195 protein-coding genes and 4 tRNA genes are annotated in these 208,942 nt (G+C 37.1%); 63 read left to right on the top strand and 136 right to left on the bottom strand.

Features of this window, described 5'->3' with window-relative positions; genetic code table 11:
• Window positions 1–4: 4 nt before the first annotated feature.
• Both ACTJIV_RS06965 and ACTJIV_RS06960 read right to left on the bottom strand, forming a co-directional pair.
• Window positions 5–77 (bottom strand) — tRNA-Met (locus tag ACTJIV_RS06965).
• Window positions 78–116: 39 nt separating this feature from the next.
• A tRNA-Met gene (locus ACTJIV_RS06960) sits at window positions 117–189 on the bottom strand.
• 102 nt (window positions 190–291) lie between these two features.
• Here ACTJIV_RS06960 and ACTJIV_RS06955 point away from each other — a divergent pair.
• Genes ACTJIV_RS06955 through ACTJIV_RS06935 form a run of 5 tightly spaced genes read left to right on the top strand, consistent with a single transcriptional unit; the run spans window position 292 to window position 3,620 of the window.
• Window positions 292–903 (top strand): L-threonylcarbamoyladenylate synthase, encoded by a 612-nt coding sequence (locus tag ACTJIV_RS06955; protein ID WP_111958294.1) that lies wholly within the window; start codon window positions 292–294, stop codon window positions 901–903.
• Window positions 904–932: 29 nt separating this feature from the next.
• Window positions 933–1,634 (top strand): lysostaphin resistance A-like protein, encoded by a 702-nt coding sequence (locus ACTJIV_RS06950; protein WP_440626502.1) that lies wholly within the window; start codon window positions 933–935, stop codon window positions 1,632–1,634.
• A 5-nt stretch (window positions 1,635–1,639) separates the two neighbouring features.
• Window positions 1,640–2,398: a peroxide stress protein YaaA gene (gene yaaA / locus ACTJIV_RS06945; protein WP_440626501.1), complete on the top strand. Its 759-nt coding sequence runs from the start codon at window positions 1,640–1,642 to the stop codon at window positions 2,396–2,398.
• Window positions 2,399–3,250, top strand: coding sequence for a peptide chain release factor N(5)-glutamine methyltransferase (gene prmC / locus ACTJIV_RS06940; protein WP_440626500.1), 852 nt, complete (start codon window positions 2,399–2,401; stop codon window positions 3,248–3,250). It abuts the gene before it with no gap.
• A 10-nt stretch (window positions 3,251–3,260) separates the two neighbouring features.
• Entirely contained in the window at window positions 3,261–3,620 is a 360-nt protein-coding gene (locus ACTJIV_RS06935; protein ID WP_440626498.1) for a DUF4180 domain-containing protein, read from the top strand.
• Window positions 3,621–3,807: 187 nt separating this feature from the next.
• On the opposite strand, the gene ACTJIV_RS06930 is transcribed toward ACTJIV_RS06935, so the two are convergent.
• From ACTJIV_RS06930 to ACTJIV_RS06900, 7 genes are all read right to left on the bottom strand, one after another.
• Entirely contained in the window at window positions 3,808–4,800 is a 993-nt protein-coding gene (locus ACTJIV_RS06930; protein WP_440626497.1) for an NAD-dependent epimerase/dehydratase family protein, read from the bottom strand.
• Entirely contained in the window at window positions 4,797–5,582 is a 786-nt protein-coding gene (locus ACTJIV_RS06925; protein ID WP_111958306.1) for an SDR family NAD(P)-dependent oxidoreductase, read from the bottom strand. The genes ACTJIV_RS06930 and ACTJIV_RS06925 overlap by 4 nt, the downstream gene beginning before the upstream one ends.
• A gap of 142 nt (window positions 5,583–5,724) precedes the next feature.
• Entirely contained in the window at window positions 5,725–6,834 is a 1,110-nt protein-coding gene (locus tag ACTJIV_RS06920) for a helix-turn-helix domain-containing protein (RefSeq protein ID WP_440626496.1), read from the bottom strand.
• Window positions 6,835–6,867: 33 nt separating this feature from the next.
• Window positions 6,868–7,521 carry a rhomboid family intramembrane serine protease gene (locus ACTJIV_RS06915; RefSeq protein ID WP_111958310.1) on the bottom strand — a complete coding sequence of 218 codons (654 nt, stop codon included), beginning with the start codon at window positions 7,519–7,521 and terminating at the stop codon, window positions 6,868–6,870.
• An 11-nt stretch (window positions 7,522–7,532) separates the two neighbouring features.
• On the bottom strand, window positions 7,533–10,121 hold the full coding sequence (locus tag ACTJIV_RS06910) for a DNA gyrase/topoisomerase IV subunit A (protein ID WP_440626495.1): 2,589 nt from the start codon (window positions 10,119–10,121) through the stop codon (window positions 7,533–7,535).
• Between the two features lie 6 nt (window positions 10,122–10,127).
• Complete coding sequence (locus tag ACTJIV_RS06905) at window positions 10,128–10,544, bottom strand: hypothetical protein (RefSeq protein WP_223559282.1); 417 nt, start codon at window positions 10,542–10,544, stop codon at window positions 10,128–10,130.
• Between the two features lie 90 nt (window positions 10,545–10,634).
• Entirely contained in the window at window positions 10,635–12,518 is a 1,884-nt protein-coding gene (locus ACTJIV_RS06900) for a DNA topoisomerase IV subunit B (RefSeq protein ID WP_111958316.1), read from the bottom strand.
• Between the two features lie 141 nt (window positions 12,519–12,659).
• On the opposite strand from ACTJIV_RS06900, the gene ACTJIV_RS06895 reads away from it, so the two are divergent.
• Both ACTJIV_RS06895 and ACTJIV_RS06890 read left to right on the top strand, forming a co-directional pair.
• Window positions 12,660–15,596 (top strand): histidine kinase, encoded by a 2,937-nt coding sequence (locus ACTJIV_RS06895; RefSeq protein ID WP_440626494.1) that lies wholly within the window; start codon window positions 12,660–12,662, stop codon window positions 15,594–15,596.
• Complete coding sequence (locus ACTJIV_RS06890) at window positions 15,565–16,296, top strand: LytR/AlgR family response regulator transcription factor (RefSeq protein ID WP_440626492.1); 732 nt, start codon at window positions 15,565–15,567, stop codon at window positions 16,294–16,296. The genes ACTJIV_RS06895 and ACTJIV_RS06890 overlap by 32 nt, the downstream gene beginning before the upstream one ends.
• Before the next feature lie 30 nt (window positions 16,297–16,326).
• On the opposite strand, the gene ACTJIV_RS06885 is transcribed toward ACTJIV_RS06890, so the two are convergent.
• On the bottom strand, window positions 16,327–16,860 hold the full coding sequence (locus ACTJIV_RS06885) for a DUF2867 domain-containing protein (RefSeq protein ID WP_440626490.1): 534 nt from the start codon (window positions 16,858–16,860) through the stop codon (window positions 16,327–16,329).
• A gap of 264 nt (window positions 16,861–17,124) precedes the next feature.
• On the opposite strand from ACTJIV_RS06885, the gene ACTJIV_RS06880 reads away from it, so the two are divergent.
• Both ACTJIV_RS06880 and ACTJIV_RS06875 read left to right on the top strand, forming a co-directional pair.
• Window positions 17,125–18,357, top strand: coding sequence for a T9SS type A sorting domain-containing protein (locus ACTJIV_RS06880; protein ID WP_223559278.1), 1,233 nt, complete (start codon window positions 17,125–17,127; stop codon window positions 18,355–18,357).
• A gap of 119 nt (window positions 18,358–18,476) precedes the next feature.
• Window positions 18,477–19,625, top strand: a complete 1,149-nt coding sequence (locus tag ACTJIV_RS06875) for a methionine aminotransferase (RefSeq protein WP_440626488.1) — start codon at window positions 18,477–18,479, stop codon at window positions 19,623–19,625.
• Between the two features lie 4 nt (window positions 19,626–19,629).
• Here ACTJIV_RS06875 and cls read toward each other — a convergent pair whose 3' ends face one another.
• From cls to ACTJIV_RS06860, 3 genes are all read right to left on the bottom strand, one after another.
• Entirely contained in the window at window positions 19,630–21,096 is a 1,467-nt protein-coding gene (gene cls / locus ACTJIV_RS06870) for a cardiolipin synthase (protein ID WP_440626486.1), read from the bottom strand.
• Between the two features lie 162 nt (window positions 21,097–21,258).
• Window positions 21,259–22,023: an SDR family NAD(P)-dependent oxidoreductase gene (locus ACTJIV_RS06865; protein ID WP_440626484.1), complete on the bottom strand. Its 765-nt coding sequence runs from the start codon at window positions 22,021–22,023 to the stop codon at window positions 21,259–21,261.
• Between the two features lie 87 nt (window positions 22,024–22,110).
• Complete coding sequence (locus ACTJIV_RS06860) at window positions 22,111–23,049, bottom strand: helix-turn-helix domain-containing protein (RefSeq protein WP_223559274.1); 939 nt, start codon at window positions 23,047–23,049, stop codon at window positions 22,111–22,113.
• 147 nt (window positions 23,050–23,196) lie between these two features.
• Between ACTJIV_RS06860 and ACTJIV_RS06855 the strand changes: the two genes are divergently transcribed.
• Window positions 23,197–23,358, top strand: coding sequence for a hypothetical protein (locus tag ACTJIV_RS06855; RefSeq protein ID WP_167409432.1), 162 nt, complete (start codon window positions 23,197–23,199; stop codon window positions 23,356–23,358).
• 120 nt (window positions 23,359–23,478) lie between these two features.
• Here the strand turns inward: ACTJIV_RS06855 and ychF are convergent, their stop codons facing one another.
• The 4 genes from ychF to typA form a co-directional block, all read right to left on the bottom strand.
• The gene (gene ychF, locus ACTJIV_RS06850) at window positions 23,479–24,570 is read right to left on the bottom strand and encodes a redox-regulated ATPase YchF (RefSeq protein WP_111958334.1); all 1,092 of its coding nucleotides are present in this window, start codon (window positions 24,568–24,570) and stop codon (window positions 23,479–23,481) included.
• 180 nt (window positions 24,571–24,750) lie between these two features.
• On the bottom strand, window positions 24,751–25,302 hold the full coding sequence (locus tag ACTJIV_RS06845) for a ferritin (RefSeq protein ID WP_111958336.1): 552 nt from the start codon (window positions 25,300–25,302) through the stop codon (window positions 24,751–24,753).
• Window positions 25,303–25,586: 284 nt separating this feature from the next.
• The gene (locus tag ACTJIV_RS06840) at window positions 25,587–27,191 is read right to left on the bottom strand and encodes a glycoside hydrolase family 10 protein (protein WP_440626481.1); all 1,605 of its coding nucleotides are present in this window, start codon (window positions 27,189–27,191) and stop codon (window positions 25,587–25,589) included.
• A gap of 132 nt (window positions 27,192–27,323) precedes the next feature.
• Window positions 27,324–29,129 carry a translational GTPase TypA gene (gene typA / locus ACTJIV_RS06835; RefSeq protein WP_111958340.1) on the bottom strand — a complete coding sequence of 602 codons (1,806 nt, stop codon included), beginning with the start codon at window positions 29,127–29,129 and terminating at the stop codon, window positions 27,324–27,326.
• A gap of 215 nt (window positions 29,130–29,344) precedes the next feature.
• On the opposite strand from typA, the gene ACTJIV_RS06830 reads away from it, so the two are divergent.
• Window positions 29,345–31,015 (top strand): glycosyl hydrolase family 28-related protein, encoded by a 1,671-nt coding sequence (locus tag ACTJIV_RS06830; RefSeq protein ID WP_440626478.1) that lies wholly within the window; start codon window positions 29,345–29,347, stop codon window positions 31,013–31,015.
• A 66-nt stretch (window positions 31,016–31,081) separates the two neighbouring features.
• Here ACTJIV_RS06830 and ACTJIV_RS06825 read toward each other — a convergent pair whose 3' ends face one another.
• The gene (locus ACTJIV_RS06825) at window positions 31,082–31,363 is read right to left on the bottom strand and encodes a DUF1294 domain-containing protein (RefSeq protein WP_223559270.1); all 282 of its coding nucleotides are present in this window, start codon (window positions 31,361–31,363) and stop codon (window positions 31,082–31,084) included.
• A gap of 103 nt (window positions 31,364–31,466) precedes the next feature.
• A complete protein-coding gene (locus tag ACTJIV_RS06820) occupies window positions 31,467–32,144 on the bottom strand; it encodes a YceI family protein (protein WP_440626476.1) in 678 nt (225 codons plus the stop codon).
• Window positions 32,145–32,448: 304 nt separating this feature from the next.
• Here ACTJIV_RS06820 and ACTJIV_RS06815 point away from each other — a divergent pair, with 304 nt between their 5' ends.
• From ACTJIV_RS06815 to ACTJIV_RS06800, 4 genes are all read left to right on the top strand, one after another.
• Window positions 32,449–33,114: an O-methyltransferase gene (locus tag ACTJIV_RS06815; protein WP_111958346.1), complete on the top strand. Its 666-nt coding sequence runs from the start codon at window positions 32,449–32,451 to the stop codon at window positions 33,112–33,114.
• 105 nt (window positions 33,115–33,219) lie between these two features.
• On the top strand, window positions 33,220–35,343 hold the full coding sequence (locus tag ACTJIV_RS06810; RefSeq protein ID WP_111958348.1) for a Tex family protein: 2,124 nt from the start codon (window positions 33,220–33,222) through the stop codon (window positions 35,341–35,343).
• A 50-nt stretch (window positions 35,344–35,393) separates the two neighbouring features.
• Window positions 35,394–36,032, top strand: coding sequence for an HAD family hydrolase (locus ACTJIV_RS06805; protein ID WP_440626474.1), 639 nt, complete (start codon window positions 35,394–35,396; stop codon window positions 36,030–36,032).
• Window positions 36,033–36,146: 114 nt separating this feature from the next.
• Window positions 36,147–36,650: an RDD family protein gene (locus ACTJIV_RS06800; protein WP_336378566.1), complete on the top strand. Its 504-nt coding sequence runs from the start codon at window positions 36,147–36,149 to the stop codon at window positions 36,648–36,650.
• A 71-nt stretch (window positions 36,651–36,721) separates the two neighbouring features.
• Here the strand turns inward: ACTJIV_RS06800 and ACTJIV_RS06795 are convergent, their stop codons facing one another.
• Together ACTJIV_RS06795 and ACTJIV_RS06790 are read right to left on the bottom strand one after the other, a co-directional pair.
• A complete protein-coding gene (locus tag ACTJIV_RS06795) occupies window positions 36,722–38,293 on the bottom strand; it encodes a M28 family peptidase (protein ID WP_440626472.1) in 1,572 nt (523 codons plus the stop codon).
• Between the two features lie 173 nt (window positions 38,294–38,466).
• On the bottom strand, window positions 38,467–38,643 hold the full coding sequence (locus tag ACTJIV_RS06790; RefSeq protein ID WP_040994607.1) for a histone H1: 177 nt from the start codon (window positions 38,641–38,643) through the stop codon (window positions 38,467–38,469).
• Window positions 38,644–39,022: 379 nt separating this feature from the next.
• Here ACTJIV_RS06790 and ACTJIV_RS06785 point away from each other — a divergent pair, with 379 nt between their 5' ends.
• The 3 genes from ACTJIV_RS06785 to ACTJIV_RS06775 all read left to right on the top strand — a co-directional run bounded on the left by ACTJIV_RS06785 (window position 39,023) and on the right by ACTJIV_RS06775 (window position 41,855).
• Window positions 39,023–39,532 carry a hypothetical protein gene (locus ACTJIV_RS06785; protein WP_111958356.1) on the top strand — a complete coding sequence of 170 codons (510 nt, stop codon included), beginning with the start codon at window positions 39,023–39,025 and terminating at the stop codon, window positions 39,530–39,532.
• Between the two features lie 109 nt (window positions 39,533–39,641).
• Window positions 39,642–40,556, top strand: a complete 915-nt coding sequence (locus ACTJIV_RS06780) for a helix-turn-helix domain-containing protein (protein WP_440626469.1) — start codon at window positions 39,642–39,644, stop codon at window positions 40,554–40,556.
• 93 nt (window positions 40,557–40,649) lie between these two features.
• Window positions 40,650–41,855, top strand: a complete 1,206-nt coding sequence (locus ACTJIV_RS06775) for a Bcr/CflA family efflux MFS transporter (RefSeq protein WP_440626689.1) — start codon at window positions 40,650–40,652, stop codon at window positions 41,853–41,855.
• Window positions 41,856–41,922: 67 nt separating this feature from the next.
• On the opposite strand, the gene ACTJIV_RS06770 is transcribed toward ACTJIV_RS06775, so the two are convergent.
• Together ACTJIV_RS06770 and ACTJIV_RS06765 are read right to left on the bottom strand one after the other, a co-directional pair.
• Window positions 41,923–42,429 carry a RidA family protein gene (locus ACTJIV_RS06770; RefSeq protein WP_111958360.1) on the bottom strand — a complete coding sequence of 169 codons (507 nt, stop codon included), beginning with the start codon at window positions 42,427–42,429 and terminating at the stop codon, window positions 41,923–41,925.
• A 231-nt stretch (window positions 42,430–42,660) separates the two neighbouring features.
• Entirely contained in the window at window positions 42,661–43,290 is a 630-nt protein-coding gene (locus ACTJIV_RS06765) for a TetR/AcrR family transcriptional regulator (protein WP_111958362.1), read from the bottom strand.
• Window positions 43,291–43,796: 506 nt separating this feature from the next.
• Here ACTJIV_RS06765 and ACTJIV_RS06760 point away from each other — a divergent pair.
• Window positions 43,797–44,207, top strand: coding sequence for a VOC family protein (locus tag ACTJIV_RS06760; protein WP_111958364.1), 411 nt, complete (start codon window positions 43,797–43,799; stop codon window positions 44,205–44,207).
• A 141-nt stretch (window positions 44,208–44,348) separates the two neighbouring features.
• Here the strand turns inward: ACTJIV_RS06760 and ACTJIV_RS06755 are convergent, their stop codons facing one another.
• The 17 genes from ACTJIV_RS06755 to ACTJIV_RS06675 all read right to left on the bottom strand — a co-directional run bounded on the left by ACTJIV_RS06755 (window position 44,349) and on the right by ACTJIV_RS06675 (window position 65,554).
• Complete coding sequence (locus ACTJIV_RS06755) at window positions 44,349–45,515, bottom strand: DegT/DnrJ/EryC1/StrS family aminotransferase (protein WP_111958366.1); 1,167 nt, start codon at window positions 45,513–45,515, stop codon at window positions 44,349–44,351.
• 21 nt (window positions 45,516–45,536) lie between these two features.
• On the bottom strand, window positions 45,537–46,139 hold the full coding sequence (locus ACTJIV_RS06750) for an acetyltransferase (RefSeq protein ID WP_223559256.1): 603 nt from the start codon (window positions 46,137–46,139) through the stop codon (window positions 45,537–45,539).
• A gap of 23 nt (window positions 46,140–46,162) precedes the next feature.
• Window positions 46,163–46,768 (bottom strand): sugar transferase, encoded by a 606-nt coding sequence (locus tag ACTJIV_RS06745; RefSeq protein WP_440626465.1) that lies wholly within the window; start codon window positions 46,766–46,768, stop codon window positions 46,163–46,165.
• The gene (locus tag ACTJIV_RS06740; protein ID WP_440626463.1) at window positions 46,761–47,930 is read right to left on the bottom strand and encodes a glycosyltransferase family 4 protein; all 1,170 of its coding nucleotides are present in this window, start codon (window positions 47,928–47,930) and stop codon (window positions 46,761–46,763) included. The genes ACTJIV_RS06745 and ACTJIV_RS06740 overlap by 8 nt, the downstream gene beginning before the upstream one ends.
• A 1-nt stretch (window position 47,931) precedes the next feature.
• Window positions 47,932–49,257: a polysaccharide pyruvyl transferase family protein gene (locus tag ACTJIV_RS06735; protein ID WP_440626461.1), complete on the bottom strand. Its 1,326-nt coding sequence runs from the start codon at window positions 49,255–49,257 to the stop codon at window positions 47,932–47,934.
• A 1-nt stretch (window position 49,258) separates the two neighbouring features.
• Window positions 49,259–50,170 carry a glycosyltransferase family 2 protein gene (locus tag ACTJIV_RS06730; protein ID WP_111958376.1) on the bottom strand — a complete coding sequence of 304 codons (912 nt, stop codon included), beginning with the start codon at window positions 50,168–50,170 and terminating at the stop codon, window positions 49,259–49,261.
• Window positions 50,167–51,333 carry a glycosyltransferase gene (locus ACTJIV_RS06725; RefSeq protein ID WP_440626459.1) on the bottom strand — a complete coding sequence of 389 codons (1,167 nt, stop codon included), beginning with the start codon at window positions 51,331–51,333 and terminating at the stop codon, window positions 50,167–50,169. Before ACTJIV_RS06725 ends, ACTJIV_RS06730 begins: the two co-directional genes overlap by 4 nt.
• Before the next feature lie 369 nt (window positions 51,334–51,702).
• The gene (locus tag ACTJIV_RS06720) at window positions 51,703–52,728 is read right to left on the bottom strand and encodes an ATP-grasp domain-containing protein (RefSeq protein WP_440626457.1); all 1,026 of its coding nucleotides are present in this window, start codon (window positions 52,726–52,728) and stop codon (window positions 51,703–51,705) included.
• A complete protein-coding gene (locus ACTJIV_RS06715) occupies window positions 52,725–53,963 on the bottom strand; it encodes an oligosaccharide flippase family protein (protein WP_440626455.1) in 1,239 nt (412 codons plus the stop codon). The genes ACTJIV_RS06720 and ACTJIV_RS06715 overlap by 4 nt, the downstream gene beginning before the upstream one ends.
• Window positions 53,963–55,063 (bottom strand): right-handed parallel beta-helix repeat-containing protein, encoded by a 1,101-nt coding sequence (locus tag ACTJIV_RS06710; RefSeq protein ID WP_111958384.1) that lies wholly within the window; start codon window positions 55,061–55,063, stop codon window positions 53,963–53,965. The genes ACTJIV_RS06715 and ACTJIV_RS06710 overlap by 1 nt, the downstream gene beginning before the upstream one ends.
• Window positions 55,060–56,433, bottom strand: coding sequence for an O-antigen polymerase (locus ACTJIV_RS06705; RefSeq protein ID WP_440626453.1), 1,374 nt, complete (start codon window positions 56,431–56,433; stop codon window positions 55,060–55,062). Before ACTJIV_RS06705 ends, ACTJIV_RS06710 begins: the two co-directional genes overlap by 4 nt.
• A gap of 130 nt (window positions 56,434–56,563) precedes the next feature.
• Window positions 56,564–57,856 carry a nucleotide sugar dehydrogenase gene (locus ACTJIV_RS06700; RefSeq protein ID WP_440626451.1) on the bottom strand — a complete coding sequence of 431 codons (1,293 nt, stop codon included), beginning with the start codon at window positions 57,854–57,856 and terminating at the stop codon, window positions 56,564–56,566.
• Window positions 57,857–57,877: 21 nt separating this feature from the next.
• Entirely contained in the window at window positions 57,878–58,846 is a 969-nt protein-coding gene (locus ACTJIV_RS06695) for an SDR family oxidoreductase (protein WP_440626449.1), read from the bottom strand.
• 2 nt (window positions 58,847–58,848) lie between these two features.
• Window positions 58,849–61,185, bottom strand: a complete 2,337-nt coding sequence (locus tag ACTJIV_RS06690; protein WP_440626447.1) for a GumC family protein — start codon at window positions 61,183–61,185, stop codon at window positions 58,849–58,851.
• Between the two features lie 7 nt (window positions 61,186–61,192).
• On the bottom strand, window positions 61,193–61,900 hold the full coding sequence (locus ACTJIV_RS06685; protein ID WP_228452605.1) for a polysaccharide biosynthesis/export family protein: 708 nt from the start codon (window positions 61,898–61,900) through the stop codon (window positions 61,193–61,195).
• 320 nt (window positions 61,901–62,220) lie between these two features.
• Window positions 62,221–64,140 carry a polysaccharide biosynthesis protein gene (locus tag ACTJIV_RS06680; RefSeq protein ID WP_111958396.1) on the bottom strand — a complete coding sequence of 640 codons (1,920 nt, stop codon included), beginning with the start codon at window positions 64,138–64,140 and terminating at the stop codon, window positions 62,221–62,223.
• Window positions 64,141–64,510: 370 nt separating this feature from the next.
• Window positions 64,511–65,554 (bottom strand): alpha/beta hydrolase, encoded by a 1,044-nt coding sequence (locus ACTJIV_RS06675; RefSeq protein ID WP_440626444.1) that lies wholly within the window; start codon window positions 65,552–65,554, stop codon window positions 64,511–64,513.
• 167 nt (window positions 65,555–65,721) lie between these two features.
• Here ACTJIV_RS06675 and ACTJIV_RS06670 point away from each other — a divergent pair, with 167 nt between their 5' ends.
• Complete coding sequence (locus ACTJIV_RS06670; protein WP_228452601.1) at window positions 65,722–66,588, top strand: helix-turn-helix domain-containing protein; 867 nt, start codon at window positions 65,722–65,724, stop codon at window positions 66,586–66,588.
• 207 nt (window positions 66,589–66,795) lie between these two features.
• Here the strand turns inward: ACTJIV_RS06670 and ACTJIV_RS06665 are convergent, their stop codons facing one another.
• Window positions 66,796–67,245, bottom strand: coding sequence for an Hsp20/alpha crystallin family protein (locus ACTJIV_RS06665; protein ID WP_111955041.1), 450 nt, complete (start codon window positions 67,243–67,245; stop codon window positions 66,796–66,798).
• A 768-nt stretch (window positions 67,246–68,013) separates the two neighbouring features.
• Here ACTJIV_RS06665 and ACTJIV_RS06660 point away from each other — a divergent pair.
• Window positions 68,014–68,085: transfer RNA gene (locus ACTJIV_RS06660), tRNA-Arg, on the top strand.
• A gap of 173 nt (window positions 68,086–68,258) precedes the next feature.
• On the opposite strand, the gene ACTJIV_RS06655 is transcribed toward ACTJIV_RS06660, so the two are convergent.
• The gene (locus ACTJIV_RS06655; protein ID WP_440626441.1) at window positions 68,259–70,028 is read right to left on the bottom strand and encodes a TonB-dependent receptor; all 1,770 of its coding nucleotides are present in this window, start codon (window positions 70,026–70,028) and stop codon (window positions 68,259–68,261) included.
• 86 nt (window positions 70,029–70,114) lie between these two features.
• Window positions 70,115–73,078, bottom strand: coding sequence for a tetratricopeptide repeat protein (locus ACTJIV_RS06650; protein ID WP_440626439.1), 2,964 nt, complete (start codon window positions 73,076–73,078; stop codon window positions 70,115–70,117).
• Window positions 73,079–73,315: 237 nt separating this feature from the next.
• Between ACTJIV_RS06650 and ACTJIV_RS06645 the strand changes: the two genes are divergently transcribed.
• From ACTJIV_RS06645 to ACTJIV_RS06635, 3 genes are all read left to right on the top strand, one after another.
• A complete protein-coding gene (locus ACTJIV_RS06645; protein ID WP_440626437.1) occupies window positions 73,316–75,556 on the top strand; it encodes a CocE/NonD family hydrolase in 2,241 nt (746 codons plus the stop codon).
• Window positions 75,557–75,668: 112 nt separating this feature from the next.
• Window positions 75,669–77,345: an APC family permease gene (locus ACTJIV_RS06640; protein ID WP_440626435.1), complete on the top strand. Its 1,677-nt coding sequence runs from the start codon at window positions 75,669–75,671 to the stop codon at window positions 77,343–77,345.
• 125 nt (window positions 77,346–77,470) lie between these two features.
• Entirely contained in the window at window positions 77,471–77,824 is a 354-nt protein-coding gene (locus ACTJIV_RS06635; protein ID WP_111955027.1) for a DUF962 domain-containing protein, read from the top strand.
• A gap of 102 nt (window positions 77,825–77,926) precedes the next feature.
• On the opposite strand, the gene ACTJIV_RS06630 is transcribed toward ACTJIV_RS06635, so the two are convergent.
• Both ACTJIV_RS06630 and ACTJIV_RS06625 read right to left on the bottom strand, forming a co-directional pair.
• Window positions 77,927–78,382 carry a lipocalin family protein gene (locus ACTJIV_RS06630; protein WP_440626432.1) on the bottom strand — a complete coding sequence of 152 codons (456 nt, stop codon included), beginning with the start codon at window positions 78,380–78,382 and terminating at the stop codon, window positions 77,927–77,929.
• 143 nt (window positions 78,383–78,525) lie between these two features.
• On the bottom strand, window positions 78,526–80,547 hold the full coding sequence (locus ACTJIV_RS06625) for a hypothetical protein (RefSeq protein ID WP_440626430.1): 2,022 nt from the start codon (window positions 80,545–80,547) through the stop codon (window positions 78,526–78,528).
• A gap of 136 nt (window positions 80,548–80,683) precedes the next feature.
• On the opposite strand from ACTJIV_RS06625, the gene ACTJIV_RS06620 reads away from it, so the two are divergent.
• A complete protein-coding gene (locus tag ACTJIV_RS06620; protein ID WP_223559234.1) occupies window positions 80,684–81,031 on the top strand; it encodes a DUF4377 domain-containing protein in 348 nt (115 codons plus the stop codon).
• A gap of 60 nt (window positions 81,032–81,091) precedes the next feature.
• Here ACTJIV_RS06620 and ACTJIV_RS06615 read toward each other — a convergent pair whose 3' ends face one another.
• Window positions 81,092–82,447 carry a deoxyguanosinetriphosphate triphosphohydrolase gene (locus tag ACTJIV_RS06615; RefSeq protein ID WP_111955093.1) on the bottom strand — a complete coding sequence of 452 codons (1,356 nt, stop codon included), beginning with the start codon at window positions 82,445–82,447 and terminating at the stop codon, window positions 81,092–81,094.
• Window positions 82,448–82,517: 70 nt separating this feature from the next.
• On the opposite strand from ACTJIV_RS06615, the gene ACTJIV_RS06610 reads away from it, so the two are divergent.
• A complete protein-coding gene (locus ACTJIV_RS06610) occupies window positions 82,518–83,252 on the top strand; it encodes a DNA-formamidopyrimidine glycosylase family protein (RefSeq protein ID WP_440626428.1) in 735 nt (244 codons plus the stop codon).
• 175 nt (window positions 83,253–83,427) lie between these two features.
• Window positions 83,428–84,054 (top strand): class I SAM-dependent methyltransferase, encoded by a 627-nt coding sequence (locus tag ACTJIV_RS06605; RefSeq protein ID WP_440626426.1) that lies wholly within the window; start codon window positions 83,428–83,430, stop codon window positions 84,052–84,054.
• A gap of 1 nt (window position 84,055) precedes the next feature.
• Here ACTJIV_RS06605 and ACTJIV_RS06600 read toward each other — a convergent pair whose 3' ends face one another.
• Both ACTJIV_RS06600 and ACTJIV_RS06595 read right to left on the bottom strand, forming a co-directional pair.
• Window positions 84,056–84,781 (bottom strand): LytR/AlgR family response regulator transcription factor, encoded by a 726-nt coding sequence (locus ACTJIV_RS06600; protein ID WP_440626424.1) that lies wholly within the window; start codon window positions 84,779–84,781, stop codon window positions 84,056–84,058.
• Window positions 84,778–85,854: a sensor histidine kinase gene (locus ACTJIV_RS06595; RefSeq protein WP_223559230.1), complete on the bottom strand. Its 1,077-nt coding sequence runs from the start codon at window positions 85,852–85,854 to the stop codon at window positions 84,778–84,780. The genes ACTJIV_RS06600 and ACTJIV_RS06595 overlap by 4 nt, the downstream gene beginning before the upstream one ends.
• A 193-nt stretch (window positions 85,855–86,047) precedes the next feature.
• Between ACTJIV_RS06595 and ACTJIV_RS06590 the strand changes: the two genes are divergently transcribed.
• Window positions 86,048–86,476, top strand: a complete 429-nt coding sequence (locus ACTJIV_RS06590) for a hypothetical protein (RefSeq protein ID WP_223559229.1) — start codon at window positions 86,048–86,050, stop codon at window positions 86,474–86,476.
• Between the two features lie 3 nt (window positions 86,477–86,479).
• Window positions 86,480–87,451, top strand: a complete 972-nt coding sequence (locus tag ACTJIV_RS06585) for a DUF6268 family outer membrane beta-barrel protein (protein ID WP_440626421.1) — start codon at window positions 86,480–86,482, stop codon at window positions 87,449–87,451.
• A gap of 171 nt (window positions 87,452–87,622) precedes the next feature.
• On the opposite strand, the gene ACTJIV_RS06580 is transcribed toward ACTJIV_RS06585, so the two are convergent.
• Complete coding sequence (locus tag ACTJIV_RS06580; RefSeq protein WP_111955009.1) at window positions 87,623–87,958, bottom strand: DMT family transporter; 336 nt, start codon at window positions 87,956–87,958, stop codon at window positions 87,623–87,625.
• A 1,158-nt stretch (window positions 87,959–89,116) separates the two neighbouring features.
• Between ACTJIV_RS06580 and ACTJIV_RS06575 the strand changes: the two genes are divergently transcribed.
• Window positions 89,117–89,836 carry an AAA family ATPase gene (locus ACTJIV_RS06575; protein ID WP_440626418.1) on the top strand — a complete coding sequence of 240 codons (720 nt, stop codon included), beginning with the start codon at window positions 89,117–89,119 and terminating at the stop codon, window positions 89,834–89,836.
• Between the two features lie 148 nt (window positions 89,837–89,984).
• Here the strand turns inward: ACTJIV_RS06575 and ACTJIV_RS06570 are convergent, their stop codons facing one another.
• Window positions 89,985–90,335 carry a winged helix-turn-helix transcriptional regulator gene (locus ACTJIV_RS06570; protein ID WP_223559226.1) on the bottom strand — a complete coding sequence of 117 codons (351 nt, stop codon included), beginning with the start codon at window positions 90,333–90,335 and terminating at the stop codon, window positions 89,985–89,987.
• A gap of 84 nt (window positions 90,336–90,419) precedes the next feature.
• Between ACTJIV_RS06570 and ACTJIV_RS06565 the strand changes: the two genes are divergently transcribed.
• The 3 genes from ACTJIV_RS06565 (at window position 90,420) to ACTJIV_RS06555 (ending at window position 91,102) form a co-directional block, all read left to right on the top strand.
• Window positions 90,420–90,626 carry an SDR family oxidoreductase gene (locus tag ACTJIV_RS06565; RefSeq protein ID WP_440626416.1) on the top strand — a complete coding sequence of 69 codons (207 nt, stop codon included), beginning with the start codon at window positions 90,420–90,422 and terminating at the stop codon, window positions 90,624–90,626.
• Complete coding sequence (locus ACTJIV_RS06560) at window positions 90,623–90,778, top strand: SDR family oxidoreductase (protein WP_440626687.1); 156 nt, start codon at window positions 90,623–90,625, stop codon at window positions 90,776–90,778. Before ACTJIV_RS06565 ends, ACTJIV_RS06560 begins: the two co-directional genes overlap by 4 nt.
• A 174-nt stretch (window positions 90,779–90,952) precedes the next feature.
• On the top strand, window positions 90,953–91,102 hold the full coding sequence (locus tag ACTJIV_RS06555; RefSeq protein WP_223559225.1) for a hypothetical protein: 150 nt from the start codon (window positions 90,953–90,955) through the stop codon (window positions 91,100–91,102).
• 70 nt (window positions 91,103–91,172) lie between these two features.
• Here the strand turns inward: ACTJIV_RS06555 and gcvP are convergent, their stop codons facing one another.
• The 24 genes from gcvP to tpx (ACTJIV_RS06435) all read right to left on the bottom strand — a co-directional run bounded on the left by gcvP (window position 91,173) and on the right by tpx (ACTJIV_RS06435) (window position 110,893).
• Window positions 91,173–94,031, bottom strand: a complete 2,859-nt coding sequence (gene gcvP, locus ACTJIV_RS06550; RefSeq protein WP_223559224.1) for an aminomethyl-transferring glycine dehydrogenase — start codon at window positions 94,029–94,031, stop codon at window positions 91,173–91,175.
• A 583-nt stretch (window positions 94,032–94,614) separates the two neighbouring features.
• Window positions 94,615–95,262 (bottom strand): J domain-containing protein, encoded by a 648-nt coding sequence (locus ACTJIV_RS06545; RefSeq protein ID WP_111954999.1) that lies wholly within the window; start codon window positions 95,260–95,262, stop codon window positions 94,615–94,617.
• A gap of 377 nt (window positions 95,263–95,639) precedes the next feature.
• Complete coding sequence (locus tag ACTJIV_RS06540) at window positions 95,640–95,906, bottom strand: hypothetical protein (protein ID WP_440626413.1); 267 nt, start codon at window positions 95,904–95,906, stop codon at window positions 95,640–95,642.
• Between the two features lie 88 nt (window positions 95,907–95,994).
• Window positions 95,995–96,327, bottom strand: coding sequence for a hypothetical protein (locus tag ACTJIV_RS06535; protein WP_111954995.1), 333 nt, complete (start codon window positions 96,325–96,327; stop codon window positions 95,995–95,997).
• A gap of 14 nt (window positions 96,328–96,341) precedes the next feature.
• The gene (locus tag ACTJIV_RS06530) at window positions 96,342–96,920 is read right to left on the bottom strand and encodes an RNA polymerase sigma factor (protein WP_040994467.1); all 579 of its coding nucleotides are present in this window, start codon (window positions 96,918–96,920) and stop codon (window positions 96,342–96,344) included.
• 355 nt (window positions 96,921–97,275) lie between these two features.
• The gene (locus ACTJIV_RS06525) at window positions 97,276–99,282 is read right to left on the bottom strand and encodes a prolyl oligopeptidase family serine peptidase (RefSeq protein WP_440626411.1); all 2,007 of its coding nucleotides are present in this window, start codon (window positions 99,280–99,282) and stop codon (window positions 97,276–97,278) included.
• Window positions 99,283–99,426: 144 nt separating this feature from the next.
• Window positions 99,427–99,885: a DoxX family protein gene (locus ACTJIV_RS06520; RefSeq protein WP_223559222.1), complete on the bottom strand. Its 459-nt coding sequence runs from the start codon at window positions 99,883–99,885 to the stop codon at window positions 99,427–99,429.
• A 121-nt stretch (window positions 99,886–100,006) separates the two neighbouring features.
• Window positions 100,007–100,450 (bottom strand): SRPBCC family protein, encoded by a 444-nt coding sequence (locus ACTJIV_RS06515; protein WP_223559221.1) that lies wholly within the window; start codon window positions 100,448–100,450, stop codon window positions 100,007–100,009.
• 23 nt (window positions 100,451–100,473) lie between these two features.
• The gene (locus tag ACTJIV_RS06510; protein ID WP_440626408.1) at window positions 100,474–100,902 is read right to left on the bottom strand and encodes an SRPBCC domain-containing protein; all 429 of its coding nucleotides are present in this window, start codon (window positions 100,900–100,902) and stop codon (window positions 100,474–100,476) included.
• A 130-nt stretch (window positions 100,903–101,032) separates the two neighbouring features.
• Window positions 101,033–101,866, bottom strand: a complete 834-nt coding sequence (locus ACTJIV_RS06505) for an SDR family oxidoreductase (RefSeq protein ID WP_440626406.1) — start codon at window positions 101,864–101,866, stop codon at window positions 101,033–101,035.
• Window positions 101,867–101,951: 85 nt separating this feature from the next.
• On the bottom strand, window positions 101,952–102,818 hold the full coding sequence (locus ACTJIV_RS06500; RefSeq protein WP_440626404.1) for a VOC family protein: 867 nt from the start codon (window positions 102,816–102,818) through the stop codon (window positions 101,952–101,954).
• A gap of 84 nt (window positions 102,819–102,902) precedes the next feature.
• Entirely contained in the window at window positions 102,903–103,142 is a 240-nt protein-coding gene (locus ACTJIV_RS06495) for a hypothetical protein (protein WP_223559217.1), read from the bottom strand.
• 35 nt (window positions 103,143–103,177) lie between these two features.
• Window positions 103,178–103,591: an SRPBCC family protein gene (locus tag ACTJIV_RS06490; protein ID WP_111954981.1), complete on the bottom strand. Its 414-nt coding sequence runs from the start codon at window positions 103,589–103,591 to the stop codon at window positions 103,178–103,180.
• Between the two features lie 76 nt (window positions 103,592–103,667).
• On the bottom strand, window positions 103,668–104,099 hold the full coding sequence (locus tag ACTJIV_RS06485) for a VOC family protein (RefSeq protein ID WP_111954979.1): 432 nt from the start codon (window positions 104,097–104,099) through the stop codon (window positions 103,668–103,670).
• Window positions 104,100–104,203: 104 nt separating this feature from the next.
• Window positions 104,204–104,980, bottom strand: a complete 777-nt coding sequence (locus tag ACTJIV_RS06480) for an alpha/beta fold hydrolase (protein ID WP_440626401.1) — start codon at window positions 104,978–104,980, stop codon at window positions 104,204–104,206.
• 3 nt (window positions 104,981–104,983) lie between these two features.
• Complete coding sequence (locus ACTJIV_RS06475; protein ID WP_440626399.1) at window positions 104,984–105,508, bottom strand: DinB family protein; 525 nt, start codon at window positions 105,506–105,508, stop codon at window positions 104,984–104,986.
• A 78-nt stretch (window positions 105,509–105,586) separates the two neighbouring features.
• Complete coding sequence (locus ACTJIV_RS06470) at window positions 105,587–106,048, bottom strand: hypothetical protein (RefSeq protein WP_440626397.1); 462 nt, start codon at window positions 106,046–106,048, stop codon at window positions 105,587–105,589.
• A gap of 35 nt (window positions 106,049–106,083) precedes the next feature.
• Complete coding sequence (locus ACTJIV_RS06465) at window positions 106,084–106,494, bottom strand: VOC family protein (RefSeq protein ID WP_111954971.1); 411 nt, start codon at window positions 106,492–106,494, stop codon at window positions 106,084–106,086.
• 77 nt (window positions 106,495–106,571) lie between these two features.
• Window positions 106,572–107,162: a Crp/Fnr family transcriptional regulator gene (locus ACTJIV_RS06460; protein ID WP_111954969.1), complete on the bottom strand. Its 591-nt coding sequence runs from the start codon at window positions 107,160–107,162 to the stop codon at window positions 106,572–106,574.
• Window positions 107,163–107,342: 180 nt separating this feature from the next.
• Window positions 107,343–108,554: a DUF763 domain-containing protein gene (locus tag ACTJIV_RS06455; protein ID WP_440626395.1), complete on the bottom strand. Its 1,212-nt coding sequence runs from the start codon at window positions 108,552–108,554 to the stop codon at window positions 107,343–107,345.
• Between the two features lie 142 nt (window positions 108,555–108,696).
• Window positions 108,697–109,101: a glyoxalase superfamily protein gene (locus ACTJIV_RS06450; RefSeq protein WP_440626393.1), complete on the bottom strand. Its 405-nt coding sequence runs from the start codon at window positions 109,099–109,101 to the stop codon at window positions 108,697–108,699.
• Window positions 109,102–109,146: 45 nt separating this feature from the next.
• The gene (locus tag ACTJIV_RS06445) at window positions 109,147–109,494 is read right to left on the bottom strand and encodes a VOC family protein (RefSeq protein WP_440626391.1); all 348 of its coding nucleotides are present in this window, start codon (window positions 109,492–109,494) and stop codon (window positions 109,147–109,149) included.
• Window positions 109,495–109,530: 36 nt separating this feature from the next.
• Entirely contained in the window at window positions 109,531–110,238 is a 708-nt protein-coding gene (locus tag ACTJIV_RS06440; RefSeq protein ID WP_440626389.1) for a hypothetical protein, read from the bottom strand.
• Window positions 110,239–110,395: 157 nt separating this feature from the next.
• A complete protein-coding gene (gene tpx / locus ACTJIV_RS06435; protein WP_111954959.1) occupies window positions 110,396–110,893 on the bottom strand; it encodes a thiol peroxidase in 498 nt (165 codons plus the stop codon).
• A gap of 330 nt (window positions 110,894–111,223) precedes the next feature.
• Here tpx (ACTJIV_RS06435) and ACTJIV_RS06430 point away from each other — a divergent pair, with 330 nt between their 5' ends.
• Entirely contained in the window at window positions 111,224–113,443 is a 2,220-nt protein-coding gene (locus tag ACTJIV_RS06430) for an NADP-dependent isocitrate dehydrogenase (protein WP_111954957.1), read from the top strand.
• A gap of 108 nt (window positions 113,444–113,551) precedes the next feature.
• Here ACTJIV_RS06430 and ACTJIV_RS06425 read toward each other — a convergent pair whose 3' ends face one another.
• On the bottom strand, window positions 113,552–113,890 hold the full coding sequence (locus ACTJIV_RS06425) for a winged helix-turn-helix transcriptional regulator (RefSeq protein ID WP_040994435.1): 339 nt from the start codon (window positions 113,888–113,890) through the stop codon (window positions 113,552–113,554).
• Window positions 113,891–113,992: 102 nt separating this feature from the next.
• On the opposite strand from ACTJIV_RS06425, the gene ACTJIV_RS06420 reads away from it, so the two are divergent.
• The 7 genes from ACTJIV_RS06420 (at window position 113,993) to ACTJIV_RS06390 (ending at window position 119,655) form a co-directional block, all read left to right on the top strand.
• On the top strand, window positions 113,993–114,739 hold the full coding sequence (locus ACTJIV_RS06420) for an SDR family oxidoreductase (protein ID WP_440626386.1): 747 nt from the start codon (window positions 113,993–113,995) through the stop codon (window positions 114,737–114,739).
• 180 nt (window positions 114,740–114,919) lie between these two features.
• On the top strand, window positions 114,920–115,900 hold the full coding sequence (locus tag ACTJIV_RS06415; protein WP_440626384.1) for a heme-binding domain-containing protein: 981 nt from the start codon (window positions 114,920–114,922) through the stop codon (window positions 115,898–115,900).
• Window positions 115,900–116,334 carry a hypothetical protein gene (locus ACTJIV_RS06410; RefSeq protein WP_440626382.1) on the top strand — a complete coding sequence of 145 codons (435 nt, stop codon included), beginning with the start codon at window positions 115,900–115,902 and terminating at the stop codon, window positions 116,332–116,334. Before ACTJIV_RS06415 ends, ACTJIV_RS06410 begins: the two co-directional genes overlap by 1 nt.
• A 225-nt stretch (window positions 116,335–116,559) precedes the next feature.
• Window positions 116,560–117,576: a sensor histidine kinase gene (locus tag ACTJIV_RS06405; RefSeq protein WP_440626380.1), complete on the top strand. Its 1,017-nt coding sequence runs from the start codon at window positions 116,560–116,562 to the stop codon at window positions 117,574–117,576.
• Entirely contained in the window at window positions 117,557–118,318 is a 762-nt protein-coding gene (locus ACTJIV_RS06400) for a LytR/AlgR family response regulator transcription factor (protein WP_111954949.1), read from the top strand. The genes ACTJIV_RS06405 and ACTJIV_RS06400 overlap by 20 nt, the downstream gene beginning before the upstream one ends.
• A 116-nt stretch (window positions 118,319–118,434) precedes the next feature.
• The gene (locus tag ACTJIV_RS06395; RefSeq protein ID WP_440626378.1) at window positions 118,435–119,208 is read left to right on the top strand and encodes a DUF1223 domain-containing protein; all 774 of its coding nucleotides are present in this window, start codon (window positions 118,435–118,437) and stop codon (window positions 119,206–119,208) included.
• A 54-nt stretch (window positions 119,209–119,262) separates the two neighbouring features.
• Entirely contained in the window at window positions 119,263–119,655 is a 393-nt protein-coding gene (locus ACTJIV_RS06390) for a DoxX family protein (RefSeq protein WP_440626376.1), read from the top strand.
• A 303-nt stretch (window positions 119,656–119,958) separates the two neighbouring features.
• On the opposite strand, the gene ACTJIV_RS06385 is transcribed toward ACTJIV_RS06390, so the two are convergent.
• The 4 genes from ACTJIV_RS06385 to ACTJIV_RS06370 all read right to left on the bottom strand — a co-directional run bounded on the left by ACTJIV_RS06385 (window position 119,959) and on the right by ACTJIV_RS06370 (window position 123,551).
• Complete coding sequence (locus ACTJIV_RS06385; protein ID WP_440626374.1) at window positions 119,959–120,951, bottom strand: MBL fold metallo-hydrolase; 993 nt, start codon at window positions 120,949–120,951, stop codon at window positions 119,959–119,961.
• Between the two features lie 64 nt (window positions 120,952–121,015).
• Window positions 121,016–122,017 (bottom strand): aldo/keto reductase, encoded by a 1,002-nt coding sequence (locus ACTJIV_RS06380; protein ID WP_440626372.1) that lies wholly within the window; start codon window positions 122,015–122,017, stop codon window positions 121,016–121,018.
• Window positions 122,018–122,104: 87 nt separating this feature from the next.
• Window positions 122,105–123,010 (bottom strand): helix-turn-helix domain-containing protein, encoded by a 906-nt coding sequence (locus ACTJIV_RS06375; protein ID WP_223559197.1) that lies wholly within the window; start codon window positions 123,008–123,010, stop codon window positions 122,105–122,107.
• A 112-nt stretch (window positions 123,011–123,122) separates the two neighbouring features.
• Window positions 123,123–123,551, bottom strand: coding sequence for a hypothetical protein (locus tag ACTJIV_RS06370; protein ID WP_440626369.1), 429 nt, complete (start codon window positions 123,549–123,551; stop codon window positions 123,123–123,125).
• Between the two features lie 423 nt (window positions 123,552–123,974).
• Between ACTJIV_RS06370 and ACTJIV_RS06365 the strand changes: the two genes are divergently transcribed.
• On the top strand, window positions 123,975–124,262 hold the full coding sequence (locus ACTJIV_RS06365; protein ID WP_111955085.1) for a GNAT family N-acetyltransferase: 288 nt from the start codon (window positions 123,975–123,977) through the stop codon (window positions 124,260–124,262).
• Here the strand turns inward: ACTJIV_RS06365 and ACTJIV_RS06360 are convergent, their stop codons facing one another.
• On the bottom strand, window positions 124,263–125,357 hold the full coding sequence (locus ACTJIV_RS06360) for an MBL fold metallo-hydrolase (protein WP_440626367.1): 1,095 nt from the start codon (window positions 125,355–125,357) through the stop codon (window positions 124,263–124,265). It lies immediately after the preceding gene.
• Window positions 125,358–125,522: 165 nt separating this feature from the next.
• Between ACTJIV_RS06360 and ACTJIV_RS06355 the strand changes: the two genes are divergently transcribed.
• Complete coding sequence (locus ACTJIV_RS06355; protein WP_440626365.1) at window positions 125,523–127,055, top strand: S41 family peptidase; 1,533 nt, start codon at window positions 125,523–125,525, stop codon at window positions 127,053–127,055.
• Window positions 127,056–127,091: 36 nt separating this feature from the next.
• Here ACTJIV_RS06355 and ACTJIV_RS06350 read toward each other — a convergent pair whose 3' ends face one another.
• The 3 genes from ACTJIV_RS06350 to ACTJIV_RS06340 all read right to left on the bottom strand — a co-directional run bounded on the left by ACTJIV_RS06350 (window position 127,092) and on the right by ACTJIV_RS06340 (window position 130,009).
• Window positions 127,092–127,688 (bottom strand): hypothetical protein, encoded by a 597-nt coding sequence (locus ACTJIV_RS06350; RefSeq protein WP_440626363.1) that lies wholly within the window; start codon window positions 127,686–127,688, stop codon window positions 127,092–127,094.
• Between the two features lie 17 nt (window positions 127,689–127,705).
• Window positions 127,706–128,206, bottom strand: a complete 501-nt coding sequence (locus ACTJIV_RS06345; RefSeq protein WP_440626361.1) for an RNA polymerase sigma factor — start codon at window positions 128,204–128,206, stop codon at window positions 127,706–127,708.
• Between the two features lie 174 nt (window positions 128,207–128,380).
• On the bottom strand, window positions 128,381–130,009 hold the full coding sequence (locus ACTJIV_RS06340; protein ID WP_440626359.1) for an NADP-dependent glyceraldehyde-3-phosphate dehydrogenase: 1,629 nt from the start codon (window positions 130,007–130,009) through the stop codon (window positions 128,381–128,383).
• A 176-nt stretch (window positions 130,010–130,185) separates the two neighbouring features.
• On the opposite strand from ACTJIV_RS06340, the gene tpx (ACTJIV_RS06335) reads away from it, so the two are divergent.
• Complete coding sequence (tpx, locus tag ACTJIV_RS06335) at window positions 130,186–130,743, top strand: thiol peroxidase (RefSeq protein WP_440626357.1); 558 nt, start codon at window positions 130,186–130,188, stop codon at window positions 130,741–130,743.
• Between the two features lie 111 nt (window positions 130,744–130,854).
• On the opposite strand, the gene ACTJIV_RS06330 is transcribed toward tpx (ACTJIV_RS06335), so the two are convergent.
• Window positions 130,855–131,421, bottom strand: coding sequence for a hypothetical protein (locus ACTJIV_RS06330; RefSeq protein WP_440626355.1), 567 nt, complete (start codon window positions 131,419–131,421; stop codon window positions 130,855–130,857).
• A gap of 128 nt (window positions 131,422–131,549) precedes the next feature.
• On the opposite strand from ACTJIV_RS06330, the gene ACTJIV_RS06325 reads away from it, so the two are divergent.
• The 3 genes from ACTJIV_RS06325 (at window position 131,550) to ACTJIV_RS06315 (ending at window position 135,153) form a co-directional block, all read left to right on the top strand.
• Complete coding sequence (locus tag ACTJIV_RS06325; protein ID WP_111954923.1) at window positions 131,550–132,074, top strand: hypothetical protein; 525 nt, start codon at window positions 131,550–131,552, stop codon at window positions 132,072–132,074.
• A 670-nt stretch (window positions 132,075–132,744) separates the two neighbouring features.
• A complete protein-coding gene (locus tag ACTJIV_RS06320) occupies window positions 132,745–134,535 on the top strand; it encodes a hypothetical protein (protein WP_440626353.1) in 1,791 nt (596 codons plus the stop codon).
• A gap of 132 nt (window positions 134,536–134,667) precedes the next feature.
• Window positions 134,668–135,153 (top strand): hypothetical protein, encoded by a 486-nt coding sequence (locus tag ACTJIV_RS06315; RefSeq protein ID WP_440626351.1) that lies wholly within the window; start codon window positions 134,668–134,670, stop codon window positions 135,151–135,153.
• A 92-nt stretch (window positions 135,154–135,245) separates the two neighbouring features.
• On the opposite strand, the gene ACTJIV_RS06310 is transcribed toward ACTJIV_RS06315, so the two are convergent.
• The 6 genes from ACTJIV_RS06310 to ACTJIV_RS06285 all read right to left on the bottom strand — a co-directional run bounded on the left by ACTJIV_RS06310 (window position 135,246) and on the right by ACTJIV_RS06285 (window position 140,610).
• Window positions 135,246–135,695 carry a hypothetical protein gene (locus ACTJIV_RS06310; protein WP_440626349.1) on the bottom strand — a complete coding sequence of 150 codons (450 nt, stop codon included), beginning with the start codon at window positions 135,693–135,695 and terminating at the stop codon, window positions 135,246–135,248.
• 13 nt (window positions 135,696–135,708) lie between these two features.
• Window positions 135,709–137,694: a urocanate hydratase gene (locus ACTJIV_RS06305; protein WP_440626347.1), complete on the bottom strand. Its 1,986-nt coding sequence runs from the start codon at window positions 137,692–137,694 to the stop codon at window positions 135,709–135,711.
• A gap of 285 nt (window positions 137,695–137,979) precedes the next feature.
• The gene (locus tag ACTJIV_RS06300; RefSeq protein WP_111954827.1) at window positions 137,980–138,270 is read right to left on the bottom strand and encodes a hypothetical protein; all 291 of its coding nucleotides are present in this window, start codon (window positions 138,268–138,270) and stop codon (window positions 137,980–137,982) included.
• Window positions 138,271–138,322: 52 nt separating this feature from the next.
• Window positions 138,323–139,306, bottom strand: coding sequence for a 2-hydroxyacid dehydrogenase (locus ACTJIV_RS06295; protein ID WP_440626345.1), 984 nt, complete (start codon window positions 139,304–139,306; stop codon window positions 138,323–138,325).
• Window positions 139,307–139,397: 91 nt separating this feature from the next.
• Window positions 139,398–139,661 (bottom strand): prevent-host-death protein, encoded by a 264-nt coding sequence (locus ACTJIV_RS06290; RefSeq protein ID WP_111954823.1) that lies wholly within the window; start codon window positions 139,659–139,661, stop codon window positions 139,398–139,400.
• Window positions 139,662–139,959: 298 nt separating this feature from the next.
• Entirely contained in the window at window positions 139,960–140,610 is a 651-nt protein-coding gene (locus ACTJIV_RS06285; protein ID WP_111954821.1) for a protein-L-isoaspartate(D-aspartate) O-methyltransferase, read from the bottom strand.
• A 140-nt stretch (window positions 140,611–140,750) separates the two neighbouring features.
• Between ACTJIV_RS06285 and ACTJIV_RS06280 the strand changes: the two genes are divergently transcribed.
• From ACTJIV_RS06280 to ACTJIV_RS06250, 7 genes are all read left to right on the top strand, one after another.
• The gene (locus tag ACTJIV_RS06280) at window positions 140,751–141,716 is read left to right on the top strand and encodes a Gfo/Idh/MocA family protein (RefSeq protein WP_336378507.1); all 966 of its coding nucleotides are present in this window, start codon (window positions 140,751–140,753) and stop codon (window positions 141,714–141,716) included.
• A gap of 214 nt (window positions 141,717–141,930) precedes the next feature.
• Window positions 141,931–143,655 carry a cellulase family glycosylhydrolase gene (locus tag ACTJIV_RS06275; RefSeq protein WP_440626343.1) on the top strand — a complete coding sequence of 575 codons (1,725 nt, stop codon included), beginning with the start codon at window positions 141,931–141,933 and terminating at the stop codon, window positions 143,653–143,655.
• 65 nt (window positions 143,656–143,720) lie between these two features.
• Window positions 143,721–144,602 carry a CGA/CIA family class A beta-lactamase gene (gene bla-A / locus ACTJIV_RS06270; protein WP_111954815.1) on the top strand — a complete coding sequence of 294 codons (882 nt, stop codon included), beginning with the start codon at window positions 143,721–143,723 and terminating at the stop codon, window positions 144,600–144,602.
• Window positions 144,603–144,673: 71 nt separating this feature from the next.
• Entirely contained in the window at window positions 144,674–145,084 is a 411-nt protein-coding gene (locus tag ACTJIV_RS06265) for a hypothetical protein (protein ID WP_111955077.1), read from the top strand.
• 12 nt (window positions 145,085–145,096) lie between these two features.
• Window positions 145,097–145,987 carry a 3-hydroxybutyryl-CoA dehydrogenase gene (locus ACTJIV_RS06260; protein ID WP_174772308.1) on the top strand — a complete coding sequence of 297 codons (891 nt, stop codon included), beginning with the start codon at window positions 145,097–145,099 and terminating at the stop codon, window positions 145,985–145,987.
• Between the two features lie 4 nt (window positions 145,988–145,991).
• Complete coding sequence (locus ACTJIV_RS06255) at window positions 145,992–147,308, top strand: hypothetical protein (protein ID WP_440626340.1); 1,317 nt, start codon at window positions 145,992–145,994, stop codon at window positions 147,306–147,308.
• Between the two features lie 36 nt (window positions 147,309–147,344).
• Window positions 147,345–147,584 (top strand): hypothetical protein, encoded by a 240-nt coding sequence (locus tag ACTJIV_RS06250; protein WP_007845674.1) that lies wholly within the window; start codon window positions 147,345–147,347, stop codon window positions 147,582–147,584.
• 48 nt (window positions 147,585–147,632) lie between these two features.
• Here ACTJIV_RS06250 and ACTJIV_RS06245 read toward each other — a convergent pair whose 3' ends face one another.
• From ACTJIV_RS06245 to dnaN, 3 genes are all read right to left on the bottom strand, one after another.
• Window positions 147,633–148,043, bottom strand: coding sequence for an META domain-containing protein (locus ACTJIV_RS06245; RefSeq protein ID WP_073335269.1), 411 nt, complete (start codon window positions 148,041–148,043; stop codon window positions 147,633–147,635).
• Window positions 148,044–148,288: 245 nt separating this feature from the next.
• Window positions 148,289–150,691 (bottom strand): phenylalanine--tRNA ligase subunit beta, encoded by a 2,403-nt coding sequence (pheT, locus tag ACTJIV_RS06240; RefSeq protein ID WP_111954809.1) that lies wholly within the window; start codon window positions 150,689–150,691, stop codon window positions 148,289–148,291.
• Window positions 150,692–150,999: 308 nt separating this feature from the next.
• A complete protein-coding gene (gene dnaN, locus ACTJIV_RS06235; RefSeq protein WP_111954807.1) occupies window positions 151,000–152,130 on the bottom strand; it encodes a DNA polymerase III subunit beta in 1,131 nt (376 codons plus the stop codon).
• A 254-nt stretch (window positions 152,131–152,384) separates the two neighbouring features.
• Here dnaN and ACTJIV_RS06230 point away from each other — a divergent pair, with 254 nt between their 5' ends.
• Window positions 152,385–152,741, top strand: coding sequence for a diacylglycerol kinase family protein (locus tag ACTJIV_RS06230; RefSeq protein ID WP_440626336.1), 357 nt, complete (start codon window positions 152,385–152,387; stop codon window positions 152,739–152,741).
• Between the two features lie 33 nt (window positions 152,742–152,774).
• Here the strand turns inward: ACTJIV_RS06230 and ACTJIV_RS06225 are convergent, their stop codons facing one another.
• From ACTJIV_RS06225 to purB, 6 genes are all read right to left on the bottom strand, one after another.
• Window positions 152,775–152,957 (bottom strand): bacteriocin-like protein, encoded by a 183-nt coding sequence (locus ACTJIV_RS06225; RefSeq protein WP_111954803.1) that lies wholly within the window; start codon window positions 152,955–152,957, stop codon window positions 152,775–152,777.
• Window positions 152,958–153,025: 68 nt separating this feature from the next.
• Window positions 153,026–153,652, bottom strand: coding sequence for an SGNH/GDSL hydrolase family protein (locus ACTJIV_RS06220; RefSeq protein WP_336378501.1), 627 nt, complete (start codon window positions 153,650–153,652; stop codon window positions 153,026–153,028).
• A gap of 95 nt (window positions 153,653–153,747) precedes the next feature.
• A complete protein-coding gene (locus ACTJIV_RS06215; protein ID WP_440626334.1) occupies window positions 153,748–154,149 on the bottom strand; it encodes a ribonuclease inhibitor in 402 nt (133 codons plus the stop codon).
• 75 nt (window positions 154,150–154,224) lie between these two features.
• Window positions 154,225–157,920 (bottom strand): phosphoribosylformylglycinamidine synthase, encoded by a 3,696-nt coding sequence (locus ACTJIV_RS06210; RefSeq protein WP_440626332.1) that lies wholly within the window; start codon window positions 157,918–157,920, stop codon window positions 154,225–154,227.
• A gap of 312 nt (window positions 157,921–158,232) precedes the next feature.
• Window positions 158,233–159,186 (bottom strand): WG repeat-containing protein, encoded by a 954-nt coding sequence (locus tag ACTJIV_RS06205; RefSeq protein ID WP_440626330.1) that lies wholly within the window; start codon window positions 159,184–159,186, stop codon window positions 158,233–158,235.
• A 45-nt stretch (window positions 159,187–159,231) separates the two neighbouring features.
• Window positions 159,232–160,659 carry an adenylosuccinate lyase gene (purB, locus tag ACTJIV_RS06200; RefSeq protein WP_111954791.1) on the bottom strand — a complete coding sequence of 476 codons (1,428 nt, stop codon included), beginning with the start codon at window positions 160,657–160,659 and terminating at the stop codon, window positions 159,232–159,234.
• Between the two features lie 266 nt (window positions 160,660–160,925).
• Between purB and ACTJIV_RS06195 the strand changes: the two genes are divergently transcribed.
• Window positions 160,926–161,075: a bacteriocin-like protein gene (locus ACTJIV_RS06195; RefSeq protein ID WP_157963361.1), complete on the top strand. Its 150-nt coding sequence runs from the start codon at window positions 160,926–160,928 to the stop codon at window positions 161,073–161,075.
• Between the two features lie 114 nt (window positions 161,076–161,189).
• Here the strand turns inward: ACTJIV_RS06195 and ACTJIV_RS06190 are convergent, their stop codons facing one another.
• The 8 genes from ACTJIV_RS06190 to ACTJIV_RS06155 all read right to left on the bottom strand — a co-directional run bounded on the left by ACTJIV_RS06190 (window position 161,190) and on the right by ACTJIV_RS06155 (window position 171,793).
• Window positions 161,190–161,330, bottom strand: a complete 141-nt coding sequence (locus tag ACTJIV_RS06190) for a bacteriocin-like protein (RefSeq protein ID WP_146897008.1) — start codon at window positions 161,328–161,330, stop codon at window positions 161,190–161,192.
• 222 nt (window positions 161,331–161,552) lie between these two features.
• Window positions 161,553–161,966 carry a hypothetical protein gene (locus ACTJIV_RS06185; protein WP_223559173.1) on the bottom strand — a complete coding sequence of 138 codons (414 nt, stop codon included), beginning with the start codon at window positions 161,964–161,966 and terminating at the stop codon, window positions 161,553–161,555.
• A 281-nt stretch (window positions 161,967–162,247) separates the two neighbouring features.
• Window positions 162,248–162,634, bottom strand: coding sequence for a hypothetical protein (locus tag ACTJIV_RS06180; protein WP_223559172.1), 387 nt, complete (start codon window positions 162,632–162,634; stop codon window positions 162,248–162,250).
• 88 nt (window positions 162,635–162,722) lie between these two features.
• Window positions 162,723–165,050 (bottom strand): beta-glucosidase BglX, encoded by a 2,328-nt coding sequence (bglX, locus tag ACTJIV_RS06175; RefSeq protein ID WP_440626326.1) that lies wholly within the window; start codon window positions 165,048–165,050, stop codon window positions 162,723–162,725.
• 210 nt (window positions 165,051–165,260) lie between these two features.
• Complete coding sequence (locus tag ACTJIV_RS06170) at window positions 165,261–165,968, bottom strand: prolyl oligopeptidase family serine peptidase (protein WP_440626324.1); 708 nt, start codon at window positions 165,966–165,968, stop codon at window positions 165,261–165,263.
• A 107-nt stretch (window positions 165,969–166,075) separates the two neighbouring features.
• Window positions 166,076–167,467: a glucoamylase family protein gene (locus ACTJIV_RS06165; protein ID WP_440626322.1), complete on the bottom strand. Its 1,392-nt coding sequence runs from the start codon at window positions 167,465–167,467 to the stop codon at window positions 166,076–166,078.
• Window positions 167,468–167,540: 73 nt separating this feature from the next.
• Entirely contained in the window at window positions 167,541–168,959 is a 1,419-nt protein-coding gene (locus ACTJIV_RS06160) for a RagB/SusD family nutrient uptake outer membrane protein (RefSeq protein ID WP_111954779.1), read from the bottom strand.
• A gap of 11 nt (window positions 168,960–168,970) precedes the next feature.
• Window positions 168,971–171,793: a SusC/RagA family TonB-linked outer membrane protein gene (locus ACTJIV_RS06155; protein ID WP_440626320.1), complete on the bottom strand. Its 2,823-nt coding sequence runs from the start codon at window positions 171,791–171,793 to the stop codon at window positions 168,971–168,973.
• A 349-nt stretch (window positions 171,794–172,142) separates the two neighbouring features.
• On the opposite strand from ACTJIV_RS06155, the gene ACTJIV_RS06150 reads away from it, so the two are divergent.
• Window positions 172,143–172,814 (top strand): DUF4197 family protein, encoded by a 672-nt coding sequence (locus ACTJIV_RS06150; protein WP_223559166.1) that lies wholly within the window; start codon window positions 172,143–172,145, stop codon window positions 172,812–172,814.
• A 41-nt stretch (window positions 172,815–172,855) separates the two neighbouring features.
• On the top strand, window positions 172,856–173,161 hold the full coding sequence (locus tag ACTJIV_RS06145) for a DUF493 family protein (protein ID WP_111954775.1): 306 nt from the start codon (window positions 172,856–172,858) through the stop codon (window positions 173,159–173,161).
• A gap of 39 nt (window positions 173,162–173,200) precedes the next feature.
• Here ACTJIV_RS06145 and ACTJIV_RS06140 read toward each other — a convergent pair whose 3' ends face one another.
• The 23 genes from ACTJIV_RS06140 to ACTJIV_RS06030 form a co-directional block, all read right to left on the bottom strand.
• Window positions 173,201–173,551: an arsenate reductase family protein gene (locus ACTJIV_RS06140; protein ID WP_111954773.1), complete on the bottom strand. Its 351-nt coding sequence runs from the start codon at window positions 173,549–173,551 to the stop codon at window positions 173,201–173,203.
• Window positions 173,552–173,635: 84 nt separating this feature from the next.
• Window positions 173,636–174,250, bottom strand: a complete 615-nt coding sequence (locus ACTJIV_RS06135; RefSeq protein WP_034705905.1) for a deoxynucleoside kinase — start codon at window positions 174,248–174,250, stop codon at window positions 173,636–173,638.
• A 29-nt stretch (window positions 174,251–174,279) separates the two neighbouring features.
• Complete coding sequence (locus ACTJIV_RS06130; RefSeq protein WP_440626317.1) at window positions 174,280–175,245, bottom strand: hypothetical protein; 966 nt, start codon at window positions 175,243–175,245, stop codon at window positions 174,280–174,282.
• Between the two features lie 80 nt (window positions 175,246–175,325).
• Window positions 175,326–176,351 (bottom strand): glutaminyl-peptide cyclotransferase, encoded by a 1,026-nt coding sequence (locus ACTJIV_RS06125; protein ID WP_440626685.1) that lies wholly within the window; start codon window positions 176,349–176,351, stop codon window positions 175,326–175,328.
• A 100-nt stretch (window positions 176,352–176,451) separates the two neighbouring features.
• Entirely contained in the window at window positions 176,452–177,474 is a 1,023-nt protein-coding gene (locus ACTJIV_RS06120) for a glutaminyl-peptide cyclotransferase (RefSeq protein ID WP_223559165.1), read from the bottom strand.
• Between the two features lie 202 nt (window positions 177,475–177,676).
• Window positions 177,677–178,183 carry a GNAT family N-acetyltransferase gene (locus ACTJIV_RS06115; protein ID WP_223559164.1) on the bottom strand — a complete coding sequence of 169 codons (507 nt, stop codon included), beginning with the start codon at window positions 178,181–178,183 and terminating at the stop codon, window positions 177,677–177,679.
• A 4-nt stretch (window positions 178,184–178,187) separates the two neighbouring features.
• The gene (locus tag ACTJIV_RS06110) at window positions 178,188–178,613 is read right to left on the bottom strand and encodes an SRPBCC family protein (RefSeq protein WP_111954765.1); all 426 of its coding nucleotides are present in this window, start codon (window positions 178,611–178,613) and stop codon (window positions 178,188–178,190) included.
• Window positions 178,614–178,638: 25 nt separating this feature from the next.
• A complete protein-coding gene (locus tag ACTJIV_RS06105; protein ID WP_111954763.1) occupies window positions 178,639–179,244 on the bottom strand; it encodes a hypothetical protein in 606 nt (201 codons plus the stop codon).
• A 15-nt stretch (window positions 179,245–179,259) separates the two neighbouring features.
• A complete protein-coding gene (locus ACTJIV_RS06100) occupies window positions 179,260–180,873 on the bottom strand; it encodes a Na+/H+ antiporter (RefSeq protein WP_440626315.1) in 1,614 nt (537 codons plus the stop codon).
• Window positions 180,874–181,108: 235 nt separating this feature from the next.
• The gene (locus tag ACTJIV_RS06095; RefSeq protein ID WP_223559163.1) at window positions 181,109–182,113 is read right to left on the bottom strand and encodes a bestrophin family protein; all 1,005 of its coding nucleotides are present in this window, start codon (window positions 182,111–182,113) and stop codon (window positions 181,109–181,111) included.
• 87 nt (window positions 182,114–182,200) lie between these two features.
• Window positions 182,201–182,878 (bottom strand): DUF2490 domain-containing protein, encoded by a 678-nt coding sequence (locus ACTJIV_RS06090; protein ID WP_111954759.1) that lies wholly within the window; start codon window positions 182,876–182,878, stop codon window positions 182,201–182,203.
• A 130-nt stretch (window positions 182,879–183,008) separates the two neighbouring features.
• Complete coding sequence (locus tag ACTJIV_RS06085; protein ID WP_440626314.1) at window positions 183,009–183,221, bottom strand: hypothetical protein; 213 nt, start codon at window positions 183,219–183,221, stop codon at window positions 183,009–183,011.
• Between the two features lie 142 nt (window positions 183,222–183,363).
• On the bottom strand, window positions 183,364–183,813 hold the full coding sequence (locus tag ACTJIV_RS06080; RefSeq protein ID WP_111954755.1) for a VOC family protein: 450 nt from the start codon (window positions 183,811–183,813) through the stop codon (window positions 183,364–183,366).
• Window positions 183,814–183,852: 39 nt separating this feature from the next.
• Window positions 183,853–184,395 (bottom strand): SRPBCC family protein, encoded by a 543-nt coding sequence (locus tag ACTJIV_RS06075; RefSeq protein WP_440626312.1) that lies wholly within the window; start codon window positions 184,393–184,395, stop codon window positions 183,853–183,855.
• 10 nt (window positions 184,396–184,405) lie between these two features.
• Window positions 184,406–184,777, bottom strand: coding sequence for a VOC family protein (locus ACTJIV_RS06070; protein ID WP_440626311.1), 372 nt, complete (start codon window positions 184,775–184,777; stop codon window positions 184,406–184,408).
• 7 nt (window positions 184,778–184,784) lie between these two features.
• Window positions 184,785–185,180 (bottom strand): hypothetical protein, encoded by a 396-nt coding sequence (locus tag ACTJIV_RS06065; protein ID WP_440626309.1) that lies wholly within the window; start codon window positions 185,178–185,180, stop codon window positions 184,785–184,787.
• 2 nt (window positions 185,181–185,182) lie between these two features.
• On the bottom strand, window positions 185,183–185,653 hold the full coding sequence (locus ACTJIV_RS06060; RefSeq protein WP_440626308.1) for a hypothetical protein: 471 nt from the start codon (window positions 185,651–185,653) through the stop codon (window positions 185,183–185,185).
• Window positions 185,654–185,665: 12 nt separating this feature from the next.
• Window positions 185,666–186,121 carry a DUF1569 domain-containing protein gene (locus ACTJIV_RS06055; protein WP_111954747.1) on the bottom strand — a complete coding sequence of 152 codons (456 nt, stop codon included), beginning with the start codon at window positions 186,119–186,121 and terminating at the stop codon, window positions 185,666–185,668.
• A 223-nt stretch (window positions 186,122–186,344) separates the two neighbouring features.
• The gene (locus tag ACTJIV_RS06050; RefSeq protein WP_440626306.1) at window positions 186,345–187,529 is read right to left on the bottom strand and encodes an ABC transporter permease; all 1,185 of its coding nucleotides are present in this window, start codon (window positions 187,527–187,529) and stop codon (window positions 186,345–186,347) included.
• Window positions 187,530–187,531: 2 nt separating this feature from the next.
• Window positions 187,532–188,488, bottom strand: coding sequence for an HlyD family secretion protein (locus ACTJIV_RS06045; protein WP_111955071.1), 957 nt, complete (start codon window positions 188,486–188,488; stop codon window positions 187,532–187,534).
• A gap of 17 nt (window positions 188,489–188,505) precedes the next feature.
• Complete coding sequence (locus tag ACTJIV_RS06040; protein ID WP_336378481.1) at window positions 188,506–189,915, bottom strand: TolC family protein; 1,410 nt, start codon at window positions 189,913–189,915, stop codon at window positions 188,506–188,508.
• Window positions 189,916–190,283: 368 nt separating this feature from the next.
• Entirely contained in the window at window positions 190,284–190,772 is a 489-nt protein-coding gene (gene eco / locus ACTJIV_RS06035) for a serine protease inhibitor ecotin (RefSeq protein WP_111954741.1), read from the bottom strand.
• 45 nt (window positions 190,773–190,817) lie between these two features.
• Window positions 190,818–196,709: an alpha-2-macroglobulin family protein gene (locus tag ACTJIV_RS06030; protein ID WP_440626303.1), complete on the bottom strand. Its 5,892-nt coding sequence runs from the start codon at window positions 196,707–196,709 to the stop codon at window positions 190,818–190,820.
• A gap of 18 nt (window positions 196,710–196,727) precedes the next feature.
• Between ACTJIV_RS06030 and ACTJIV_RS06025 the strand changes: the two genes are divergently transcribed.
• From ACTJIV_RS06025 to ACTJIV_RS06015, 3 genes are all read left to right on the top strand, one after another.
• Window positions 196,728–197,483: a hypothetical protein gene (locus ACTJIV_RS06025; protein WP_440626301.1), complete on the top strand. Its 756-nt coding sequence runs from the start codon at window positions 196,728–196,730 to the stop codon at window positions 197,481–197,483.
• Between the two features lie 3 nt (window positions 197,484–197,486).
• A complete protein-coding gene (gene recF / locus ACTJIV_RS06020) occupies window positions 197,487–198,590 on the top strand; it encodes a DNA replication/repair protein RecF (protein WP_111954735.1) in 1,104 nt (367 codons plus the stop codon).
• Between the two features lie 62 nt (window positions 198,591–198,652).
• Window positions 198,653–198,949, top strand: coding sequence for a DciA family protein (locus ACTJIV_RS06015; protein WP_111954733.1), 297 nt, complete (start codon window positions 198,653–198,655; stop codon window positions 198,947–198,949).
• A 125-nt stretch (window positions 198,950–199,074) separates the two neighbouring features.
• Here ACTJIV_RS06015 and ACTJIV_RS06010 read toward each other — a convergent pair whose 3' ends face one another.
• Genes ACTJIV_RS06010 through ACTJIV_RS06000 form a run of 3 tightly spaced genes read right to left on the bottom strand, consistent with a single transcriptional unit; the run spans window position 199,075 to window position 202,854 of the window.
• Window positions 199,075–201,105, bottom strand: a complete 2,031-nt coding sequence (locus ACTJIV_RS06010; protein WP_111954731.1) for a recombinase — start codon at window positions 201,103–201,105, stop codon at window positions 199,075–199,077.
• 13 nt (window positions 201,106–201,118) lie between these two features.
• Window positions 201,119–201,763, bottom strand: a complete 645-nt coding sequence (gene mtgA, locus ACTJIV_RS06005; protein WP_111954729.1) for a monofunctional biosynthetic peptidoglycan transglycosylase — start codon at window positions 201,761–201,763, stop codon at window positions 201,119–201,121.
• A gap of 44 nt (window positions 201,764–201,807) precedes the next feature.
• Complete coding sequence (locus ACTJIV_RS06000) at window positions 201,808–202,854, bottom strand: ABC transporter substrate-binding protein (protein WP_440626297.1); 1,047 nt, start codon at window positions 202,852–202,854, stop codon at window positions 201,808–201,810.
• 59 nt (window positions 202,855–202,913) lie between these two features.
• Between ACTJIV_RS06000 and ACTJIV_RS05995 the strand changes: the two genes are divergently transcribed.
• Window positions 202,914–202,987, top strand: a tRNA-Arg gene (locus tag ACTJIV_RS05995).
• Between the two features lie 854 nt (window positions 202,988–203,841).
• Here ACTJIV_RS05995 and ACTJIV_RS05990 read toward each other — a convergent pair.
• Genes ACTJIV_RS05990 through ACTJIV_RS05980 form a run of 3 tightly spaced genes read right to left on the bottom strand, consistent with a single transcriptional unit; the run spans window position 203,842 to window position 207,011 of the window.
• Window positions 203,842–204,900 (bottom strand): hypothetical protein, encoded by a 1,059-nt coding sequence (locus tag ACTJIV_RS05990; RefSeq protein ID WP_440626295.1) that lies wholly within the window; start codon window positions 204,898–204,900, stop codon window positions 203,842–203,844.
• 10 nt (window positions 204,901–204,910) lie between these two features.
• Window positions 204,911–205,948: a hypothetical protein gene (locus tag ACTJIV_RS05985; RefSeq protein WP_440626293.1), complete on the bottom strand. Its 1,038-nt coding sequence runs from the start codon at window positions 205,946–205,948 to the stop codon at window positions 204,911–204,913.
• A gap of 10 nt (window positions 205,949–205,958) precedes the next feature.
• Window positions 205,959–207,011: a hypothetical protein gene (locus ACTJIV_RS05980; protein ID WP_440626291.1), complete on the bottom strand. Its 1,053-nt coding sequence runs from the start codon at window positions 207,009–207,011 to the stop codon at window positions 205,959–205,961.
• A gap of 733 nt (window positions 207,012–207,744) precedes the next feature.
• Between ACTJIV_RS05980 and ACTJIV_RS05975 the strand changes: the two genes are divergently transcribed.
• Complete coding sequence (locus ACTJIV_RS05975; protein WP_440626290.1) at window positions 207,745–208,560, top strand: hypothetical protein; 816 nt, start codon at window positions 207,745–207,747, stop codon at window positions 208,558–208,560.
• The last annotated feature ends 382 nt before the right edge of the window (window positions 208,561–208,942 follow it).

Here is a 208,942-nt window from a genome sequence, read left to right as displayed (position 1 = left end):
TTAGTAGCGGGAACCGGACTCGAACCGATGACCTTCGGGTTATGAGCCCGACGAGCTACCTACTGCTCCATCCCGCGGTGTATTTTTAGAGTGCTTACCGAAAGCACTTAACTTAGTAGCGGGAACCGGACTCGAACCGATGACCTTCGGGTTATGAGCCCGACGAGCTACCTACTGCTCCATCCCGCGATATTGTGAGTGCAAAGATACGGCTATTTTTTGAAAATCCTAATTTTTCTTTTAAATAAAGGACTTTTATGAAAACTATTTTATTATTTGTATCTTTGTTTTATGGCAAAAATACTGAAAATTTACCCTGATAACCCTCAGGAAAATCTTGTGAATGAGGTTATTAAAACCTTACAAAACGGCGGGCTTATTATCTATCCTTCTGACACGATCTATGCTTTGGGATGTAATATTTTTGATATAAAAGCCATGGAAAAGCTGGCCCAGCTTAAAAAAGTCAAACTGGAAAAGTCTCAGTTCTCAATTATATGTAATGACCTGAGCCACCTTTCAGATTTTACAAGACCTATTGATACTTCAGTCTTCAGATTTCTGAAAAGCCACCTTCCAGGACCATTTACCTTTATCTTAGATGCCAACAAGAGCCTTCCTTTGGCCTATAAAAATCATAAAACCATTGGTATCCGTGTTCCCGATCATCCGATTCCACAGCTTATTGTGGAAAAATTGGGCCATCCAATTGCTTCAACGTCTATAAAAGATGACGACGAGATTATTGAATATTCCACAGATCCTGAGCTAATTGCAGAAAAGTATGACCATCTGGTGGATATTGTAATCGATTCCGGATATGGTGATAATATAGCCTCTACCATTGTGGATCTTACTTCGGGAGAACCGGAAATCATCCGCCAGGGAAAAGGAATCATTTAATCAGAAGCAGTCAACCGATCATTTGGATTATGAGTTTGTATGGTAAATACGCACTGGGAATTCTTTTTACCTTTGTGCTTCTTGCTGCAGTAATGCTTTATGCATTGCCGCTTATTTACTTAATTACAGGTACAAAAGGAATTACATCCGTTAATTTTTTTTATACAAGGATTGTTCTTTGGATGGTTCTTTTTTTTGTTTTTCTTTATAATTTTTTTGTAGAAAAAAATGCTTTCCTGCTACAGAAAGAAAAGAAGTATACTGTATCATTCTATACAAAGTCAGTAATCCGTTTATATTTTACCTGTCTTATAGGAACTTCCGTTATTGGTATAATTATCCAGCTTTTGACTCAGGAAGGCATGAGCAGCAAAATGGTTCAGATCTCTTCTGCTTTTAAAAATAATTATCTGCTGATGATCTTTATATGCCTTACTGCCGGAGTGGTAGAAGAACTTCTTATGAGAGGATACATTCAGCCAAGAATTGAAAGAATATACAATAATCAATATTGTGGTATTTTCATTTCCGCCCTATTATTTGGAATTTTGCACAGCACTTATGGAACAATCGGACAGGTAGTCGTACCTTTCTTTATCGGAACCGTTTTTGCTATGTTTTATAAACAATATTCGAACATTAAAATTCTAATCATCTGTCATTTTATGTACGACTTTGTGTCTGTGATGATCATGAATTTAATTGATACTAAACATTTATCTGTACTCTAAACATTATGAAAATTATAACTTCTCCAGCGAAACTGATGAACGTTGAGAATTCAACTGACTTATTAAGATCAACCACTCCAAAATTCATCGAAGAAGCTGCATTCATCCAGTCTTATTTGAAGCACAAATCTCCGAAATATCTTTCGGAATTAATGGAAATATCACCTAAGCTGGCCGATGAGAACTGGGAAAGAAACCAGAAATGGAAGGCGAAGCCAACGGCAAAGGAATCTGCTCCTGCCCTATTTGCTTTTACAGGAGAGGTTTACAGAGGACTGGATGCAAAAACCCTGGACAAAAATGCTGTTGACTATTTACAGAAGAATTACAGGATGCTTTCCGGATTATATGGTCTGCTGAAGCCTTCCGATAAAGTAATGCTATACCGGCTGGAAATGGGACGTCATTTTGAATTCGATCAATACAAAAACCTATATGAATTCTGGAGAGAAAAGATCACGGAACAGCTGAACTCCGAGATGAAAAAGGGTGAAATTCTTCTTCATCTGGCCAGCAATGAGTACGGGAAAGTGATTGACAGGAAAAAATTAAATCATAAGGTCATCGATTTTGATTTCTATGAATTAAAAGACGGAAAACTGAAAACTATTGTTGTTTATACCAAGCATGCAAGAGGTCTTATGGTAAGGTTCTGTGCGGAAACTAACGCCAAAACCCTGGATGATGTAAAGGCATTCAACTATGGAGGCTATCTGATCGATGAGGAAAAATCTACGGACACTAAACTGGTTTTCACAAGATAAATGACAATATCAGCATTCAAAAAATATTTTAAAACTGAGCTTTCCGAACTTTATAACGATTCGGAAAGTGCTTTTTTATGCAGTGTTTTTATACAGAAAATTACAGGCTTTGACTCGTTTCAGCAAAGAAGACTTTCTCATCAAGAACTTCTTATTGATGATGAAAAAAAGCTTGTTCAGGTTATTTCTGATCTAAAAACCGGAAGACCCTATCAACAGATCCTTGGGGAAACAGAATTTTACGGAATGTTGTTTTTCGTGGATGAACATGTCCTTATTCCGCGTCCTGAAACGGAGGAGCTGCTTGAGATGGCAATTCATACCATTCAAAGTTCAGAATTAAATGTTCAGGGTTTAAAGATTCTGGATATCGGAACCGGAAGCGGTATAATTCCATTGGTTTTAAAAAAACATTTTCCCGGAGCGAAAATTACATCCATTGATTTATCGGAAAAAGCCTTGAAAACGGCTAAGCGAAATGCAGAACATCATCAGTTGGAAATCAACTTTATTCATGCAGATTATCTGAATTTTGAATTAACGGAAAGCTATGATATTATTATTTCCAATCCTCCTTATATAGGAATTGAAGAAGAAATTGAGATCGCTGATTCTGTCAAGGAATTTGAACCCAAAATGGCACTCTTCTCTCCTGTGAAGGATGCATTAATCTTCTACAGGAAAATCGCAGAAGATGCTCAACAATACCTGAAAGACAATGGTTTTTTATTTTTGGAAATCAATCAGAAACTTGGTCCTGAAACCCTTGAATTGTATACCGGATATTTTTCTGAAGCCCAACTGATCAAAGATTTATCTGGAAATGACCGCTTTATTGCTGGAAAAAAATAAAAATTGAATCATGGAAATTATCGCACACTCTGTCAATGAAATTAAAATAGCCGAAATTGTTTCCGCTGACATCATTATCCGGTCTGCTCAGGACGGATTGGATCTTCTTGGAAATATTTATTATCAGGGTTTCGATAAGCTGATTATCTATGAGAAGAATCTCACCCCTGAATTCTTCGATCTGAAAACAAAAATAGCAGGAGATATCCTGCAAAAATTCTCTAATTACCGCATGAGCCTTGCCATTGTAGGGGATTTTGAAAAGTATCAAAGCAAAAGCATCAGGGATTTCATTTTCGAAAGCAATAAAACAAAACATATTAATTTCACTGAAACACTTGAAAATGCTTTGGAAAGGCTGGGAAACTGACAATTATTAAAAAAAACATCCATCTGCTCTTTTATAAATCTAAAAACAACACGGATCTGTGGGAATATTTTAACGCAAAGGTTTACCATTGTTAGTGTTTATTAAAGAAAGCAAAGATGCAATCAACAAGTTGATCTGATGAAGCGGATGGATGAACAGGACTTATATATTCTAGTATTCTAGCTATTTATGTCTGTGTGCCAATCTTAGCTTCCTCGCTTTTCTTTTCAAAAAAGCAGATCGCATCTTCAATCGCCTTATCAACAGGTTGATACCGGATCCCCAATTCCTCTGAAGATTTCCGGTTGGAGTAATAATTATTAATTCTTAAAGCTTTCATATTAGGAGAACTCAGGCTGGTTTTTATTTTCAGTTTTCTCAGTATGTCTCCTATTATTCCGAGTATGGCAAGTCCTGAGTTTGGTATTGGGATCATAACGGGAGCCTGTCCTGTTATGGCATTTACTTTTCCAAAAAACTCTTTGTAAGTCAGGTTTTCATTGGCCAGCAGGTATTTTTCGCTATTTTTATCATTTTCAGTGGCTTTTATAATTCCTTCCGCCACGTCTTCGGCATGCACAAAGTTTTTTCCGCCTTTTGGATAGAAAACAAGCTTCTTTTTCCAGGCCCAAAAGATAATTTTCCCCGAACTCGGCTTACGGTCGTAGGCCCCGATCATAAAGGTAGGGTTTACAATAACTACGTTGGTTTCCTTTCTCTGCTGCAAAAGGTAATTCTCTGTTTCCAGTTTGCTTTTGGCATAATAGGAACGGGTAAAAGGATACAGCTGAGGAGCTTCTTCATTTCCCCAGCCAACAGAATTTCCATATCCTAATGTATTGGCCGTACTTACAAACAGGAATTTTTCTACTCCCACTGATACAGTTTGAGCAAACAGATTAACTACAGCATCATAATTCGTCTTTTTATAATCTTCATAACGCAACAGGTCCTGACTGGTTTCCGCCGCAATATGAATAACAGTACCCACATCCTGCAGATGCTCTGAAATATCCGAGAACAGGTCTCCTTCTATGAGCCTGAGATTTTCATTTTCTTCGCCCATCCAGCTGCTTTTCTTGCGCACCAGAGCAGTAACAGAATAATCATATTGTAATAATTTAATAATGGTATTAGTTCCCAGAAGCCCTGTGGCTCCGGTCACGAAAACTTTTTTCATGCTTCTATTTCTTTTTTAATGGCACTGGTCATCAGAGGCAGCTTAATCCATATAGGCAGGATCTTCATAATCAGCCAGCTTATGGGATTCACCATAATAACGGAATCTTTTTTGAAAAGTTGCCTGATGCAGTAAGCTGCCACTTTGTTTGGGTCCAGGAGGGTAAGCTTTCCTAAAACACCTTGCTTTTCAATTCTTTTGCAGACATCGATATTGGTTTTCATCGCTCCGGGATTCACAACGCTTACAAAGACATTAGTGTCCTTCAGCTCTTCATGAAGTCCTCTTGAAAATGAATGGATAAAGGTTTTGGAAGCCGGATATACCGTTTTGAAACCTATGGGTGAAAAAGCAGCCATACTTGATACATTCAGAATATAGGCTTTAGGCTGTCTTAACAGATTAGGTAACAACTGATGAGTGATCAGTGAGGTTGCTGTTACATTCACCTGTAAAATGGTATTGATATAAGACGGCGAAGCATCTACAAATTTCTTCGTGCCTCCAAGCCCCGCATTATTGATCAGGATATGAATTTCAAAAGACCGGTTCAGCCATTCTGTAAGCTTCATGACATTTTCATTCACCGAAAGGTCTACTTCATAATACTCTGCCCTGATCCGATAGGTTTCTTCAAGCCGTCGAGACAATTCTTTTAAATGTTGCCCCGGAAGGCTTACCAAAATGACATTGATATTCTTACTGGCTAGGTTTTCTGCAAATGCTTTTCCAAGTCCCTGGCTCGCTCCCGTTACTACAGCATATGATTCTTTGGTATCCATAAAACAATTTTATGATACAAAGCTATCCGGAAAAGTATCTTTGAATGTTCAGGGTTATCTGAGTGAACCTATTTTTAAATTAAAAATAAATCTATATAACATATTGAAAAACAATTAATTAATTAAAACAGAACGTTAAAACTTATAAACCTGAACCATTTTTATACTCGGAAGGAGTCTGATCTGTCAGTTTTTTAAAAGTGGTATTGAAAGAAGTTTTGGAATTGAATCCGGATTCGTAGGCGATCCCTAAAATTGACAGTTTGCTCTGAGGGTCTTTGAGAAGTTTTTTGGCATACTCAATTCTGTATTCATTCACGTACTGAAAAAAGTTCTTCTTAAATCCGGTATTAATCACATAAGACAGATGGTGTGTAGAAATAGACAACAGTTCGGAAAGCCTGATCAGGTTCAGCTCGCTGTCCAGATAGGGCTTTTGCTTATCCATGATTTCTTCCAGCTGACTTTTGATCTTCAGCAGTTCTTCATCGGGGAGCAGCTTTTTCTTTACTTCTTCTCTCTCGGGATCTTCATCAATAGAAATCAATTCATCACGCTGCTTTTCTTCCAGGGGATAAATTTCTTTCTGCTTTAAGGAATAATACCCTACAAAATAAATAACCAGCAGAAAAGCTCCGTTAATGAAAAAATTTAGGGCAGTAGAATCATAGGATAAATTATAAACTATGTAAGCAATATTAATAATGAAAATAATGACAGTAATATATTCGAGCCAGTTCAGGTTGATACCTTCTGTATTCGCAGAAAACTGCTGGATCCTTTTTTTGTGCTTCCGGATAGTGAAATATGAAAGACCGGTATAGAATAAGGCCTGTACAAGGATTAAGCCGATAAAAACAAAATTAAAAACAGTATGATCATCAAATCCACCAAAACGCTGTAACAGAATATTGATCCAAAAAACAACAGGCAGAATAAGGTATTTCAGGTCTGAAATTTTAAATTTAAATGCAGGATTGGTGTAAAATAACACACTGAAATAGAACATAATGGGCGTCAGAAACTGGATCATCTGAACGGAAATGATGGAATGTACCTCTACCGGAGCACTATTCACTAGGGTAAGAACCTCATCCAGCCAGAAACTTGACCATAAAAAAAGAAATATCCCAAACCAGAAGTTGGCCTTTCTGTTTACCCGCAACGGATTGGACAGTTTCAGTAAAGAAAGCAAGACCAATGAACCATAGATTAATACAACGATGAAACGGTTTAATTCTGATGTGTTCATTGGTCTTGATATTTTGCTTAAAGATAAATCTTTTTATCCTATTCTTTTCCTGACGAAAATTTCATAGCCCAGATAGATCAGCGGTAGTGACATGATTCCCAGATACAGAGCATTATGCATAGCAGCATCCGGAGCTACAGCCACTGCATAAACCAATCCGAAAAATGCGCCTCCAAGATGTGCCGCATGGCCGATATTATCATGCTGTCTAGGGTTCATCATCATATATACAGAATATCCGAAGTACAGCAGTCCGAAAATATAGCCTTTAACCGGAATCGGAATAAAGAAGATATAGATACCGATATCAGGCATCATAGCTATAGATGCAAATAATATCCCTGAAACACCTCCACTTGCACCTACCGCGGAATACCACGGCTGTTTTTGGTAAATATAAAGCGAGAGAAAATTTCCCAGCAATATAGACCCCAGATATACAATCGTGAAACCGAGATTTCCGAAAGTCTGAATGATAATCGGTCCAAAGAAATACAGCGTCATCATATTAAATACCAGGTGCATGATATCAGCATGCAGAAACCCAGATGAAAGCAGACGGATGTATTCTTTTCTGCCCAGAATAGCTCCTACACTGAATTTATATTTCTCAGTGATCCCCGGATTGTTGAAGGCAACAAAACTGATAATGGCCGTAATTATAATAAATAAGATGAGAATATTCATAATTTTAATTCTTAATTTTCTGGTTCACCGCCTTCAAACAGATCCCCGATGACAGTCCGGTCATCATCTACAATACCGTCTCCTGTTTCGGGTTCTTCATATACTTCCGGTTCTTCTTCTACAGGTTCAGGAATCGTGATATTGATTGATTTTACTTTAAATTTCGTGAACTGGTTTCCAATTGCCTTGATTCCTTTTACAGCAATGAACTCGTCAATAGGTATGGTTTCCGGGTCACGGTCTTTGCCTTTATCCTTAGCAAAAATGATTTCTGCTGAAGCACCGTCTGCTACAATTACGTTTTCAATGAATGATTTCGGGTGTTCAGAAGGCATAAAGGTCTGTATATTGGCTGTATTTTCCAGAAGGAATCTTTTGATAAAATACATTTCCTTTTCTCCGTCGTAGTAAATGCAGGTTACCGGCTGTTGCGGCTTCCATTTTTCCAGCACCAGATATTCATCATCGAAACGGTTTCCAAGGTCGAAAGACACCAGCTTCACCTCACCATTGGTATTGATTGTCAGAATTTTATCATCTCCTTTAAAACTACCTAAAAGAGTCCCTCTCGCATCGGCATTCAGTCTTCTTACCGTATCATCAAACCAGATTTTTCTGGGAGCCAGTGTAGAAACGCCTTCTTCCTTCAAATCCACCTTTTTCACAGAATATTTGGTCACCAGGTTTCCTTTAGAATCTCTTCCTTTGATAGCAAGTTCAGAGAAATCAATTTCCATTTTATTTTTCCTGATTCTTGGATTCGGTTTTAAAAGGACGGTTACTGTTTCCGCTTCCCCATTAGGATTAGCCGAGAAATACAGGGTTTCGGAACCTTTTTTATCAGAAGCCAGCGGATAATCTGTGTTTCTGGTCACCGCCGTTACAGAAAAACGTTTCATATAATAAGGTCCGTCTCTGCCTTCACGGTAGATCATATTATAGACTGTTCTTTTATCGTTCTTCTTCCATATGGCAACATGCAGGATATCTTTTCCGACGAATGTTTTGGCATCCACCTTTACAACCTTCATCGTTCCGTCTTTTCTGAATATGATGATATCGTCAATATCCGAGCAGTCAAACAGATACTGGTCTTTTTTCAGTGAGGTACCGATAAATCCTTCTTCAAAATTGGCATAGAACTTTTCATTGGCCACTGCTACTTTTGTGGCATCAATAGTATCAAAAATCCTAAGCTCTGTTTTTCTCTGCTTATCTTTTCCGTATTTTTTCTGAATATTTAAATAGTACTCAATGGCATAAGCAATCAGGTTGGCAAGGTGATGTTTTACCTGTTCTATTTTGCCCTCTAGAGCAGCTATATTTTCTTTAAATTTATCTAAATCGAATCTTGAAATTCTCTTAATTCTGATCTCCGTCAGTTTCAAAATATCCTCTTCTGTTACCGCTCTTAAAAGATGCTTTGTGTGAGGCTTTAATCCTTTATCAATGGTTGCAATAACATCCTCCCAGGTCTTTACCTCTTCAATATCATGATAAATCCTGTTTTCAATAAAGATTCTTTCCAGTGAAGAGAAATGCCAGCTTTCCTGAAGCTCGTGAAGTTCAATTTCAAGCTCTTTCTTAAGCAATGAAACTGTATGTTCCGTATTCATTTTCAGGATATCAGAAACATTCATGAACATCGGTTTATCTCCTACGATCACACACGCATTCGGAGAGATGGTTACCTGGCAGTCTGTAAATGCATAGAGTGCATCTATGGTTTTATCCGGTGACACATCATTGTGAAGATGAACAAGGATCTCTACCGTATCAGAGGTATTGTCTTCAATCTTTTTGATCTTGATCTTTCCTTTTTCATTGGCCTTCAGGATAGAGTCTATCAGGTCGCCTGTATTTTTTGAGAAAGGAAGTTCCGAAATTACCAGCGTATGCTTATCGGTTTGGGTAATTCTGGCTCTGGCTCTTACCTTACCACCCCTGTGTCCGTCATTATATTCGGAAACATCAAGATAACCGGCGGTCATAAAGTCAGGAAACAGTTCAAATTTCTTTCCTTTTAAATGAGCAACAGATGCATTGATAAGCTCGTTGAAATTATGGGGAAGAATTTTTGTAGAAAGTCCTACACCAATTCCTTCTACTCCTTGTGCAAGCAATAGGGGGAATTTTACGGGAAGATCAATAGGCTCATTATTTCTGCCGTCATAGGATTTTGCCCATTCTGTAGTCTTAGGGTTAAAGACCACTTCCAGTGCGAAAGGGGTCAGCCTGGCCTCAATATATCTTGCCGCTGCTGCTGAGTCTCCGGTATAGATATTCCCCCAGTTTCCCTGAGTATCTATCAGAAGTTCTTTCTGGCCAATCTGTACCATGGCATCCGTAATGGAAGCATCTCCGTGAGGATGGTATTTCATGGTATTTCCTACGATATTGGCTACTTTATTGTAACGGCCATCCTCCAGTTCCCGCATAGAGTGCATGATCCTTCTCTGAACAGGCTTAAGCCCATCATAAACGGAAGGAATCGCTCTATCCAGAATTACATAGGAAGCATAGTCCAGAAACCAGTCTTTATAAAGTCCTGAGACTTTTTTCAAGCTCTCACCTTCGTGCGAGTTTTCTTCTGTCGTCATCTGTTTTTAATCGTTTTTCTCTTTATTAATTTGTACTACTTTATTCAGAGAGAGTTTTAAATCATTTACTTCTTTTCTACTCAAATAAGATATTTCATATTTGAGGATGGTAGAGCCATTGTTCTTGCTTGAGATGGTCACGTATAGTCTTTTAATAAAAAAAATACTGACGATCTCATATGTTATCAATTTATATTTTGGAAATTCATCATGAAGAGGTCTGTCCAAAAAAGGAATGATATTTCTGTTCTTAAAATTCAGTGCTTCTCCATCACTGTCATATTCAAATATTTGTCTGCCGTTCAGGTGAAAAATCACCATTAGTATGACTGGAACAATAAGAAGAATATAACTTTCTTTTCCTACAGCATGAAACCTGTATTCATTTAACAAAAATGCTGCAATTCCAAATATGGCCATCATTATCAGTAATGTATGTACAAAATTGTAAACCGAAGCTTTGTTGCGGTTGCTGAGTCTCATTTGTAATATTTGTGTTTATTGGTTTAATTTTTAGTTTGCTACTTCATCCAAGGTTTCTTTTTTATCAATATCCGGGTCTTCCACTACAAGATTTTCAAGAATAAACACCTGCCTGTCCGGTGTATTTTTACCCATATAAAATTCAAGCAGCTGATCTATTGTCTGGTCTTTGCCTATTACTACAGGCTCCAGACGGATATCTTTTCCGATAAAATGTTTGAACTCATCGGGTGAAATCTCTCCAAGTCCTTTAAATCGGGTAATTTCAGGGTTTTTCCCAAGTTCGTTCAAAGCTTTTATTCTTTCCATTTCAGTGTAGCAGTATCTTGTCTCTTTTTTATTTCTCACCCTGAACAATGGGGTCTGAAGAATATAAAGATGTCCATTTTTAATCAGATCAGGGAAAAACTGAAGGAAAAATGTAATCATCAGAAGACGGATATGCATACCATCCACGTCGGCATCGGTAGATATAATTACCTGATTGTATCTCAGATCTTCGAGACTTTCTTCAATATTCAGAGCAGCCTGAAGAAGGTTAAACTCTTCATTCTCGTATACTACTTTTTTAGTCAGTCCGTAGCAGTTCAAAGGTTTTCCTTTCAGAGAGAATACGGCCTGGGTCTCAACGTCTCTTGATTTGGTGATAGATCCGGATGCGGAATCTCCCTCGGTAATGAAAATCTGGGTCTCTCCTTTTCTTTCATTCTTCTGGTCGTTATAATGCTGTCTGCAGTCACGGAGCTTCTTATTGTGAAGGGATACTTTTTTGGCTCTTTCTCTTGCCAGCTTCTGGATTCCTGAAAGTTCTTTTCTTTCTCTTTCGGAAATAAGAATCTTTCTTTGGATCGCTTCGGCAATTTCAGGGTTCTTATGAAGGAAATTATCGAGTTTGCTCTTCAGAAAATCAATGATAAAAGTCCTTACGGTAGGTCCGTTGGGTCCCATATCACTGGATCCCAGCTTTGTTTTCGTCTGGGATTCGAATACAGGTTCTTCTACGTTGATAGAAATGGCTGCAATGATAGATTTTCTGATATCTGAAGCATCAAAGTTTTTATTGAAAAATTCACGGATCGTCTTTACATACGCTTCACGGAAAGCATTAAGGTGCGTTCCTCCCTGCGTGGTATTCTGTCCGTTCACGAAAGAAAAATAGGTTTCTGTCTGTGATTTGTCAGAATGCGTAATAGCCAGTTCTATATCGGTATCTTTCAGGTGAATGATGGAATACAGAATTTCGTTTTCCATCTCTTCTTCCAAAAGATCTTTAAGTCCGTTTTCAGAATAATAGGTCTCGCCGTTGAAAATAATCTTCAAACCGGGGTTCAGGTACGCATAGTTGCGCAGCATTTTTTCTATATATTCTTTCCTGTATTTGAAATGAAGGAAGATCTCACCATCAGGAATAAAGGATATTTCAGTTCCGTTTCGGTCCGAAGTATCTTTTTCTTCATGGTTTTCAGTAATCAGTCCCCTGGAAAATTCCGCCATCTTCATTTTTCCTTCACGGAAAGACCTTACGCGGAAATACTCTGAAAGGGCATTAACAGCTTTGGTACCCACCCCGTTCAATCCTACAGATTTCTTGAAGGCTTTACTATCGTATTTTCCTCCTGTATTCATTTTGGAAACGGCATCTACGACCTTCCCCAGTGGGATTCCACGGCCAAAGTCACGGATGCTGACTTTACCGTCGTCCACTTTTATTTCAATTCTTTTCCCAGATTTCATTCTGAACTCATCAATAGAGTTGTCCAGAATTTCTTTGAGCAGAATGTAAATACCGTCGTCCGCAGAGGAGCCGTCTCCTAGCTTCCCGATGTACATTCCGGGGCGCAGACGGATGTGTTCCTGCCAGTCGAGGGTTCTGATATTATCTTCGGAGTAGATTGGATTTATTTCTTGTGACATATATGATTTCAGCAAACACACAAAAGTACGAAATTGTACAAAATTATACGAATTTTTCGATTCGTTTTTTTTCAGTATTTAACCTTAAATATTGTATTATTATTAATCAAATCATATATTTACCGTATTATTCAATATCTAGTGAAAAAAATTATACTTTTTCATCTATTCTCTTTTATATTATCATCATCATCATTATTATTTGCCCAGATTCCCGGAATGGTCAATTATAATGATGGGGATGGTCTGAACAATTCGTATACCTACTCACTCAGTCAGGATAAAAACGGATTTTTATGGATAGGAAGTGATAACGGGCTATTCCGGTTTGACGGAAAGGAATTTAAGCATTTCAACAATAAGCAGGGCTTAAAAAACATCGAAGCCCTGTCATGTATCCCTTTATCCAACGGGGAAATTTTTATTGCCCCTTTTCTGAATGATTTTGCTTATTTGAAAAACGGCAGAATTATCAACTCGGATTCTAACAGCGAATTACAAAAAATGCAGTTCACCGTTAATCCCGACTATTATGTTGATGGTGAGTCTCTTTACCTGTTTTCTACCTATAATCCTGACAATATCTACGTGTATGGGAATGAAAGAGTGAGCAGGATTCCTTTGGCAATCAAGAGCAGCCTGGCAGATCCTTATTATGCTTTCGGTCTGAATATCGCTGATCAAATGCTGTATCTGTTCAATCAGGAAAAAACGGAAAACATTCAGGCTTATAATATCATCACAAAAAAGAAAACAATCTGCAATATTTCTCTTAAGAAAAACACGGTCACATTAAGGAAGGGTGACATTTTTGTTTTCAGAAACAAAAGAACGGTAGAGGTTTACCAGCTTTACAACAAAATTTACTTCAAAAAACTTAAAAGCTATACCGCAAAGGAAAATATTCACCGGCTCGTCATAGATCGTAATTACCGGCTCTGGCTGTGTCCTGAAGAAGGCGGAGCTCTTTATTTCAAACAGCCTTTATTTGATAACAGCAAACTTTCCGATCCCGTCAGAATGATGGAAAACTACATCCTCAACGATATTTTAGTAGATAAAGACAACAATACCTGGTTTTCTACTCGGAATAATGGCATCTTTTTCATTGCTGACCAGTTTTTTAAAAATTATGTCCATTTTCCGATCAAAAATAATTCATCCAATATAAAGGCCATTGCCAAAAACAGCCATGGTATTTTCCTGGGCTATAACGAAGCTAAAAGTGGCATTTACCATAATGGGCATGTAACGGATCTTGTTTTTGAAAAAAACATTAAAATAGAGCATAAATCTATATTTTCTGAGGGAAACACAGTGATATTCGGGCTTACAAGAAGCCTGTTTCAGTATGATATCCTGACGAGGAAAAAAAAAATTTTAAAGGATTATCTTTTAAAAAATATTGTGCCCTATACACCAGGATCTATTATATTATGCACATCAGACGGACTTGTTGCCTATAATTATAAAACAGGCAGTTATACTGAAATACTCAGCAAAGAAAGAATGTATACCGCTCTTCCCTATGCCAGGGATAGCTTGTTTGCCGGGAACTTTAAGGATCTTTATAAAGTGAATACTATTTCTAAAAAGAAAAAACTATTTCTGCAAGGATATTACTTTACAGATCTTAAAAAGTTCGGTGACAATCTATATATCGGAGCTACCAACGTTAACGGGATCATTATTTTTGATCATTCTAAAGTCCTCAGAAAGATTACGGAAAAAATTGGATTGATTACAGGCCAGATCAAAAAAATTGAAGTAGAAAACAACCATGTATTTTGGGCAAGTACTAATTATGGACTCAGCAGGATTGAGCTTAAAGGAACTGATATCAGTATCAATAACTTCACACAGACAGACGGCCTGCCATCAAATTCAGTATCCGGATGTATTATTTCCGGTGATACCATCTATGTGGGAACTTCAAAAGGGCTGGGAATTCTTTCTGTTAAAAATCTAATGAGCCAGAAGAAATTTATCAACAAAAAAGTAATCATCAATTCAGTTATCATTGGCGGCAGGGAAATTTTTGATATCAGACAGCCGTTAACGGGCCAGACTCCTGACAATGACGTTACCTTCAATGTAAGTTTTCCGGATTTTATTTCCCAGGGAAAGATAAGTTACCGGTACAAAATCGAGGGACTCAGTAATGGCTGGCAAACGGGCACTTCCCAGAAGATCATTTTTTCTTCTCTTCCTCCGGGTAATTATACATTTAAGATCTTGGGGATCGGATACAATGGAAAACAGTCTTATGCCTCAACGAATCTGCAATTTGAGATTCTTCCGCAATTCTGGCAGACCTGGTGGTTCAAGCTGATGATCATCAGTCTGGGTGTTGCTGGCCTGTTTATCCTTATCACCTTTTATTTTCAGAAGAAAAGAAATAAAAAACTGGAAACGTTATACTATGAAAAAAAAATTGCTGAACTGGAACTGCAAGCGATAAAGGCTCAAATTAATCCTCATTTCATTTATAACTGCCTCAATTCTATCCAATATCTTCTGTATAAAGAAGATTATAAAGAAACAGAAAATTATCTTGAGATATTTGCTCAAATGATTCGAAAGACCCTGCATTATTCAGAAAAAACCTTCATGTCTATCAAAGATGAAGCAGATTATCTTTCATTATATCTGAATATGGAAAAACTCAGGTTAAAAGATCTGTTCGACTATAAAATTACTTTATCTGAAAACATCAACGAAAGCTGGGTGCTTCCTTCCTTGCTGATTCAGCCTTTTGTGGAAAACGCCATAAAACATGGAATTGCAGGTTTAAAGGACAGAAAAGGAAATATACGGGTGTCTTTTGAACATACCGGAACATCAATCTGTGTCACCATAGAAGATAACGGCACGGGCATTAACAGCAAAAGGAAAACCAGCCCTGATTCTTTCGGGGTAAGATTATCCCAAAAAAGGATTGAAACATTCAGACAACTTTTTGAGACTCATATTATACTGGAAATTTATGATCTCTCCGAAAAAGAGCAAAGACCGGGAACGCAGATTAAACTTTATATAAAACCTTATGAAAACCAAAATACAGGCATGCATCATTGATGATGAACAGGACGGAAGAGATTATATCGCTCTTCTACTGAAGAATGAATTTCTTGAGATCCAGACGGTATTTCAGGCATCAAGCGTAGAGGAAGCTTATATTTATCTTACTAAAAATTCCCCGGATATTCTTTTTCTGGATGTGCAGCTGAAAGACGGTACTGCTTTTGACCTGCTTTCAAAGTTCAGAGAAATAGACTCCCGGATCATTTTCATTACCGCATTTGAAAATTTTGCCATTCAGGCTATTAAAAACGGTGCGGCAGATTATTTACTTAAACCCATTAAAAAAATAGACTTTATCATTGCTGTCAATAAAGTGCTGGAAACCATTAAAAAAAGTAAAAGCCAGCCGGGTATTTCTTCCAGCGAGAACAAGATCAGTCTTCCTACCCTTCAGGGCTTCAAATTGACCAATATCAGCGATATTATCCGTTGTGAGGCAGATTCCAGCTATACCACCTTTTATCTTACGGATAAAACGAAGATCATTGTTTCCAAAACACTGCATGAATTTGAGGAACATCTTACAAAATATAATTTTTTCAGGATCCATCATAAACATCTGATTAATCTTTTTCACCTTAAAGAATATATTAAAGGGAAAGGCGGGCAGGTAGTGATGGCGGACCATTCTGTCCTGGATGTTTCTGTGCGTAAAAAGAATGATTTCTTAAACAAGATTGAGAATTTAGATTAAAAACTGCAGCCGGAATATATTTCCGTTTTGTTATCTGCCTTCCAGTTTTGCTATCATTTTTTTCAGCATTACCGGAACAATCAATTGGTGGAAAGGACGCACGGGAATGAAATACAGCATTCCCATCCGGTTGTGATATTTCACGGTAGTTGAAATTGTTAAAACACTATTTTCAGTGCTGTGTTGTACATTATCATAAAGAATTGAAACCCTGAAATCAAGGTGCTTATCATTCTCACCTATGATAATTTCGTGATCCGTCTTATCGAATATTTTGAAAATTCCTATCTGATCTCCCACTTCAAGTTTAAAATCATCAGGTGATAACGATTTACTCTTATCTGTTCCGGTTTTCAGTCCGAACATTTTAACGATGCTGTTTCTGAAAGCAAACATGTTCTTCCCCCACTGAGGTGTACTGGTGAAAAAAGCCCTGCCTATTTCGTTCGTACTGATATTTCGTTTAGTATTCAATTCTCCTTTAAAACTGTCTGCATAATCAAAAAAATTTTCTTCTTTGGATAAAACAGATCCTTCCGGTATTGCAGTTTTTATAATTTTCATGGTATTAGAGTGGTTTTGGGTTCTGTTCTAACAAATGTAACTGGCTTGCTGCAGAAAAGACCTGAGCAATCTCAGCTTTCCTTTTTTTAATTACAATTAATAGCAGCAAGGCTTCACTTATTAGAAAAATGTATTCACTTATTAATTCACATTAAAGAGATTTTAAAAACTATTCTAATTTTAACCTATATCCAAAATAACTATTAATCATTAAAGTTTTTGTTGGTTTTTGATGTATAAAATCAATATAATATTATGGTAAGAATGTATTTTTTAACTATTTATCTTCTTTTAGGATGCCTTATGGTGAATGCCCAGGCACCATGTTCAGATTTTAATGACCCCAATAACCCTCCCGGACTTTGGACTCCTGCTCCTTATCCCAACGGAAATGTAGGTGTTTCTGCCGGTACCCCGAATACGCTGGATGGTTCCCAGTATATTATTCTTGATGATAAATCAGGCGGATCATGGTATATCAACCCTTCCGATTTTAAAAATCTAGGGCAAAGATTTTTAGGCCAGTGTCTTTATTTTGATTTCTATCTTGAAAAAGATGGCGGCTATGGTGCTCCTATTCATCCTACCATCTACATCATGTCCGGCAATCAGTATATCACTTTTGTAGCCAATGTCACCGTAACTCCGGGAAGCGGATGGGTTCGTGTGCGTGCACCGATCGCTAATGGTACAGGAACTACCCTTCCAAGCAATTCGGATGGAACATGGACGCTGGGCTCAGCAGTAACGACTGCTGATTTTAATAACATTATGAACAATTCTACGGCTGTTATGATATCTCCGGATTATACCTCAAACCCAAGCGAAAGAGTATGGTACGATAATATCTGTGTGAAATCATGTGACGGATGTACTGCGGATTTTAAACTTGACACTTCATTCAGCACTGTAACCAATACGGCTACCGCTAACTTAACCCTTACGAATCCTGTTCTGGTTTCTACGCCTAACAATCCGGGAAGTACTTATACCGTGGCATGGGGTGACGGAACTTCTTCACCTTACATTATATCTACTCTAAGCCATACGTATACTACTCCCGGAACGTATACGATCTGCGTTACTGAAAAGAAAGATAAAATGATCATATGTACAAGATGTTTTACATTCTGCTACTCAAAAAGAGACACTGTACCAACAAAAGAAGGCGGAGCAATTGCATTGAAATCTCCACTTTCCGATCTTGAGAGCATTGCTAAAACAGAACTTCAGGCAGAGGAACAAAAAGGAATTATCATGGTTCCTAATCCCGCTAAAAGCCATGTGGACCTGCAGACCAACCTTCCTAAAAGAGAACTGGTATCGGTAAGACTGATGGATTTTTCAGGGAAAGTATTGCTTGAAAAATCTGAAATCCTCAACAGCGGTCCCCAGACCCTTACCCTGAATACGGAGAAGCTGGTACAGGGTGCTTACATCGTTGAAGTGAAATCTGAACATATCACAAGTTCACAGAAACTGCTGATTTCAAAATAAAGTCTTATAAAATAATATAACTTCAAAGACTGTCCCATGTAAGGACAGTCTTTTTTATGGAATTTCTGCTTCTGATTACAAAAAATGAATTAAATTCGAAGTAAGTAAAAAATCCTTTAATGATACAACTTCCATTATCCAAGCTTTCCAATGTAGGAACTACCATTTTCAGCCAAATGACACAGCTCGCAAACGAAAACGAGGCAATCAACCTTTCACAGGGGTTTCCGGATTTTATGCCGGATCCTGAGCTGCTGGATCATGTAGATTATTTCATTAAAAAAGGGTTTAACCAATATGCTCCAATGGGTGGAATGATTACTTTAAAGGAAGAAATTGCCAAGAAAATTGAAAACAGCCATCAGGCTATATACCATCCAGACTCAGAGATTACAGTAACTGCGGGGGGAACTCAGGCTATTTTCACTGCAGTAGCCACTTTTGTTAAAAAAGATGATGAAGTGATCATTTTTGAACCGGCCTACGATTGCTATGAACCTACTGTAGAACTGTTCGGCGGAGTTGTAAAACGATTTGAAATGAAAGCCCCGGATTATGCAATCGACTGGACAGCAGTACGAAACCTGGTCAGCGATAAAACCAAAATGATCATCCTGAACAATCCCAATAATCCGTCGGGGAAGATTTTAACAGCGCAGGATATTCAGGAACTGATTGCCATTGTAAAAGGAACTTCCATCCTTATTTTAAGTGATGAAGTCTATGAAAATATTGTTTTTGACGGAAAACAGCATCTGAGCCTCGCCAAATATCCGGAACTAAAGGAAAGAACTCTTCTGGTAGCTTCATTTGGAAAGCTGTTTCATGTTACGGGCTGGAAAATCGGTTATTGTGCTGCTCCAAAAGCGCTGACAGATGAATTCAGAAAAATCCACCAGTTCAATGTCTTCTCTGTTAACACTCCTATTCAGTTGGCGCTGGCAGCTTACATGAAAAATGAAGGTCATTACAATAATTTGGGGCAGTTCTTTCAGGAAAAAAGAGACTTTTTAAGAAAAGGACTGGCCGGAACTTCTTTTGAATTGCTGGATTGTGAAGGAACTTATTTCCAGGCATTGAAGTATGATAAAATATCGGATAAAAATGATTTTGATTTCGCGAGCGAGCTTACTATCACTCATAAAGTGGCAAGTGTTCCTTTTTCGTCATTCTATAAAAATAAAAGGAATGACCATGTGATCCGGTTATGTTTCGCAAAAAAGCAGGAAACATTAGAAAAAGCCATAGAAAATCTTTCCAGGCTTTAAATCTTTATATAAGCGGAGAAAGTAACCTAGCCAGATGTTCAAAGAATACTTTGGTTTTTGGTCTTTTCCTCCATGATTCGAGAGAAATTTCCTCACAGTCATTCATGTCTTCATGAAAGAGGTTCTGAAGCTTATCATTGATTTCTTCATTAAATACCAATGCATTGACCTCAAAATTCAGTTCCTGGCTTCTTACATCCATATTGGCTGTCCCCACGGAAGAAAAGTTATCATCAACGATCATTGTTTTAGCGTGGATAAAGCCTTTTTTGTAAAAGAAAATCCTCACATTATTTTCCAGAAGCTCTTCGTAATAAGAATATGCCGCAGCATTCACAACCATGGAATCCCCGGATTTAGGAACCATGAGCCTTACATCAACTCCGGAAAGAGCTGCCTGTTTGATGGCATTTAATACAGTTTCTACCGGAATAAAGTATGGAGTAACAATATATATTCTTTTTCTGGCAGAAAGTACCGCAGAAGCTGTACTGAGCATGATGGAAGGCTTGGTATCCGGACCGCTGGCCGCCGTCTGAATAAGCGAATTTCCTTCTTCTTTGTTCTTATAATCAAAATAAAGCTTAGAGATTTCAGGTATCTTTTCTGTTGCAAAGATCCAGTTGCTGAGGAATAAAAACTGAAAGTAGAAAGCAGCCTCTCCTTTTATATAAAGGTGAACATCTCTCCAGTATTGTATGGGATTAGGATTAATATATTTATCGGAAACATTGATTCCGCCTGTAAAGACTTCTGCGCCATCTACAATAATGATCTTTCTGTGGTCCCTGTAATTGACCCTGTTGGCCAGCAGCCTGAATGTAATTTTATTAACAGGAGATAGCTGAACGCCTCCTTCCTTTAGTCTTTTCAAAAGCTTACGCCCTATTTTCCCGCTCCCCATATCATCATAGAGGAAACGGACGATAACACCCTCTTCTGCCTTTTTGATCAGCAGATCAGCAAGCCTGTTCCCTATTCCGTCATTATCATAGATATAATATTCCAGATGAATATGATGGACCGCTTTTTCAATGACCTTAAAAACTTTTTCAAATTTACCTTCCCCATTAATCAGTATTTCCGCATGGTTTCCTGGTGAAAGCGGAGAATAGGAAGCATTATAAAGATAATTGACTGTTGTTAAAAACTGTCCTATTTCTTCGGTATGATTTTTTAATGTTTTATAATGTGTTTTCCGGATATAAGCACTTACACCCTGATAGATCTGTTCGTTCCGTGCTATTTTAAAACTATAGAACTTATTTTTCCGGTAGTTAACTCCAAATACAAAGTAGATAATAATTCCTATAACCGGAAGAAAGATGATCAGCATAAGATAAGCCAGGGTTTTGCCTGTATTCTTAGTATCCATAATAATTTTACCGGCCAGAAAAATAATCCCAACAAGATAAAGAACTTCAAGTCCTACAAGAATATATGGAAATTGATCAAAAAACTCTTTTATCATACCTTGAACTTTGCAGATACTAAAGGTAGGTAAAAAGGCAAATAGATAAAAGATAAAAGAACGGGATCGGTAATCTGTGTATCCTGTTTAAAAAAAAATAAACCAGCTCATTTTCAGATCTGGTTTTATTTTTAATTTTAAAGAATGCCTTGCAATGATATTTTATAAAAACATTCCGCCGGAAGCTTCTATTCTCTGTCCGTTGATCCAGCCCGCATCTTCGGTGCACAAGAATGCCACTACCCCTCCGATGTCATCCGGAAGTCCGGCTCTTCCCAATGCAGTACTATTAGAAATCATTGAATTTACCTGCTGATCGTCTCTTGTTCTTCCGCCTCCAAAATCTGTTTCAATAGCTCCCGGCGCTATAACGTTCGCTTTGATTTTACGGGATCCCAGTTCTTTTGCCATATATTTTGTCAGCATTTCTACACCAGCCTTCATAGAACCGTAAACAGAAGACCCCGGCAAAGCAAATCTTGCCAGTCCTGATGAAATATTAATAATTCCGCCCCCGTCATTAACAAAAGGAAGCATTTTCTGAGTCAGAAAGAAAACTCCTTTAAAATGAACATTTACGATGTCGTCAAGCTGTTCTTCCGTAGTTTCCGTGATGGGAGCGTATAAAGCTGTTCCCGCATTATTGATCAGAAAATCGATATTTGGGCTGCCTGTTTCAGTTTTCAGATGATCTGTAATGTTTTTCACAAATGCATCAAAGCTTTTTACATCTCTGGTATCCAGCTGATAAGCCACAGCATTTTGTCCCAATGCTTTTATTTCTTTAACCACAGCTTCAGCTTCCTCACTGCTATTTTTATAAGTAATAATAACATCTAAGCCTTTTTGGGCAATCTTAAGAGCGGCATTTTTTCCAAGGCCACGGCTTCCGCCCGTGATTAATGCGATTTCTGTTTTTGTATTCATTGTTTTATATTATTTAATGATACAAAGTTGGAAAATTCTGCGGAAGAAACGTTTGCCTGAATCAATCTGAAATTTGCAAAATTCAAATCATGTTCGAAACTGCATTGGGGTAAATGAAGTCTTTCTTTTGAAAAAGTTGGAAAAATGAGCTATTTCCTCAAAACCCAGCGCATAAGAAATCTCAGAAACATTCCATTTGGTTTGTCTTAAAAGAATTTTAGCTTCCTGAATCATACGGTCGGCAATAAATTCGGTAGTTGTTTTTCCAGTGCTTTCTTTTAATTTTTTATTTAAGTAATTCACATGAACCGCTAGTCTGTCAGCATAGTCTTTTGCTGTTTTTAGCTGTAATCTCTGGTCTGAAGATTCTATCGGGAACTGTCTTTCCAGAAGTTCTATAAATAACGAAACTACACGTAATGAGGCATCATTTGAGGCAGAAAGCTTTGCAGCGGGCTGCAGCTTTTGTCCGTAATGAATGAGCTCCAGTACATAATTCCTGATCAGGTCATATTTGAAAATATAATCGGAAACTATTTCCTGTTTTATTTTTGTGAACAGAGTTTCTATTTCGTCTGCCAGATCATCATCAATCTCGAACAACGGAATATTCCCCGGCTGAAAAATCGGCAGGTCTTCCAATGAAAACCGGGATTGCGCTTTGATGAAGAAATCTTCTGTAAATACGCAGAAGCTTCCCGACTGGTCGGGATCTTCCGGAATCCAGTGATACGGAACTTTAGGGGTGGCAAATAATAAAGCATTCTTTTTGATAGCTATGATTTTGTCTGCATATTCTGCCCTATTCTGTCCCCTGATCAGGCTTATTTTGTAATATTTTCTTCTGTTGTAAGGCATTTCCGAAGTAGTTCGCGCTCTTTCGATAGTCTGCCTGATATCGAATACATTGAAATGTCCTATATCTTTATGAAGTCCTTTCGGAAAAATACTTTCAAGATCTTTTCCCAGTTTGGCGGCCATTTCTTTATAGAAATCTTCAAGGGATGAATGAGTGATTTTTTCCATAACTGACTTTTTGTAAAATTCAAATATACAAAGTTAGCATGATTTGAAAAATGAAAAAAAAAATTCACTTTTTTCTTCATGAAGTGATATACATATACATATTTTTCTTACCTTAGTTTTCAAACTAACTCACTAAAAATCAAAACAATGAAAAATCAAGATTTACAGAAAGGAAAAAAACTGAACAAAAAGCATTTAAGAAGCATTACCGGCGGATTAATGGACTGCATTGATCCCATGACCGGAGCCTGCAGTAAAATATCAATAGGCTGTGCACAGCTGCAATGCAGACCCGGAATAGAGCCTTAGTAAGAATTAAAGCCGTTCAGTATTGAACGGCTTTTTTTAATCTTATTCAATTTATTAAGAAAAAACGCTTCAGAGATGATCCCCGAAGCGTTTTCTATTATAACTAACTTTAATATATTCTTATACGTTGAATCTAAAGTGCATGATGTCGCCATCCTGAACGATATATTCTTTACCTTCAACAGAAAGTTTTCCGGCTTCTTTAATTTTCACCTCTGAACCATAAGTGATATAATCATTATACTTGATTACTTCTGCACGGATGAAACCTTTTTCGAAGTCTGTGTGGATCACTCCGGCAGCCTGTGGAGCTGTCCATCCCTGTCCTATTGTCCATGCTCTTACTTCTTTTACACCCGCTGTAAAATAGGTCTGAAGTTTTAATAAATCGTAAGCTTTTCTGATCAGACGGTTTACTCCAGGCTCTTCAAGTCCTAATTCTTCAAGGAAGATCTCTCTTTCTTCAAATGTCTCCAGTTCATTGATATCTGCTTCAATCTGTGCTGCTAAAACAACGGTCTCTGCACCCTCGTTTTTAGCCATCGCATCAATCTTTTCTATCCATTCGTTACCGTTTTTGATAGAATTTTCGTCTACGTTGCACACATATAACACAGGCTTTTTAGTTAAAAGCTGGATATCGTCAATGATTGGTTGAGTCAAATCATTGACCGGAAACTCTCTTGCATTTTTCCCGTCCTCGATGAATTTTTCCAGGTTTTGAAGTGTTTCATAAACAAGGATATCATCTTTTTTTCCGGATTTGATAAACTTTTTAGCTTTTTCAACAGCTTTTCCAACTGTTTCAAGGTCTTTAAGCTGTAATTCGATGTCGATAATTTCTTTATCTCTCATTGGGTCTACAGAACCTTCAACGTGGATAATATTACCATTATCAAAGCATCTTAAAACATGGATAATGGCTTCACACTCGCGGATGTTGGCAAGAAACTGGTTTCCCAGCCCTTCTCCTTTGCTCGCTCCTTTTACAAGACCTGCAATGTCAACAATTTCAACTACAGCCGGCAATACTCTTTCTGGATTAACTATTTTTTCAAGTTCAAAAAGCCTCTGATCCGGTACAGATACCGTACCAAGGTTCGGTTCTATCGTACAGAAAGGATAGTTCGCAGATTGAGCTTTAGCGTTGCTTAAGCAGTTAAAGAGAGTTGATTTGCCTACATTCGGAAGGCCTACAATTCCACATTTCATATTGTAAAATTCAAAGTTTAATATTCAATAAGTTCAGGTTGGAAGTCTGATGTTTAAATTCATATTCCGACCACCCAACTTTCAGCCTGCAAAGATAGTGATTTTAAAGGGAGTTTCATAATAAAAAAATCTGCCAGAATTTAGGCAGATTTTTAATAATTTTTGTCAATTAATTGTTTTTTATGGATTGTTTCCCGTGGCTTCCTGAGCCAGAGGGACATCATTCGGTGTCTCCTGCAATGTTTTATCTAAAGTAAATAAAGACTCATCGGTAGCGCGGTCACCGCCTGCAATTTTCAATTTATCTATCAGGTTGGCGGCCAGTGTTTCTTCTTCTATCTGTTCCTGTACAAACCATTGCATAAAATTCCATGTAGCCCAGTCTTTTTCTTCCAATGCGAGATCTACAATTCTGTAAATTGCTGTAGTATTGTCTACTTCATGTTTAAAGACTCCGTCAAAACAGGCTGTTAAAGATTCCGGATCGGCAGGCGGAGCCGGAATAGCGTCTACTTTTGGTTTCCCGCCTCTGTTCAGCACATATTCCATAAACTTGATAGAATGATTTCTTTCTTCCTGCGCATGTCTGTAAAGGAAATTGGCAATTCCCTGATATCCTTTATCATCTGCCCAGATCCCGTAAGACAGAAAAACGTGTGATGCATGAATTTCTTTGTTCATCTGATCACTCAATGCCTTTTCAATGGTCGGGGAAAGTCTGTTGGTATTCATAATAATATATTTTTGGTAATTATTAGCTAATAATGCAAAAATGGTTCCGATAGAGTTCTATTTTATGACTATTAATTTAAATCCTGTTTACAATCAACTGAATAGCATTAATTTAAATAAATAATTTATAGTTATTCTAAAATAAAAAAAACCAGTCCTTTTTTTGAACTGGTTATTGTTTTGGTCAAAGTTAAGACACAACACTTTTATTTCTGTACTGCTGATTTTTTACAATTACAGCCCCATATTTTTTCATTCCTTCAAATTGCTGCTCTTCAAAGAAGTTATTTTATCTTTTTAGCCATATAATCACTTTCATTTCCAAGCCTGTCTACCGCTTTTATGGCCACTGCATTCAGCTTTCTGCCGCCTTTGGATTTTGGTATATCCCTCGAAAGAGTGTCCAATGTAAGGATTTCCGTTTCCCAGACTCCGTTGTATTGGGTGAAAAGAATCCATTGGAAAACGTTTCCGATATTTTTTGTACTCCAGCTGGCCTGTACAAAACTGCCGTTATCTGCTGTAAATAAAGTTGGGGTCTGTAATGGGACTGCTTTTATCCAAGGTGTTTTCGGAACTAAAGCTTTTTCGCTGTACGGTCCGTTTTTCAGAGTTGGCAACATGTTTACATTTCTCGTTAATCCTGCGATACTCCAATGAATTTCTCCGGCATCATTCTTTAAAACCTGTCTGGAAATTTCAATCTGATTTTTAATTTCTGTTGGTCGGTCGGATACTTTGATCTCAACAGTATTAAGACCCGGCCAAAGATGGCGGTTCATTGTATTCTCGGATTTCCACCAGTCTAATAATGCTTCAAAGCCCTGACCTTTAGCATCAATCGGCCAGTACAGCTGCGGAGAGAAATAATCTACCCAGCCCTTATTCAGCCATAATTTGGCATCAGCATATAGTTCATCATATTGAGAAGAACCAACAATTCCTGCAGGATATCCGGGTTTCCAGATTCCAAACGGACTGATCCCGAATCTTACATAATCTTTCTCTGCATGAATCTCTTTGTAAATTCTTTCTACAAATTTATTGACATTATCCCTTCTCCAATCTGCTCTGGATAAGGTTCCCCCGTTTCTCTGGTACTCATTCCACGATGCGTTATCTGGAAAGTCTGCTCCCCTGTTATAGGTGGCATAAGGATAGAAATAATCATCAAAATGGATGGCATCAATGTCATATCTTTTCACAATATCTTTTACAACATTGGAAACATGTCCCTGTGTTTTGGGATTGGCAGGATCGAACCAATACATTCCGTTCTTTAGTCTTACCACAATATCAGAAAGCTTATTCACCATAGAAAGGCTGTTTACAGCACCTCCGTTCGAATGGTGGGCACGGTAAGGATTTAACCAGACATGCAGTTCCAAGCCTCTTTTATGTGCCTCCTCAATCCAGAACTGAAGGGGATCATAATTGGGATAAGGAGCCACTCCTGTCTCTCCGGTCAGAAAGTATGACCATGGCTCTATACTACTTGTATACAACGCATCTGCAGAAGGTCTGATCTGGAAGATTGCTGCATTGAAATTGTTATCTTTCAGCATATCGAGCATGCTTATGGCTTCTGCTTTCTGCTGATCAACCGTTAAATTATTCCTTGAGGGCCAGTTGATATTGGCTACACTTGCGATCCAGGCTCCGCGGAATTCTCTTTTAACCTCCGGGAGAACGGTTCTGAAGTTCTCATCAGACGGAGGCACTGCTGTTACAGGTTTTACTACCGCAACCGGATTTTTAGGCTTTATGGTATTGTTGTTAGGCTTTGCTGTATTTTTTGTTGGTGCTTCTTTTATTGTATTGTTCTGGACGGAGCAACTGGTATATGACGCAAAAACTCCGGCTAAAACAGTAAGCTTTATGATATTCATTCTCATCGTTTGCAAACTACTTTAAATTTATTTCTTCTAAGAGATTATTATGCCAAAATAAACATTTTAAGACATAGTGTAATAAAAAAGCCCCGAAAAATTCGAGGCTTTTCTAGTTTATATAAGAATTTCTTATGCTTTCGCTGATCTGTCCATTCTTTTTCTTTCTTCTTCGGAAAGGATTTTCTTTCTCATTCTGATGAAGTTTGGAGTTACCTCAATCGCTTCATCACCCTGGATGTATTCCATACATTCTTCCAGTGAAAATAAGATTTTCGGTGCAACACCAGTATCTTTATCTTTTCCAGAAGCTCTCATATTGTTCAGCTGTTTTGCTTCTACAATGTTTACTACCAAATCTCCAGGCTTGTTTTGTTCACCGATGATCATACCTGCATAGATTTCCTCACCCGGATCCACGAAGAACTTACCTCTGTCCTGTAATTTAGCGATAGAATATTCTGTAGCAGGACCTTGGGTTTTGCTGATCAGTACTCCATTGTTTCTTCCAGGAATAGCACCTTTGAAAGGCTTATATTCTGTGAAACGGTGCGCCATAATAGCTTCACCAGCAGTAGCAGTCAACATCTGAGAACGCAATCCGATCAAACCTCTTGAAGGAATTTCGAATTCCATATGCTGCATTTCTCCTTTAGTTTCCATAATGTGAAGGTCACCTTTTCTCTGAGTAGCCAAGTCGATTACTCTTGAAGCAAATTCTTCCGGAACATCAACTACCAAAGATTCGTAAGGCTCACATTTTTCTCCATCGATTTCTCTAAGGATAACCTGTGGCTGACCAATCGTCATTTCGTAACCTTCTCTTCTCATTGTTTCAATTAAAACTGACAAGTGAAGAATACCTCTACCAAATACCAAGAAAGTGTTTGCATCATCAGTTTGTTCAACTCTTAATGCTAAGTTTTTCTCTAATTCTTTTGTTAATCTTTCTTTCAGGTGGTTAGAAGTTACATATTTACCATCTTTACCAAAGAAAGGTGAATTGTTGATAGAGAACGTCATGTTCAATGTAGGCTCATCAATTGCAGTTCTTGGCAATGGTTCCGGATTTTCAAGATCTACGAATGAATCACCGATCTGGAAAGCATCAAAACCTACAACAGCACAAATATCTCCTGCTTTTACTTCTGAAACTTTTTTCTTTCCTAATCCTTCAAAAACATAAAGTTCTTTTACTTTTCCTTTTAAAACTTTACCGTCTGCCTGAGCAAGTCCGATCCACTGAGATTCTTTGATCTCACCTCTGATCACTTTCCCGATTGCAATTCTTCCTAAGAAAGAAGAAAAGTCAAGAGAAACGATCTGCATCTGTAAGTTTCCTTCCTCTACTTTAGGTTCAGGAACATATTGCAGGATACCATCCAATAATGGGAAAATATCTTCTGTCTGCTCTAATGAAGTGTTGAACCAACCTTGCTTGGAAGAACCGTAGAATGTTGGGAAGTCAAGCTGCTCTTCAGTAGCCTCAAGGTTGAAGAATAAATCAAATACCTGGTCATGAACTTCTTCAGGACGACAGTTTGGCTTATCTACTTTATTGATAACAACTAATGGTCTAAGTCCTAATTCCAATGCTTTCTGAAGTACGAATCTTGTTTGAGGCATCGGCCCTTCAAAGGCATCCACCAACAAAATAACTCCATCCGCCATTTTTAAAACTCTCTCTACTTCCCCACCGAAATCGGCGTGACCGGGAGTATCGATTACGTTAATTTTAACGTCTTTATAAGTAACAGAAATATTTTTAGATAGAATGGTAATACCTCTTTCTCTTTCAAGGTCGTTATTATCCATTATTAATTCTCCACTTTCCTGATTTTCTCTGAAAATGTTTGTAGCATGAATAATCTTGTCAACCAAAGTCGTCTTCCCGTGGTCAACGTGTGCGATAATCGCAATATTTCTAATGTTTTGCATGAATGATTTTTACGGGTGCAAAAATAGTGTTTTTTAATGAATAATGAGCAAGAATATAGATTAATTAACAAATTCATAATGAGAAATCTATGCAAAATCTTTTAAAAAATCGGGTAAAATAATATACGTCAGGTTCTGTCGCAGGCTGCATTTATCTTTGCTTCAGTAGATTTCCTGCAGGAAACACAATTTATTAACATCAAAAAACAAAGCTTATGATTTTTACCAATGAATTTTTCTCATCTACCAGTACTATTGCTGATACAGCAAAAATAGAATTGGTTGATGAATTTACTTATGAAACCCATATCTATGAACAAATTGCTCCAGTTAGTAATCCAGATGGAATTGTACGCAGGAACAGAAACGGTGTATATTATTTAAATAAAACGGTTTCTGAAAGCAGCGAGCCTTTAGATGTAGGTATTTTTGGAGCCAAAGGTAACGGAAGTACAGATGACACTGAAAGTATCAATAAAGCAGTACTATATCTATCCAAAATTGGCAGAGGCTCACTAAAGTTTAGCAGCAATAAAAACTACTTGATAAACGGAACAATCTACATTACCTCTAATATCAATTTTTATTGTAATGGAGCTACTTTTGTAGGTAATTCAAACGGCAGCAATACAATTATTGAAACAGCATATCTCACAACAGAAAATAATGTTACGTTTTTAAAATCAAATCTTCTTGAAGATTATCAGTCACATGTTATAGTTTCATCTCAAATTAGAGATGCAAATTTTGTACGATGCGGAACGGGTATCCATTTTGTAAACTTCTGTACCGGATGTAGCTTAGAAAATATTACTTTCTCTGATTGTGTTTGCTCTATAAAATTTGACCATTGTTTTTATACTACTCTAAAAAATATTATTTCTACTCCTGTATTTAGAGAATCAACAACTCCCCATGAATACAGTTATCAATTTTTAGGACAGAATAATGCTCTACTCTTGGAACGTATGACAGCTACAAGAGAACTCGGTTTCTTATTTGAAGGAGGTACTACAGCAACAAGTATTATTTCATCTACTACAGAAGGAGGCCAAACCGGCTTTAAATTCAAAGATGAATGTCTTGGAGTAGTTATTAAAGGGCCATATGCTGAAGGAATATTTAACGCTATTGATCTATCAGAAGTACCCGTGGGTACATTTGAAATAACTGGAGGTTACTTTACATATGTAGACAAACCTTTAATCGGTCCAGGAAATCTGGCAGGGCCTAATGAGTCCGCAAATTATGGACAAGTTACTGGTGAATGGAATAATAACACTGTAATTCCTGACAGACAGTTACCTATTTACGATAATCATAATAATGTTATAGGGTATAACAATTATCGCGGACTAATGGATATTTCACAACCCAGAAACTATATTAATTACTCACTTCCTATAATAGAGGGAGATGGAAGTCTTCCTTCAAACTGGATAGTGGGAGATCACAATATCATATCTTCTTACGGACAGATTAAAGCTACTGATATCAAAGCTATTGGTAATGTAAAAAGACAGTTCGGAGTAATTCCGGTAACGAGGAGTGGTGATGTTGGTGACGGAAAAGCCGGTTTTATTCCCGACTGTACTCATGAGTTAATTGGAAGTAACCCTTCTGATTTCGGAATAAAAATCAAAACTAAAATTAAATTCCAGGAATATATGATGTTCGCCAAGTACAACATTTATGTGGCGACCTACTCTTTGGGAAGATGGTTTTATGGTGATATCTTTGGTAAAAACCTGTCAGCAAAAGACGTTGGGAATTCGCAGGTAACCTCTATTGAAAACGAAAATGGATTCCTAGTGATTAAAATAACAGGATTTAACGAACCCAATCTTAATTATATTATTCAGGGTAACGTACAACTTATTGTTTAATACAAAGCACCTCAATCGAGGTGTTTTGTAATTTATCACCTCAGGCTCTACTGTTCATATTTTACATCAGATAAGATTTTGGATCTGACCAGTATTCCAAAGCCAGTAAATAAGCCCGGCCTGAACCAAAACCACAAGTGCAAATTTCAATAAAAAAGACTTTTTCGAAATTTTATGTCTGAAAATAAGCATCCCTAAAACCGACCCTAAAGTTCCTCCTACAAAAGTCACTCCCAACAGGGTGCTCTCCGGAATTCTTCTTTTATGTTTTATTGAAAGCCTTTTGTCCCAGCCGAAAATAATGAAAGTAAAAAGATTTATTACCAACAGAATGTATATCATAATCATAGGGCAAAAGTAGTGAATTAAGCGGTGGCTTCCAGTAACATCATTCATCATAAAAAAAGCTGCCTTCCTAAGAAAGCAGCCCTGAGTATCTGTATCTAACAAATTATTTTTTAGCTTTTACATCAACAGCGATTTCGATGTCTTTGCTGATCATCCATTCTGCCGGATCTGCTTCTGAAGTACCGAATTTAATTCCCCAATCTGCTCTGTTTACTGTAAATTTAGCCTGAACAGAAGCTGAACCTTCAGCAACATCTACTTTAGCAGGGAAAGTTACGTTCATTGTTTTTCCAGATAAAGTAAGGTTTCCGCTTACTGTTTTGTTTGCTCCTGCAACAGCATCTTTAGGTGCTTCTTTCAGATCTGTAACACTTGTAATTTTGAAATCTGAAGTAGGATTCTTTGCTGTATCAAAGAAATCAGGGTTTTTCAAGTGAGCTTCAAGATCTCCCGGTTTTTTATCTTTTTCTGTTACTGAAGCAGGATCTACTTTAATAGAGTTCATATCGATCACGAAGTTTCCAGCAGTCAGTTGATCTCCTTCAACGCTTAAATCTCCTGATTTTACGTTAAGTGTTCCCCAACGAGGAGCCATACCTCCTTTGTGGAAAGCTTTCCAGTTTACCACAGAAGCAGCAACATCAACTGCTAAAACTTCACCTTTACTTTCTGCTACTTTCTGCTCTGTCGCAGTTGCTGCAGTATCTGCTGATTTTTCTTTTGTACACGATGCTGCAAGTAATCCTATTCCTACCAATGCAATTACACTAAGTTTTTTCATATTGTTTATTTGTTTAAAAATTTAATTAAATCTTAAATTTCAATTTTTCAAAAATAGAAAAACCATATCAATTATTATCTTAACATACATCAAGAAATTAAAAATTTCAGATTTTACTATTCACATCTAGCATATGAAGGTGAAACAACCGATTCAGGATTTTAATATTCATTAACTTTGTGCAGGTAAAACTCTCATGATAACTCACAAAGAGATTACAATTTTGAGCCGGCTCAGGTTTGTCAGTGAACTATATCGAAAGAGTTGATAGAGAAATTACTCATCATTAAATCAATCAAAAAATATGAATCAACAGTTATTTGAAAAAGTAGATCAGTACATCGGTAATTTGTTTGCTCCGGAAGACAGTGTTCTTCAGGAAACTATTCAGTCTTTGGATGATGCTTCTATCCCCCAAATCAGTGTGACGCCCACTCAGGGCAAGTTTTTGCAGTTGATGCTGCTTAGCTGTAAAGCCAAACGAGTTCTGGAATTGGGTACTTTAGGAGCCTACAGCACGATCTGGATGGCCAGGGCAATTCCTGCAGATGGTAAAATAATTACGGTAGAATTTGATCCTCATCATGCCCGTGTTGCCAGCCAGAATATTGCAAAAGCCGGGTATTCAGATAAAATAGATCTGCGAACCGGCAAAGCGATGGATATATTAAATGAACTTATTTCCAAAGGCGAAGAAGCTTTTGATTTTATTTTCATTGATGCTGACAAACCTCCCTATACCGAATATTTTGAATTAGCGTTGCAGCTTTCACATCCGGGAACGATTATTATTTGTGACAATGTCATCCGGGAAGGCAAAGTCCTGGATGAAAATACCACCGATGAAAAAGTGAAAGGAGTGCAGCGGCTTAATCAAATGCTGGCCAACAACCCAAAAGTTACCGCTACTATTATGCAAACCGTCGGTGCAAAAGAATATGACGGGATGGCAATCGCTATTGTCAATTAAATTTTGGCCAGTTCATTTTCTTTAACGAAGAATAAACATTTAAGGTGGGGCAACTCGCCTTTTTTTCATTCTAAAGCCTTATTTTAGCCTTCCGAAAACAAAATAATGACGACCGTAACATTTATACAGCAACAGCTTAATATATCCGAAAAAAGCATCAACAATACCCTACAATTACTGGCCGAAGACTGCACAATTCCATTCATTTCCCGCTACAGAAAGGATAAAACCGGAAACCTGGATGAAGTTCAGATCGAACAGATCTCAAAGATCAGCAAACAGTTTGAAGAAATTGTAAAGCGAAAAGAAAGCATTTTAAAATCAATTGAAGAGCAGAATGCCCTGACAGCAGAATTGAAACAGAGAATTGAGGAAAGCTTCGATATTCTGGAGCTGGAAGATTTGTATTTGCCCTTCAAAAAGCGCAGAAAAACAAAAGCAGATACTGCCAAGGAGAAAGGACTTGAGCCTTTAGCCAAAATTATTATGAGTCAGAAAAGCAATGACCTGCAGTTTCTTGCCTCTAAATACCTGAACACTGAGGTTCCATCGGAAGAAGAAGCGCTTCAGGGCGCAAGGGATATCATGGCGGAATGGATCAATGAAAATATGTATGTCCGTAAAAACCTTCGCCGCCTTTTCCAGCGCAAAGCAATGATTACTTCTAAAGTGGTGAAGGCTAAAAAAGATGAAGAGGATGCACAGAAATTCTCACAGTATTTTGAATGGGAAGAAAATCTTAACAGAACACCTTCTCACAGGCTTTTGGCAATGCTTAGAGCTGAAGCTGAAGGTTTTGTAAAACTTAATACAGGTATTGATAAAGAAGAGGCCATTGATTTTATCGAAAAAGCCATCATCAAATCCAATAATGAAAGTTCGGATCAGATTGCCCTGGCGATTAAAGACAGCTACAAAAGACTTTTAGAGCCTGCCATTTCTAACGAAGCTTTACAGGAGGCTAAAGAAAAGGCAGACAAAAAAGCGATTGAAATATTTTCTGAAAACCTGAGCCAGCTTCTTCTTGCCCCTCCTTTAGGCGAAAAAAGAATTTTAGCCATTGATCCGGGATACAAAAGCGGCTGTAAAGTAGTCTGCATTGATGAAAAAGGAGATCTTCTCCATAATGAAACCCTCTACCCTCACGCCCCACAGAATGAAAGCGGAATGGCCATGAAAAAGATCCGTTCTATGGTGAATGCCTACAATATTGAAGCAATCTCCATCGGAAACGGGACAGCAAGCCGTGAAACTGAGTTTTTCATTAAGAAAATTGCTTTTGATAAGCCCCTGCAGGTTTTTGTGGTTTCGGAAGCAGGAGCATCAGTATATTCTGCAAGTAAAATTGCAAGGGATGAATTTCCTTCTTATGATGTAACAGTGCGTGGAGCAGTTTCCATCGGGAGAAGGCTGGCCGACCCGCTCGCGGAACTGGTGAAAATTGATGCCAAATCCATCGGCGTGGGGCAATACCAGCATGATGTAGACCAGACTCAATTGAAAAACGAACTTGATCTGACAGTTATGAAGTGTGTAAACTCTGTGGGAATCAACCTGAATACTGCAAGCAAATCACTTTTAAGCTATGTTTCGGGGATCGGTGAGAAAATGGCGGAGAACATTGTTAATTACCGAACCGAGAACGGCGCTTTTGAGGACAGAAAACAGCTTAAAAAAGTTCCGAGGCTTGGAGAAAAAGCGTACCAGCAGGCTGCAGCTTTTGTAAGAATTGCCAATGCCAAAAATCCGCTCGACAATTCTGCCGTACATCCTGAAGCTTATGGAATTGTAGAAAAAATGGCTAAGGACCTTGGCATTAAAACCAACGAACTGATTGCCAGCAAAGAAAAAACAGCTTTGGTAAAGCCTGAAGATTATGTGACAGAAGAAATAGGAATCTTAGGGATCAAGGATATTTTGAAAGAGCTTGAAAAACCTGGTTTAGATCCCAGAAAAGCAGCTAAAGTATTTGAATTTGATCCTAATGTAAAAAGTATCCGGGATTTAAAGCCTGGTATGATTCTCCCCGGAATTGTCAATAATATTACAGCTTTCGGGTGTTTTGTAGATATGGGGATCAAGGAAAGCGGACTTGTCCATATTTCCCAGCTGAAAGACGGATTTGTTTCTGATGTAAATGAAGTGGTGAAACTTCACCAGCATGTACGCGTAAGAGTGACAGAAGTGGATGAAGCGAGAAAAAGAGTGCAGCTGAGCATGATTTTATAATGCACTTGAAAGACTGTTTAAAATATCAACCTAATAAACAACAAATACACTTGAACTATAAAAATTTAATTTTCGACCTGGACGGGACCCTTTGGGATTCCAGGGCCACAATTATCAAAATCTGGAATGAGGTATTAAATAAGCACCGGTTAATCAAAAAAGATTTAAAACCTGAAGATATGAATCAATATATGGGTTTGCTGGCCGATCATATTTTAAAAGATATGGTTCCCGGAATTTCCGATCAGCTGGTTCATGAGGTCCTTTCGGAAATCGTACAGGAAGAAAATAAGATTCTTCACCAATATGGAGGCATACTTTATGACGGTGTAGAAAAAACGTTGAAAAGCCTGACAAAGAACCACAGTCTTTTTATTGTCAGCAATTGCCAGGACGGATATATAGAATCGTTTTTAGCCTATAACAAATTCAGTGATCTGTTCGCTGACTTTGAATCTTATGGCCGTACAAAGAAGCCAAAAGCTGAAAACATTAAGTTGATTATGGAAAGAAATGATTTGAACCCTGAAAACACAATTTATATTGGTGATACGCAGACCGATTACAATTCTGCAAAAGCCAATGACCTACCTTTTATCTTTTGTGAATATGGGTTTGGAAAATTGAGTATAGCTGATTATAAGCCTTCGATTTCAAAATTCCCGGATATAGAACTTTATCTTAGTTAAAATATTCAATCCTAAGAATTATAAACTTTGGACAAGAAACAAATAAAAATCATTAAAATATCTGAGCTTAAGGATAAAAGAATTATTCGCAGGGCAACCCGTCAATTTGATCAAATGGGTTATAGAATTTACAAATCTTTTGAATATGATTTTCCTTACGACCCCACCTATAAAGGCAACGAAAGTGAAAGACTATTTGCAAAACTTATCGATATATTGCCATTCTTTCTTACTTTTCTGTTTTTGTTTAAGAAAACACCTGTGATCAGTTTCCTGTACTCAATTCCCTGTGTTATTATTTGGGGAGCTTTGTGTGAAGTATTTTGGGGAACTACCTTCGGTAAAAGCATATTTAAAATAAAGGTGCTTGATGATTTTGGAAATTATCCTGGTCTAATATTATCATTAAAAAGAAATTTTCTGTGTCTTACAAATCTTTGGCCGGTATTTACAGACTACATCCCTCCAACAACCCATACATGGGAAAAGGAAACTACTCTGATGAATTTCAGCATGCATATGAATAACACAATCTGTAAAACTTATATTGTTAAGAAAAGTAAAATTGAAGAAATAAAAAAATTACTTTATCAGGAAAAAACAAAGGCTGCACAATAATCTGTACAGCCTTTACTCTTTAAGCTTGAAGACACATATTAATGTAATCTGATATCTGATATCTGATATCTTTACTTAAAATCTTTAGAATTCCTTCTTGGCTCCTTTACTTCCGGCCATTTTACCGTTTCTCCTTTATCATCCTGAGGCAATACTCTTTTTTCCCTGCTCGTAAATTCAGGATCTTCCGATGCCATATAAGCCAATGCAGCCGTTAAAACCACATTATTTTTAACCTCATCAAAAACGATCTTGTCGTAGGTATCCTTCGTCGTGTGCCATGTGTAGCCGAAATATCCCCAGTTCAGAGAACTTAAAGAAAAGCCCGGTACACCCGCCGCTACAAATGATGCATGGTCAGAGCCGCCTCCACCAGGCATTCCAGGGAAATCGGTTTTAATATGATCTCTCACGGTTTTAGGAACTCCGGTTAACCATTTCCCGATATAGCTGTAAGAATCTACAAATCCCTGCCCGCTGATATTAATTACACGTCCGGTTCCGTTATCCTGATTGAATACTGCCTGTGTTCCCTTTATAATCTGCGGGTTGTCTGCTACAAAGCCTCTCGAACCGTTAAGTCCCTGCTCTTCACTTCCCCAAAGGCCAACAATAATAGTTCTTTTATTATTGGGGTAATATTTTTTTAGTATTCTCATGGTCTCAAGCATGGTAAGTGTACCCGTCCCATTATCAGTTGCTCCCTGAGCTCCGTCCCAGGAGTCCAGATGCGCAGAAAGGATCACATATTCCTCAGGTTTTTCTTTTCCTTTAATGATGCCGATCGTATTAAAGTTTTTCGCCTCAGGAAGAATCCTGGACTGGGCCTCTACCCTTATCTTAGGTTTCGCCCCTTTTTCTGCCATTCTGTAAAGCATTCCGTAATCTTCCACATCAATGTCTATCATTGGGATTTTTGACGTTTTCGCTCCGAAAATCCTGTTCGCTCCCATGATCCCTGTCCAGTTGGAAATAGCAATTCCTGCTGCCCCTGCTTTTTCCAGAGCTTCCGGAAGCGTATTATTGTCATAGCCAATGTTTTTCACATTATCACGGAAGTCTTTTCCGGCCTGTTCTTTTTCTGCTTTCAGTTTTTCATACAGTTCCGGCGTGGCAAATTCTTTGATCTGCTCATCTGAACGTCCGATCTTCTGATACTGCGCCATAAGCACTATTTTTCCCTTTGCAGAAGGAAGCCATGCATCGAATTCCGCTTTGGAGGAAACTTTTGGAAGCACCACCACCTCAGCTTCTACTGCTTTTTTGGTTGCAGGGCTCCACGCAAGCTGTGTTGCAGCCAATGATTTTACACGGGGGTATACCATATCTACGTGGGTAATACCACGCTGCCATCCTTTCCATGTTCCGAATTGCTGAAGGCTGGATTCTATTCCCCAGGAACGGAGTTTAGCCGCAGACCATTCATTGGCAGCCAGCATTTCAGGAGTTCCTACAAGACGCGGTCCTATACCGTCCAGAAGCTCATAAGCCATGTTTTCCAGCTGGGAATTATTATTGATTTCATCTACAAAGCTTTTCACAACAGGATCAAGCCTTTCTTTCGGATCTACTTTCACCTGAGCCCATGAGAACTGGGCGACCAGCATAACCGCTGGTACAGCAAAAAATTTATTTATCTTCATAACCTATATTGAATGCTTAAAGATAGCAGAATTTGCTTGAATACAGAAAAAAGTGCAGAAATAAAAGGATTAATTTACGAATTTTCCGGGCTGGCAGTTTTGATCAAAGCCTAAATTTGATTGGTTAAATTAAGGCAAAAAAAACCGGCTCAGTGAGCCGGCTTGGGAACGAATTATTTTTTAGCTTCTTCTACAGAAACTTTTCTGAATTCTTTGAACAGTTTGCTAAGTTCTAAAGCTGATTTACGAGCTCTTGTACCTGCAGCTTTGTTTCCTTTTTCTGCTTGTTGGTTAGCCTCAGTTGCGAACGCTTCGAATTCAGCGTTGATTTTTTCAATTAGTTCTTTCATTATTTTTAAAATTTAGGGTGCAAATATAGGTTTTATGGTAATTCCAGCCTAACTCAGGCAAAAAAAGTTTGGCTTAAAATGCATTTTTTTTCTGCTTTTCTTCTATCAATCTGATTTTCTTTGCATTTATAGTAAAAAATAACGGCTTTTATTAAGCGAATTAGGACTTCTAGACCATTATTCGAATATTTTTCTATCCTTTTATCTGGCCTATTTATTCTTATTCCAAAGTTTTAGGTGCTCTCGAATTCCGGAAAATAGATATTCGTTACGTTGCACTGCGAAAATATATTAACCGAAATAACTGTTCCTGATAAATTAACAGGAATTGTATCCCTTTTGAATGCAATAATCTTCTAATTTTGAATAAAAAAGATTCATGAATATAATTTCAAAATTTACAGTGGGTTCTGAAGAAGGAATTTCTGATCTTATAACCATTATCGATTCCTCGGTTTACACCTTGCATAAAGAACTTATTCCTGAAGAAGATATCAAAAAATACATCGCCGGCAATATTGATCCCAGAAAAATGATCAATGACCTGAATGACCTTTCCAACCAGCTTATTATAACGTATGCAGATGATCAGCCTGCCGGTTACAGCATTCTTAAAAGCGGTTCCGGCCATCCTGCCCTGCCGGAAGGGAAAAAGGCTACCGAGATCAGCTTTGTGATCCTTTCGGAATTTGATTCACCGGAAACCAGACAGTCACTCTGGAAAAAATGCAGGTCTGCAGCCAGTTTCACCGATATATTATGGCTCAATATGATGATTCATGACCCACTTTTAGAGTTTTTTAAAGAAGCAGGTTTCACCATTATTGCTGATGCTACAGCCGGGCCTTTTCAACTGCCGTCGCATCTATTAAAACTGGACATCAAATAATTTCCCAGACTTGTGCCATTTAAAAATAATCTTACTTGATCATACTCCTTTAAAATAATATTAAATTAATATTGCTTTTCGTATCTTTGATTTTTATAATTTCTATATTATGAGTGATCAGCTGGAAACTATTGAAGATTATTACAGACGCGTCCGAAAGAATCAGGTAAAAATGTTTGATTCTGATGATTTTGAAACAGGAAAGTCGCATTTCAATGTTTCTATGCGGAGGTATTGCAGCTTTAAAAGTCCGTATAACCGCCGTGATTATTATAAGATAAGCTTTATTCTGGGAAAAGGCACATTTCAATATGGATCTCATGAATTGTACATTGACCGACCTGCCCTCTTTTTTCCTTCGCCTAATATTCCGTATTCATGGGAATGCGACGGCGATCTTCAGGAAGGGTATTTTTGCCTGTTCAATCAGGAATTTTTCAGTGGAAATACTGAATTCAATCTGTTTAAGAAGACTTCTCTGTTTAAAGAATGGAGCAAGCCAATTGTTTTTTTAACGGATGAACAGACCCAGCTGGCTACCCTTTATTTTGAGCAGATGTATAAGCTGAATAATTCAGCATATCCTTTCCGGTGCAGCAGCATTAAAAGCCACCTTGCCTCTGTGATGCATCTCGCTTTGGAGAACCGTGTGGATGATATCAACCCCAGTGAACTTCCGGCTAATATCCGTTTATACCGCCTATTTGATGAGCTTCTTAATAAGCAGTTCCCATTGGATTCCCCGGCATATCCGCTGGCTCTGAAAACCGCTTCTGACTTTGCAGATCAGCTTAATGTACACGTTAATCATTTGAATTCATCGGTAAAATCTGTCACTCAGCTTACCACGACTCAAATTATTAAAGAAAGGGTATTTGAAGAGTCCAAAAACCTGTTAAAATATACCAACTGGGATATTGCTGAAATAGGATATACCCTGGGATTTGAACAACCTTCCCATTTCAATAATTTCTTTAAAAAACATGCAGAGGTTTCACCCTTAAAATTTAAAAATGCATTTTAAATCTTTGATTTTTGTAATTTTTACTTTGTCTTTTAAAATTGAATTTCTGTATTCCCGACTTATTTTTGCATAGTAAAATAACGAATGAATATGTTGTTGAAAGAAGCATCTGAAAAAAGAATCAGATTAATAACCATTATGGCTTTTGTGTCGATCCCGCTTTCCGGGTTTGTCACTGATATTTATTTACCATCATTCCCATCGATGGCAAAGGAGATGCAGGTCTCTGAAAAGGATATCCAGATCACTTTAACGTCTTACCTGCTGAGCTACGGGATTTCACAGCTTTTTGTAGGGGGAATCCTGGACAGTATCGGGCGCTATCGTCCAAAACTGATTGCATTATTTTTACTGATCATCAGCAGTATTCTGATTACAATGACCGACAGTATTCTGCTGATCTGTCTGCTCCGTATTTTGCAGGGGGCAGCCGTTTCCGTACTGGTTGTTGCTACCCGGGCTATTTTTGTGGATCTCTATGATTCTGAAAAAGTAAAGCATTATCTGAGCTATTTCACGATCGTCTGGTCGTGTGGGCCTATTCTGGCTCCTTTTCTGGGCGGTTATCTGGAAAAACTGTTTAACTGGCACGCCAATTTTCATTTCCTGGCTTTATATGCGGGAGTCCTGTTTTTATTTGAATGGTTTTTTAGTGGTGAAAGTTTACCGGAGAAAAAGAAACTTAATCTTTCCGAAAACATCAGCCTGTATAAAATGATGCTAAAAAACAGGATCTTTATGCTGGGAATTTTCATTTTAGGACTAAGCTATTCTATTGTAATGCTTTTCAATATTACGGGTCCTTTTATTATTGAAAATACCTTCCATTTTACTCCTGTAGTTATTGGGTACTGTACCCTGATTTTAGGATTTTCATGGATGATTGGCGGTTTTATAGGAAAACGGAGACTTAAACTTGATTTTAAGGAAAGGATTTTACAGCCTATCATTTTACAGCTGATTCTGATTACCGGACTAATTGCGACCAGCTTCTATGCGGAAAGCCTTTTCATTATGGTTCCTTTTGCATTTTTTATTCATATCTGTTCCGGGATTTTGTTTACGTCATTTTTTACAACCAGCATGCTTTATTTTCCTAAAAATGCGGGAACAGCAGGTGGACTGATGGGCGGACTAGTGTACGTGATTACTTCTATTACAAGTTTTATTATTTCGGTCAGTGGAACTGTCACAGAACAGGATGGTCTTGCCTGGCGTTATCTGGCGATTGCCATTATACTTTTGGGAATTATCCTGGTCATGCACCAAGCCGTTAAAAAAGAACAAGCAGAGAATTAATCTCTGCTTTTTTATTTTTTCAATGAAATATTATAAAAATGGCTTATTCCCAGATCTATATGCATTCTTACTTTTTAATGAAAGCAACGGCATCTACTTCTATCATCATATCATCCAGTGCCAGTCTGGGAACCGGAATTAAAGTACTTGCCGGGAACTTTTTATTTTTCCATATTTTCTGCATTTCCTCTGTCCATATTTTAAGTTTCTCCTGATCATGATCAACAATTAAAACCGTAATTTTAAGAACGTCATTAACTCCTAACTGATAATCGGCAAGTACGGTTTCCAAGTTTTTCAGAGAAAACTTGACCTGAGTCCTAAAATCTTTAGAAAGATGATGTTCCAAGCCTTCTCCTCCGCTTTGTCCGGATATAAATACATATTTCCCCTCAACTTCATTCGTTGTAGCATGAGAAAAAGCAAATGGCGCCGGATCAAAAAGACCTTTCGGATTTTTGTGGACGACAGCAGCCAAATTAGTTGCTTTTTTCGGTTTATGGTGATTTGTATTTTGTGAGAAAGCCAAAAATCCTACACAGAGAGTGGATAAATTCAATACTAAACTTTTCATGATATCTATTATTTGTTCTGAAATATTGAAGCAAATATAGATTTCAATATTTTCAGAAAAATAAACATATGTTGAAGTTTTTAGCTTTTATAGACGGTATATTTACCAGTTTTTTTTGGGAATAACGGCAATACATGATCTGGCATATATATTTGGTACACTTCATAAATAAGAAGAGCAGTTTAAAGTAAAAAGCACAAATGCAATTGATTTTCTTATCTTAACTAAATATTACAGATTCTCATAAGTCTGATCTATTAAAAAAGATACCGCTTTTTTGATTTTATCACGGCCGTCATCAGTATTAAGATCTATACCGCAAAACACACTGCCATTTACGGATGCATACATGTTCAGGTAATAAAGTCCTGAAACTAAAATGGCCGCTATTGCACGGAAATCCTGCGAGCGTTCTCCGAAATGAGGATCGATAACTAACTTAAAAAGAGTTTCCCCGTTTTCTTCCTGCATATTGGTCAGCTTTGTCAGGGATTTCCGGGATTCAGACAAGCGCCACAATAAAAGTTTCTGCAGCTCCTTGTTGCTGCGCACATAATCAAATTGCTGCAGTAACATTGCCTCAGTAAATGCTTTTCCTCCGTCTTTTGGATCGGGCATCATTGTATCGGTGGTTACATTACTCCAATAATCTTGAGACCGGATATATTCATCCATCAAACCATCCATACCGCCAAAATAGGTGTAGATCATTTTTTTATCTACTCCGGCTGTAATTGCGATATCATTTATCTTTAATGCCGCATATCCTTTCGTTTTCAATATCTTTCCAACGGCATCCAAAAATTTCTTTTTACTTCGTTCCTTGTTCCGGACACTGCCTGCTGCTGATTTTCTTTCCATAGCTAAACATTAGATTATACAAGTTTAAGAAAATTTTAATTATTTTAGACACTGAATAGTGTCTTGTTTTGTATATTTGCACAAACTAAACCATTCTATATATATTTAACACAATTTAGGTTGAAACAACTAAAAAAATTCATAGCGCACCATGGTATATTTTAAGGCAAAACAGCTTTCAGATGATCCTATCGCAAAATGAGTCAGTTTATTTCCTCAGTTTAGGAATGCATCAAAAACAATGAGGGTGAAATGATGAAGACCGTTACTGGGGCATTAAAAATTATGATTTCGAATCTAAACAACTAAGGTAAAAACACTAAATGTGGACAGCATCATTTAACTTCTAATGATGCTGTTTTTGATTTTAAAAAGTAGTCAACATTTAATCTGACAGTTACAATTAAACTGAATAAATTGAAAAATTGTAAACCAACAAAAACCTACTGACACCTACTTGTCACAGCTCCATTCTATTTTTGTAGCCTAATTAAAAATCTTCAATAATGAATTTAGTATCAATACGTATTATCACGGCTAATATTGAAAATTTAGTACCATTTTATGAACAAATAACAGGAATACAGGCCATACAGTATACTCCCGATTTTGCTGAACTGAAAACAGCAACAGCAACCATTGCTATCGGAAGCGTGCGAACACTGCAGTTTTTTGGTGGAGAAGGTTTGATACAAGCTGCTGAAAACCGTTCTGCAATCATAGAATTTTTAGTTGATGATGTAGAGAAAGAATTTGAACGCTTACAAAATTTTCTATCTTCTTCTATTATACAGGAACCAACCACGATGCCGTGGGGGAACAAATCATTATTGTTCAGAGATCCTGATGGCAATCTGGTTAATTTCTTTACCCCTTTAACAAAGGAGTCAATAAAAAAATTTACAGCTAAAGGATAAAAATAAAAAGTGATCATTTAAAAATGATCACTTTTTAATTATACTAGGCCTGCCGGAGGTGCCAACTTAATGGAAAGTATACTTTATATAAATAATTTGGTGTTAATTTTTATCTGTCAGCCTCCAAAACAAAGACCTGGATTACCGCATTACCGAATATTCTTTCTTATTTGAAAGCACATCCAGCATTACTTTTGCAATTCTGGCTCTTTCATCTTCCGAAAGATTAGATCCTGAAGGCAAGCATAAGCTATTTCCGAACAGATTCTCTGCAACTTTTCCTCCGTAATAGGGTGCATCTTTAAATATAGGCTGCAGATGCATCGGTTTCCAGATTGGACGGGACTCGATGTCATCCTTCAGAAATGCCAGTCGTAAATCTTCGTGGTTTTTTGATGTTTTTGTTTTTGCACCCTCAACTGTAATAACGGATAACCAGTGATTGCTGTAAAAATCTGAATCAGGTTCTGAAAATATTTTTACTCCTTCTATATTTTCACAGAGTTCTGAATAAAAGCTATGCATTCTTCTACGGCCTTCTACCCTCTCATCCAGCACTTCCATTTGTCCTCTTCCGATTCCCGCACTGATATTACTCATTCTATAATTATATCCAATTTGAGAATGCTGATAATGTGGGGCATTATCCCTTGCCTGTGTAGAAAGGAATACCGCTTTATCTTTGTCTTCCTGGGAATGGCATACCAATGCGCCTCCTCCGGAAGTCGTAATAATTTTGTTTCCGTTGAATGACAGGATACCGAAACGGCCAAAAGTTCCGCAGGCTTTTCCTTTATATCTGGAGCCTAATGATTCAGCGGCATCTTCAATTAAAGGAATGTCATACTCTGCAGCAATGGATAAAATTTCATCCATTTTTGCCGGCATTCCGTAAAGGTGAACGACAATAATTGCTTTGGGCTTTTTGCCTTTTGAAATTCTGTCTTCTATAGCTTCTTTTAAAGCGACCGGACACATATTCCAGGTATCTTTTTCGGAATCTATGAATACGGGAACAGCTCCCAGATAGACAATAGGATTAGCAGAGGCAGAAAATGTCATAGACTGACAGATAACCTCGTCTCCATGAGTGACATCACACTCAATTAATGCCAGGTGTAAAGCAGCAGTTCCTGCAGAAAGTGCAGCTACTTTTACATCTTCATTTAAGAATAACTCCAAATCTTGTTCAAAACCATCAACATTCGGCCCTAAGGGTGCTACCCAATTTGCGGCGAATGCTTCTTTAATGTATTTTAATTCGTTTCCACCCAAATGGGGAGAGGACAACCATACTTTTGATTTCATATTTTACTATTCTAAATTTTACTAAATATTTAAACTTCTACTTTTTATTACTTTACCCGGATTGCCTACTACTGTAGCGCCATCCGGTACATCGCTAATAATGACAGCTCCGGCACCAATAGTGCACCATTTGCCAATTTCTATTCCCTGTATCACGCTGGCTCCGATTCCAATATGGGTTCCTTCCCCTACATATACGTTTCCTGCCAGTGCGACATTTGGAGATATATGGACAAAATCTTCGATGACACAATCGTGATCAATAGAAGCATTGGTATTGATAATACAGTGTTTCCCTATCCTTACTGCTGCATTTATAGTCACACCAGGCATAACGATAGTTCCTTCTTCAATTTTCAATCTTTTGGATAGTATTGCTTTGGGATGAAGGAGGGTAACATAATTGAAATGCTCACCCCGATTAACTACTCTTTTCCGTAACCTGTTATTTCCTATAGAAATAAGCACTTCTATATCATAGGGCGGAGCTTCGTGAATAACAGTATAATTCAACACTCTCTCCTTCGACGGATTTTCGTCGATATAGGCTTCAATATTATAACCGCATTCTTCGGCGATTTCGGCCACTACTTTGCCATGACCACTTGCTCCGTATAAATACATATTCTGTCTACATTTAATTTAAATTAATTATTTCCTGTAAAAGCCTCTACCGTGGCCTGATCAGCCTGGTTTATGCCTTCCTTTTTTATTACTTTTTTTAAAGTAAGGAACATCACTTTGCAATCTGTTGCAAATGATACATTCTCTATGTACCAAATATCTAATTCAAATTTCATCGTCCAGGAAATGGCATTTCTCCCATTCACCTGCGCCCAGCCTGTAATGCCAGGGCGTATATTGTGTCTTCGTTTTTGAGATTCATTGTATAAAGAAAGGTAATGCGGCAACAGAGGTCTGGGACCTATAATCGCCATGTCTCCTTTCAATACATTAATTAATTGTGGAAGCTCATCCAGGGAAGTCTGACGTATAAAACTTCCAACCCTTGTTAAGCGTTCCGAATCGGGCAGGTAATTACCTTGTCCGTCTTTTTTATCATTCATTGTCTTAAACTTGATGATATTAAATATCTTCTCATTTAACCCAGGCCGTGCCTGCAAAAAGAATGGTTTGCCCTGATTTGCGAAATACAGCAAGACCGTAACAATAATGAAAACAGGTGACAACAAGATCAGCCCTATTAACGCAATCAGAAAATCTATAACCCGTTTAAAAAAAAACTTATACACGGTAATCTTTTTCTTTAATTAGTTTTTTGTATTCACTCAATAAAGCGTTCCAGATAACAGACTGCTCATAACGAGATTCGATCATCGACCGGGCATTCATTTTTAATTTCTGATAATAATCTGTGTCCAATTTCATTTTTCTCATTGCTTCACCAAGCTTTTCACTGTTTTTGACCGGAACTATTGCTCCATTTTGGTCTTCTATAATAATTTCGTTGCATCCGTTGATATCAGAAACAATGCTTGGTAATCCCATTGCTCCCGCCTGCATCACTACATTTGGAAACCCTTCCCGGTAGCTTGGAAAGGCCAATGCATCGGAAATAGCAAAATAAGGACGTACATCTTTCTGAAAACCTACCGATATGATATCCGGGTTATTTTCAATTTCTCTTAATGTATCCGGATGCAGAGGATCCAGCTCCTGTTCCAGTGGGCCAACCAGTAATAATTTGGACTGGCGCTGTGAATTTTCTTTCTTGTTTATGTGAGAAAAGGCTTTGACCAATTCGTTAATTCCTTTATCCCCTACCAAACGTCCTACAAAGACAAACACAAAATGTGCATCTTCTATATTCAATTCTTTTTTTAAAAGATCTTTCTGTGCTTCGGTAATCTGTCCGGGGGAAAAATGTTCCAGATCAATACCATTCACATTACCATTTCCTATAACTTTTAAAGACTTTGAAGTGATTTTGTAATCAATTAAATCTTTTCTCACTCCTTCCCCTTCAGGATAAATATGGGTGGCCGCTGAGCATAATAGCTTATCCATACTAATAAGGAGTTTCTGCACCATCCCTTTTCTCGTCGGGAAAATAAGCCCGGTAAAGGTGTGTATGCGGATCGGTACTCCTGCCATTTTCCCTGACAGCATAGTTAAAAGTCCTGCTTTAGGAGTTATGGAATGTACAATGACCGGTTTTTCTCTTTTTAAAATTTTATATAATTTATAGAGAGAGGTGAGGTCTTTTAAAGGACTGATTCCTCTTTCCATATTTACTTCAATCGTTTTTATACCTTCTCTCTGTTCTACTTCGTCAAGCAGCTGACCTTCGGAAGATACCCCCACAATATCATAAAACTCGCTCAAGAACTTCAATTGCCCTTTTAATAAAACATTCAAAGACAATGGTATTGTTGATGTCCGAATTATTTTCATATTAGTATAAGGATTGAATATCTTTTATTAATCTGTTCCTGCTGTCTGTCACCAGACTCATGGATTGTTCCAGCTGTGATTTTATATCATCATATTCTGAAATAGCTTTATCAAATTTGTTAATCAGCCAATCCGACTCTACATCCTGAATCTGAACCACATAATCATCCAAATTAAAATCTCCCATTATACCCAGAGCTTTGTTACCTCCATATCCGATAGCAATGGAAGGAACCAGAGATGTCAATGAAAATATGATGGAATGAAAACGCGTCCCTATGAAGAAATAAAAGTTGGAATAAACCGCTTTCAATATATCACATGATAAATTTTCGTTGATCCAGATGATATTAGGATCCTGAACTTTATTAAGCAGATCTTTTATGGCATTACGGTCGTCTTCGTGGGAATTAGGCCCTAATGACTGGTTACATAAAGCGACCTTATACCCTTTACTCAAAAGGTGCTTTATAAGGTCTGCAACTGAGTCGATGTATTTTTTGTACAGTTCTTCCGGGTTTGACAAGCCTGGAAAACGCCAGGGACGGATCGTAACTCCTACAATCTTATCCTCCGGTGTTAAATTATATTTCTGTAATATTTTCAGAGCTTCTTCCTGGCTTCCTTTTTCTAAGAAGAACCCAAGGTCCATTTCTACCGGAATATTTTTTTCCAATAACTGGCCCAGGCTTTTTGAAGAAACATTCTCACGGGCATACACCAAATCCAGCTGATTGAATACTGTACGTACCTGCTGCTTAACCGTTAATCCTATGAACGGACCATATGAATTGGGCAAAAAAACAACTTTTTTCCCTAGTGCCTTAGCCAATCTGACATAAAATAAGAAATACCACATTAAATATGGTGCGGTTTTTTCACCGTAAGCATGAATGAAACCTCCACCTTTCACAAAAATGGTTTTTGCCTCATGAAACTGCTTAACGGTTTGATAAGTTTTATGATCAAAGGATTTCTTTACTTTCTCAAGGTCATTACATATTTTAATTAAATGTCTTGTATTTTTAAAGTCCAACCCTGCATTTCTAATTTGCTTTAAAAGTTCAAATTTTGATTCTTTAATATGCTCTCCCGATTTATGCTGCCCTCTTCGGGGGTGTTTTAAAATATTATCTAATAATTTAAAGCCATGTTCTTCGGACTGTTTACACAACAATGCTCTTTCTTCGTCATTTTCACCGGCATCCAGTATATATACTTCGTCATACAGCCCGGTATCTTTGGCCAGCCTCCAGCTTTCCCAAACCAATGCCTGGTCTCCTTTATTTAAATCTGTTACTCCTGGTACTATTATAGCATTATTCATTCTAAATCAATTTTCCTTGTTTAATCCTGTGTGTGTTTTGCTTTACTTTATGGTTGATGTATACATTCAGTGCTATTCCAAAAGGAATTGCGATAAGGGTATATAGCTTATTGGGGGAACCTTTAAAAAAATTCCATTTTTTGGCAAAAAGACACGAAGATATATAGTGTACTGAGTTCTTTAGCACTATTTTTTTGTTTATCCCATACTTCATTTTCACTTTTCTGTATTCAATAAATGATTTGGGGCTTTCTTTATATCTTTTGTATAGTCCATTGGATAATCCGTCCTGCTGGTATTCTATAATACAGTAGATTTCATTTGAAAGAAGAAATTTATAATCCTGATCAATCAGTGTAAATATCCAGCTGACCTCATGGAAAATTTCATTTTCAAAATAAGGGTAAGGCAGATACTTTTTATAAATCTCAGTGTCAAAAATATATTTCTTGTCTCCTTTAATTTTATAATGATCTACTAATTCAGAATAAGTAGATTCTTTTCTATCCGGTAAATTTTCTCCTGCTACGGAACCGTCTTCATAGGCATCTAAACCAATAATTCCTGCAGAATTGCTTTTTTTATTGGCTTTCCAGAATTTCAATATTTTTTCAATACCGTCAGCAGGCAAGTAATCATCAGAATCTATACAGGTAAATAACTCAGTATCTATATAGTCAAGAGCTAATATCTGAGCTGCCAGCTTCCCTTTATTCTTTTGATAATAATACTGTATTTCGATCCTGTTTTCTTCTATCCATTTTTCAACCTGGCTGGAAGTATTGTCGCTGGAACCATCATCTACAATGATCCACTTGAAATCCGGGCTGCTTTGACTGCACAAAGAATCATAAAGCCTGATCAGCGTTTTCTCTCTATTAAATGTTGGCGTAAAAACAGTTATTGACTTCATGATTTACCCAATTTTTTAAAGATTTTATCAAACTCTTCTACCTGGTTTCTTTTACCATAGTTATGGATGATCAATGATTTTCCGTTGCCGGCAATAAACTTGTACAGCTCATTGTCGTTATAAAGTTTATAGATATACTCATAATAGTCATCTACACTATTATGAGTGGCAATATAACCAGTAAAATTGTGCAGGATATAATCTGTAACCCCTCCTACCGGATTGGCAATAACAGGTATTTCAAATGCCAAAGCTTCCATAATTACACGAGGTAACCCTTCTGTATCGGACGGATGTATTAAAATATCGCTGTTCTTGAAAACACTGTACGGATCTTTTTGATTGAGCAGAATCTCTACATAATCATCAAGCTTATATTGACTGATCTCATGGCGGATTTTATTTAAAAAATTCTCTGAAACAGGTGTGTCATATACGGCTCCCATTAAGATTATTTTAAAATTAATATCATTATCTTTTAATCTCCTTGCTAAAGAAATTGATAAATCCTGCCCTTTTGCCGGTAAAAAACCGCCACAATGCAAAATCACCATAGGGTCATTATCCTTCCGTTCTGTTCTTTCCTTTTTGTATTGCTCAACTTTTGTTAAATCAATAGCATTCGGCACTACAAAAATTTTTTCCAAGGGGGCCAAACCTCCTGTATAAATAGCCTGTCTTGTAGCCTGAGAAACTCCGATAAAATAATCGGAATTGTACTTAAACATCAGCTTTTTCAGGAAGCCTATAGAGTTGTAAGCAAACCAGCCCCGTGCAAAATAAGCGATCTTATAATTTCTTCCTTTCTTTAAGATCGAATTGGTCTTGATATTATTTACAATAACCACATCCGGCTTAAAGGTGTTCTGAAATTTTTTGAATTCTTTTTTCAGTCTGATCCAGTCTAATAAAAACAAAGTGATATTTATACCGACCTTAAAAGGATTTCTGGTACTGAAAATGGCTATAGGGCTATCGTTTTTCTTTAAAATCTTTATTGGGATTTTATTGGCTTTTACATCTTCAGTAAATTCATTGCAACTGCCCCAGAAATCTACGATAACCGAATTATGCCCCTCTTCATTTAGTCGTTTCGCCAATTCAATCGTGCTCTTACGGGCACCACCATGAATTTGAACGGCTTCAAGGAAAATTATGTTCATTTTTTATATCACTTTCACTATATGGTTAGATAAAATTCGGGTTATTAGTTTTTTAGCTGAGTTTTAACTTGAACAAAACAACTACAGTATTTTAAAAGCCATAAGCTCAAAATATTGTCATTATTCTCAATAATAAAAATGATTTTTTTTCAGATCTGTGTGTTCAGATAATAATAGTGTTGTAGTAAATTTATCTTTAAAATAATACATTTATGTGAATTATTTGTTACAATAATTACATTATTAATGAATTTTTCACTACATAAAACAAATATACAAAAAAATAATATGTCACAAATATTTGAATCAAAGTTTATATTTTATTAACTTTTAATAAAATGATAAGTCATTGAACAAAAACGAAATACATTAAAAGCCATTTAAAAAATTATGAATGATTTCGTATTCCAAATTAACCTTTGCTTTATTCCAGTTTAAGGCTGTATCATAAAACCCTAAGCACCGGTCATAAACATAAGGCTGGAACCCGTAACTGATCTCCACAATCAAGGGCTGGTCCTTAGAGTCGAATATAAAATCATAAGCAACACATACCATATTTAATTGCCTGGCAGCCTTAAAAGCAATATCAACTGCTTCCAGATTAAATTTTCCCGGATCAAACTCCAGCATCCCACTACCGGAAGCCCTAAAGTCGTTATCTCTTGTATTTCTTTTGAGATAATAGCATTTATTGCCGATAACAATAAGCCGGATATCATAGGAAAGACCAGGAATAAACTCCTGGAAATAGACATAATTTCTCTGTTTTGGAAAAACTTTGTACTGCTTGTCTACAAAAATGCCTTTAAAACCCCATTTCAAAACTCTAAGAAAATTATGAGTAGTTTTCTGTCTCCAGAATCTTTCGATGGTATCTGTAAAAACCGTCCATGAATCAAAGGCATCAAAGCCACGCCCAAATGCCTGATTTATAATTTTTCTGGCCTGATTTTTTGTTCTTACGAGTTTTACATTAATTGACCCGGCACCTCCTTTTAGTTTGAAAACTTTTGGAAATGACGTATTTTCTATATATTCTTCCGCTTCTTTTTTATGATAGAAAACATCTGCTTTCACCAAAGGTGCATCCAATGCTTCCAGAAGATATTTCTGAGCTACTTTATCATCAAAATGCCAAAATGAATCTTCATTGGGAAATGTTTTTATCCCGATCTGGCTAATGGCTCTGAACAGGGTTTTTGCATGCAGCATATCTTCAAAATAATTCTGGTTGAAATGCCACATGAAATGGGTTGCCTTATGTTCTTTTATCTGCGTGATAATATCATTATCAAAAGCATTCAATATAACATAAGGTATATTTTTTTCTTGTAAGTATTCGATCCAGCGATCCGAAAAACTTCCTTTACGGTGATGTACTGCTACCTTCATTTCTTTGTTGTAAAAAATTTATAAAATAATCCTCCACCCATTACACATCTTGCTAAAGACAGATTAATAGCTGCACCCAATACGGAGTAATAATGAATCAGAGGGTACGCTAAAATAAAACCCAAAAGGGAAGCAAACAGCGTATTTTTCATGACCAGCTTATCCTGACGGTGCACAATAAAATAATTGAGTCCGAAAATGTTATACAGCGTATATCCGAACAGCCCAATTGCCAACACTAATAATATCCAGAAGGCATTGTCATAGTTGATATTTAAATACCAGAAGATTAATTTATTAAAAGCCAAAACTCCAATTATCATGACACTTATAGTGACCAGCATCATATTTTTATACCATTGGAATGCATCTTTTTTGCGGTTTAAAAAAGGGAAAAACACACGGGAAAGGATTTCTATTAAGGTGACAATCAAATTTACTATCGTTAAAATAGCCTGATAAATCCCTACTAACTGTGGCGTTCCCAAAATTCCCAACAGAAAAGTACTGGTATTGTTATACAGGTTAGGAACAAACTGGTTGATGAATATCGGTGAATTGGTTTTTATGGTTTTAACAATCAGTTTATAAGGCAGAAAAATAAATTTCAGCTTATATTTTTTCACCAGTAAATACTGCCCTACCAAACCAGCTCCTATATATCCGGCGCTTTGCAATAAAGGGTAAATCCAGAAGTCACTTTCTTTCTTAATCAGAATAAAGACACATAAGGTAAAGAAAAGCTTAATTCCTAAATTCAGATAAGTGATATATCGCATTTTTTCAATGCCCTGAAAAAACCATTCTGGAAATAAGACATATCCCAGTAAGAGTAAGCTTGTGTAAAAGTAAATTTCTTTGTTTTCGTAAAATGGCGGATACAGATATACTGCTATTGCAATAATAAGCCAGGAAAGCAACAAGAAAAGAGTTTTAATCGTTAATATCTTACTGTAGATAATATTCAGTTTTTTGGGACTGTCTCTGTAAATAGCTACATCACGGGTCGCTGTAATCCTGAAACTAAAATCAGTAAGGGCCGTAAAATAAGCAATGAGTGATGCTGAAAAGACTACTACTCCATATTTTTCAAATCCTATTACTCTTAAAATATAAGGCAGGGTAACCAATGGCAACAGCATTCCTATCAACTGCAATGCAGATAATGAAACAAAGTTTTCCAACAGTGCTTTTTTGTCTTTGGTGTTAAAAATCTTTTTTAGTCTGTTGATCATTATTTTAAAGTAATCGTTTCGTCGTTATTTTTTAATTTCTGATCATAGCTGCTTTTGCTTTTAGAAACCGTTGTACCGAGTTTGCCAAAATCCATATTCACACTGACCTGATGCGGAGCCCCTTTAAATGATCTGAATTTTGCTGTTGAATTATTTTGTGAAGAAAAATTACTGACACTAATATTTCCGTTTAACTCAGGAAAGCCTGCATTGGGCTTATCTCTGGTCATCGCCATTGCAAGACCAATTTTAGATCCGTTATCCTTAAAATTGTTTATTGCCACTGAAATTGCCTTCTGCTTTTTACCTACCATATTTCCGGGAGAAATGATGATTCCGTAATTCCCGTTATTTTCGGTTTCGATGTTATTGAGCTTAACATTTTTTACCTCGTAGGAATTGCTGTCCGGCTCGATGTCGATTCCTGCCTGAGGGTTAGTTCCGGAAGTATTAGCAATGTAAGCGTTTTCCACCAGCATATTAATGACTCCTCCTATGGTTAGTCCGTTTCTGCGGTTATCTTTTAATATGGTATTTTTGATATTGATATCTGAAGAATTGATATTATTTCTGCTGCCTATGCAAATTCCATCTCCCCAGCTGCTTTCAATATAAGAACCGATGATATTGATGTTACTGGATGACAGTATATAGATTCCCATTCCCCATTCTCCGGTGGTCGACAAATGCTTATGTTTGTCTCCTGTGATATTGGCGTAATATATATCCACATTCTGAATATTGAACAAATTAAGCATTCCGTTGCGGTCCTTAGCATTAGGTTTCATGATGAGCTTTGAATTCTTCTGAAAAAGAATTTTCTGACCTGATTTCAATGCCAGTCCATTTTCGTTAATCAAAACAGGAAAATCAGGCATCATAAGAGTGGAATTCTCAGTTAGCCCCTTCTGAATATATGTGGTATAATCTGTATCTCCGTTTTTAGAATACCCTTTTGGCAGATAAACGGTAAGATCTTTTGCATTCTTGAAATATTCGCTTTTAACTGTTGCATACCCAGAAAAACGGTCTTTAACATATTCCTGAGAGCTTCCCCAAAAAAATATGAATACGGAAAATAAGAATATCAGCTTTTTCATTTTGCTAGATTTAATTTGTTAATCATTGTAAAGAATGGTATAAACACAACTAGGTTGATAAATAACGTAGCGGAAAGGGAACCAATATTAATCATCATGGATGTTGAACAGCCAAAAGCTAAAATGATATATAAAAAAAATAAAACCGGGGAATTTGTGGTGTAAGCTTTTGTCTCAAATTTAAAGGCTAAGACGGTTAAAACAAATATATAGATGTAGAAAAAATACTTTGAAAAATGATAGAGTCCTGCTACAGAGACAGGCACAATCTGATCCCTGGAGCGGCCGGCCCCATAGATCTGATTATTGAATTTAATGTTGGTCTTATAATTGTCATTGGAAAACTTGGACAATACAGGGATATTCTGGGTAATGTCAGAAATAAAATAATAATACTTGTCAAATGGATTTACCATGTTCTTCTCATAGGAATCGTATCCTATAGCATAGTTGGCCACTCCCCCAAAATACGCATTCAGTTCATGGAGAGTGAAAAACCCGCCTACATCAGCTTTTTTCGTATTTCCGGAAAACTTAGCCAGTGAAGCCACCATTAATATAAGCCCAAAGAAAACAGTGGTATAGGTAACTACTTTTTTTCTGTAAGCCGGATAAAAATAAATCAATAAGAGTATTAAAGGAAAAGAAGCATATACAATACTGAAACGGCTGATCCCTACAATAATGGTCGCATTGATTAATACAACCAGTATCGAAAGCATCAGTTTTGTGCCCTGCTTCAGATTAAATGAATTGATTACTGAAAAGATAAATAGAGCAATATATGCCCTCATCACAGGGAACATAATACTTACTAACGGAGAAATATTTTCCAAATCTCCGGAAACTTTAAGCTTTAAATAGGTGGCAACGTCCCATACGAAACTTAATTTATGTAAAAAGCTCCTGTTGGTTGCAATAATCAGTACGAATAAAAGAAATAGGCCGGTAGTAATGGTATTTAACGGTAAGAAATTCAATTTACCGGTTTTTAGTTTTGTTTCTTTCGAATAAGTACAGATAAAATAAGCTATTAAGATGAATAACAGCTCAATAAGCATCATAGAAACAGCATAAGCTTCGTTAACTGTAGTGCTGCCAAATCTTAATTTGTCACCTCCTATAAAAAGAAGAGGAATAACAATATAACGCATGATCTGCTGAATCGTTATGATCCAAAAGATAAAATACGACTTAAGCTTTACAAATATGTTGGAAATAAATAAGGTAAAGAAACCTAAACCTATCGGTAAAAAGTAAACATCCTGATAAGAAGTATTGCCGATTTTCCCATAGATAAAAAAACCTATAGAGAAAAACAGAAAACTTAAAGTGAATAAAACTAATTTATATGATTTATTTCCCTCCATGCTCAATAGGCTGCTTACTTCTAGTTAAAATAAATAGTATAATACGGTACAAACATCTCAAATCCGGAATGAATCCGGAAAGGCCGAGAGAAAAAGTAACTTCTACCTTTTCTCTCAGCTTTAATTTTTATTACAGCCTGGAATCACATTTCTCCAGGATTCCTTTTACATCATAAATGATTCCTTCTTCCTTCAGATAGTGATTAAGGTTGATATCCATAAATTCCTTGTGTGCAACAGTAAGAATAATTGCATCAAATTTTTCATCCGGAATCTCATTGATCACATCCAGGTTGTATTCATGTTTTACTTCTTCAGGCTTAGCCCAAGGATCAAAAGTAGTAACGTGTAAAGCATAATCTTCCAGCCCATGGATCACATCTACCGCTTTGGTATTACGTACATCCGGACAGTTCTCTTTAAAGGTAATTCCTAAGTTTAAGACCTTGGCACCATTAATCGTAATCTTCTTTTTAATCATCGTTTTCACAAGCTGGGAAGCCACATACTGTCCCATAGAATCGTTAAGACGGCGTCCTGCCAGGATAATTTCCGGGTGATAACCGTTCTCCTGAGCCTTCTGAGCAAGATAATAAGGATCTACACCAATACAGTGTCCGCCTACCAATCCCGGTTTGAACGGTAAAAAGTTCCACTTGGTGCCTGCAGCCTCAAGCACTGCATGGGTATCTATTTCTAAAAGGTTGAAAATTTTTGCCAACTCATTGACAAAAGCGATATTGATATCTCTCTGTGAGTTTTCAATTACTTTGGCAGCTTCTGCAATCTTAATAGTCGGAGCTAAATGAGTTCCGGCAATAATCACAGATTTATATAAAGCGTCTACTGTTTTTCCAATTTCCGGTGTAGAACCTGAAGTCACTTTCAGAATCTTCTCCACGGTATGTTCTTTATCTCCAGGATTAATACGCTCCGGAGAATATCCTGCAAAGAAGTCCTGATTAAACTTCAATCCTGAAACTTTTTCCAGAACAGGGATACATTCTTCTTCAGTAGCACCCGGATATACAGTAGATTCATAAATTACAATATCTCCTTTTGACAATACTTTAGCCACCGTTTCCGATGATTTATATAACGGCGTAAGATCGGGGCGGTTATGCTTATCAACCGGCGTTGGAACCGTAATAATATAGATGTTTGCATCCTGGATATCGTTGATATCAGCAGAGCAGTACAATCCATTTTCATTGGAATGGTGAAAAGGGTTTTCCTGTTTTAATATAGCTTTCAATACTTCGTTTTCCACTTCTAAAGTATTGTCTACACCGGTATTCAATTCCTCAATCCTTTTCTGATTGATATCAAAACCTACAACCGGATACTTGGTTGCAAATAATCGTGCTAAAGGCAGACCTACGTATCCTAATCCGATAACGGCAATTTTATATTGTTTTTCCACAAAGACTCGATTTAAACTTGTTTATTTTAAATTTTCCCAATACCAGCTGATAGCTTCTTTTAATCCTTTTTCTATCGTATGAGTAGGCTGGTATCCTAATAATTTTCCTGCTTTTTCAACAGACGCCAGTGAATGCGGGATATCCCCCACACGGTTCGGACCATAAATGACGTTCACGTCAGCAATTTGTTCATCGAATTCGCTTAAATATTTTTTAAGGTATCCAATCAGATCATTCAGTGTTGTACGATCCCCGACTGCTGTATTATAAACTGTGTTCACTGCTTCAGGATTCTCGGTAAGCATGGCCAGCTCATTCATCTGAATGACATTATCGATATAAGTAAAATCACGTGAATAATCGCCAGTTCCGTTAATGGTTGGAGATTCGTGATTGATTAACTGCTTTACAAACAAAGGAATCACAGCAGCGTATGCCCCATTCGGATCCTGCCTGCGTCCAAATACATTGAAATATCTCAAACCAATGCACTGCATTCCGTATGTTTTTCCAAACACGTCTGCATACAGCTCATTGACATATTTGGTAATGGCGTATGGCGATAACGGTTTCCCGATCACATCCTCCACTTTAGGCAATGATGCAGAGTCACCATAGGTAGATGATGAAGCAGCATATACAAAACGTTTTACCTTGGCATCACGGGCAGCAATCAGCATATTTAAAAATCCTGAAACATTCACATCGTTACTTGTAATAGGATCTTTAATTGATCTCGGAACAGAACCTAATGCAGCCTGGTGAAGTATATAATCTACATTCTCTACTGCTTTTTGGCAAACTTCCAAATCACGGATATCCCCTTCAATCAGTTTATAATTTGGGTTGTTAAGGAAAGGCTCGATGTTGTGACGGTGCCCTGTTGCAAAATTATCTAAGCAAACGACATAATAGCCTTTATTTAAAAAATATTCCGTTAAGTTGGAACCTATAAAACCCGCTCCTCCTGTAATTAAAATTTTATGCATTTCTATGATTTAAAAATTTTCTTCCACCAGCTATTTTTATCCTTGGTCTGACTGTAGCCATAGCCATAGCTGTAGTTATATCCATAACCTCCTGCCCGTCTGGAAACATCGTTAACGACAAAAGATACATTCGTCAGTTTAGAGTCTCTTACAAGGTCGTTAGCAAAATCTATCAATATATTTTTTGATACTCCGGATCTTACGACATACAATGTTGCATCCGCTGTATCTGCAATACTCAGTGTATCCGAAACCAGCATAAGCGGTGCAGAGTCTATAATAATATAAGCATACTCAGAAGACATCTGCTCAATAAGCTTCTGATATCTTCCATTAGAAAGCAGCTCCTGAGGATTGGGAGGAATTGAACCCGCATAAATGACATCACATGAAGGATTCGTAGTTGATGTGTGGACTAGATCCTCTACATTCACCGAATCATCATATAAATATTCTGTAAGACCTTTTCTTTTAACAGGTTCACTGTCATATCTCTGGATCTGAGGATTACGGATATCCGAACCAATCAGAAGAGCTCTTCCGTTTTTATTGGCTATGGTAAGGGCAAGATTAACGGATACCAGGGTTTTACCCTCACCTTTTACCGAAGAGGTTACCATAATCACTTTGGCAGAATCTTTTGTAGGCAAAACAAATTTAAGATTGGAAACAAGAACCCTGAATGCTTCAGCCAACTCCGAAAAGTCGTTTTTCTGCACCAAATGGTTTTCATTATCTTTAAGAGACGGAATATCTACCAGTACGCCCAGTCCGGAACGCTCCTTAATATCATCTCTGTTATAAATTTTGTCATCCAGCATGAACAATAAATAGAAAACGGCAAAAGGAATCAACATCCCAAGAAAAAGAGCTCCCGGAAGGATAATATCTTTTTTAGGGGATACCGGGGTATCTTCTGTAAATGCAGGATTTACAATTTTGGCTTTCGGAACTTCTACGGATAGATTGATTGCGTTTTCCTCTCTTTTCTGCAGAAGGAATAAGAAAAGCTGCTCTTTAAGGTTCTGCTGACGTTCTATTCCTCTGTAAACTTTAGACTGTCCCGGAACTTTTTCTATGACGTTATTGCTGGTTGCAATTTGGTTTTGAAGTTGGGAAATACCTGTCTGTACAGTTTGTTTTTGCTCATTGATATTGTCTCGAATAATGCTTTTGAGAGAAGCAATTTCCCTGTTCATCTCTATGACAGCAGGGTTTTCATTGGTGGCCTGCTTAAGGGTTTTGTTTCTGCTGATGATAAGCAAATTATATTGGGAGATAGACTGCTCCAACGAAGGATTCAGCCCCAGGTTAGAAGGCATAAGCTGGTTATTGCCTTTTGAAGCTTCTGTTGAAAGGGAGTTCAGAAGGTCAAGCTGTGCCTGCTGCTGAAGAAGAACTTTAGTATTCTCGCTGGTATTCTGCAGGGCCAGTTCTGCCTGTGCCTGCAAATCAACAATTCGGTTACGGTTTTGGAAATCTTCTTTCTGGTTTTCTACTCCTGAGAGATCTTTAGTGATTACCTCCAGTCTTTTATCAATAAACTCCTGGGTGTTCTTGGCTTGCAGGTTTTTATCTCTCAGTCCGTCCAGATTATACTGTTTGGTCACTTCGTTCAGAACAGCCTCTGACTTTTCTGGAAGAGATCCTATTAGGCTAATCTCCATCAGCATGGCCTTTTCATCCGGAATGTTTACCTGTATTGTTTTTTCTAGCTTTTTTACTTTCTCAATAGGGTTCGAGAAAATAATTTTGTACTCAGAATTAGGCTTAATAGCAGAATTTCTCTGCAATATCACCGTTCCAAAGTCCAGCTGTAAAGGAATATTGAATTTCCCTGTAACATCCTTTTTTTTCTCACTGTGAAGTGTAAACTGATCCCCTTTTATTTCCGATATGGAGTACTGGGAGGATACAAATTTTTCGTTGGTATAAGCTAATATCTTTGCCGTTATGGGAGCATTCGTAAACAGTTGCGAATCTTTAATTTCTCCTGCACTGAAATATTCTACATTTAGATTAAGGTTTTTCACTACCTGCATGAGTATAGGCCGCGAGTTCACTACTGCTGCCTCACTTTTCAGCTCATCTGCATTACCAAGACCTATCCCGAGATTATCAAGATCGGCCAAAGCTGAAGAAAGATCATTTTGTTTTTTATCAAATTTAAGGGTAGTCTTTGACTGATATTTGGGAACGCTATATCTGAGATAAATATAAGCGCCAGCCACAAAGAGCAACATAGAAGCAATAAACCACGGCCATTTATACAGGTATTGAGAAATGGTTTTTCTTATGTTCAATTTTTCTTGCCTTGCCTGAAATTCTGTCTGCTGCATATATTTATTATCTTGTTAAAGCAACAATAAGTGTCCCTGCCGTTAATAATGCTCCAATAATCTGGAATGTAAGAGCCCTGTTAGGATTTGTATTTGCCTGAACCTGCTTGTTTTTATCCGGCTGTACATATAATATATCGTTTTGCTTCATATAGTAGTATGGTGAGCTTACAATATCGGATCTGGAAAGATCAATATTAACCACCTGGTCCACCCCGTCATCACCTGTACGGATAAGCTTTACATTCGTGCGGTCTCCAAAGTCCGTCATATCACCTGCAAGGCCAAGTGCCTGGAATACATTGATTTTTTGGGAAACGCTTTCTTTCTGGCCCGGATCTTTCACTTCACCCAAAATACTTACATTAAAGTTTTTTAGAGTAATGGACACCATAGGATCTGTAAGATATCTCTTCAGACGCGACTCCAGGTCCTGCTTTAGCTGTACCTGAGTCATTCCTTTAGCGTAAACATTCCCTAAAACCGGGAAAGAGATATACCCTTCTTCATTCACTAAATATTCACTTGGCTGTACATACTGATTAATTCCGGTGTTGGTATCGCTTCCTACCTTATTGGTTGTATTAAGGTTGAAAGGTTTTACAGCAATTTCATCAAGTGCAGAAACAAGAATAAGAAGAACATCCCCTTCCTGGATATGCAAACCCTGAAACTTTGCCCTGCTAACTTCTTCCTCCATATTATGCTTTGACATATACACCATATTCTGTTTAGGTTTACACGATAGCAAAGTAACCGACATCAGTATTATATACGTAATAATAGTTTTCTTCATATGTTATTTAAGTCTATTCGAATTAATACTCAATTTTATTAAAGATATTTACAACAAAATTCAGAAATAAGTATATTTTTTACATTAAACCAAATTTCACCTATACGTGAAATGAATTTAAATGAAACATCTTATTTTAAAAGTCAATTCATTCTGTAGCAATTTTCATTCCGATTAGAAATAAAACAGTAAAAATATTTGATTATTTTTCACTTATCAACACCATAATTCAAACTATGTTACTGATAGACTTCACGTTCCGGTGTTTTATCTAAAATTTCAAATTCCGAATTATTACTTATAAATTCCGGTACAATTATTTTCAAAATCTGAACGACCTGCAAACTCTCTTTTTTTATGGCCGAACGCATAATCTGCCTGCACAGAAGTTCTATATCTTCAAATTCCATCAGCGGGTCTCTTGAAATCATGATTTTCTCATGATGGGTAGGAATAGTCGTAGAATTATCTGTTAGAAGCTCTTCGTACAGCTTTTCGCCAGGTCTTAACCCTATAAAATCAATTTTAATATCAACATCCGGCGTATATCCGGATAACTTTATCATCCTTTTAGCCAGATCCAGAATTTTAATAGGCTTACCCATATCAAAAACATAAATTTCGCCTCCGTTGCCCATTGTCCCCGCCTGAAGTACCAGTTCGCATGCTTCAGGAATGGTCATAAAATAACGGATAATATCGGGATGGGTAATGGTAACCGGACCTCCTTTTTCAATCTGTTTCCTGAAATGCGGTATTACAGAACCGTTAGATCCCAGCACATTCCCAAAACGGGTTGTAATAAATTTTGTTGTATTATCAGGAGAGTTTTGTAAAGACTGCACAAAAAGTTCGGCAGCTCTTTTAGAGGCTCCCATTACATTGGTTGGGTTCACAGCCTTATCGGTAGATACCATTACAAACCGGCCAACATGATATTGCCTGGATAATAAAGCTAAGTTTCTGGTACCCCCGATATTTACAAAAATAGCTTCATGCGGATTGTCTTCTATTAATGGAACATGCTTGTAGGCTGCTGCATGATATACTATTGAAAAATGGTAATCTTCAAATAATTTTTCAAGCCTGTAGTAATTCGAAATATCCGCCAACACAAATTTGAAATTCTGGTTCGGAAATCTTTCCAGCAACTCAAGCTTCAGTTCATGTAAAGGGGATTCAGCCTGATCTACAACCACAATAAGTGATGAATCCAACTGAGCAACCTGCCTCACAATTTCACTTCCAATAGACCCGGCACCTCCGGTCACCAGGATACTTTTATTAAAATGACGGCTTTTTACTTCTTCACTTTCAATTTTTATCGGGCTGCGGTCCAGTAAATCTTCAATCTGAAGGGGACTGAAACCTCCTACAATACCATCTTCCTTTATTTTGTTGAGACACGGTGCTTTTAACACTTTCAATCCTTTATCCAGTGCAAGTGTCATCCACTCTTCCATTTCTGCCTTCTCCATCGTTCCCCGGATTAAAACCGCATCAAATTGGTTAGTCAGACTATGACTTTTAAGAAGTTCTTTTTTATTATAAATCTTATACCCTAGTAACATTGCCTTTTTGGAATCTGATCTGGCGCTAAAAAAGCCTTCCAACTGATAAGCGTGCCCCGGATTATGAATAATTGCATTGGCTAATGAGACAGATTCACCCCCCACTCCTACAACAGCAACTCTTATTTTGGATGGGATACTCTTATACTTATGATCCATAACCATGCTAAAAAGCTGTTTGGTAAGCATCCTGAAAAAGAACATAAGAAGAGTGGAAATAAAAAAGAATAAAAAAAGTGCCGGATATAAATAAAGCGGCCTTCCCAACACCATATCTGATATAAAATTCAGGCCCAGCAATACTATAAAGGTACTGCCCGAAGACCACAGAATTTTAAAAAAATCAAAAAAAGTAGAATATCTTATTATTCCTGCATATGTTTTGAAGAGGAGCATACATAAAATATTAACCCCAATAACCGTTAAAATTTTTTCATTGAGATATTCAACAAAATAAATTTTTACGTGCAGTTTTTTTAATAACAGATAGATCGTTAAGACAGAAAAGGAAACTATTGAAATATCAATAAAAAAAACTAACCACCTAGGTACGTACCTTAACTCTTTGATTTTAAAAACATTCCCCATACTACAGATAAACCTAAAAATATTTATATTTTTTATTTAATTCAACATTTGGTGGTTTTTAATTTTAAACAAATATAATTAATTATTAATACAGTATTTAGCATCATATGTTAATTTAACATATTATATATTGAAATTATTACCTATTTTAACCATGTAGAACACACAACGCTCATATCTCATTGCAACACAGTATTTTTCAAATTTAAAGCCGATATGTTAAAAAATCATAATGTTAAAAAAATGAAATTTCTTCATGTTTATTTTTAATAATAAATGGCATTATCATTTTTCACCAGGCAATTCTTATAATCTGTGAAATAAAAAAAGCAAAGCTTACGGCTTTGCTTGAAAAAAAATGATTTAAAAATTATTTCAGATACTTTTCAAAAAAACTTTCTAGTTTATCAAATGGAATTATATCAACTTTATCATAAAGATCAACATGAACTGCACCAGAAATTATCATCAGTTCTTTGGGTTCGGAGGCCATTTTGTAAATATCTTCACTGAAATATCTCGAATGTGCTTTCTCACCAACAATTAAAAGCACAGGTCTTGGAGAAATTTCTTTTACATAGGTAAGTATCGGCATATTCATAAACGATAAAGGGTTGGTCAAAAGCCAGGCTCCGTTTGAATTAAGTGAATTGGTGTGAAAACCACGGGAAGTCCTGTAATAATCGAAATAATCTTTTACAAATTGTGGTTCGTCGCCTTTTAGACTTTCGGGAAGGTTTCTTTCGCCTTTGGTTGGGTTTCCATTTTCAGCATCTTTCCAACGCTGTTGACCCAGGTCTTCCAATATTTTTGTGCGCTGTTCCAAACTTATTACATCGTTATATCCTTTTGACATCAATCTGGTCATATCATACAGGCTGGTAGTAGCGACCGCTTTCACTCTTTTATCAACTGCAGTTGCATTCAATGCAAAGCCTCCAAAACCACAAATTCCAATGATGCCTATTCTGTTTCTATCCACATTTTTCTGAAGTCCTAAAAAATCGACAGCAGCGCTGAAATCTTCGGTATTGATTTCCGGTGATGCGAGGTTTCGAGGTTCTCCACCGCTTTCACCGGTATACGAAGGATCAAACGCGATGACAGCAAAACCCCTTTCTGCCATTTGGTTTGCATATAAACCGGATGATTGTTCTTTTACTGCTCCGAATGGTCCGCTAATCGCTAATGCTGCTAATTTCTGACTTTTAACATTTTTCGGAAGGTAAAAATCTCCTGATAATGTTATACCGTAACGGTTTTTGAAAGTCACCGCTGTTCTTACTACGTTTTCGCTCAGTTGAAAAGTATAGTGTTCTGCCGTATCCATTTTTGAGGTATTAAAATTTTTGTTTTGGGCAAATATCTGCCCTGTAAAAAAGAGCATCACTGCCAGTGTTATTATTTTTTTCATTACAGTATTTATTTAGTTAATTGATTTTTCCTGAAATAAGCAACTGCGAGAACCACTGACCTTTTGTTCCCGTTCAGGTAAGGAGGACTGTTCATTTCAATCACTTAATTTATAATGCAAAATTAAATCAGATAAATATGCAACTTGTTACAAATAGTACAGTAATAATGTCAAATATTACGTATTTTAGCATTTTATCGACAGAAAGTAATATGGAAACACCAGCTCAACCAAAAGTTTTATTATTGAAAGCCACCGGAGACATCGAATTTCCGGAAGATTTCCAGTTACACTATCATACGCACATCTATTGCCAGCGTGGAAATGCAAGCTTTATTTTTAATGGAAAGCCTGTTCAATGTAAGCAAGGCGAATTTATTTTCTGGCTTGCTGACAGTAAGATTTCAGATTTATCTTTTTCTAAAAACTTTGCTGCAACAGTACTGTTTATTGATAATTATTTATTAACAGACAATTTTCCCAGCCTGAACATCAGCATCGACGCCATTGTGCATCATAGAGTTGATCCACTATTACGTCCAGATAAAAAAAACAAAGAAAGAATTCTGAAAAATTTTCAATCATTGTACATTAAGTCGCTTGAAACAGCCAATCGCTTTTATGATGAAATTCTAAAACTTCAAATGCGGCTTTTCCTGCTGGAAATGTGGGATATTTTTATTGACCAGCTTGAAAGGCGAAGCCGCAGTTTGGAAAGCGGAACATTATACGAGCGATTTATTAAACTCGTAGAAGTACACTGTATGAAACGCCGCGAAGTGCAATTTTATAGCAGTCTGCTTAATATAACCCCAAAATATCTAAACCAGATTTGCAAAACCAATACCGGCATCACTGCATCGGAGTGGATACAACGTTATACGAAAGACCGACTTATTTTCCTACTGGGTAACAAAACCCTGAATATTTCTGAAATTGCTGACCAAATGGGATTTTCCAGTCATTCATTTTTTACGAGATATGTGAAAAATATGTTGGGAATCAGCCCTAGCGAATTTAGAAACCGGCTATAATATGTATGTTATTTGAGCACTCACTGCAATCTCTTTTCCGTGAAATTAATTTCTAAGATACGAGGAAGACTGGTACTGCTTTTAGAGACATCTACCTATTATCTGCCGGGCAGAAAAAGAATTAGAAGCAACCGGAAAACTGTTAAATAAAAAAAGAAGGCCTGTTTCAGACCTTCTTTCTTAGTTTCATGACAATTGGAATTTATCTTAAGATATTTCAATCAATCGCGGTGGCTTCTGTTTGGCATCTTCTTTCTTCGGAATGGTCAGCAAAAGCAATCCATTTTCATATTTTGCATTGATATTATCCTGATCGACAACATCTTTTGGAAGTTCCAGGCTTCTTTGGAACGATTGATAGCTGAACTCCCTTCGGGTAAAATTGTCCTGCTCCCTTTCGCTGCTATCCTGTTTAGAGGACGAAATAGTCAGAAGGTTTCCATCAAGTTTCACTTCAAAATCTTTCTTGTTCATACCCGGCGCAGCAATCTGCACCTCATAAGCATCTTCATTTTCTCTGATATTAACCGAAGGAACCGTTGTACTGGTCGATGAATAATTGTTGTTTCCCCAGTTAAAAAGTTCACGATTAAAAAAATCATCGAAAAGACCTGGAAAGGCTAAATAGCCATTCGGGTTTCTTTTAATAAGACTCATAATAATCTTTTTAAATTAAGTTAAACAATCATTTTACACACAAATCAGCTGGCCAGCTGTACGTTATGAAAACATCAAAAAAAATACCATGGTGAAAAATGTGTTTTTTTTGCAGAAAAACTGACAAAATTTCACTTTGTACTTCAAAAATTATTTATGCGGGGAACCATAGTAATCCACTCCGAATAATGTATTATGATCTCACTCATAGACGTATTGATGAGTAATATATAATTTTGAATAATTAAAGCATTTAATGATACAGGTGCCTCATCGCCCCGTATCTCCGCAGATAGCACGTCAGGTCGGGACAATATTAATACAAAGACTCATATAGGCGGCAGAAAAACAAGCAATAATAATACAGGCAACGCCACTGGTAATATTAATGCAGCAGTATCAGACAGCGCACGTTCCAGCAGGTAAATTAAACAATTTTTATCGTGTTCCTACTGCCTAATTCCATATAAGATTTACGTATTAGTTTTAGACAAGACCTAATGATTTAATCGAACTATCCCTTGAAGCAAAATATTGCTTCAATAGTTTATTTTATGGTTCTAAATTGAAGATCTTATTTTAAATAACTGAGCTTTAATCACTTGTCTCTACATCAATTGGTACCTGTTGTCAAAAGATAATTTTATCTTACAATGATTTTGGAATTAAACTTTTGCAGGCTTCATAAATTGTAAAAAAATCAGTATTTTCGCAATCGGAAATCATACGTGATAAGTCTTTTTGAATTTATTCACTGCTGATGAACATGGCTGCATAGTTTAATGGATAGAACTTCGGATTTCGGCTCCGACAGTGAGGGTTCGAATCCTTCTGCGGTCACTTGATAAAAGAGAATTTGTATATTATTAAAAATTAAATAATTACACATTCTCTTTTTTTTGTTTTGAACTTCCAACGATTACGGACAAAAAAATAAAGCATTACAGCTATAAAAACAAACCCCTTACATTTGGAATGTAAGGGGTTTTATTGTTTTGAAAATTTCTTTAGGCTTAAAAGGTAATCTTCACTCCTCCCAGAATCTGTGCACCTAAGACTTTATAGCCTTTGTAGGTCTGGTAATTGGAGTTTAGAAGATTGTTTCCGATGGCAAAAACACTGAAGTTTTTATGAAATTTGTACTCTGCAGAAAGGTTTAAATCTGCATAGCCTCCTACTTTATCGTTTCTGTTTTCCGTAGACTGATAAACCATATCCGGGTTTGCTACTCCTTCAAGAGCAAAAGAATTGGTTGTTCTGTCGCTGGCAAAAATTCCTTTGAATCCTAACAGTAACTTTTTATCCAACATGGTATATTTTGCTCCGATGCTGGCGTTCACTAAAGGAACGTTGTAAATATCCTCGTAATTCTTCAGATCATATTTGGTAAATCTTACTTCCCCATCTAAAATCAGGTTCTCAAGCGGGAAATACTGTACACTTCCTTTGATATCACTTACATTTCCGTCGTCATAAACTGCAGAGAACGTATTGGCAAAATTATAAGCAGAACGATTCAAAGTATAGACATTGTCGAAAAGGTTGTTTCCCTGGAAAAACATAATATCTTTCATCTTTCCATAACCGGCAGAGAAGTCATATTTGAATGTTTCATCGATGTCTCCTCTCAGTCCTACATAAAAATGATATTTCGTCTCTGTTGGCTTTAAAAACTGGTCAGAAACAATAAATGGATTTGCCTGTAAAAGATCTCCAAAAGTATTAAGCTTTAAACCTCCGTCTACCCCGCCATAAAATTTGAATTCTTTAGCGGCAGCAACCTGAAACTCGGCCTGTGGAAACCAGTATGTTTTATTATTTTTGACTTCACCACCAAGCACATCGTTTGAGTTCTTGGCATTTAAGAAAGAAAATGTAGATCCCAGCATTAAATAAGAGTCTCCTTTTCTAAATGTCACTTTCGGGTCCAGAGTCGTATTAAAGAAATTGGATGAATTTTTGTCAACGATGGCAAATTCTGTTTTCACAGCCTCCAATCCTAAGCCTAAGTCCGCATTTAAATTGATTCCTGATTTTCCGATCTCAACAGCATGCTTGGAAAGATTCGCCAAAATGGAAACCTGGTTCTCCTGTGCATCAAAATGATCTTTCAGGAAAGATGATTTTACCCTTACATCATTTAGAATTTCGTTGGAATAAAAATCGTAATATCCGTTCACTTTAAACTGGCTTACTCTCTGCTTCAAATCAACATCTGCAGCCGGCTCCAAAGCATAGATCCCGTAATATCTGTTATTATCCAATCCATACTGAGCATGCAGGTTGAATTTTCCTTTTTCGCCATATGAATTCAGGTAAGCTCCGATCGCCGTAGAGCTCTGTTTGGAGTCCCAGGCATATTCTTTTTTCAGACCTAAAGTAGAAAGGAAATGGAAATCTGCCCCTACTTCCAGCTTATTATCAAGCGTCTTGGAAATATTGGCATCTGCAAGGATCTTCCCGAAGTTACCCATTCCGAACTGTACATAATTATTCTGAGCTGTTCCTTCGAATTTCGGAGTCACATCCTGTCCCTGAATGGTAGAAGTTTTGAAATCTGAAACCGCAGGCACATCTGTAATGGTATATTTTACAGGGTTCTGAGATTTCTCTTCCGGCGGATAATTCTTGATCGTTTCCACAGAGGTCTTCTTCTTCTCGATCTTTTTCACCTCCGGTTCCCGCTTCTTATTAAGAATCAGTTTCTCCTCCTTGATCTGGGAAAACGCAAACTGCGAAAACCCTAAAAATAATATGGATAATAATTGAATTTTTCTGTTCATTGTTCAATATTTGTATTAATGTATAATGTCGGATGTATAATGTATTTACTGGACTTTGTACATTTTTACATTATACTTTATACACTTTACTTTTTAATCTGCTTTTTAACCTCTTTTGCTTCTGCCACGATCTCCGGGAAATCTTTATAGTTCTCGATGATCTGATCGCATGTATAGCTCGCCTGATAATTATCTTTCAGCCCAACGTAGTTCTTAGCCATCAGTACCAAAGCTTTTGCTCCCCAATAGTCTTCGGATGCATAATTATTGGCCAGCTTAAAGATGGTCTCGTTTGAAGATTTGAATGCTTTTCCTTTATTCTGATAGTACGCTTTTGCATACAATGCTTCAGCCGCTACCGAGGTATTGGATGATTTTTCAAGAGTACTATAAGCTGACTGTGCATCTTTATCTTTTCCTGAATTCATTAAGCTTCTCGCTTTGATTACTTTCGCAGTTTCAATAACTGCAGCAGAGTTTTTCGTATTGGCAATCACTGCATCTGCCAGTTTTTCAGCCTGAGAGAAGTTTTTCTCATCCGCGTACATCTTCATGAGCTCTACATTCGCATAGTTCTTAATGCTGATATCTGAAGAGTTTTTGAGATTCTCAAGGTATTTTTTGGCTTCTGCCGTGTTCCCCTGAGCGATGGAGATCTGTGCCAGACGGGTCTGTGCATCATCCTGGTAATCATTCTGAACCGAGGCCACTTCCTGAAGAACAAGAAGTGCTTTCGTAGCATTATTGGTTTGATAGTAGCTTTCACCCAGCTCGTATTTAGCCTGGTAAAGGCCTTCCCCGGTAGGATTCTGCGTTAAATATTTTTCGTAGTAAGAAATAGCATTTTTGTAGTCCTTCTTAGTGAAATACTGTTTTCCGGTAGACAAATTAATTTCATCAATCTCAGAAGCATCTACATTCACGCCGATACTTTTTGCAAAGCTTTCATATCCTGAAACGTCTCCGTTTTTCGTGAAAACAGGTTTCGCTGCCTGAACAATCTTCTCGGCATACGCTGTATTTTTGTACTGCTCTCCTAAAGATTTAAGCTCAGAAAGCGCTTTATCGTTTTGGTTCTGGTCAATATAGTTCTGCGCTCTGTAAATAGAGGCGTTTGCAATAAGGTCTTTATCCGAAGATGTTTTGATCACTTTGGCAAAAGCATCATTGGAATTGGCAAAATCATCCTGGGCAGCGTAAGCTGTTCCCATTTCATACTGAGCATCATCATAATATTCAGAATCCGGATATTTGGATAAAAGATTCTTTAAATTGGTGATTTTTGCCTGTGTGTCCCCTTTAAATCCTAAAGCCATTGCTTTTTGATATAAAGTATAGTCCGTAGCATCTTCATTCTTATCGTAAATCGCAATTGCCTCGTTCAGGTCATTGTTCGCATAATGAATATCTGCCAGGCGGAGTTCCGCATCATTTTTAAATTCAGGTTTCGGATTGCCCAGATACTGCTTGAAATAAGTCTGCGCCTGGTCGAATTTTTTAGCTTTGAAATAGGCATAGCCTAAATCATAAGGCAGCTGCTGTTTTTCAGGGAAGTTTTCGGTCAGGAGTTTCTCATAGCGGGTAATGGCAGACGGATAATTCCCTTTCTGGTAATACACCTGTCCTAACCAATATAATGCTCTGTTGTAAAATTCTTTATTGATATTGAACCCTAAGCTCCTCAGGAAATATTTTTCAGCTTCATCATAATTTCCTTTGTTGAACTCTTCCGTCCCCAACAAATAGGAAACCTCCTGATCCACTTTATTGATTTCCGGAGTAGAATCCTGAAGTCTGTCAATTGCATTCAAGGTTTCTTTATAGTTTCCAGAATATAAATAGGATTTCACAAGAAGCGATCTCATTTCAGGAGCATTCGCATCATTCTGATTGTTATTGATATAATTTTGGATTACCGCAGAAGGACTTTCAAACGGGTTCCCAATATCGTAGCTTAGTTTTGCGTACTGTTCGTGAGCTAATTTCTTCACCTTGGCATCGTAATCCATCTGGTAAGAAGAACGGAAGGCCGAAAGGGCTTCCTGCTTTTTATCAACTGCCAGATAAGCATTTCCTAACTGATAGTAAGCATTTTGTGCAAGCGCCGAATTGCTGTTGATAAGCTGGTTGTAATACGAAACTGCTTCATCATATTTTTTAAGCTGAGCGGCTACAAATCCCATTTCGTAAAGGTCATTTTCAGAAGGATTCTGCTGTACGCTCAAATAATCTTTAAGATGTGGATATGCCGAAGTGTAGTCATTTTTCATGAAATAACTTTCCCCGATGATCTTATGAACCTCAGCTTTGTAAGATTCAGAAATGTCCTCGTTCAGGAGGGCGGTTCCTTCGGTAATTGCCTGGTCATAATTCTTATCATTATAATACATCTGTACATAATAAGGACGCACCAGTTTAGAAAACTTAGGCTGGTCTTTTACAGAATCAAAGTATTGAAACGCTTTATCGCTCTGTCTGTTGGAATAATACAGGTGACCCAGCATATAAGCAATATCTCCTTTTTGGGATTCATCAGCTGTTTTATAGGCTTCCTCTAGAGCATCTGTAGCCCCTTTGGTATCGCCCATCATGAATTTAGCATAGCCCAGCTTCAGAATATACTGTGTATTCTCTTCTTTTGAAAGCTGGTACTGATTTACTTTTTTCAGGGTCTCTAACGCTTTTTCAAAATCTTTTTTAGCAAGATAATAATCGGCCAGCGGTAAATTAGCCTGAGCAAAATAGGCTGAATTAGGATATTCTTTCATGAAGGCCGTTAATCCTTCCTCCGCATGGTTTTTCTGCAGAATCACCCCGATCACGTTATCAAAAAACTGCGCTGCTTCCTTTCTCGATTTGGACAAATTCTGATTATAGAAGTATTGTCTGGCATATTCGAACTGGGAAGCATTGTATATTTTGGTCTGATAAAGATTTTCTGCGAGGTTGAATCTGTAATTGTCTTTCTGTGTAAAGTACTGTGACTGTTGCGCTTCGGAAGTTCCGAAATAAAGCACGGCAGCTGAGAGAAGGATTTTTTTTGAATTCATTCTTTTTCTGAATAAAAAGATTAGTCTATATAAGTTAACGAAAATATTAAAAACTTATTGTTTAAGCAAGTTTTAAAAGGTTTAATAATCCAAAATATCTATTGAATGCATTTCACTATTTGATGATAAAAAATGATTACTTTAGTATCATAAAAGTTAAATAGATATCAATATAGAATTATCATAAAATATTTTGATTTAATCCTCATTCTACAGCAGCTAAAAACATACCATATTATGAAAATTAAGATACTTTTAGCATTAATATTTGTCAATCTGATGCATGCCCAGAAGTTTTACTTCCCCAAAACGGCAGTTACAGACTCCGTGGTTCTGGAAAAACAAATGCCCCAGCTAGCATCAAAACTGATCACTCAGGCTCCAATGCTGAAGCTAAAAAAAACCAATAAGCTTGCCTATTTAGATAACCTGCTACGCCTGCAGATGGTCGCCAAAGACTATAAAACATCTATCACAACATTAGCAGATTACCGTAAGGAATTTGCAGACCATAATATGGCAGGAAATAAATTCATTGCCTACGAATTTTACAGCCTGGCAAAACTGATTGAGGAGAAGAAAAAAATAAGTTTTCCTGATGCGCTTCAAAAAGCGTTCAATAAAAAGTATGAAGGCCTTCCTGATCAACTGATCACCAAAGTGGGTATTGCTGTTGATGGAGATGTTCCTGCTTCCAGGAAATTATTAAAAGAAGCGTTGAACAAGCAGAAAGATAAGGATAGCATAGATTATACCTCGGCTCTGGCGTTATGTAAAAGCTATTTAAACTATAAGACTTTTTCCAGCACCAAGCCTCAGATTGTACAGTTAGTGAAGTTAAAAGACCAGGAAAAATTCATTACCGAAACAAAGGATCTGAAAACCAAAAACGGAAATACCCTGACGATCACTATTGTCAGAAAAAAGGAAAACCCGGCTCCACTTCCTGTTATTCTTACCAATAATATCTATGCCGGACCTTTTGATTCATATTTTGGAAAAAGAGCTGCCGTTTACAATTATGTAGGAGCTGTTGTAAATACCCGTGGCAAAAGAAACAGCAATGATGAAAACAATCCTTTTGAGCATGAATCACAGGACATTTATGAAGTTATAGATTGGGTAAGCAAGCAGCCCTGGAGCAATGGTAAAGTCGGAATGATCGGCGGAAGTTACTTAGGTTTCAGCCAGTGGGCAGCGGTGAAGAAATTGCACCCTGCCTTAAAAACAATTGTCCCACAGGTCGCTGTAGGAATTGGAATAGACTACCCTGCCCAAAACAATATATTCATGAGCTATATGCTACAGTGGATTAATTATGTGACCAACAATAAGCTTACTGACGAAGCGGATTTTAATAATTTCACAAAATGGGATTCTATCAATACGGCATGGTACAAAAGCGGAAGATCGTTCAGAGCTTTGGATACCATCAGCGGCAAGCCTAACAGGATATTTCAAAGATGGCTGGATCACCCGGGTTACGACCAATATTGGCAGAAAATGGTTCCTTATAAGGAAGATTTTGCGAATATCAATATTCCTATCTTAACGACTACAGGATATTATGATGATGATCAAATTGGTGCAATGTCCTACTTTAAGGCCCATCATCAATATAATAAGAATGCCAATCATTACTTGGTAATGGGCCCATATGATCATGGCGGTGCACAAAGTTTTGGATTTACTTTCGTTAATGGCAGACCAATAGATCCTGCAGCCAGAATAAGCATTGACGACCTGGCTTTTTCATGGTTTGATTATATTCTGAAAAACGGCAAAAAACCAGCTCTTCTAAAAGACAGAATCAACTTTCAGGTAATGAATACCAATACATGGAAACATGCTCCTACTCTTGAAAAAATGCACACTTCAACACTTAAGTTTTATCTTCAGGACCGTAAAGGCAGTTCATCTGTTTTTAATCCGCCGGCAGAGAAAAGCTTCACTAAACAGACCGTTGATTTTAAAAACCGGGATCAAAAAGATACTTATCATCCAGTAAGCAAAACAGACAGTATAAAAACCACAAATTCGATGTATTTTGAAAGCGAAGTGTTGGACAAAGATCTTATTATCAGTGGAAACCCGGCCGGATTCTTCAATGTTTTCATTAACAAAAAAGACTTTGATACGGATACATATCTGTACCAGATACAGCCGGATGGCAAAGCTTTCCTGTTATCAACCCATATTGTAAGAGCGAGCTATGCAAAAAACAATGCTTTACGCCAGCTACTTGAACCCGGTAAAATAGAACAGATCCCTATAAAAAATTCAATATTCATCAGCAAAAAAATAGAAAAAGGAAGCAGACTTGCCCTATTGGTTGGCGTCAATAAAAGCCCAAGCTGGCAGATCAATTATGGAACGGGCAAAGATGTAAGCGATGAAACGATAAAAGATTCCGGTGAGCCGCTGGAAATAAAATGGTACAACGACAGCTATGTGGAAATACCTATTTATCAAGAATAAAGGCCATTAACGCTTATAGTCTCAGTCTTTTTAACGAAATATTATGATTACAGCCAGCACCAAAATAAAAAATCATTACATTTGCTTTTTTTCAAACTCAAATAAATATTGAATGAATCAACTTTTTAGAAGGAAAAACTATTCAGAAACAGATACTTCTACAAGCCTTTTAAGGGTTTTAGGTGTTTGGGATATTGTTTTTTTTGGTATTGCGGCCATTATTGGAGCAGGAAGTTTCAGCAGTTTAGGTGAAGCGGTTTTCAGAGGCGGCCCCGGAGTGATTCTATTGTATTTGATTTGTGGTTTTGCCTGTGGTTTTACGGCATTATGCTACGCTGAATTTGCGAGCAGAATTCCTACGGCCGGTTCTGCCTATACGTATGCTTATGCCAGTTTCGGAGAACTGATCGCATGGGTAATAGGATGGGCCCTGATCATGGAGTATTCTTTTGGTAATATTTATGTGGCTTTTTCATGGTCCGACTATTTCACCAGCTTCCTGGAACGTCTGGGAATGCATATTCCCGATTATCTTACCTGCAGCTATACGGAAGCAAGAAAAGCTTTTCAGAACGGTTCTGAGAATAAAGAGCTTTTAAACGCATGGAAATCTGCCCCATTGATCGGCAGTTTGAAATTCATCGTTGATGTGCCTGCATTAGTGATCAACGGTCTCATTACGTGGCTTTGTTATGTTGGGGTGAAAGAAAGTAAAAACTTCAATAATTCTTTAGTCATTTTAAAACTGGCGGTCATTGTTTTAGTGATCCTGGTAGGTTTTGCTTATATCAATACGGATAACTGGACGCCGGTAAATCCGGAAACACAGGTCGCTTCTTTCATGCCAAATGGTTTTGCGGGGGTGATGAGTGCTGTATCAGGAGTTTTCTTTGCCTACATAGGTTTTGATGCATTAAGTGTGCTTTCCGAAGAAACCAAAGATCCTCAGAAGACCCTTCCGAAAGGAATGATCATCTCTCTTGTACTTTGTACGGTAATTTATATTGCTCTAACACTGGTTTTAACAGGAATGGTGGATTACAGGAAATTTGACGGTATTGGAGATCCGCTTTCATTCATATTCGAAAAATCGAACGCCAATGTGGCCTGGATGGAACTTGTGGTTTCCTTCGTAGCTATTGTTGCCATTACCACTGTATTATTGGTGTTCCAGATGGGGCAGCCGAGGATCTGGTATGCGATGAGCCGCGACGGGCTGATGCCTGAAAAATTCAAAACTGTACACCCAAAGTATAAAACACCTTCATTTGCAACTATTGTTACGGGTATTGCAGTAGGCGTTCCTATTCTTTTTACAGATAAAACATTCATCCTCGATTTCACAAGTATCGGAACGATCTTCGCTTTCGTACTGGTATGCGCCGGAGTTTTAATGCTTCCTGCAAAACAGAAGATCAAAGGCAGATTCCACCTTCCTTATATTAACGGTAAATTCATATTCCCGGTTATTTTTATCGGTGGGTTAATAGGTTTCTATTTCTGGCAACCGGAATTCTTTAGCAACCTGATGGACTGGAGCAATCCTAAAGAAGGTGAATTCAAAGCTTCTATCTTCGTTTTCATTCTGATCAACCTGGTACTGTGTATCTTTACCTTTATCAAGAACTTCTCTTTAATTCCGTTAATTGGTTTAAGCTCCTGTTTATACCTCCTTACCGGAATGAGCCATGAGAACTGGTTTTGGTTTGGACTCTGGTTCGCTTTAGGTCTGGTGATCTATTTCTGCTACGGTTATAAAAACAGTAAGCTCAGAAAAGAAGCAGCGTAAAAAAACAATATAAAAGACATATAATAAAAGGCAAATTCGCAGATCAGCAAATTTGCCTTTTATTTTTTCATCAAATCGGCAGAATTATTGCATAGATTTTATCTGAAACTATAACTAATATTGCCATGTCAGGAAGAATAAAAACTTACGGGGAATTTTATCAGTTCTATCTTACCGAGCACAGTAAAACAGGAACAAGGATCTTTCATTTCATTGGAACACTTCTGGTATTTCTTGTGATCTGGTATGTCATCAGTTCAGGAAAGGAGCGGTTTCTGTGGTACATTCCGATCTTTGGTTATGGCTTTGCCTGGTTCAGCCACGCAGTCATAGAAAAAAATAAACCTGCTACTTTCAAATATCCGCTCTGGTCGTTGATCTCTGATTTCAGGTTGTTTTTCGAGCTATTAATAGGTAAACAGAAATTCAGAGGGATAGCTCCGGTGCCAAAGGAAACAGAGGATTCCGGGAATTTGTAGGGGTCTTTATTTTTAATAACAAAAGTCACCGCCTGAATCTAATACTTAGGGTTAGTTAAATTACCTTTAAGTTTTAAAAATGTCCTGTTTTTTAGTGGTGAATTAATATTGTTTTTCCAGAATATCATAATGAATGGTATTCATTATTTTCTCTGCTAAAGCATCTCCATCCACTTTGGTATGTTCCGGTCTGTATGTTGAAAATGTAACCGTTTCGTCTTTATTAAATGTAACAGTTACTTCTTCAAGAATCTGACCTTCAACATAGAATTGAAGCCTGTCATCCACTATCTTCCAGAACGAAAGCCTGGGTTCAGAAGGCATACAGTTTCCTGAGCTTCCTTCTACATAATTATAGATGGCAAAACCGTCTTCTCTTATGGAATAGTTTCTCATCAGGCGGCAATTGTCAAAATCCTTAATTACTTTTTCCTTATTTTCATAAAAGCCGGATTCTTTCAGTTTCCAGAATCCTGTGATATCCTCTTTCTTTAATTGTTGGGCACTGAGAAAGGAACTGACCGTTAAAAACAGTATTCCTATGTATATTTTATTCATTATTAATACAATTGTACTTCTTTTATTTGAGACATTTTGAGAGAGAAAGTTTCTTATTTTCGGCGGCCTCCGGCCGCCGAAAATAAGAAATCAATCTTAAATATAAACTTTAAGTATAAAAATTTAAAATACTAAATATCAATCTATTTAAACTTTTTCTTAAAGTTAAACTTGATCATATTCATCAGGCCAGGTTCGATAATGTCAATTCCTAATCCAAAATTACTGTCTGCTATTGTATGATGATCTTCACGGAATTTTTCAAACTGATCCTGCGGAATTTCAAGATTCACCAGAGGATTGTATTCTATAAAAACCGTAGCCCCATTTTTAGTAATTTTCTTGCGGCTTTTGTACTCAAAATAAGGATTGCTTATCGTACTTTCCTGGACGGTATATTTTTCCTGGGTATCAATCTTTTGATCTGTATTCAGACTTATCTCATACTTTTCACTATCGAAGTTATGCCAGAAAGGAAGATCTTTATGTATAAAATCCCTTGCGCTTGTTTTAATGACATTACGATCAAAATACATTAAGAACCGGTTTTTCTGGGGATCTGTGTAATATGGATTTTCTACTGTCGCAGTATACTGGATCCTGAATTCATTCAGTTTTTTATCATCGCTCACAATATCAATGGTAGCATCTTTAAAAATATCTCTAATATCTGTTCCGTTTCTGTCGCCAGAGTAATTAAGACCATAAAACAGAAAACTGTTCCAGCTGTCTACGATTTCCCTTTTGTTGGTAGTCTTGAAATACCTTCTCATCGCATTGGCTCGGTTTCCTTTATATGTTGTGGTCAATTTCAGACGACCCGTTGTATTCTGAGCGTTAAACTCAACTTTTTCATCAATACAGTAATACGGAAATTTATATGATTTTCTTTCCTGAAGTACCTGATCCGGTTTTACTTCGAGATAATGCATAAAGTAGATAAAGCCACGGTTTTCTATCAGTCCGAATTCATCACGAACCGTAGCATCTACAAAGTATTCCTGCCCTTTATAGTCAATCTTTACCACCACATGATTAAAGCTAAGCAGTGAAGGCAAATAATATTTAATATAATAGTCGGTATGAAAATTCACAAGGACTACCGAAGAATCAACGCCGATATAATTTAAAATAACCTTCAGTAAAACACATTTTGCTTTACAGTCGCCCTGCTTATTCTCATACGTGACTGAGGGTTCCTGAGGCTTATGCCCATTCATCTCATCGGCATTGAAAATATAATAAATATGATTCTGGACGTATTCTATGGCAAACTGCAGCTTTTCATCCAGGCTAGCAATCGCATCCAGCTTCTCAGCAAGATGGGGCGCAAAATCCTTTAAGGAATAGGTGCTGAACATTTCTTCATAAATCGGAGCAATATAATTGGACAACTCTTTCCAGCTGTTTTCGGTTGCAAAATCTATAAACGGAAAAATTTCACGACTCGCATCTACTGAATTAGTGTAATTATCCTCTTCTATAACGAACCTCTCCCCTTTTTTCAGATAATGGATTTCCGGCTGCAAAACATTGCCTTGTTCATCTCTGAAAAAAGTCTTTTTATAAGCAATATTCTCTTCCCGGTCATTGATAAATGTAAACTTAAAGTTTCCGTATGCCCAGTAATTATCCGGACTTACCCAGACATATTTTGAAAATTCTTTTCTCAGAAAATCTCGTTCTGTAAATGCTTTAAACCGCGAATCTTCGAGAATCAGTACATCGTAAAGCCTCAGATCCTTAATGGTAATATTGATCTTTTTATTACTGCTTAAAACTCCGCCGCTGCTCTGGCTCTCGCTGTCCAATACTTTTATTTTAGTATCCGGAATCTTATCGATCAGTACACCGTCTCTCAAAACACTGATCCTGTGAATACTGTAGACTTCATTTTCTTCCACAATAACCTCCGAAACAGAAGCCCGCTCCAGATTCACCGGCTCATTAAGGGTATAGGCCATACAGACATATTCGCTGTTTTCAGTATTGCTTGTATAATATTTTTTATCAAGAAAATAACAGTAATCTCTTCCTTCATCAATCTGTTTTCTGGAAAATTCAGAGTCTTTTATTTTATCAATCAGTTCATGATCTTCTATATTTCCAGCCCATGCTTCAGGTTTCTGAATTTTGTAGTTTTCAATGTGAATTGGATTATTCATAGTATATTCTGGTAATTGTCTTTGGTTAAATTTTTAGAAGTGCTCAAATTAAATAATTAAAAAATAAAAAACAATAGAAGAACTGCGTCAAAAACTTCGGCACAGTAATTGGAACCAAGATGTAAAATAAAGTTTTATGAAAATTATCGCAAACATTCTAAAAAGCGCTGTTCCTGCAGTAGCACTATTCGCAATGACACAATGTACCACGACAGCCAACACTGCCGGAGCAGATGAAAAAACTTTCATCGTAGGACCTGAAACTGCAGACTGTACAGGAGTAGCCCCAATGAAATGCCTGCAGGTAAAAGAAAAAGCATCGGAAAGCTGGACGAATTTCTATACAAATATTGAAGGATTTACTTATGAGCCGGGATACGAATACGTTTTGAGAGTAAAGACCGAGAAAATCGCCAATCCTCCAGCCGACGGATCTTCTATAAAATACACCCTGATCAAAGAGGTTTCCAAAACCAAGAAATAATACACAAAACTCCCGGAAAATTCCGGGAGTTTTTATTTTGAATGTTTATTGTTGCTCAGATTAAACCGTCATTCCTATATCAATCCCTTTGATCTTTCTGTAAAGATCGGTTGCAAAATTATCAGTCATTCCTGAAACGAAATCTACCACACCAAGTACTTTCTGATAATCCGTTCCTTCTTCGTAAACGAATTGTCTCGGAAGCAGTTTCAATGCTTTTTTATCATAAGATTTTCTTTCATCCTCAGGTTTCAGAATAGAGGGAATAAAATGATCCAGAAGTTCATACATTACATTGTAACCGGCATTTTCAATCTCTACTACGGCTTTATGATTGTAAATCTTTTCAATGGAGAACGCCTCGATGTCCTGCAGGGCGCGGTTCTCTGATTTATAAATATCCAGGAGACCGTTATCCAGATTTCCCTGAAGGATGTTCTCGAAATTATGTTTGTAAATTTCAAGGGATTTATTGATCAGGGCATTAATCGTTTTTGCTCTCAGGTAAGAGATCTTTTCATTTTCATTGGAAATGGAAGCCAGCTTATTTTTCACCCTGTCCGTATCATTGCTTTCAGATTTGATCAGTTCAAAAAACAGGTTCTCACAGTCTGCAGTGGATACAATTCCCAATCGGTGTGCATCTTCCATATCAATAATATTGTAACAGATATCATCTGCAGCTTCTACAAGCCATACGAAAGGATGCCTTTTGAATATATAAGGTTCTTCATTTTCCAAGATCAGATTCGTTGCTTTTGCTATTTCAAGGAAAATATCTTTCTCATTCTGGAAAAACCCGAATTTCTTTCTGTGAATGATCCCTTTTTTCCTGGCAACGGCTTCACACGGATATTTTGCAATACTCGCTAAAGTAGAAAAAGTAAGCTGGATTCCTCCATCATCTTTTCCCTGCTGACGTTGGGCCAGAACTCTTATAGCATTGGCATTTCCTTCAAAATTAACAAGATCTGCCCATTCTTTTTCATTAAATTTCAGCTTCAGATCCTTTTCATTCCTCTCAAAATAGCTCGCAATTGCATCTTCCCCGGAATGTCCGAAAGCCGGATTTCCGACATCATGACACAGACATGCCGCAGCAATTACGTTTCCTAAATTATGAAGATAAAAATTTTTAGAATCTTCCGTAAGGTCATTTTTATAGGTTTCAAAGATAAATTCCCCGATAATGCTTCCTAAACTTCTGCCTACTGACGAAACTTCCAGTGAGTGTGTCAGTCTGTTATGCACAAAAACACTCCCGGGAAGAGGAAAAACCTGAGTCTTATTCTGCAGCCTTCTGAAAGCAGAAGAAAAGATAATTCTATCAAAATCTCTCTGAAAATCAGTTCTTGAAGCTTTAGTATGCGGATTGTTTCCTGTACGCTGATTCGTGAAAATCTGGTTTAAATTCATCATTTTTCAAAATTACTCCAAATTTTATTTTTACGGAATAGTATTTGAACTTTTGTTGAAAAGTAAAGCCATGCCTGAAGGACCATCCATTATTTTAATGAAAGAAAACCTGCAGCCGTTTACCGGACATCAAGTAACGGAAGCTTCAGGCAATGCCAAATTCGAGAAAGAACCACTGATTGGCCAAACACTTCGCGAAATCCGCACATTCGGAAAACAGACATATCTTGTTTTAGACAATACAGCTATTCGAATTCATTTGCTGATGTTCGGATCATACAGTATTGATGAACAGACCAAACCGGATAAAAGCCTGCGCCTGTCAATTCATTTCAAAACCGGAAGCATCTATTTCTACACCTGCTCCGTCAAATCTGTAGAGTTAGAATTTTTATCCGGGATAGACTGGGAAGCCGACGTCATGAGTGATATCTGGAATCCTGAAAAAGCAGAAAAGAAACTGAAATCCAAACCGGAAATGATGGTCTGTGATGCTCTGATGGATCAGGATATTTTTTCAGGTGTGGGAAATATTATCAAAAACGAGGTTCTGTTCAGAATTGGCGTTCAGCCGGAAAGTAAAATAGGGAATCTGCCTGCAAAAAAACTCAAGGAACTTATCGCTGAAGCCCGAAATTACAGTTTTGAATTCCTGGAATGGAAGCGGGAATTTGTTTTAAAGAAACACTGGCTCGTCCATACCAAAACAACATGTCCGAAATGCGGGCAGAAACTCGTGAAGAAACAGACGGGACTGGGAAAAAGGCGAAGCTTCTACTGCGAAAAGGATCAGAAGCTCTATTAAAAAATTTACGGCAGCCTTCATTTCAAAAACCTATTTACAAAATCTATTTTCACCAGTGCTTTTTCCATTCACGGAAACGGCTGGAAACATCCTATATTTGGGTCTTCAATGAAAACTATGATTCATCAGTGACTGATGAGCAACAAATAACCAAATAACACTTACATTCTTACAAATGACAGATAATACATGGCTTGACAGATGGAATGACAGGTACAGCAGTGAAGAATTCGCTTACGGAACAGAGCCCAATAATTATTTAAAAGAACAGTTAGAAAAATTAGACCCCGGCACTATCCTGTTTCCCGCGGAAGGTGAAGGCCGGAATGCTGTTTTTACAGCAACAAAAGGATGGAAGGTTTCCGCTTTTGATATCAGCAACGAAGGTAAAAGTAAAGCGCTACGGCTTGCTGAAAGTCAAAACGTAGTGATTGACTATCAGATTGGTGAGCTTGAGGCCCTGAACTTTCAGACGGACCAGTTTGATACCATTGCTCTTATTTATGCACACTTTCCGGCTGAAATCAAATCTTCTGTTCATCAGATGCTGGACCGGTATCTGCGTAAAGGCGGAATTATTATTTTTGAAGCATTCAGCAAAAATCACCTGGATTATGTAACCAAAAATGAGAAGGTTGGCGGCCCCAAAGATATTGGGTCGTTATTCTCAATGGATGAGATCAAAGCTGATTTTCCCAATTATGATATTATAGAGCTGGAAGAAAAAGAAATAGAACTCAGTGAAGGCTTATTTCACAACGGAACAGGTTCTGTGATCCGTTTTACAGGACGAAAGCGGTAATCTATCCCTCAGAATTCAGAAATCCACCGGCATATTTTGTGAAAAAATCGGATCTGTAGACTTCACCCAGGGGAATCTCAGATTCATCAATATAGATATTATGATTATCAAATGAATCAATAAAATCAAAATTGACTACATAAGATTTGCTTACGCGAAGAAAGGTTTCCCACGAAATTTTCTGGTGGATGGTTTTCAGGTTCATGGCTGTAATGAGTTTCTGCTGCCTGGTGTGGATGACAACATAGTCTTTCAAACCTTCTATAAATTTAATATCTGAAAAGCTGATCTTATAGAATCTCCGGTCTGCTTTGATGAATAAAAAATCTGCCGTATTGGATTCTACTGTATTTTTTATGGTGTCTTTGGATAAAAGCTCTGTGTAAAGAACAGCCTTTTCTATAGCCTTATCCAGTCTTTTGGCGTCTATCGGCTTCAGCAGATAATCTACAGCTTCCAGTTCATAGCTTTTCAAGGCATACTGGGCATAGGCTGTGGTGAAAATAATCAGGGACTTTTTGGGAAGCATTTCGGCAAATTCCAACCCGGTTACCATTGGCATTTCGATATCCAGGAAGATAAGATCTACATCATTTGTTTTAAGGAAATCCAGAGCTGAAGGAGCATTGGAAAATTCTCCCAGGATTTCGGCTTTTGATGTTTCATTAATCAGCGAACGCATTTCTGTTCTTGCCAAAGGTTCATCATCTACTATAATACAGTTCATACAGGAATTTTTAAGTTAACGGTGTATTCTTTTTCTCCTGAAATGATTTCCAGGCTGAAGGTGTTTCCGTAGAGGAGCTCGAGCCTTCTTTTAATATTGGCAAGTCCCAGACCGCTGTAGTTTGTACTGGATATAGTCAGGCTTGGATTCATTGAATTGGTGCAGGTGAAATGGAGACTTCTGTTTTCAACACTTATATGTATTGTCACATACGATGTTTTACTGCTGATATCTACACTGTGCTTTACAGCATTTTCAACAAAAGTGGTAAATAAGTTGGGAGGAATAAAAGTACTTTTTAAAGTTCTGCCTTCTGTTTCTGCATTAATATCAAAGGAAAAATTTTCTCTTCTTATTTTTTCAAGATTAAGGAAATTGGACAGAAAATCTATTTCCGAAGTCAGGAGGGTTTTTTCTTCTCCATTTTCATACAGCTGGTACCTTAAAAACTCTGAAAGTTTAACAATTACTGCGGATGCTTTTTCAGGATCTGTTCTTGTAAGCGCTTTTACATTATTCAGCATATTAAAGAGAAAATGCGGATTGATCTGGTTGCGGAGTTCATTCAGCTCCATCTGCAAGGTAAGATTGTTGAGCTCGGTTATTCTTTTGGTATCATTGATCCATTTCTGAAGCAGCTTCACTGTAGTTGTGGTCAAAATAATCGGGATGCACATTAATATCCCTTCATAGATGCTGCCCTTCTCCCCTTCCTTCTTAATATTTTCCACTCTGAAATCTTCAAAAAAAAATTTAAAACCGTTACCTATCATATTCAATCCGATCACTCCCATAAGCACCAGAAGAATCAGATAGGTAATATATTTTGTTTTAAAGAAAAATTTTGGCACCAGAACATAGATATTAATATATACCATTACAATCAGTATAGCATATACAAACAATAAAGCATAATACTGATAAATTCCGGAATACCAATGCCAGAATCTTGCGCTGTACAGCAGGAAGAAAAAGAAAATAAGGAACAGCAGGTGCCTGCGGAACTTAAACCGGTCTTCAACCAGAAAGTCCATGACAAGTGTTTCCTTAAATTTTAGTGCGCTGTATTTCATAGTATTCTGCCGGTTTTAATACGGAACAAAAATAGAGAATAACGCAAGAAGTCCCCACAATATTATACAAACCCTGCATTTTTTTATACGAATTATAAAGTATAAGGATTTCGTATAAAATAGAAGCGGTTTGGTATAAAAAAAAATTCCTGCTCTATTATTCTATCTTCCTTTGCCCTGAATTTTTATGCTTATGGAATTAGCCGTTTTTCAGGAACTCACAGAAGAAATAACCTCAGAATGCTTTTATATGACAGAATCCCAGCAAGAAGAGAAGATCATACAGATGATCGACCTGCATCATTTTGTAGAATGCTATCATTCGGAAATCAGGATTTTAAACTACATTAAACATCCTATTAATACCGTAGAAGAAAATGGTATCAGAAAAGGAATTTTATTTTATAATCTTAAACATTCTGCACCGTTCGACTGGAATGCCTTTGAGGAGTACAAAAGGCGGAACCTGCTTAAAGAAGTCTGGTTTGTCTTCGTGGAGGAAGATGCTGTTTCCGATACGTTCCGTCATACTGATTTTATTATTGAGAATAGTCTAGAGATATTTTATGACAAAATATTCGTATTCCATTTTTTCCAATCTGTCATCCATACTTTAAAATAAACTATGAAAACACTGAGAAAAGTTTTTGTTCCACTTGCCATGCTTCCTTTAAAGAATATTGCTTCGGCCCAAAAAAGAGACAGCATTCCGCTGAAAGTAAGAGCATTTTTTGCTGATAAATTTCCACAGACCCGCGATTTTAATATTGATTATACCGTAACTACACCTTATCAATTCTCTTCGAAACTTCAGGGGGCGGATTTACCTGACAACAAGGTGAAAAGCTTCCAGCAGCTAAAAGCCAATGCCAATATTTATTTCATCAAAAAGAAAAACCTGCTGTTAAGTACTACCCTGAATTACCGTTATACAGTATTCAATACGGAAGCACCGGTTTTATCCGAAACAGATAAAAAGAATGATTATCATTATCATTCCGAAGCGGTCAACCTGAGTTATTTTACAAAATTATTCAATAAAACAGCAATATATACCGCCACTGCTTCAGTGGATGGAAGCGACCGGCATTTTGAAAGAATCAGAGGGATGCTGACTGCTTCTGTTGTTTTAAAAGCTACTCCAAAGACAAAAATGCTGGTGGGCCTGGCCGGGTTTATTGATCCCAGCGCGCAGATTCCTTTACTTCCGATATTTACTTATGAAAACAGATTCAACAACGGTTGGGTACTGGATATTCTTCTTCCTAAAAAGTTACTGATCAGAAAGGATATTTTTGCCAACGGCAGGATTTCCCTGGGAACAGAAATGGAGAATACATCATTTTATATTTACCGGAATACCAGAACTTATGAATTCCGGCAGCTGGAAATCAATTCCGGGGCTATTTATGAACATAATCTCGGCAATAATTTTATAGGAACTTTAAAAACCGGGATCAGGGCAGTTCCGCAGGCAAGAGTGTTTGATAAGGAGGAATCTTTTAAAGATTATATTTTTGAAGCCAGCTACAAACCTTCATTCTATTTCAATATCGGGGTATCTTATAATCCGTTTGGAAAACCGAGAGCAAAATAATTTCAAATTTCTGAAAACCATTCAAGAGTTCCTGGAAAGCAAAACCAGAATTTTTGAATCGGGTTTAAACTAAACCTTAAATGACTATGCTGAACTTTATCCTAAGCTCAGCTTTAAAACCCATTTTAAACCCATACTCAATTTAATGTCTGAAATCTTTAAATTAAAAAATCAATGCGTTCCCATTTTTGAAAATACATTAATAACAATCACACCAATCACGATCAGTGCAATCCCTATGATAGCAGGCAGATCGGGCACCTGCTTAAAAGCAATAATGCCAATGAGTGTAATAAAGACAATCCCCACTCCGGACCAAATTGCATAGGTTATTCCGACAGGGATCTGACGTAGGGTCAGGCTCAGAAAATAAAATGCAGCAGCATATCCAATAACCGTAATTACAGAAGGCCAAAGCTTTGAAAACTCTTCAGATTTTTTAAGAAAAGTTGTTGCTATGATCTCAAATATGATCGCTAATGCAAGGAATATATAACTGCGTCCCATACAGGCTTGTTTTTTACAAAAATAAGGAAAAGCTGTTTCTTACGTTGAAAACTGACCAATAAAATCAACATTATTGTTCCGTATTACTAATGTTATCTAACTTCTTCTATTTCATTTTTATTATATCCCTTGTTAATGAATATGAAGAAAAAAATACTCTAAGAAAATACTTCTCTTAATATCCCTTGCTGGTGAATATCCATCAGGGTATTTATTATTAACAATTTACAAAAAGAAAACTTATCCTCTTTAAAAATGTCTGACAGTAATTGTTTCAATCTGTCAATATTTCCAATACATGTGACAAAATTTACAAACGTCTGTCATAAAATTAGTCAGGCTTTAAAAATTTAAGCACAAAATTCACTCCTGAAAAATAAATTTTCTTAACATAATAATTCATCCATTTCACAAAATCTGACGTTCAAAACCCAAATGAAAAGTGAATGTTATGCACAGCATTTTTAATTTTTTGTTTTATCAAGTCCAATATAGAAGCATTGAAACAGTTGTCAACTTTTTAATTTTTTACAGATAAGACAATAAAGATAGCAATAATTTCATAAAAATATATTAATTTTTTGTAAACAAAAAGCTTGTTAAAATTAACAATTCATATACTTAACATACTGATATACATCATAATTATTTGCTTTGGCACGTGATTTGAAAACTGTAATATTGCAATTAGAAAATTGATAAAATAAAGTCAAATAATTAAATAAAACAAAAAATGATAACTTACATCGGTATCGCAACATGTGTAGTAGTATTCGCTTCTTACTTTATGACAGTAAAAAGAGAGGAAAGAAACTAAGTTCTATTTAAGGAAAGCTTATAGAACGTCTATATTAATTGTATTGTTTATGTTTTTTAATCTGAATAGTCAGATTTGCTCTTTTACTCACTGGAGTAAAAGAGCCCAAAAAACATATCCCTTCAACTGAATTCATAGCAAATTTTATATATCCCAAATAGTCAAGCCGAACCAATAGTCCGGCTTTTCTTGTAACATCTGGCCAACAGGCTTTAGCCCGTTCTTATTGAATATTCTACTCTTCCCTGCTCTGGACTACCTGCTAATTCTGATTCAGACTTCACTCATCATTCCATAAAGTTTTATCTTTGTACAGATAAGAATTATTTTTAAATTATAGCATGAATCTGTATAATCTCATCATTCAGGATAAAGAGGAGGTAACCCTCAATGACGTATTTCTCGGCAACGACAACAGAGCTCAGCTGGTACAGCTCATTAAAGAACATACTTATGTAAAAGAGCTGCAGGAATATGGTCTTCCGGTAAATAATAAAATCCTCCTGCAGGGAAATTCCGGATGCGGAAAAACCATGACTGCCAAGGCCGTTGCCAATGCTTTGGGTAAAAATATCCTGATTTTAAACCTGAGCAATATCGTTTCGTCCCGAATCGGGGAAACTTCCCAGAATATTAAAATGATCTTTGATAAAGCGGCGAGGGAAAGATCTGTCCTTTTTCTGGACGAACTGGACCAGATTGGGAAAGCAAGAGGGAGTGACGATAAGGATGTAGGCGAAATGAGAAGACTGGTGAACACGTTGATCCAGCTGATCGATTATTATCCTGAAAATGCTCTTTTAATCTGTGCTACAAATCACGCAGAAATCATTGATACTGCCTTACTGAGGCGCTTTCAGCTGAAAATCAGCTATGAAATGCCTTCTGCTGAATTTATCGATACTTTTTATGATGATCTCCTGTCAAAATTCCCGGAAGACCTGAAAAATATACACCGTAAGTACAATATTTCTTTTGCTGAAGCGAAAGATCATGCTTTGACATCGGTAAAATCAGCTTTAATTAAAAAACTGGAAGCCAGAGAAATCACACAGCCATGAAAGAAGACATCCTCTACAATCTTGGGATCATCAATGAGAGAATAAAAAAAGCCTGTGAAAAAGCGGGCAGAAATAATGAAGAAAAACAGTAAGCTAACATAGTTTAGCAACCTTGGTTCAATTTCCACGGTAAATCATTACCACTCATCTATCTCTTCAAAATAACCTTCCGTAGCCGCTCTTCATGCTGATCTCCCCAATTTCCCAGTGCAGAAATAACAGGAATCAGTGTCTTTCCAAAGTCCGTAAGATAATACTCTACTTTGGGCGGAAGCTGGGCGTAAATGATTTTTGAAACCAGTTCGTGTTCTTCCAGTTCTTTCAGCTGAATATTCAGCACCCGCCTTGAAGCATCGGGAATTTTGCGTTGCAGTTCACTCGGGCGTTGATAACCTTCATTAATAAACCAAAGCAAACGGATCTTCCATTTTCCGTACAGCACTTCACCGATCAGGTCAAGGCCGCAATTTAAGTTCAAAGGAATTTTTCTTTCATACATACTGTAAAATTAGCCCAATGTTCTAAAATGTACAATAGGGGAAAAATTAATCCTATACAATTCGATTTTCCCTTATTGCCTGATATGGAGATACTTTGGAAATTTACGCTACCCTATGCCGCTGCAAAGGCAGGCTTACTGAATTACAGCAAAAGCTTATCCAACAAAGTTGCTCCAAAAGGAGTCCGGTTATTAACTGTTTCACCCGGCTGGATCATGACTACAGCTTCTACAAGAATGATGAAACCTATTGATGAAAGTAACAAAAGTACCGTAGAACAGGCTGCATAGAGTGTAATGGATGCACTGGGAGGAATTCCTTACGGAAGATCGCAAAACCTGAAGAAGTAGTTGAACTCATAGGATTCCTGGTCTCACCAAGAGCTGGCTATCTCACAGGAACCGAATACATTATTGACGGAGGAACAATACCCACGATTTAAATTATCCGTATTTCTCCCGTTTTATATTGATACAATACAATCTAATATTTACTATTTATCACATACAGAATTATTATTCAAATAGACTAATTGGTATCTTTTTTGATCATAAAATCTTTAAAACCAAACAAATACACCTATATGATTAAAAAATTATTCTCGGGCTGTCTATTCATGACAGTAGTATTCTTGTCTTCGTGTGATAAAGATCACAGTACATCACAGGTAAACGATAGTGAAGCATCAATTAAAACAGTTTCAATGGTAACTTTTGGTACCATGGCTGTAGCACTTCTTGTAGCCTACAGCTCCCGAAGAAGGTAGCAGATAAATAATAAAAAAAGCACCCGTTTGAAAATCAAACGGGTGCTTTTATCTTTATTATAATAATTAATTACATATAAGCTTCAATCGGCTCACAGGTACATACTAAGTTTCTGTCTCCGTAGGCTTCGTCCACTCTTGAAACAGAAGCAAAGAATTTGTGGTCTCTTACCCATTCCAGCGGATAAGCAGCTTTTTCTCTGCTATATGGTTTATCCCATGAATCTGAGATAACCAATTGTTCTGTATGAGGAGCGTTTTTAAGCACGTTATTTGCCTGATCTGCTTCTCCGTTGGCAATCTCATCAATCTCTTTTTTGATTGAGATTAATGCCTCTGCAAAACGGTCGATTTCAGACTTGCTTTCAGATTCTGTAGGCTCTATCATTAATGTTCCTGCTACAGGGAAAGAAACAGTAGGTGCATGGAATCCATAATCCATCAGTCTCTTCGCCACATCAGCTACTTCAATTCCTAAAGATTTGAACTGACGGAAATCTACGATACATTCGTGAGCCACTCTTCCGTTCTCGTTTGAATATAAGATCGGGAAATGCTCTGCTAATATCTCTTTCAGATAATTCGCATTCATGATGGCATGGCCTGTTGCTTTTTTCAGTCCATCTGTTCCCAACATCTTAATGTAAGAATAAGAAATGTTAAGAATAAGACCTGAACCGTAAGGTGCTGCAGAAATACCGTCGATCGCATCTTTAGAACCGATTTTGATATTGGCATTGGAAGGAAGGAAAGGAACCAGGTGCTTGGCCACACAGATCGGGCCTACTCCAGGACCTCCGCCACCGTGAGGAATTGCGAAAGTTTTGTGTAAGTTCAGGTGACAAACATCTGCTCCAATGTTTCCAGGACTTGTGAATCCTACCTGAGCGTTCATATTGGCACCATCCATATATACTTGTCCACCATGTTTGTGGATCAGGCTTGTAATTTCTTTAATATTGTCATCAAAGAATCCGTATGTTGACGGATAAGTGATCATTACACAAGATAAGTTCTCAGAATGCTGTTCTGTTTTAGCTTTTAAATCTTCAAAATCAATTTGTCCGCTTTCAAGATTTTTAACCACTACAATTTTCATTCCCGCCATTGCTGCAGAAGCTGGGTTTGTTCCGTGTGCAGACTGAGGGATCAGTACTACATTTCTGTGGCCTTCACCTCTTGAAATGTGATATTCTCTGATCACCATTAATCCCGCATACTCTCCCTGAGCTCCGGAGTTTGGTTGTAATGAAGTTCCTGCGAAACCAGTAATTTCAGCAAGATCTTTTTCAAGTTCTTTGATCATTTCCTGGTAACCTCCGGCCTGATCTACCGGTACAAACGGGTGAACACTTCCCCAATCTGCCCAGGAAAGCGGAAGCATCTGAGTCGCTGCGTTCAGTTTCATGGTACAAGATCCAAGAGAGATCATTGAATGCGTTAATGACAGGTCTTTTCTTTCAAGACGTTTGATGTAACGCATCAGTTCTGTTTCTGTATGGTATTTATTGAATACCTGTTCTGTAAGAATTTCATCTTTTCTCAAAAATTCTTCAGGAATGCTGTATCCTTCTTTAATTTCTAATTTGAAAGTCTGCTTGTCTTTAAACTGAGCGAAAGAAGCCATCAGATAATTTAATTTCTCCAATGTTGTACTTTCATTGATTGCAATACTTACCACTCCTTCTGTGAAATAGTTCAGATTAAGTCTGTGATCAAGCATCATTCTCATTAACCTTCCTTTTTCATCTTCGCTCATTGTGATTTTCACAGTATCGAAGATTGGCTCTTCAACAGTTTGGTATCCTAACGCTTTAAGACCGTTCTTCAAAGCATTGGCTTTAAAGTGGATCTGATCAGCAATATAGTTTAATCCTTTCGGACCGTGATAAACTGCATACATTCCTGCCATTACTGCAAGAAGTACCTGTGCTGTACAGATATTGGAAGTGGCTCTTTCTCTTTTGATGTGCTGCTCTCTGGTCTGAAGCGCCATTCTCAGTGCACGTTTTCCATACATATCCTGAGAAACCCCGATGATTCTTCCCGGAATATCTCTTTTATAATCTTCTCTGCAAGAGAAAAATGCTGCGTGAGGACCTCCGTACCCTAATGGAATACCAAATCTCTGTGAAGTTCCAACCGCACAGTCAGCTCCCATAGAAGCCGGCGACTTTAATTTAACCAAAGCCATCGGATCACAAGCTACCACTACCTGCAGATCTAATTTTTTATAGTCTACGATATCTTCTGTGTAATCCAGAACGATTCCGTTTTTACCAGGATACTGTAATAAAACACCATAATAAGTTTCATCAAACTGGTGAGTTTTATGATCACCTTCCACGATTTCGATGGCTAAACCTTCTGCTTTGGTTTTTAAAACAGAAACGGTTTGAGGTAAAACAAGATCGGAAACGAAGAATTTGTTGGCATTCGCTTTTTTCTGGTCCTTCGTTCTGTTGTTAAAGAACATGTGCATCGCCTCAGCAGCAGCTGTAGACTCATCTAAAAGAGAGGCATTAGCTAGCTCAAAGCCTGTAAGATCGCACACTACGGTCTGGAAATTCAGAAGCGCTTCCAGTCTTCCCTGGGCGATTTCCGCCTGATAAGGAGTATACGCCGTGTACCAGCTTGGGTTTTCAAAGATATTTCTCTGAATAGCTGATGGTAAAAGGGTATTGTGATATCCAAAACCAATGTAGCTCGTATAATCAGTATTCTTCGATGCCAAATCTTTCGAATGGTTCAGCATTTCGTATTCTGAAAGCGGTGCCGAGATCTCAAGATCTTTCTCTAAACGGATAGAAGAAGGAATGGTCTGAGAAATTAGTTCTTCAATACTTGAAACGCCCAATTTTTCCAACATCGCCTGTTTATCGGCTTCATTAAGGGAAATGTGACGGCTCACAAACTGTTCTGTATTCATTTTTATTTATTAGATTTTGTTCGTAAAAAAGATTCGTAAAATTACAATTTTTTAAACGATTGTACAAGAGTCTGAAATTGCCGAAACAATAGGGAAAATTCCGGATCAGTTAAAAAAAGAAACGATATAAAAACTATTTATTACATAAAATTTAAAAGCTCAACTTTTTAAGTTTCAACATAAGGTTTTGTTAAACTGACCGTGCAAAAAATAGATCAGTTTAAAACTTGCATTTAAATTTTATTCAGTCTAAATTTTAGTTTTTTGTTTAGACTGATTATTATTTTCAGGTAATTTTTTGGGCCCAAAAACTATGCTTTCATTCTAAAATCCGGTATTGGATACCTCATAAACACACTGATAAACAGGGGTGATAAGATTTATAAAATTTTATTAATTATATTTATTCTAAATTAATATATTTGCAGTATGAATATGATTGTCCCATTTAAAGTACCGCCTTTATCGCCAGTATACTCATTCAATAATGAAGACATGTTCTGTGAAAAGAAATCATGTTGTAAGAAATTTAAAAAGGGAAAAAGATGTAAAAAGTGCCCGGGAAGGAAAAAGATGGCTTAAACTAGCCAAAATTTCTGAACAGGAAATATATTGCTGCCGCCAAAATAAGAATTCCCCAGATCAGCATCATGATCTTTGGCTGGCCTGTTCTGTTGATTGGTGTTCTTGGCTGAGGCTTAAACATTTCCTCAACACTGTTTTTAAACTGAGCAGCATCATTCTCAAAGACTTCAGTAATCGTAATTCCCTGTACCGCAGTTTTGTGAAGCAAAGAATTTGTCGCATGAAGCAAAAGCTGGAATTTTCCGTCTTTAAATTCCGTAATCTTAAAAATCCGTTCTCCAAAAGGTTTTTCCAGGCCGAAAGGCAGTATTTTTACCACATCGGCATTATTCGTCTGCCAGTTAATGATAATCTCCTCCCCTTTTTTTGCATGAATTTTATTGGACGTAAAAGTTTTGATAGAAGGCGGAGTATTGTATCTGAAACTCTTCTGATGACTCTCTAAATTCTGATCATAGGTACGTCTCTTTCCTGAATCACTCAATATTTCATACGCTTCCTGAATTTCACGGAAACGCCCGGCAAAGAAATCATCATTATCATTCTTGTCCGGATGATATTTCAAAGATAATTTTCTATAAGCCTTTTTGATGTCTTCTTCTGAAGCATCCGGAGAAATCCCGAGAAAATAGTAGTAGTCTTTCATTGAGCTACACAAAAATAGGAATTTATTTTTTTTCTTATTGAAAATACAGAGGGCTATTTGATGAAAAATAATGATGTAAGGTCTCGTTTTGTTTCCATAATAAAATTCCACAGTGTCATTGCGAGCGAAGCGAAGCAATCTCTTTTAATGCAAAGACCACAAAGATTTTTTGAACATTTGATGTTTTTAAGATCGCAAAGGCGTCTCACTTAGCAAAAGATTCTAAATATGCTGTGCTTTTCTGGTGGTTGAAGCCCTTGAAGTCATCTGTATTTTGAGATTGCTTCGCCTCACTGACAATGACAATAAAAAATTCCGGCGCGGGAAGCAAAGCTTCCCGCGCCGGAATTAACAATTTCAATTTAGTTATGTACTGCTTAAGCTTCTGCAGTATTGTCCTTATGTCCTGTTCTGCAGCATCTTGAAGCGAATTCTTTTTTGAATTTCCCTTTCAGTTCCTGATACTGTTCTTCGTTCATTTCTCTGATCTTATCTGCCAAGCCGAAAGGCGATTTTTCTTTGATTCCGTATTCGCTGAAAATACCTTTTATAAATCTTTTTCTTTGTATTGCTTTTTTGGCAACTAATGCCACTCCTACAACGGCTAATGCTCCCAGAGCTCCTTTTAATGCTGAATTTTTCATTTTTTCAAAATTTTAAATTTTACTACTTCTTGTTTTTTATAGAGACGGATGAATTTCAATTTTACTTTACTACTTCTTAAATTTTAAATTATCCGTTATTTCTGTTGAAGAATCCTCCTGAACATCTGTTTTTCCATACTTCTTTAAATTTTTCCCGTTCTTCAGGAGATAGTCCAGCCATTTTCTCTCTCATTTTCCTTTCTTTAAAGTCTCTCACTCCTTTTCCGAAATGAAATCCTCCAAAAAGAATCTTACTTAAGATAAGAATCCCCATTGCCTGCCAGAATGTAATGGATTTTACCCCCAGGATCTCAGGAAGCAGACAGTTCCAAAGCCACATCACAATAAATGTAACAGTAATTAAGATCAATGGCGGACATAAGAGTAAAAAAATCCAGCCTTTTTTGTGTTTATGATTCATAATTTTCTTCTTTACTAACTATTTAAATCTTCGTATAATTTTCTCAGTCTGTTTCTTAAATGCTTTACAGCATAGTTTTTCCTACTGATAATGGTTTTAATATTTTCGCCCTGTTCATCGGCTATCTGCTGGAGGGTTTTGTCGTTCAGTTCGTTTTCTACGTAAACCAACCGTTGTTTCTCGGGAAGCTCGTCCAATGCTTCGAAAAGCTTTTTCCAGATTTCGTCCTGGAACATTTTAACTTCGGGACCTGCACTCTCGTCCAGCAATAAGATATCTTTGATAGAAAAACTTCCGTCTTCATCTTCATAGACAAAATCTTCAAGATTTTCAGTTTTCTTTTTGCGGTAACGGTCGGTGATTTTATTAGCAGTCACCCTATACAGCCAGCCGCCTACATTCACAATCTCGGAAAGATTGGTCAGACTGCTGAACTGAAACCACACTTCCTGCAGAATATCTTCCGCATCTTCTGTGTTTTTCACTTTCGGACGAATATAAGACATCAGTTTTCCTCCGTACTTTGAAACGGTTTGTGAGATGATGCTTGCTTTCTCCTCTTGTGGCATTGTTATTTCTTCGACAACCTCCATATTGCTATGACGATCTGCCTTTTGATTTTACTTTAATAAATTTAAAAAAAATTATTGACTGTTGAGATTTTGTTTCTGGATGCGGGTTTGTGAGTTTGGGGGTAAGAGAGTTTTAGAGTAGAAGATGAAAGGAATATGATCCGCGATTTCAGTTGCGAGTTGATGGATTAAGACTTTTGAGTATTTGAATTGTAAATAATCACTCTTTAATCTTAACTTCAACCTCAATCTCATATCTGCAATCTGATATCTGACATCTTGGCCCTTGATTCTTGATTCTTGGCTCTTCTTGAGTCTATCTAAAAAAAACGGAAAGCATTACACTCTCCGTCTCTATCGTTATAAAAATGAAATTTTATTTTTTGTTGAAATTCTCTGCAAAGAAGCCCAGCATATATTTATACAGCTCCAGTCTGTTTGGTTCTTTTCCAAATCCGTGCCCTTCATCATATTTTACCAGGTATGGAACTTCAAAGCCTTTTGCACGCATTGCTTTTACAATTTGGTCAGACTCATTGATGTTAACTCTTGGGTCATTGGCCCCCTGTACCACAAATAAAGGTTTTTTAATTTTATCGATCTGGAAAACCGGAGAAACTTCTTTGGCAATTTTTGCTTCTTCAGGGTTATCAAGATCATACCAGATCTGTTTTACCATTTCTTTGTAAGGTTTCCAGTATTCCGGGAAGGAGTCGAAGAAGGTAAAAATATTGGATACTCCTACGTAATCCACACCACAGGCATAAAGATCCGGAGTTTTGATAAGCCCCATCAGCGTAGCGTAACCACCATGACTTCCTCCATAGATCGCAATCTTATCTTTATCTACCCAACCCTGCTCAATGACATACTTCACTCCATCCTCCACATCATCCATTGCCTTTCTTCCGATCTGCTTGTATCCTGCTTTCTGAAATTCTTTTCCGTAGCCTCCGGAAATTCTAAAGTTCACCTGGAGCGTTGCATATCCTCTGCTGGCAAAGAGCTGTGTTTCCGGGTTGAATCCCCATTCATCACGGATTCCCTGCGGACCGCCGTGAGGATTGACAATTAGAGGCACTTTTTTACCTTCAAGAGCAGCTTTTGGAAGGGTTATATATCCACGAATCGTTAATCCGTCCCTGCTTTTGAATTCGATAGGCCTCATTTCTGCCATATCTTCTTCTTTCAGCTGGGGCATCAGGTTATAAAGAAGATTTATCTTTTTACTTTTTGTATCGTATTCGTAATAGGCGCCATAGAATTTGTCGCTTCCTACATATACCAAAAGTTTATCATTATTATCATCTGAAGAAACGATAGAAAACTGTTTGTCTTTAAATTCAGATTTCAGCTTAGCATCAATTTCTTTATAAAACTGGCTTACCGGAACGGTTTCACTTTTGATCCCATCATAGCTTACGTAATCGAGTTCATAATTCCTGTTTTTGCCGGCAACGCTTATGGAGCTTACATCAAAGACAGGATTGGAATATACTTCTCTGATCACTGCATTCTTCTTAAGGTCATACAGTACAATCCTGGATTTGTCACTGTCCAGATTGGTCACAACATAAGCTTCATCCTTATTTTTGGAATTATCATTAAGTCCTATGATGCTGAAAGTATCCTTCCAGTCTGTGGATTTAAGCAGGTTAAATTTCCCAGTCTGCAAATCTTTATAGTAAGTCTTGGTCGTTAGCCCATTTTCAAGGACGGTATATCCTCTGAGGTTCCCGTCTTTATCAAAAATATAATCATCAATAGGGCTGTTTACATCTTTATTTTCATACAGCTGGGTCATTTCTCCCGTGTTGAAATTGATCTTATAGGGTTCAAAGATCTGTTTGTTGTTTTTATTCATAGTCACCACAACAAATTCCGTATCCTTTATCAGCTTAACAGTTCCCAGCGTAATCCCCTCGAAAGGAGTCAGGTCTTTAAGGTTTTTTCCGTCAATATCTGCTGCGTAAAGATGGATATTTTCATTCCCTCCTTTATCCTGGGTAAAGAAAAGGCGTTTTTTATCCAGCCAGCCATAGCTCTTGATAAGGTCATCTTTTTCAACAATCGCTTTAGTGATTTTGCCTGTTTTCAATTCTTTTACATAGACATGGTTCTTCTTGTCCTTATCTTTTTCTTTATAAGAGAGATACTGCCCATCCGGAGATATTTTAAACTGTGAAGCACTGGGTCTTGCAAAGTAATCTTCTACTTTATATTTGAAGTTTCCCTTATCATAAGAAATCAGTTTCTCAAGATTTGCTTTAGTGGATGGAAGCGTAGGATCGCCCGGCAGTTTTGCCGTTGAGGTCTGTGCATTAATCATAATTGCTGACAGTACGACTTGAGCCGCACCAAAAATTTTAGTATTAATATTCATAATTCATATTTTGGATGTTAAATTGCCTAGCCAGATCTTAAATTAATAAAAATCTTATATATAATATGACAGTATTACCCGCAAAATGTTACATACATTATGAAATTTTATGAAAAAAGATTTAAAAACAATAATAGTTCACTTCTAATGTAGGTAAATTCCAAAATACCAGGTCCAAGCAATCAGGATAAGCTGCATTGGGATTCTTTGGGTGTAAAGGTATTTCATGCCCGGCCCGGTATAGTCCGCTTTGAAAATATTGATTTTTTTTCTTGAAGAATTGATATTAGCGATAAAAACCAAAATATAAAAGATAATCAGCAGTATAGCCGTTATTTCTCTTATTGAAGGAATCATCAGACCAATTCCCGCAGCAATTTCAAGGACTCCTGTAAAATACACCCAAAACATTTTACCGGGAACAAAATCGGGAATCATCATAGCCATTCCTTTCTGGAATTTAAAATGCGAAAATCCTGTGAAGAGAATAAATACAGCCATACCCAGATTCCCGGAGAATAAAAAATCCGGCTTTCCCTGAAATATATAAGTTCCTACCAAAGCAAGAATAAATGTTGCGAAAAGGATTGTTAATAATTTCATGTTTTTTATTTTATTTACTGTACTAAAAGATAGAAGAAATTTTACAATACTGTACCGTCATGCATGAATAAAACCACATAGATGAAAACTATGTGGTTTTTCTTTTTATACCAGGAACAAATTATTTGTTTTCAGCAAGATTTTTTACAACTTCCAGCCCCTGCGTGAATCCTTTGTCCATATCGTCTTTCCATTCTTTTTCGACCTGTACTTCAACATGAAGCTTCGTTTTCCCTTCCAGATCAATAAGAATGTATTTTTCGAAACAGCCGCTCCACTCCATTACTTCTTTGCTTTGGGTGTCTTCATTTCCTTCTTTATCTACCATTCCCAGATGTTTAAAAACAATCTGGTTAGGCTCATCCAGGCTATCAATGGTTGATACCATTCCTGCACCTTCTGCATTCACGAAGTAGGTTTTTCCGCCTACTTTCCAGTCAGATTTCATTTTGGATCCGGAACCGAAAAATTTTGTCCATTCGGTATAAGTATCCGGATTCCAAAGAACGTCCCAGACTTTCTGTGATGGAGCGTCGATTATAATTTCGTAGGATAAGGTTTCCATATTTTATATTTTTGTGGTTGATATTACAATTGATTTTGTGAAAGGTTTTTCACAATTCCCAAAGCATTTGGAAATTTTTCTTCAAAAAAACTTTTAAATTCCCCGGGTGTCTGAATTTCAATTTTCAGTATTGTCCCTGTTGGGGTTTCTTCTAAAATATAGCCTTCTGTGGCTTCACCCCAATCCTGTTCAGTTTCCACACCGCCATAAATTTCTCCAAGGTGCAGAAATTTCATTTCTTTATTGGGTATATTTTTTTCAACCCGGCTGAACATTCCGTTATTATCCGGATCAAAAAATTTAATAATACTTCCTTCTTCAAAAGTTCCCATATAGAAAGAACCTTCTGTAAATGCTGTTGTCCATTGCCTGTATGTCATATCACTCCAAAGCACATCCCAAACTTTTTCAGGGGGCGCATCGATTTGAATCTCAAAAAATAATTTCTGCATTGTTTTTTTTATTAGATGTTAGATGGTTAGAAATTAGAAGTTAGTTTTTTAAACATTAGATTTTAGATCGTAGATGTCACGTTTTTCTAACTTCTAACTTCTAACTTCTAACTTCTTGTTTCTATTTCAATCAGCCTCCCACAAAATCACCGCCATTGATATGGATAACTTCTCCTGTAATATAATCTGCATCGTTGGAGGCAAGAAAAACGTAAGCCGGAGCTACTTCTGATGGTTGTCCTGCCCGTTTCAGAGGTGTGTCTTTTCCAAATGTTGACAGATCATCAAAGGTTTCTTTTACAAGAGGTGTCCATATTGGCCCGGGAGCAATTCCGTTGACTAAGATTTTTTTTTCAGCAAGATTGGTTGAAAGGGAACGTATAAAGGATAAAATAGCTCCTTTTGTAGCCGCATAATCAATCAGATGATCACTACCCCTGTATGCTGTAACCGACGTAGTGCAAATAATACGACCTCCTTCACCAATTAACGGTAGAAAATCTCTTGTAAAAGAAATCATGGAGATGATATTGGTATTAAAAGTTTCCTGGATCTGCTCATCAGAGATTTTTTCAAGACTGTTTTTTGAGGTATGAATTCCTGCATTATTAACGAGGATATCCAGATCCTTCCAGTCCTTTTTTATCTTTTCCACGCATTTTGTTCTGAAAGCTTTTTTGGTAAGATCTCCCTTGATGAGGATGCATTGCTGTCCTTCTTTTTCAACAAGCTTTCTTGTTTCTTTGGCATCGTCATCGCTTTCTTTATAAATAATTGCGACGTCTGCTCCCTCTCTTGCAAAATGAACGGCTACAGCCTGTCCTATCCCACTATCTCCGCCTGAAATAACAGCTTTTTTTCCTTGAAGTTTACGGCTTCCCTGGTAATCATTCCGGATGATCTCCGGAAAGATTCCTTCTTTGGGAACTTTTGATTTAGATTGTGATCTGTTCTGTGTTTTCATAAGCAAATCTTTTTGTAAAACCACATCAAACGGCAAGCCGAAAGCTGGAATTCAAATGGAGAAACAGAGAAATCCGTCGTTTCTTTTACGAATTATAAGCCTCTTCCAGGTCTTTTATAACAATCTTCTGCATCTTCATCATGGCCTGTACTACTTTTTGTGATTTTGACTGATCGGAGTCGTTCATCAGCTGAATGAGCTTTTTCGGAACAATCTGCCAGCTGAGGCCATATCTGTCTTTCAGCCACCCGCACATGCTTTCTCTTCCGCCATCTGAAATAAGGGTATTCCACAGATGGTCTGTCTGTTCCTGGTCATCCGTCATGATTACAATAGAAATTCCTTCATTAAAATCAAACTGATGGTCATAAGAATTATCCATACAGAAGAAGCTGTAACCGTCAATAATAAAATGGGCATGCTGTACATTTTCTGCCGGTTCGGATATAGGATGTCCTTCTCCACCATCACCATATTTCAGGATATTTCCAATGCTCGAATTAGGGAATGTTTTGGTGTAAAACTCCATTGCCTCTCTTGCCTTTCCGTTATTTTGATGGATAAACATCAGCGTAGGGATAATTTTCTGATCTTCCGGCTTATCTCCTAAAAACAGCTGCCAGGTAACGCCGTATTTGTCCTGCACCCAGCCGTATTTCTTACTCCAGGAATAGGAATCGAGTGCCATGAGAGCAATTCCCTCTTCTACAAGTTTGTCCCAATATTGCTGTACTTCGTTTTCTGTTTTACAAATTACCATGAAGGAAACTGAAGGATTCTTTTTAAAATGAGGCCCACCGTTCAGCAGCATCAATTTTTGTCCAAAGAGATCGATGTTCATGACTACGGGAGTATCAGCAGTGATTTTTCCGTCAAATACTTCACAATAAAATTCTGCTGCTTCCTTTGATTCTGCGTCGAACCAGAGACATGGAAAAATATCGTTATTCATACTATTAAATTTAAGAGTGAAAATATAGTTTATTGATCATCGCTGGCAAAGGCTGCAATGAAGATCCGGTATTTTTTTTAATAATCAGTTCCTGAAAGAAATCTGATGTTCTTCCATATGGTTTTTCAGTCTTTCCATAGCATTTCTTCCGAAACCATGAAGGTTCATGATCTCTTCTTCAGAATAGCCCGAAAGTTTTTCGAGAGAATCGATTTTTTCTCTTTCCAAAGCTCTTCTTGCCGGTACTGCAATAATGCCAGACAGGAAATTATTATTTTTAACAACATGATTAACAGCACAAATGGAGCTTAAACATTTTGCCATTATGACCAGATTTATCATGACTGAAATTAAGTGTTTTAGTGATTTTCAACATACTTGTGAAAATTATTGAGAATAGCATACCAGCCATTCCGCTGCATTTCCACAGAATTCTGTTTTTCGGGATCAAAAATTTCGGTAACTTTTGTGGTATTTTCGTCTATCTTATCAAAAATAACCTCAACTTTCCGGCCGTCTTCCAAATGATATTTAATCGTGGAATTCGTAACCACTTCATCATAGATTCCTTCAAACTCAAAACCGAAACTTTTGTCTTTTGCTTCCATTCTGGTTTTAAATTTCCCTCCTACTCTTAAGTCGTTTTCGGAACTGGGACACTGCCAGGATTCATCGGCAAAATTCCATTTCGTAATATGTTGTGGCTCATTAAAATAATTCCAGACTTTTTCTACCGGGGCTAAAATTGTGATATCTATCTTAATAGGATCCATTGTTTTATTTTTTTAAATTAAATAAAAAGGCAGTCCGGGTTTGAACTGCCCTCAATAAATTTAGTTAAATATAAGACTATTTTGCAGATTCTTCATTATAGTTCACCATCCAATGAACTCCATATTTATCCTGGAAACTACCGAAATAGTCTCCCCAAAACTGGTCTTCAATCGGCATTTCTATATTTCCACCTTCAGAAAGGCCTTTGAACAGTCTGTCAGCTTCTTCTTTGGATTCCGGGAAAATGGATACATAATTATTATTTCCTACGTTAAGGCTCTGCCCGAAGCTTGGAACAATATCCGAAGCCATAAGAAGGTCATCTCCGATAGGCAATGCAATATGCATCACCCTGTTTTTTTCTTCGTCTGATAAGTTTTCGGTTCCCGGGGCATTGCCCATTTTGAAAACCTCTCCACGGAATTCTCCTCCGAAAACAGATTTGTAAAAGTTGAAAGCTTCTTCTGCTTTCCCGTCAAAATTTAAGTACGGATTTAATTTAGCCATGATTTCTGATTTTTAAATGTTATTGTTAATTAAGTTAAGTTTTAAGTTAAACCATTAAGTTTGATTAAGCTTTTAAGAATATTAAGAGCTATCATCATATAGCCTTAATGGTTTAAAAATTTTGTTACTTCACTTACTGTAAAGTTTATAAGATTGGAATCTGTGTTTCCTTCGAAGTCTGCCATCATGTAGGATCCGTGGCCTGCCGGAAGGATCATCAGTTCGGATTCGGGGACCAGACGCCACATTTCCACTACATGTTCAGGTTTCATCACATCTTTGTCTCCACTTATGAATAAGGCAGGAGCTTTTATAGATGTCAGGACTTTCTCATCCCAGTCCTCAAAAGTCTGCATCCTTTTGCTGTCTTTCTCAAACAGGTTTTCAAGTTTTGAAAAATCAGGATTCAGGTTAAGGAAATTGATCTTAAGAGGTTCCGGCATAGACTCGAGAGTAGCTTCTGCCATGCTTTCGAAAAAACCGTCCATCATACCGCCTCTTTTGTAGAATGCAGATGCAATAATGATCTTTTCGGTTATTTCAGGATAAAGATGCGCAATCTGCATCACTGTGCTTCCACCGTTGCTGAACCCCCAGAATGAAGCTTTTCCGATATGAAGTTCCTTTAAAAGAGCTGCTACATCATGGGCATCCTGTTCAAAGGTTTCGGGAATGTCACGATGATCGGTCATTCCGTGATTCTGCAGATCAATACCTATGAGCTGAAACTGGGTTTCAAGCCTGAAAATTATTTCTTTAAAATCAAACAGAATGGAAGATCCTCCGCCATGAATGAGTACCAAAGGTTTTCCGGAACCATAAACCTCGTAGTACATACGGATTCCGTTGACCTGTTTATAGCCTTTTTCATTAGGTTCCATTGATTAATACTTTAGATTTTCATCTACCTCGTATTTCATGCCCGGATAATCCAGAATTTTTCTCATAAGACCTATCTGCCCACATAAATAGTCTTCACGGCCGATACACATTCCTACGAAATTGAGTTTGGTTTCACGGATAAAAGGAATATTCATCCCGATCTCAAAGATTTCATCCAACTCTTCATCCGTAACTTCCCAAAGCTTCTGGTATACTTTTGGCGAAATATCGTGAAAATTTTTCTCCAGTTCATCCAAGCCCGGATAGTTGTAATGTTCATCCAGAGCCTTTCCCTGAAAGAAGAGATCACTGTGAGGATCTTCGTCCCTGAGTCCTAAAACCCAACCCAGGCCATAGCGCATATTGACAAAGTTTCCTGCCATCCAGACGATATGGTTGGTTTTTCCTTCAATTCTTTTCAAAGCATCTTCTTCCGAAATGCCGTCCAAAACATTGAGAAAGTTTTGAGAGTGCATTCTGTAAGCCGGAATAACGAGCTCCATTTTTTTTGATTTTGGTGTGTCCATTCTTTAATTTTTAGTGATTGGTGTCTTTTGTAGGGAATATAGAGTTCTTCTACAATTTTTTTAAAATTCTAAGCGTGGCTATTTTACAGCACCGGGTTTTCCTAAGATTCTTCTGAGATACCCCAACTGTCCGCTATGATAAATTTCGTGAAGACAAAAGATAGCAATATCATTAATTGTTTCAGGATTAAACTTTTCAATACTGATGAGTTTTGCTTCAAGTTTGTCCTGGGATTTTTGCAGATAGGATTTTAATTCTTCAAAACCTACTAGCTCATCTTTTCTTTCGAACGGTATCTCTCCCCTGTTGTAGCAGGAAAATTTATTGTTGTCCCAGACAGATTCTTCTCCAAGGGTATTCAGAAATGCATTCCTTATGTAAATTAAATGCCCCAGAACCCAGTTCAGGCAGTTGGCTTCACCATTTGGGAAGATCATAGCTTCTTCATGGGTAATGCCTTCAGTATTCATTGAAATGACTTTGTAATTGCTGAATACCTGAACCTTCACTATTTCAATGTCGTTTGATTTTGTTTCCATAGCGGCAAGATTTTATTGTGAATAATCTTTGATCTTTATTCAGTTGGCATCTGAGAAACATCGGCAAACGTTATGTTCCAGCCATGACCATTTAAGTCCCAAAAAGAGTTTTGATACATCCATCCGTAATCCTGGGGTTCTTCGTGCTGCGAAGCTCCATTTTCCAGGGCTGTATTCACTACCTGATCAACTTCTTCACGGCTGTCCAGAGCAATAGCAACAAGAACCTGTGTTGTATCGCCTTTCGGAACCGGTCTTTCGGAAAAAGTCTGGAAGTATTCCTCTGTCAGGAACATGACGTAAATGTTATCTTCCTTCATCACTACGCAGACTGCTTTGTCATCTGAAAATTGCTCATTAATCGCAAATCCGAGCCTGGTCCAGAATTCTTTTGTTTTCTGTACATCTTTTACCGGAAGGTTGACATAAATTTGATTGGCTTTCATAATAGTAATTTTTTGTGTTAATCTTTTAACCAAAATTACCAAGCCTTGATGAAAATCAACTTGCCATAAGACAAGATTTAATTTTTCTTCGAATGGGATACAATTTCTTTGCGGATACGGCTTAAGGAAGTGTCTGTTACGCCCAGATAGGATGCAATTTGTTTGAGAGGAGCAAACTGTACCACCTGGGGTTTCTGCTCCAAAAGATTAAGATAACGCCTGGTAGCGGAAAGGGTAAACATTTCTACAGAGCGCTGTTTATAGACAAAAAGCTCTTTTGACATCCATGCTCTTCCCCATTCTCTGAGATTGGGTATTTTATGGAAAAGCTCCTGAAATGTTTCATAATCAAATTTCCAGCATTCACAGTCTGTAATACAAATGATATTTTCCTGGGTTGGAATTCTCTGAAAAATCGACAATACCTCAATAATGATCTCGTTATCAGCAAAAAAATGTGTGGTTACTTCATTCCCGCTAAAGTCGTTCACGTAGGAACGAGCTAAGCCTTTTTCCAGGATATAATATTCATTAGCCGTCTTTCCTTCTTCAAGAATACTATCTCCTTTCTGGAACGAAACTTTTTCATGAGCCTGGAATATTTCGTCAAGCTCTTCCTGAAGAAAAAACGGGAAATCGTAACAGATCTCTAAGGCTTTGCTGATCATAGAGTTATTGCTTTTTTAAAGCTTTAAAAATATAATTTTTAATTGAATCCTAAATATAAAAAATTAAACAAATTGATGGAATGCATAAAAAGAACCCCATTTTACTGTATTGTTATCAATTGTTTTTATTCTTTCTAAATAATTAAACAGTTTTTTAATTACCTCTGCTAACCTATAATATTAGAACAAAGAAAGCTGGATCGGTTTTGGATTTTTAGGTGGTTGTGCGTCCCCGAATACTGTTTTCCCTCCAAAGCGCCATGAATTCTGTTTTTCTTCCTCTATCACCTGCTGGATATCAAAATCGGGAGTAAAATCTTTTTCAGTGGCTGCAACAATCTGATGCAGTTTGTTTAAAGTATTCAGCTTGTCGGAGTTTCCAAGTTTTGATTTTTCAATTCCTTTTCTGAGAATACTGATGCTTTCGTCATAAGTTTTGGTAGGAACCGGGAAAGGATGTCCGTCTTTTCCGCCATGAGCAAAAGAAAACCTCGCCGGATCGGCAAATCTTGAAGGTGCACCGTGAATAACTTCACTCACTAATGCTAAAGACTGCATAGTTCTGGGTCCTACTCCTTCCAGCATTAAAAGGTCTTCAAAATTCTGAGGCTGCTGCTCACGGGTCACATATAAGAGTGCTCCAAGGCGTTTTAAATCAACATCTGAAGCCTGCACATCATGATGAGCCGGAAGAATTAATCTTGAAAAATCTTTCATTACATCAATAGAATCAGTATGGGAAATATCCAGAATTCCCTGGCGGTTTTCTGAGGCATGGGCATCCGTAAGATTGAGGATTCTTCCTCGTGAGATACCATTGATTCCTGTGTGCGGCTCTTCTATAAATGATTTGATATTCCCTGAATGCCAGTGATACCGCCTTGCAGTACCATCAGTTTCATGCATTCCCTGCTGCACTACACTCCAGCTTCCGTTGTCTGCCAAAATAAAATTATGGAGATAGAGCTGATAACCATCCTGAATGGCCGTATTGTCTACTTTTGCAGAAAGTTTACTGGCTCTTACAAGCTCATGGCCATTCAGGCCTGTTTTATCAGCAATCTGAAGGAGCTCTGACGGAGTTTCTCGTGAGAATTTACCCTTTCCACCGCAGATATAAAGTCCCAGTGATTTTGAATTGGGATTAATGGACCGTTTCAAAGCGCCCATGACAGAAGTTGTAATCCCTGAGGAATGCCAGTCCATGCCCATCACAGCTCCAAAACTCTGGAACCAGAACGGATCTGCAAGCCTACGGAGAACCTCATCTTTTCCGTAATCCATCAGGATCACTTCAATCATGGAAAGCCCGAGCACAGACATACGTTCGTAAAGCCACGGCGGGACTTTTCCGTAATGTAATGGCAGATCTGCAGTTCCTGAACGTTTCATTGTATTTAAAATGTAAAGATAGCTATTGTACGGTTTATTTTTGATGATTTGAATCATCAGTTCTTAAATAATAGGTCTGAACCAAAACCCTTTTATTGTTGCCTTTTCATTAACAGATGAAAGTTTGTTCCTATTAAATGAATTAATGGATAGAAGAAAATTCAAGATCTTTATGTTTTTCTTCAACATATTCCTCATTGAAGATAATAGTGTTTCCGAATGGATCATTTACCGTGAAGGATACGGCGCCATAAAATGTTTTCTCAAGCCCCGGACGGTTGTATTTATACTTCTTCTCTATTAATTCACTGCGGTATTCAGAAATTCCCTCGCCCCAAATCATCACTCTGGTTCCGGGTGTTCCGTCTCCGTGATGTTCACTTAAGTGAAAAACTATATCTCCTTTTTCCACTTCCATGTAAACAGGAGCATTTTCTTCAAAATAATGTTCCCATACTATTTTAAATCCCAACCAGCCCACATAAAACTCTACGGCTTTTTGATAGTCGAAGATTCTGAGAATAGGAATAATCCGTGTTGCTTTCATAATAAAATTCTATAGTGAAAATGATAATTTCTGCTGACAAACAAGCTATTGATGCGAGAGTATATTGATTAAATTTCCAAACGGATCTTTTACAAAAAACCTTCGTACTCCCCAATCTTCATTGGTGATCCCGTAAGTGATTTCAAAACCGGCCTGCTGCATTTTTTCGTAGAGTTCATCTACATGATCAACTTCCATCGAAAGTAGCGGAACCTCCGTATCATTTCCGCCCTGGGTGGCAAAACTTACCTGAACCTGCACTTCTTCATGGTTTCCGAAAGTCTTGATCCAGCCATGATCCATCAGGATTTCGAGACCCAAAATATCTTTATAAAAGCGATCTGCATCAGCTAAATGGTCTGTTTGTATGTTGGCCACAATTCTCTTTACCATTTTATACAAATTAAGAGTTTATAATATAGATTACTGTTAATAATAAGTGATTGTTCTTACAATTTTCTGTATAATTTCTTTATCATCCGGAGTTTCTGAATCATAAAACTCTTCAGATAAGATACGCTCTACCCAGTTGCCTTTTTCATCATATTTATATGCAAATTTAAAATATCTCGGGGCTTCATCTTTTCCGGCAGTAATGATATAGTCCTGCAAGTCACCATATTTATTATAGTAATATTTAATATATTTATTTTCAGCAATAAGCTTATTGGTCCCGGGATCTACCTTTGATGAATAAGCCAGATAGTCAATACTTATGTCCTCAATAGATGAAGATGTTAAAAGGATTACAGGTTCTTTCTCATATACTATATTTTCTATTTTATTATCACGGGGCTGCTGATAGGCTTTTATAGATTTACTTACAAGTTTCACCAAAAAGGGTTCTCCTTCTTTATTGAAATTTAAATCAATCTGGTCAGTATATCCCTTATAATAATATGTATTCGTATTTCCTGAAGTATCATAGTTGAAAATTTCCCATTGGGTCGTTTTAACATTACCAATCAGATCATAATTTTCATATTTCCTGTTTTGAAATTTTTTGGGTGTACTGGTTTCTGAACGGAATTCTGTCTTCTTTTTCTCCTGCCCGCTGCAGGCAATAAAGAAAAGTAAAAGCAGAAGCGTTGAAAAGCGTAAGTAGCAAATTCTCCTGTTAAATTTAATTATTTTCATGGTATTAATTTTTTAATGCGGTTAATAAGATAACTCGAAGCTCAATTATTCAACCATGGGGTTAGAGTTGTTGTAACTCGTTTATTTATTCTCCAGAGTCAAAAAAAGCCTTGTGAACGGGTTTTCCACAAGGCTTTATACAATCTTACTATTATAATTACTTCAATGCGTCAATTGCTGCGCTGTAATTAGGTTCGGTCGTAATTTCCGGAACCTGCTCTGTATAGACAACCTTGTTGTTTTCGTCTGTAACAATTACGGCGCGGCTCAGCAGTCCTTTCATAGGTGAATCTGTAATAGTTACTTCATAATCATCTCCAAAACTGCTTCTGAAATCTGAAAGTGTTTCTACATTGTTTAAGCCTTCAGCTGCACAGAATCTTCCCAATGCAAAAGGAAGATCTTTGGAAACATTAATCACTACCGTATTATCAAGTTTTGAAGCTTCTTCATTGAATTTTCTTGCAGATGCGGCACAAATCCCTGTATCAATACTCGGGAAGATATTGAATACTTTCTTTTTTCCATCAAAATCTGAAAGAAGTTTCACGTTCAGACCGGAATCCACCAACGCAAAATCTCTTACGGTGGTTCCTACTGATGGGAGGGTTCCTATTGTATTTACTTCGTTTCCTTTAAGGGTAATCGTTGACATAATTTTATTTTTTTAGTTTTTCAAATTTACTTAAAATAGAAAGTTTTCTGAGTCAAATAAAGGTTAAATAATTCTTAAAGTGAAAATAAACATCCTAGACTTAGAAGCATTATTTAAGTTCATGTTCCGGAACTATGAAGCTGATTGGAAACACTATTACATTTTTATTCTCTGTTTAAAGGTAGTATTTCGATTACAAAGTAAAATTAGAGATAAACAATTGTTTAAAAAGAGATGCTGGCCTCTTTTTTTATTTAAAATACCTTCATAAAACAATCATATTTAGTAAATTTGTGATTCTTAAAAATCAAATAATAAATACACAGTATAATGTCAGACAAATCAAAAATCTATTACACTCTTACGGATGAGGCTCCAATGTTGGCAACACACTCGTTTTTACCTATTGTAAAAGCTTTTACAAAATCGGCAAACATTGAAATTGCAGTTCCGGATATTTCTTTGGCTGGAAGAATTTTGGCCAACTTCCCTGAGTTTTTGAAAGATGACCAGAAAATCGGTGATGCATTGGCTGAATTAGGTCAATTGGCAACTCAACCGGATGCAAACATTATCAAATTACCCAATATTTCAGCTTCAGCTCCTCAGCTTGATGAGGCTATTGCTGAATTACAGTCTAAAGGTTTCGCAGTTCCAAATTATCCTGCAGAGCCTAAAAATGACGAAGAAAAAGCCATTAAAGCCAAATATGCCAAAGTTTTAGGAAGTGCCGTAAACCCTGTGCTAAGAGAAGGAAATTCTGACAGACGTGCTCCAAAAGCTGTTAAAAACTATGCAAAAGCCAACCCTCACAGAATGGGTGACTGGGCTTCTGACAGCAAAACTGATGTTGCTCACATGGAGGGAGGAGATTTCTACGGAACTGAAACTTCAACCACTGTAGAAAACGCTACAAAATTCAAAATTACGTTCAAAGGTAATGATGGTGCTGAAACTTTATTAAAAGATTTCGCAGGTCTTCAGGCCGGAGAAGTAATCGATTCTTCTGTAATGAATTTAAACTCTTTGAAAGCATTTGTTCAAAAAGCGATTGATGAGGCTAAAAACAAAAACGTACTTCTTTCTGCTCACCTGAAAGCTACGATGATGAAGATCTCTGATCCTATTATTTTCGGGGCTATCGTTGAAACTTATTTCAAAGATGTTTTCACTAAATATGCAGAGACATTCAAGTCTTTAGATGTTAACCCAAATAACGGTCTTGCCGATCTTTTCGAAAAAATTAAAGGCAATGCTCAGGAAGCTGAAATCAAAGCTGATATTGAAGCGGCTTTAGCTAACGGACCAAGAGTCGCTATGGTAAATTCCGATAAAGGTATTACCAACTTCCATGTTCCTTCTGACATCATTGTTGACGCATCCATGGCTGCACTGGTAAGAGGAGGCGGTAAAATGTGGAACAAGGACGGAAACGAAGAAGATACAGTTTGTATTATTCCGGACCGTTCTTACGCAGGTTTCTATCAGTCTGTTATTGATGATATGAAAGCTCACGGAAAACTGGATCCTACGACTATGGGTTCTGTTCCAAACGTAGGTTTAATGGCTCAGAAAGCTGAAGAATATGGTTCTCACGACAAAACTTTCCAGGCAACAGCAGACGGAACTATCGAGGTTCAGGATGAAGCCGGAAACGTTCTTCTTTCTCAGAAAGTGGAAAAAGGAGATATCTTCAGAATGTGTCAGACTAAAGATGCTCCCATCCAGGACTGGGTAAAACTGGCAGTAAACAGATCAAGATTATCCGATACACCTGCTATTTTCTGGTTAGACAAAGGAAGAGCACATGACAGAGAGATTATCAAAAAAGTAGAAAAATACCTTAAAGATCACGATACGGCAGGTCTTGACATCAGAATTCTTGATGTAAAAGATGCCATGACTGAAACGCTGAAAAGAGCAAGAGAAGGAAAAGACACCATTTCTGTTTCAGGAAATGTATTGAGAGATTATTTAACGGATCTTTTCCCTATCCTTGAATTAGGAACTTCTGCTAAAATGCTTTCTATCGTTCCATTGATGAACGGAGGAGGTTTATTTGAAACAGGTGCCGGAGGTTCAGCTCCAAAACACATCGAGCAGTTCCTGGAAGAAGGTTATCTGAGATGGGATTCTCTAGGGGAATTCCTTGCACTTCAGGCTTCTTTAGAACATTTGGCTCAGACACAGGGCAATACAAAATCTCAGGTTTTAGCTGATGCACTGGATGAAGCTAATGCTAAATTCTTAGCTACCGATAAATCTCCTGCAAGAAAAGTAGGCCAGATCGACAACAGAGGCTCTCACTTCTATTTAGCAATGTACTGGGCAGAAGCTTTAGCTAACCAGACAGCAGACGCTGAATTGGCAGCTCATTTTGCTCCGGTTGCAGCAGCATTACAGGAAAGTGAAGCTGTTATTAACGAAGAATTAATCAGCGCTCAGGGTAAACCTCAGAATATTGACGGTTACTACAAAACGGATACCTACAAAACGTATGCAGCCATGAGACCAAGCACTGTTTTAAATGAAATTATTGACGGAATTTAATTTCTGAATTGATATAAATAAAAGCTCCTTTCTATAAGGAGCTTTTTTTATTTTAAACACTTTTCAATACAGATAGTATTAATTTTTTTTAGACTGAATGTCAATTTTTTAAATTTTATCCTCCACAATCACCCTCCTGTGCTCTCTTCCCCAATTGATCATTTCTGCAATGATTTTTCCAAATGTTCTGCAGTATTCTGTAGGTTCATATTCTATTAAAACCGGAGTATCGGGGTAAACATTTCGTTTGACCAATTTATTCAGCTCCATGTCTTTTAACTCTTTTGAAAGCATTCTTGTGGTAATTCCCGGTATACTACGTTCGATCTCGCGAAAACGTCTGTGTCCGTTACAGATTGAGTTGATCACAGGAATTCTCCATTTTCCTCCAATAAAATAGAGGGTATCCTGCAGGGCTCTTAGTTCTTCGGTTTGGTCTCTTTCCATAAATGCAAAGTTAAATGATATCATTAATGATACTGATATACTCTGTGATACTGATTACAAAAGTATATCAATTTGAAATAACTTTGTCAAAAAATTTTAGAAATGAATACATTTAAGAACAAACTAGCTATTGTGACCGGAGGAAACAGTGGAATTGGCTATGCAACTGCAAAGGAATTAATAGCAGAAGGTGCAACAGTGATTATTACCGGAAGAAGAAAAGAGGCTATTGAAAAAGCAGCTGAAGAATTGGGAGCCATCCCGTTTGTAGCAGATCAGGGAAAATTAGAAGATATTGAATCTTTAAAATCAAAAATCGAAAGTCAGTTTGAAAAAGTTGACATCTTGTTTATTAATGCAGGAATCACAGGAACATTAGGCTCAATTGAAAATATGAGCTCAGAGAATTTCGACCAGGTAATGGATATCAATTTTCGGGGAGCTTATTTCACATTAAGCAAATTCATTCCTTTATTAAATACCGGTGCTTCGGTTGTTTTTTTATCATCGGTTGTCGCATCCACTTACAAACCCAACAGTTCGGTTTACCAGGCAAGTAAAGCAGCTTTAAATTCAATTGCAAAAACGGCAGCAGCAGAACTAGCACCAAGAAAGATCCGTGTCAATATGGTAAGCCCGGGACCTACGAAAACAAACATCATGACCAAGGCAGGTCTGGATAAAAAGACATTGGAAGGACTTGATGAATGGTTGATTGATCAAATTCCTTTGAAAAAAATGGGAACTGTGGAAGATATCGCAAAAGCCGTACTGTATTTATCAGACAATAATTTGGCAAGCTTTATAACAGGTACAGAAATTATCATTGACGGAGGAATGGCGCTGTAGTTGGAAGTAAGGAGGCTGGGAGTTAGTATTAAAACATCATAAACTTTCAGCTTCCATCATCCAGCTTTCTTTTTACCCTTAAAAATTCCATTTTCACCTTTTGATTTGTCCGGTTCACCCAGCTTTATATTTCGATTCTTTTTTTAAGCGTATACTTTTGAGCCATAAAAATAAATCATTATGGACTCAGTACATAAAAAAAGGAATGTAAAACCTATTGCCATAGTATTTCTGGCAGTTTTAGGAATCTTTGCAGGATTGCAGTTTTCCAATCAGCCTTTGAAAGGACAGCCTGTTTCTAAAAAGATTGAGGCTCCGCGCGAAGTTCTTGCCATTTTAGAAAACTCTTGTTTTAATTGTCATTCCAATCAGCAGAATTTAAGCTGGTACGACAAAATTGCTCCGATTTCCTGGGCGGTAAACAAAGATATAGAAAGAGCCAGAGAAGTTTTAAACTTTTCAGAGTGGAATTATTCGCCGGCTGAACATCAGGGAAAGATGTATGCCATTTTGAATATGATGCAAAGTGGAAAAATGCCCCTTCATGAATATACACTGTTCCATCCAACAGCCAAAATCACGAAAAAAGATATTGAAACGGTTAAGAAATACACCCTTTCCTTATCCGGACTGTCTCCTGTAAAACAAGAAAAAGATCTTCATCAAAACATTCAGACTAATCACAGCCCTGATCCGGCAAAATTTCCGGTTTCCCTCAATGGGATCCGATATACAGACGAGTTTAAAAACTGGAAAGTGATCAGCATGAGTACTCTTTTTGACAAATCCATTCGGGTCATTTACGGAAATGATATTGCAGTAAAAGCCATTGAAACAGAGAATTTTCATCCGTGGCCGGATGGAAGCATCGTTGTAAAGTCAGTTTGGAAGCAGGAAAATTTTGCAGACGGAGAAGTGAGAGCCGGAGAGTTTATCAATGCTCAGTTTATGGTCAAAGATTCTAAAAAATATACAGATACAGAAGGTTGGGGATTTGCCAAATTTTCAGGAAACGATCTTCATCCCACAGGAAAAACAGCCTCTTTCGCGAAAGAATCCTGTATCGCCTGCCACCGTCAGTTAGCCGAAAAAACAGGCTATTTATTTGATGTCCCAATGAAAGTCAACACAGAAAGATTAATTAAAAACCTTGAGAAATAATGAAAAAAATACTGTTTATGATCCTGTCAGTCTGTGCCTTATTCACTGCCTGCAAAATTGATGAACCGGACAAAGATCTAAAACGTCTTGTTTTCGATCCTGGAGATTTAAAATTTATTTCCACATCACTCAATACAAAAAAAGAAACTTCATCTGCTTTGTATGGAAACCGGGAAGCCTTAATCTCTCTGTCAGGTGAAAATAATCAACTTCAGAATGGCTCTGTTATAAAATTAGTCACGTGGAAATACCATGATAATCCACAATATATAGGGGGAACCATTACAGGTGAACTATTAAGTATAGAAACCATTCAGACTGATCATAACGGAAATGTTTCCTATCAGATAAAAAACGCTTCAGAAAATCAAAACATTAACATCAATAAAAATAAAGAAGAAAGAAGAAAGAATACAGTATATCATGAGCTATAAACCTGTAAAAAGACCTTAAAAAAACACTCAGAAGCTGATTTTCAGTTTCTGAGTGCTTTTTGTGAATGATCCATTTTGCTACACTGAGTCAATAGTCAATTTACAGGAAAAATTCACCGGCAAAGCAAATTCACAATTGACTATTCACCTTTTCACTATTCATCACCAATACCATTCTTTTTACAAATAAAAAACCTAATTTCACTTCTCAAAACCACTGTTCCCATGCAACAGCAAAAAATAAAAATTTCACAGGCCACCATCTGGATAAGCTCTCTTTTTCTGGGTATTTTATCTTCTATACCTCAACTGGCCTCCCATGAATTCAACTGGAAAGAGGCCACTGTAAATTCAGCAATAACAGCCGCATTTTCCGTGATCATGTGGTACCTCAACATTTATTTGCTTAACCGCAGTGCAGGAAAGCGGAAACAGAATATTTCATATTCAAGATTATTAACTGCTCTGGCATTCGGAATGGTGATTATGTTCGGGCTGGCCTGGATCCAGCAGCTCATTTTATCTCACATCAATTTCGGTCCGGTTATGCTGATGGTGGAAGTCCGGGGAATCCTGATCAACCTCGTTTGTTATATGTTCCTGACATTACTTCAGAATAATTATGCAGGACAGCAGGTACAGTTGGAACTGGAAAAGGTAAAAAGTGATAATCTGGGGGCCCAATACGAATTATTAAAACAACAGGTGAATCCCCATTTTCTTTTCAACAGCCTGAATACTTTAAAATCGATGGCGGAAACCAACGATTCTGAAACGGTTGATTTCATTATCAAACTTTCTGACTTTTACAGATTTACACTTGAAAGCAGAAAACTAGACCTCATTTCAGTTCAGGAAGAAATGAAGATTATTGATGCTTATCTTTTTCTTCAAAAAGCCCGTTTCGGCGAAGGAATTACATTTACCAACGAACTCAAAAGTGAAGATCTTAAAACACTTATTCCACCTTTTACCATTCAGCTTCTGGTAGAAAACTGTATCAAACACAATATTGTATCCCGCAGTAAGCCCCTGCATATCAGAATTTATAGTTCTGAAGACAGGATCATTATAGAAAACCCTGTCCAGCGAAAAATTGCCACGGAAGAATCCCTTGGCGTAGGCCTTGACAATATTAAAATGCGGTTCAGACATCTGTTGGAACAGGAAATAGAAATGTATTCAGACGAAAAAATTTTTCAAATAAAACTACCTTTAATCCATGAATATCATCATCATTGAAGACGAATTCAGAGCAGCAAAGTCTCTTCAAAATCTTATTTTAGAGTTAAGACCCGAGTCCAAAATCATGGGCGTCTATGACAGTATTGAAACCAGTGTTGAAGCTTTATCAAAAGAAATAATGCCGGATCTTATTTTTATGGATATCCAGCTTTCGGACGGGCTGTCGTTCGAGATTTTCAAAGCAATAGATATCACTTGCCCTATCATTTTCTGTACAGCTTTTGATCAGTATATGCTGGATGCATTCAAAAGCAAGGGAATCGATTATATTCTGAAGCCTTTTTCGCGAGATGATATTTCCGAAGCGCTGAAAAAAGTGGATGAACTAAGAAAATTCTTCCGTAAAAATGAGCTTCCTGATATCGAATCTCTTTTGCAAAAGATCAGCCAGCCTGCCGGAAAAACCAGTTTTTTAGTCTTTAAAAATCAGAAATATACCACGATTCCTACAGAAAGTATCGCTTATTTTTATATCCACAATGAAATCACGCATCTGGTTACTTTTGATAAGGAGCAATTTCAGCTTTCACAGCCACTTGGCCAGGTTGCAGAACAGGTTTCCGGGAAACAGTTTTTCAGGATCAACAGACAGTACCTGGTGAGTTTTAAGGCTGTCAAGGAGATGGAACATTATTTCCAGCGGAAAATTCTGGTTAAGCTTGTTATTGAAACTCCTGAAAAACTGTTGATCAACAAAGATAAAACGCACAGTTTCTTCTCCTGGCTGGAAGACCGTTAATATATAAATTTTCAACCTTTATATTTTCCGGGTTCACCTTTCAATTTGTCCGACTAACCCTTTTTTATATTCTTTTGCGCTTACGAGGTTCCTACTTTTGAATCAAAATTAAAGACATGATTCTAAAAAATCTAACCATCGTAAGTGCCTTCACGGCTTTTATATTCGCAGTATCTGCATTTATGCAGAAAGATAAGATAAACACAAGAAACACTGCTGTTTTCCCTGACAATGGTTTTGCTGTTCTGGAACTGTTCACTTCAGAAGGTTGCTCAAGCTGCCCACCTGCAGATGAACTGATGGGACAGATTGAAAAAGAGTACAAAGACCAACCGGTTTACATCCTCTCCTACCATGTAGATTACTGGAACCGGCTCGGGTGGAAAGACAGATTCAGCAGTGCTGAAAACTCCCGGCGGCAGCAGATGTACAGCAGTCTGCTCAGATCACAAACCTATACTCCACAATTGGTGATCAATGGGAAAACAGAATTGGTAGGTTCTGACAGAAATGCCATAGAAAATGCCATTCAGAATGTTATTCTCAGTTCTAAAACCGCCCCTGTAAGCCTTTCAGCTGTAGCTTCACAAAAAACAATCACCATCAGTTATAAAACGGCTGAAACTGATCCTCAAAATCAGCTGTTTATCAGCTTAGTGGAAAAGAAATCATCTACTCAGGTAGCAGGAGGTGAAAATGAGGGTCACCATTTGCAGCACTGGCAGATTGTGCATAAGCAGAAACAAATCTCACTGAAAGATCATTCGGAAGGAACTGAAGATTTTAAACTCCCGGACAATTTCACCAAGGACAATTGGGAGGTCATTGGATTTATTCAGAACTCAAAGACAGGAAAAATGTACGGGGCCTCTAAAGCTGTCATTCAATAACATTTAGAGGAATAGCATATAAAAAATTCAACAAAACTTTAAATAATAAAAACAATGAAAACAAAAACAACAAAAATCATCTATTGGTCAGGAATCATTTTTATGTCATTATGGTTCGGAGCGAGTGGCTTCTTTGAACTTACTAAAAATCCAGTGGTATGGGACATTACCCAACAGCTTGGTTATCCTCCTCACTTTATTTACATTTTAGGTGTTTTTAAATTATCCGGAATTCTGGTACTTCTTCTTCCCAACCGTTTATTACGATTAAAAGAATGGGTGTTTGCAGGAATGTTTTTTGATATCATCTTCGCCTTCTTCTCAAAAATTGCAGTGCTGGGCTTCGCTGCCACTATAGATGCAGTGATCGCATTTACCATTCTTTCTGTAACGTATATCATGTTCAGGAAGCTGTATTCTTCTGAACTTATTTTTGGAGAAGCGTAGCAACAGCCGGTCTTGAAGTGCTTAATTGGAGGTTCGAAATTCTGAATCCCTTACACGTTCTGTTTCTAATTCAGTAAAAATATAATCACCTTTGCAAAAAAAAATTCAGACGATCAATTTTTATGATCTGATCCTATTTAAAAATTCTATTTATGTTTCCCCCAATCAGGTAATATTATTTTTCATTTTCTACGATTGTATTCCTTTGATTGGGGATTTTAATAATAAATCCTCCCGAAAATGAGAGGATTTATTATTGAAACTATGTCGTAGAAAATTTAAGGTGTATCCGTTAGCAAACCGTTAATTCATAAAACTTTCCGGAATCCATTCATAGGCAGCATCTTTTTTCCTTGTAAAGCCAAGGCCTGGCCATGGAAGATGATAAGCAAAAGCTTTAGCCTTGGTTTCTGCCAGCTGATTAAGTAATTTCTTACGGGATCCTGTAGCAATATCCAGGTCTGTATCCCCTGAAAATCCCCATTCGGGGTGTGGAAAGAGAATAACATCGGAATGGATCAGATCTGCAATATACATGAGTTTCTCGTTGCCCGATGAAATTGTCGTGACGGTAAGGCCTGGCGTATGTCCAGGAGCCAGCTGAAAACTGAAATGATCAAAAAGAGGTTTTTTAAAATCATAAAATTTCAGTTTCGGGCGGATTGTTTTCAGAATATTCTGGATAGGTGGAATAATCTGGTTAAGAAATTCCGGTTGGTTCTTCAGAAAGCTGTTTTTAAAATCTTTGATGGAAGCCTGCAGCCAGAAGTCATGCTCGATCTTTGAAATATAAATATCCGCATTGGGGAAAACCAGGTTATTCTGTTTGTCGACTACCCCACCAATATGATCCGGATGGGCATGAGAAATGAAAACATCTGTGATATCTTTTGGAGAGAATCCTGCTTTCTGTAAGCTTTTCAGAATAAATCCCGTTCTTTCATCTGCAAAAATCCCCATTCCGGCATCCAGTAAAACAAGCCTGCTTTTGGTCTTGACAAGCATCAGGTTCATTGCCATATCAACATAATCATCCGGACGGAAATTGTCTCTGAGAAGAGCCTTTAATTGAGTGATGTCCGCTCTCGGAGCAAATGTATCGATGTTTTTCTCATGAATATATCCGTCCGTAAGAATGAACAGCTCCAGTTCTCCAAGTTTTATCTTTTTGAACCCTGCAAGGTCTTCTTCAGAACGCAGTGAAAATGTTTTGGCACCGGCAAAAACATCAGTAAACGGAACGAAGCTTAATGCTCCGGCCATGAGTCCGCTTTTTAAAAGCTCTCTTCTGTTCATAATCAATATGTGTTTTTTATACTCCGGATTCCTACTGACTATTCGGGATCCGGAATATGATTTTTTAATTGTTTACTAATTTCATAGAACCTTCAGTATACCTTTCGCCTACGTTGGGGTACTTTTTAAGAAGCGAATCTATTGTTTCCAGATCAGAAGGCGAAAGATCAATATTCACGGCAGCAATATTCTCTTCCAGATACTTAATACGTTTAGTGCCCGGAATAGGAATGATATCGTCCCCCTGGTTCAATACCCAGGCTAATGCTAGCTGAGTTCCTTTTACGCCTTTAGACTGTGCAAATTCATTAATTTCTCTCGCCAGGTTTTTGTTATTTTCCAGATATTCTGCCTGGTAACGCGGCAATGTTTTTCTAAAATCTTCATCCCCAAAATTCTGCACTTCATTGATATTGGCAAAAAGTCCTCTTGCCAGTGGAGAATAAGGCACCAGGGTAATCCCCAGCTCTCTGATGGTTGGAAGTATTTCTTTTTCTACATCTTTAGTTAAAATAGAATATTCTGACTGCAATGCTGTAATGGGGTGAATTTTATTCGCTTTTCTGATGGACCCAGCAGAGGCTTCTGATAATCCAAGGTATTTTACTTTTCCTTCTTTTACCAGTTCTGCCATTGCGCCAACTGTTTCTTCTATGGGAATATTTGGATCTACCCTGTGGGCATAATAGAGATCAATTGTATCGATCTTAAGTCTCTGAAGACTCAGATCGACAGCCTGTCTGATCCACTCCGGTGAACCGTCAAAATAAGTTCCGGGAGCCCCGCTGTGACTTGGTTTTCCATCTTTAAACCTGAATCCGAATTTGGTGGCAATAAAGATTTTGTCCCTGTTCGGAACCAGAACTTTAGAGATCAGCTTTTCATTTTCTCCGGCAGCATACATATCTGCGGTATCCCAGAAGTTAACTCCCAAGTCCAATGCTCTATGTAAAGTATTGATGCTTTCCTGTTCGTCGGCCGGACCGTATGCAAAGCTCATCCCCATACATCCTAAACCTACTGCAGATAACTGCTCTCCTGTGTTTCCTAATTGTCTGAATTTCATAATTGCTGTGATTTTTAATTGATAGAACAAAATTAGAACAAGAATTGGCCGGATACTCTATAGAATTCAAACTAAGAATTATAAAATTCAAACAATTTCTGTTCTGACTGCATTGGGAGCTAAACCGGTCTGTTTTTTAAAGAAATTGGTAAAATAAGCAGGTTCTTCAAATCCTAATCCATAGGCAATCTCAGAAATATTCCAGTCCGTATGTTTCAGTAAAGCATTGGCTTCCTGAATGATCCTGGAAGTGATCTGCTGGCTTGTTGTTTTTCCGGTCATTTCTTTCACTGCACGGTTTAAAGAATTTACATGGATAGAAAGATTCTGTGCATAGTCATTAGGTGTTTTTAATTTCAGGAATGCTTCGGGGCTGTCGATGGGAAACTGCCTTTCCAATAGCTCCATAAACAGCGATGCTACCCTCTGAGAAGCGTTCTGATAAGGCTCAAAGCTTTCTGCAGGCTGCATTTTCATCGTTTCATGAATCAGAAGATGGAGACATGCCCGAAGCATATCATATTTATGCATATATTCCGTTTCAATCTCTGTCATCATCTTGGTAAAGAGGTCCGAAATGGTTTTTTGCTGTTCTTCGTCCACAAAGAAAACAGGGGTTCCGCCAATTTTAAAAAGCTGGGAATCCTGAAGGTTTCCAAGGCGTATCCCGTTTTGAAGGAACTGGTCTGTAAAAAGGCAGAACCAGCCTTTTTGGTCTTCATCATCCGTTTCCCAGGAATAAGGAACAACAGGATTGGAGAATAACAGTGCAGGACGGTCTACATAAATCCATTTGTCTGCATAATGAAGCTTTCCTTTTCCTATAATGAGTGAAATTTTATAATAGTCTCTTCTGCTGTAAGGTGATATCAGTGCACAATTTTCGCGTGAAAAAACATTGAAATGTCCCACGCCGGGAGCTGTCACAACATCCTGTCTTTCCATAGATGCATTCCGCAGATAAAATCCGTTTATTGTTTCTTTAGATTCCATATAGCTAAGTTATAAAATTCAAACAAATAAAAATAATCTGATTATTGATAAAATAAAAATGGCCGGCAAATGCCGGCCATTTAAAATTGAATATATAGTTGATATGTGAGACTTAGTGATGTCCCTTTTTGTGTTCTTTTTTATATTCCTTTTTATACTCTTTGTATTGTTTGGACTTGTATTTCTTGTAATTATTTTTGTTACGGTTATAAACTGCTACAGGGTTCTGACCTTTATAGTATTTAGTTTTAAACTTAGTATACTTTTCACGTCCAAGTATTCTTTCTATTTCATAATATCTGTCTTCTCTCCATCGGTCGGGATTACTTACGTATACCCTGTTCCAGGAATCATAATCACGGTATCTGTCATTTAAAGCATTCAGCTGGTTGGTCTGTGCCACAGAAAGCAAAAGATCTGCAGCTACTGTTTGCCAGTTGACATCTGTTATACTTCTTCTGTAATCGTTATAATAATCTGATTGTGCATATGTGAGGCCAAATGTGCCTGCAAGCATTAATGCGATTAATATTTTTTTCATCTTTTAATTTGTTAAGTTAAACTGTTCTAGTATAGCCAATTAAAATGCCAAGCTTTCTACAGCTATTCACAATTTTTGTTAAATAAAGCATAACTAATTGATAATCTGTACCAAAAAATTACATTCATCTACCTGTTTTTACAAAAAATATTTATTTTGAAATGTTTTTGAATAATGGATTATTAATTATCTGTTATAAAATAATACGATTTAAATCTATTTCACCGCCATTTTCCACTTTTAAACTTCAAAATAGCTTAAAATTCGTTAAGTTTCGGAAAACTCATGTTTCGTATTATTTTAATTTGTAATTTTAAGAGTGGGAAGTATACATCCGGAAGGATTTTATGTCGCCAGATTGTTAAATACTTTATGGATTGAATGAAGCAGGTCATTAATATAACTCATCAAATCTTAATTATTATGGAAAATATAAAGTTTGAAATCTCGCCATATCAGGACGAACTACAGCTATTAATTGACGGGGAAAAAGCAGGATATATGTCTATAAAAATTGACGGCAGGTTGCTGATTGTATATTACACTAAAATTATTGAGGAACGTGAAGGCCACGGATATGCAAAAATGCTTCTTGACGAACTGGTCCGCTATTCCGAAGAAAAAGACCTTCTGGTAGATCCCGAATGTGATTTCGTACGCCAGCAATTTGAAAACCATCCTGCAAGATATAAGGATATCTGGCACGCCTGATTATTCTTTCCACCATTCTCCGAACTGATGCTGAGAACGGTTCATATCTACCACTTCTCCAATCATCGGAGTGAGTATGCTGAGTCCTTTTTCTTTTCCCAAAGTTGTTATTTTCTGAAGCGGTTCATCCCAGGGATGGAGAGCCAGAGCAAATTTTGAGGAGTGAACAGGAATAATATGTTCAGCTCTAAGATCAACAGCCGCCTGAATAACGTCTTCCGGCAGAGTGTGGATGTATCGCCAGGCTTCGCCATATTGCCCATTCTCAAGAACAGCATAATCAAAGGGGCCAAACTGTTCACCAATTGTTTTAAAATGGGAATCGTAGCCGCTGTCACCACCCAGGAATATTTTTTTTGTGGGAGTTTCCAGAACATAGGAAGTCCACAGCGTATTATTCTGTTTTATTTTTCTTCCCGAAAAATGCCTTGCCGGGGTAAAGGTAATTTTCAGACTGTTTTTTAAAAGGACCTCTGTTCCCCATTCCTCTTCAATTAAATTTTCTTCACGATAGCCCCATCTTTCTAAATGTGCTCCCGCTCCTAATGGAAGAATAGCCATTGCTGTCCGGTCTCTGATTGATTTCACTGTTGGATAATCCAGATGGTCAAAATGATCGTGTGTAATCACCAGGTAATCCAGATCGGGAATATCTTCCGGTTTGAATATATCCGAGCCTTTAAAAGCTTTGTTAAAATACTTAAACGGGGAACCATATAAGCTCAGGACAGGATCTACGAGAAAAGAAACACCATCCGTCTGCAGATAATAGGATGAATGCCCCAGCCAGATGAAAATATCCTGATCTTTCCGAATCTTTTTTAAATCTGTATGAATGGACGGAATATTTTTCAAAGGTTTCAGCAATGGGTGTTTTTTACCTAAAATAAAATCGCAGGTAACTTTTATTGTACTGTAGCCTTCGGCAATAGGCGGGGTATGGCTGATGTTCTGGAATTTCCTGTTTTTATATAATTCAGACTTTCTGATACGTTCCAGTCTTCTGCCTTTTGGGTCTGCACCAAAAGCAGGCATATTCATTACCATCAGGTAAACTGCCACCAAAAGTCCAGCCAATAAAATCAAATATATCATCTTCAGTAAAATAGGCAGCAAAGGTATTGACTTTTAATCTGGCATAGAAAATTCAGTATTTTTTTAACTTAATTTATAAAGCTTTCTGAATATTTTATTATTTATTTAAATCAGAATAATTTGAAACTTTTTAACTTAGCCGATTGAAAAAAAATTCAAAGTACGTTGAAAAATTATTCGATCATACTGCTGGCTGCAGCACTCTCTTCATGTACATCTATCAGAAGGCATAATGAGCAGAACACAGCATGCATAAGCCCTGAAGAGCTTAAGGAAGACATAGACTATGCCTACTTAAAGCTCCAAAAGATGCATCCCCAGCTTTACTGGTATATTTCCAAAAAGGATCTTGACCATAAATTTGACAGTCTTAAACAAACGATCAACCAGCCTCTAACTTCGCTTCAGTTTTATTTTAAACTCCAGCCTGTAATTGCAGATATTCGTGAAGGCCATCTGGCATTGAGAATTCCCAGAAAAAAGTTTTCTAAAAAGGAAATTAAATCTCTTGAACATAAAAAGGGAATGTTCAGCCGTTTCGAATATTATATAAAAGACAATCGTCTGTTTATTGTTCAAAATAAAGATTCTATAGCCCATATAAAGCCGGGAACTGAAATTTTATCAATCAACCATATTCCTGTATCCGAATATATAAAGAAATACCGTTCCCTGATTAGCAGTGACGGATATAATGACACTTTTCAGCCTTATTTTTTAAAGGATGTTTTTTTCAATTTTTATACGGCAGAAAACGGCTTTGCAGACAAAGCCTATTTAGAAACCCTTTACAACGGCAAAAAACAAGTATATATCCTCTACCGGGAATCTAAATCCAAAATTGATCTGGAAAAAGATAAGGAACAGGAAAAGCGAAGTCCGGAAAAGAAAGTCAATGATTATGTAGCCTTCACTGATTCTTATAACCGGAATTTTAAATTTCTGGATAAAGACAGCACAACAGCTTACATAAAGATAAAAAGTTTTTCAAGTGATTATTCAGATAAGTTTTACAGGGAAACATTTGCAAAAATAAAAAATGCAGGATCTAAATATTTAATCATAGATGTCCGCAATAATTACGGTGGATCCCTTCACGAGATCAATAACCTGTATTCATACCTCGCACCGGCACCGTATGTTCTGATCAAGCCATCACAGCTTACCTCAAGGATTACTCCGCTTAAAACCAACTATTTCAGGAAAAGTTCTCCTTTCCAGTATGCTTTTAAAAGTCTTGCCTATCCCACTTATGTTTTTGCACAGACTTTCAGCACTTATAAAAAGGATGGAAAAGTGTATTACAAAATGAAAGCAGCTAAACCTACAAAACCTAATAAGGATGCTTTTCAGGGAAAAGTATTTGTCCTGATTAACGGCGGAAGCTTTTCTGCGTCGTCGATTATTACAGCAAAGCTGAAATATGATAAACGGGCGGTCCTGGTTGGCGAAGAAACAGGTGGTGCCAATGACGGAACTGTAGCCGGATTTTATTCTTATCAGAAGCTTCCTAATTCGAAAATCAACCTTCCTATCGGGCTCCTGCTGGTACAGCCCAACATCGATTTTTTAAATACAAAAAGAGGAGTTGTTCCAGATGTTACTGTCACGGAAAGTATGCAGGATATTATGAACAAAAAAGATCCGCAGCTGGACTGGGTGAAAAATAAGATTTCAGAAGAAAGAAAAAGCAAATAATTTATAAGGTTTCGGCGGGCTTTCAGCCCGCCGAAACTATTTTGATTTTTTTAATTCTTTTAAAAGGTCTTCTATATGTATGATGTACCTTCCATAATAACGGTAAAACCAGAATTTCCCACTGATAAAGAGTACGAACAGTCCTACTGTAACAGAGCTTATCAGGATCACGGCGATTTTCATCTCACTCATTGGTTTAGGCCACGGTATAAATTCTATAACGATGATCATTTCGCAGACAATAAAAGGAACAAAGCTCAGATAATAGGACAAATAGTACTGCTTATTGAGATTGAACTGCATAACCAGATCTTTTAAAGAATCATAGGTTTTGAGCATCGGATCGCTGATATCCTTATAAAGCCTGAAAAATTTACTGAAAAAGAAGATGGTGACAAGAAGCATTGAGGCGATAAGAACTGTAATATAAAACTGGAGTTTAAACGGCCTGCAGAAAGCACATACTATAAATGAAAAAATAAAGACCCCGATCATAAACCAAAATTCCATACGCATATTTTTGCGGACTTTTTCCAGCGGCAGATTAATCTTATTTCTTTGTTCAATACTTATTTTCGGGGTGTCTTCCGAAGTATCTTCATTCCATATATTTTTTAATTCATCTATATTCATTGGTATTGATTTAAAAATTATGATTTATTTGAGTTTAAAACATCCTTCAGCTTATTTTTAGCGCGGTTCATTCTTACTCTTGCATTGCCTTCAGAAATACCCATCTGTTCTGCAATTTCTTTTCCCGAAAAATCTTCCAGATAATAAAAAATGAATGCCTTATCGATGGAGTTTAGCTTTCGGATTGCTTCATACATCTGGATTAATTTCTCTTCCTTTTCATCGTCATAATCATCCTGAATGATTTTATATCCGGAGAAATCTTCATTAGAAATAAAACTTCTTTTTTTCTCTGTTTTCAGAAAAATAATAGCTGTATTAAGTGCAATCCTGTACAGCCACGTAGAAAATTCACTTTGTCCCCTGAAATGCGGATATGCCTTCCAGATTTGGTAGGTTATTTCCTGGAAAAGATCGTCGCGGTCATCTTTTTCGGACATATACATTTTGGAAATCTTAAAAATGATTCCTTTATGTTTTTCAATTTTATTTAAAAATTCCTGCTCTAATGAGTTCATGATTCCAGGCTCTATAGAGTTAGTTTGAAATGCAAAGAAATGTTACAGATTTTTAATACAATTATATTTCTGACTCAAAGTTTACTCAATCAACTTTACTACTCATATAAAATCCTCAAAAAATAAAGAATTTCTTGAGGATTATTATTTTATTTAAATAGAATTAAAAACTGTCTAAAAAATGTAATCAGTGCTTAAAAAGTTAGAATCATGTTCTCTTACAATTGTATTTAATAATTTTTTATTAGAATCTGTCAGTTTTGCAGCTACCAGAGACCTGATTGAAAATGAGCGGAGCGCATCAAAAACAGAAAGCGTTCCCTCTGCACTGTCTTTTCTTCCTGTGAATGGGAAAACATCCGGCCCACGCTGTGCCTGGCAATTGATGTTGACACGGCTTACGAGATTCACAAAAGGATCAATTAATCTGGAAACTTCCTGCGGATCTTCACTGAAAATGCTCACCTGCATTCCATGAGAGGCATTTACCTGATAATCTATAGGCTCCTCAATATCTTCAAATGGCACCACAGGAATCACCGGCCCGAACTGTTCTTCATGATACAACTTCATATCGCTGCTGACAGGATAAACCACTGCAGGAAAAACAAAAGATTCCTCAGTAAAGCCTCCGTTTTCATTTAAAACTTTCGCACCTTTTGCCAACGCATCTTCTATACATTCTTTAAGGTAAGGCGGCTTATTAACTTCCGGCAACGGAGTCACTTTTACGTCTTTTTCCCACGGAAGGCCTGGCTTCAGTGCAGAAACAGCGGCACTTAATTTCCGGGTAAATTCTTCGGCTATTTCTTTTTGCACAAATATAAGCTTCAGTGCCGTGCACCGTTGCCCGTTGAATGACAATGCTCCCAGGATACATTCGCTTACTGCGACATTCAGATCGGCATTTTTAGTAACAATAGCTGCATTTTTAGCATCAAGGCTGAGAATGGCGCGGAGGCGATTTACTTTAGGGTGCAGCTTCTTTAGTCCGTTAGCTACTTTACTGGACCCGATAAAGGCCAGAACGTTTACTTTTCCGCTTTCCATGATCGGGGTAATGATTTCCGAACCCTTTCCGTAAAGGGTATTGACCGTCCCTTTCGGGAAAGCTTCTTTAAATGCATTCAATAATGGATAATGAGCTAAAACGCCATGCTTAGGAAGCTTAAAGAGAATGGTATTTCCCATAATGAGAGCCGGAATCAGCGTAGTGAAAATCTCATTTAAAGGATAATTGAAAGGTCCCATGCTCAGAACCACCCCTAGCGGAGCTCTTCTTATCTGTGCTATGGTTCCTTCCGCCTCCTGGAAACGGGAAGATTCTCTATCCAGGTCTTTCAGCGCATCAATGGTTTGATTGATGTAGTCTACAGTACGGTCAAATTCTTTGGTTGAATCCGCTAAGGTTTTCCCGATCTCCCACATGAGTAATTTAATCACCAGATCCCGCTGTTCGATCATCAGGTATACAAATTTCTGCATACATTTAATTCTTCCTTCCACAGACATGGTAGGCCATTCTCCCAGACCATTATCATAGGCCTTCACGGAAGCTTCAAGGACATCCATCGCTTCTTTTGGGCCAATATTAGGAACACTCCCCAGAAGTTTTCTTTCCAACCCATTTTTTGTAGGAATACAGACGGGCGAATAGATATTCTGAACTTCACCCTTCCACTCTACCAGTTCTCCGTTCAGAAGGTAAACCTTCTGGTGGATCTCGGGAACTTTATATTCTTCAGGAATTTCATTTTCACTTTTAAAGATATCCTGCAATGACAGCTTGTTTACTGAATCCATAAATTTTATTTTTTTGATAATTTGAATGTAAAATTGCCTTTTACAGAATAAAGGTAGATGTTACAATTGGTAAAAAAAATAGGCTGCCGATAGATTTGCTCTATTTGACGGGTATTTGAATTAAAATTAATGAACGAGTACTAAAAAAAGAATAATTTTGTTTAAAAATAAAATTCATGGTATCAAGATTAATTTTCAGCGCATTATTCCTTTTCTCAGTATTCAGTTTCGCCCAGAATACTGTTCTGATGGGAGGAAAGCCTGTGCACACGTACTCCAAATTACCTGCAGTGAATAAAGCTGCACCCAAGTTTACGCTTACGGATATAACGATGAAAGATCAGACTCTGGATTTGTATAAAGGAAAATATGTTATTCTTAATATTTTCCCAAGTGTAGATACAGGGGTTTGCTCGGCTTCAGTACATCATTTCAATGAAGATGCAGGGAATATTCCGAATACGGTGGTTCTTTGTATTTCCAAAGATCTTCCTTTTGCCCAGAAAAGGTTTTGTGGCACAGAAGGGATCAAGAATGTGGTGATGCTTTCGGATTTCCGTTCTGATTTTGGAAAAACCTATGGAGTGGAAATCACAGATTCTGTAATGAAAGGCCTTTTGAGCAGAGCTGTAGTGGTTATTGATCCTTCGGGAAAAATCATTTATGAAGAGCAGGTGGATGATATTTCACATGAACCTAATTATGAAGCCGCTATTGCAGCGGTGAAAAAATAAGACTTTCTTTTTAGATTCATATAATAGCTCCGGCAATCTTCGATTGCCGGAGCTATTATTTATCACTCACCCTGTAAGAGTTTTCAGGAAATATTTTAAAATGAATACTTCTCAATTTTTACCTTCAATAACAATGACTCCGTTTTCGCCTTCCTTTCCATAAAGCTTTACGGCTCCTTCTCCTGAGAGAATATTAATCCTTTTAATTTTATCTGGGTTTAGCTTCTGCATTTCAGCCTGGGAAATCCTCTTCTTATTAAACAGGATAATAGGCTTTGCTGCCGGTTTTGAAAGCGGCGCTCCCAAACGGATGGTTTTATTCCTGTATATGGAATCATCTGTCTGCTGATTTATATTAAGCCCTCTCAGCTTATCAACGCTTTTCATGTTTTCATTTTTAACCTCCTGGGCATTTGCTGTTGCCAAAATTCCACTGACTCCCAATAGGCCTAATGCAATTTTACTGGTAATTGAAAAATTCAGGTTCCGCCCCAGCTGATCATCTCTGAATCTTCCACAAATGTTATCACCAGAAGTAAGGCCGCCGATAAGCTCTTCATCTGAGGAATTGGTAAAATCGTGGACTGTTTTGGAACAAACGGAGCAAAATCTTCCTTTTTCGTCAGGAGTCATGGTTTCCCAGTTTTCATGACATGGCTTTGGTATGGTAATTTTCATAGGGATCTTTTATAGTAAAGATGCTTTGTTTTGGAAAAAGGTTGGAAACTCTTTGATTATGGTCTCCTCCGTTTATAATTATCTTCCTTTTTTATATATATTTGGTCAGTAATTTTATAAAACAAACCATGAAAATTTTCAGATTTCTTTTACTATTAGCAGCAACAATTGCTTTAACAGCTTGCGGAACATCCCACAATTACACGAATAACAGTTTGAACAAAAATTTCTATGCAGAAAAACCTATCTATTTCAAACTGAATCCTAAAAGCCAGACCCTGATCAACTTTACGGGAATGCATGGAACTGTACTGGGCGGTGTGGTTCAGCCCAATGTAAAAGAAACCTTCCAGTTATCTTTGAATGAGCTTGCCAATGAGACCAATGTAAAACTAAAATTCATTGAAAATTCCGAAGAAATCACGGATAAAGATGCTCTGGTATTCGATGCTGATATTTCAGAAATAAACTGGCATTTCGGTTTTTCTGTAGCGACCCTGAAAACAGTGGTGAACTATAAAAACATCAGCAACAACAAAGAAATACAAACCACAGGAATCCGTAAAAGCGGTGGCGGAGACGAAAAGAACAATCTAAAAAAATCTTTAAAAGATGCCACGTATAATTTTCTGAAAGAATACGAAAAATTATAGCAAATAAATGCTTTGAACTCTGCTATTTTGTATCAGTAAGAAGGTTTAAGGTGTTAAGAATAGTAAGCAGTACGCTTCACAAAACATCAAAGATATTTCTTAACCAGCCTTAATTACTTAAACCTTCTTAATAGTTCAATCCTAAAAATTTCTAATCTATTGTTTTTAACGCAAAGGATTCATTTTTAGCCTTTATATTCAAGGGTGCAAAGAGAGATCAATCCTCTGTGGGTTGATCTGCTAAGCGTTCGTTTATCTTACAGCTCCATAAGTGACGAAGCCGCCATTCTTTACTTTCTTTAGAATCATAAGATGCCATTGTAAAAACTTTGCGTTAAAAAAACACCATCCTATTCCTCATTCTATTCTGAAATTAAAAACAGAATTATCCAAGGCTAATAAAAAGCCCAACTCTACAACCTCGAAATAAATCTCCGGAACTGTACGGAAATCCCCCCACAACTTGCAGTAGACTTCCGGAGATCTCCGGAAGTGGCAAACAATATGGTTTGTAACCATCGGAGAAGTCGGGAGGTCTGTTTTGCTAGTGTTTTAGAGTTTCAGAGGTGTTGGGAGGTTGGAAACAGTATGTTTGGGATTACGGATTCCCGTAATGGTGATTAAATGCATTTTTATATATTTGAGAGTATCATTATATAACTAAAAGCCAATGACTAATCTTGAAAAACTTAAAAATATAATTATTAACGAGAATGCTTATTTTTATCGAAATGGAGATAATATTTCTATTTCTGATAATCGAATAAAGAATTTATTTACCTTAGTTTCTTCAGCCAAAACTGGACATTACCTTTTAAATGAAAGAAAAAGAAAAATAAGATCAGAGGAAATTTACTATTCCATTTGTGTATTTAAATATATAACAAAGCCAACCTTTATTGATGAGCCACTACAAACTTGGTTCGAAGAAAAGCTTGCATATCTGTTAATTGTTGAAATTGAAGATTTCATAATAATAAGTAGGAAAAACATAAGTAAAATACACGATTTTATCAAATTATTACATCCATTAGATTATGAAGTTCTTTCAACTTTATTCGTAGACGATAATACAAATTTTGAAAAATTTTCATTAAAAAATTTAAATGTATCTGATAGAGCTTTAAGAGAAAAAACCGTTGAAGCAATTGATTTAAAAGAAAATTTTTCTTCTCTCGGTGCAAATAATTATCTACTAAATTCTTTAAGATTAAGTAACAATAATGAGAAGACAACATTAATGCTTAATTCATCTAGGATTAATAAATTCGGAAAAAAAAATGATATTGAAAATTTCTGTAAATGGTCAAAGGAACAAATTAATAAAATAAGAGGTCATTCTGTTACCTCCACATTTTTATCAATTTTTGCAGAACCTCAAGATTATGAAGAACAAAGAGAATCACTAACTCCAATATCAATTTTATTTAATTTTAGTAGTATTTATGCTGACTTTGAACATGATTTAATTTCAAAATTTATAATTGTAAAAAAAATTGAAGATGAATATGTAGAAAAAGAAATTAATCTGATTTATTTTTTAGATATATTTGAAAGACTTTGCAAGATTACTGAGCCAGATGATAATACTTTTAAAATTATAAACGCTATATCATCAGACCTAGAATTAAAATTAAATGAAAAATCAATTACAATTAGATCTCCAAAATTTAAAAACATTAGAATAGTCTATGCTAATGGAAATAGTACGTCTATAGTAGATCATATTAATAGTAAAAATGCATTTATTGTTAATTTTGACGATATTGATTTAGCATATTCAAATAGGAAATTATTTAGGGATAGTAAATTATTAGGAAGCATTTCTAACTTCTTAACAATTTTTCAAACTCATCAACAATTACAAAATGTTACTTCTGAAAAAGGACATTTTAATACAACATCAACTTCTTTTGAAGAAGGTTCAATTTTTAGATTTGTCGAGGAAACATTTATTGATAGCTATAATTATCTTATTTGTGATGACTTGGGAAGGGAATGGGCTGATCATATAGGGGTTTCCAATGATAAAATAACATTCATACATTCAAAATTTGGCACTACAAATGCTTCGGCAAGTGCATTCCAAGATATAGTAAGTCAAGCTCAAAAAAATTTAGGCAATATAACTCCTCAAGATTTTCAATTAAATACCAAAAGAGGGTTATGGATAAACAACTATGCATCCACAACTATCAGCAGATTAAGAAAAGGTAATGATGTAGATGGGTTTATACAAGCAATAAAAAATGCTTCAAATAATCCGTATTTGAAAAAAGAAGTTATTTTGGTAATTAATTTTATTTCTAAAAGAAGATTATTAGAGTCTTTAAATAAATTGGTTACTGGTGAAAGATTTGCAGAAAGGAGTGAAGCAATTCAGATATTATGGTTAATATCTTCTTTAATATCTAGTTGCCAAGAATTAAATACAGAAGTTACAATTTATTGTAAACCTTGATTAAAGAAAACCCGTCCTTCCAGATAACGTAGACTACTAAGCTCGTGATCCATACAATAAGGAGGAAACAAAAGCTCACACAACATAAAGGAAATATTATTAAAATAATAATTTAAATCTAAAAAAAACAATATGAAAGATATTAACAATATAATTTTAAAAAATTCTCAATTGAAAACTATTCTTGCCGTATGGAATGCTGGTGGAAAAGGAAAAACTGAAAGTGTAAGACAATTTGCTAATTCATTATTATTAGCATATCCAACCTATACTCCAATATTTCCTGTCCCTGCTACTATTCCAACAATACATGATTTTAGGTTAGTAGTTGAAATAAATGGAATTGTTGTTGGAATCGAAAGTCAAGGAGACCCGGGAACAAATTTAAGAAATAGGTTAATAGACTTAGTTACAAACTTTAATTGTGATATTATCATATGTACGTGCAGAACCAGAGGAGAAACTGTAGCTGCTGTAGAGAATATTCACAATACGTATGGTTTTCAAACAATCTGGACTTCAACCTACCAAATTACAGACAAAACCCAACATTCCTTGGTTAATCAATTAAAAGGAGACCACATTTTAGAATTGATCCAAAACTTAGGGTTAATATAATTTAAAGTAGAGCTACATCATTGAATAACAAAAAAACCTGCCTTACGGCAGGTTTTTCCATATCTAAAAGTTTTAAAGCAAGCTCTAAAAGTTTACTCACCTGATGAATTTCTTATGTACAAATTCAGAAAGCTTAAAATAACCATATCGCTATTAAAATTGTCTCCAACTTCCATTTTATATATAATTTCAAAGAAACTTTTTTTATGATCTAACAATAAAACCAAATTATCATTATTATCATACAAATATGCTTTATAATCTTTGTATTTGTATGTATAGATTTCAGTATAATTTCCATAATAAAATATCCTGCCTTTTGAAGAATCGCTTCTTAAAAACAGTTTATTGTCTTTATCAAAAACATTCATATCCTGCCATAAAAATCCAGTATATTTTATTTTATAAACTTCTTTGTCTATTTTTATTTTTTCTTTTAAATTTATAAAGTATCCATGTAATATTTCTCCAACCAGTTTTCCATTATCATCAAACAGGCAAAATGAACCTCTGTATTCTCTGATTGTAAAATTTTTCATCATTTATAAGTATGAATCAAAGCAGATTTTCATCCACAAAATTCGGAAGCGTTACTTTCAGATTAGGTTCTGCTTCCATAGCTCTTTTAATGGCGAAAACAGCGCCTTCATTTCTGGCCCAGCTTCTTCTGGAAATTCCGTTGTTTACGTCCCAGAACAGCATAGATTTCAGTCTTCTGTCGGCTTCTGCACTTCCGTCCAGGAGCATTCCGAAACCACCGTTAATGACTTCGCCCCAGCCTACTCCGCCGCCGTTATGGATAGACACCCAAGTCGCGCCACGGAAACTGTCACCAATCACGTTGTGAATGGCCATATCTGCGGTAAATCTTGAACCGTCATAAATATTGGAAGTCTCCCTGTAAGGCGAATCTGTACCCGAAACATCATGATGATCTCTTCCCAGAACTACAGGCCCGATTTCCCCGTTTTTAATAGCATTGTTGAAAGCTTCGGCGATCTTCATTCTTCCCTCTGCATCTGCATACAGGATTCTCGCCTGGGAACCGACTACCAGCTTGTTTTCCTGAGCACCTTTGATCCACTGGATATTGTCTTTCATCTGCTGCTGAATTTCTTCGGGAGAGTTTTTTACCATTTCTTCCAAAACAGCACATGCAATATCATCTGTTTTCTGCAGATCTTCCGGTTTTCCGCTGGTACATACCCAACGGAACGGCCCGAAACCGTAATCGAAACACATAGGCCCCATAATATCCTGAACGTAGCTCGGATATTTGAATTCTCTTCCAAGACTCGGATTTTCTGCCATTACATCCGCTCCTGCTCTTGAAGCTTCCAGTAAAAAGGCATTTCCATAATCAAAGAAATACGTTCCTTTCTGTGTATGCTTATTGATAGCTGTGGCATGTCTTCTTAAGGTTTCCTGAACTTTTTCTTTAAACAGTTCAGGTTCTTCAGCCATCATCCTGTTTGATTCCTCAAAGCTCTGTCCAGCCGGATAATATCCGCCTGCCCAAGGATTATGAAGCGATGTCTGGTCTGATCCTATGTCGATTTTCAAATTTTTCTCATCAAATTTCTCCCAAACCTCAACAATATTTCCAAGGTAGGCCAGTGAAACTGTTTCCTTATTTTCCTGAGCTTTCTGTACCCTTTCTACCAAAGCATCCAGATTTTCATGGATTTCGTTTACCCATTTCTGATCGTGGCGGATCCTGGTGATTTTCGGATTTACTTCGGCGCATACTGTGATACAACCGGCAATATTTCCTGCCTTAGGCTGTGCTCCACTCATTCCTCCCAATCCTGAGGTTACAAAAAGTCCTCCTTTCGGTTCTTTTTTAATCTTTCTGAAAGCATTCAGAACGGTGATGGTTGTTCCGTGAACAATTCCCTGCGGACCAATATACATATAGCTTCCTGCCGTCATCTGCCCGTACTGCGTAACGCCCAGAGCATTGAATTTCTCCCAGTCATCCGGCTTGGAATAGTTTGGGATCATCATTCCGTTGGTGACTACCACTCTCGGTGCATCTTTATGCGAAGGGAAAAGTCCCATCGGATGCCCTGAGTACATGGTTAAAGTCTGCTCATCCGTCATTTCCGACAGATATTTCATCGTTAAAAGATACTGTGCCCAGTTGGAAAATACAGCTCCGTTTCCTCCGTAAGTAATCAGCTCATGAGGGTGCTGTGCCACAGCATAATCAAGGTTATTCTGGATCATCAGCATAATGGCTTTTGCCTGCTCAGATTTTCCGGGATATTCCTCAATTGCCCTCGCCTTCATTTCATAATCAGGACGGAAACGGTACATATAAATCCTGCCGTATTTTTCCAGTTCTTCTTTGAATTCAGGCAGTAATTCTGCATGAAACTTAGGCTCGAAATAACGCAGGGCATTTTTCAGGGCAAGCTTTTTCTCTTCTTCCCCTAAAATCTCTTTACGCTTCGGTGCATGGTTGATATTGGTCTCGTATGGTTTAGGCTGTGGCAGCTGATCAGGAATCCCCTGTTGTATCTGTTCTTGAAATGTCATATTGCTATTTAAAGTTCAATGTTTAGAATCAATGTTTGAAGTTTTAAAGATATTCAAATTAGAAAATATAGGCAAATAAAAGGCGAAAAGGGCGAAATGATAAGGCAAAATGCTTACAGATGATTTGTAAGACATAAAATATAAGCTGCGATCTTTGTTTATAATTTGGAGAAAGGTTTCCCCTCAAAAGGGAGGGGAAAATATTCCAGGGAAAACAAGTGGCTTCCAAAAATAACAAAACCTCACTGAAAATCAGTAAGGTCAGTTTATTGTACAAAGCACAAATTAAGTTAAAACATCATCATTTTCTTCCTCATGGTCATCTTCGTTATCGCTTCGGCTCCAGTAATTATTTTCTTCATCCTCAGATCCTATTTCTTCCATATCGTCATCATCTTCGATTCCCGGAATGTCAAGTCCTTTGTCTATTTTATCATCATCTTCTTCATTCAGGATTGGATTTCCGTCACCGTCAAGCGGGATATGCGGTTCCTGATTAAATATATCTTCATTCGGATTGTAATCCATTTCCTCTAACTTTCTGTTCTGTTCATTGGTATTGTTCTCTGGTATCATAATATTTTGTATTTAGGATTTATGTATACAAATCAAAAATAAGTCCAAGCTGTCAGGAATTCTTAGAATATACTTCAGGATTGGCACAATAAGGAATTTTTTCACCCTTGGAGAAGGCGACCATATTTTCAGCGGCCATCTTTGCCATTCCGGTTCTTGCTTCTATGGTTGCTGAACCTATGTGTGGCAGTACACAGACATTGGAAAGTTCCAAAAGCGGACTTTCCTTGGACATGGGTTCAGGATTGGTCACATCCAGACCTGCTCCCCAGATTTGTTTTGAAATCAATGCTTCATACAGATCTTTTTCATTTTGGAAACCACCTCTGGCTGTATTGATGAAAATGGCACTGGATTTCATTTTTTCAAATACAGGTCTGTTAAAGAGATCCTTCTGCTCAGGGGTAAAATTGGCGTGGACACTCAGTACATCCGACTGTTCAAGAAGTTCTTCGAAAGAAACATAAGTGGCATTCAGTTTTTTTTCTGCTTCTTCATTCCGGTTCCGGTTGTGGTAAATGATCTTCATATCAAAAGCTTTATGCGACTTTTCGGCCATTTCAAAACCTATTCTTCCCAACCCCATAATTCCTAAAGTTTTCCCGTATAATTCCTGCCCCAAAGCATGCAACGGGTCAAAATCTCCCCAGTTGCCATCTTTCACTTTCTGAAAATTATAGCTCGCTCGTCTTGCCACAGACTGCATCAGCAGAAAAGCGATATCAGACGTGGCTTTACTGAGGACATCCGGTGTATTTCCTACAGGAATATTCCTGCGGTTTGCTTCTTTAATATCCACATGATCAAAACCTACGGAGTATAAAGCAATCATTTTTATGTTGGGACACTGATCAAAAAAATCTTTGTCGTATTTAAATTCCCCACCCACACTTAAAATGGCATCGTGGTTCTGGCAGTAGATCAACCATTCTTCATGGGAAAGGTTTTCATGTTCCGGAATAAAAACGTCCAGTCCGGCTTCTTTCAAGATATTGATCCCCACTTCCGGAATTCTTTTGTTTACAAATACTTTCATTTTTTATTTTGTATTTATTGTGCTTAGAGCTTTCAAATAAAAAACCTCACTCCTGTTAAAAAGTGAGGTTCTTTAACTTTAATATTAAAAATTATTGGTCTTCATCTGATTGGTTTTGGCTTTTGTCCCAAGCCTGAGAAGCCATTTCCTGAATCTCTTCCCAAACATCCTTTGCCGATTTCTGTGCATGAGCTATAAATCCCTGCTTGGTTGCTTCCTGATTCTTAATTTTCATATCATTCATATAATCCTTTACCTGCTGGGAATAGCTCTCTGCGTGATATCCCGGATTATTATGCAGGTTTTTCTGAATATTACTGAAATCGTGTGAAGATTTAAATCTATTCGTATCCATAATAATAAAAATTTAAGTGATTAGGTTACAAATTGAATCCAATTACTGTTCCGAAGCAGTCTTAAAGTTTATTAAAAAACCGAAGTTTATTTTTAACCACAAAAGTCTTTTAAACACTTTAGTTATTTTAAAGTTAAATACTTTGCGCCTATGAAGCACACTTAAGTTTTATGAAAACCTTTGATTTTCTAATGATATAGTCTTACTAATCAAGATGGTAAACTTTTAAAACTAAAGTGCTCTAAAGTGTTTAATTGAAATGAAAACCTTTGTGTCTTTTGTAGTTATAAAAATTCCGTTAATGATTCGTATCTCCCAACATCGGAACAAATTTATAAGCTCCGAATTCTTCTTTTTCGAATTGTGTAGGAGCAGTTTTTGTAAATCTGTACAAGATCTGTTCATCGGTAGGGCCTAACGGAATAACCATTTTTCCGCCTACATTCAGTTGTTTTAATAATTCTGTGGGCAAAACCGAAGCTCCACAGGTAACAATAATCTTATCAAAAGGTGCAAAAGTAGGAAGCCCGGCAAAACCATCCCCAAAACTCTGAAATTTTGGATTCAGATGAAGCTCACGGAATTTTTTCTTTGAGAAATCAAAAAGATCTTTCTGCCTTTCCACGGTATAGACCAAGGCTTTCATAGCGATCAGAACAGCAGTCTGATACCCGCATCCGGTTCCGATTTCCAGAACTTTTTCGCCCGGTTTTACCTGCAGCAGTTCGGATTGTTCCGCTACCGTTGAGGGATGGGAAATGGTCTGATGTGACAAAATCGGAAAAGCGCGGTCTTCATAAGCAAAATCCTCAAAAATACTTTCGATAAAAAGATGTCTCGGAACGTTACTCATAGCCGAAAGTACATTTTCATCCGAGATTCCTATCTTATGTCTTAAATATTCGACCAGAATCTTTCTTTTTCCTTTATGTACAAACGAATCATGCATCATTAGTAAGATAATAGTTATTAGGTTACAGGTAGTAGTTCCTGCAAAAGTAAAAAAACTATCCATACTTATCAACCTAAAAGCGACAGGGTATTTCTTAATACCTAAAATTCTTATCTTTACAAAAATTAAAAAAATCTATGTTAAAAGCAGGTTTGGTAGGTGCCGGACATCTGGGGAAGATCCATTTACGACTTCTTAACCAGTCAGATAAGTACGAGCTGGTAGGTTTCCATGATAAAGATACTGAAAACGGGAAAAAAATAGAAGCTGAATTCGGGTATAAATATTTTGAAAATTTTGATGAACTTCTTGAACAGATCGATATGCTGGATATTGTGACTCCCACAGTCTATCATTATGATTATGCCTTAAAAGCAATTGAAAAAGGTCTTCATTTTTTCATTGAAAAACCGGTAACCCAAACGCTTGAGCAGGCGGAAGAAATTCTTCATAAGTGCCAGGAAAATGGTATTAAGGCACAGGTTGGACATGTTGAAAGATACAATCCCGCTTTTATTGCCACTAAAGAATACATTAAAAATCCAATGTTTATTGAGATCCACAGGCTGGCAGAATTCAATCCCAGAGGAACGGATGTTTCTGTAGTACTGGATCTTATGATCCATGATCTGGATATTTTACTGAGCATGGCCAAATCTAAGGTTAAAAATATTCATGCAAGCGGTGTTTGCGTGGTAAGCAAGACCCCGGATATTGCAAACGCCAGAATAGAATTTGAAAATGGCTGCGTAGCGAACCTTACGACTTCCAGAATCTCTATGAAAGCGATGAGAAAAAGCCGTTTTTTCCAGAAAGACGCATATATTTCTGTAGACTTCCTGGAAAAGAAAGCAGAGGTGATCCGAATGAAAGATGCTCCTGAAAACCCTACTCCTTTTGACATGATCATTGAAAATGCTGATGGAGAAAAGAATCAGATCTTATTTGAATATCCGGACATCCAGCCTAATAATGCAATTCTTGATGAATTAAATTCTTTTGCAGATGCCATCACTGACGGTAAAAATGTGGAAGTTTCCCTGGAAGACGGAACGGAAGCTTTAAAGGTTGCCCTTGAAATTGTAAAACTGATTTCAAAATAAGTTTTATCTCATAATATTTACAACAGGCTGTCATTAAAATGACAGCCTGTTGTATTTAAAAAGTCATCAACAAACCTTCCTATTTCCTTTTTTCTGAAATAATTTTTTCATGACACAATTTTAATTTTTATTCTGGATTTTTTAAATATATTTGTCTTTCTTAAAACTATTATTCTAAAATTCTCTCCTATAATTTAAAATAAATAAATCTAATATGAAAAGACTCATCCTATTATCCGTCTTATTATTGTCTCAATTTGGGACATCACAATTATTAAAAACTGACGGACAGAAAATAATTAATGACAAAGGAGAAAACATCCAGCTGCGAGGCTTGGGCCTTGGTGGGTGGATGCTTCAGGAAGGATATATGCTGAAAACAGCCGATTTTGCAGGGCCTCAGTACAAGATCAAAGAGAAGATCGCCGAATTAATTGGTGAAGATGGAATGAAAGATTTCTATAAAGCTTACCTTAAAAACGGCATCACCAGACAGGATATCGATTTTCTTACTCAAGCGGGATTCAATTCTGTAAGGCTTCCGATGCATTATGATCTATACACTCTTCCCATTGAAAAAGAACCGGTAAAAGGACAGAATACATGGCTGGAAGAAGGCTTTAAAATGACAGATGATCTTCTGAAATGGTGTGCTGCCAATAAAATATATCTGATCCTTGACCTTCATGCAGCACCTGGTGGGCAGGGAAATGACGTTAATATTTCAGATAATGATAAAACAAAACCCTCCCTCTGGGAAAGCATTGAAAACCAAGAGAAAACGATTGCTTTATGGAAAAAGCTTGCTGAACGGTATAAGGATGAACCGTGGATCGGAGGTTATGATCTGATCAATGAACCAAATATTAATTTCACCGGAAAAAATCCGAACGGTACCGACGAAATGTCGAATGCTCCACTCTGGAAGCTGCAGAAAGACATTACCACTGCTATTCGTGAAACCGATAAAAAGCATATCATATTTATTGAAGGAAACGGGTGGGGAAATAATTACAACGGACTGATCCCGATTTGGGACAGCAATATGGCATTCAGCTTTCATAAGTATTGGAATTATAACAATGATGAAACTATACAGTCTATCCTAGATCTCAGGAAGAAACACAATATTCCGATCTGGCTTGGGGAAACCGGAGAAAATTCCAATGTATGGTTTACAGAGCTGATCCAGCTTCTGGACAGACACAACATCGGATATGCATTCTGGCCGATGAAAAAGATCGATAATATTGCAGGAATTACGAATGTCAAAATCACTCCTGAATACGAAAAACTCCTGAATTACTGGAAAAACGGCGGCGAAAAACCTTCTAAAGACTATGCAACAAAAGCATTGATGCAGATTGCCGAGAATTATAAATTCAATAATGTCGAAATCAAAAATGATGTTATAGATGCCATGTTCAGACAGGTTAATGACAACTCTGCAAAACCCTTTAAAAACCATCAGGCTCCGGGAAGAATATTTGCTTCGGACTATGATTTGGGAAGAATGGGTTCAGCCTATCTGGATAGGGATTTTGTCAACCTTTGGGTAAGTGATCCGAAGAAAAGATCGGAATGGAATTCCGGACAGCAGATGAGAAATGACGGTGTGGATATTTACCATGACAGTGTTACCAATACTTATTATGTGGGAAAAACGGAAGCGGGAGAATGGCTTCAGTATACCATTGATGCAAAATCTGAAAAAAACTATACCTTCAGCATCAGGTATGCAGGTAAGAATAATACTGGTATCAGACTGGAAGATGCTTCGGGAAAACTGCTGGCCAAAGTTTCACTGCCTTCCACCGGAGGAGATGAAAACTGGAAAACAGTTTCAGTTAAGAACGTCTCTCTGAAGAAAGGAACAAATAAAATCAGGCTGCATTTTGAAAGCGACGGTTCCAACCTGAATTATTTTGAAATAGAGTAATAATTTATCTTAAATTGCAAATCCCTTTTAGTATCTGAAAGGGATTTTCTTTTAATCATTATACTATGAAAAAAATAGGACTTTTCTTTCTTCTGATCTCGTCGCTGGCTGTAGCTCAAAAATCTGTTTTAGAGCAGAAAATAAACTCTATTATTAAAGATAAAAAAGCAACCGTTGGAGTTTCGGTTCTTGGCTTTGAAAATAATTTCAAATACAGCAAAAACGAGGATATGCCATTTCCTACTTTAAGTGTTTTCAAATTTCATATTGCCTGCGCAGTGTTAGATCTTGTGGATAAAGGAAAACTGTCTTTGGGTCAGAAAATATTCATCAGTAAATCTGATCTGATGGAAAATACATGGTCTCCGTTTCGGGAAAAGCATCCCGATGGAAATATTGATGTTTCCTTAAATGAAATAATCGATTATACCGTTGCATTAAGTGACAATAATCTTTGTGATGTTCTGCTGAAACTCATTGGCGGAACAAAAACGGTTCAAGGATTTATGGATTCCAAAGGGGTAAAAGGCTTCCAGATTAAGTACAATGAAAATGAAATGCACAAAAACGACTGGAAAGCACTTTATGAGAATTACAGTACAACGAATTCTGCTGTACAGCTTCTTAAAAAGTTCCATGATGGAAAATTGCTTTCCAAAAAGTCCACAGATTATCTGATGCAGATTATGATCGGTACAAAAACAGGCACCAATAAAATTGTTGAACAGCTTCCTAAAAACACTCCTGTAGCCCATAAAACGGGAGCTTCCGGGAAAAATAACGAAGGACTTACCATTGCAGAAAACGATATGGGAATCATCACCCTTCCGAACGGAAAACATTACGCAATTGCCATATTTGTAAGCAATTCCATGGAAAGTAATGCCGTGAACTGCAGATTGGTTTCTGATATTTCTAAGGCAGTCTGGGACGATTTTAATAAGTAAAATATTAAGCTTATTTTTAAAGCTGAAAAAACCGGTAATTTTTTGTTCTTTAATCCGGAAAAACTATGAATATGAAAAAAATAATATTAACAACATTTCTTTTCTGTTCTGCATTCTTTTTTTCGCAAAAGAGTATGAGCTATGTACGCATAAGCTATGGCAGCATCTGCTGTGGAACACCCTCCACAAAACCTGTGATGGATTATCTGAAAAAGTTTGAGAAAAACAATCAACTGAAAGCTTTTGAAATCTTGAAACAAGGAGGCTTAGGAAGAGAAGGTGAGTTTACTTTATACATCGGAACAGACAAACTGGGTAAAAAACAGAAAACTGCTTTCAGAAAAGGCCTGCAATCTGTTATTACTTCACAAAACAGAACCAGAAAACAGAACAGTGACGGTACAGTGGATTTCGATCCCGCAGTGACTGTCTATAAATCTGATTTAGCAGATATTAAAAATTTAACTATCTATAAAAAATAAAAGAAAAAAATGATCAAAAACATTGTAGTTATTGGAGCTGGAACCATGGGAAATGGAATTGCGCATACTTTTGCACAAAGCGGATTCAAAGTAAATCTGGTGGATGTATCTCAGGATGCTCTGGACAGAGGACTGAAAACAATTACAACTAACCTTGACAGAATAATCGCAAAGGGAAACCTTACGGAAGAGCAGAAAGCTGAAACACTAGGAAACATCAGCACTTTTACTGAACTTAAAGAAGCGGCAGGCAGTGCAGACCTTATCGTAGAAGCAGCCACTGAAAATCAGGATCTGAAACTGAAAATCTTCGGACAGATGGATGAATTTGCACCTGCGAACTGCATCCTGGCTACCAATACTTCTTCTATTTCCATCACAAAAATCGCTGCGGCTACCAAAAGAGCGGATAAAGTAATCGGAATGCATTTCATGAACCCGGTTCCTATCATGAAGCTGGTAGAAATCATCAAAGGATATTCTACTTCCAAGGAAACTTTTGATGCTATTTATGAAATGAGCAAAACACTGGGTAAAGTCCCTGTGGAAGTGAATGACTACCCTGGTTTCGTAGCCAACAGAATTCTGATGCCTATGATCAATGAATCTATTGAAACGCTTTACAACGGTGTGGCAGGTGTAGAAGAAATTGATACGGTAATGAAGCTTGGAATGGCACATCCGATGGGGCCTCTTCAGCTGGCAGATTTTATCGGTCTTGATATCTGTCTTGCTATTCTTAATGTAATGTACGACGGTTTCAAAAACCCTAAATATGCACCGAATCCGCTTCTTGTAAACATGGTAATGGCCGGAAAACTGGGTGTAAAGTCAGGAGAAGGTTTCTATGATTATTCGGAAAGCAAAAAAGCTGAAAAAGTTTCAAAAATGTTTTTGAAATAACTGAATGAAATTAAAGGAAAGAAATATCCAAATAGCAATGGTCATCATCACTGTAATGATGACCATTCTTCGTTTTATATTAAATGAAAAAGGAAGAGTAAATCCTGATTCTATCCGCTTCATGAGATTTGCGCATGTTCTTCCTACTATTGACAATACTACCACTCCGGTAGGCTATCCTGTTGGCATCAGGTTGTTTACATTTCTAGGCTTCGATGAGTTCTGGGGAAGTAAGGCTCTTGGACTTGCCGCTTATCTTTTTATTATTTATTTCTGCTGGAAAAAAAAGTTCTATAAACGTGAAGCCATTGCAGTATGCGGATTGTTCAGCTTTGTTTCATTGTTTGCTTATACGATGAGCGAAGCCCTTATTATTCCTTTTGTATTCTTATTTTTATATACTGCCTCGCAGATCATAACAGGAAAACTTGAAAAAGGAAAAGCTATTTTTTATCTTTCCCTTTCATTAATTGCTCTTTATAATATCAGATACAGTGCTTTATTCTTCATTGGAGGAACCGGCCTTTACGGCTTAATATTTTTGAGAAAAAAGTATTCACTGGTATTTATTATTTCCAGTATTATTGGAATCCTGTTTGTGGGAGCTTATAAACTTTTATTTATTGATTATTTTAATGAAAATTATATCAAGCAGGTTCTGATCATGGGAATTCACCCCACTTCCAAGCTATTGAAAGAACTGATACAGGGATTGACAACTTCATTCAATCCTTTCATCCATATTGCAGATCCCCGGGGAAGCTTCATCAATTATGGTATTTATGGTATTGGGGCTTTGAATATCTTTTTGATGATTTATCTTCTTGTAAAAAATAAGCTGTCCGAAACGGAATATTTCTTTAGCATTATCAGTATTTCCGGCATTGTATGCTCTTATTTTGTTCAGTATTTTTATTCGGTCATCCCTCTCGATTACAGGATTATAGGACCTTTTATAATTCCTGTATGGCTTATTTACTTTAACAGACTTTTCCGGATCTTCAATACTAAAACCTATGTAATCACCGGACTAAGCTTACTGTCCGGACTGGCTTTCACATGGCTGTCTAAAGGAAATTATCTTGAAAACAGAAAAGCGGCCTCAGATTTTTTAAAGAGTGAGAAGCTGGATAAAGTTCCTATACAGTTTTTTGTTTTAAATGAAGAAAGTCTGGAAAGAATACAGGTTGCTGAACTTTTAAGTACAGTAAATCCTGATATTACCCTTACTTTCAAACCTGAGGATACACTTCGGAGAACGACTCTTACAAGGTATAAAGTTTTGCAAAAAATTAAAATCAACAGGAACAAATATCAATAATTTTATTATCTTTGATTAAAGTTAAAATATAAAAAAATGAAATTACCAAAGTTTTTATTAGCAGACAATTCGGAATTTCCTGAAGATTTATTCGTAGTTCACACAGAATATCCAAGATTTATCTTAAACGTTGAGGAAGAGGAAGTTGAGTGGCTAGATGATTTGGAAGGTGACGATGAAGAAACTATGGCAGACGAAGCTACAAAAGTTGTAGAGGCTGCATTTAAATGGTGTGATGAAGAGTTGGCTAAGTACGACGAAGAAGAGGAAGAATAATAACTACCTAAACATAAAAAAGGAACTCAAATTGAGTTCCTTTTTATTTTATTCCGCTTTATTGAATTTCAACAGCAGTAAATTGTCTTTGTAAAGCTCTAAGGTAGTCCCGGAAATCACATATTTATTAGCTTTCCCTACCATATCCATAAAATTCTGCTCAACGCTCATATTGTTGCACATCATTTTTGTAGATCCCATTTGTCCGGCAGAAAAATCGCCTGTAGAAGGATCTATTTTAGCTGTCCCGAAATAGTTGTTGCATCCCCCATTTCCATTGATCTTTTCGCCTTCGATATTAAGGGTCGGAACCTTACCTTTTACGTTATCAGCCAATGTCCATTTCGTATTGGCCAGTGAAGGCTGTGCTTTTCCTACTTTAGATGCAGAAGCACTGGACATTGTACCGCACGATGCCAGAATAGCAGCCGCACCTATACTTAAAAAAAGATTTTTCATTTTTTTCTTTTTGATTTAGTCAAATTTAAGGAAATTATATTATTTAAACGGTTTGTGAAAGATTTTATTACTTTCGAATGTTCTCTATTTTAGAATTATTTTTTTTCTCACAGATCTGGTTGATTGAGCAGATTTCTATACTTTAAAAACATATACGATAAGATTATGTAGAATTTAATTTGCAATGATTACAAAACAAAAAAACGGGCTAAAGCCCGTTTTTTTTGATATATTTTTTATCTGAATTAAGATCTTAATTCTGCGTTGTATTCTTTTTGGAATGCTTTGATCAGAGAATCCATTACTTCAGAAATTTCCTTCTCTTCCAATGTCTTTTCCTCATTAAGAAGTTCAAAGCTCATGGCATAAGATTTTTTTCCTTCCGGAAGATTCTTTCCTTCATACACATCGAATAAATTAATCCCTTTAATGAAAGGAGATTTGTTCTTTTTCGCTGTCTGATAAAGATCCTCATAGCTTATATTCTTATCGATCAATAAGGCAAGGTCTCTTCTGATTTTATTGAACTTAGGAATATCCTTAAACTTAAGAACATTTTTAGAACGTAATTCCTGAGCCAACTCAAGTTCTATTTCTGCATAGAAACATTCCTGATCAATATCAAAATCTTTCAATAAAACCGGAGATACTTTTCCAATTCTTACTAAAGTTTTTCCTCCGGCTTCATAAGCTAATGAATCGGAAAATCTTTCGTCTGTTAAAGCAATTTCTTTATAATCAACACCCAGTTTTTCTAATAATACTTTTACATAGGCTTTAAGATTGTAGAAACTTACTGCAGATTTAGGCTGAAGCCAGTTTTCAGCAACATCTCTTCCTGTAACAAGAAGGGCCAGCTGTTTTCTTTCTTCATATTTATCTTTTTTATGGTAAATTTTTCCGAATTCAAAGAATTTGATATCCTGATTCTTTCTGTTGATGTTGTACACTGCGTTCTGAAGAAGCCCTTCCAATAAAGATTTTCTCATGAACGCCAGGTCTCCACTCAATGGGTTCAGCAATTTTACGGCATCGGTTTCATCTTTTACAGAAGTCAGCGAGTTATTCATAGCTTCGTTAAAACCAAGTCCCTGCAGTGTTCTTGCCCAGTTATTTTCCAGCTCGTCCTGATCGTTAGCACTTAATTTTACCGGTGTAAAAGATATTTTCTGTGGGGCATCAATCTTATTGTATCCGTAAATTCTCAGAATCTCTTCAATTACATCAATTTCTCTCGTCACATCAGCTCTGTAAGCCGGTACAGAGATTTCAAGTCCGTTCTGGATCTCATTTAAAACCTGGATCTCGAGAGATTTTAAGATTTCCTTTACTTTCTCTCTGTGGATCTTTGTTCCTAAAATCTGTTCGATCTTTGAGAATCTGATGATCACATAATTATCTTCAATCTTCTTTGGATATTCCTCTAACAGATCCCCAACCAATTTTCCTCCGGCAATCTCCTGGATCATTTTGATCGCGTGAGTTATTGCTGTTCTGGTAATATTGGGATCTACTCCCCTTTCAAATCTGAAAGAAGCATCTGTATTTAAGCCATGAAATTTAGCCCCTTTTCTTACGGCTACCGGGTTGAAATAAGCACTTTCCAGGAAGATGGTTTTCGTTTCATCAGAAACTCCTGAATTCGCACCACCGAAAACCCCTGCAATACACATTGGGTTATCTTTCCCGTCTTTGATCATCACTTCAGAACCATTCAAAGTTCTTTCAACACCATCCAGAGTGGTGAATTTTGTTCCTTCTTTTACAGTTCCTACTTTCACTTTGCTGTCAGCAATCTTGTCTGCATCAAATGCATGAAGAGGCTGTCCGTAACCGTGAAGAATATAGTTCGTAATATCTACAATATTGTTGATCGGGTTTAACCCGATTGCTTTCAGCCTGTTTTTTAGCCAGGCAGGAGATTCGGCTATTTTCACATCTTCAATAACAGCCCCTATATATCTTGGACACAGCTCGGCGTTTTCCACTTCCAACGTGAAGTTATGTGAACCCTCGCCATTCAAAACCTCAGAATTCACTTTCTCAAATGTTGATTTCTGTTGGTTGGTTGAAAGAAAAGCATGAAGATCTCTTGCCACACCATAATGTGACATCGCATCTGTTCTGTTAGGCGTTAAACCAATTTCGATCACCTCATCAGTGGCCAATTCAAAATAGTCAGCAAAGTTCTTTCCTACTTCATATTGGGTTTCATCCAAAACCATAATTCCACCGTGATCATCACTAAGGCCAAGTTCATCTTCTGCACAGATCATCCCCTGAGATACCTCACTTCTGATTTTAGCTTCCTTGATCTCAAAAAATTTTCCAGTTTTATCATAGATCTTAGTTCCGACAACAGCTACAGGAACCGTCTGTCCTGCTTCAACATTAGGAGCGCCACAAACGATATTTAATATTTTCCCATTCCCTACATCAACTGTTGTTTTCTTTAGTTTATCTGCATTCGGGTGCTTTTCGCAGGTCAATACTTTTCCTACTACAATACCTTCCAGACTGCCTCTTACACTCTCAAATTTTTCTATCCCCTCCACTTCAAGACCTATATCTGTCAGGAATTCTCCAATCCTTTCCGTTTTCAGTTCCGTTTTGATAAAGTCTTTCAGCCAGTTGTTTGATATTTTCATTTGCTATATTTTGAAAAAAAATTATTGAATTTTCGCACAATATGTACTGTACGATTTTCCCGTACAAATGTCGTGTTTTTTTAAGAAATAGAGAAATTTAGGAATCATTTTAAAACAAATAGTTTTTATTAATTTCTTCTTGTTGAATGAGCAAGTTTTCCTATAAAAAAAGATAAATTCGTTGATATTATCTTTAGAATTTGCAGTTATTCACTAAAATTAATCTTTTAAAAACCAGAACTCATTTAAAATAAAAAAAAGAGACTGAAAAAAAATTCAATCTCTTATATTTTTATTGGTTTCAAATATTACAACCCGATTACCGGCATTGATAACATCAGAATATTTTCACTTTCTTCAAGACCGTCAAGAGGTTCTATGATTCCTGGTCTGTTTGGCTGAGACATTTTCATAGTGATATCGTCAGAACCTAAAATGGTAAGCATTTCCGTTAAAAACTTGGAACTGAAACCAATATTGATGTCTTCCCCGTTATAATCGCAAGGAATCTGCATATCCGCTTTGTTTGCATATTCTGTATCTTCTGCATGAAGATGAAGAATATTGGCAGACAGCTTAAATCTTACCTGGTTGGTAGATTTATTGGACATGATTGATGCTCTTTTGATCGCTCCCAGAAGAAGATTTCTGTTGATCGTCAGTACATTTGGATTCTCTTTCGGAATTACCGCTGTATAATTAGGGTATTTACCATCTATCAATCTACAGATCCAGATATGTTTTCCAAAAGTAAATTTAGCCATATTCTCATTGAAGTCGATGGTAACGTCTTCGTTGGAGCTGGCCAGAATATTTTTGAAAATGTTCAAAGGTTTTTTAGGCATGATGAATTCCATTGGCTCGGCATTCATCAGATCTGTTCTTTTATAAACTACCAGTCTGTGGGAATCTGTAGAAACAAAATTGGTTTCATTTTCTCCAAACTGGAACAATACTCCGGTCATTACGGGACGAAGAGAGTCATTGCTTGTTGCAAAAAGAGTGTTTGTCAATGCTTCAGATAAAACTCCTGCCGGCATAGCTACACTTTGAGCCGCATCAAATTCAGGAAGTTCCGGATAATCGTCGGCGTTATCCAGTGCTACAGCGAAATTGTCTTTCTCATCTAAAATCTCAAGCTGGCTTCCGGTTCCTTCTGCATTATCCTTTACAACGAACGTTAAAGGCTGTTCTCCATACGTCTTGATAAAATCTTGAAAAATTTTAGCAGGAACGGCAAATTTACCCGAATCATCAGACTTTACGTCCAGAGAGGTAACAAGAGTAGTCTCGCCATCAGATGCTGTAATGGTAACGTTATTTCCGTCTAATTCAAAAAGATAGTTTTCTAAAATCGGTCTCGATTGAGAGCTTGATATTACGCCACTTACAGTTTGCAATGCTTTCTGCAGTTCACCACTTGAAATAATAAATTTCATAGATTTAAAAATAAGTTTCTACAAATATAATAAATAGAAACTATAATGAAAAAAATAATCTTAAGGAGTTTTGAACAAATATCATTAAGCGGTTTTAAGACATGATTTTAATGTCCGTATTTACTTCTAATCATTAATTCTGATCAAAATCTGATCTTTATTTTCTCATTGGTGAGTGAATATAAGTATGAAAATGGATCCTGAATATTTCACTTGTATCAAATTACAAATCCTATCTTTGTTAAAAATAAGCTATGCAAAAACCGCCTGTTCACAGAAGTTTTTTAAATGCTTTCCGGGGTATTTTCCTGATGATAAAAACGGAAAGAAATTTCCGGATTGAACTTGCTGCTTTCTTGATAAATCTGATTCTGATATGCTATTTTAAGCTTTCATCAATTGATATCATGCTTATTCTTGTAGCGTCAATAGGTGTTTTAAGTGCTGAAATATTCAATACAGCCATAGAAAAGATATGTGATATGGTTCAGCCTGATTTTGATAAAAGAATCGGTTTTATTAAGGATATTTCTGCCGGAGCCACTCTTCTGATGACAATTGGGTCCGTTGTTGTGGGAGTTATTGTTTATTGGAAGTATATATTTCAATAAAAAAGCATCCCGAAGAGGAATGCTTTGTAGTTTTTAAGAGCAGTGAAAGTCCCAGGATTCGGAGGTCATACAGCCGTTAAATTTTGGACAATACCAGCCATAAGGATAATTACAATATCCGTTTTCATCAACAGGGACAGTAATCAAAGGTGGGTTTACCCCTTTTCCATTTACATTTTTCAGTTCCTGTCTTTTAAGTTTTTTTAGATTTTTCATACTTTTTTATTTGTAATCCTAAAACTACAAATAAAATTAATATTTCACTACGTTAAGATAAATTAATCTTATAAATATTTTTCTATAATTGGTATGGCAGTTTCAGCCATTACGCCGTAGCCTTTTTCATTGGGATGAACACCGTCTCCGGAAAGTAAAATTTCCTTATCTCTTAAAAATACAGTATAAAAATCAATATAATGCAAGGTATTTTCAACCGCGATATCTTTAAGAATCTGATTATAAACCAGAATTTCCTCACCTGTTCTTAATTTTCCAGTTGCAGCCTGTACTCCATCTATTTTCCGGGAAACCGGAAGAATGCTTACCAGATAAATATCATTCGTATACTGTTTTGCATGATGAATAGCTTCAATCATATTATTTCTAAACTGGACAGTACTTACCATAGGTACTCCGTCCTTTATGGCCAGATCATTGGCTCCGTACCCAATAAAAACTATATTTCCTTCTGCTGAATTTCTGGCTGCCAGCTCATAAGGCATCCGTTTTAACAAGCCCTCTGTTGTTTCGCCTCCTATTCCCAGATTAAAAAGAATCAATTCGTTGCTTCCTTCATGAAACTGCTGCAGGGCATATCTTTTAAGAATATCAACCCAACCTCCGAATACTCCGTCATATTCTCCATACGTAATGCTGTCTCCGAAGAACAGCCCATAAATCATTTTCTTCATATTAAAGATGTTAGATATTAGAAATTAGATGTTAGTACTGTTGGAATATAAGCAATACTGTTGAACACAATTCATTATTTATCATTCGTCTAATATCACTCCAAAATTAGTGTAATATTTTTGTGTGATTCTATAATTTCAACTAAAATTTCAAACAGGGTCTGGCCTTTTCCTGACAGCAAATCCTCCAGTTTTTGCTGCATTAATTGTATGTTAAATGGTTTTCCCTGTCTGATCTTGTTCTGGTAAAAATTCCGGGTGGATTCGAGGCCTAGATCTTCTTTTGATTTTTGGGATTCTTTCCATATGATCTCAATTTCTTCTCCGCCTTCAAATACACCGAAACCACCATACAGAATGTCGTCAAAGCCGTCCAGTGTTCCTGCTTTCCAGTCTATATCTTTCATCAACACTAAGGAAACCTCATGGTAGAACCCAGGAAGATCTGAAAAGTGCCTGCCATCGATTGTGATTATTCTATTTTTATCTGACTCCAACCCTGTTTAATTTTTATAAGCTTAATCCTTGTAAATATAAAAAATGACCGCCATTCAGTGGCGGTCATTTCTATTTTATTTGAAGTATTCTACTCCGTTTTTGAATATATTGTGGTAATTCGCGGTCGGTATGTTTTTCATGAGGCCTTCTGCAAAACGCTCAGGATGTCCCATTCTTCCGTAAATCTTTCCGCAAGGGCTGGTAACTCCTTCAATTCCGAATAATGAGTTATTGGGGTTGAAAGGCATTCCGTGGGCAATATTTCCGTCAAGATCAATATATTGGGTAGCAATTTGTCCGTTTTCATAAAGCTTTTTGATTTCTTCTTCGGAAGCCATGAAACGCCCTTCCCCGTGAGAGATCGGAATGGTGAATACCTGATCTTTCATTTCTTTTAACCAAGGGCTTTCATCGTTGACCACTTTTACATTGACCATCTGGGAAATATGTCTTCTAATGGCATTGTGGGCCAGTGTCGGAGAATTTTCGTCCAGATCTTTGATTCTTCCATAAGGTAGCAGACCGGATTTAACCAATGCCTGGAAACCGTTACAGATACCGATGATCATCCCGTCTCTGTCCAATAGTTCGTGAACAGCGTTTTTCATCTTCTCGTTTTTCAGAACGTTTACAATGAACTTTGCAGAACCATCCGGCTCATCACCTGCTGAGAAGCCGCCTGAGAATGCAAGGATCTGAGATGTTCTGATCTCCTTCACCCATGCATCAATGCTTTCATCCAGCAATTGGTGGCTGATATTTTTCAAAGGCAGGCTGCTGATCAGAGCACCTTCTTTCTGGAATGCATTCAGGGTATCGTACTCGCAGTTTGTTCCCGGAAATACAGGAGCAAATACTTTCGGCTTGGCAATTCCGTGTTTTTTAATAATAATATTTCTTGGATGGATTGAGTTTGATTTCTCATCAATTTCAACCGTCAGTTTTTCTTTTTCCTTGGTTGGGAAAAGGTTTTCGAAGGTTCCGGTATACGCTGCCAGAAGATCCAGGATAGGAGATTCCATACCATTTATCGTTAAGACACCTGAGCCTTTTACTTCACCGATCTGCTGAAGAGAACCATTACTCAACTCTTCTTTTGATTCTATGATTAGGCTACCGATATTCTTAGCCAGTAAAGCATTTTCGTCAATACTGATTTCTGCTCCAAGCCTGTTTCCAAAGCTCATTTTGGCTAAAGCTACCGCAGCACCTCCTTCTTTAACAGTTTTTACCGAAACAATTTTTCCGGCTTTGATGTTTTCAAAAATAAATTCGAAAATTCCTTTTAAGCTTTCATAATGAGGAAGTCCGTTTTCCTGGGGAATATGGTTGAAGAAATATATTTTGTTTCCAGCCTGTTTGAATTCCGGTGAAATTACATTTTTCTTTTCACCGTTGGCACAGGCAAATGAAATCAAAGTCGGCGGAACATTCAGATCCTGATATGTACCGCTCATAGAATCTTTTCCTCCGATAGCCGCAAGACCTAAATTGATCTGGGCATCATAAGCTCCTAAAAGAGAAGCTAAAGGTTTGCCCCATTTCTCTGGATTCTGGCCCAGTTTTTCGAAATATTCCTGGAAGCTTAACCTGATATTTTTGTAATCACCTCCCATGGCAGCAATTTTAGCAACACTTTCTACTACGGCATAAGAGGCTCCCAGCAATGAATTTTGTTTTGAAATTCCGGTATCGAATCCCCAGCTTGCGAAGGAAACAGTTTCAATATTTTTTGCTCCTAAGATTGGTAGTGTCTGAGCACTCCCTTCCATCAACGTCTGTTGGTATTTTCCACCTAAAGGCATCGCAACAGTAGTTGCACCGATGGATGAATCAAACATTTCCAGCAATCCTTTCTGGGAAGCTACATTTTTATCGCTTAATATTTTAAGGAAGTTCTCTTTTGTAAAAGATGCTGCTTCTTCTTTTACTTCTTCAAGATGAGTAATTTTTACATCCTGTGATTTTGAACATCCGTTGGTATCTAAGAATTCTCTTGAAAGATCAACAATTTTATCGCCTTTCCAGAACATCTGCATTCTACCTGAATCCGTCACTTTTGCTACTTCTACAGCTACAATGTTTTCATCTTCACAGAATTTGATAAATTGCTCTTTATCTTTCGGATCAACTACAACCGCCATTCTTTCCTGAGATTCGGAAATAGCAAGCTCAGTTCCGTTTAATCCTTCATATTTTAAAGGTAAAACATCAAGATTCACTTCTAAAGAATCTGCAATTTCACCGATGGCTACAGAAACACCTCCTGCTCCGAAATCATTAGATTTTTTGATGAGTTTTGTTACAGCAGGATCTCTGAACAGTCTCTGGATTTTACGTTCTTCAACGGCATTTCCTTTCTGAACTTCAGAGCTCATCGTATGAATAGAGGTTTCGTCCTGCTCTTTTGAGCTTCCGCTTGCCCCGCCAACACCGTCACGACCTGTTGCACCTCCTAAAATAATGATGGAATCACCATTTGCTGGCTTCTCACGTCTCACCCAATCAATAGGAACTGCTCCGGTAACGAAGCCTACTTCCATTCTTTTGGCTTTGTAACCTTCATCATAGATTTCCGAAACCATTGTAGTGGCCAGACCAATCTGGTTTCCGTAAGAGGAATATCCATTGGCAGCCTGTTTTGTAATGGTTTTCTGAGGAAGTTTTCCCGGTAAGGTTTTATCAACCGGTTCTAAAACATTGGCAGCACCAGTCAATCTCATCGCCTGGAATACATATGATCTTCCGGACAAAGGATCTCTGATAGCACCTCCCAAACATGTTGAAGCACCTCCAAAAGGTTCAATTTCTGTAGGGTGATTGTGGGTTTCGTTTTTGAATAATAAATACCACGGCTCTTTTTTACCGTCGTACTCAGCTTCGATCTGGATGGTACATGCATTGATCTCGTCTGAAACAACAAGATTCTCCAGATTACCTGTTTTATGGAAATATCTTCCGCATACTGTTGCCAGATCCATTAAAGAGATCGGCTTCAGCTCACGGCCTAAGAATTTTCTTTTTTCGATATAATCATTGAAAATGGTTTCCAATGTATGTTTGAAATCTCCTTCAAACTGGATGTCTGACAATTCTGTTTCAAAGGTGGTATGACGGCAGTGGTCACTCCAATAGGTGTCTAAAACTTTCAGTTCCGTTTCGGTAGGATTTCTTTTTTCTGTTTTAAAGTATTCCTGAATAAATTTCAGGTCATCCAATCCTAATGCAAAACCGTGATTATTGTAAAAATTTTCAAGCTCAGCATCATCGAAACTGATGAAATTTTCGTGGATCAAAACTTTTGTCGGAATTTCATCTGCAGGAATATTTAAGGTAGAAAGATCTTTTTCCTGAGACTCCACTTTATTGATCAGAAGATCCTTGATTTTTACAAGCTCTGCTTCAGAAACTCCTTCAAACCGGATCAGTTTCCCGCTTCTTACTTTAGACTTTTCATTCTCCGTCAATAAAGCAATACACTGTTGTGCAGAATCTGCACGCTGGTCATATTGGCCCGGCAAAAACTCCATGGCAAAATAAATTCCTTCGGCAGGATTTTCTTCATGTAAAATATCAGTAACCGGATCTACGAAAGTGCTGTTGACCACCTTTTCGAATTCACCATCATTCAAATTGAAAATATCGTACACATTGTACACTTTCACACTTTTGATTGACGGCACAACCGCTTTTACTTCATCAAAAATTTTTGGACTTTCTACATCGAAAATACCTCTTTTTTCTACGAAAATTCTTTTGTTATTAGACATTAGATGTCAGATTTTAAATATTAGATTTATTACTTTCTTTTTAGTTTTTCAGAACCAAATACATGATTCTTTATATTTTATAACTTTAACGTCAGATTATTGTCATCCGCTTTATCTATTTCCCCAAAATGTTTTGTATACATTTATTCTCTTTCCCTATTCCGACCGATATGGAATAAGCCCCTGATTTTTCTTTTAATTTTTCACATTAGCCTCCATGATGGCGTATATCTCTTTCTGGTTTTCAAAAACTTTTCACAGACAGAAAAATCAATAAAAAATCGAAAGTTTTTTCATTATAATGACGTTCATTTATAATTTATTTGGGTTATCGGGATGTTCTTTCTGAAACTGTTCGGCCTTTTCTGTCTCATCTTTCAGCCATTTCTGAAAAGGAATTTTTTCATTTTCAAATTCAAGTGCAAAAATATTTTTACCATCTTCTGAAACTATAAACTTAAAATCCGATATTCCTGCTTCCGTTTTTCTATAATCATACGTATTTACCTGATAGAATGGAAAATTTTCTTTTGGTCTCTCTACAATTTCAAAAAATAATTTCTTTTCATTATCAGAGAGTTTTGTATAATGATTTACATAATAGATTTCTGAAAGCTTTTTGTTTTGTATATTGAAAAACTGAAGAATGGTCTTCTCTTTTTCATTATAATTAAATGGGTTTGGAAAATATTTCCCTCCAACTTCTACTGCATTTTCTGATTTTGAAACGGGCTTTACAATTTTCCCTTTGAAATCCATTACTCCCCATGTTCCGCCAACGATTGCTTTGTGCTCATCTTCTGTTTTTTCCCAGTCACAGCCGTCGCAAAAAGCAGCGTAGCCATACTTGAAAGGCGATGCAAAATCATGACTTGGTTCTATAACAACTTTTCCATTTCTGTCTGCAAAACCTACTTTTCCATTTTTAACGAATCTTCTTAAACCTTCGGAAAAATAATCTGCTCCATTGTCATAAAAGAAAGGTCTGTAAAGGAAATTCCCTTTTTTATCGTAGACATATCCCCATGCATTTTTCTCTTTTGCTTCTCCTGTTTTAAACCCATCAAAATAAATGGTCTCCCCTTCAACTAATTCTCCATTTTCAATGTTTGAAAAAATTTTAAACTGGGCCGGAACAATAATTTCATCTTTCTGATTTTTAACTCCAACCAAAGAATCTTTTGAAATAAAATATTTTAAGACCTCTTTCTTCTGGGAAAAAGAAAGGATGGGTATCAGGGAAATGAGTAGAAGAGTTTTTTTCATGTTGAATATAAAATAAAAAATGCAGCCCAAAAGGACTGCATATGTTTATACTTTAAGATCAGCCTCCAATCCTATCAGGTCTTTATTTTTATCCAGAATTGGCTGAACTTCATTACTGATGAACTCCTCTGTCTGGATCGGTGCGAAACCTATAAAGTTTTTAGGATCTAAAACTTCTTTTAATTTTGATTTATCTAATTTTAAAGAATCATCATTTAAGATTCTTTCAATAAGGTCATTTTCTTTTCCTTCTTCTTTCACTTTTTTAGAAGCTTCCATAGAATGAACTCTGATCACTTCGTGAATTTCCTGACGGTCACCACCAGCCTTCACTTCTTCCATGATAATGTATTCCGTTGCCATGAAAGGAAGCTCTTCCATAATATGCTTGTTGATTCTGTTCGGATATACAACAATTCCGTTCATGATATTATTCCAGATCAATAGAATAGCATCAACAGCAAGAAATGCCTGAGGAATCGTCAGCCTCTTGTTGGCAGAATCATCCAGTGTTCTTTCAAACCATTGGGTAGAAGCTACCATCGCAGAACTTGTCGTCAAAGACATTACATATTTTGCCAATGCTCCGATTCTTTCACTTCTCATTGGATTACGTTTGTAAGCCATTGCTGATGAACCGATCTGGTTTTTCTCGAACGGCTCTTCAATTTCTTTAAGGTTTTGAAGAAGACGTAAATCGTTGGTGAATTTATGAGCAGACTGAGCAATATTCCCTAATAAAGCAACTACTTTAGCATCGATTTTTCTGTCATAAGTCTGACCAGAAACACCGAATACTTTTTCAAAACCGAATCTTTTTGAAAGCTCTTTATCTAAATGTTTTACTTTGGAATAGTCACCATTGAAAAGTTCTAAAAAACTTGCAGCAGTTCCTGTAGTTCCTTTTACTCCTCTGAAACGAAGTGTTTCCAGGAAAAAATCCAGTTCTTCAATATCAAGAACCAAGCTCTGCAACCAAAGTGTAGCCCTTTTTCCAACAGTCGTCAGCTGAGCTGGTTGGAAATGAGTAAATCCTAAGGTAGGAAGATCTTTATACTGAATAGAGAAATCAGCTAAGTTTTTCATGACGTTAACCAGCTTTTTCTTTAAGATTAAAAGCCCGTCACGGATCTGAATAAGGTCTGTATTATCACCTACAAAAGCTGAAGTAGCACCCAAGTGGATAATTCCTTTTGCTGAAGGCGCCACATCACCATAGGTATGAACGTGAGCCATTACATCATGGCGGAATTTTTTTTCATACTCAGCTGCTTTATCATAATCGATATTTTCAGCATTAGCTTTCAGCTCAGCAATCTGCCCGTCTGTAATATCAAGACCTAAGTCTTTTTCAATTTCAGCCAAAGCGATCCAAAGCTTTCTCCAGGTACGGAATTTGTTATTATGTGAGAAATTAAACAACATTTCTTCACTGGAATAGCGCTCTTCCAATGGATTTTTGTAGGAATTCATTCTTTCTTTTACTTTTTAGATGTACAAAAATAAGGATTTTCAGTGAGAGATGAAAATTGTGGATGCTGTTTTAAATTTTAGTTAAATTTGGTTATTTTATTCGTGTTTTTAAATAAGCTAAAATCTGTTTTTACAATTTATTTTACAGAAATAATTTTAATTTTTCAACAAAAGGTGATTTTGTTTCAATTTATTTTCTAATTTAGTAAGGTGTAGAACTTAAAAGTTTACAGAAAAAAAATAACAAATCTAAAATCAAACTTATTATGAAAAATCTAAAAAAATTATCAAAAAGTGATTTAAAAATGATTTCGGGAGGATGGGTTCCTCCACCGGGTGGATATTGCCCTGCCGGTACTTGTCAATATACAGAAAATGGACCATGCAGAACTTACGACCCTGATAAATGTTATTAAAAAATATCTGACCTGAAATATTAATAAAAACCAGATCAGCGTAACCACCGTATTATACAAAAAGCCGTTCTTCCGAACGGCTTTTCTTTTGTTTACAGAAGCAAAGAGTGATTACTATAGAGCAAGTCCACACTCTGTCCCTACAGGTATGCATTTTTTCACAAATGAACACCAGAAATAGCCTGGCAAGCACATAGGAATACCTCCCTGAACTGTTTTCAATTCTTGTTTTGTAAGTTTTTTTAGATTTTTCATATAGTATTTTTTACACTTTCCTACTCTATAAGCTTTTCGGATTCCGCTATGATTTGGTCACAGCAATATACATTTTTTAGTCGGAAGTGTAATTTAATATTTATTTTTTATTTTTTTCAAATTATCAAAGAGTATTTTTAATTGACAGACAAGTCAAAATCCACCCTGGTTTCATAAAAAAAGCCACTCTTTTCCGAGTGGCTTTTGTGTATTAAAATTGGATCACTGATAAATCACAACATTATCTTTTTTAAGCTGATATCCTTTTTTCTTAAAAGGAACCAAAACATAAGCTTCTTTAATATAGCTTCCACTTTTCCACATTTTGCTTTTTCCTTCTCTGGTAAGGATGATGCTTTTTGCATTTCCGTCCGGGATGAAAATTTCAGCCCTTTTCATATCTTTACTGAAAATAACAGCTGTCATAGAAGTGTAACTTTTATCTGAGCTCACTTCCTTTAATTTGATTTTCTGTTCAAAAACCCTCACACAATCATTTTTGATCTGTGAATACGTATAGCCTGCTGAACCTATACAGCCATGAACATCTCTGTCACCTCCTAAAACTGGAGATTTTTGTTGGGTAAAGGCTAAAGAACTGACGAATATTGCGCCCAATAAAATAGTTTTTCTCATAGTAAAATATTAATGGTTTTAGTTTTATACAATAACAATAGTAACAAGGTATTAGCTAACCTAAGATACAAAAAAAACACTTATTTTGAAGGGTTTACAAAATATATTATTTAATTATGTATCTCCTAGATATTATATCACCAGAGCTGGTTCCGATCATATTATACAATTCTCCAGGCTCCTAGTAGAAAATATATGTTCGTAGAATTACACTCTTTATTCAATTAAAAAAAAGAGACTGCCTTAACGGACAGTCTCAATTGTATTTTATAAATCTGGATTTACTGATAAATCACAACATTGTCTTTTTTAAGCTGATACCCATTCTTTTTGAAAGGAACCAATGCATATCCATCTTTTTTCCAGATTTTACCTTTTCCTGCTCTTGTAAGAATCAGGCTCTCTCCATCCGTATCCGGAACAAAAACTTCGGCTTTCTTCAAATCTTTACTAAAAATCACGGCAGCCATTGAAGTAGAGCTTCCTTTAGGGGCAACTTCTGTTAATTTAATCTTCTGCTCAAATACTCTTACACAATCTTTTTTGATCTGGGAATAAGTATATCCTGCAGAACCGATGCATCCATGTGCATCTCGATCACCACCTTTGATCTGTGCAAATATAAAAGAACCCAAAAACATTGCGCCAAGTAAAATCGTTTTTTTCATAATTATTATCTTAAAGTTATAACTGTGCTATTAAAAATCATGCCAAAAAAAGGGAAAAAGCCATTCAAAAGAATGGCTTTGGTTAATATTATTTAGTCCAGTTGATCTTTGAATGTTTCACATCATCAGAATTGGTTCCGATCATGATATCAAATTCTCCCGGTTCCCAGTCAAATTTCAATTCTCCATTGTAGAATTTCAAGCTTTCTGGTGTAATATCGAAAGTTACTTTTTTAGATTCTCCTTTTTTTAGGAAAATTTTCTGGAATCCTTTCAGTTCCTTTACCGGTCTGGTAATGCTGCCTACCAGGTCTCTGATATACAGCTGCACCACTTCAGCCCCGTCATAATTTCCGGAATTAGTAACCGTTACTGAAGCCTGAATCGTTTGATTTCCTTTTGGATTCGGGTTTGAAACTGACATATCGGAATAGCTGAATTTAGAATAACTCAGACCGTAACCGAATGGATATAGTGGTGTATTACACTCATCCATATAATTGGAACGGAATCTTTCATACACACATTTATCGACTTTATCCTGACTTAACGGGCGGCCAGTATTTTTTGCATTATAATAAATAGGAACCTGCCCTAAGCTTCTCGGGAAGGTCATCGGAAGTTTCCCTGAAGGATTTACTTTCCCGAATAAAACGTCTGAAATAGCATTTCCTGCTTCTGATCCGGCAAACCATGCGTTCAGGATAGCATCAGGTGTATCTTTTACATTGGTTAAAGCTAACGGTCGCCCTGTGTAAAGTACCAGCGCGATCGGCTTTCCGGTCTTTTTCAGTTCATTTAATAAATCAACCTGTGACTGGGGAATGGTAATTTCTGTTCTTGATGAAGACTCCCCGCTCATTTCGGCAGATTCTCCAATTGCCAGAACGATAACGTCTGCTTTGTTGGCTACGTCAACTGCTTCTTTCAATAATTCTTCTTTAGAACGATTATCCCTGTCTGTTTTTTTACCGTGAGCTGCATAGATATCTTCTAATTTGGCATCGTAATCAATATTAGCACCTTTTGCGGAAAGGAATTTCACTTCTTTTCCATAATTAGCCTGAAGACCCTGCATTAATGAAACTGAGGCAGCATGTTTTGTGGCAACACTCCATGTTCCCGCCATATTCAGTGAGTTATTAACCAATGGTCCGATTACGGCTACTGTACCGGATTTTTTCAGTGGCAATACATTATTCTCATTTTTTAATAAAACCATAGACTGAGCTGCTGCACTTCTTGCTATGTTACGGTTTTCCATATTGTAAACCTCTTTTGCAGCCAGTTTTGCATCACCGTAACGGTAAGGATCATCGAATAATCCAAGATCGTATTTTGCTTCAAGAATTCTTCTTGCAGCCATATCGATCTCAGCTTGCGTAACTTTTCCTTCGTCAAGGGATTTTTTCAGGGTTGTTAAAAATCCTTCTCCTACCATATCCATATCTACTCCGGCCTTCAGGGCTAAAGCAGATACCTGCTGAAGGTCTCCCATCCCGTGTTCTGTCATTTCATTGATCCCGGTATAATCGGTCACTACGAAACCTTTGAAGTTCCACATTTTTCTCAGAACATCAGTCTGCAGCCATCTATTTCCGGTTGCCGGAACTCCGTCCACTTCATTGAAAGAGGCCATTACAGAAGCTACTCCTGCATCTACCGCTGCTTTATATGGAGGAAAATATTCGTTGAACATTCTCACATGACTCATGTCCACCGTATTGTAATCACGTCCGGCTTCTCCCGCTCCGTATAGTGCGAAATGCTTTACACAGGCTAAAATGGTATTACCGGCGGAAAGATCTTTTCCCTGATAGCCATAGACCATATTTTTAGAAACTTCGCTGCCTAAATAAGGATCTTCTCCGGAACCTTCGGAAACCCTTCCCCATCTCGGCTCACGGGAAATATCCACCATCGGCGAGAAAGTCCAGTTGATCCCGTCTGAAGAAGCTTCTTTCGCAGCAACTCTTGCAGACTGCTGTACCAGGTTCATATCCCATGAAGCAGCAAGGCCTAATGGAATCGGGAAAGTGGTTTCGTAACCATGGATGACATCCATTCCGAAGATCAAAGGAATTTTCAGACGGCTTTTTTCTATAGCGACCTTCTGAACAGCTTTGATTTTATCAGCTCCTTTTATATTAAATAATCCTCCTACTAATCCCTGCTCTACTTTTTTTCCGATATCTGAACTTTGAGCCTGTCCGGTTGTAAAATCTCCGGAGGTAGGCAGGTTGAGCTGGCCAATCTTTTCATCTAAAGTCATCTTAGACAAAAGATTCTCTACGAAAGCTTTTCTTTTCGCCTGATATTGGGCTGTCTGGTAAGACTGCACCGGCTTGGTTACCATTTCCTGTGCGGAAAACACAGGTGAAAGTGCTAAAGCTGCGAGTACAATTAACTTTTTCATAAATCTATCTTCTTAAATTATAGTTCTAATTTTATTTTATTGTTTAACCGTGGGGTCTTTTTTTGTTGGATAATGCAAAGGCGCTATTTTTTTAAGCTTTATGTTTTTTAGGTGCAAGGATTTTATCTGCGATAAAATTGATCATATTATTATCTCCCCCTTTTCTTTAAACATTTTTGATTTTTGGTTCTGCATTATTCACTAAAAGCTCTATTCTCCTTTTTTCTTAGACAACATCCATTCGTACAGTTTAGGGTCTGAATAGGTGGAATCCCATGAATTGTGATTGTCATTAGGAAAAATAATCAATTCTGCTGACGGGTTTACCGGATGTAATCTCTGGTAGAAGTTAAATGCATTTTCAGGCAGAACGACATCATCCATTCCTCCATGAAAAATCTTCATATTCAGATCTTTATATTGGTTGATATTTGCATACATGATCATATCTGTAGGTGCACAAACCGGCACTACTGCTGCAAACATTTCAGGATGCTCCATGGCGAGTTTCAAAGTTCCCCAGCCTCCCAGGGAAAGTCCTGTAAGGTAAATTCTTGAAGCATCAATTTTATATTTTTTCTGAATTTCTTGGATCAGGTTATAAATTGTCACTGTATCCCACCATGAATCTGCAGGACACTGCGGCGCTAAAATGGCTACAGGTTCTTTGATCAGGCTTTTATATGTAAACGGACTGTGTACCTTGACTGCTTCAAGATTGTTACCTCTTTCTCCTGATCCGTGAAGGAACACGATCAGCGGAACATTTCCTTTTACCTTTTGAGGGTAATCGAGAATATAAGATATCTTTTCTGTTCTTTTAATTTCTTTATTGAGTTCTGCTTTTATTTCCTGAGCATTCACGTGTAATGAAAGCGGAAGGAGTAAAAGTGGAAGGTGTTTTAGTTTTAATTTCATATTGTTAATCAGGGTTTGGTTAAAGCCGTTTGGTGTGTTACTTTGTATTTGAACGGACTAAAGTCTGTTTCTATTCATGAAAATCCTGCTGAAGGTAAGATTTATAATTATTTAATGCCATATTTTTCAGACTGAAAACTTAATTTCTTGAGTCCCTGCTGAATTTCGGGGGCATTCATAAATAATTTCCAAAGGAATCCGGTTCTGTAGTTTTCAATCATAGGTGCTATTGTGCCCTGATCTATGGCTAAATATCTTGGTGTAAACCAATTGTTGTAATTCACTGAAGTAGCATCATATGGTCCTGCTGAGCCGATAAACTCAGGTTTCTCAGTATATAGGAATCTCAGAAAGTTCATCGATTCTTTTGGAGTGTACGGGAAGCTGCTCAGTGCTGCTGTAGGTGTGATCACTCCGTTGTCATTGCCAGGCATGTGGGCAGTGTATCCTGTACTTCCGTCTTCATTTCTTGTATATCCGGCTGTCAGACCCCAGTAATTTGGCCCGTAGCCTTTCCACTGTTTTGGATTTTCAACACAGTATTTATAGTCGATAAGGACTTGATTTTTGTTTAAGTCAAAATAGTTTTTCACCAGCTTGTCAGAAAGTCCGGTAGGATCCAGACCGATGTAGGAATATTGTGACCAGAAAAGCGGCCCGCCGTATTCTTCGGCATAATTGTGTTTTACATATAGAGGAAGCCCGTATTTTGTTTTATCTGTAAGGTACTTTCCATTTCTCGTCCAGCCTTTGTAATAGGTTTCAGCATCGATTGGATGGGTAGGTGATGAAGCAGCTAAAATGTAGGTGATAAGACATTCGTTATACCCTTCCAGCGGAAAGTTCATTTCCCACTGATACTCTGGTGACCAGTGCCAGTAAAGGACTTTTTCGCCTCCTTTTGTGTACCAGTTCCATTGAATTCCTTTCCAAAGCTCATCGCATTTTGCAGCAAGGGCTTTTTCTTCGGCATTTCCGTTTTTAAAGTATTCACGGACCATCAAAATTCCGGAAGTAAGAAATGCGGTTTCAACCAGATCTCCACCGTTATCTTTTTTTCCGAAAGGAACCGTTTTTCCTGTTTCTCCATTGATCCAGTGGGACCAGGCACCTTTATGACGGTCTGCTTTGGCAAGAAAATCCATCATATGAGTCAGCCTTTTTACCGCTTCCTGTCTTGGAATGAATCCTCTTTCCACTCCTACCAGAAGCGTTGCCAATCCAAACCCGGATCCTCCTGTTGTCACTACATGCTTATCATTATCAGGATAGATATTGTCTTCGTGATAGCGCTCTCTTCCCAGCATAGATTTAGGTTCAGCGTAGTCCCAAAAATATTTCAGGGCATCTTTCTGAACTCTGTCCATAAGCTGTTCATCTGTGATGTTACTTTTTACAACTTTATTTTGAGTAATTTCCTGTTTCGGAGATTTGGAGTTTTTGCAAGAGTATGCAAAGAATAAAGAGGTTACAGCAATTGATAATACGGTCCTTTTCATGAAATCTTTTTTACCTGTTTTTACTAAAAGAAGAGGAGAACTTTCATTCTCCTCTAAAGTTTATGGTTTATTTTTAATAGCCCGGATTCTGTGTAAACAGCCCGTTACTTTCATTGATGACATCCAATGGAATTGGGAAAAGTTCATTCTTTCCAGCCTTAAACCCATAAGGAGTCAGTACTGTTGCGGCCTGTCCTGTTCTTACCAGATCTACGAAACGATCACCCTCTAATGCCAGCTCTACTCTACGTTCATGCCATATTGCTGCTCTGAGAGCTGTCTGTGTTGAGGCTGTAGTACCTGGAAGCTGCGCTCTGGTCCTAACCTTATTAAGATTTGTAATAGCTGCAGCAGTATTCCCCAGTTCATTTGCTGCTTCAGCATTTATTAGTAGTATTTCAGCAAATCTCAAAATTCTGATATTTTGGATCGATCCATAACCACATGCATTATTATTGAGTGCCTTTGGTACATACACTTTCTGGTTGTAAGTAGTAACAGATTGAGGATCTCCCATTGCAATAAGGTCTCCTTCCGGAGTAATTTCTCCATTTCGGAGAATGGTTAATTCTTTACGAATATCTCCTGGTTCAAATGCATTTTCCAATGCCTGAGAAGGGGTAAAGAATCCCCAACCGAATTGATTTCTTACTCCCTGAACCTCAGCATACTGGCTACCTCCAAACTGAGCTGAACATTGACAGTTAACTTCAAATACTGATTCTGATCCGAATTCTCCAGCTGGTCTGAATAAATGATTGAAATCCGGATCTAAACCATATCCCAATGCAATAACCTGATTGGTAGTATCATAAGCTTTCTGCCAGTCTTTTTTATAGAGATAAACTTTAGAAAGCAGCCCAAGAGCAGCTCCTTTTGTTACTCTTCCTAAATCTGCAGCGCCATAACTTTGTGGAAGAACAGCTGCAGCGCTTGTAAGATCTGAAATAATAAAATTATAAACTTCATCTACAGAGTTTCTTGGAATATTATAATTGGTCTGCAGACCATCAAATATTGGAACACCACCATAGATTCTCACCAAATTAAAATAAAAATATGCTCTTAACATTTTGGCTTCTGCAACCAATCTGTTCTTCAAGTCAGCATTCATTTCAATTCCCGGTACTTTAGAAATTACCTGGTTAGCTCTATTAACAGCCTGCCACTGCCCAATCCAATATCCTCTTACTCCATCGTTACTAACGGTGTATGTAAAATTATCATACTCATTGATAAATGATGCATCTCCGGGATTCGAGCCTTTCACCACATCATCCGCAGGCACTCCAAAAACAAACTGGTATGGAAACGCTGAATTGTCCCAGCTTCTCAAAAAACTATAAATAGCATTGGTTCCATTCATTGCATCCTGTTCTGTGGTAAAAAATGTAGACGCTTCAATTACCCCCTCTTCTTTTATATCCAAAAAATCATCTTTGCAACTAGCTAAAAGAGAAACTAATGCGATTGATAAAAATATTTTTTTCATAACTCTTCTAATTAAAATGTTAAATTCATACCAAATGTATAGATCGCCGAGATAGGATAGATATTCTGATCAACTCCCATTTGTACTCTGTCTGTATTCATAATTTCAGGAGAAAAACCATTATATTTGAAACTGGTCCAAGGATTCTGTGCGCTTATATACAATCTCAGTTTAGTGATAGACATAGAATTTGTAAATGCTTTCGGTAAGTTGTATCCAATCTGAACATTTCTGATTCTAATATAGCTCCCGTCTTCTACATAAAAGCTGTTAGGTAAGATAATAGCCTGATTATTCGTAACCATTGAATAAGAATTAGATGATCCTGCACCAGTCCATCTGTTATTATAAAAATCTAGGTCCCAATTTTCGTTTCCAAAACGCTGTTCACGGTTATAATTATAGATCTTATTTCCGAATACTCCCTGGAAATCAATAGCAAAATCGAAGTCATAAATATTCATATTAACTCCAAAACCATAAGTTCCTTTAGGAATAGGGCTTCCCAAAAATGTTTTATCTCTTGTATCAATAACCCCATTTCCATCCAGATCTGCAAATTTAAATCCGCCAGGCTGTGCTTGATTCTGCGTTGCCCAAGCATTTACCTCCGCCTGATTCTGGAAAATTCCAGCAACCTGATATCCATAATAAGATCCAACTGCCTGCCCTTCCTCAAGTCTTACAATAGAATTACCAAATAAGCTGACCCCTGTTTCTAAATAGGAATCCCCATATACTGAAGTGATTTTGTTTTTCAAACCTGTAAAATTACCATAAACGCCAATGCCAAAATTTTCGTTGATTTTAGTATTATAATTTACGGAAACCTCAAATCCTTTATTATTAAAAGAATAGGCATTGGTAACATAATTACGCCAATTACTTGCTCCAGAAACTGTTCCTTGGAAAATTCCATATACGACATCTTTGGAATCCTTGCTAAAATAAGTAGCATCTATCTTCAGCTTATTATTAAGTAAAGCCATTTCCAAACCTAAATCTCCACCGGATGTGGTTTCCCATCCAATGGTTGGATCTATTATTTCATCAATAGTTTGTGCAGGATATCCTGTATTTCCATAATATGCACCACCTGCAATACTTGAAACATTTAGTGTATATTTTCTTGTTACATTAGGGTTTCCTAGCTTACCGTAACTTGCTCTCAATTTTAGAAGATTAAACAGATTCTGTTCACTCATAAAATTTTCTTTGGATACTACCCAACCTACACTTACTGCCGGAAAAATCTTATATCTATCATCTGAAGAAATTTGTGAAGTTCCATCCCTACGGATAGAAGCATTCAATAGATATCTTCCTTTATAATCATAATTCAATCTTCCAAAGAAAGACTCAATACGATACTGATCCTGATTTAGGCTTAACTCCGGTCTGTCATTATTATAAATCAAGATATCAGTTCCATTACTTATGCTTAAAGATTCGTTCGTCCCGTCATAGCGTACATTTTGCGCTTCAGCGTAGGTTTCAGAATAGGAATTTCTTGTTCTGGAAAAACCTGCCAGCACTTCAAAATTGTGACCTCCAAAAGTTTTCTTCCAGGTTAAGGTATTGTCCCAAACATAATTTCTGTCTCTGGAATCTCTTGTAATTAATTTTGTTGGTTTTTGGTCCGCAACAGGAACGTAAGTAAGTGTCGGGGAATACTCATATTTGTTTGTATTAATATTATCCGACGTATAGCTTACTCTTAATGTAAAGTCTTTCAAGAATTTGTATTCTCCCCAAATATTATTCAGCAGCCTTTCCTGCCTGATCTGCGAACGGAATAAATCCAGCTTGGCTCTTGGGTTAGGAATAGAATATCCATTGAAAAACTGATAATCTCCAGTTGTGGAATTCATCGTCGAAAATATCGGTGGAGCAGTATAGGCATCTAACAATGGATTCTGTGCTGCATCGGTACGCATTTTCGAAAATGAAAAATTATTTCCAATGGTAATATTGTCCGTTATTTTATATGTAAGGTTTAATTTTGTATTTAACCTGTTGAATCCGCTTCCTGAATTTATACCTCTTCCTGCAGCTAAATTACCTTCATCCTGCAAATTTCCGATACTTCCATAATAGTTAAGTTTCCCCAAGTTACCGGAAGCCGAAAAATCATTTGAATTAATAATACTTGTCCTGAAAATTTCTTTAAACCAATTGGTATCTGCCGGAAAGTTGGACCTGCTTAAATATGCGGCAGGATCGGTAACTTTTTCATTTCTCAGCTTTTCATTATATAATTCTATATACTGATCAGAATTAGCCATTTCTGGAATATTAGTTACTTTTTTAAAGCCCAGATATGAATTAAAATTAAAAACGGGCTTCTTTCCTCTTCCTACTTTGGTTTTAATAATCACAGCTCCATTGGAAGCTCTGGCTCCATAAATTGCCAAACTGGAAGGATCTTTAAGAACACTCATGGATTCAATATCCTGAGGATTCAAAAATGAGATATCATCCGTAATCATTCCGTCAACAATAAATACAGTCTTCCCTGTAAGTGAACCTACTCCCCTAATATCCACTCTAGGCGAACTACCAGGAGCTCCGGAATTCAAAATTTGAACACCAGATAGCTTACCTTGTATTGAGCTTATTGGGTTGGCATTCGGTTTATCAGCAAGATCTTTTGCTGTTACCAGCCCGATACTTCCGGTAATATTCTCTTTTTTCTGAGAGCCATATCCTATCAAAACCACTTCCTCGATCTTCTGCTCTTTGAGAGTGTCTTTCGGTGTAGTCTGCGCATTGACGTTCATACCGAAGTACAAAACCGCAATGAGGCATGAATACTTTAAATCACGTTGTTTCATATAGTTCAATTTTATTCGTACAATCTAATTTTAAAAACATGTCCTTCTTAGTGGAGTTATTTAAATTCTCAAAAAAAGACATTACTCAAAAATAGAAAAAAAATCGAACAATGTTAACATATTGTAAAAATTTAAAAAACTCAGATGAATCTTATACAGAAAGCTAAATAATTCACATTAGAATAACTAAATTACATTATAAATATGAATTTACAACAAAATACCTAATCGAAAACCTTTTACTTTTAACAAAAAAATCCCCAAATACGTAATAAGAATTTAATATTTTGTTAATACGGTTATAGTGTTTACCTTTGGCGCAATATTTGGAAAAATAAGAAAAAGATCAATGAAAAAATACATTATAACAGCAGCATTATTAATTGGAACCGGTACATTAATTTTTACCAGTGTTCAATCCTGCACAACCATGGCGACATCCGACCTTGGATTATCTATTATTAAAAGAGTTTTACTGAACGGTATAGATAAAGGAATGGGGATTTACAGCAACAAGGAAGCTTTCCTTCAAAATAATATGGTGGATAAGGCTCTTCCAAAAGAGCTAAGAGACATTAATTCTACCCTTGAAAAAATTGCTCCTTCCCTGGTAGCTAAGGAAAGAGATTTTATTGCACAGGCAGCAGCATATACCGTTAACACATCAAAGCCTATTCTACAAGGGGCTGTAAACAGTTTGAATGCACAGGATGTGACAAGAATTATTCAGGGTACAACAGCAACACAGATCTTAAAGGAGAAGACCTCTCAGCAGCTCGTTGCTGCCATTGCTCCCAAAGTGGATGAGAAACTGAATGAATATGGAATTGCAAAAACAATCAATACCGCTCTTTCAGGAAATAATCTTTTGGGAAGCCTTCTTGGTGGAAGCAACAGTAATGTAAACACCGGTGGCTTGAGCAGACTTGCCTCTGAACAGCTGGTGAACGGACTGTTCAATATCATTGAAGATTACGAGCATCAGAACTCTAAAGCACTGCTTGGACCACTTGGAAAATAGAAAAATTTTCGCTATATTTATATATAACTTAACAACTGCAGATGGACATATTACAAGGAAACCAACACGCTAACCCTGAGGATTTTTATAATTCTCTGAAGGAGAAACTGGAAGGTCACCATGACTTTCCTGAAGATTATTTATTTAAATTTATCATTCCCACAGATCAGGCAAAACTTACTGAAATTTATAAAGTTTTTGATGGCATCAAGTTTACATTGGGAAACCGCGAAAGCAAAAACGGAAAATACACTGCATGTAATATCAATGCATTCGTTCTGGATGCAGATCAGGTGGTGAATATTTATAAAGATGTCGCTAAAATAGAAGGCGTCATTCTATTGTAAGAGAAAAGAAAAGTCAGCTTTTAGCTGACTTTTTTATTATTATTTTTCAATAAAGAATTTTACATTCTCAATAGGTCTCCCCAGCATGGCAACAGATCCTTTGATCAGAATAGGCCTCTGTATCAGGGAAGGATTCTCAGACAGGATTTTAATCCATTCTTCTTCAGAATAATTTTTATCAGCATAATTTTCCATGTACAGCTTATCTGCTTTACGGATCATATGAAATACGCTCTGATTCAGCTTTTTCAATACTGTTTTGATTTCCAGGACGCTCAAAGGATCTTCCATGATGTTGATGATCTCAAAAGGCACACCGTTTTCATCAAGATACTCAAGTACAGCATTTGATTTAGAGCAGTTCCCGTTATGTAAAACCTTAACCATCATAATATTACTATTTAAAATTGAACTTTCTCCTTAAAGTTAGGAAGAATAAACGGAGAGCTTCTCTTAAATTCTGATAAAAATTTGTTAAAATAAGCCGTTCAGTTCTGCTTCTATCTTTTCAAGAATAAACCCAAAGTCTTCGGGCTTTTCTACAAAATCCAGGTCATCCACTTCGATTACCAGAAGTTTTCCTTCAGTATAATCGGAGATCCATTTTTCGTATTTCTGATTGAGTTTTGACAGGTATTCAATACTGATCGATGCTTCATATTCCCTTCCTCTTTTGTAGATCTTTTTCACAAGATTCGGAACATCGGATTTAAGATAAATTAACAGATCCGGAGCAGAGACGAAAGACTTCATCAGACCGAAAACAGATACATAGTTATTGAAATCCCTGTCTGAAAGAAGTTTCATGTCATTTAGGTTTTCAGCAAAAATATGGGCATCTTCATAGATCGTACGGTCCTGTATAATATTCTTACCGCTTTCCCTGATCTCTTTAACCTGACGAAATCTGCTTCCCAAAAAGTAGATCTGAAGTGCAAAACTCCATTTGCTCATATCCGCATAAAAATCTTCGAGGTAAGGGTTGTGATCTACATCTTCAAACTGTGCATCCCATCCGTAATGCTTGGCAAGCATCGTAGTTAATGTTGTTTTACCGGCACCAATATTTCCTGTAACTGCAATATGCATTCTCCTTAATATTTTTTATTTAATCCTGACTAAACACCTGCAGCCTGAACCTCGGATGTGTCTTCCATCAGCTTTTGTAGGGTATTATCCGAAGCTTTTTTATCAGATTCCGTCTTTTCTACATCAGTTTTTTCCACTTCTGTTCCAACTGACTGTTCAGATGGTGGTTCTGGAGCTGGCGGAGCAACCTGCTTGGTTTCGGGTTCTGTCTGCAGTTTAGTTTCCTTTATTTTTTCAAGGCTGTAAAGATAGAGTTTGTTCGCTTTGATTTCAAAATAAGAAAGGATGTTTTTATCCACAATTTGTGCGTCTTTATCTTCAAAAATTTTAATCATCCCTTTTTCCGGGTCATATTTCAGGATCGAATTGTCCGCGACCACCAAAATAACATCATTCTCCCGTCTGAATCTTTTCCCGTTTTCAAGTGGAGCTTCAAAGAGCTTTTCAAATTTCAGCGAGTATATCCGGATATGTTTCCGGGTTAAAATATAGACTTTATTTTCAAATACAAGCAGATCCATCATATCATCAAAACTGATATCAAAAGGATAAGAATTAATTGTTGTATCGTTTCTGAAGTTATACTGAATCAGTCGTTTCGTACTGTCATCCAGAAGCCACAGCTGCTGAAGATCTTCGGCATAGGCCATTTTGATAAACCCGAACTTCTGTCTGAAATCTATTTTCTGGATCTCGTTCATATTCTGATCGACAAATTTCATTTCCTGGGCATTTTCTGAGAATAATGCCAGGCTTAGCGGGTTCTGCACAGACTGTACTTTATATGGCACCGTAAGCATCATTTTTCCAAGCTGTTTTCCTAAAGAATCATATTTGGTAAAACTGAAATCTTTGTTTTTATAGATATAGAGATTGCCGTAGTCGTCCGCCAGCATATCTTTAGCTTCCTTCAGCTTTAATGTATCTAAAGGAAGGGACTTCTGTGCGTTTACCGTACAGAAAAAGAAGATAAATATGATGTAAAATAATTTCAAAATCTATTTTGGTAAAGATAACTTTCCTATGCGGAACGTCGGCAATTTACACACTTTTATTTAAATTTTAAATGATGAATTTATTGAATGGCAACTTCATAAATTTTCGTCCAGTTTTTACCGGTTATCAACATGTTATCACCTTTAAAGGCAATTCCATTTAGAACATGTTCACTGTTACCCTGATCATTTTCATGGGTTAATTTCGTAAAATCAAATTTCCCTATGGCCTCCCCTGTAGCAGGATTGATTTTTAGTATAATAGGTTTATGCCAAACATTGGAATAAATGAAACCCTTATGAAATTCCAGCTCATTAATATTGTTGTAGGTTTCAGCGTGTCCGGCAACAGACACTGTTCTGACTACCTTAGAAGGAGAGTTTATATCCAGAAAATAAAGGTTTTTTGAACCATCGGTTGCAATAAGATTTTTCCCGTCATACGTTAGTCCCCACCCTTCGCCGATCATATTCGGTAAAGGAAATTGGGAAAGTTTTTTTAATGAGTTTTTATCGTACACAAAACCTATTTTATTTTTATAGGTCAGCTGGTAAATCTTATCACCAACAATAGCACAGCCTTCAGAAAAAACATCAATGGGCTGTTTTTCTATAACACTTGGGGTGGATGAACCTAAAGTATATTTTACAAGTTTAGAATCACCGTCTAATCCGGCGCTTTCGTAAATCATATTGCCTTCCATAAGAAACCCTTCGACAAAATTAGTCGGGTCATGAGGATATTCTGCTACGATGTTGTAGGAAATATTCTGTTCAGTTTTTTTTGCAAAAACATTAATTGTTGCATCCTGACTTAAGGTTTCACCACTTTTGGTTTTAATGATAAAAGTAACGTTGTTATCTCCCAACGTGAAAAACTTAGGATCAATTGTCAAATTTGAAGTTTCATTTTCTCCAAAGCTTACCGTAATTGTTTCTGCATTATCTGTCACTTCTTTTGGAAGAGTAAGCCGATCTCCAAAATGGTAGCCCTTTGCCTCTTTTGAATTATTGTAATCAGCCAGAGAATCAAGCATTTTCTCATTGTTATTACATGATGACAGCAGAAAAATTATTGCAAAACCTGCTATGGTATTTCTTTTCAGTGACTTATTAATCATTCGTCAAAAATAGTAAATTTTTAGTCCTTTCATGAAAAAGCGCTCCTGAGGAACGCTGTTTTTTATAGATAAATCTTCATTCAGATTATTTGATCTGAACTTCATAGATTTTAGGCCAGTTTTTACCGGTTACGAGCATATTGTCGCCTTTGAAAGCAATACCGTTCAATACGTCATCACTTCCTTTGGTATTTTGTTTTGCAATATCTGTAAAGTCAAATGTACCTACTACTTCTCCCGTTGCAGGATTGATCTTTAATACGACAGGTTTCTGCCATACATTCGCATAGATAAATCCGTTGTGGTATTCCAGCTCATTCAGCTGGTCATAGATCTGGGAACTTCCTGCTACTGCAACATATTTGATCAGTTTTGAAGGATTGTTGGCATCCAGGAAGTATAAAAGCTTGCTTCCATCCGATGCAATCAGGTTTTTTCCGTCATACGTAAGTCCCCAACCTTCGCCCAAAACATTCGGGTAAGCAAATTCTGAAAGCAGTTTCAAAGAGCTTTTATCATAAATATAGCCTTTTTTGCTCTGCCACGTCAGCTGATATACTTTATCACCTACAATGGTGCTTCCTTCAGAGAAATCTTCCTGAGCCTGCTTTGTAGAAGCAAGCGGGGTTGTAGTTCCTAATGTATATTTAAGGATCTGTGAAGAGCCGTTCTGCCCGTCACTTTCATAGATTGTATTTCCTTCGATCTGGAAACCCTGAACAAAATTCTTTGGATCGTGCGGGTATTCAGCTATGATCTGATATGCCATGGTTTTTTCAGGATTTTTTGCAAATACATTGATGGTTGCATCCTGATTAAGGGTTTTTCCGCCTTTTGTTTTGATATTAAAAGTAACAGCATTATCACCTAATGTAAAGAATTTAGGGTCAACAGTTAAGCTTGAAGTTTCTTTATCTCCAAAGCTGATACTGATGCTTTCGGCATTTTCCGTCACCTCTTTCGGAAGTTCAAGTTTATCCCCAAAATGATATCCTTTTTCTACCATTGAATTATTATACTCATTCAAAGTGTTCAGGATTTTCTCATCTTTATTACAAGACGCCAACATCATAACCACCGCCAAACCAACTATTATATTCTTTTTCATTGAATTTCTAAATATTTCCCCAAAAATAGCAAATTTTATTCCGTATTGCCAATATTATCCACAGGCTATCCAAATTGTACTATATAACCGTTGTGGTCATACACCGTAAACTCCCTCCTATTCTATTCAAAAGTCCTGATCTTACAACAGATTTTACTTTTGTTTTAAATCTTTTAGGAACGCAGCGCAGTAAATGTTGTCATTATTCCAGGGATTCAAAAGTATCCGTATTAATTTTCATATTAATAGAAATCCATAGCTCGTTATCGATGCTGACTTCGCTCATGACACCCGGATCAATCTCAAATCCTACTTTTTTATAGCATTCAATAGCTCCGGTATTCCAGTCGTATACATTCAGCTCAGCTGTTTTTCTATCTAAATGACTGAAGCCATATTTCAGCAGCTCCTTTACAATTTTCTTTCCATAACCTTTTCCCCGATTGTTTTCATCCCAGATCAGGATTCTTCCAAGCAGGAAAGTATGGTTTTTCAAAAAGATTTGAGCATGACCGATCACATTGTGCTCTGATGTATCAAAAACCCTGAACATAAATCGGTTTTCGTTTTTCAGATCATCTTCCAGCTGTTCTTTTGTAAGGGGAAAATGATAAGCAGGACCGGCAAACTGAAGAAGTGATCTTTTGTCTTTTATTTTAGAAATCAGTTCAGGAGCATCTTCTGCTTTAAAAATCTGCAGCTCAATCATATTCTTATTTTTCCAGGTATTCTTTCATACTTTTTCCGATAATTCCGTTCCAGCCTTCGGTAAAACTTTTCTTTGAAAAATTTTCGCCCAAACTATCGAAACCTTCAATATCATCATGAGTCAATGTTACCAACGTTCCGGTGTCTTCTTTCTGAAGATCCCATGTTACGGTAGTTACGGCATCAGAAAGTTCAGGATATGACCATGTATGTTTTAATTTTTGATTGGGAATAATTTCCAGAATACGGCACTGATGGTGATATTTCTTAGCTTCACCCGGCTCATAGAAATTAAATTCTTTTCCTGCTTCCAAAGTAAAATCATGGATATCAAAATACCAGGATTTCATTTCATTTTTATCAGTTAATGCTTTCCAGACTTTTTCTGCCGGAGCATTTATTTTGTACTGAACAGTGATTGGGTTGTTCATATCTTTATTTTTTAATTAAAAAAATTTAAATACTTGAATTCAATTTTTCCAATATCTTTTCTTTTTCCATTTTCCAGCGTTCTGATAACTCTAAAATCAATTCATCTGAAAATCTTATTTTCACATCATCGCCACCAAACCTTTCCTGATGTATTTTAAAGCTTTTAATAGCTTCCTCAAACGGTTCATCGTCTACAACCTCAACAGTACAGTTTTCGATTTCTAAAATATTTTTGGCAAATGAACCTACTGCCGTCTCAATTGTTCTGAGGTCAATTTCTTCATCAGGATGCCAAATATCTATGAAACGCGGTTTTACTCCTTTTTCATTTTTGGGAGCATCATAAGATACTTCCTGGAAATCTTCATCCTCAGGCTCGTCATAATAGAACCAATAATGACAGGCATTATCTGATAAATATTTCTGGACTGCATCAAAGAATTCTTTTTCGCTTTCCTTGTTTGATAAATTTCTTAAATATCCTTTTGTATTTAAACAAACTGCTCCAATTCTCTCGCCAGATTCATAAAATAGTTCCAGATCTTCCCAACCGGCCTTATCACAAAGTCCATAAATTCCCCACCATAAATTGGAAGATTCTGTTTTTACAATAATTTTTTTCGCATCCATTGTCTAAATTATAGCTTACCCATGAGAAAATCCGGTGATTTTCGCTTCATCAAAATCCAGCTGCATCTCAATGGTTCTCATGACATGGTCATCAAAAATTTTCTCCTTCTTCATCCGGTGCAGTTCGTTTCTCTGCGCCTGGATGATCTGACGGAGCACATCTTTATTTTCATTGATCGCATTAACGTAATCTCCTGTAGAAGCCATACACTGGGCTTTATCTGCCATCAGCATCATTTCGGTTTCCAGCTTATGTTTCTGGTGACGAACCAAAGTATTTTTCTCTGCAAGCTCAGAAAAATCATTTTCCATTTTATGCAGTGCTGTTTCTTTAAGCTTACGCATAAGGATCACTTCCTGTTTTTCTTCAGGTAATTCGCTTCCGGCATCATCTATTTTCAGCCATTTCAGGATCGGAGTCAGAAGAAGCCCCTGTCCTACCAGCGTGATCAATATAATAACGAAAGTTACGAATAAAATAATGTTACGGTGCGGAAAAGCTTCTCCATTTGGCAAAAATGCCGGAATCGAGAGCGCTGCAGCCAGTGAAACAACTCCTCTCATAGCCGCAAAACTGATGATAAATGGTTCCCGCCAGTCCGGTTTGGGAACTGTTAACCTTAATTCTTTTGAACAGAGTCTCGGGAAATACATGACAGCATAGCTGTACAATATCCTTGTAAAAATAATAGCCCCTCCAATTACAACGCTGTAAAAGATTCCTTCTGAAATGGTGTAATCTTTCATAGCGGCAACGACCACCGGAAGCTCAAGACCAATAAGAATAAAAATAATAGTATTCATAAGGAATATAAGTACACTCCAAACATTTCCGGACTGTATTCTTGAGGTATGACTTAAGTAGCAGTGTGAATTATACGACATCAAAAGACCTCCGGCTACCACAGCCAATACTCCTGAAAAATGGAAGTATTCTGCCCCTACATACATGATGTACGGAACAATCAGCGTAATCACCGTATCAATATTGGAGTTGGAAGGAATAATCCTCAACAAAGCTCCAAACAAGAGTCCTGTAGCTATACCTACTGCCACTCCACCTACTGCCATCAGAAAGAAGTCCTGAATAGCATCTCTCCATATAAACTGTCCCGAAATAACAGCCGCTAAGGCAAATTTAAAGACAATTAAACTGGAAGCATCGTTGATTAGACTTTCGCCTTCCAGAATACTCGTAATCTTTTTAGGGATTTTCATGTGTTTCAATACGGAAGTGGCTGCTACTGCATCGGGTGGGGAATTCACCCCTCCAAGCAGGAATCCCATTGCAACAGTAAGTCCCGGGATAATGGAAGATGAAAGATAGGCCACTACAACTGAAGTTAAAAATACAAGCCCAAAAGCCATTGAGAAGATCTGCTTTCTCCACTTGTGAAAATCCTGCCATGAAGTAAACCATGCCGCTTCAAAAAGAATTGGAGGAAGGAAGATCAGGAATACAAGATCCGGCTCTATTTCAATATGTGGCATTCCGGGGATCAGACTGATCAGAAGACCGGCAATAACCAGGAAGATGGGATAAGCTACTTTCAGCTTTTGCCCTATCATCACCAATATCATTACAGACAAAAGGACTGCAATGGATATGATAACATAACTGTGAATCATTTTGATTTGTTTTTTTAGTTGTTTTTTGATTTTGAAGTTGACTAAATGCAGAGACGCTAAGTTTTTAAAAACCTTGCTTTTAGGCGAAAAAGTATGACACTTAACTAAGGCTGGCTTTTAAAATCTATCTTTTTTAAAACCTTATAAGTTGTGGAAACCTATAAGGTTGGAAGTTCTGTTTTTATTTAAAATTCTATCGACTGATTAGCAGTATATATTCAATCTACCCTTTATTTTAAAGTACAATATTGTTCTTTGGAGTAATGGCTGGCGGAAGTTCAGTTTCATCCAGCATATCTCTCATATCAATCTCTATGGTACGGCTGATCTGGGTGATTGGCACGTCGTTCGGACTTCCTTCAAAAGGGTTTACCGAAGCTTCACCTACACTGTCCAGTGTATGGAAACACCAGGTAACCATCAATGAAAATGGAATATTAAACCATATGGTCCAGCCTTCCAAAACGGTTCCTTCACCTAATTTATCCAGTTCTTTCAGTAATCCAAAAGGTACGAAAAGAATAAACAGCAGTAAAAGATACGTGGTAATGGATGAGAAATTTCTCGGGTAAGGAAAGTTCTTAATCCTTTCTGCTTTTCCCTGGTCATCTGTAAATTTTACCAGCTGCTGGTTGATCTGTGTCCATTGAAAATCATTGATGTCTCCTTTTGCATAAGCTTCGGATAATTCTTTGCTCTGGCTGGCCATCAGCTGTGTTGCTCGGTTTTTTTTGCTTAAAATGTATTGAAGTTCGGTTTCGGAAATATACTTTTTCAGCTCATCGTCCAGTTGGGTCAGTCTTTCCGGTATATCATATTTTTTAGCATATTCATCATATTGTGCGGTTCCCATATTCTCCCAGGCTCTGGGCTCTCTCAGTTGGAAACGGAGTGCTGTAAGCCATGCATAATGACGGGAAAACATTTCTTTTACTTTTTTCGGATCTTTTGCAGAAAGGGAGTCTCTCAGAATGTATCCGAAGCTACGGCTGTCATTGATGATGGCACCGTAAATCTGCCTGGCTTCCCAAAGCCTGCTGTAGCTGGCATTGTTTTTAAAACCAACAATAAAAGCCACTGCAGTTCCCAAAATGGCAATGGGCTGCCAGGGAACGGAAACAAATTTCCAGCCTAAAAAGTACAATACAGTAGGTATTGCCGACAATATCGTTAGAACATAGATACTTCGTCTTGTCCAGGTAGCGAACTCAAGCGCACCAAATCTTTTTCCTGAATGCATATGTGTTATTTATTTTTGATCTGTTGATTCTATTTTCTAAACTAACAGTTTTTTCTTCATCAAGGCATCCGGCAAGGACTGTTAATATTAATTTTTGTTAAAAGGAATATTATTGTAAAAACCGATCTGGATCTGCCCCCGGTTTCTGTTTTCCTGGATCTGATTCATATAACCGGCTTCTATCCGCATATTTTTATTGATAACATATCCTAAAGCTCCATATACTCTGTTCCTGTCGAAAACCGGACTGTCAAAATGCAGAAAGATCTCATTATATACCGAAGCATATAGAGATTTCGGGAGCATTTCTTTTTGGGTAATGGGTATATTCAGTCCGATCATATAGCGGAATCTCATCCTGAAATCATCCTGCAGAAAACGTTCTTCCAAACGATATCTGTGCTGCAGATTAAAACGTCCGAACTTCTGTTTCGTAATAAACTGCTGGAAAATCCTGTGCTCGATATTCTCTTTTTTCTCACCGTTTACATAAGGCCGGCTTAAAATAAAACCGTAACCCAGCAAAACGTTATTGTTATTTTCCGTCAGATCATATCCTATTCCCGTACGGATCAATAGCTGTTCGAGGTCTCCTACTGCATCAAAATTCCGGTACTGGACTTCGTTGTGCCAGTTCAGCTTCTTGCTGATCTTATTATTTCCAAAATACATGTACCATGCTCCTAAATCATTTTTCTGCGCAAATGTCGTTATCGACCCCAGACTTAATACTGTAAATACCAGCTTCGTGAAGATCTTTCTCATGTTATTCAATTACTATTATCTATCGTACAGAACAAAATTAATAATTTAAATCAATAATAGCAAACAATAATGAATGGAGAATTCAATTGAAGATATTTTTAATTAACCGGGAATTTGCCTTAGCAAAATCTCATACCTTCTGTATCAAAATAATGCATGTCATGGCATTAAGATCCATTTTCCAGCCTTTTATTCCGATCTCTGAACAGTCTATTCCTCCTCTGGAATGGAAATCGTATACGCCGAAACTCCAAAATTCTTTATGGCCTGGATATACTTCGGAAAACCTGCTCCGCTTTTCACTTTTGGGTGCCGCTTTAATCTGTTCAATTATAAATTTCATCACTGCTTTTTTATTTGTTTTAATTGTCCATATCCTGATCTCTTCCTACACTCTAAATTATGTTTTTTTTGGAATGAAATATAAAGTAAAAACCGGCAGATCTCTCTGCCGGTTATTTTTAAACTTTATTTCGTATAGAATCTTAAGGATGCTGTTGCATTTTCGCAGGATCATCATAGTTTACCATCCAGTTGATTCCGAATTTATCGGTAAACATTCCGAAGTATGCTCCCCAAAAAGTATCTGCCATAGGCATTGTCACCTGTCCTCCGGCAGAAAGTCCACCGAATAGCTTATCTGCTTCTTCTTTGGATTCTGCATTGATGGAAATAGCGAAATTATTTCCTGCTTTGAAATTGGAAGACCATTCGCCACCTGTATCACTTCCCATTAAAATGGTTTCTTTAGATATTGGAAGAGAAACGTGCATAATTTTGTTTTTATCTTCTTCAGAAGTTTCTTTGCCTTCCATTGGAGGCATTTCCCCAAAAGTTCCGATATAAGGATATTCTCCTCCGAAAACTGATTTATAGAAGTCGAATGCTTCTCTGCAGTTTCCATTAAATGTTAAATAAGTGTTTACTGATGCCATTGATTGTTTTTTATGAGTTAAGTTTTAATGAGTTTCTGTTTAAGGTTTTTCAGATAATTCTTTTAATCTCGAAAGTCCTTTCTGGTAATCTTTTCCAATAGCATCTTCCATATTCATAAACAATTTCATTACTGTGAAAGGATAAGGTATTTTTGAGGTAAATCCCCAGGTGGCTTTGCTTCCACTGCCTTCCGGAACAATTTTTACATAAGCATTGGCTTCACTTTCATACGGTGTTAAAAATTTAATCTCCGTATCTATTCTTTTGCCTGCTGCATCCACTTTTTTTACTTTCTGACATCCTTTTCCGGCAGCATCTTTTTCACTGTCCCAGCATACTTTTTCACCGGGTTGCCCTGTAGTTCCGGTCCAGTCTTTTTTCATAGCCGGATCCAGATCATTCCAGGGGCTCCACTGATCCATAGCTCTTAATGTATTGGTCTGCTGCCATACTTTTTCAATGGGCGCATTAATCGTTATTGATTTTTCATAGACACAGTCTCCTGAAACAAGAGCAGCCACTACCATCCATAAGATAAGGATAGAAGCCAGGACAAGGATAATTCTTTTTAATATTTTCATAATTTGGTTTTTATCTGTGTTGGTCAATTAAGATCATGTTTCCGTCCGGGTCTTTCAGGAAAATGTGTTCAGGGCCAGAAGTGGTTTCATCTGCTGTTTTTTCAAGCTCCACTCCATTTTCTTTTAAATGTTTCTGAATGTCACGTACATCATCAAAAGATTCCAGGTTCCGGGCATTTTCATCCCATCCCGGATTGAAGGTAAGCATATTACCATCGAACATAGCCTGAAAAAGACCGATCAGGGTACTCCCATTCTTCATGATGAGATAATTCTGCTCCATACTTCCGCCCATAGCGGAGAAACCCAGTTTTTCATAAAAATCTTTAGACTTCTGAAGATCTTTTACACTTAAACTGATTGAGAATGCTCCTAATTTCATATGTGTTTTATTTTTTTAAAGCCAATTTACTTCCTACCAATACCAATCCCCACACAAAAATTCCTAAGATCCAAAACCAAACCGGAGTAGGCAGGGAGAACATCATATATATAGTTATGAACAGGAAAATAACTCCACAAACTATGGCAGAAGTATGTTTTCCATTGCTAGCCACTTTTGAGGCTGTGAATCCTGAAACGAAAGCTGCCAGGGCATATCCGATGATTACAAAGAAAAGCGCCATAAAGGGAGCATGGGCAACATAATCTTTCATGGCTACCATATCACCACTTGCAGCTCCGGCAGGAGGCGGATACAGCTGATGTCCTATTTTTTCAATGATGGTAATGCAGATAATACCTGCAATGAGCCCAGCCGGAACGGCCAGTATTCTTCTTAACATGGTTATTGATTTTTTAAACGGGTTTTAAAGTCCAGTTTTCCGTCATAACTTTTCCAATCTCCAATTAATTCTATATACTGTCCTTCTATTTTTTCAGTTTTTTTATTCCACTTGAAGGTATAAATAAATTTACCTTTAAAAATACCGATATGCTTACCTGTGGGTTCTTCCGCCAGTTCATAATCTCCAAATACTACACCTTTTCTTTTGGTGTCTCTATATTTTGTAATGGTTATTTTACCTTCATATTTTGCATAGCTATCATTCACAAGAGAATAGCCGGAAATAAAGTATTCCTGGTCATTTTTCTTATTCTGTTCGGAAATATTGACCTTGAGTTTCAGTTCCTGTCCGCGGTCTCCTATTGTTCCTGTATAAGGTTTGCTGTTGTTCAGCCAGACTGTTGAAATATCCGGCATCTGCCCCCATGCAAAATTGCAGGCAAGAATGAGGAACCATAAAAGTTTTTTCATAATGTGTAATGTTTAAACGCCAAATTGGGAAAGATGATGGTTCAGATGCTTGGCAAACATATTGTTCCATTGCTGTGAAGTTAATTTACCAAAAGAAAATGACTCTTTTCCATCGAAAGCTTCTGCCCCCAACTGCTGTGTTTTTTGGATAAAACCGATCAGCCTTTTCTTCTCTTCGTCAAAGTTTTTCCTTCCGGTAATTAAGAACTGGGGAGCTGTAGGGGAATCTCTTGGATAAGCCTTTTCTCCAACTACTTTAGGTTTTACAAAAGTCTTTAAAATAAATTTTGCAATGGAGCCCGGTTTTTTATGTTTTTCAGGTTCATATACCATTTCATAGGATACGCTGCAGTGGGCAAGCATCTGATCAACCGTCATTTTTCCCCACAAACCGTGGGTATCCTCTACCAGCTTATTTATCCTATCAATATAGTTCTGAGCATCTTTTGCATCAAATACATTTTCCATAATATGTCTAATTATCTGAAAGCAAATATATCAGTTTTTTCTTTTGATTTTACAGGATAATGAAAAAAACGGTTCGTATTTTCGGAATGTGTTTTTTAAAATTCGGAATGTAGGTTTTAGCATAAGGTTGCCCGTTGTAAGCTGCTGGTTACGATGTCAATTGTTGAAAAAAGCTGTGGTTTAACAAATATTTTGACACTATTCTCAATAATTCTTATCCCTCTCAAACACTCTCAGCTTCCTTCTTTGCCGTATTTTTAAAAATAACCCAGAGCTTAATCTTTAAGACAATCCAGCCAAGAACAGCATAAACCAGAAGCAGAATACTTAAATGCTTTAAATAGGGAAATGTAAGCTCTACAGAGCCTTTCTGGATCAGTAAAATTTTAAAGGCCTGCAGAAAGGGAGTCAGGGGAATAATGTTAGCAATGTACTGGACAAAAACAGGCATTGCGCTTAACGGCCATGTAAATCCGCTGATGATGAATGCCGGTGAGGCAATAACCATTAAAATCTGTGTTGCCTTCAAAGCATCCGGGATCAATATACTGATGAAAACGCCTAGAAACGAAGCGGAACCAACAAATACTGCAGTCAGAAGAATAAAATTAAGTATTCCTTCGGGCATCGGAACCCGGAAAATCATATGCATAAAGTAATAGACCCCGACAATAAGAATGGAGAAAACCCAGATCGGGATGACTTTGATCAGCATGGTCGGGAAAGCCCATTTTTTCATTTTAATGTATTCCTTTGCAAAGGAGCCTCTTTCAAACTCAGCAGCAAAACTTACCGCCATTGCCAGGAGAATAACCTGCTGAAGAACTACAGCCAGCATTGCGGGCCACATAAAGATCAGATAATTTCCTGTGGTGTTGAAAAGTGTGATATAGTTGGCCTTGAATGGCTCATATTGCGTTGCAGCCTTTGTAGCGGGCATTCCGGCTTTCTGCAAAGCTTTGATTGATGCTCCGGCAGAGAAAGTTCCTATGGTAAGCTGAAGTGCTTTGGACGCAAAATTGGCAGTAAGAACATTTCCTGTATTAACGTACACATTCAGTTCGGGATATTTTTTCTGGAGCATATCAGCTTCAAACCTTGACGGAATAATCACAACAGCCGCTGCTTCATGCCGGATTACCTCGTCTTTTATGCTTAAAGGTTCCTGAGCATATTTAATGATGCTGATGCTTTTATTATCATCCAGCATATCGGTCAGCTGGCTGGACAAAGGTGTATTATCCCTATCAATAACAAGTACCGGGGTATTTTCTACTTTTCCGCTTTTGTAGACGAAACCCAGCAATGTAGCATAAAATACCGGAGCCAGAAAAAATACGGTCCTCAGGGTAGAATTGCCGATAAAAAGCTTGAATTCCCGTTTTAAAAGCCGAAAAAATTCTTTCATGATTATTTCAGGATAACGTTAGCATTTACCAATATACTTTTAGCCTTATTCATGTCTGCAGGCTTTACTTTGATCTCGTAAACAGCATCCTGCAGCTGATAATCAGGATAAGCAGTGGTAATATCCGCATATCTTGTAAGCTGTTTGATGTATACAACTGTTCCCGTGAGGATTTCCTTATTATAAACGACCTGCATACTGACCTCCTGCCCTTTCTTGTATCTGGCAATAGCACTTTCAGGAACTGTAAATCTGAAATAGGTGCTTTCGGGAATATATCCGTTAAACAATGCAAAACCAGCTGTGGCCAACTCACCTGTATTCAGGCTGATGGTTTCTATTTCCATATCATTGGTGGCAATAATATATCTTTCGGAATAGGCTACATTAGCTTCCTGAAGGGCACCTTTGGCCTGTGAGGCCTGCCCTGCAGCCATTTCCACTTTTTCGAAGCGGGTTCCTCTTTTTACATCATCCAGTTCAGCGACAACGGCATCATACTGCGCTTTAGCACCCTGAAGCTTGGCATATACCTCATCATATGCCTGGGGAGACATGAGACTGTCACGGTACATATTATTAGCTCTTTTAAAAGATTTTTGGGCAAATTCATACTGCTCCTTCAAGCCTTTATATTTAGCCTGAAGCTGCCTCAGCTGATCTGCCGTAGCTCCGTTTTTTGCCATCTGTTCCTGAGCTGTTGCAGCACTTACTGCTCCCTGAGCCTGTGCAATTTTTGCGGAAACCTCCGGGACATCAAGTAACGCAAGGGTATCTCCTTTTTTCACAGTCTGGCCTTCCGTTACATATATTTTGAGGATTCTTCCGGTGACTTTAGGTGCAAAAGAGATCACATCTTTTTTGGTCTTTCCTTCGGAATCATTCAGATTTTCTTTTTTTTCGCTGCAGCTCCCTACTAGAAAAAGAACAGCAAAGAGTATGAGTATATTTTTATGCATCATTTTAATGGTAAGGATTAATACAATTTAGTGATATCAAGCTCCTGAGTCGATCTCATCAGCTCTATTCCGGCTCTTCTCTGGTTGAAAAGAGCATTTTGGTATTCAAGCTCTGCAACCTCCAGATCATTTTCAGCATCAATAAGCTGTGAAGATTTGCTCATTCCGTATCTGAATTCTTTTTCAGCCTGAACCAGAGCATTTTTGGCCAATTCTTTTTCTTTGGCTTTTAAAGCAATCTGGGCAGTGGCAATATCATAGTTGGTCTGATTGTTAGCCAGATTCAGGGTTAATTTTTTTAAGGCATCTTCTTTTTTATTCTGCAGGACTTCTTTTCCGACTTTTGCGGTTTCTTCTGCGTGTTTTCCTTCTTTTCCGTCAAAGATCTCCCATTTAAAGCCCACTCCAGCCGTCAATAATGGAAGTATATTGATATTGGTAGGTCTCCAGTCCAGTTTTGCGCCTTCATAACCCAAGGCAGGAACTGCAGGAATTACATTTTCGGAAGTTTTGATACGGCTCCCGTAAAGCCCGATATAGTATGCGGAGGCCATCAGCTGTACTTTCGGGATCATCCAGGTTCTTTCAGCTTTTATTTTGTAATCTGCTGCTGTTATTCCATGTTCCAGGGCACGAACCTCAGCTCTTTCCTCTATTCCTTTTTCTGAAGATAAAAGTTCTACGGGAGAAAGCACAGGGTCAATCATTCTGAGACGTTCTTTACTGATACCTGTCAGAATATAAAGCTGGGTAAGAAGAAGCTCTTTTTTGCCTTCGTATTCCACCATTTTAGCATTCAAAGTGGCCTGTGCCAGTTCTATTTTTTTATGGTCGTATGGCGTAATCAGGCCATAACCGAGAGCTTTATCTGCTGTTTTCCGGTTAATATCCAGTCTTTTTTTACTTTCATCCAATACTTTTTTAGACTGATGAATCAATGCCAGCTGATCGTATGCCTTGGAAATATTAGCCACCACATCATCTTTGGTTTTTTCAAGGAGAATATCTTCAGAAATTTTCTTTTCTTCATTGGCTTTTTTCAGGTATTTTACTTTTCCGCCTGAATAGAGAAGCATTTTGGCATCTGCTTTAGCAATTCCTGAAAAGCCTGAGACATTGAGGTTATTATTGAAACTTCCTTCGGGAATATTGATAAAAGGTGCAAGGTTAATTTCTGGCGACGTTAATCTTGCGGTCGCATTCAGATATCCTACCTGCCCGCTTACTTCCAGAGTGGGAAGAAAGATGTCTTTCAGTTTGTGTCCGTCAAGGTCTGTGAGTTTGTTCTGCGTTATCTGCATTTTGAGATCAGAATCCCGGACCATAGCGCTGTCTAAAAGTTCTTTAAAGTCCGGCGCAGACTGTGCCCAGCAAAAAGCAGGAAAAGCCAAAAAACTAAACGTAAAAATCAATAAATTGTTTTTCATGGTTTATGTTTATAACAAATATAATGCAAAATTTGTTAAATCCACGAAGATAATTCGTCAGTATAGTGAATTTAAAGTATGTTTAAAAAGTGTTTAGTTTTAATCCTCTATTTTTGATGATTATAACGGAGCCGTTTAAGTTTAATTTGAGGAATGTTTTAATTGAAAAAAGTTGAATTTTCTTTTATTCATGGGGATTTGCCTTTCTAATTTTATTAAAATTCTTTTTTTAAACCTTCACTCATCTTAATGGTTCAAAGCTTTCAACATATCTGTGATAAAAAGCTCTCGTTTACAGCATCATACCTGTTGTCACAAACAAAAACTCCCCACCAATGTGAGGAGTTGTTATTTAAAAATCATTCAGATTATCTCTGAACCGCTGATTTCATTTTAGCATCAGGACGTAAAATTCTGTAACGAACTTCAAGGTCTTTCGGCACGTAGAATACCAAAGGCAGCTTGCTGTTGTATCTTACGATTTCAGGCTTAAGCGTTACAAACTTCTTAGTTTTCTTCTGATCCGGGCAGGCCATTAATGTACCTCCTGCTTCACCGTTGGACTCTACTTCATAATAGTTGTAGCCCCAACCCTGAAGATCCTGTGTTTTCACCTCTCCCATCAGAAAATATTTATTACAGTCCAGCATCTTTTCAGCGCCTACAAAAAACTCAACTTTTAAATCGTTTTCGTTTTTTGCAACAGGCAGCTGAATATATACCTGCTTAAATCCTTCTTTAGCTTTTGGGAACATCTCAATTTCCAGCTTCTCAAACTTTTCTGCCTTCTTTTGTGCGAAAGCATTTACACCTGCAAACATAATCAGTCCCGTCATTAAAGTTTTTGAAAATCTCATCTTATTTTATTTTAAAAATTTTTACTACTTCCCTATAGCCAAAAATCATTCCAAAATCTGAACTTGGGCTCCTTTTGTATGGGCATTCATCTGCGGAGCATAGTAATTCTGCATCGTAGTGATCCCGTTGGAGAACTTACCGGCTGCATTGGAAACAAGGTCATATTCAAAAACATATTTTCCTTTCGGCATGTACTGGATATAGAAATTCGTGGAAGCATCTTTGGTAGACTGATAATAGCCTAAGCTGTTTTTCCACTGGTATCCTGACATCGCATCAGTTGGTTCAAATCCTGCCGCACGCATATCTTTAATATGAATAAATTCCATAGCTCTGTCTGTATTCAGGATCATTCTTACGGTTACTTTATCGCCTACTTTTAAAGGAGTGTCTGCTGAAATTTTCTGAAGTTCTTCTCCATTCACTGTTTTCACTTTTTTGTAAAGTTCCTTGGTGATAGAGATATAGTTTTCAGAAGATTTAATCTTGTCTAAATCTTCATAATACTGCCAGAATAATCCACCCTGAACAATTCCCGGCCCCGGTTTGGTAACGGTAACAGTTCCTAAATTCTTATTTATTGCATCAGTTTTCACTGTTGATTTCACATAACCTGTAGCCTGGGTTTGTGGAACCAATTCTTTTCCACCCCAAACGATCGTTGCTTTATCACTTTCAGCACTTGTCCATGATTTTCCTGAGTTTAAAATCGTGAAGATCACTTCTGAAGTTCCCCTTGAGCTTCCCCATGAGTTGACTTCTTTCTGTGTGATTAGCCAGATCTTCATGTCTTCAATGAACTTCTGATCATTGGATTTTAATGTATTGAATGCTTCTAAAGCTCCTGCATGATTTACTACTTTAGATCCGAACCAACCCCAGTCGTTTAAGTTCTGTTTCCAGTAAACGCCCTGAGTTTTGGTATCGGCAGAGGTTTCTTTCAGGTAGTTCATTAATTTATCTGAAACGTCTTTTAAGCCGTAATTATTCATCAGTAAAGCAGTACGGTGAAGTCCGAAGAAAGTGAAATCCGTGATTTTAGCCGTTTTTGCTTTCTGTTTTACCAGTGTTTTCAAAGAAGCTCCTTTTCCTTTAAGAGGATATTCTTTTTCCCAATAGTTTCGGGTATCAAGATAATCAATGGCCCAGTTGTTCCAGATATTATCCTTTTTCACATCCCAGTATTTGTCGATCTCGTTATCTACATACTTAACCAGTTTGGCTACAAACTCTTTCTGTTCTGTTCCCTGATAATCTTTAGCATTATCTTTTAACCATTTGTTGATCTTACCCAGGTTTTTAAGGATGTACAGCGATGTTCCGTAAGAACTTGGATATCCGGGATACCATGAGAAGCCTCCATCAGGATTCTGAAGCTTTCTAAGATCATCCCAGTCCTGACTGATTGAATTTCTCATTGTATTGGCATCAAATAACAGAGCCAGTTTCTGCATCTGCTCGTCTTCATTTTTACTTTCCAGCACCCAAGGAGTCTCTTCCAGTAAAAGCTGTTTCAGTTCCTGATTTTTTTCAAGATTTGAATTCAACAGTCCTTTATTCTGATATTCTTCGAAAACAGTTTTCATTTTCGGATTGGCTTTGAATATCTCAGAAGCCAGTACATCTGCAAACCATTTGTTGAAGATCACATCAGCTGAGCTGTTCTGATCATTTTTCAGACTTGGTAATGCAAACATGATTTCCCAGATCGGATTGGTGGTCAGCTCCAGGGTATTGGAAACATTCGTGATGGTCGCAGAGTTTGTATTGGTAAGGTTATCCAGAACAAATGTCTTGGTTTCGCCTTCTTTCACAAACACAGGTACCGCATCTGTTACCAGCATTCTGTTCGGAAGTACAGCAACCGCCTGCTGCTCTCCATCTGAGTAAGCTCCTGCTTTAGCCACCACTTTTAAAATGATAGAAGACACATTATTCGGAACTTTAAGCTTCCATGTTAATGCACTGTTTCCTTTTTCATTTAAATTAAAATTCTGCGTTCCTGCACTGATTCCAAATTTAGACGAAATATTTTCATTCGTAAAAGCATCCAGGATCTGAAGTTCTGCTGACCCGCTTAATTTTTTATCGGTAAGGTTAGAAAGTTTTGACTGAAGATTCAGCTCATCGCCTTCTCTTAGGAATCTCGGATAATTTGGTGTTACGGAGAATTCTTTCTGTGTCACTACCTGCTTTTCCAATACTGCTGCTCTGGTATCTTTGGTGTGAGCTAAGAACATCAGTTTCCATTTCGTTAATGCTTCCGGAGAGGTGAATTCAAAACTTACGTTTCCTTCTGCATCTGTTTTCAGATCGGGATAGAAGAATGCGGTTTCGTTCAGGTTTTGACGTACTGGAACTTTTTCCAGGTTTTCTTTTGAACCTTCTTTATCTAAGGCTTGATCAGCCTCAGTATCCTGCACTCCTGCAGCACTCACTTTCATCGCACTTGCTTTCGCTAATACAACTTCACGGGCACTGCCATCTCTTGCGATAGGTGATGGAGGTGGTGCATATGCCGGAGCTTTCACCCCTTCCTGATTAGCTACACCCGTTGTTGTTTCTATTTGAGTATACATTTGATATATATCACCATCGAACCAGTTAAAGTTCGGTATCTCCACATATTTTCCATTATAATATTTCAGCCTTTTCTGATAGTATTGCTGAAGCAGATACTGTCTGATATCGTAAGATGTAATAATAGAATATGGCGTATATAAATTCTGCCAGCTAAAACTATTCACAGCAAACTGATCCAGTGACATATCGTACATATTGGCCAATACTTCAGCATTAACTTTTTCTTTATCGTTTCCTGAAACTTTCACCGTCCATTTTTCCTTTGAGTTCGGCTCCAGCTTATCTCTGAAAGTAACGGTTTCAATTTTTAAAGGCTGCTCAGTATTTTTTATTTTTAAAGTAACAGTTTGGGTCTGCACATCATTGAATGCCGCAATCTGGAACTGGATATTCAGTACTGTCACGCCCTTGTCTTTCGGAATATCTGTTGTGTACTCTAAAACTCCGTTTTTCAGAGGGTGTACTTCAGAAACTGTTTTTCCTGAACCGTCCTGAACAAATACATTGACAAGCGCATCCGGAATTGCAGAATACACATACACTTTAGCCTTCTCTCCTCTTGAAAATTGATTTTTAGGTTCAATAACCGTCAGGAAGGTTTTTTGTGAAGGTTTTAAAGCTCCTTTATCCCAGATACTAAAATTCTGAGAAGATTTTATCGTGTCTTTTCCTTCGATATTATACAGTTCTAGCTGGTAATCTCCTGCTTCCAGTTTTCCAAGGTCTAATTCTGTAGAAGGCTGCTGTTGTTTTTCAGAAAGTACTTTCTCTGTTTTCCAATTTTTCGTTTCGTCATTTTTATCAAACAGGTCGTGCGGAAATTTGCTGATGAATTCTTCTTTGGAATATTTTGGAAGATTCTGAACTTCTGCAGCAAAGTTATCTCTGAAAATCCTGTTCGGTACCGCCAGTTTTGACAGTTTTACGTTGTATGATTTTTTAAGATCCTGCTCATTGTAATTCAGGGTTTCTACTTTTAATTTTACATTTTCATCACTGAATGTATTCTTGATTCCTTCAGCTTTAATATAGTGAGAAACTGAAGCTACTTTCAACTGTGTATTCGCAGACTGGGTTTCCCCATTAATATCCGTTACCGAAGCATTGATTTCATAGTTATCAATCTGGATTCCTTCCAGTTTTTCATCTTTTTTAAGATCAAGACGGATCACAAATTCTCCTTTCTCATTGGTTTTAGCTTCTCCAAGAATGGAATTTTCATTATCGTCACCCTGAGGGTACCACCAGAAATACCTCCACCTGATATTGTGCTTCCTGATCTCGTAGTTAACGGTTGTATTACTAAGAGCTACTCCTGAGAACATAGTTGCTTTTCCTTTCAGCTCTATGGTTTGTCCGTATTTGTACTCTTCTTTTATAGGATCAAAAGTCACTTCAAATTTCGGTCTCTTGTATTCTTCAACTCTGATGTCTTTATACCCTTGGGATCCCTCTTCTGTTCTCAGGTAAAAAACTCCGTTCAGCTGACCTTTAGGAAGGATAAAGCTTCCATGGTAAGAACCGAATTCATTGGTTGAAAAATTCTGAGAAGAAACTTCCTGACTGTTGGCATCCAGAAGTGTGATTTTCTGTTTTAAACCTGAAATTACAGCTTCTGTTTCTTTATCTATCTTAGTATTGATTACTTTGAAATAAACAGTTTGTCCCGGTCTGTAGATCGCTCTGTCTGTAAAGATCTGTGCCAGGGTGCGGGTCTGCTTGTTTGGGTTATAATCTTCTGCATTTCCGTTATTTCCATACACCTGCATGATCTGGAAATCGTTGGTCTTTGGCTGACGGATCAGGAAAGTTCTGTAATATTCTTTGCTGTCCGTGGAAGGAAATTTGAAAACGCCGTTAGCATCAGTTTTTCCGTCAACTTTATTTAAAGTTTTATTAGCAACAAATTCATAGAAAGTAAGATTTTCATTCGCTGCAGGTTTACCGTTTTCACTATTGACCAGCTTCAGTGTATTAGAAAGCTGGTTTCTGTCTGTTTTTGTCTGGTAAATTATTCTGTTTCCGGAAACCAAGAAGTAGAAATTCTGTCTTGAATCACTGTCTTTCACCTCAGATCCTGCAACAGCATATTCCACAACGTAAATTCCAGAAGGCAAAAGTTTGATCTCCAACGAAGTTTTATGAACCTGATAGTCTTTGGAATCGCCAAGTTGAAAGGTTTCTTTCCTTACCAGACTTTTTTTAACCTTTCCAAAGGTATTATTGTAAGAATTCTGTACATACTGCATCAATGTTGTAAAATCTTCTTTTACTTCATAGATATTCAGTGAAAATTCTGCCACGTTTTTATGGTCCGCTACAAAATGAATCGGTACATTATTTTGAGTCTGCTGCTCATATTTAATGGTAAGAAACGGATTGGTAATCTGATTTTCTTTATTTTTTATGTTCTCGATGAATGAAGATTTCGGATACTGATTCTTGGCCTGGGCTGCAATGGCCAAAGCTTCTTTATCTTTCTTTTTAGCAATAAGTTCATTCATAACATCTTCCATGATGAGCACTTTATAATCTCCTTCTGTATCAGACTTTAAAAGGCTCTGAAGCTGTTCAAGCTTATCTTTACACTGACTGTAGTTACAGTTTTCAGTAAGTTTTTCCCTCATAAAAAACAGCTTGGGATTTCCGCTGTTCTGCGCAATCAGTTCATCAAAAGTAGCATTGATCTGTGTTCTGTTCTCAGTAAGTTCATTTTTAGTAAAAAGTCCATTTTCAGACAGGAAACCGATCTTTTTCATAGAATACCATTCAAGTAAAGTCGGGAAATAAGTGATATCCTTGACCTCTGTAAAAATATTTTTGTACTTCACCAGAGCGATTTTCTTCATATCCGGTTTCTGCTGATCAAGAGTCTGATAGCTTTTTGTCAGATAATTTTTGAAATCCAGTTTGCTCCAGGTTTCTATTTGAGACAGATCCTGAGAATTGACATTCGTTCGCCCCTGTATTTCCCAAGAATTCTGGTTGTAATAATCCATAAAGAATCCGTTCAGAAGAACGTCATATACGAGTCTTTCTTCGCCTTTAAGCTTAGTTTGGGCATCTTTAAGTTTGGTGAAAAACTGAGAGGCTGCATCATTTTTATCGTCATCTCCGGTGAGATTCACAATACTGAATTCTGCCTTCAGGGAACGGATAAGCTGGATCGCATTATTTTCTTTCATTGCGTGGTTTTGGATGTCTAAAATAATGGGTAGATTAGATTTATAAGCACCTTTGGTACTATTTTCACCGACTTTCTTCCATTGGTCGTCATAATATTTCTGTGCGGAGACCGCCGAAAAGCTCAGCATTAGAAGCAAAAGCATAAAAATCTTGGAAAATCTTTTCATAAATGTTATTTTTGATAAATGAACTTCTTAAAAATACTGAAAAAAACTGTCATTGACAGCCAAATTTATGTCTCCATTATGGGAACTTTATTTGCAGTATTTTTCATGAAAGAGCAAAACACATTCCGTTTCCCCACTATCTTGTTAATTTTCATCACTTATTTCAGCGGTTATCTTTACACGAAATACCAGTATACCAGACACTTTTTTAAAATACTTATTCTGAATGCAGCAGCAGGCATTGTCTGTGCTTTTCTCATCATTCATAACCATAATGAAATAAGACTTCTGAAATGGTTTATTATTGTGGTTCTGGGATTACTTTACAACAGTTTTTTCCTGGAGGTCTATATCCGGAAAATTCCATTGCTGAAAGTATTTTATGTTGGTCTGGTCTGGGCATTGGTCAACTGCTGGCTTACACTGCCGGAATTCAGTTTTCCTATTTTTCTGATCAGCTTCTTTTTTATAACAGCACTCGTCCTGCCTTTCGATATCCGGGACATAGAAAGTGATACGGTACAGACTTTTCCAAAGCTGATAGGCGTTCAGAATACAAAATACATTGCCTACATGCTTGTCTTTATCAGCATGCTTATTGCCACATTTTACCTTAGACCGGTTTACGGGACTGCATTTTTTCTATCGGGAATTATGACCTTTATTTTGATCTATTTCTCTGAAAATAAAAGAGATGACGCATATTTTTCTTTCGGGATAGAAACCTGTTCTGCACTTCCTTTTTTATTTTTACTAATAATGGAGTATTTTTGACGAATGATTATCAAAAAGCTTTCCCTTTACAATTTCAAAAACCATTCGGAGAAGAAGTTTGAATTTTCTCCGCAAATCAACTGTTTTGTGGGAAACAACGGCGCCGGAAAGACCAATATCCTGGATGCGCTGCATTATTTATCGGTAGGCAAGAGTTTTTTAGGGAATACTGATTTTAACAACATCAAAAGGGAAGAAGATTTTTTCACTATTGATGCTGAAGTCCAGAATGAGGACAGTGAAGATATTATCAAGATTTCTCAGCCCAAAGAGGCTAAAAAGATCATTAAAAAGAATGATAAAAGCTATGACAGGCTTGCGGACCATATCGGCTATCTGCCAAGTGTAATGATCTCACCATATGATTCCAACCTGATTTCAGATTCGGGGGAAAGCCGGAGAAGATTTCTGGATTCTATGATATCCCAAACCGATTCGGAATATCTTTTTGACCTGATTCAATATCAGAAAACGGTACAGCAGAGAAATGCACTGTTAAAATATTTCGCAAAAAACAGAACCTGGGACAAGGATTCTCTGGAAATCTATGATGCCCCGATCTCAAAATTCGGGACCAATATTTTTGAGAAAAGAAGAAATTTTGTCGAGAAACTGGGGCCTATTGTTCAGAATTTTTATAAAATTATTTCCGGAGGAAAAGAAATGGTTTCTGTTTACTATCAGTCTGATTTAAGTGAAGGCTTTGACTCTGCTCAGCCTGAGAAAGCTTTTCAGACACTTTTAATGGAAAGCCTTGAAAGAGACCGGATGCTGACTTATACTTCAAAGGGAATTCACAAAGATGATCTTCTGTTTGAAATGGATCATGTGCTGATCAAAAAAATAGGTTCACAGGGACAGCAAAAATCTTTCCTGATCTCTTTAAAGCTGGCACAAATGAGTCTTGTGAAGGAGCTAACGAAAAAAACTCCGATCCTTCTTCTTGATGATATTTTCGATAAGCTTGATGACACACGTGTTTCCCAGTTGATCGAGCTGGTTAATCAGGAAAGTTTCGGGCAGATTTTTATTACAGATACACACAGGGAACGTACCGAAAGTGTGGTGAAGAAAATTAATGAGGAAAGTATAATTTTTGAGGTTTGATAAAGTTTTAAGATTATTTCTCGAATATCAGATGCCAAGCCCCAAACCCAGAAAATCACCCTATGAAGAAGAATAAAAAACGCGAATTTCAATCCTCAGAACTTGTAAAATCTTTTGCAAGGATTCATGGTTTTGAACATAAACTGATCGCTTTTGAAATTAAGGATTTTTTGGAAGATTATCTGGATGAAAGCCTTTTTAAAGAGATCAAGAGCGTTAATATTGAAGACAAATGTATTATGATCAGGATTGATTCTCCTTTGCTTAAACATGACTTTCAGATGCGGAAAAGTTTTTATCTTAAAAAGTTTCAGGATAAGTTTGGAGAGGATAAATTCAATGATATTCGTATTTTATAGGTTATTTATCAAAAATATAATTAGAACAACCCGTTAATTTTAGAGCATTTGCTGCGCTAACAGAATGAATGGGCATGCTGGACACAACTTCCAACAAAGTATTCAAGATGCTTTAGTCAAAAAAATTAGTGTTCTTCCGGTTTATTAGCAATGGTATTGCTCATCAAATCATCTGCTTTTTTATCCAATCCTGAACTTAAAGGTAAGAAAAACTTAAACGGATGCTTTACAAAATACCTGAAAATCTCCCTGTAAATTTCACTCACCTGTCCAAAGTTCATTTTTCTTGATCTGAACGCTAAAAACATAGACAGACTAAAGCTTACCAGAAAATTGAAGAATCCAATCAGGAAAACGGTGAAGAACGATATCCAGAAGGTATAGGAATCCACTGAAAAGTCTTTTCCGTAAAGTCCTAAAGCAAAATTTCCGGCAGCAAAAGTAATATGCCTGATATCAAGGTCCAATCCGAAAAATAACCCCACCGGAGCTGTTGCCCCTAAAAATACTCCAAACCAGAAGTTGGAAACGATTCCCGGCCAGTTTTTAGCATAATATTTAGATAAGCTTTTCGCAAATTTCTTTCCTAAAAAGCTTCTGATAGAGAGGTTTTTTGCAATTCTTTCCGGAATCTGGTAAAACACGGAATTGTTTCCTATATTCCCTGAAATGATTCCTGAAATAAACAGGTAAAATCCAGCAATACTGGCATGTAATATAGCTTTTGACTTAAACGGATCAAGGTCTTTTAATAATTTATCTGATCGTTCTACAGCTAAATTCTGAGAGAAAAATACATCCAACCCATAAATGATCGCCAGCGCAATCGGAAATGAGAGAAGCACGTTGCCCACAAAGGCAATGAACTGGCTCCTGAAAAGCTTTGATACAAGATGGGCAAATTCAGTATTATTACGTTTGCTGTTGCCCTCTTCTGACAAGACTTTGGTCATCGTAGCAGCAGTCATTGCGGGCTGTTTTGTTGCCAGCGTAAAACCCATCAGATAGATCATGATGAACCCCATAGCGTAGTTCATCGAATATAAAAATGCATGTGAAAAATCGCTTCCGGGAATATAACCGTAAAGCATTTTCAAAACACAAAGCGCACCAACAATAATTCCACCTCCACTGGCTTTATAAAACATGGTCATATACTCCTTCCGGGTAGATGTAATGTAATGGGTACCGGTTTCTGCCGTATGATTGGTAATAAGATGCGAGAGCAGACGTGTGCTGTCGTTAATCAGGTCTGCAATATTATTTTTATGGGATTTGTAGTTAAGTATATTAAAGATCAGCTGTTTAGATTTTATAGTAATATCCTGTTCATTATCAATCACTAAAAGCTGTACGATCTCATAGATCCTTTCGGTCTGCTGACGGATCTTCAGCAGCGACTGATTGATCTTTCCGGAAATCCCATATTTAGCAGAATTTTTAAAAGCAATATTAACAAATTCATGACAGTGCTCTGTATAGATCTTGATCTGCTTGTAGCGGCTGTCTTTGGAATGAAGCTGCAGCCCCGGATCATTTTTAAGGTCTTCGGTGAGTGCTTCCAGCTCATTCTGAAGTGCCAGAAAAGGATTATCCAGGTTTCTGTACTGGGGCGCCATTCTTACGACCTCAACTTCCATAGCCATCCCTGTAACACGCCAGGAAAGAATGCTCATAGAGAAGATCAGTTCTTTCTTGACATTCGGTTTAATGATAAAATCTGTAGCTCCAAGAAGATTTAAAAACTCATCAATTTCATTCTCCGGCAGGTTGTGAAGATATTTCAGATCGCTTTTGGGCCTGAAACTCACGTTATCAATCATGTACCACACCGTTTTTTCATTTTCTACGGGCGGAAGTATTTTATTAAGGATTCTTTTTTTAAGTTCCGGAAAGAAAGCATTTTCTGACAGAATATTGGCTTCAGTAAGGGAAAGGTTAAAAGGTCTTCCTTTGAAAATATTATGGATGTAATGTTTAAAATTCTCAGCAAAATCCGGATTATTTTTCAGAAAATTAAGGACATCTGTAAAATCTGCCCTTTTAATGCTCTCTAAAAACTCGGCAAATGGTTCTAAAGAAATAGTCTCGTTCTTAAAAGAGAAATATTTTTTAAGAACTGACTCAAAATTTGTGCTGGAATTAAAAAATTTCATTGGGGCAAAGATACTATTTCAAACTCACATTCCTCATCTGTCTCATGATCCAATTGTGTTTCTTTCTTAAATAAGGGGATGGATTTTTAGGATCATATTTCTTTGGATTAGGCAATACGGCAGCAATCCATGCTGCATCCGAAGCACTTAAATCTTTGGATGATTTTCCAAAATAATACTGAGCCGCAGCTTCTACTCCAAATACGCCCTGTCCCATTTCGATGGAATTCAGGTATCTTTCTAAAATGATATCCTTACTCCATACTTTCTCGATAATGAAGGTATAAACAGCCTCCAGCCCTTTTCTGAGCCAGCTTCTTCCCTGCCAAAGGAAAATATTCTTTGCAGTCTGCTGGGAAATGGTGCTTCCGCCACGGATCTTCTTTCCTTTCTCGTTATTCTTCATTGCCTTCTCAATGGCTGTATAGTCAAAGCCGTTATGAGTAAAGAATTTCTGGTCTTCTGAAGCAATGACCGCTTTTTTAACATTATTCCCCATTTCATCATAGGAAATATAATCCCTGTGCAGCTTTCCAAATTCAAAAAGACCTCCAATCTGCGTGATGGTAATCGGCGGATTAAAGAATCTGCCCCAAATAATAAAAACTACATTCAGGACAAGAATAATAAAGATAGCCTGTTTAACTTTTTTCCACATAATTTTGTTTAAAAAGAACTGCAAAAATAAGCAATTCGCCCGAGTTATTGAAGCTCTTTCATATAGATTAACTGATATTCCGGAAGAAGTTCGGGATGGAAGATTCTGATGTAATCTTTCAGGACAAGATCGGCCCGTACAGCACCACTTTCGAAAAAGTCATTGGCTTTCAGTTTTTCTTTTCCGGCAACGGTATAGATTTTTCCTTTGTTGAATACCTCCAGCTTTCCGTAGAAAGGATTACCGGCCAACATTTCTTTTTTTGAAGTGTGATTACCTGCATTTATCCAATACTGTACTTGGCCTGATTTGGCATATACTTCTTCAAAGCTCATCGTCAGAGACTTTTCTTCTTTATTATCTTTCATGATGTAGGAAGCATTGGCATCTGTAATATAGTTGGCCACAGAGGTTTTTCCGCCCGGAAGATACCATACATCTCCGTACATTTCATTGGCCAGCACCATAGGTTTTTCTTTTGCTTTCAGTGCCAGCTGCTTCAGGTGATTATAATTCTTTTCAATTTCCTCATATTTAGCTTGAGCTTCTTTTTCTTTTCCGAAAAATTCTCCAAAAATCTTGATATAGGCTGCTTTTTCTAACGGAAGCTGCTCCATATATTCATCCAGAAAAACCACCTGAATACCATTATTTTTCAGGAGTTGGTAGGCATTGTCAAAACTTGCGATATAATTGGTGAAAACAGCATCCGGCTTCATGGAAATGATCTTTTCCACATCATATTTCTGTTCACTCCCTACATTCTGGATCTTACCCTCTTTTAACAGATTCTGAATTTTCTCTGAATAAATGTACTCCGGACTTGAGACTCCGACAATCAGATTTTCGGCTCCCAATTCAGAAATGTACCCTGCCATGCTTGCATTTAAAAGGATAATTCTCTTAAACGGAGTCTGACTTGATTTAAAATTATAGGTGAAATTTCCTGACTTCAACTCTAAAAGGCCGTCATGCTCTTTAAATTGGGTCCGACTGGATATGTTGGTCCAGTCCGAGGACGAATTTTTTTGTTCTCTTTTACAGGAGATTAGCGCTATAACCGTAAATAAAAGTAAAATTCTCTGTTTCATCTTTCAAAGAAAAGAAAAAAGTGCTATATTTGCAAACCTTAAAACATCAAGGAAACGACGGCCTCGTGGCGCAACTGAATAGCGCATCTGATTACGGCTCAGAAGGTTACAGGTTTGAATCCTGTCGAGGTCACAAGACGGGGATTTAGATTTTTTGAATTTAAATTCCCGTTTTTTTTGTTGAGATAATTCCCCTCTAATCAATAAGATAGCATGAACAAAAGAGTTAATTTTGGTAGTTTGAAAATAGCTTCCATTTAAAAATTATCTTTTCAGGGTATATCAAACTCACGATCGCTCGTTTATCCATAGTGCTAGCTTTTATATATCTCTCTGAAATATTTCCAACGATTTTTAGTGCTTTGCTAATCTTATCTTCTACCCCCTAAGCCGATAGAGAGCCTAATTATCTTTTAATAGATTAATATTAACAAATGTAAAATTAAAATAACAAAGACGATATATCTTGTATTCGTTTGAAATAACATAATTTGATATTGCCATATTCTAGACATACTTATGTTTCCTCGAAGAACTGCATAGGAAAACTGTAAAACAGATGCTTGATGCGGAGTTAGATTCTCATCTGGATAATGAAAAACCTAGATAGCTGTCCAGATAATCGGTTATGTCGGCTACTGTATAGCAATCCATAATTCCACATTCTGATTTAGGACTTATTTTCTGAAGTTTCGTTCTGTTGGCTCTATATTCTTTATTTTTCTTTAAATCAAGCTATCAAAAAATAGTATGTGGTCCGAAGTTACAAACTTTGCAAAGCTGTGAAATTTGTTTGATCAATATTCCAATTAATTCCATCTGTAATCAGCCAACTCACAATGTTATTCTTAAGAGCTATTCTGCAAGATATTTAAAAAAATATTTGGTCATCAAAGTAGTATTACCAGCCTAATTCATTTACAATTCAAAAACAGACTACCCACCCTTTCAATTTAATTGTATCCCATTCATGATTTAGTAGATTTGTTATTGCCCTAAATAAACAAAATAATTAGTGTTTAATGCTGCCGGCTGTATGTTGATAGGAGTTGCAGCTCCTCCGGTGCTCACCGTATAAGTGTGATTATGTCCGATTGATGAAGAAGTTATATTATAGAATCCCCCGCCTCCGACAACCGTTCCTGCGAGCCAGTATACATGGATATTATTTCCGCCGCCAAACGCGGTAGTAGTTCTGATCCTTTGATAAGTCATTGTATGGGAATGCCCCGCTTCCGCATCGGCTGTATAGCTGAGGTTGACATTGGGTAGATTGGACCTGGTAAGAGTTGCTGTACTACTTCCTGAAACTGCACCGGGAGCTGCTGTGGTTCCCATAGAATATCGACCTGCCGCATTGGGCAGCAACGTGGTTATTCCTAATATATTTGCTGCATTATTTTGGGCTGTTTCCGGAAGTGTGCTAATATTTCTTCCGTCCAGCAGATACCACCCATCATGATCGGCTGTAATCAATGAAGGTTTTACATCTCCCACATCAAAAAAGTCAGGATTATGCATAAGTACACCCTGCGCAGTAGATATAACACCGGCTACCTTGTTAAGAGTTTGAATTCTGACAGTACCGTCTACATCAATGGTTTGAGTGGGAGAAGTAGTAAGTACTCCCATAGTAGAAGAGGTTCCATCCAGATAAAGGAATCCCGGACCTATATTAAGTTGTTTTCCATCCTGATTGACTTGCCGGTTTGATGTTAAAGTCCCGTTTACAGTATAAATGTTTTCATTATTACTCCCGTCTCCTGTAAGAGGAAACCAGGTTCCTGAACGAAAATACCAAAATCCCTTTCTGGTAATTATCACTCCGTTATCTGTTAACGAATAAGCCAGCTCTGATTCATCAGGATTTTGCATGCTTTCAATCTGAAAAGCGGCTTGACGGGGAATTAAGATTCCGTTATTAGTGGAAACTATATCCAATACTGCTCGAGGATTAGCCGTTCCTATTCCAATTAATGGCTTTTGTGCCAGAGAAGGTATAGATAATCCTAAAGAAAAAATAAATAGTATAATTATTCTTTTCATTGATTTAATTTTATTGTCCTAAGTAAATAAAGTAGCTGTATGATATATTTTGCGGCACAATAGTAAGGGGAGTTCCGCTTCCGCCCGTATTAACGGTGCCGGTGTGGCTGTGTGCACCGGCAGCAGGTAAGGTTATCGTTGTAGTTCCGGACACCGTTCCCCTTCCCGCTCTAAAGACATACGCGTTACCAGCTGCATTTTGAGCAAAATTGTATCCGCCGGCAGTTAACGAATGCGTATGTGCTGCTGCTGTCGATGTTACTCCTGTTAAATTAACATTAGGAAGGTTAGCTCTGGTCAGTGTTGTCGTATCAGAACCTCCTGCAGTAAATGGAGTTCCTTGTTTCATGAGTCTTCCATTGGTATTTACCAACGTACTGCCAAGTCCTATTGCTGAAGCATTACTTTGTGCAATGGCTGGGAGTGTCGTTACAGCCCGGCCGTCAAGTTTATACCAGCCATTGTGGTCATTTGAACGCAGAGATTCTTTAACAGTGCCATAAGCTACTTTAGGGCCAACAGATAAAGTTCCGTCTGAGAGAGCTTTTACATTTCCGCCTGTAAGACTTCTAACACGCATATCTCCATTTACATCTACCGTGTAACCCGGAGTATTGTTTCCAATTCCTATTCTCTGTTCCACAGAGTGAATCGAAAGCTTATCTGTATCAAATGATAAATTGCGCCCGTTCATTGTTACGGTACGATCGGAAGTCAGAGTGCCATTATTATTATAAATGTTGATAACTGGCTGGGAGCTTCCTCCAAAGGGACGCCATACTGTATTGTCATAATACCAGAAGCCTATTTTATTAATAACAATACCGTTGTTTGTAGTTACGTAAACCAATTCTCCTGTAGCAGGTGTTGTAATGGCTTCTGCCTGTAGGGCAGTCATTCTGGGGATGAGTATGCCTTGTGTAGTGGAGCTGACATCCAATGCTGCATTGGGATTGGCTGTACCAACACCTACACGCTGTGCACTGGCCGGAAGAAAAAAAAGAAGATTGAGTATAGATATAATATTAATCGAAGTTTTACTAAACATAATTTAATTTTTAAATTCCTAAATAAATAAAGTAATTAAGCTGTATGTAGTCAGGATTCAGCGCGATAGCAGCTCCAGTTCCTCCGGTAGGTATAGTGACGGTGTGATTGTGTGCTCCCGATGCAGAACTTGTATAAGTTCCCTCAGAAAGTATTGATCCCACTATTGCCCCTCCCGCCAATTCCCATGAATTGGCATTACCATTAACAGTTTGTAGAATATCCGTTCCTCTTACTTGTGCTGCACCCGGGCTTACCAGAGGATGACTATGATACAAAGTTGTTGTATTTCCGCTAAGAACAAAATTGGGTAAATTAGCTCGGGAAAGAACTACGCTTGCCGCTCCGCTCAGTGTTCCGGGGGGACCTTGTTTAATATATCTTCCTGTAGCATTGGGAAGATTTCCTGCAAGCCCAAGAGCTGTAGCTCTTGATTGAACACTTACTGGTAATGTAGAAAGTGCTCTGCCATTAAGCAAATACCAACCTTCATGATCTGTAGGAAGATAGGAATATTGGATATCCCCATAATGGTTAATCAACCCTGTATCAAAAGACAGTAAACCATCTCCCTGGGTAATCACATTTCCTTTAAACAGACTACGGATTCTCATTCCTCCGTTAACGTCTAATTTTTCTGTTGGAAGATTGGTGTTAACTCCAATATTACCTGTACTTCCGGATATAAACAGTTTGTCGGGTCCGATATTCATATCATGATTGTCGAGACCGACAATTCTGTTACCTGCAAGGCTGCCATCAGAATTATAAATATTCTCACCTATTGAATTATTGGCGGTAATGGGATTCCAGATAGTGCCGTCAAAATACCAAAATCCGATAGTATTGACCACACTTCCTGTATTAGTTGTGCAAAAAACCAGCTCCCCTTCAGTCGGTGTATTGATTTGTTCTATTTGGGCGGCAGTCATTCTGGGAATTAAAATCCCGCTTTTATCCGATACAATGTCCAGGGCCGCATTGGGCTTATCTGTGTTGATTCCTATTTGGGCGGAAATCAGGGATGCAGTAAGCACTCCTAAAGTGGTCAATAATTTTTTCATGCCTTAATGTTAGTTTTATGTATACTTATTTTTGTAATTGTTTTATTACCTGAAATAAAAAAGGGTAAATAAAATGCATGATTACAAAACGGTTTTGTTGATTATTTAAAATTGCTGAGTATGCAGATAAAATAAAATATGGACAAAAGTAGAAAAGTATAGGGCTGGTAAAAAGATAATATCTTGTCTTTTTCGGGAATAAGTTAAAATATAATAAATGTATAAGTATTTGTATTGCAATGTGTTATATTAAAAAATAACTTTTGTAACAAAAGCTTTTTACAAAGTTACTTTAAGATAAATTTAATGATTAACTAAGACAAAACATTCCTGAAAACAGAATTTTGAAATTACTTCTTTGTTGCGAGGATCTTTCCAACCATTTACGGAACTAATTCAGAAGAATTATAAGTGCAATCTATTGCAAATCAATATTATTATAGCAAAAAAACAAATGGTCATTTTCCTGAAAATGACCATTTGTTATATTTCTGCATAACATAATGAAAACTACTTTTGTGATCTTTAGTAGGAAATCTTTCAAATGAAATTACAATTTATTTCATTCTGATTTTTTAAGAGGAATGCTATCTATAGCGCAAGTAGGTATTCATAATATTAATCAGGAAAATAAGTAAAATATCATGTTTAATACAGTGAAATCAGATGTTTTCGCAGCAAATAAGAAATTCGACTTCATATAAATAGTATAATTATTAGTTTTTAGGTTATTATGAAAAACAACATTCTCCTTTTAATGTTTCTGGTTGCATGCAATCCGTTTGTAACAGCTCAGGTCGGTATTCTGACCTCAAACCCACAAGGCCCTTTACATGTTGACGGTGCAAAAGATAATCCTGCTACAGGAACTCCGACTACCATTCAGCAGGTAAATGATGTAATAATAACTCCGGAAGGAAGTCTAGGTGTGGGTACCATTGCTCCAGATTCCTCCTCCTCTGTGGAGGTTAACACAACCAGTAAGGGGTTTCTTCCTCCACGAATGACTAATGCTCAAAGAGATGCCATCGCTTTACCGGCAACGGGATTAATGATCTATTCAACTACCAGCAAATGTCTGCAGACAAATATTGGTACCCCTGCTTCTCCCAATTGGGGATGTGTAGCGGTACAAGGCAGTACAGGTGCTCCGGTTGTACAAGTAAATTCTTATACTCCTAATACACCGGCTGGATCTGCGGCAAGTGAAACCTGCCTTGGGAGTATTTGTGTGAGACACAATGGTAACGCAAGTGAAGGAAGTATTTTGTTAAGAAGTAATACGGGTGCATCAATTCCTAATTCAAGTATAGCAGGATTTCAGGTTGCTACCAGCGGGATTAACATGGGAGATACTGAAATTGTAAGTTTAACTACATCCTATACCCAATTCTACAGGGGAGGCGCCAGTGGTGGCGAATTTATCAACTATCAGGTATGCACAGGTACTGGTGAGAATTATAGAATTTTTTTGACAATGGTGGCACCGGTACTTAATCCAGGTGCAGGAAACGGAATGTATCTTCTCAATCTTGAAAAAGTAAGATAATACCACATAAAGCATTCTTAAAGTCGGTCTTTACGATAATTGGGAGATGTGAAACCAATATGATAAAACGCACCTGATTAGCAGGTGCGTTTTTTAGCAAAATGATTCTGTGCAGCATCTGAAAAATATTCGCATTATGACAGAGAGAATAGCCCATTGCTATTATCTTAAACAAAAGCTAGCTGTTATGATATGATAAAATGCATAAGATAAGCCTTATGGTGTGTTAATTTTGTCACACCAATATTACTATAAAGATAATCTTGATTTTTTGATTAGACGATGATTATATAGTCATTAGTTTTGTATTTGTCCTAGTGAATCAATATTGGATATAATCAGTTCTTAACCATATTTAAAAAGAGAATCAAGTTACAGGTGA

The sequence above is a fragment of the Chryseobacterium sp. 22532 genome (assembly GCF_052044665.1).
Lineage (GTDB): Bacteria > Bacteroidota > Bacteroidia > Flavobacteriales > Weeksellaceae > Chryseobacterium > Chryseobacterium lathyri.
Note: the sequence above shows the minus strand (reverse complement) of the source record. Positions and strands in the feature narration are given on the sequence as shown.

Coding starts and splice junctions, on each gene's coding strand:
- ACTJIV_RS06955 (WP_111958294.1), top strand. CDS start 292: ATGGCAAAAATACTGAAAATTTACCCTGATAACCCTCAGGAAAATCTT.
- ACTJIV_RS06950 (WP_440626502.1), top strand. CDS start 933: ATGAGTTTGTATGGTAAATACGCACTGGGAATTCTTTTTACCTTTGTG.
- yaaA (WP_440626501.1), top strand. CDS start 1,640: ATGAAAATTATAACTTCTCCAGCGAAACTGATGAACGTTGAGAATTCA.
- prmC (WP_440626500.1), top strand. CDS start 2,399: ATGACAATATCAGCATTCAAAAAATATTTTAAAACTGAGCTTTCCGAA.
- ACTJIV_RS06935 (WP_440626498.1), top strand. CDS start 3,261: ATGGAAATTATCGCACACTCTGTCAATGAAATTAAAATAGCCGAAATT.
- ACTJIV_RS06930 (WP_440626497.1), bottom strand. CDS start 4,800: ATGAAAAAAGTTTTCGTGACCGGAGCCACAGGGCTTCTGGGAACTAAT.
- ACTJIV_RS06925 (WP_111958306.1), bottom strand. CDS start 5,582: ATGGATACCAAAGAATCATATGCTGTAGTAACGGGAGCGAGCCAGGGA.
- ACTJIV_RS06920 (WP_440626496.1), bottom strand. CDS start 6,834: ATGAACACATCAGAATTAAACCGTTTCATCGTTGTATTAATCTATGGT.
- ACTJIV_RS06915 (WP_111958310.1), bottom strand. CDS start 7,521: ATGAATATTCTCATCTTATTTATTATAATTACGGCCATTATCAGTTTT.
- ACTJIV_RS06910 (WP_440626495.1), bottom strand. CDS start 10,121: ATGACGACAGAAGAAAACTCGCACGAAGGTGAGAGCTTGAAAAAAGTC.
- ACTJIV_RS06905 (WP_223559282.1), bottom strand. CDS start 10,544: ATGATGGCCATATTTGGAATTGCAGCATTTTTGTTAAATGAATACAGG.
- ACTJIV_RS06900 (WP_111958316.1), bottom strand. CDS start 12,518: ATGTCACAAGAAATAAATCCAATCTACTCCGAAGATAATATCAGAACC.
- ACTJIV_RS06890 (WP_440626492.1), top strand. CDS start 15,565: ATGAAAACCAAAATACAGGCATGCATCATTGATGATGAACAGGACGGA.
- ACTJIV_RS06885 (WP_440626490.1), bottom strand. CDS start 16,860: ATGAAAATTATAAAAACTGCAATACCGGAAGGATCTGTTTTATCCAAA.
- ACTJIV_RS06880 (WP_223559278.1), top strand. CDS start 17,125: ATGTATTTTTTAACTATTTATCTTCTTTTAGGATGCCTTATGGTGAAT.
- ACTJIV_RS06875 (WP_440626488.1), top strand. CDS start 18,477: ATGATACAACTTCCATTATCCAAGCTTTCCAATGTAGGAACTACCATT.
- cls (WP_440626486.1), bottom strand. CDS start 21,096: ATGATAAAAGAGTTTTTTGATCAATTTCCATATATTCTTGTAGGACTT.
- ACTJIV_RS06865 (WP_440626484.1), bottom strand. CDS start 22,023: ATGAATACAAAAACAGAAATCGCATTAATCACGGGCGGAAGCCGTGGC.
- ACTJIV_RS06860 (WP_223559274.1), bottom strand. CDS start 23,049: ATGGAAAAAATCACTCATTCATCCCTTGAAGATTTCTATAAAGAAATG.
- ACTJIV_RS06855 (WP_167409432.1), top strand. CDS start 23,197: ATGAAAAATCAAGATTTACAGAAAGGAAAAAAACTGAACAAAAAGCAT.
- ychF (WP_111958334.1), bottom strand. CDS start 24,570: ATGAAATGTGGAATTGTAGGCCTTCCGAATGTAGGCAAATCAACTCTC.
- ACTJIV_RS06845 (WP_111958336.1), bottom strand. CDS start 25,302: ATGAATACCAACAGACTTTCCCCGACCATTGAAAAGGCATTGAGTGAT.
- ACTJIV_RS06840 (WP_440626481.1), bottom strand. CDS start 27,191: ATGAATATCATAAAGCTTACTGTTTTAGCCGGAGTTTTTGCGTCATAT.
- typA (WP_111958340.1), bottom strand. CDS start 29,129: ATGCAAAACATTAGAAATATTGCGATTATCGCACACGTTGACCACGGG.
- ACTJIV_RS06830 (WP_440626478.1), top strand. CDS start 29,345: ATGATTTTTACCAATGAATTTTTCTCATCTACCAGTACTATTGCTGAT.
- ACTJIV_RS06825 (WP_223559270.1), bottom strand. CDS start 31,363: ATGATTATGATATACATTCTGTTGGTAATAAATCTTTTTACTTTCATT.
- ACTJIV_RS06820 (WP_440626476.1), bottom strand. CDS start 32,144: ATGAAAAAACTTAGTGTAATTGCATTGGTAGGAATAGGATTACTTGCA.
- ACTJIV_RS06815 (WP_111958346.1), top strand. CDS start 32,449: ATGAATCAACAGTTATTTGAAAAAGTAGATCAGTACATCGGTAATTTG.
- ACTJIV_RS06810 (WP_111958348.1), top strand. CDS start 33,220: ATGACGACCGTAACATTTATACAGCAACAGCTTAATATATCCGAAAAA.
- ACTJIV_RS06800 (WP_336378566.1), top strand. CDS start 36,147: ATGGGTTATAGAATTTACAAATCTTTTGAATATGATTTTCCTTACGAC.
- ACTJIV_RS06795 (WP_440626472.1), bottom strand. CDS start 38,293: ATGAAGATAAATAAATTTTTTGCTGTACCAGCGGTTATGCTGGTCGCC.
- ACTJIV_RS06790 (WP_040994607.1), bottom strand. CDS start 38,643: ATGAAAGAACTAATTGAAAAAATCAACGCTGAATTCGAAGCGTTCGCA.
- ACTJIV_RS06785 (WP_111958356.1), top strand. CDS start 39,023: ATGAATATAATTTCAAAATTTACAGTGGGTTCTGAAGAAGGAATTTCT.
- ACTJIV_RS06780 (WP_440626469.1), top strand. CDS start 39,642: ATGAGTGATCAGCTGGAAACTATTGAAGATTATTACAGACGCGTCCGA.
- ACTJIV_RS06770 (WP_111958360.1), bottom strand. CDS start 42,429: ATGAAAAGTTTAGTATTGAATTTATCCACTCTCTGTGTAGGATTTTTG.
- ACTJIV_RS06765 (WP_111958362.1), bottom strand. CDS start 43,290: ATGGAAAGAAAATCAGCAGCAGGCAGTGTCCGGAACAAGGAACGAAGT.
- ACTJIV_RS06760 (WP_111958364.1), top strand. CDS start 43,797: ATGAATTTAGTATCAATACGTATTATCACGGCTAATATTGAAAATTTA.
- ACTJIV_RS06755 (WP_111958366.1), bottom strand. CDS start 45,515: ATGAAATCAAAAGTATGGTTGTCCTCTCCCCATTTGGGTGGAAACGAA.
- ACTJIV_RS06750 (WP_223559256.1), bottom strand. CDS start 46,139: ATGTATTTATACGGAGCAAGTGGTCATGGCAAAGTAGTGGCCGAAATC.
- ACTJIV_RS06740 (WP_440626463.1), bottom strand. CDS start 47,930: ATGAAAATAATTCGGACATCAACAATACCATTGTCTTTGAATGTTTTA.
- ACTJIV_RS06735 (WP_440626461.1), bottom strand. CDS start 49,257: ATGAATAATGCTATAATAGTACCAGGAGTAACAGATTTAAATAAAGGA.
- ACTJIV_RS06730 (WP_111958376.1), bottom strand. CDS start 50,170: ATGAAGTCAATAACTGTTTTTACGCCAACATTTAATAGAGAGAAAACG.
- ACTJIV_RS06725 (WP_440626459.1), bottom strand. CDS start 51,333: ATGAACATAATTTTCCTTGAAGCCGTTCAAATTCATGGTGGTGCCCGT.
- ACTJIV_RS06720 (WP_440626457.1), bottom strand. CDS start 52,728: ATGAAGGTAGCAGTACATCACCGTAAAGGAAGTTTTTCGGATCGCTGG.
- ACTJIV_RS06715 (WP_440626455.1), bottom strand. CDS start 53,963: ATGATCAACAGACTAAAAAAGATTTTTAACACCAAAGACAAAAAAGCA.
- ACTJIV_RS06710 (WP_111958384.1), bottom strand. CDS start 55,063: ATGAAAAAGCTGATATTCTTATTTTCCGTATTCATATTTTTTTGGGGA.
- ACTJIV_RS06705 (WP_440626453.1), bottom strand. CDS start 56,433: ATGGAGGGAAATAAATCATATAAATTAGTTTTATTCACTTTAAGTTTT.
- ACTJIV_RS06695 (WP_440626449.1), bottom strand. CDS start 58,846: ATGCATAAAATTTTAATTACAGGAGGAGCGGGTTTTATAGGTTCCAAC.
- ACTJIV_RS06690 (WP_440626447.1), bottom strand. CDS start 61,185: ATGCAGCAGACAGAATTTCAGGCAAGGCAAGAAAAATTGAACATAAGA.
- ACTJIV_RS06685 (WP_228452605.1), bottom strand. CDS start 61,900: ATGTCAAAGCATAATATGGAGGAAGAAGTTAGCAGGGCAAAGTTTCAG.
- ACTJIV_RS06680 (WP_111958396.1), bottom strand. CDS start 64,140: ATGGGGAATGTTTTTAAAATCAAAGAGTTAAGGTACGTACCTAGGTGG.
- ACTJIV_RS06675 (WP_440626444.1), bottom strand. CDS start 65,554: ATGAAAAAAATAATAACACTGGCAGTGATGCTCTTTTTTACAGGGCAG.
- ACTJIV_RS06670 (WP_228452601.1), top strand. CDS start 65,722: ATGTCAAATATTACGTATTTTAGCATTTTATCGACAGAAAGTAATATG.
- ACTJIV_RS06665 (WP_111955041.1), bottom strand. CDS start 67,245: ATGAGTCTTATTAAAAGAAACCCGAATGGCTATTTAGCCTTTCCAGGT.
- ACTJIV_RS06655 (WP_440626441.1), bottom strand. CDS start 70,028: ATGAACAGAAAAATTCAATTATTATCCATATTATTTTTAGGGTTTTCG.
- ACTJIV_RS06650 (WP_440626439.1), bottom strand. CDS start 73,078: ATGAATTCAAAAAAAATCCTTCTCTCAGCTGCCGTGCTTTATTTCGGA.
- ACTJIV_RS06645 (WP_440626437.1), top strand. CDS start 73,316: ATGAAAATTAAGATACTTTTAGCATTAATATTTGTCAATCTGATGCAT.
- ACTJIV_RS06640 (WP_440626435.1), top strand. CDS start 75,669: ATGAATCAACTTTTTAGAAGGAAAAACTATTCAGAAACAGATACTTCT.
- ACTJIV_RS06635 (WP_111955027.1), top strand. CDS start 77,471: ATGTCAGGAAGAATAAAAACTTACGGGGAATTTTATCAGTTCTATCTT.
- ACTJIV_RS06630 (WP_440626432.1), bottom strand. CDS start 78,382: ATGAATAAAATATACATAGGAATACTGTTTTTAACGGTCAGTTCCTTT.
- ACTJIV_RS06625 (WP_440626430.1), bottom strand. CDS start 80,547: ATGAATAATCCAATTCACATTGAAAACTACAAAATTCAGAAACCTGAA.
- ACTJIV_RS06620 (WP_223559234.1), top strand. CDS start 80,684: ATGAAAATTATCGCAAACATTCTAAAAAGCGCTGTTCCTGCAGTAGCA.
- ACTJIV_RS06615 (WP_111955093.1), bottom strand. CDS start 82,447: ATGAATTTAAACCAGATTTTCACGAATCAGCGTACAGGAAACAATCCG.
- ACTJIV_RS06610 (WP_440626428.1), top strand. CDS start 82,518: ATGCCTGAAGGACCATCCATTATTTTAATGAAAGAAAACCTGCAGCCG.
- ACTJIV_RS06605 (WP_440626426.1), top strand. CDS start 83,428: ATGACAGATAATACATGGCTTGACAGATGGAATGACAGGTACAGCAGT.
- ACTJIV_RS06600 (WP_440626424.1), bottom strand. CDS start 84,781: ATGAACTGTATTATAGTAGATGATGAACCTTTGGCAAGAACAGAAATG.
- ACTJIV_RS06595 (WP_223559230.1), bottom strand. CDS start 85,854: ATGAAATACAGCGCACTAAAATTTAAGGAAACACTTGTCATGGACTTT.
- ACTJIV_RS06590 (WP_223559229.1), top strand. CDS start 86,048: ATGGAATTAGCCGTTTTTCAGGAACTCACAGAAGAAATAACCTCAGAA.
- ACTJIV_RS06585 (WP_440626421.1), top strand. CDS start 86,480: ATGAAAACACTGAGAAAAGTTTTTGTTCCACTTGCCATGCTTCCTTTA.
- ACTJIV_RS06580 (WP_111955009.1), bottom strand. CDS start 87,958: ATGGGACGCAGTTATATATTCCTTGCATTAGCGATCATATTTGAGATC.
- ACTJIV_RS06575 (WP_440626418.1), top strand. CDS start 89,117: ATGAATCTGTATAATCTCATCATTCAGGATAAAGAGGAGGTAACCCTC.
- ACTJIV_RS06570 (WP_223559226.1), bottom strand. CDS start 90,335: ATGTATGAAAGAAAAATTCCTTTGAACTTAAATTGCGGCCTTGACCTG.
- ACTJIV_RS06565 (WP_440626416.1), top strand. CDS start 90,420: ATGGAGATACTTTGGAAATTTACGCTACCCTATGCCGCTGCAAAGGCA.
- ACTJIV_RS06555 (WP_223559225.1), top strand. CDS start 90,953: ATGACAGTAGTATTCTTGTCTTCGTGTGATAAAGATCACAGTACATCA.
- gcvP (WP_223559224.1), bottom strand. CDS start 94,031: ATGAATACAGAACAGTTTGTGAGCCGTCACATTTCCCTTAATGAAGCC.
- ACTJIV_RS06545 (WP_111954999.1), bottom strand. CDS start 95,262: ATGAAAGACTACTACTATTTTCTCGGGATTTCTCCGGATGCTTCAGAA.
- ACTJIV_RS06540 (WP_440626413.1), bottom strand. CDS start 95,906: ATGAAAAATTCAGCATTAAAAGGAGCTCTGGGAGCATTAGCCGTTGTA.
- ACTJIV_RS06535 (WP_111954995.1), bottom strand. CDS start 96,327: ATGAATCATAAACACAAAAAAGGCTGGATTTTTTTACTCTTATGTCCG.
- ACTJIV_RS06530 (WP_040994467.1), bottom strand. CDS start 96,920: ATGGAGGTTGTCGAAGAAATAACAATGCCACAAGAGGAGAAAGCAAGC.
- ACTJIV_RS06525 (WP_440626411.1), bottom strand. CDS start 99,282: ATGAATATTAATACTAAAATTTTTGGTGCGGCTCAAGTCGTACTGTCA.
- ACTJIV_RS06520 (WP_223559222.1), bottom strand. CDS start 99,885: ATGAAATTATTAACAATCCTTTTCGCAACATTTATTCTTGCTTTGGTA.
- ACTJIV_RS06515 (WP_223559221.1), bottom strand. CDS start 100,450: ATGGAAACCTTATCCTACGAAATTATAATCGACGCTCCATCACAGAAA.
- ACTJIV_RS06510 (WP_440626408.1), bottom strand. CDS start 100,902: ATGCAGAAATTATTTTTTGAGATTCAAATCGATGCGCCCCCTGAAAAA.
- ACTJIV_RS06505 (WP_440626406.1), bottom strand. CDS start 101,866: ATGAAAACACAGAACAGATCACAATCTAAATCAAAAGTTCCCAAAGAA.
- ACTJIV_RS06500 (WP_440626404.1), bottom strand. CDS start 102,818: ATGAATAACGATATTTTTCCATGTCTCTGGTTCGACGCAGAATCAAAG.
- ACTJIV_RS06495 (WP_223559217.1), bottom strand. CDS start 103,142: ATGGCAAAATGTTTAAGCTCCATTTGTGCTGTTAATCATGTTGTTAAA.
- ACTJIV_RS06490 (WP_111954981.1), bottom strand. CDS start 103,591: ATGGATCCTATTAAGATAGATATCACAATTTTAGCCCCGGTAGAAAAA.
- ACTJIV_RS06485 (WP_111954979.1), bottom strand. CDS start 104,099: ATGGCTAAATTAAATCCGTACTTAAATTTTGACGGGAAAGCAGAAGAA.
- ACTJIV_RS06480 (WP_440626401.1), bottom strand. CDS start 104,980: ATGGAACCTAATGAAAAAGGCTATAAACAGGTCAACGGAATCCGTATG.
- ACTJIV_RS06475 (WP_440626399.1), bottom strand. CDS start 105,508: ATGGACACACCAAAATCAAAAAAAATGGAGCTCGTTATTCCGGCTTAC.
- ACTJIV_RS06470 (WP_440626397.1), bottom strand. CDS start 106,048: ATGGAAACAAAATCAAACGACATTGAAATAGTGAAGGTTCAGGTATTC.
- ACTJIV_RS06465 (WP_111954971.1), bottom strand. CDS start 106,494: ATGAAAGCCAATCAAATTTATGTCAACCTTCCGGTAAAAGATGTACAG.
- ACTJIV_RS06460 (WP_111954969.1), bottom strand. CDS start 107,162: ATGATCAGCAAAGCCTTAGAGATCTGTTACGATTTCCCGTTTTTTCTT.
- ACTJIV_RS06455 (WP_440626395.1), bottom strand. CDS start 108,554: ATGAAACGTTCAGGAACTGCAGATCTGCCATTACATTACGGAAAAGTC.
- ACTJIV_RS06450 (WP_440626393.1), bottom strand. CDS start 109,101: ATGAAAGCAACACGGATTATTCCTATTCTCAGAATCTTCGACTATCAA.
- ACTJIV_RS06445 (WP_440626391.1), bottom strand. CDS start 109,494: ATGGTAAAGAGAATTGTGGCCAACATACAAACAGACCATTTAGCTGAT.
- ACTJIV_RS06440 (WP_440626389.1), bottom strand. CDS start 110,238: ATGAAAATAATTAAATTTAACAGGAGAATTTGCTACTTACGCTTTTCA.
- tpx (WP_111954959.1), bottom strand. CDS start 110,893: ATGTCAACGATTACCCTTAAAGGAAACGAAGTAAATACAATAGGAACC.
- ACTJIV_RS06430 (WP_111954957.1), top strand. CDS start 111,224: ATGTCAGACAAATCAAAAATCTATTACACTCTTACGGATGAGGCTCCA.
- ACTJIV_RS06425 (WP_040994435.1), bottom strand. CDS start 113,890: ATGGAAAGAGACCAAACCGAAGAACTAAGAGCCCTGCAGGATACCCTC.
- ACTJIV_RS06420 (WP_440626386.1), top strand. CDS start 113,993: ATGAATACATTTAAGAACAAACTAGCTATTGTGACCGGAGGAAACAGT.
- ACTJIV_RS06415 (WP_440626384.1), top strand. CDS start 114,920: ATGGACTCAGTACATAAAAAAAGGAATGTAAAACCTATTGCCATAGTA.
- ACTJIV_RS06410 (WP_440626382.1), top strand. CDS start 115,900: ATGAAAAAAATACTGTTTATGATCCTGTCAGTCTGTGCCTTATTCACT.
- ACTJIV_RS06405 (WP_440626380.1), top strand. CDS start 116,560: ATGCAACAGCAAAAAATAAAAATTTCACAGGCCACCATCTGGATAAGC.
- ACTJIV_RS06400 (WP_111954949.1), top strand. CDS start 117,557: ATGAATATCATCATCATTGAAGACGAATTCAGAGCAGCAAAGTCTCTT.
- ACTJIV_RS06395 (WP_440626378.1), top strand. CDS start 118,435: ATGATTCTAAAAAATCTAACCATCGTAAGTGCCTTCACGGCTTTTATA.
- ACTJIV_RS06390 (WP_440626376.1), top strand. CDS start 119,263: ATGAAAACAAAAACAACAAAAATCATCTATTGGTCAGGAATCATTTTT.
- ACTJIV_RS06385 (WP_440626374.1), bottom strand. CDS start 120,951: ATGAACAGAAGAGAGCTTTTAAAAAGCGGACTCATGGCCGGAGCATTA.
- ACTJIV_RS06380 (WP_440626372.1), bottom strand. CDS start 122,017: ATGAAATTCAGACAATTAGGAAACACAGGAGAGCAGTTATCTGCAGTA.
- ACTJIV_RS06375 (WP_223559197.1), bottom strand. CDS start 123,010: ATGGAATCTAAAGAAACAATAAACGGATTTTATCTGCGGAATGCATCT.
- ACTJIV_RS06370 (WP_440626369.1), bottom strand. CDS start 123,551: ATGAAAAAAATATTAATCGCATTAATGCTTGCAGGCACATTTGGCCTC.
- ACTJIV_RS06365 (WP_111955085.1), top strand. CDS start 123,975: ATGGAAAATATAAAGTTTGAAATCTCGCCATATCAGGACGAACTACAG.
- ACTJIV_RS06360 (WP_440626367.1), bottom strand. CDS start 125,357: ATGATATATTTGATTTTATTGGCTGGACTTTTGGTGGCAGTTTACCTG.
- ACTJIV_RS06350 (WP_440626363.1), bottom strand. CDS start 127,688: ATGAATATAGATGAATTAAAAAATATATGGAATGAAGATACTTCGGAA.
- ACTJIV_RS06345 (WP_440626361.1), bottom strand. CDS start 128,206: ATGAACTCATTAGAGCAGGAATTTTTAAATAAAATTGAAAAACATAAA.
- ACTJIV_RS06340 (WP_440626359.1), bottom strand. CDS start 130,009: ATGGATTCAGTAAACAAGCTGTCATTGCAGGATATCTTTAAAAGTGAA.
- tpx (WP_440626357.1), top strand. CDS start 130,186: ATGGTATCAAGATTAATTTTCAGCGCATTATTCCTTTTCTCAGTATTC.
- ACTJIV_RS06330 (WP_440626355.1), bottom strand. CDS start 131,421: ATGAAAATTACCATACCAAAGCCATGTCATGAAAACTGGGAAACCATG.
- ACTJIV_RS06325 (WP_111954923.1), top strand. CDS start 131,550: ATGAAAATTTTCAGATTTCTTTTACTATTAGCAGCAACAATTGCTTTA.
- ACTJIV_RS06320 (WP_440626353.1), top strand. CDS start 132,745: ATGACTAATCTTGAAAAACTTAAAAATATAATTATTAACGAGAATGCT.
- ACTJIV_RS06315 (WP_440626351.1), top strand. CDS start 134,668: ATGAAAGATATTAACAATATAATTTTAAAAAATTCTCAATTGAAAACT.
- ACTJIV_RS06310 (WP_440626349.1), bottom strand. CDS start 135,695: ATGATGAAAAATTTTACAATCAGAGAATACAGAGGTTCATTTTGCCTG.
- ACTJIV_RS06305 (WP_440626347.1), bottom strand. CDS start 137,694: ATGACATTTCAAGAACAGATACAACAGGGGATTCCTGATCAGCTGCCA.
- ACTJIV_RS06300 (WP_111954827.1), bottom strand. CDS start 138,270: ATGATACCAGAGAACAATACCAATGAACAGAACAGAAAGTTAGAGGAA.
- ACTJIV_RS06295 (WP_440626345.1), bottom strand. CDS start 139,306: ATGAAAGTATTTGTAAACAAAAGAATTCCGGAAGTGGGGATCAATATC.
- ACTJIV_RS06290 (WP_111954823.1), bottom strand. CDS start 139,661: ATGGATACGAATAGATTTAAATCTTCACACGATTTCAGTAATATTCAG.
- ACTJIV_RS06285 (WP_111954821.1), bottom strand. CDS start 140,610: ATGCATGATTCGTTTGTACATAAAGGAAAAAGAAAGATTCTGGTCGAA.
- ACTJIV_RS06280 (WP_336378507.1), top strand. CDS start 140,751: ATGTTAAAAGCAGGTTTGGTAGGTGCCGGACATCTGGGGAAGATCCAT.
- ACTJIV_RS06275 (WP_440626343.1), top strand. CDS start 141,931: ATGAAAAGACTCATCCTATTATCCGTCTTATTATTGTCTCAATTTGGG.
- bla-A (WP_111954815.1), top strand. CDS start 143,721: ATGAAAAAAATAGGACTTTTCTTTCTTCTGATCTCGTCGCTGGCTGTA.
- ACTJIV_RS06265 (WP_111955077.1), top strand. CDS start 144,674: ATGAAAAAAATAATATTAACAACATTTCTTTTCTGTTCTGCATTCTTT.
- ACTJIV_RS06255 (WP_440626340.1), top strand. CDS start 145,992: ATGAAATTAAAGGAAAGAAATATCCAAATAGCAATGGTCATCATCACT.
- ACTJIV_RS06250 (WP_007845674.1), top strand. CDS start 147,345: ATGAAATTACCAAAGTTTTTATTAGCAGACAATTCGGAATTTCCTGAA.
- ACTJIV_RS06245 (WP_073335269.1), bottom strand. CDS start 148,043: ATGAAAAATCTTTTTTTAAGTATAGGTGCGGCTGCTATTCTGGCATCG.
- pheT (WP_111954809.1), bottom strand. CDS start 150,691: ATGAAAATATCAAACAACTGGCTGAAAGACTTTATCAAAACGGAACTG.
- dnaN (WP_111954807.1), bottom strand. CDS start 152,130: ATGAAATTTATTATTTCAAGTGGTGAACTGCAGAAAGCATTGCAAACT.
- ACTJIV_RS06230 (WP_440626336.1), top strand. CDS start 152,385: ATGCAAAAACCGCCTGTTCACAGAAGTTTTTTAAATGCTTTCCGGGGT.
- ACTJIV_RS06225 (WP_111954803.1), bottom strand. CDS start 152,957: ATGAAAAATCTAAAAAAACTTAAAAGACAGGAACTGAAAAATGTAAAT.
- ACTJIV_RS06220 (WP_336378501.1), bottom strand. CDS start 153,652: ATGAAGAAAATGATTTATGGGCTGTTCTTCGGAGACAGCATTACGTAT.
- ACTJIV_RS06210 (WP_440626332.1), bottom strand. CDS start 157,920: ATGTCTAATAACAAAAGAATTTTCGTAGAAAAAAGAGGTATTTTCGAT.
- ACTJIV_RS06205 (WP_440626330.1), bottom strand. CDS start 159,186: ATGAAAAAAACTCTTCTACTCATTTCCCTGATACCCATCCTTTCTTTT.
- purB (WP_111954791.1), bottom strand. CDS start 160,659: ATGAATTCCTACAAAAATCCATTGGAAGAGCGCTATTCCAGTGAAGAA.
- ACTJIV_RS06195 (WP_157963361.1), top strand. CDS start 160,926: ATGAAAAATCTAAAAAAATTATCAAAAAGTGATTTAAAAATGATTTCG.
- ACTJIV_RS06190 (WP_146897008.1), bottom strand. CDS start 161,330: ATGAAAAATCTAAAAAAACTTACAAAACAAGAATTGAAAACAGTTCAG.
- ACTJIV_RS06185 (WP_223559173.1), bottom strand. CDS start 161,966: ATGAGAAAAACTATTTTATTGGGCGCAATATTCGTCAGTTCTTTAGCC.
- ACTJIV_RS06180 (WP_223559172.1), bottom strand. CDS start 162,634: ATGAAAAAAACGATTTTACTTGGCGCAATGTTTTTGGGTTCTTTTATA.
- bglX (WP_440626326.1), bottom strand. CDS start 165,050: ATGAAAAAGTTAATTGTACTCGCAGCTTTAGCACTTTCACCTGTGTTT.
- ACTJIV_RS06170 (WP_440626324.1), bottom strand. CDS start 165,968: ATGAAATTAAAACTAAAACACCTTCCACTTTTACTCCTTCCGCTTTCA.
- ACTJIV_RS06165 (WP_440626322.1), bottom strand. CDS start 167,467: ATGAAAAGGACCGTATTATCAATTGCTGTAACCTCTTTATTCTTTGCA.
- ACTJIV_RS06160 (WP_111954779.1), bottom strand. CDS start 168,959: ATGAAAAAAATATTTTTATCAATCGCATTAGTTTCTCTTTTAGCTAGT.
- ACTJIV_RS06155 (WP_440626320.1), bottom strand. CDS start 171,793: ATGAAACAACGTGATTTAAAGTATTCATGCCTCATTGCGGTTTTGTAC.
- ACTJIV_RS06150 (WP_223559166.1), top strand. CDS start 172,143: ATGAAAAAATACATTATAACAGCAGCATTATTAATTGGAACCGGTACA.
- ACTJIV_RS06145 (WP_111954775.1), top strand. CDS start 172,856: ATGGACATATTACAAGGAAACCAACACGCTAACCCTGAGGATTTTTAT.
- ACTJIV_RS06140 (WP_111954773.1), bottom strand. CDS start 173,551: ATGATGGTTAAGGTTTTACATAACGGGAACTGCTCTAAATCAAATGCT.
- ACTJIV_RS06135 (WP_034705905.1), bottom strand. CDS start 174,250: ATGCATATTGCAGTTACAGGAAATATTGGTGCCGGTAAAACAACATTA.
- ACTJIV_RS06120 (WP_223559165.1), bottom strand. CDS start 177,474: ATGAAAAAGAATATAATAGTTGGTTTGGCGGTGGTTATGATGTTGGCG.
- ACTJIV_RS06115 (WP_223559164.1), bottom strand. CDS start 178,183: ATGATTGAGCTGCAGATTTTTAAAGCAGAAGATGCTCCTGAACTGATT.
- ACTJIV_RS06110 (WP_111954765.1), bottom strand. CDS start 178,613: ATGAACAACCCAATCACTGTTCAGTACAAAATAAATGCTCCGGCAGAA.
- ACTJIV_RS06105 (WP_111954763.1), bottom strand. CDS start 179,244: ATGGATGCGAAAAAAATTATTGTAAAAACAGAATCTTCCAATTTATGG.
- ACTJIV_RS06100 (WP_440626315.1), bottom strand. CDS start 180,873: ATGATTCACAGTTATGTTATCATATCCATTGCAGTCCTTTTGTCTGTA.
- ACTJIV_RS06095 (WP_223559163.1), bottom strand. CDS start 182,113: ATGCATTCAGGAAAAAGATTTGGTGCGCTTGAGTTCGCTACCTGGACA.
- ACTJIV_RS06090 (WP_111954759.1), bottom strand. CDS start 182,878: ATGAGAAAGATCTTCACGAAGCTGGTATTTACAGTATTAAGTCTGGGG.
- ACTJIV_RS06085 (WP_440626314.1), bottom strand. CDS start 183,221: ATGAAATTTATAATTGAACAGATTAAAGCGGCACCCAAAAGTGAAAAG.
- ACTJIV_RS06080 (WP_111954755.1), bottom strand. CDS start 183,813: ATGGCATCAGTAAACACTTATTTAACATTTAATGGAAACTGCAGAGAA.
- ACTJIV_RS06075 (WP_440626312.1), bottom strand. CDS start 184,395: ATGAAAATATTAAAAAGAATTATCCTTGTCCTGGCTTCTATCCTTATC.
- ACTJIV_RS06070 (WP_440626311.1), bottom strand. CDS start 184,777: ATGAAATTAGGAGCATTCTCAATCAGTTTAAGTGTAAAAGATCTTCAG.
- ACTJIV_RS06065 (WP_440626309.1), bottom strand. CDS start 185,180: ATGTTAAGAAGAATACTGGCCGTTCCGGCTGGGCTCATTGCAGGTATT.
- ACTJIV_RS06060 (WP_440626308.1), bottom strand. CDS start 185,653: ATGAAAAAACTTTTATGGTTCCTCATTCTTGCCTGCAATTTTGCATGG.
- ACTJIV_RS06055 (WP_111954747.1), bottom strand. CDS start 186,121: ATGGAAAATGTATTTGATGCAAAAGATGCTCAGAACTATATTGATAGG.
- ACTJIV_RS06050 (WP_440626306.1), bottom strand. CDS start 187,529: ATGAAAGAATTTTTTCGGCTTTTAAAACGGGAATTCAAGCTTTTTATC.
- ACTJIV_RS06045 (WP_111955071.1), bottom strand. CDS start 188,488: ATGCATAAAAATATACTCATACTCTTTGCTGTTCTTTTTCTAGTAGGG.
- ACTJIV_RS06040 (WP_336378481.1), bottom strand. CDS start 189,915: ATGAAAAACAATTTATTGATTTTTACGTTTAGTTTTTTGGCTTTTCCT.
- eco (WP_111954741.1), bottom strand. CDS start 190,772: ATGAGATTTTCAAAAACTTTAATGACGGGACTGATTATGTTTGCAGGT.
- ACTJIV_RS06030 (WP_440626303.1), bottom strand. CDS start 196,709: ATGAAAAGATTTTCCAAGATTTTTATGCTTTTGCTTCTAATGCTGAGC.
- ACTJIV_RS06025 (WP_440626301.1), top strand. CDS start 196,728: ATGAACTTCTTAAAAATACTGAAAAAAACTGTCATTGACAGCCAAATT.
- recF (WP_111954735.1), top strand. CDS start 197,487: ATGATTATCAAAAAGCTTTCCCTTTACAATTTCAAAAACCATTCGGAG.
- ACTJIV_RS06015 (WP_111954733.1), top strand. CDS start 198,653: ATGAAGAAGAATAAAAAACGCGAATTTCAATCCTCAGAACTTGTAAAA.
- ACTJIV_RS06010 (WP_111954731.1), bottom strand. CDS start 201,105: ATGAAATTTTTTAATTCCAGCACAAATTTTGAGTCAGTTCTTAAAAAA.
- mtgA (WP_111954729.1), bottom strand. CDS start 201,763: ATGTGGAAAAAAGTTAAACAGGCTATCTTTATTATTCTTGTCCTGAAT.
- ACTJIV_RS06000 (WP_440626297.1), bottom strand. CDS start 202,854: ATGAAACAGAGAATTTTACTTTTATTTACGGTTATAGCGCTAATCTCC.
- ACTJIV_RS05990 (WP_440626295.1), bottom strand. CDS start 204,900: ATGAAAAGAATAATTATACTATTTATTTTTTCTTTAGGATTATCTATA.
- ACTJIV_RS05985 (WP_440626293.1), bottom strand. CDS start 205,948: ATGTTTAGTAAAACTTCGATTAATATTATATCTATACTCAATCTTCTT.
- ACTJIV_RS05980 (WP_440626291.1), bottom strand. CDS start 207,011: ATGAAAAAATTATTGACCACTTTAGGAGTGCTTACTGCATCCCTGATT.
- ACTJIV_RS05975 (WP_440626290.1), top strand. CDS start 207,745: ATGAAAAACAACATTCTCCTTTTAATGTTTCTGGTTGCATGCAATCCG.